Below are 228,969 nucleotides of genomic sequence, written 5' to 3' on the forward strand. Positions count from 1 at the left end.
CATTTCTGCTGACTGAGGCTGGCGGCTTTAATTATAAAAAGAATTCTGATGCGGAAGGCGTAGTCTGATGCCTGATTTGTTGCTCGAACTTTTCTCGGAAGAGATCCCTGCTCGTATGCAGCGCAAGGCTGCCGGTGATTTCAAGAAGATGATCACCGATGGTCTGGTGGAAGCCGGTCTCACCTATGAGGCAACGACTGCCTATTGGACACCGCGTCGTCTGACACTCGATATTCGCGGCCTGACCGTACGCTCGAAAGACGTGCATGAAGATGTGAAAGGACCGTCGGTCACGGCACCTGAACAGGCGATTGCAGGCTTCCTGCGTAAAGCTGGTCTCTCGGATGTGTCGCAGGCGCATGTTCATTCCGATCCGAAAAAGGGTGACTTCTATGTCGCTCATTTGACGAAGCCGGGCCGCGCTGCCGAAGAAATCATCGCGGAACTCGTGCCGCAGGTGATCCGCAATTTCCCATGGCCAAAGTCGATGCGCTGGGGTGCTGCGTCTTCCAAGCCGGGTGCGCTTCGCTGGGTGCGTCCGCTGCAATCGATCCTCTGCACATTTGGTCCTGAAACCGAAGAAACCGTTGTGGTTGACTTCGAGGTTGATGGCATCAAATCGGGCAATGTCACCTATGGGCATCGTTTCTTAAGCGATGGTCAGGCGATCAAGGTGCGCCGTTTTGATGATTACGTCGATAAGCTTGAAAAAGCTTTCGTTGTGCTCGATGCCGAGCGCCGCAAGGAAATCATCTCGCAGGACGCGCATAATCTCGCCTTCGCTTCCGGTCTGGAACTGGTCGAGGATGCTGGCCTTCTTGAAGAAGTCTCTGGTCTGGTCGAATGGCCAGTCGTGCTGATGGGCGAATTTGAGGAAGAATTCCTCGCAATTCCGCCAGAGGTTATTCAGCTCACCATCCGCGTGAACCAGAAGTGCTTCGTCACCCGCAAGCAGGGTGAGACGGAAGCACTGTCGAACAAGTTCATTCTGGTGTCGAACATCGCTGCACGCGACGGCGGCACGGAAATCGCTTATGGTAACGGTAAGGTTGTGCGCGCACGCCTGTCCGATGCGCTCTATTTCTGGAACACCGATCAGCATGACCTGCCGGACCTCGAAAAGCTTTCAGCATCGGGTGAGAAGTTCGGCCTTGATCTGAAAAAGCCGCTTGATCAGCGCATGGCGCGCCTCGACAGCCTCAATGTCACTTTCCATGCCAAGCTTGGCACGCAAGGCGCACGCGTCGAACGTATCCGCGAACTCGCAAGTCAGATTGCACCGCTGGTCGGTGCCGATCCAAAGCTTGCAGGGCGTGCCGCTGTTCTGGCAAAAGCTGATCTGACCACGGAAGTTGTGGGCGAATTCCCTGAACTTCAGGGTGCAATGGGTCGTAAATATGCGCTTCTTCAGGGCGAAGACGAAGCCGTGGCGAGCGCTCTTGAAGAGCACTACAAGCCGCAGGGGCCATCTGATTTCGTGCCAAAGAATCCGGTTTCGGTTGCCGTCGCTCTGGCTGATAAGCTAGACACGCTGGTCGGCTTCTGGGCGATTGACGAAAAGCCAACCGGCTCGAAAGACCCGTTTGCGCTGCGTCGTGCAGCCTTGGGTGTGATCCGTCTGATCCTGTCGCAGGATTGGAAATTCCCGCTCTTGCCCCTTCTGCGCTCGGCTTATGCGTCGCTCAAAGAAGGTCAGGTTCAGCGTAAGCTGCGCGAGTTTGAGGCGAAGCTTGCTTCTGAAAAGTCGGGCGATGTGGACGGCGAACAGGATGTCGATAACGCGCTGCGCAATCTTGAAACAAGGACCCGTGCGGAAATAGAAGCCAGTGCTGAGCCATTGCTCGCTGATCTTTTGTCCTTCCTGCATGACCGCTTCAAGGTTCATCTGAAAGATGAAGGCGCACGCTATGACGCGATTGATGCGGTTCTGACATCGGATGCCGACAATCTTTTGCTGGTTGCCCGTCGTCTTGAGGCGCTGATCGTCTTCATCAACGAAGAAGACGGCAAGAACCTTTTGGCTGGCACCAAGCGTGCGGCTAACATTCTGGCTGCGGAAGAAAAGAAGGGCACGAAGGTAGCAGGCAGCGTCGATGTGGCTCTGTTAAAGCTCGATGAGGAAAAGGCGCTTTATGCGGCTGTGAACCTCGCGTCTACCGAAGCCGAAGAAGCTATTGCCCGGGAAGATTTCGGCGGCGCAATGCTGGCGCTCGCCAAGTTGCGCGGTCCGGTCGATACATTCTTCGAGAAGGTGCTTGTCAATGACGAGGACGAAAACGTCCGAGCCAACCGCCTTGCACTGCTTGAACAAATCCGCACTGCCACAAGTACAGTGGCCGATTTCTCGAAAATCGCCGGATAAATGATAAAAGGGCGCTTTTAAGCGCCCTTTCTTTTTGTAACTCATTCCGATCTTGCATCAACTGCGCATAGGAGTCTCTTGCTCAAAAGCGACGCTTTGTGTAGCTAAAGCGCATCCTGAAAAGTGTGAAACGGTTTTCAGAACAGATGCGCGTTACTGAGACGGCAGGAGAATGACCTTGGCCGATATTCTGGAATTCGACGATAAAGCTGTTTCACGCGCGGTAGAAGTGCTCGCGCGCGGTGGCCTGGTCGCGATTCCGACCGAAACGGTCTATGGTCTTGCGGCTGACGCAGCGCATGGCGAAGGCGTGGCCGGTATTTTTGCCGCCAAAGGTCGCCCGCAGTTCAATCCGCTTATCGCCCATGTCGATAGCATTGCTATGGCCGAGCGTTATGTGACTTTCGATCCAATCTCCCGAAAGCTGGCTGAAAGCTTTTGGCCGGGGCCGTTAACACTTGTTCTGCCGCTGAAAGCGCAGCAAGATGCGCCGCGCCCGATCCATCCGCTGGTGACGGCAGGGCTTGCTACGCTGGCCATCCGTATGCCAACGGGGCGGGTGCGTGATGTTATAAAGAATCTGGACAGCCCTGTTGCAGCACCAAGCGCCAACACGTCAGGCCGTATCAGCCCAACCTCGGCCAAAGCCGTGGCCGATGACCTGGGTGGCAAGATCGATCTGATCCTTGATGCCGGTCCGTGTGGAGTGGGTGTCGAATCAACCATCGTCAAAGTCGAGAGCGATGAAGTGCATCTGCTGCGCCCGGGTGGTCTGGCCGCTGAAGACATTGAAGCCCTGCTGGGCGTTGAGTTGATACGCGCTGAACATAACGCAGTCATTCAAGCGCCCGGCATGATGGAATCGCATTATGCGCCGGATGCCGCGATGCGCCTTGACGTTAAGAGCGTAAAGCCCGGTGAGGCGCTGCTGGCTTTTGGCCCGACGCGCGTTGCAGGCAGCGATGACGCTATCCAAATTCTTAATCTCAGTGAAAGCGGCGACCTGCGCGAAGCAGCCAGCAATCTGTTTGACTTCATGCGCAAGCTCGATGCAACGGGCGCCGTGACAATCACTGTTGAACCCATTCCCTTTGATGGTCTCGGTGAGGCCATCAATGATCGTCTTAAACGCGCGGCGGCCCCGCGCTAGTTCCCCAAACATTCAAGAGAAGCACATGCTCGACACCGCTCTGATCGAACGTTTTGCAGCCATTGTTGGCGAAAAGAATGCGCTGACTGCGCCCGAAGACATTGCGCCATTCATGATTGAACAGCGCGATCTCTATCAGGGGCACTCGCCGCTGGTGCTGCGCCCCGCTTCAACGCAAGAAGTTTCGGCGATCATGAAGCTTGCCAATGAAACCAAAACGCCGGTGGTTCCGCAGGGTGGCAATACGGGTCTCGTCGGCGGTCAGACGCCAGACCAGAGCAACACAGCAATCGTTTTGTCGCTTGGCCGCATGAATAAGGTGCGCTCGGTTGATCCGGTTGGCAATCTGGTGACAGTGGAAGCCGGTGTCATCCTCAAAAACCTTCAGGACGAAGCGCAGAAAGTCGGTCGCCTGTTCCCGCTGTCGCTCGGTGCGGAAGGTTCCTGTCAGGTTGGCGGCAATCTTGGTTCCAATGCAGGCGGTACTGCCGTTCTCGCCTATGGCAATATGCGTGAGCTTTGTCTTGGCCTTGAAGTGGTTCTGCCGAATGGCGAGATCCTCAACGATCTGCGTTATGTGAAGAAAGATAACACCGGCTACGACCTGAAAGACCTGTTCATCGGTTCTGAAGGGACACTTGGAATCATCACCGCAGCCGTATTGAAGATTTATCCGCAGCCAAAGGGCAAGGGCGTGGCCTATGCTGGCCTGCGCAGCCCGGAAGATGTGCTGCGCCTGTTCCAGCTTTCAACCGAACATGCAGGCCCGTCGCTCACTGGCTTTGAATTGATGCCGCGCGTCGGTGTTGAATTTACCATTGCCCATGTCGATGGCGTTCGTGATCCGCTGGAAAGCCCGCATGACTGGTATGTGCTGGTGGATATTTCTTCAAGCCGTTCGGAAGACGATGCGCGTACGACGCTTGAAACCATTCTGACCGAAGCGTTTGAGAACGACATTATTCAGGATGCAGCCATTGCTGAAAGCGTGGCTCAGGCGCAGATGTTTTGGAAAATGCGTGAGGAAATGTCCTGGGCGCAGAAGCCGGAAGGCGGCTCGATCAAGCACGATATTTCCGTGCCTGTTGCGAAAATCCCCGAATTCATTGCAGAAGCGAATGCGGCAACGCTGGAAATGATACCCGGCTCGCGTATCGTTTGCTTCGGCCATATTGGCGACGGCAATCTGCACTATAATGTGTCACAGCCGATTGGTGCTGATAAGGAAGCATTCCTTGCGCGCTGGCACGAATTAAATCACCGCATTCATACAATTGTTGCTTCTTATACCGGATCGATATCGGCAGAGCATGGTATCGGTGTGTTGAAACGCGAAGAGCTCGCCTTCTTTAAACAGGACGTGGCGCTTGAATTGATGCGCCGTATTAAGAAATCATTCGACCCGAATGGCATTATGAATCCGGGTAAAGTGCTGTAATTCCAGCAAATAAGAAGAAATTAAGGCGGGCAGGTAACTGTCCGCCTTTTCATTTATGTAAACGAAAATTAGCAAGAATTACCAAGTTCTTACACATGGTTGTAAAGCAGTAACCAAATGAAAAAGCAGGGAAAAGTTAACCTAACGCGTTAAGCGCCTCGGTAATAATCATCGCCTATTCTCTAAATCAACAAGAGCGAACATGCTCGAAAGAGAAGCCGGAATAACTGGCTCTCAAAAAAAGTAATGCCAGCAAAAGTGTGAAGCGGTTTTGCGTCCGGCATTACGAATAAAAACAGGCAGAGATACTAAGAGGCGTCGAAAATGATGAGCAGCGGACTTAAGAAGCCGGAATGGGCAGGTCAGGAACTTCGGTTGGATCCGTTTCACTTGCCACAGGTTGTGACTTACCCCGCAGAAGATTGTGATGCGGATGTGACCTTTACGATCAGTGAGCGTGGGGCGGTTGTCCGCCAGATTTTACCTTCGAGCGGTTTGCCCATGTCGATTGCTCTGCCGATCAATGCATTTGTCGGTGTCGTTGCACGCGCTGTTGAAGACGAATACGGCGAAATCACTGTAACGCTCGAGCTGATGCATGAAGACCCGCAACTCTCGGTGCCGCTGCTGGTCGCGCACGATCTGACCGACGTTGCCGCTGACTGGCGCGCATGGGCTGCAACCTTCAACCTGCCAATGATGCTTGTTGAGGAAGATGGTGTGGCTCGTCCGCTTTACGAAAGCACTGGCCCGGTTCGCACGTCAGAGCCACAGGCGCGTCGTCAGGGGCAGGAACCACGCCGCCGCCGTCCCCGTTTCCTCGCACGCCGCAAGACGGGTTCGCTGGGCGTTCGTATGGTGATTGAAGGCCGTGAGATAATTGCTCGCAATTAAGAAAATATCACATTCGCGTGTGAACACGGTCTTGTCTAATTTCTATATTATCTAAGGAATAACGCGCCGCTTGGTGGTTGTCTGGAAAGATGAAGGACCTTTCTGGATGTTAAGAGCCACGATGCCGGAGCAACCAATTGGCTGACCTCCAGTAAGCCACCCGGATGGTAATCCCATCCGGGTATTTTTTTGCTTTTTATAAAGTGTGTTGATTTTTATTTTTAATATAATCTATAATAATTCACTATTATACAGTCATAATAACTAATTTAGAGGTTTTTTTAAGTAAAATGAAGAATTTATTTCATTTTGATAATTTAATGACGCCGTCTATCGTGAAGTTTATTTACTGGTTGGGTTTGCTGATTTTAATGTTGGCCGCCTTGATCGCACTTATGATGACGCACACACCTTATGGTGATGTACTGACAATTCTGGGTGTTATATTTGCATGGTTGCTAAGCTGCCTTTTATGGCGTGTGGTTTGCGAAATTATTATATTACAGTTTAATATTTTCAGCCGTTTGACTGAAATTCGTGATCGGCTTCCTGCGACGAGTAAGGAGGCAGGTTGATCTCTGCCGTTATTTTTTCCGGCTAAGAAAGGCCATCACAGCCTCTTTCGCTTCATCTGAAGTTAGTCGTTCGGCAAAATACTTTACTTCCCGCGTAATCCTGTTGGAAACGGGCTCGGCGGGGAGTCGCATCAGACTGCGGGCAATTTGCATGGCCTGTGGTGGCTTAGAGGCAATCTCCTCTGCGGCTTTCAGGGCTTCCGGTTCAAGATTATTGCTTTCAACGATCTTATAAACAATGCCGGCCTCAAGAGCAGCCTGCGCATCGAAACCATGGCCAAGAGCCAGCAGAGCGAAAGCCTTTTGGTGCCCCATGAGCGGCGGGGCAAGCAGACTGGAGGCTGCTTCCGGCACAAGACCGAGATCAACAAATGGCGTGCGGAACAGTGCATGACTGGTCGCAAAAGTCAGATCGCAATGCAGGTGGATTGTCGTGCCAATACCAATGGCGAGTCCATCGACGCCGGAGACAATGGGCTTCTTTGCACCTGAGAGCGCACCAAGAAAATCGAGAATGTCATTGCCGAGACTGCCACCGGATGCAGCAGCCATAAAATCCTGCATGTCATTGCCAGCGGAAAATGCGCCCGGCACGCCGAAAAACACATGCACCCGCACGGCATCATCGGCATCACCGTCGATCAGCGCTTTGGCCATGGTTGCATACATGGCGCGGGTGATGGCGTTTTTCTTGTCAGCACGGTTCAGTCGGATAATCTGCACCGCACCTTTGCGTTCGATCAGAATATGTTCGCTCATAGTCACGCCTCCAGTGCTGATTTTGCAGCTGCAAGGCTCGATGCGCCGGTGATAACTGTGTCTTTTAAAGCAGAGACCTCGGCCAGCATGTTTTCGGCGAAGAAGCGACAAAGGGCAGCGCGGCCAGCATCGTCGCTTGAGAGTGCTGAACGCGCGAGATAGGCGCCGCCAGCGGTCAGTGACAGCAGGCGTTGGTAAGGCGTGGCACCGGCAAGAGCTTCCTCTGTGCGGCCTTCGGCTGTTGCCCGTTGCAGCCAGTCGGTTGCTTCACGGGCTTCGCCAATGGCAGTGGAGAGGCGAGAGCCGGTTTGGCCCAGTTCGGGACGGTTCGAAACTGTGGCCTTGTCGGCTTCGTCCTGCAATTCGGTGAGGTAATTTTCGATATGCTTGCCATTGCTGAGCGGCAATTTGCGTAGCACAAGGTCGATCGCCTGAATTCCGTTGGTGCCTTCATAAATTGGGGTAATACGGGCATCGCGCAGCAATTGTGCAGCGCCTGTTTCCTCAATGAAGCCCATGCCGCCATGAATCTGCACACCAAGCGAAGCAACATCAACGCCAACATCTGTGGCAAAGCTTTTTGCGAGCGGCGTTAGTAGTCCGGCACGATCTGACCAGAATTGCGCGTCTGCACCGTCCGTTGCATGGCTCATATCGATCGCATGCGCGCAGGAATAGGTGATGGAGCGAGCCACCTGCGTCAGTGCCTTCATAGTAAGCAACATGCGCTGCACGTCTGGATGCTCTATGATCGGGCTCATGCCGGCTTTCGGATCGGCACCAAGCGCGCGGCCTTGCTTGCGTTCTTTTGCGTAGTTCAAAGCCTGCTGATAGGCGGCTTCCGCAACGCCTACGCCCTGAATGCCAACCAACAGTCGGGCATTATTCATCATAGTGAACATGCAAGCCAAACCGCGGTTTTCTTCGCCGATCAAATAACCGACTGCGCCGGTTTCCTCACCTTTCACAAAGCCATCGCCATAAATCATTGTGCAGGTGGGGGAGGCGTGAATGCCCATTTTGTGCTCAAGGCCAGAGCAAAACAGGTCGTTACGACGACCGAGCGAACCATCCGCATTGACGAGGAATTTTGGCACGAGGAAGAGTGATATGCCCTTTGTTCCGGCCGGGGCATCGGGAAGCCGTGCCAGCACCAGATGCACGATGTTGTCCGTCAGGTCATGCTCGCCATAGGTGATGAAAATCTTTTGACCAAAGATGCGATAGGAACCATCATCGCGGCGCTCGGCGCGCGTGCGCAAAGCACCGACATCTGAACCGGCCTGCGGTTCGGTCAGGTTCATGGTGCCCATCCATTCACCGGAGATGAGCTTTTCGAGATAGATGTCTTTGAGTTCTTTTGAAGCGTGTTTTTCCAGTGCTTCGACAGCGCCCATGGTGAGCGTGGGAGCGATGGCAAAAGCCAATGTGCCGGAATTCCACATTTCGCTGACCGCAACTGACATCATGGTCGGCAAGCCCTGGCCACCATATTCCGGTGTTCCAGTCAGCGAGTTCCAGCCGCCTGCAATCCAGTCGGCGTAAAGCTCTTTCCAGCCTGGCGTAGTCGTGACAACACCATCCTTGACACTCGCACCATGGCGGTCGCCCGAAATGCGAAGCGGCTCAACGCGTTCAGTGGCAAATCTTCCCGCTTCTTCGAGAATAGCTTCTGCCAGATCAGCGGAGAAATCAGGAAACTGATTGTCGGTGATTGCCTTTTCTAGGCCTGCGACTTTCATCAGCGTATGCGAAATTTCAGAAACCGGCGCGCGATACATCTTTCCTCCTAAACCTTCTCCTCAAAAGGCTTCGCATTGCCGCTTATTGGCAGCGATGCGTTCAGCCTTATGGCTGGCGTGTCTAAGTGCTAGCGGCTTATTACGTAAACGTCAATATTTCTTAAGCCAGGTAGCGTTGATTGTAGCTGGGTCGCAAGAGCGATAGTGAACGACTGAACGAGCAATCAGGTTGTGCAACAATGAGGAGCCGCTTTATTAGACGTTTTACGCCCCATAAAAGCAAAAAGGCCGGGCATGGACCCGACCTTCATAAGTCTCAACAATCAGTGCCAGTACATCCGTGGTCAAAGACTGGAGACAAATTTCTTTGCGCAATCACGCAAGCAAAGCTTCAAACTGCTTTGCTTAAGTAATGATTAGAGTGCGCGCAGGTTTTCTGCTGCATTCTTGCCCGAACGGCGGTCTGCAACAACTTCAAAGCTGACCTTCTGGCCTTCATTGAGGGTGCTGAGGCCCGAACGTTCAACAGCCGAGATGTGAACGAACACGTCTACGCCGCCGTCATCAGGCTGAATGAAGCCGAAGCCCTTGGTTGTGTTGAAGAATTTTACTGTTCCGTTTGCCATGTTGAATTCCTTTCAAATCGCACGGTTGATATATAATGGACATATGTCCATCGCCGAATTTTACGAATTTGAAAGAAGTACCGGGTGGCGAAAAGCGCGCCGCAACATTCGAAAACAAAATCGATGCGTTACATATATGTGACCTTCATGACTTTTACAAGGCGCTTTTCCGAATTCGAGAAAATTACTACGATAAGTAAAAAATATAGGGATCAAAATAATACTGATTAACGGAATGCGAAGATATTTTTTTAAACGTGCCTCATGTCTGAATGCTGCAAAGATGTTGTTTTTCCTGTAAAGAATAGCCTCGTTCTTAATGAAATTTTCTTCGCATGCTTTTAAACGTTGGGTATGTTGAAAGGTGCTGATATATGACGCTCGTTCCGTATTTTCTCACTGTTAATCTCACGGTGTCGTGCGTTTTCATTCTGACATTCGCTTTTGTGGCTATGCAGGAGCGCAATTATGCTGCCCCGCGCTGGTTTACATTAGCGGCGATTGCAGCGGCACTTGTTTCGCTATTCGGCTATTGGATTCCGGCAGCGATAAACACCCGTCTGCTCGTTGTCATTTCATTTGCGCTATCAATGATAGCGTTTCTGGCAGTCATTATCGGGCTGCAAAGTATTTACCGCCAGAAAATAGACTGGAAACTGATAGGTGCTTTTTTCGTCGCCGCTCTGCTGTGCAATTTGCTGATTTTAGAGCTGCCACGCACGTCTTTCCTGCATCGCTTTTTGTATCAGCTGCCGCTTTGTCTGGCCCAGCTTATTATTATATGGGTGATCTATCGCTCTGGAATGCCACGACTGGTTGATAAGCTAATTATGGCGCTGGCCGTGGTTAGCTGCATTCATTATCTTTCGAAAGCTTTTCTGATCTCCGGTCCGGGTGCGGATATCAGGCCGGATGATCCAGCCAATACGCTGCATGTGATTATATCGTTGTCGATTGGCGTTTTTTTGCATGCCGCGCGTGGCCTGCTGCTGCTTTTAACCACAGTTTCGCACATGGTGGGCGAGGCGAGTGAGCAGTCAGAGGTAGATGAGCTTTCCCAGATTTATAATCGCCGTGGATTTGACCGGCATGTCTCGCGTGTGTTGGCCCGTAAAGGTGCACGGATTCGCTATGCGGTGATTATGAGCGATCTCGATTTCTTCAAACGCGTGAACGATACCTATGGCCATGACGGCGGGGACCGGGTCATTGCGGCTTTTGGCAAGTTGCTTAGAACTCAGCTCCCCAAGTCAGCCGTGGCTGCACGGATGGGCGGCGAGGAGTTTGTTGTATTTATTCCAGACGCTGATATGGCGGCGGCAGAAAGTCTTGCACAAAGCCTGCGCGAATCTCTCAGCAAACTACGATTTGCTGAAAAAGCACCCGATTGGGGTCCGACGGCAAGCTTTGGCGTCGCGGAACAGGTTGATGAGGAAAGCCTCTACGAGACGATGCGCCGTGCGGACTCGGCGCTTTATGATGCGAAGAACGCCGGACGCAATCGCGTCCATATCGCATAAAAAGCCGCAACCGCGTCCACATTGCTTAGCGGCTAGAAACCGGGTTCATATAGCGTGAACTACGCGCCTGAGCGTTTACGCTCAACAGCACGCCAGCCGATGTCGGAGCGATAAAAGCCTTCTGGCCAGTCGACACGCTTCACGGCGTCATAGGCTTTGCTTTGCGCTTCCGCGACGGTTTTAGCCATCGCTGTCACGTTAAGAACGCGGCCGCCATTGGCAATGAGATTACCGTCTTTTTCCGCTGTGCCAGCGTGGAAGACTTTGAGGCCGTCAATTCCGTCGAGCTTTTCAAGGCCGCGAATAACACTGCCCTTCTTCACGTTGGCCGGATAGCCTTCCGCAGCCATAACCACGGTTAGAGCTGGCTGGTCTTTCCATTCGAGCTTAACTTCATCAAGTTTGCCATCAACGGCTGCATTGATGAGGTCGAGCAGATCAGTTTCGAGGCGCATCATCAGTACCTGGCACTCAGGATCACCAAAGCGGGTGTTATATTCAATGAGCTTCGGACCGTCTTTGCCGATCATCAGGCCGAGGAACAGCACGCCCGAGAAGGGCGCACCGATTTCCGCCATGCCGCGCATTGTGGGTTCGATCAGCTCGCGCATGGTGCGTTCGACAATTTCAGGCGTCATCACTGGAGCAGGTGCGTAAGCTCCCATGCCGCCGGTGTTCGGGCCTGTATCGCCATCGCCAACGCGCTTGTGGTCCTGCGCAGAGCCAAGTGGCAGCGCTGTTTTGCGATCGCAGATACAGAAAAAGCTTGCTTCCTCGCCTTCAAGAAACTCTTCAACCACAACTTCCGCACCGGCAGAGCCAAATGCACCTTCAAAACACATATCAACGGCATCAAACGCTTCATCGAGCGTCATGGCAACGACAACGCCTTTGCCAGCGGCAAGCCCATCGGCTTTGACGACGATGGGCGCACCCATTTCACGGATATAGGCTTTGGCTTTGGGCGCATTGTTGAAGCGGCCATAAGCGCCGGTCGGAATATTGAAGCGCGCGCAAAGGTCTTTGGTGAAGCCTTTTGAGCCTTCAAGCTGTGCGGCGAGCTTAGAAGGACCGAAGACGCGAATATCGGCAGCTTGAAGATCATCAGCAAGGCCAGCAACAAGAGGCGCTTCGGGGCCAACGACAACCAAATCAATCGCATTCTGTTTGGCAAAAGCAATGACGGCTGCGTGATCGGTAAGGTCCAGTGTTACCAGTTCTGCATATTCAGCAATGCCGGGATTGCCCGGCGCGCAATAGAGCTTTGTCAGCTTTTCGGATGCGGCGAGTTTCCATGCCAATGCGTGTTCGCGTCCGCCCGAACCGATCAACAGAACTTTCATGCCTTGCTCCCTGCGCGTGAGATCAGTAAACGTTGTTTATACGGGTCTCTATTGCCCAACGCACGCGCGGGCAAGGGCAGTGCTGCGATTTTTGGATAAAAAGCGGCCGCACCGGCACAGTTTCAGGAAAGCAAGCAGTCATGCAGCAGTCAAAGCCCGAAATGGGCACCGGTTCTGATGTTCAGTCACGCGAAAGCCGCGGACGCGTCAAGGATGCGCCATCTGGCCACTGGGTTTATCGGGTGCTGCCGCCATCGCTGTGGCCCTATGCCCAGCTTGCACGCTGGGATCGTCCGATTGGCTGGCAGCTGCTTTTATGGCCGTGTTTTTGGTCGGCTGCGCTTGTAGCGGGTGCAGGTGCGCAGCCGGGGGATGATGTTTGGTCGGTGGTGCCATCGATCTGGCATCTGGTTTTATTTTTCGTTGGCTCTGTCGCGATGCGTGGCGCTGGCTGCACATATAATGATCTTGCTGATCAGGATATTGACGACAAAGTGGACCGCACCCGTTCTCGACCTTTGCCGTCTGGTCAGGTGACGCGCAAACAGGCGAAAATATTCATCGTCTTGCAGGCTCTGCTTGGGCTGGCCGTTGTGCTGCAATTTAACTGGTTCACGATTGGCCTTGGCGTTGCATCGCTAGTGATCGTCGCGGCCTATCCTTTCATGAAGCGCATTACGAACCTGCCGCAGCTGGTGCTTGGCCTTGCCTTTTCGTGGGGCGCGCTGATGGGTTGGGCGGCAGTCCAGGGCTCGCTCGCGCTGTCGCCCGTGTTGCTTTATATCGGCGCGATCCTTTGGACGATTGGCTATGACACGATCTACGCCCATCAGGACAAGGAAGACGACGCGCTGGTCGGCGTCGGGTCGACCGCGCGCCTGTTTGGCAAACATACCAAGACGGCGCTGCTGGTTCTTTATGGCGGCGCGATTGGCTTTTTTGCCGCTGCCTTTGCGGTTGCACAGGTGCCGATGCCAGCGCTTGCGGGACTGCTCGCGGCGGGCGTTCATCTTTACCGCCAGATCATCGTGCTCGACATCGATAATCCCGATCAATGCCTGCGTCTGTTTAAGTCGAACAACACGGTGGGATGGCTGATTTTCTTAGGCCTCGTGCTGGGAAGCCTTTGGGTGGCGTTGAAGCCGATGGTATAGAAACAAAAAAGCCGCTGATTTCAGCGGCCTTTTTATTTTTATGGATAGAGACGATCTTTGGTCCAGTCGCCTTCCGGTGTGTCGCGGGTAAACAACACGCGGTCATGCAGGCGGAAGGGGCGGTCATGCCAGAACTCAATGGAAACCGGGCGGATGCGGAAGCCTGACCAGTGTTGAGGACGCGGAATGTCTCCAATCGCATAACGTGCTGTATATTCTGCAACAGCCTTTTCGAGCGCAAAGCGGCTTTCGAGTGGCCGCGACTGCTTGGATGCCCAGGCACCGATACGACTGCCACGTGGTCGCGATGCGTAATAGGCATCGGCTTCCTCGGCACTCACCTTTTCGACCGGGCCACGCACACGGACCTGACGACGCAGCGATTTCCAGTGAAAGCACATGGCCGCTTTTTCGGCAGACAGGATTTCCTGCCCCTTGGCGCTTTCGTAATTGGTGTAGAAGACAAAGCCGTGCTCGTCGAAATCTTTGAGCAGAACCATCCGCACATTGGGCAGACCGTCCGGGTCAACTGTGGCGAGCGCGACGGCATTTGGGTCGTTTATTTCGCTTTTGGTGGCGTCATTCAGCCATTGCGCAAAGAGCTTGAAAGGTTCGGAACTTTGGGTGAAATCGTCGCGGTCATCTGTCATTGGGTGCTATTTCAAAAGTCAGTCGGAATTGTTGTGAGCAAACTTGGTTCATATCGCACAGTTTGTCCATGACTTTGGTGAGAAGTGAGAATTTTCTGCGTTGTTCTTTGATAGTGATTTGTTTACCGTGTCTGCGAACGACTTGTTAACTCCATATCCCCCATATTCACTACATCTTTAGGATGTATTTAAGGGAAGACCGTTGGCTGCTCGACTTGCTCGCCGCGTAAGAAATGATGTCACCTTCAACTGTAACATGGCTTTGATCCGCCGTGTGGCATTTGCCGTCGCCATGGTTTCGCTCTCAGGTTGTGCGATGGGTGGAGTGAGCATCGACAAGGCAGTGCCTGATTCCTCGACGATCACCGGTTCCATCAAGTCAGTCGAAAAAGATGAGACCGACAACGGCAAGCGCTCCGATCAATCCACGATCAAAAGCATCGTATCCGCTCTCAACTTCACCCAATGGGGCAAAAAGCCCGTTCCCTGGGCCAATCCTGATACCGGCAGTCAGGGTGCGATTACAACAATCGCTGAAACAAAGTCCAACGACACGCTGTGTCGCCAGTTTGAAACATCGCGCGAAGCTTTTGATGGCGTCTCGATCTATCGCGGTGAAACCTGTATGCAGCGTGGCGGCGAGTGGACGTTAACCTCGTTCGCACCGCTTTGAGTGCGCGTTCCAAGCTTTTTTCTATTCTCACAGCTATAAGTCTGGAAGTTTTAAGGCTTAGTACTCATATTACGGCAAAGTGAGTCTAACGACTGATTATTCAGTCATTTTCCCGAATGAGGACTATATGCGCGATCCCTATAGCGTGTTGGGCGTCGCCAAAACGGCGAAGCCCGAAGAAATAAAGTCGGCTTTTCGCAAGCTGGCCAAGAAATATCATCCGGATCAGAACAAGGATGATCCGAAGGCGCAGGAGCGCTTTTCAGAAATCAATCAGGCCTATGAAATTGTCGGTGACAAGGACAAACGTGGCCAGTTTGATCGTGGCGAGATTGACGCCGAAGGCAAGCAGGCCTTTCAGGGCTTTGGCGGGCAGGGCGGTTTCGGCGGTCAATCTGGATTTGCTGGTGGCGATCCGTTCGCTGGCTTTCGTCAGCGTGGCGGTGGCCAGCAGGGTGGTTTTGGCGGCGGTGCCGAAGACATTCTCAATGATCTATTCGGCGGCGCTTTTGGCGGCGGTCGCGGCGGAGCACGTCAGCGCGGTCCTATGAAAGGCAGCGATCTGGCTGCTTCCATCAATATTACGCTTGAGCAGGCAGCAGGCGCGGACAAGGTTGAGGCTGTTTTTCCGAATGGGAAACACCTTAAAATCAAGCTGCCACAATATGTTGAAGATGGCCAGACCATCCGTCTCAAGGGCCAAGGCGAGCACATTGTCGGCGGCACGCCCGGCGATGCGCTGGTAACGATCCATTTTAAGCCGAGTGCGCGCTTCCGCCTGGAAGGGCGCGATGTCCATGTCGATCTGCCGGTCGAGCTTGCAGACGCAGCGCTTGGTGGCAAGGCGGAAGTTGAAACGTTGAGCGGTCGTATCGCGGTCAAAGTGCCCGCCTGGTCAAGCTCCGACAAGGTGCTGCGCCTGAAGGGTAAGGGCTTGCCGCTGAAGGCCGGTGGCCACGGCGATCTTTACGTCCATGTCCGCATCATGCTGCCGGAAGGTGGCGATGCGGAATTGGAAGAATTTTTAAAGAAACGCCGAGGCGAATAATTGATATTGCGCCTCGATAGACTGTAACCGGATCGCTGCACTGCGCGGCGATCCGTCGTTTAGATTTTATAATACCCGGCTTTTTATGCGCAATTGCTTGAAGCCAGTGCAATGCTGTGCGATAGGGCATCTAGTTGTTTATATTCTATGAGGACCCTTAATGACCGCAAAGTCAGGTTTGTTGCAGGGCAAGCGCGGATTGATTCTGGGCGTAGCCAACAACCGTTCTATCGCCTGGGGCATTGCCAAGGCTGCTCGTGAAGCGGGCGCGGAACTCGCATTCACCTATCAGGGTGATGCGCTCAAGAAGCGTGTCGAGCCGTTGGCCGAAGAACTGGATGCTTTTGTTGCTGGCCATTGCGATGTTGCTGACGGCGCAAGCATTGATGCTGTTTTTGAAGCGCTGGAGAACAAGTGGGGCAAGCTTGACTTCGTCGTTCACGCCATTGGTTTCTCCGATAAGGATGAGCTGACTGGCCGCTACGTTGACACGTCAGAGGCCAATTTCCAGAACACCATGCTGATTTCGGTTTATTCGCTGACTGCGATTTCGCGTCGTGCGGAAAAGCTGATGAATGACGGCGGTTCGATTCTCACGCTGACCTATTATGGCGCTGAAAAAGTTATGCCGAACTACAACGTCATGGGTGTTGCAAAGGCAGCTCTTGAAGCAAGTGTGAAATATCTGGCTGTTGATCTTGGACCGCAGAACATTCGCGTGAATGCGATTTCCGCAGGCCCGATCAAGACGCTGGCCGCATCTGGTATTGGCGACTTCCGCTATATTCTCAAGTGGAACGAATACAATGCACCGCTGCGCCGCACGGTCACCATTGATGAAGTGGGTGATGTTGGCCTTTACTTCCTGTCCGATCTGTCGCGTTCGGTCACAGGTGAAGTTCACCATGCTGACAGCGGCTATCATGTGATCGGCATGAAAGCGGTCGACGCCCCGGACATTTCAGTCGTCAAAGACTGATCTGAGCATTCCAAAATCCCGAAAAGTTGACCGACTTTTCGGGATTTTTCTTTGTCTCTTCATCGCCGAAGGGGCTATTTAAAATAGAATTACGTGCAGACAGAGGTGTGATTTTGGCCCGCGAGATCATCTATTTTTCGCGTCATGGTGAGACGGACTGGAATGTAGCGCAGCGCATTCAGGGACAGCTTGATATTGATATCAATGCGCATGGCCGCACACAGGCAGACCGAAACGGCGATATGCTGAAATCGCTGATTGGCGATGGTGCCGGTTATGATTTTGTTGCAAGCCCTCTGCGTCGTACCCGCGAAACCATGGAGCGCATTCGTCTTCGAATGGGCCTCGATCCTTATGATTTCCGCACTGACCCGCAATTGATGGAAGTGAATTTCGGCGATTGGCAGGGCTTTATGATGGAAGACATTGCCAAGGAACGCGAAGACCTTCTGGAAGCACGTGCCAAAGACAAATGGAACTTCATACCACCCGGTGAGACGGCTGAAAGCTATATGCGCCTCTCACAACGCATTGGCCGCTGGGTCGAAGCGGTTGAATGGCCGACTGTCTGCGTGACGCATGGCGGCTGCATTCGCACCCTATTTTATCTTTACGGCGATATGGATGGCCATGCTGCCGCCAATCTCTCGATTCCTCAGGACAAAATACTGAAGTTCGAGAACAATAAGCTTGAGTGGATCTGAGCAGGCTCAGATCCTTTTCCTCATGCCAAGCCGGTGCGTGATTCTGCTGACCTGTCTTTTGGCTTGATTCCTGCCTGCGCCAATGTGCGGTCGAGAAGCTGTTCATAAATCGGCTTGCCGCCAATCCATTGTGCAACAAGATTGGCCGTGAGGCAGGTGGCGATGAGTGGCATTGTCATGCCATAGGCACCTGTGAGTTCGAGCGTGAGAACAACGCCGACAATTGGTGCACGAACTGATGCGGTAAACAGCCCGCCCATCGCCGCAATTGCAAATGCCAATGGCATGATGCCAGCCTCTGGCGAAAACACGCTGATGATGCCTGCAAAGGCCAGACCGATACAGGTCGCGAGTGTAAGCATTGGCGCAAAAATCCCGCCTGGAACGCCGCTGGAATAGCTGCCGACCATTGTAAAATAGCGTGCAAACGCCAGCAGAAGCAGCAGTGCCAAGCCGGTTTTCTGATGCGCAATCTCCATGATGATATGCTCGCCACCCGTGACGGAATAAGGCAGCACAATGAAGAGGGCGCCCACGCATAGTCCGATAATCGCCGGATACAGATACGGTACGCGATTGTGCATAGTGGCTGCAAAATTGACCGCCCACATAATGCCGCCATTCAGCGCCACGCCAACAAAGCCAAGCAGACAGCCGAGCAAGACAAACGCTGGAACATGTTCAAGCGCTGCTTTTACCTCCGGCATCGACATATCAGGCGCTGTACCGCCGATAATTTGCGTCATGACGGTTGCGAGCAGCGCAGCCGCGATCACGCCCATATAGGTGCGGAACGTATAGGGAAACTGCTTGTGCGTTTCCTCAACGATAAACAGAACACCTGCCAATGGCGCATTAAACGCGCAGGCAAGGCCTGCCGCCGCACCCGCAGCAAGAATGCCACGCCGTTCAGTTTCGCTGACTTTGAAGAAATCTGTAATGGCTGCACCCAGTGACGCGCCGATATGGATGGTGGGGCCTTCGCGCCCCAGAACGAGGCCGGATGAGATCGATGTGATACCCATAAGAAACTTCACCGGCAAAACGCGGCGCCACCGGACTTCTCGCAAGCCTTCCATGGCGCCCTCAATTTCCTGCACGCCACTGCCGCCAGCTTCGGGCGCAAAACGACGAACAATGAAAGCCGCAAGTATTGTGCAGCACATTGTAAACAGTGCAGCCGCAATGATAAGCGATGTTCCGGTGATGTATTGACCAAGCTTTTGCGGCCATGTCATCAGCGCATCAATGATGAGATGAAAATAAGAACCGACTGTTCCGGTCAATATTCCCGTCAGTGCCGCAAAGAATACATAGCGCGCCTGCGCTGATCTGTTTCCCGGCCTGTCGAGTGATTTTATCGGATCATCCATCGATGCTTGCCCCAAATGCAATACTCGGCCTGACCGGATTACTGGCGGCCCCCATCTCTCGGACACAAGCAGACTCGCCCCCAAAAGTCTAGCAACGACATGGTTTGTGGTGCGCTGATTTGCCATTTGGCAAGAATATGTTATCTTTCTGCCATAAGGAGAAGCTGCGATGGAACTTCAGCCAATCAGTATAACGCCAGCAGGCACGCTGACGAACGCGATCACCGACGAAGAAGCGGGTGCATTGGCGCGCACGACGGTCAATCTGTTGAAGGTCTGGAAGCTCTCGGATGGAGAAGCCTGCACGCTGTTGGGTGATATGTCGCCGCGCACATGGGCGCGCTGGAAAGACGGCAGCATAGGCCGGATTGATCGCGACCTGCGGATGCGTATGGCGCATCTGATGGGTATTCACAAAGGATTGCGCTATCTGTTCCGTGATCCTGCGCGGGGCTATGCGTGGATCAGAAAGCCCAATGATACGTTCGGAGGACTTTCGGCTTTGGACCTGATGTTGCGCGGTGAAATCTCTGATCTTGCGGCTTTGCGCGAATGGCTCAATGCGGAGCGCGGCGCATGGTAAGCGGACTGGCTGAGAAACGGCAGGTCGACTGGCCGCAGACATTTCGCATCATCCGCTCCATTCATCCGCCGATTGATCTGTTTGAAGATATCGCAGACCCGCGTGACTGGGAGGCGCTGGCCTCGGTCGAGGAAAAAACCAATCCGCGCATACGGTTTGAAATTGGCGATCTTGGCAAAGTTCCGGCCGACAGGCGCGTGGCAGGGCAGGGGGCAACTTATGTCATGGCGCCTTTCGTGCATTGTTCGATAACCCGCCCCGGACGTTTCAGCGATGGCAGTTACGGCATTTATTATGCCGCTGATCGCGAAGAGGTGGCAGTGGCTGAAACCATTCACCATCATGAAAAATTCATGCGTGCAACCCGCGAAGAGCCGGGCTGGACTTCAGATTTTCGAGTGCTGATCGGAAGCATCGAAAGGGAACTGGACGATGTAAGTAAAGTACCGGGTGTGCTGGATCCCGTTGACTATACGGCGTCTCATATTGAGGGCAGGGAGTTGCGCGCGGCGGGGAGTCAAGGGCTTGTCTGGCCGAGTGTGCGGATGCACGGAGGTTTTTGCATCGGGATTTTCTGGCCGGACGTTATAACAATTCCTGTTCAGGGCCGACATTACAGCTATCATTGGGATGGAACCCGTGTCGATTATATTCGCCAATACGACACGGGCACAATTCTATCCGTGATCTGAATTTACGGCGCTTCTTGAATATCGGTGACAAAGCGCGTGTCGTCGGCTTCATCATAGAGAATGATAACCTTCATGCCTTTGTTAATAGCGGAATAATCAAACTCGCCCGGCAGCTTATAGGTCTTGCCGTCATCAAGCGTGATTGTTTCTTTATCTTGATTGATGCCGGTGATCTTACCTTCAACATCATCTGCCATTGCAACGGTCGAAAAGAGCGAAGCAATGATAAAGAGCAGTCCCACAATATACTGCATGGGTGTCATCCTCCTTTTGAGTGACCGACCGTCCACTGACTGATTCGACACGAATTGCATTTGGCGATTGCTCCCTGATTTCTTAGCAAACACTAAGATCTGAGATCGAGGGAAGCAACATCATTCTGAGGGCAATTTAGCTGGTGGAATGTGTCAAAAAGAATGCGGCATGTGGATGATCTGATGGAAATTTTGCGATCCTGATGCGCTATTCCCAGCAATAATTTGACCGTTGCTCAAAAGGCCAATAGAACCGCCCCATATCTTGCCGGAAAAGGCGCTCCGTAATCAGGCTTAGCTCATGTCTCATAACAGTTTCGGTCATCTGTTCCGCGTAACCACCTGGGGTGAAAGCCACGGAATTGCGCTTGGTTGTGTCGTGGATGGCTGCCCACCCGGCATCACATTTACCGAGGCCGAAATTCAGTCCTATCTCGATAAGCGTAAGCCGGGTCAGTCGAAATATACGACGCAGCGCCGCGAGCCGGATCAGGTTCGCGTGCTGTCCGGTGTGATTCTGAGCGACGACGGCGTGACCATGACCACGACTGGCACGCCAATTTCGATGATGATCGAAAACACCGATCAGCGTTCCAAGGATTATGGCGATATTGCCCGGCAGTACCGCCCGGGTCATGCCGATTATGCTTACGACGTCAAATACGGCATTCGCGATTATCGTGGCGGCGGGCGCTCTTCGGCGCGTGAAACCGCAGCACGCGTTGCAGCCGGTGCTATTGCGCGTAAGGTTGTTCCGGGCTTGCAGGTGCGCGGCGCGCTGGTCTCGATGGGCGTGCATGACATTGATCGCGCGCGGTGGGACTGGAACGAAGTCGATAACAACCCGTTTTTCACGCCGGATGCCGGTTCGGTTGAGGTTTTTGCCGAATATCTCGATGGTATTCGTAAAAATGGCTCTTCCATCGGTGCGATTATCGAAATCGTGGCGGAAGGCGTTCCTGCTGGTATTGGTGCGCCGATTTACGGCAAGCTCGATCAGGATATTGCAAGTTATCTGATGTCGATCAATGCCGTGAAGGGCGTTGAGATCGGCAATGGTTTTGAAGCCGCACGTCTGACGGGCGAAGAAAATGCTGACGAAATGCGCATCGGCAATGACGGTCAGCCGGTGTTCCTGTCCAATCAGGCAGGCGGCGTTCTGGGTGGCATTGCAACCGGTGCGCCGGTTATCTCGCGTTTCGCAGTAAAGCCAACATCGTCAATCCTGACACCGCGCAAGTCGATTGATGCGCTGGGCAAGGAAGTGGATGTGATGACCAAGGGTCGTCATGATCCTTGCGTGGGTATCCGCGCTGTGCCGATTGGCGAAGCGATGGTCGCTTGCGCCATTGCCGATCATTATCTGCGCCATCGGGGACAGACAGGACGGGTATAAAATATTCAGAGGTGGTTTCAGGGACCAAGGGCCGGTTCTGAGCATGTCGCGGAAAAGGGAAACCGGTTTCCGCAACATGCGTGAAAGCAAGAGACTGAAGCTGTGGTACAACCATTGAGGCTGAAATGAGCTATAATCAGAAACAGGTCGTTGATGCGCTGCGCGCTTTCGAGCGTGGCGAAATTGTTGTCGTGATGGATGATGACGGACGTGAGAACGAAGGCGATCTTATCGTTGCTGCCGTGCACTGTACGCCGGAAAAGATGGCCTTCATCGTGCGTTATACGTCGGGTATCGTCTGCACGCCGATGACGCGCGAAGAAGCCAAGCGCCTCAATCTGGCGCCGATGGTCGCGGAAAATGAGTCCGCACACACGACGGCTTTCACCGTCACTGTTGATTACCGCCACGGCACCACAACCGGCATTTCTGCTGAAGATCGCACGCTGACTGTGCGCAACCTCGCAAACCCGAATGCCGGTGCTTCCGATTTTGTGCGTCCGGGCCATATTTTCCCGCTGATCGCGCGAGAAGGTGGCGTGTTGATGCGCTCTGGCCATACAGAAGCGGCTGTTGATCTGTGCAAACTCGCAAATCTGCCGCCAATTGGGGTGATTTGTGAGCTGATCAATGATGATGGAACCGTCATGCGTGGCCCTGACGTAAAAGCATTTGCTGAAAAGCATGCGCTTCATCGGGTAACGGTGGCTGATCTCATCGCCTATCGTCAGCGCAAGGAAACACTGGTCAAGCGCATTAACGATGCGCCCGTCACGACTTGCGCTGGTCCGGCTCATGCCTATACCTACGAGTTGCCGTGGGAGCCGATGCAGCATGTCGCTATTGTGTTTGGTGATATTCGGGATGGCGAAGAAGTGCCTGTCCGTCTGCATCGTGAAGATGTGCTGAGCGATGTGTTCGGTAATGGCGGCAGCAATCTCGACGAGATCATGAAACGCATGGGCAAAGAAGGCCGCGGCGTTCTGGTTTATCTGCGTGAAGATTCGGTTGGCGTGCGTTCTGATCACCGCGATGCGCGGGCGCGAGAAGCGTTGCTTGGTGAACACGAGGCCCATGCAGAAGCCGTTGCCCGTGAAGAAGAATGGCGTCAGATTGGCCTTGGTGCGCAGATACTCAAAGATCTTGGCATCACGTCGATTGTGCTGCTGGCTTCACGTGAGCGTCACTATGTTGGTCTGGAAGGTTTCGGCATCAACATCACGCGCACGGAAATCATTTGAATTCAACACAGCGAAATCTTCAGGTTTTAAGAAATCCATCTGCTCATAATGACAGATGGATTTTTCTATTTATCGGATATGGTTAGTTATAATTTAATTAAGTTAGAGGTTTCAATGTCAGATAATTTTACAATCGAATTTGAGCAAAATTACCTCCAAATGAGCGCTTACGATTCTAAAAAAGTAACCGGCTATTTGAAAGAAAATGGAGTTGGTTTTTCGGGTAAAATAAACTTACTCACTCCAAACAGTGGAGGAGAGATTACTATTGACGATTCGGATAATATATTTTCATCTGATGATGGTACCTTTATATTTACTGTCAATTCTGCTTATGATGAAGTAAGCCATCATTTCGGAAGCGGAATAAAGATAGTAGAGAAGAAGGTGTTGGCTATATATGTTGCTGATGGCGGTGGGGAGCATGCGAGGACTTCATTTATCGTTGGGATAAAGCCACCACCGATTTAACGGCGCACAACACCGCGTGATTTTCAGTCTTTGAGCTAACCATCATAGCCAGATTGTATTGCCGATGCTAAAGGTCGGCAATGACAACACGGCTTTACTGGCATCCGACCTATCTAGAACATATCGTGCCGCCCGGACATCCCGAGCGGCCCGACCGTATTCGTGCTTTGATGAGCGAACTGGAAGGCCCGGATTTCTACCGTCTTGATCGGGTGCAAGCGCCAATGGCATCGCAAGACGCCATTCTGCTCGCGCATTCGGAAAGCTACATCGATGAGATCCGCAAGCAGATTCCCGATCCGGTTGATGACGAAGAAGCACCGCAACCAATCAACAAGCTTGGTGTCGACACTTATGTGAGTCCCAAAAGCTGGGAAGCAGCGCTTCTGGCAATTGGTGCGGCTACCACTGCGGTTGATGACGTGTTTTCGGGGCAGGCTGACAATGTCTTCGTCGCCTCGCGCCCGCCCGGGCATCATGCCGAACTGGCAACCGCCATGGGCTTTTGCCTGTTTAACAACGTCGCTATTGCCGCACGTCATGCGCAGCGCAATCATGGAGCGGAACGCATCGCGATTGTCGATTGGGACGTACATCACGGCAACGGTACACAGGATATTTTCCAAGACGATCCAAGCGTTTTGTTCTGCTCGACCCATCAGTTTCCGCTGTTTCCCGGCACAGGCCGGAAAGATGAGGTGGGTGTGGGCAACATCGTCAATGCACCACTCTCGCCCAATACTGGCAGCCGCGAATTTCGCGAGGCATTTAATAGTCGTGTATTGCCTGCTTTGGACAACTTCCAGCCAGATTTGATCCTTATTTCAGCTGGCTTCGACGCGCATTTCCGCGATCCTCTTTCCGAGATCAATCTCGATGAGGCGGATTTTGACTGGGCGACGGGCAAGCTCATGGAACGTGCAGAACGTTTCTGCAATCACCGTTTGGTGAGCGTGCTTGAAGGTGGATATGATCTTGAGGGCTTGTCGCAGTCCGCGTCTTCCCATATTACGCGGCTGTTGAAAGGATAAACCATGGTAACCGAACCGTCCAACACCGACATTGCAGTTATGAGCTTTGAGGACGCCTTGAAGCAGCTTGAGAAGATCGTCGATGCTCTGGAGCGGGGCGATGTGCCGCTTGAAGAATCGATCCGCATCTATGAGCGCGGCGAAGCGCTGAAGAAACATTGCGATACGCTGCTCAAATCTGCGGAAGACAAGGTCGAAAAGATTCGCGTTGGTCGCGATGGGCAGCCTGTGGGCACAGAACCGCTCGACGCGGAATAAGATCAGTTAAAAAATATCGAGATGTCAAAATAGCGGCTCTTTTGGAGCCGCTATCTCTTTGTGCCACTGCGATCTGACTGGAGGTCTCACGATTGCAGCAGCCTCAATTTGTTGCATGCCATTCGGCTTAGAACGAGCGCTGGAAGCGAACCATGCCCTGAACAGCGTCTTTGCCCTTGAGGACCGAACGATCATCGTTCCACTTGGTGTAGGACACTTCCGGCGTAATGGTGAAGCCCGGTACGATGGTGTAGGCAACGTTCATCGTGCCTGCAAAACGGCCAGCTTCTTCATAGGCGGCCTGAATGTTGAAGGCTGTCTTCTTGTTGAACTTGTACTTCGCGCCGCCCCAGACAGCCCAATCGCCGCCCCATGTGCCATAGAAGCTGTCGATCTGACGAACGCCAGCAATGTAGTGGTCGTCATTCGACTTGTAAGCGCCCTGTCCCCAGATCGAGAACTGTTCGGTTACGTTCACGTCGAGGCGAACCTTGCCCATCCACTTTTCATTGAGCGCGTCGTAAGCTGCAACACCAGCGATCGAACCCCAGCCCTGAGCATATTTCAGGCCACCGACAACATGCGGTGTGTAGTCGTCGATGGTGACGGAGCCGTTGGAATCGCCATTGCCACCCTGTTCAAGCGCGATGATCGCCGAGAAGCCATTGCCGCCCTTGAAAGTGTAGCTGATCGCGTTGGTGCGGGTGCCACCAGCGAGGATCACGTCGTCATTGATGACGTCGCCGAGGTAGCCGGTGAAGGTAACGAAAGCGGATTCATCAAGACCAACGCGCAGGCCGCCGAGCTGTATGTAGCCATAACGCAGAGTGCCGGTCGAGCCAGCATCGGCGCCATTCTGGTACTGGAAGCGGGCTTCAGTATAGGTCTTCAGTGTGCCGAGTTCGGTTTCCGAAGCGGTCGAGAAGCGGAGCGAGAAACGGGTCAGGTAGTCATAGGTGTCGCGATCACGAGCGCCAAGTGTCTTGGCATAGACATTGTCGCCACCCTTGATGTCTGCACGAACGTAGCCGTGGATGCGCAGGCAGGTTTCGGTGCCTGGAATGTAGAAATAGCCAGCGCCGTATGCATCGCAAACGCGAACATATTCTACTGCTTCTGGCTCTGGTGCAACAATCGCGTCAGCAGCCTGTGCAACTGATACGAATGAAAATACTGCAGCCGAAGCGCAGAGAAAATGCTTAACCCTCATAAGAAACTCCATAAGTGAGGTGTGACTGGAGCGCTTATAGAGGTGTTAAAAAAACAAACAATATCAATTACATGTCAGATTAGTGAAGTTTTAATGACTAGGCAACACTGTTCAATTTAAATATAGATCAATCAAATTTATCGCTTTTTGTTGCATTTGTGCATCACTATATTTGGAGCGACGCTTTGGCGAGTTTAATGGATCATGTTTTTGATGTGAATGACATAAGGCGCAAGCACACCACTCAGAAGATAGGGGCCGAGCCCCCAAACGAGCGTCCAGCCAAAAGCGCCGACAATATTTGCGGCCATAAAATGCAGCGGCGGCATTTTCATTGAACCGGCGATAATGCCGTTCAACTGTCGTAACAGTACAACGAAGCGCGCAGTGGCAACGACATAGATGCCTTTTGTTTCGAACATTTTCTCAAATTGTTCGAGCCGCTCCGGTGTGAGTTTCACGCGATGACCATATTTCAAGATCAATGCGCGGCCGCCATAACGCCCGATGATGTAGCCGGTCGTATCTCCTAGAACGGCTCCGATAAACACAGCAATCAGCACGTGCTCTATGTTCAATGTGCCATTCAGCGCAAGCAGAGAACATGCGATCAAAGCACTTTCACCGGGAAGCGGCGCACCAAAGGATTCAAAATACACGATAACCAATATAGCAAAGGCACCATAGGCTGCGATGTAGTGATCAATGAAACCCATCAACTGTCGGCGCTTTCGTTAATAATGTAATAAAAAGGCTCCGGCGCAAACCGGAGCCATAGCACTATAACGTGTTTTTCAGCCGATGGAACGCTTGCCTGTGATCTTGTGATAGGCCCACAGGACAAGGATCGATCCGATAATAGCAATGATCAGGCTGATGGGGTCGAATGCGCCAGTGACACCGCGACCAAACAGTGTTGAAGAAAGAACGCCGCCAACGATGGCCCCGACAATGCCCAATGCAATGTCGAAGAACAGTCCCTGACCGCTTTTATTGACGACTTTGCTGCCGATGAAGCCGGCGATCAAACCTAGAATAATCCAGCTTATTATAGACATCTAATATCTCCGATTGCGAAAATAAGGTTTTGCATCAGGCATTTAGAGAATTTTCACAATAGTTTCGATTTGGCAAGGTATAATGCTTGTGAAAGCTGAAAACTTATTTCACTTTAACTTATCGCGTGTGAAAAAAAACAGCGACCAACAGGGAGTATCGTGTGATGGGAAGTTATGACGACAATTCCAAGAACTCGCCGATTCCCGGCGGCAGCCTTGCCAAGCCGGTTCTGATAGCGCTCGGCGCGCTGCTCGTTGGCAAGATGCTGAAAGGGCATAGCGACGAGCCTGAAAAACCTGCCTCGATTCCAGATCAATCTGCGCCACAACAGGCGGATAGCGGCGGCGGCTTGCTGGGCGGAATTTTGGGTGGCCTTGGTGGCCTGCTTGGTGGCGCCCTTGCAAGTGGTAGTGCGTCATCCGCACCGGCAGTACCCGGTCCGCTAGGTGGCGGTCTGGGTGGCCTCCTCGATCAGCTCAAGCAGGCAGGTCTTGGCGATAAGGTCGATTCGTGGATCGGCCAGGGCGACAATCATCAGATTGAACCCGGCCAACTCGGCGATGCGCTTGGCAATAAAACATTGAGTGAAATTGCAGCTCATGCCGGTATTGACCAGCAGGAACTGCTCAATCAGCTCTCACAGGTGCTGCCTGGTCTGGTGGATAAGCTGACCAGTAATGGGCAGGTGCCTGACACCAACGAATTGTCGCGCCTGTTGCACAAAAGGTAACGTATAACCAGCTTCGACCAATAACGCACTTGTATTGTTATAAATGCGTTATTGGCGGGCTTATAATTATAGGATTTAGTTTATTAACCCGGCAGCATGTGTAATATATATCCGTATAAATATGGTTTGTTTTGGATATGGTTTTTAATAATTCATTAAAGTGAGTTTTAATATGATCAGGTATTGTTATTATGTCATAATATTCATTCGGTAAAATACCATCCGTGTATTTGTCTTTTGTTAATGAATAGTTTATTATTTTCTCATGCTCACCAATTGTTTCATAAATATTAAAATCTTCTGCTAAGATATTTTTTAATGTATTGCGAACGCTAAGGCCCCCTTCACGTGTGAAAAAATGAACTCTTATATTGGAAGGCAATTCGATTTTCCCGGACCCAGGAAAAATTCCATAGCGGCGGGGGGTGTAGCCTCCGTGGCCTGTTAATATGGCCTTTGTTGCCGATCCCCCTTTTTTTGACTTTATGATAATATCTTTGTAAATTTTTTTTTCATATTCATCATTATTTACATGATGGTTTTTATTGGAAAATGAATTATTGAAAGATGTGTGTTCTTTGAATTCGTTATTTTTTTTAAATTTTTTATTTAAATTAATTTCTGAAATAGGTTCGTCTATTATAAATCGTTCTTCTATATTAATGGAATGAAGCGTTGATTCTTCCATTTTATTTATATCCCGTATAATTTTTTATATAAAAGCTAATGTTTTAAACATATATATTCACATGTTGGTAGACAGAGAAACTGTTACAATTCCATTCTTGTGCTTTTAGTTCGAAGAGCGTTAGTGCTGCCGAAGCGTCGCGCCTGTTGCACAATCGCTGACACAGCTCTATTTTTGTAAAGATCACGCGCCGGCAAACGGCTTGCCGGTGCGCTTTTATTTGGTGGCTGTCCGATGAGCTTCTTTCCCTGTCCTGACCCGGTGCTTGGTGACAAGACATCGGTTGATGCAATCGAAACGCTTGTCATTCCGCGCACCAGCGATATTGGCGGGCTGGAAGTGCGTCGTGCTTTACCCACTGTGAAGCGACGGCTTGTTGGGCCCTTTATTTTCTTTGATCGCATGGGACCAGCAGTGCTGAAAGATGGCGATGCGCTTGACGTGCGTCCGCATCCGCATATCGGTCTTTCGACTGTGACTTATCTGTTCGATGGTCATATCCGCCATCGTGACAGCCTCGGCACGGAAATGGTGATCAAGCCGGGCGATGTGAACCTCATGACGGCAGGTCGTGGCATTGTCCATTCCGAGCGTTCGCCTGAAGAAGAACGCAATGGTCCGCTGTCGATTTCCGGCGTGCAGACATGGCTGGCGCTGTCCGAGCAATTTGAAGAAATCGACCCGCATTTTTATCACACCAATGCGCCAGATCTGCCATTGATGGAAGATCGTGAATTTAACGGACGTTTGATCATCGGCTCCATGCATGGTGTTTCATCACCGGTCATCCAGCATGCCGAAACACTTTATGCAGATATTGAAGTGCTGCCCGGCGGGCGCTTTCATATTCCGCCAACCACGGAAGAACGCGCGATTTATACGCTGCGTGGCAATGTCGGCATTGGTGGCGATGTGTTTCCGCCGGACCGTTTGCTGGCTTTCCGTCCGGGTGACGATATTGTCGTGCAGGCCGGGCCTGAGGGCGCGCATTTCATGCTGTTTGGCGGTGCGGCTCTTGGCTCGAAACGTTATGTCTGGTGGAATTTCGTGTCGTCTTCCAGAGAGCGCATTGAGCAGGCCAAGGAAGAATGGCGCACCGGACGTTTTGATATTGTTCCGGGTGATGAAGAAGAATTCATACCTTTGCCTGAATGATGGAGCATTTCCAGTAAAAGTGCGCAGCGGTTTTGCGTCGGATAATGCGACAAAACAAAAAGTGGTCGCATATGACACGATGTCTCGCCATGTGCATGTGCGCTTTGGCAAGCTTGATCTGCACTGGCAGCTGCTATACCGACAAATAAAATTCAAACCAGAAACAGGTTGTTTTCATGTCCCGACCCATCACCCCTTTGCTCGACAAGGCACCGACACCGGAAGCCCTGCGCGCATTGCCGGAGCAGGATTTGCCGAAGCTTGCGGAAGAACTGCGTGCCGAACTGGTGGATGCGGTCTCAACAACGGGCGGGCATCTTGGGGCTGGGTTGGGCGTGGTGGAACTGACCATTGCGCTGCATCATGTCTTTGATACACCGCATGATCGCATCATTTGGGATGTGGGTCATCAGGCCTATCCGCACAAAATTCTGACCGGGCGCCGTGATCGTATCCGCACGTTGCGTCAGGAAAACGGGCTGTCCGGTTTCACCAAGCGCGCTGAAAGCGAATATGATCCCTTTGGCGCGGCACATTCTTCGACGTCGATCTCTGCCGGTCTTGGCATGGCCGTCGCAGCCGACCTTTCGGGTGAAAAGCGCAATGTGATTGCAGTTATCGGTGATGGCTCCATGTCAGCCGGTATGGCCTATGAGGCGATGAACAATGCCGGTGCGCTTGATGCACGGCTGATCGTCATCCTCAACGACAACGACATGTCGATTGCGCCGCCAACGGGTGCGATGAGTGCTTACCTCGCGCGGCTCGTTTCTGGCAAAACCTATCGCAGCGTGCGTGAAGCCGCCAAGCAGGTTGCAAAGAAACTGCCGAAGTTCTTGCAGGACAAGGCGCGCAAATCGGAAGAATTTACCAGGGCCTTCTTTACGGGCGGTACGCTGTTTGAAGAGCTCGGCTTTTATTATGTCGGGCCGATCGACGGGCATAATCTTGATCATCTGTTGCCGGTTCTCAAAAATGTGCGCGATGCGCAGGAGGGCCCGGTGTTGATCCATGTGGTGACGCAAAAGGGCAAGGGCTATGCACCTGCGGAAGCTGCCGCCGATAAATATCACGGCGTCACCAAGTTTGATGTGATTACCGGCAAACAGTCCAAGCCACCGGCGAATGCACCGAGCTATACCAAGATTTTCGGCACCAGCCTTATTGAAGAAGCCCGTCACGATGACAAGATCGTGGCTGTGACAGCGGCGATGCCGACCGGCACCGGCCTAGATCTGTTTGGTGAAGTGTTTCCAAAGCGCACATTTGATGTCGGCATTGCCGAACAGCATGCCGTTACTTTTGCCGCTGGTCTTGCGTCCGAAGGCTATAAGCCGTTCTGTGCGATTTATTCGACCTTTCTTCAGCGCGGCTATGATCAGGTTGTGCATGATGTGTCGATCCAGAACCTGCCCGTACGTTTCCCGATTGATCGCGCTGGTCTGGTGGGGGCCGATGGCCCAACCCATGCCGGTTCGTTCGATACCGGCTTCCTTGCAGCGCTTCCCGGTTTTGTGGTGATGGCCGCATCTGACGAAGCTGAACTGCGCCATATGGTGCGCACGGCTGCGGAATATAACGAAGGTCCGATCTCCTTCCGCTATCCGCGTGGTGATGGTGTCGGCGTGGAACTGCCAGAACGTGGCTCGGTGCTGGAAATCGGCAAGGGCCGTATTGTGCGCGAAGGCACCAAGGTCGCACTCCTGTCCTTTGGGACACGCTTGCAGGAATGTCTGGGTGCTGCCGATGAATTGGCTGCAGCAGGTCTTTCGACAACGGTTGCCGATGCGCGTTTTGCCAAGCCGCTTGATCATGACCTGATCCGTCGTCTTGCGCGTGAGCATGAAGTGCTGGTAACCATTGAAGAAGGTGCGGCAGGTGGTTTCGCTGCTCATGTGCTGCAATTCCTTGCAACCGATGGACTGCTGGATCGCGGCCTGAAAGTGCGCGTGCTGACCCTGCCGGATAGCTATCAGGATCACGCCAAGCCGGAAGTCATGTATGCCAATGCAGGCCTCGATCGCGCTGGTATTGTGCGCATCGTCTTCGCGGCGCTTGGCCGTGAGGAAATCGCGGCACCGTTCCGCGCATAAGTGATGAGCGAGCAATCACCCGATAACCGCCCGCGTCTAGACCAGTTGCTGGTTGATCGCGGCCTGTTTGCCACGCGTTCGCGTGCGCGCGACGCAATCCAGCGCGGCACGGTGAAGGTTGATGGCAAGCCCATCACCAAGCCGGGGCAGAATGTTCTTCGCACAGCTGAACTGACTGTGGATGATCCCGCAAGTGCCTATGTCTCGCGCGGTGCTCTCAAACTGATTGCTGCGCTTGATCACTTCAATCTCAATGTGAACGGGCTGAATGCGCTTGATATTGGCGCATCGACTGGCGGCTTTACGCAGGTGCTGCTTGAGCGTGGAGCCAATCATGTCGTCGCTATCGATGTCGGACACGATCAGCTGCATCCGACATTGCGCAATGATCTGCGTGTGACCAACAAGGAAGGCGTGAATGCGCGTGCGCTCGAATTCAGCCATCTCGACGGGCGCGATATTGGTTGTGTTGTTTCGGATGTGAGTTTTATCTCGCTAAAACTCGCTCTGCCGCCGGCATTGGCGTTTGCGCAAAAAGATGCTATCTGCGCGCTTCTCGTAAAGCCGCAGTTTGAAGCCGGGCGCGAAGCCATCGGCAAAGGCGGCATTCTGCGTGACCCGCAAGACGGCGAACGCATTGCGGAAGAATTGAAAGCATGGCTTGAGACGCAGCCCGGTTGGCGTGCGCTCGGCCTTTGCCCGTCACCCATTGAGGGCGGCGACGGCAATCGTGAATATCTCTTGGCAGGAAAGAAAGATTTATGACGACGCAAGTGACAATCCGCTCGATAGGTGCGGGCGGCGATGGCGTCGCCAATCTTCCCGATGGCCAGCTGTTTGTGCCTTTCACATTGCCGGGCGAAGTGGCCAATGTCGCGCGCGAAAAGAACCGTGGCACAGTGATGGCGCTGCTCGAAATCTCTGATGAACGGCAAGATCCGTCATGCCAGCATTTTGAAGAGTGCGGAAGTTGCGCGCTTCAACATTGGCAGGACGAACCTTATCGCGCATGGAAGCGCGACCTTGTCGTCTCCGCTCTCAAGGGCCGTGGACTTGATGTCGATGTTGAGCCGCTGGTCGCTTGCCAGCCGCAGTCGCGCCGTCGCGCAACTTTTGCGGCACGCAAGACGGAAAAGGGCATGTTGCTCGGCTTTAATCGTCACCAGAGCCACGAGATTATCGATCTTGTCGAATGCGCCGTCACAGTGCCTGAAATCATCGCGCATCTTGATGACTTGCGTGAAGTTGGTGCATTGATTGCGCCCGGTTCCAAGCCGTTCAAATTAACTGCAACTGTTACGGCCTCAGGGCTTGATCTGGCAGCAAGCGGCTGCGGTAAACTCAGCGATGAGCAACGCCGTGCGCTGACCGCCCTTATTATGAAAAAGGGCTTTGCCCGCCTTTCGCATGAAGGCGAAATCATCGTTGAGCCGAAAAAGCCGATCATCCATTTTGGCAAAGTGCCGGTTCCGGTGCCTCCGGGTTGTTTTTTGCAGGCAACAATTGAGGCTGAAGAAGCAATGGTATCGCTGGTTCAGGCGCATCTCGGCAAGGCCAAGCGCGTTGCAGACCTCTTCTGTGGTGTCGGCACATTCGCGCTGCGCATTGCAGAAAAAAGCGCAGTCCACGCGATTGAAAACGATGCGCCAGCACTCGCGGCCCTTGATCGCGGCGTGCGCCATGTGCAGGGTTTAAAGCCTGTTTCGGTTGAACGACGCGATTTGTTCCGCCGCCCGCTGATGCCAAAGGAACTGCTGCCTTATGATGCGGTGGTGTTTGATCCGCCGCGTGCAGGCGCTGAAGAGCAGGCGCAGGAATTGGCCAAATCCAAAGTTGGGAAGGTGGTTGCCATCTCTTGCAACCCGGTAACGCTGGCTCGCGATCTCGCTATTTTGGTGAAGGGCGGCTACCGCATTACCCGCGTGACACCGATTGACCAGTTCCTCTGGTCGCCGCATGTTGAAGCCGTGGCGACGCTGGTGAAGAAGTAGAACACTTTATCGCAGTAACACTTGCATCTCACATTAAGAGTCTGGCTGTTCGCAATTGTTACTGGCTGACGGGTGTTTTCGGGATTCCCCTCGCTGCCGGATATTGCAGTAAAATTCGACTTTGCTAAAAAATGCAGACCTGATTGGGTGATTTTTACCCATTCAGGCTTTTCATTTCATGGCCTTGCATAGGATGTTTCTGTGCGTCGCATTGCCATGTTCATATCGCGTTTTGTGCAGATTTTGCCGACAGGCTGCAAGACGTATCACCGGCGCGGTTCTCCTCCCAATCGTGAATAGCGCCCTGCGATAGACGATTATAAAATGACTGAACATAGCTCTCTGCCGGACCTGAACGGCGTTTTTCCTGCTCGTGAAATCAAAATCAAAAAACATGGATTGGCGCATCTTCTGCTGTATCCGTTTCTCAGCATCATCTTTGCTTTTGCGAGTGTTGGTATTGCTGTTGCCTGGTTTCCGGGGCTTTACAAAGACCACCTGATTATGAACGATCCGCTCGTTCTCGAAGATGCTTCTGTTAATGACGGCCAGTGCCGCTCAAAGAAAATGACGGTCAATTGTAAGGCGGTCATAGTCTATGATTACGACGGCAAGCGCCGCGTCAAACCCATAGAATTCTCATTTGTGAGCTTATCAAGCGGGGATTATGAAACCGATGTTGTCATGCAGCGGTCTGATCCTGAAAATGTTACGTTGACGCTTGCTATCGACGAATTCTGGAACCGCTTGGCGTTTGATATCGGCCTGTTTGCAATCATGCTCGCAATGTCTGTGCTGTTTCTGGTTCGCTTCATCCGTGTCAGGGGCAGTGCATCGGCGATGAAATCAGCTGCTGCTTTGCGCTTCGCATGGGCGAAAATTACGGCCAGCAAGAAGCATTTGGGTGCAACCAATATTACTTATAATCCGCTTGATACGACGCATAAGAAAAAGAGCATCGTTTCGCGATTCTCGAAAAAAGAAGCACCATTTATGCGTTATGCCGAAGCGGAAGACGAGACTTATGGCATCGTGGCCATACATCCGACGGCATATTTTCCCGTCCTGCTTGATGAGAATTTTGAGCGTCTTGAACTCACCGGACCAGAGCGTGAATCGGCGTTGAAGGCACTGGCAGCGCAAATTGCAAGCTGATTAAAAAAGGGCGGTAATTCCGCCCTTTTGTTTACCGCAAAGCCCAATCAACCGCTGCTTCGGCATGAAGCCGTGTGGTATCGAATACCGGCACAGGGCTGTCTGTCTGACCGATTAGCAGCATGATCTCCGTGCAGCCGAGGATGATGGCCTCGGCACCGCGCTCAACAAGGCGGTTGATGACCGCGCGGTATTCTTCACGCGATGTATCGCGCACATCGCCCACTACCAGTTCCTGATAGATGATGTCGTGCACGGTTTTGCGGTCGGCATCGTCGGGCGTTAGAACCTCAAGCCCATATTTTGCGGCGAGGCGGCCTTTGTAAAAATCCTGTTCCATCGTGAACGCGGTGCCGAGCAGTCCGACTTTTGAGAAGCCTGCGGCCTTAATCTTTTCTGCTGTCGGATCGGCAATATGCACAAGCGGGATCGATGTGGCGCTTTCAATGTCAGCGGCCATTTTATGCATGGTGTTGGTGCAGATCAGGATGAAATCCGCGCCTCCTTTTTCAAGGTTTTGCGCGGCTTCAATCATCAGTGTCGTCAGCTCGTCCCATTTGCCCTGATGCTGGAGATGTTCGATTTCGGCGAAATCCATCGACCACATAAGGCTTTTGGCAGAATGCGTGCCACCAAGTCTTGTGCGGACTTCGCGGTTGATAATGCGGTAATATTCCTGCGAGCTTTCCCAGCTCATCCCGCCGATCAATCCAATCGTTTTCATTTCTGCCTCCCACATAGAATTAAGGGCGGATCGCTCCGCCCTTTTGGTGTTTATGCAATCGGTTCAGAACCACGATTACATCTTTTCGATGATTTTCGGATCGCCTTCATGTGCGCGGCCATTGGCAGCGAGGATTGCAGGCACGATGTCTTTTGCATCATCAATCACCAGTGGCTTAACCTGATGGGCGGTATGAATGAAGCCCTCAGTGGTCATGTGCTCAAGCAATGTGAGCATTGGCTGCCAGAAATTGTTGATATTGGCAAAAACCATCGGTTTGCGATGCTTGCCCAGCTGCGCCCATGTCATCATTTCCACGATTTCTTCAACCGTGCCAATGCCGCCGGGGAGGGTGACGAAAGCATCCGACTTCTGGAACATCAGATGCTTGCGTTCGTGCATATCGCCAACCACGATCAGCTCGGTCAACTCCTGCGCCTTTTCAAGGCTTGCTTCCTTGTCGAGCAGGAAGGTGGGAATAATGCCGGTGACTTCGCCGCCCGCTTCCATCACGCCTTGCGCAACCGCGCCCATAATGCCGCGCGTACCACCGCCATAAACAAGGCGAATGTCGTGTTCAGCAAGCGAGCGGCCAAGCGTGAGGCCCGCTTCGCGATAGATTGGATTTAAGCCCGTTGAAGAGCCGCAATAAACACAAATGGATCGAATCTGAGACATGATTTCTTGTGCGCTTTTGCGGTTTCAGCGTCAAGCGTCTCAAGCTATAACTGTCACGAAGCATCAATGAGGCAGGGAGTTTGATATGATGAAGAAGTTGGTTTTGGCTATGGGTTTTTCGCTTGTGGCATCGGGTGCGCTGGCTGGAGAAATTAACATTCCTCTGCCCGACGACGTGGAAGTAACGGCAAACTCGGTTCTTTATAAATGCGGTGAACAGAACGTTTCTGCCACCTATTATAATGCCGGTGAAAATTCGCTTGTGCAGCTCGAAATGGAAGACGCTTCGGTTATCGCAGCCAATGTGCTTGCGGGTTCTGGTGCAAAATATGCGGGCGGCATCTACATCTGGTGGACCAAAGGCGACAGCGCTGATCTCTATAATCTGATGGATGATCCCGATCAGGAAAAGCCAATCAGCTGTAAAGAAGAGTAGTTTTCTTATAATCAGTACCGATAATGTTTGTAATTCGGCTCAACTTCTTGTGAGGCGCATAAAAAAGCGATAAACCCATTGACTAATTTACTCATGTGGGTTTCGGGCCGAAATGCAAAACAAAAGATACGGAATTATCGGCATCGTGCTGCTCCTTATTCTCGGCGGCGGCGCATATTATTGGACTTCGCTAAAAGATCAGGGGGTTACCCCTGGTTCAGACATAGCCGCGAAGGACCCCGAAACCGGCAGCGCATCCAAACCCGTTGTACCTGAGGCACCCGCGGTATCGCAGGTGCCGGAGAAAACTGTCGAGGTGGAACCGCAAGAGGCTGCATCGCAGCCTGATGCTCAGCCGGTTCAAACAACGTCTGCGCCTGCTAAAACGCCGGTGTTTGATATTTTGCGCGTCGAAGCCGATGGTTCCGTTGTGATTGCAGGACAGGCAGCGCCCAATGCTGACGTTGAGATTATTTCTGGCTCCAGGGTATTGGGGACAGCCAAGGCGGGAGCGAACGGCGATTTTGCAATCGTTCTCGATCAGCCGCTTTCACCGGGCGATCATCAGCTTGTGCTGCGCGCAGGCGGTGATGGTGCCAATGTTGCGACTTCGGCGCAGACAGCAATCGTATCCGTACCAGATAACAGCAATGGTCAGGTTCTGGCGCTCGTTGAAGAGCCGGGTCAGGCCAGCCGCCTGATCACCAAGCCGGACGTGTCGGCACCGCAGGAGGCATCGTCGACGGAAACTGGAGAGCAGGCGCCAAAGGCTCAATCGCCCGTTGATGCACCGATTGCCATTGAGGCGGTGGAAATCGAAGGCAATAAAGTTTTCGTTGCAGGCAACGCAAAGGGTGGCAGCACGGTTGTCGTCAATGCAAACGATATTCTGCTTGGCTCAAGCCAAATTTCGCCGGAAGGTCGCTTTTTGGTACAGAGCCAAAAGTCGCTTGCGGTGGGGGATTATATCATCCGCGCCGATTTGCTTGATGGCAGTGGTCGGGTGATTGCAACCGCGCGCGTCCCGTTCCGTCGCGAGGCTGGGGAGAATGTCTCCGCCGTTGCAACGGGGGCGGGCGCGCAGACTGCAAGTGCACAGGATGCTGAAGGCGGGACACCTTTGCAGAAGGTGGATGGCTCGGTGATTATCCGCAAGGGTGATAATCTCTGGACGATCTCCAAGCGTACTTATGGTCATGGCATGCGCTACACCACGATCTATCTTGCCAATCGTGATCAGATCCGCAACCCGGACCTTATCCTGCCGGGTCAGGTGTTTGTCATGCCGCAACAACCGCTCGCCGATGATGAAGTGCAGCGCCGCCTGCACGATTCTTCAAACTGATATAAACGCGTTATCTCCATTTCGTGAACGCAGTGTCCTTTAGAAAGAACACTGCACAAACTTGCTAGTTATAGTATAATCGTATATCGTCGATTTACGATGAGTATCTCCCTAAAAATAACGACCCACCCTGTTTCGGGCATGGATGATGAGGATGCTGCGCGCATTTATGCAGCGCTTGGCCATCCAGTGCGTATCCACATTCTCCGTCAGCTGATTTTTGAGGATGCTTGCTGCTGCAAAGATATTGTCGGTCGTCTTGACCTTGCGCAGTCCACCGTGTCGCAGCATCTCAAGGTTCTCGTCCAGGCTGGCCTTATTGACTATCGGCCCGACCGCCAGACATCGCGCTATAGCGTAAACTGGCAGCAATTGACCAAAATTCGTTCGCATCTTGCAGCCTTCAGCAATGGCTGCTGCGAAAAACCTGTCTGATCTGAAAGAAACACCATGAGTGCCCCCAAAACTGTTTCTGCCGACTCCGGCGAGACGCTTAAAACCTTGCGAAATCTGTGGCCCTATATGTGGCCGTCTGAACGCCCCGATCTGCGTATGCGCGTGGTGTGGGCGACATTCTATCTGGTGATTTCCAAAATTGTGCTGATCCTTGTTCCCTATTTCTTCAAATGGGTCACGAATGCGCTGAACGGTCAGCTCGATGCAGCCGATTATATTCCGCTCTTTCTTACCGGTGCGGTGATGCTTGTGCTGGCCTATAATGCGGCCAAGATCATTCAGGCGGGACTCAATCAGCTGCGCGATGCACTGTTTGCCAGTGTCGGGCAATATGCCGTGCGCCAGCTTGCCTATAAAACCTTCGTGCATATGCACCAGCTCTCATTGCGCTTTCATCTGGAACGGCGCACGGGCGGGCTGTCGCGTGTGATCGAACGCGGCACCAAAGGTATCGAAACAATTGTCCGTTTCACGATCCTCAACACGCTGCCAACCATTCTGGAATTTGCGCTGACGGCGGTGATTTTCGCCTTCGCTTATGGCTTCTCCTATCTGTTGGTCGTGGCTGTTACGGTCGTTGCCTATACCTGGTTCACGATTAAAGCGAGTGACTGGCGCATCAATATCCGTCGCGAGATGAATGACTCCGATACCGATGCAAACACCAAAGCGATCGACTCGCTGCTTAATTTTGAGACGGTCAAATATTTTGGCAATGAGACCATGGAAGCCAAGCGCTTCGATGCGTCAATGGCGCGTTATGAAGATGCGGCGACCAAGACATGGACCTCGCTCGGCTGGCTTAACTTTGGGCAGGCTGTCATCTTCGGCGTGGGTATGGCGATTGTCATGGTGATGTCGGCGCGCGAAGTGCAGGCAGGTACGCAGTCGCTCGGTGACTTCGTTTTCATCAATGCGATGTTGATGCAGCTTTCCATTCCGCTCAATTTCATTGGCTTCATCTATCGCGAAATCCGTCAGGGCCTCACGGATATCGAGCAGATGTTCGACCTTCTGGATGTGCAGCAGGAAGTGCAGGACAAGCCAACAGCAGCGCCGCTGAGCGTGGATAAGGGTGCAATCCGTTTCAACGATGTGCATTTTGCCTATGATGCAAATCGCCCGATCCTCAAAGGCGTAAGCTTTGAAGTACCTGCGGGCAAGACCGTGGCGATTGTCGGCCCATCCGGTGCGGGCAAATCCACGATCTCGCGTCTTCTGTTCCGTTTCTATGATGTCCAGTCAGGTTCCGTCACGATTGACGGACAGGACCTGCGCGACGTGACACAGGAAAGCTTGCGTAAAGTCATCGGCATGGTGCCGCAGGACACGGTGCTGTTCAACGATACGATTGCCTATAATATTCGGTATGGCCGCACCGATGCAACCGACGATGAAGTAGAAAAGGCAGCCGAAATGGCGCAGATTTCCCAATTCATCAAACACCTGCCGGAAGGTTATCAGGCGATGGTGGGTGAGCGCGGACTGAAGCTTTCAGGCGGCGAGAAGCAGCGCGTGGCGATTGCACGCACGATCCTGAAAGCACCGCCAATTCTTATTCTCGATGAGGCTACATCGGCGCTGGATACTGCGACGGAGCAGGAAATCCAATCGGCGCTTGATATTGTCAGCCGTGGTCGCACAACGCTGGTTATCGCGCACCGTCTGTCGACTGTGATCAGCGCCGACGAAATTATCGTACTGAAAGATGGCCTGATTGCCGAGCGTGGTACGCATCGCGATCTGCTCTTGCAGGATGGACTTTACGCGTCGATGTGGAGCCGCCAGCGCGAAGCGGATGAAGCAGAAGAACGCCTGCGTCAGGTTCGCGAGAATGACGATATGGGCATCGTCAGCCGGGGCGTTCCGGCTGCGGAGTGAGGTGGCTTACGCCATCTCACAGCTTTGAACCCAATTATGGGATAACTTACAGTTAAAAATTCTTGTATTTGAATTAAAATAAAAAATCCAATATTTTAAGGATTTTTATCTTGTTCATAGGGCGCAGTAATTTTTTATCCTCTAGCTATTATTCAATGAGTAATATTTTAAGAAGTAAATCAAACGAATTTCGTTATTTTAACGAAACTAAATACATTCCATATGTAAAAAAATTGGATAACAATCCAACAATTGTTGAGAAAATACAAGATTTTTATTTCGAAAAAGACTTAAAGGAGAGTTATCAAATATATAATGGTAATTATGTTAAATCAAAATTTATTGCAGAAAAGAAGATTAAATTTACATATGGATTCAAATATATAGAAGGTGGTGATCAGTATAGCGATTTTATTTATTATGATCATTATAAGGGGTTCAAAAGGCTTAATATTCAGTTGCATGGAAATTTTATTGATAGTGAAGAAGGGGGGTACGGCGTTGTCGCTGTCGGTGGGCACAGTTACAGTCATGTAAAGGTTATAGATATTGCAAAAGATGCTGCTAAATATGAGGATTTCGATTGTATCCGTATGCTTACCTGTCACTCCGCAGACGGTGGTGTAAATTCAATAATAAGCAATGTTTCTCGCGCATTGCAGAAGCCAGTGAAAGGCTATGTGGGAGAGGTTGATAGATACAATCCTGTGCGCCTGTCTATGGTCAATGGAGGAAGTGGCGCCATAAATGGAAGGTTAGGACGATCGAATATTGTCCATCGTTACTTCGATACGCCTGGTCTCGATCTTTATGTTCGCAAAGGAAAGACGGTTATGGCCGGATTTGAATATTTTTAATTTATTGGAATAATTTCTATTTTTAGAATGATCGGGAGGTGAGTTGCATTATGTCTTAGAGCCTGTTCCAAAAAGGATTGAGCGATTTCAGTAGGTTATGATTCAATCGGATAGCTTACATTCGATGGAGATCATGATGGCCTGGACTGCAACCGCTCGGCCACAATATGGACGACGCAACGCGCGTTATGCAAGCGATTTAACGGATGCGGAATGGACTGTCATCGAACCGATGATGCCTGCACCGGGCCGTCTCGGACGCCCTCGCAAGACGGATTTGCGAGAGGTGGTAAATGCGCTGCTTTATATTGCTTCATCAGGTGGCGCATGGCGGCTTTTGCCCACGGACTTCCCACCATTTTCCACGGTGCAAAAGTATTTCTATCGATGGCGAGATGAAGGGATGCTGCGCACGATCAACAACGCGCTCGTGATGACAGCACGCGAGTTGACCGTAAAGCAGCCCAGCCCTACCGCTGGCGTGATCGATAGCCAGTCAATAAAAAGCACGGAAAGTGGCGGAATACGGGGCTTTGACGCGGGAAAAAAGATCAACGATCGCAAGCGTCATATTGTGGTTGATACCCTCGGCTTGATGGTTGGCCTGGTGATCCATTCTGCGGGTATTCAAGACAGAGATAGTGCACCTGATGTCTTGAAAACCATCCTCAAACGCTGGCCGTGGTTACGGCATATCTTTGCTGATGGTGGATACGCGGGACCCAAGCTCAAAGGCAGGCTGGAAAAGGTCGGAAAATTTACGCTGGAAATCGTCAAACGATCCGATCACGCTGAGGGCTTCAAACTCTTACCACGCCGATGGGTGGTCGAGCGGACGTTTGCATGGCTGGGACGTTGCCGTAGATTGGCCAAAGATTTCGAGAAAACCATCGTTTCGGCTGAAGCCTGGGTCTACATCGCAAACATCCGCCTGCTCACCCGGCGCATCGCAAGAGCCTGATATCGTTACATTCATTATGATTCAGGCTCTAAGGGAGGCATGAGGACTAACGTAGATTCTCGTGGTTTCGTAAGGAAAAACTCTTATGGTGAAGATGTTGGGAGGGTCGTTGTAGGTGGCCACGAGCTTTTCGGGGATGAGCTAGCAAATTTGTTGCAGGGTTTTAGAAATGAATTACCATTCGAAAGCGTCAGGCTTATTGCTTGTCATTAAGGTGAGGGAGGTAGAAATTCTTCAATTAGTGAATTGTCAGGCGCGTCGAAGGTGCCAGTTAAAGGGTTTGAAGGTAATATAGTCGGTCACGATGAACGTTACATCAGTAGTTTTGCAAACAAGTTCGGTACTGAAAACTCTAAGAGCATTTTAAAGAAAGAACAAATGTTTGGAAGGTGCTAAGGCGTCAAAGAAGTGCTTAAAGGTAGCGGTCGTTGTGCGCGGTAAGGAAGAATGGCGATGGTAGGGATTGAATTTTTCTGAATGTGCTCTTGTGCTGAGAGCTGTCACGAACCCTTACAGTCGTGAATAAATTGCGAAATACGTTTTGATTTTGAGCTGGATGAGGTAAAACCGGGCCGAACGTTGCATCGTGTCGATGATCAGGCGATATCCTGGGTAAAGCGACGCGCATAAAATTCACTAGAACGCATGGTGTGTCCGCGAGACTTGCCTCGTTCCAGAAGGAAAACCGATGAGCCTGTCTGATACAATCCGTAACACTTTCGTGCCGATCCATCGTGAAGGCTATCCGTTTATCGCGGCGTTTTTCGTGGTTTCGCTCATTCTGGGCTGGCTATGGGAACCGCTTTTCTGGATTGGTCTGGTGCTGACCATCTGGTGCATTTATTTTTACCGTGACCCAGAACGCGTGACGCCAATCGCGGATGATCTGGTGATCAGTCCGGCTGATGGCAAGGTATCTTTCGTTGGTCCGGCTGTGCCGCCCGCGGAACTGGAACTCGGTGCAGAGCCGCTAATGCGCGTTTCCGTGTTCATGAATGTGTTTTCGGTTCACATCAACCGCGCGCCAGTGCGTGGTAAGATCGAAAAGATTTTCCACCGTCCCGGAAAATTTCTCAATGCAGAACTCGATAAGGCCAGCACCGATAATGAACGCAATTCCGTTCTGATCGACAGTGCAAACGGTAAAGTCGGCGTTGTGCAGATCGCAGGTCTTGTGGCACGCCGCATCGTCTGCTGGTCGCGTGAAAGCGATAATCTGAGTGTGGGCGAACGCTTCGGCCTGATCCGTTTCGGTTCCCGCGTCGATGTTTATTTGCCTGCAGGTGCATCGGTTCGCGTGGCTGTTGGCCAGACGGCCGTGGCCGGAGAAACCGTGCTTGCCGAATTTGGCAGTGAACGCGCTGAACCAGTGGTTCGGATCGCCTGAGCCGATGGAAACACCATTCCCACCCTTTGAGCCGAATGGCCGCGTGAATTCATCGCGCGGCCCTAAATTGTCGCAGATTCCTCTGCGCATCGTTGTTCCGAATGTGATCACAGTTCTTGCGATTTGTGCGGGGCTGACGGGCATTCGCCTGGCGTTTGAACACCGTTTTGAACTTGCAGTGATGATGGTGCTGATTGCGGCATTTCTCGATGGCGTGGATGGTCGCGTTGCGCGTATGATGAAAGGCTCGTCCAAGTTTGGCGAGCAAATGGATTCACTCGCTGACATTGTCAATTTCGGTGTCGCTCCGGCGCTCGTGCTTTACGTCTATGTGCTTGATCAGGCGCGTTCGTTCGGCTGGATTGCTGCCCTCCTTTATGCGATTGCCTGCTGCCTTCGCCTGGCGCGCTTCAATGTCATGCTGGAAGACCCCAACCGTCCGCCGTGGCAGAGCAATTATTTTATCGGCGTTCCAGCCCCTGCGGGTGCGATGCTGGTGCTGCTGCCCGTTTATCTCGGTTTTCTGGGCCTCACACCAACCAAAGGACTGGCCTTTGCGGTTGCAGTTTTCACCGTAGCGATAGCGTTCCTGCTGGTGAGCCGTCTGCCGGTGTATAATGGCAAGTCTGCCGGTGGTCTCATTCGTCGCGATTTCGTGATGCCGCTGATCTTGCTCGTGGTGATCTATGTGGCGTTTCTCATGAGCTTCACATGGCATACGCTGACGCTGACAGCGCTGGCCTATCTGGCATTTCTACCGTTTAGCCTTGTGGCATGGAACAGGCGCGAAGCCGCTGACCGCAATGCTGCGCTTGCAAGCGAGCTGTCAGAAGAAGTTTGACGGAAAAGTTTTCCGGATGAAATTCACGCGCTCCTGAACCGTTGATTTCGGCAGGAGCGCGATTTCATATCCGAGCCCCCGATAAGTTTGTTCCATCGTATTGAATGTGCGAATGGCTTCATCAAAGCCCTGTTTGCGCTCTGCATCCTGAGCGAAAATGCTCTGCCATGGCGGAGCCAGAAACACCGTTCTGTTATATTGAATCATCGACGCTGCGCGGTGCATATGCTCAGGCACAGGCAGGCCGCAAAGCGTAAGATAGCCGATCACATCCGGCACGCCCCGGTCGAAAAACACCGGCCCTTTTTGCTCTAGCGCAAGGTCGTAAGAGCGCATCTCCCATGACAACATCAGTTCCGCAAACAAAGCGCGATCTGCCCATGGCAACGCATTTCCGCTAATCTTTGTCTGATGTTGTATAATGGCGCGACCTGCCTCGATGCTGCGTGAAAAGCCTTGTTTCTGCAACGCTTTGATGAGTGTGCTTTTGCCCGACCCGGGGCCGCCGCTGATGACGATAAATCGCTGGTAATCGTGAGACATCGTTCCTCCAATCATATTGGGACACAAGGTTTGTAATGATAGGCATGGGGGAGAGGTCCGCTTAAAAACAGGGCCGAAGCGTTCGGCGGGCGCGGCATAATACAAATAAGTTAAAACCGGCCTTGGGGTTATGCAAGGCCGGCAAAGTGAATCAGGAAGGCATATGATAGTCGAGGAATTTATCCTGACGTACGTCGTAAAGCTTTCCTGTGATGTCGAGCTTTGGATCGGCAAGCTGGACGATTTTTTCTGCAACCGACTGCGGCGTCGGCAATGTTTCAGGATCTTCACCTGGCATTGCTTTTGCGCGCATGGCGGTACGGGTTGCACCCGGATTGACCGAATTGACCTTAAGCTTCATCTGCTTGGTTTCTTCGGCCCAGCTGCGTCCCATCACTTCGACAGCAGCCTTGGACGCCGCATAGGGCGCCCAGAAAGCCCGGCAGGTATGTGCAACACCTGATGAGAGCAGAATAGCGCGTCCAGCATCAGATGCGCGCAGCAGGGTGTCTGTTGTGCGGATGAGACGCCACACGCTTGTGACGTTGACATTCATCACCTGCTCAAAAACTTTAGCTTCAACGTGGCCGATGGGGGAAATCGTGCCAAGAATGCCAGCATTTGCAACCAGAATGTCGAGCTTGCCCCAACGCTCATAAATAGAGCCGCCGAGACGGTCGATCGCTTCCATATCGGTAATATCGAGCGGAACAAGTGTGGCACTGCCACCGACCTTGCGAATATTGTCGTCGAGTTCTTCCAGACCGCCGACGGTGCGTGCCACTGCAATCACATGTGCGCCGCGCTTTGCCAGTTCAAGCGACAGAAAATAACCAATACCGCGCGATGCGCCCGTTACCAAGGCCACGCGGCCTGTAAGGTCGATATTCATTATACCCCCAGTGTAATTCTTAGAGATGAAACAGGCGGCCCGTTGAGCCGCCTGCGTGAAGACAATCGATCAGCCGTTTGAGGCGAGAAGCGACAACGTGTGGACGTTGCTTTCGCCTTCCTGATCGAGAAGACGGGTTGGATATTCACCCGTAAAATAGTGATCGGTGAAGGCAGGGGCCTTTGGATCACGCGCTTCACCGCCAACGGCCTTGTAAAGACCGTCAATGGTGAGGAATTCCAGCGAATCTGCACCGATATAACGGCACATCGCCTCAAGGCTGTCATATTGGTTCGCAAGCAGCTTATCGCCGTCCGGCGTATCGATTCCGTAGAAGTCCGGATGGAAGATCATCGGGCTTGCGACGCGGATATGCACTTCCTTGGCACCCGCATCCCGGATCATCTGCACGATCTTGACCGAGGTTGTGCCGCGTACGATGGAATCATCCACCAGAACGACACGCTTGCCTTCAATCATCGCACGATTGGCCGAATGCTTGAGCTTCACACCCAGCGCACGAATTTGCTGTGTTGGCTCAATAAAGGTACGGCCGACATAGTGGTTGCGGATGATGCCATATTCAAACGGAATACCGCTGGCCTGCGCAAAACCAAGCGCCGCTGGCGTGCCGCCATCTGGCACGGGAACAACAACATCGGCTTCGATTGGCGATTCCTTTGCCAGTTCCATGCCCATGTTCTTGCGCGCAACATAAACACTGCGGCCACCAACGACCGAGTCAGGCCGGGCGAAATAGACATACTCAAACAGGCAGAGACGTTCCGGTTGTGGATTTTCAGGCTTGATACAATCCGTCGTAATCGAGCCATCCTTCTGGATTTCGCAGATGATGATCTCGCCATTTTCCACATCGCGGACATATTTCGCGCCGATAATATCGAGAGCACAGGTTTCCGAACAGAAGATCGGCTTGCCGTCAAGCTCACCCATAACGAGTGGTCGGATACCGACAGGGTCACGCGCCGCAATCAGCTTCGTGCGGGTCAGGGCCAGCATGGCATAACCGCCCTCAACCTGACGGATCGCATCGACAAAGCGATCGCTCGACGATGCTTGACGCGAGCGGGCGATCATGTGCAGAACAACTTCAGTGTCCGATGTGGCCTGAAAGATTGCGCCCGATGCAATCAGCTGCTTGCGAAGCGTAATACCATTGGTGAAATTACCGTTATGCGCAATCGCGATGCCGCCAACTTCCAGCTCTGCAAAAAGCGGCTGCACATTGCGCAGGATGGTTTCGCCTGTCGTGGAATAGCGCACATGGCCGATAGCGCGGTCGCCGGGCAGACGATGAAGCGTCGACGCATCGGTGAAGTGATCGCCGACCAGCCCCATGTGTCGCTCTGAATGGAAACGGCGGTTGTGATAGGAAACGATACCAGCAGCTTCCTGTCCACGATGCTGAAGAGCATGCAGACCAAGCGCTGTCAGCGCTGCCGCATCTTCATGGCCGAGAATACCAAATACACCACACTCTTCATGCAACGTATCATCGTCCAGCATAAAGGAGTTTTCGTCATGCGATTGTTGGGACATCGTCCGCAAGGCCTTTCGATTGCGGTTACTAAAAGCAACATTTACAGCAAAAGCCCGCGTTTTAAAAGCGATCCCTTGCATGATGCGCGTTTCAGCCGCTGATATAGGATAAGACTTTGGCTAAAAACAGATGAAACCGGCAGCTTTATGCTGCCGGTTTCAAAAATGGTGATTCAAGATCAATTTGCAGCCGGTGTGTCGTCCGGTACGGGCTGTTCGGTCGTCGTGCCAGCAGGTGTCTGAGCATCCTGTCCCGGCTTGAACTGCTTTATGGCAGATTCAGGGTCCGCTGGCAGAAGCTCAATAAGCTGCTGACCGAAAGAGTCGAGCATTGGCTTGGACTTCGCATTGGTAACCCATGCAGGTTGTCCAGTTGGAACCAGCCAGTTGAAGAACAGCATCGCGACAACAACCAGCAGAACACCACGGGCAGCGCCGAACAGGAAGCCGAGCGTGCGATCAAGCGCACCGATACGGCTGTCGATGATGAAATCGGCAAATTTCATCGTAATCAGCGACACAACAATCAGCACGACGAGGAACACTGCACCTGCAGCTGCAATTTTCGCGATTGTCTCATTGTTGATGTATGGCTGGAGATAAGGCAGGACTGGCTGGTAAAACAGGTAAGCCGCTGCTGCTGCCGCAGCCCATGAAACCAGCGAAAGCACTTCGCGGGAGAAGCCGCGAACCATCGCAAGCACGGCCGAAACCAGCGTTATTCCGAGTAGAATTCCATCAAGTAGCGTAACCGGCATTCTGGGCTGTCCTTATTGATGCGCAGGATGTTTTTGCCTGCGGGGCAGTCATAGTTCTCATAGATTAACATCGGAAAGTTGACGAAACCTTCCGCAGCTAAATCTTGTTAAATTCAATGATCTGCAACCTGATGATTACAGATACTGGTCACTTTTTGGCCGGGCCCGATGCAGCAATGCGCACAACGAGGTCCGAGAGAGCAGTGGTTTCCACGAGGCTGAAATTGCGATCTTTCCAAAGGTCACTGGTTCCGCCGGGTGCTACCGCCTGTTGAAAGCCAAGCTTTTCAGCTTCTTTCAGCCTCTGTACCGCATGTGAAACCGCACGAACAGCTCCAGAAAGGCTGATTTCGCCGAAATAAACACTATCTGCGGGCAGGGCAATGCCTGCAATGGACGAAACGAGTGCTGCAGCAACCGCAATATCGGCCGCAGGCTCGCTGATGCGATAGCCGCCCGCCACATTGAGATAAACATCATGCTGGCCAAAGCGCACGCCGCAATGTGATTCGAGCACAGCCAGAATCATTGCCAAACGGCTTCCGTCCCAGCCTACAACAGCGCGGCGCGGTGTGCCAAGCGATGAAGGGGAGACGAGTGCCTGTATCTCGACCAGAACCGGGCGCGTGCCTTCCATGCCTGCAAAAACGGCTGCCCCCGGCGATTTCGCATTGCGCTCACCCAGGAACAGTTCGGACGGATTGGAGACTTCACGTAATCCGCCATCCGACATTTCAAACACACCGATCTCATCGGTCGGGCCGAAGCGGTTTTTGACGGTGCGAAGAATGCGGTATTGATGCCCGCCTTCGCCTTCAAAGTAGAGAACGCCATCGACCATATGTTCGACCACGCGCGGGCCGGCAATCTGGCCTTCCTTGGTGACGTGCCCAACAAGGACAACGGCTGCGCCCGTTTGCTTGGCATAACGGATCATCGCCTGCGCAGAGGAACGGACCTGTGTGACGGTTCCGGGTGCAGAATCTGCCATGTCGGTCCAGAGTGTCTGGATCGAATCGATAATGACGAGATCGGGACGCTTGCCATCGGACACGGTGGCGAGAATGTCTTCAACATTGGTTTCAGCGGCCAGCTCCACGGCAGACGATGCTACGCCCAGACGCTGCGCGCGCAGCCTTATCTGCGCGACGGCTTCTTCGCCCGATACATAGACAATGCGATGTCCATGATTGGCAAGCGCTGCCGCTGCCTGTGTCAGGAGTGTGGATTTACCAATACCCGGATCACCGCCGATCAGTATCGCTGACCCGCGAACGAAACCACCGCCAGTGACGCGATCCAACTCGCTAATGCCGGAAATGATGCGTGGCGCATCTTCGATTTCGCCCGATAGCGAGGTGAGGGCGACAGCGCGGCCTTTGCGCTTGGACAACATGGAACCGGGGCCAGACCCAATGCCGCTATTGGTGCCTTCTTCGACGAGTGTATTCCACTCGCCGCAAGAGTCGCATTTGCCTGCCCAGCGCGTATGCACCGCGCCGCAATTCTGACAGATGAACTGAACGCGTGCCTTAGCCATCAGGCACGCCCTTGAGGATCGGAAAAACTATTCATATTGCTCCGGGATACAAGCAATTCCAAGAAAAGTGCGTAGCGGTTTTCCGTTCGGAATTGCGACCAAAAGGAACATTCGGATTTATTCATACTGTTCCGGGATATAAGAACCCTCGGCCAAATCTGCAAATCGCGTAAATTCGGCCTGGAACGCAAGCTTCACAGTGCCAGTCGGTCCGTGACGCTGCTTGGCAACGATCACATCAGCCGTGCCCTTTACTTTTTCAAAGTGCTGCTTCCACTCTTCATATTTCGGATCAAACTCGTCACGCGGCTCCAGGTTCTTGACGTAATATTCCTCGCGGAACACGAAGAGTACCACGTCGGCATCCTGCTCGATCGAACCGGATTCACGAAGATCGGAGAGTTGTGGGCGCTTGTCATCACGGCTTTCCACCTGACGTGAGAGCTGTGACAGCGCGATGATCGGAACATTGAGCTCCTTGCCGAGCGCTTTCAGGCCGGTGGTGATTTCCGTGATTTCCTGTACGCGGTTCTGTGACGACGCCTTGGAAGAGCCAGTCATCAGCTGAACGTAGTCGATCACCAGAACATCGAGGCCACGCTGACGCTTGAGACGACGCGCGCGGGCTGCGAGCTGTGCAATCGAGATGCCACCGGTCTGATCGATATAAAGCGGAATTTTCTGCATATGCTGCGAGCAGGCGACCAGCTTTTCAAAATCCTGTTCCGTGATGTCACCGCGACGGATTTTTGAAGAAGAAACCTCTGTCTGCTCAGAAATAATACGGGTTGCGAGCTGTTCAGCCGACATTTCGAGCGAAAAGAAACCAACAACGCCGCCGTTGATTGCCTTCATCGTGCCATCGGCCTGCTGCTCAGCTTCATAGGCGTTGGCGATATTGAAAGCGATATTGGTGGCAAGCGAAGTTTTGCCCATACCCGGACGACCTGCAAGGATGATCAAATCGGATGGCTGCAAGCCACCCATCTTGCCATCAAGCGTATGAATGCCGGTGGAAACACCGGACAAATGACCATCACGCATGAATGCGGCATTGGCCATATCGACAGCCGTGGTGACAGCATCTTTAAACGCCTGAAAACCGCCATCGTAGCGACCCGTTTCCGCTAGTTCAAACAGGCGGCGCTCGGCGTCTTCGATCTGTTCCTGCGGGGCATTATCGACCGGCGCGTCATAGGCGATATTGACCATATCTTCGCCAATGCCGATCAAAGCGCGGCGGGTCGCAAGATCATAGATTGCGCGGCCATAATCTTCGGCATTGATGATGGTGACGGCTTCGGTTGCAAGACGTGCAACATACTGGAAAACCGTCAGATCGCCGATCTTGCCTTCATTCGGCAGGAAGGTTTTCATCGTAACCGGATTGGCCATTTTACCAACACGGATGAGATCGGTTGCGATCTCATAGATGCGGCGGTGCAAAGGCTCAAAGAAATGTGTTGGCTTCAGAAAGTCTGAAACGCGATAGAAGGCGTCATTGTTGATGAGAATAGCACCCAAAAGCGCTTGCTCTGCTTCAATATTGTGGGGTGCTTCACGATAAAGCGCATCTTTCTGATCGCGCGCATCGTCGAGTTTGCGTACCGCCGCTTCCGCCATGTCCGTCTTTTCCTGTCCCTGATCTTTTCCAGCTAGAACTGAAGTGAAGCCAAACACAACGCAGCCTCAAGGTGATTCCTGCCAGAAGCCGTAAACTATACCATGATTCACAGGCATCCACAGTTCACGGTTCAATCTTTTGCACTGGGACTTGACGCTATATTTTCAGGCTTTGACCCTCTTTTTCTGCGCTTGCTCCTCGCTGTTCGCTCCTTTTGGTGCACTATCAAGCCGCTTGAGCCGCTTTTCCTCAGCCTCAATATAGTTACGCGTTAGAGGTACTGCGTCCTGACGATGGGCAATTTGAATATGAAAGACCATCATATTTTGCCAGCGGAATGCGCTTTCAGATGCCGCCAGATAAAACTCCCACATCCGGCAAAAGCGTTCATCATAAAGCGCTTTGGCTTCTTCACGCCGGGCCATGAAGGCCAGGCGCCATTCTTTGAGCGTTTCTGCATAATGAAGGCGCAGGATTTCAATGTCAGTGACGTATAACCCTGCTTTCTCGATATGCGGGAGCACTTCAGAAAGGGCAGGGATATACCCGCCGGGGAAAATATATTTGCGAATAAATGGATTGGTCGCACCGGGTCCATCAGCGCGCCCAATGGCATGGAGCAGAAACACGCCGTCTTTTTTCAGCAGCCGCGCCGCGTGTTGGAAATATTCTGCAAAATGCCCAACGCCCACATGCTCGAACATGCCGACAGAAACCAGCCGGTCGAACTCATCATCGATGTTTCGATAGTCGGTGAGTTGAAATTTTGCGCGGTCGGATAGACCCTCATCCAATGCACGCCGATTAGCAATAGCATGTTGCTCTTCGGATAGCGTGACGCCGGTCACATCGGCTTTGAGAAATCGGGCGAGGTAAAGCCCCATACCACCCCAGCCACAACCAATGTCGAGAACCTTGTGATCCTCTTTGACAAGAAGCTTGGCGGCTATGTGACGCTTTTTTGCAAGCTGTGCTTGCTCAAGCGTCGCATCAGGCGTTTCGAAATAGGCACAGGAATATTGTTTGTCGGGGTCAAGAAACAGATCGTAAAGAGCGCCCGAAAGGTCATAATGGCTTTTGATGTTGCTGGATGAGCGGGCGATATCATTCATCTGCTGAAAGCGCCGAAATAGCACACGGACTTTGCCGGCCGCTTTCATCCATGGCTCCGTTGCCGCTGTTGGACCAGTATTTTCGAAGACGATCTTCAGAAGTGTATAAATATCGCCTTCCAGAAAATCGATCTCACCATCCATGAAACATTCAGCGAGTTTCAGTTCCGGGTCGAGTGCGACGGCGCGTTCCGCATGGAGCGTATTGAACCGTATATGGACCGGCTCTCCGGTCGCATCACCATAACGATTGGCATTCCCCTTTGAATCAGTAACCGTCAGGTCGCCAACTTTAATCATATGCGACAGTACAGTACGCAGCATTCTATGCATGAGCCCCATCCCCTTTTTTAGAGATTGAAGCAAGTGCAACATCCATGCGGTTGCATGGCAGGCGACCTGTTGCCTTAGCGGCCGCACTGTCATCAGATTTCAGGCAATTCCCATTCGGTCAATTGGCCTATGGCTTATCGCCTGAGCAAACGCGGACGTTTCCGTCGGCACTCTCTCCAATCCAATACTAATATGCAGAATAGGGAGTTTTTTTAATCTGAAAAGAGAAAATGTCCGGCGGAGACCGCCGGACATTATCATATAAAGTTTACCACCGTGGGAAAGCCTGCCTTTAAGGCCAGCATTCACGGGCTAAAAGAGGGCTAATTAAGCCTGATCTTCTGCTTCTTCGTCTTCGTCGAAGATTTCTTCAGCAAGTGGAGCTTCTTCGATGCCGTAGATCGCTTCGATCGAGGTCAGGTCTTCACCCTTTGCCTGACGTTCAGCTTCTTCGTTCGAACGAGCGATGTTTACGGAAACCGTAACTTCGACTTCAGGATGCAGGGAAATTACGATTTCATGAATGCCAATGGCCTTGATCGGCTGCTTCAGTTCAACCTGGTTGCGGTGCAGGTTGAAGCCATTAGCCGTAACGATTTCAGCGATATCACGGGTCGAAACCGAACCGTAAAGCTGACCGGTTTCACCAGCCGAGCGAACAACGATGAACGATTCGCCGTTGAGCTTAGCTGCAACTGCTTCAGCTTCGTTCTTGCGCTCAAGGTTCTGAGCTTCGAGCTGTGCGCGCTGGCCTTCGAACTTCTTGCGGTTTGCTTCGTTGGCACGAAGAGCTTTGCCCTGTGGCAGAAGGAAGTTACGGGCAAAACCGTCCTTGACCTTTACAGTGTCGCCCATCTGACCGAGGCGGGCGATGCGTTCCAGAAGAATAACGTCCATTTGAGTTTCCTTTCGAGATTTAAATACGGATTTACTGGTTGTCGGCTTCCGGCATTTTCGAGATTGGCGCGCCGCGCGATGTATCGAAAAGGCCAAAAACCATGAAGACGAAAAGCAGGAATGCGAACAAAATGATCGCAACGTAAACGAGCCACAGAGCAACCGGGCGCCATGGCTTCCCACGGCTGCGCTGGTGGAACGTTGCCAAGCCGGCAATCATAAAGCCGAAGCTTAATGCACCCACAACGACAGTTGCGACGAGACCAGCAGCGCCCGGCAAAAAGGCAACCGCGAGTGCCACAGCAAAAACCAGAAGTGCTGGGCGCGGCATGCGCATGGTTGCGGGCCAGTCATCGCGCGGGCGACGCAGACGCCCGGAAAGCGCTGTCAGACGCAGGGCGAGATAGAGATTGCCGATCAGAATGGCGAGACAGGTTGCTGGCTGGATCGCAGGCAGTGCCACCATCAGAAGTGCGCTAACGCTCTGACGCATTTCATCGCTTGCTGTGAATTGCGGGTCGGCAGCTGCGAGACTATCAATCAAGGTGTTTGAAAGCTCACGCGCCATATCCGGGCCAAAGCCAATGATGTAGCCAATGATGATAAAGCTTGCGGCAACCATCAGCGCCAGACGGAAAACAATATCCGAAAGCGGATACCAGACCATCACATCTTTTGGACCGCCGAGTTCGGAAGCAGGACGGGCGAGGCCTGAAAGATAAGCGCCAATTGCTGCTGGCGCATAGCTCGTCAGCGCCATCAGAACAGCGCCAATCGGTGTAGCAACAATGCCGACCGCAATGGTGGCGCAAGCAGCAGCAACAAGCCCTGCGCTCGAACCCCAGCCAAGAGCGGCAACAAAAATTGGTAATGGTGTCAGGAAATACAAAACCACCGCCATGCCCGACTGGGCGATGACGCCAGACGACATCAGTGCCGAGGCAAGCCCCGCCAATACGCCGACTCCAATGATGGTTCCGTTGAATTTCATAAATTCGCTGTCCTGCTCCGGCTGTTCCGGTTTTGCAGTTAGAGGCAGTTCAAAACATTTCCAGCAAAAGTGCGTAGCGGTTTTGCGTAGGATAATGCGATCAAACAAAAGCAAAGAGCGTTCATTTTGGTGAAATCAAAATTTGAAAAGCTCTATCGCTCTGCCCCAACTTGGGATTTTGAGTGCTCCGGTTGCGCCCATCGCATCCGGGAAGAAACGCAAGGCGACACGAACGTCGCCTTGCGAAACAGTCTTACTTCACAACGTATGGAAGCAGGCCGAGGAAACGTGCACGCTTGATCGCCTGAGCGAGTTCGCGCTGCTTCTTCTGGCTAACAGCTGTAATACGCGAAGGAACGATCTTGCCGCGTTCCGAAATGTAACGCTGCAGGAGCTTGATGTCCTTGTAGTCGATCTTTGGCGCGTTTGGACCTGTGAATGGGCAGGTCTTGCGACGACGGTGGAAAGGACGACGGGTTGGGATCTGATTGATATCAACCATAATTATGCTCCTTCGCCAGCTTCGTTGTCACGTGGGCGACGTGGGCCGCGATCACCACGGTCGAAACCGCCTTCGCGTGGACGACGTGGGCCACGGTCATCACCATCGCGTTCACGACGATCGTCGCGGCGCGAAAGCATAGCCGACTGGCCTTCTTCGTGTTCTTCAACGCGGATGGTCATGAAACGAAGAACGTCTTCATTGATGCGCATCTGGCGTTCCATTTCAGCAACAGCAGCTGCTGGTGCGTCAATGTTTACGAGCGTGTAATACGCCTTGCGATTCTTCTTGATGCGGTAGGTGAGGGGACGAAGACCCCAGTTTTCTACCTTACCAACCTTGCCGCCATTAGCTTCGAGGACACCCTTGTACTGTTCGACGAGCGCGTCGACCTGCTGCTGGGAAATGTCCTGGCGGGCAAGAAGCACATGTTCATAAAGAGCCATTGGCTTTGCCTTTCTTCTGTTACATCACGCTGACACTAACGGCTAAGCCTCTGCGACTTCTCTAAGACCGGAAAACCGGGAAGAAAGGACGCTTGAAGTTAAGACAATCGAGAGCGGAGACACGGGAGGCAGAAGCACTTTAGACTTCCACGACCAACTCAACAAAATGTTGAAGAAGTGGTCGCTCCTCCGTTCAGCCCCCAGCTAATGCCAGCAACGAACGGGCGCTCATTACGTCTTTTTCCCCGGATTTGCAAGCTGTAAAGCCAGCGGAAATCCACAAATGGTTGACTTTTCAACCTGTGTTGGGGCACATCGCATGAAATTGTTCTATAAAAAGAGGCATTCATGGCGGTAGCATTTACATTTCCGGGACAGGGCAGCCAGGCAGTTGGCATGGGTAAAGCCCTTGCTGAACAATTCGCTGAGGCACGCGCTGTTTTCGAGGAAGTGGACGCAGCGCTGGGCGAAAAGCTTTCCGCAACTATGTTTGATGGTCCGGAGGACGTTCTGACGCTGACAGCCAATGCGCAGCCTGCACTGATGGCTGTTTCCATTGCAACGCTGCGCGTGATGGAAGCTCAGGGCTTTTCGCTCAAAGACAAGGTTGCTTATGTTGCCGGCCATTCGCTCGGTGAATATTCGGCACTGTGCGCGGCTGGTACATTCTCGCTGGCCGATACTGCTCGCCTGTTGCGCATTCGCGGCAATGCGATGCAGAAAGCTGTTCCGGTTGGTGAAGGCGCAATGGCTGCCATCATCGGTCTGGAACAAAGCGATGTTGATGCTATCTGCGCAGAAGCCAAAGCTTCCGGCTCGGTTCAGATCGCCAATGATAATGGTGGCGGTCAGCTTGTGATCTCCGGCTCGAAGGCGGCGGTTGAACTCGCGGCTTCGCTTGCGTCGGAAAAGGGTGCCAAGCGCGCAATCATGCTGCCGGTTTCCGCACCGTTCCATTCGACATTGATGGCGCCTGCCGCCGATGCGATGCGTGAAGCGCTGGCTCAGGTTGAAAAGCACAATCCGGTTGTGCCGCTCATCGCCAATGTGCGTGCTGCGCCTGTAACGGACGCCAATGAAATTGCTGATCTTCTGGTTGAGCAGGTCACGGGTCAGGTGCGCTGGCGCGAAACTGTTGAGTGGTTTGCAGCCAATGGCGTGACAACGCTTTATGAAGTAGGGTCTGGCAAAGTTCTGACGGGTCTTGCACGTCGTATCTCAAAGGATGTGACCGGCGTAACTGTTGGTTCGGCCGAAGAAATAGCTGCGGCGCTTGCTGCATTGAATAGCTGAAGGATCTGGAATGTTTGATCTGACTGGCCGCAAGGCTCTCGTAACCGGCGCGACCGGTGGTCTGGGTGAGGCGATCGCTCGTGCACTTCATGCGCAGGGCGCAATCGTCGGCCTGCATGGCACCCGCGAAGAAAAGCTGAAAGAGCTGGCTGCTGAACTCGGCGACCGCACGTTCATCTTCCCGGCCAATCTTTCTGATCGTGAAGCCGTCAAGGCGCTCGGCCAGAAAGCTGAAGAAGAGATGGGTGGCATCGACATTCTCGTTAACAATGCTGGTATCACCCGCGATGGCCTGTTTGTTCGTATGAGCGATGAAGATTGGGATGCTGTTCTCAACGTCAACCTGACATCCGTGTTCAACCTGACGCGCGAATTGACCCATCCAATGATGCGTCGCCGCAAGGGCCGTATCATCAACATCACGTCGATTGTTGGTGTAACGGGTAATCCGGGTCAGGCGAATTATTGCGCTTCCAAGGCGGGACTGATCGGCTTCTCGAAGTCGCTGGCGCAGGAAATCGCAAGCCGTAACGTCACAGTCAACTGCATTGCGCCTGGCTTCATCGAATCGGCTATGACTGACAAGCTGAATGATAAGCAAAAAGACGCAATCATGGGCAGCATTCCGATGAAGCGTATGGGCGTTGGCAGCGAGATCGCTGCTGCTGTTGTCTATCTGGCAAGTGATGAAGCAGCCTATGTTACAGGTCAGACACTGCACATCAATGGCGGCATGGCTATGATTTAAAACCTCTTTCGGGGCGATTAAATCAGTATTTTACGGTATAAAAAGTCTTAAAGTCGGGTGGTAGAAACCAAAATGCGCTTTGCCTTGCTCAAGAAGCATGGTAATGCGCCCGACGAGAGTTTCGGCATTTCGTTCGCGGGATGCCGTTATCCTGTTCCGCAAGGAATATCCACAGGGTGACTGTCAGGCGAGCAAACTCGTAACTTGGCAGGTGCCTTATAACTTGATTACAATCATGCATACCGCTAACCAATGCGGAGCAAGTAAACAAACAGGTCGAGGGTTCCGACATGAGCGATACCGCAGAGCGCGTCAAGAAAATCGTTGTTGAGCATCTGGGTGTAGATGCCGACAAGGTCACCGAAGGTGCAAGCTTCATCGATGATCTTGGTGCAGACAGCCTCGACACCGTCGAGCTCGTCATGGCTTTCGAAGAAGAATTCGGCGTTGAAATTCCTGATGATGCAGCAGAAACGATCCTCACGGTCGGCGACGCTGTAAAGTTCATCGATAAGGCTTCTGCCTAATCTGAGCCTTTGGGGCTGGGATTCTTTCGAATCCCGGCCCTGCTTGTCTTCAGTTTGAAGATAGTGAACTGCCCCGGTTTGGCCGTATGGCCATTTGCATATCGCAATTCGATAGCGAGCCGGTAACGAGATTGAGCATCGACCGTATGAGGCGTTTATTGCCTGCGGGATGTCTCCAACGAATTTTTCAAATTTAAGGGGTGGATATGAGGCGTGTCGTCATCACCGGTCTTGGTTTGGTGTCGCCGCTGGCAAGCGGTGTCGAAGAAACCTGGAAGCGTCTGATTGCCGGTGAAAGCGGTGCTCGCCGCGTCACGGAATTTGAAGTTGACGATCTGGCTTGTCAGATCGCATGCCGTATCCCTCTTGGCGATGGTACCAATGGTACTTTCAATCCTGATCTCCATATGGAGCAGAAGGAACAGCGCAAGGTCGATCCGTTCATCGTTTATGCTGTCGGCGCTGCTGACCAGGCGCTGGATGATGCCAACTGGCATCCGACAAGCGATGAAGATCAGGTTCGCACCGGCGTTCTGATCGGTTCCGGCATTGGCGGCATCGAAGGCATTGTTGAAGCGGGCTACACGCTGCGCGACAAAGGCCCGCGCCGCATTTCGCCGTTCTTTATTCCAGGTCGTCTGATCAATCTGGCTTCCGGCCATGTTTCGATCAAGCACGGACTGCGCGGCCCGAACCATTCTGTTGTTACCGCTTGCGCAACCGGCACGCATGCCATTGGCGATGCTGCCCGCCTGATCGCTTTTGGCGATGCGGACGTGATGGTTGCCGGTGGTACGGAATCGCCAGTCAGCCGCATTTCGCTTGCAGGCTTTGCGGCCTGTAAGGCGCTGTCCACCAAGCGCAATGACGATCCAACTGCAGCTTCGCGCCCTTACGACAATGACCGCGACGGTTTTGTTATGGGTGAGGGTGCTGGTGTTGTCGTGCTTGAAGAGCTGGAACACGCTCTTGCACGCGGTGCCAAGATTTATGCTGAAGTTGTTGGCTACGGCCTGTCGGGCGATGCTTACCACATCACGGCTCCAACGGAGAGCGGTGAAGGTGCAGAGCGCTGCATGGTTGCAGCCTTGAAGCGCGCAGAGATTACACCTGACCAGATCGATTACATCAACGCACATGGAACGTCGACCATGGCAGATACGATTGAGCTGGGTGCTGTTGAGCGCGTTGTTGACGATGCTGCCTCGAAGATTTCCATGTCTTCGACAAAGTCGTCTATCGGTCATCTTCTGGGTGCTGCTGGTGCTGCGGAAGCGATTTTCTCTACGCTGGCAATTCGCGACAATATCGCGCCGCCAACGCTTAATCTCGACAATCCAGCCGTTGAAACCAAGATCGATCTGGTTCCGCACAAGGCGCGTGAGCGTAAAATCGACATAGCCTTGTCGAACTCGTTCGGCTTTGGCGGCACAAACGCGTCGCTGGTTCTGCGCCGTTATTCGTAAAATACGGTACGCTGAAAACTGAGCTTATTTAAAAACGCGGGGATTTCTCCGCGTTTTTGTCAAAATATGACCCTATGTCATGTTTAAAATTGCCATTTATGTTTAGTGTTGCTCTACAAAATGTAATTGATTTGGACGCCGTTTCGGGCGGATTAGAGCAAAAGAGCGCAGACCCGATTTAATGAGATCGGGATGCGCTCTAAAGACGAGGTAGTCGAGTGACGTCAGAGGAAAAGGCGGGAGGCAATTCCGTCCAACAGCCGCCGCAGGATAACACACCATCGTCTACGACGCCGGAACAGGCCGCGCCTGCTGCGCCCTTTGTGCCAAAATCTGCCTCGGAAGTCTTGCGTCCAGAGCCTGGCACTCCGCCGCCGCGCAAGCGTTCGCGTCATGCCCGCAGCCAGATTGTCGTCTTCATGAACTTCATGTTGTCGCTGCTGGTGCTGATTTTGATTGGTGGATCGGCGCTGTTTTATTTTGGCAAACTTCAGTTTGACTCGGCAGGTCCATTGACTGCGGAAACCACTTTTCTCGTAAAACGTGGTGCTGGCATTTCGGAAGTGTCCAACAGTCTCGAAAACCGCGAGATCGTCAGCGATGCCCGCATTTTTCGCTATGGCATGCGCGCCTATGGCCACGAGAATGATTTGAAGGCGGGCGAATATGCGATCCCTGCCGGCGCGACCATGCGCGACGTGATGAATATTCTCATCAGCGGCAAATCAATCATGTATCCGCTGACGATCCCCGAAGGCCTTACGGTTAAGCAGGTGTTCGACCGCATTTCTGCCGATCCGATCCTCGTTGGCGACATGCCAAAGGAAATGCCAGCGGAAGGTGAGCTGTTCACGGATACGCTCAATTTCACACGTGGCACGACACGCGAAGAAATCATCAATCGTATGATTGCCTCGCAGCAGAAGCTGATTGATGAGACATGGGCAAAGCGTCGTCCAGACCTTCCGGTCAAGGACAAGAATGAATTTGTAACGCTTGCGTCGATTGTCGAGAAAGAAACCGGCATCGCATCGGAGCGTCCGCATGTTGCTTCGGTTTTTGTCAACCGTTTGAACAAGGGTATGCGTATCCAGTCTGATCCCACCATCATATACGGACTGTTCGGTGGCGCGGGAAAACCCTCGGATCGCCCAATCTTCAAGTCGGATATTGAGAAGCCAACGCCATACAACACCTATGTGATCAACGGCCTTCCACCGACACCGATTGCCAATCCGGGGCGTGCAGCGCTTGAAGCCGTTGCCAATCCACTGGATACGGAAGACCTCTATTTCGTTGCAGATGGGACCGGTGGCCACGTTTTTGCCAAGACGTTGCAGGAACACAATGCCAATGTGCGCAAATGGCGCGCGGTAGAGCAGGAAAAAAACCAGCTGCAGCAGCAAAACACCGCCCAGTAATGGGCGGTTTTATTTCGCTTGAAGGATAAAGATATGGCGCTCCAGAGTATGACAGGGTTTGCGCGCCACGCGATACAGTATGGCGCCGACGGTAATGAAGCGCGGATCGTGTGGGAAGTACGCTCGGTCAACGGTAAGGGACTGGACCTGCGTTTGCGCTTGCCGCAGGGCTTGGAAGGCGCAGAGCATGCGATACGCTCGCTTCAGGCCCGCTATTTCTCGCGCGGAAACTTTCAGGCCAGCCTTAGTGTTGAACGCGCAGAGGTGCAGGCCGGTTTTGCAATCAATCAGGCTATGCTTGATGAGGTTTTGAAACTCGGCGCTGAGCTGCAAGCCCGCCATGGTCTGGCACCAGCAAGTGTTGACGGTATTCTTGCGCTGCGTGGTATCATTGATCAGACGCAGGTGAGTGAAGACGACAATGCACGTGCCGGGCTTGAGGCTGCAGTTGTTGCGGCCTTTGAAGGGGCGCTGAAAGCCATTGCCGAAGCACGCAAGCATGAAGGACAGTCGCTTTTTACGATTTTGTCCAGCCATGTGGATGCGATTGAACGCCTGACGCGTGAAGCGCGCAATGATCCATCGCGCAGCATCGACGCCATCCGCGCCAAGCTTGGCACTCAGGTTGCGCTGCTGATGGAAACCGGGCGCGATCTCGATGAAGCGCGGCTTTATCAGGAGGCGGCTTTTCTCGCCACCAAGGCAGACATTCAGGAAGAGCTGGACCGGCTTGAAACCCATGTGGCCTCCGCCCGAAAGCTTCTTGCTGATGGCGGACCAATCGGGCGCAAGCTCGACTTTCTTTCGCAGGAATTTAATCGCGAGGCCAATACGCTGTGTTCAAAATCGAATGCAGCGTCGATTACGGCAATCGGTCTTGAACTGAAAGCCGTTGTCGATCAGTTTCGCGAACAGGTACAGAATCTGGAGTAACGGAAAATGGCCATCTCTTCGGTCGAACATGGCATTGCGCGTCGCGGTTTGATGGTGGTGATTTCATCACCATCGGGTGCTGGCAAATCGACAATTGCGCGGCAATTGCTAAGCGATGCGGATATGAACCTTTCGCTGTCCGTTTCCGTGACCACGCGTGAACGTCGTCCAAGCGAAATTGAAGGCGTACATTACCACTTTATCACCAAGCGCGAATTTGAGCGCCGTCGCGACAATGACGAGCTGATCGAATGGGCGGAAGTGCACGGCAATTTCTACGGCACACTACGCCAGACGGCTGAAGAAGCGCTGGCCGATGGCAAGGATATGCTGTTCGATATCGATTGGCAGGGTGCCGAGCAATTGCAGGCCAAAATGCCTGCCGATGTGGTGTCGATCTTCATCTTGCCGCCAACGATGCGCGAATTGCAGAACCGTCTCAATCGCCGCGCGGAAGACACCGCAGATGTGATCGAGACCCGCTTGCAGAATGCGCGTTTTGAAATCCAGAAATGGGCGAAATACGATTATATCGTCATCAATGAGGACCTTCAGCGCTCTTATGCAGGCATTAAAGGTATCATCATTGCTGAACGTCTGCGCCGTGATCGCCGTCCCGGACTTTTTGAATTTGTCGAAGGTCTTCTCGAGGAAAATCCAGAAATCTGACATGGGTCAAAGCGCGGGGAGGGCGTGACGTGAGGCCAGTTGTTATCGTTACTGGCGGCGGCAGAGGTATTGGCGCCGCCACCGCACTTCTTTTTGCGCGTGAAGGTTATAACGTTTGCATCAGTTATGTCAGCGATGCAGATGCGGCACGCGGAGTTGTCTCAACCTGCGAAAATTTTGGTGCTAAGGCAATCGCCGTGCGCAGTGATGTCGCCAACCGACAAGATGTCGCCGACCTGTTCGCCGCCTGTGACCGTGCGCTTGGCGCGCCACGATGTCTCATCAACAATGCAGGCGTAATTGGCCAGACGACGCGCATCGCGGGGCTTTCCGAAGAGGCGCTCGAACAGACATTCAAAACAAATGTCTTTGGTTTGCTCTATTGCACGCAGGAAGCCGCACGCCGCATGTCTACAACAAATGGCGGCGTAGGTGGCACAATCATCAATATTTCGTCCGTTGCGGCAGTTCTCGGAAGTCCCGGCGAATACGTGCACTATGCTGCATCAAAAGGCGCCGTCGAGACCATTTCCATCGGCGCAGGCAAAGAGCTGGCTCCCGAAGGTATCCGCGTCAATGCCATCCGCGTTGGGACAACCAATACGTCTATTCACGCAACGAGTGGCAACCCTGATCGACCCGCAAAAATCGCTGCCATGACACCCATGGGACGCATCGCCGAGCCGGAAGACATTGCACAAACGGCGCTGTGGTTAGCATCGGTTAAATCAGGATTTGTGACCGGAACTGTCATAACAGTCGCGGGTGGCTTGAGCGCTTGATTGTTTTGCCAACCAGTCGGCAAAGTTTGGAACAGGATCAGTCGAGCCTGATCTTCACTCGATCCGTATCGGCTACCAATTGCCGAAATGCTTCCAAAAAGGGCTTGCCGCCAAGCGTTGTTAAATCGCGCAGGGCTTCCACATTTCTAAATACCAGTTCACAGTCTCCGGGCCATCCGGGAGCGCCCCATTGCACACCATCCCAGAATGAATCGAGCGTATAGCCGAAGGATTCCGGGTCAAGCACGGGCACTGTGTCGAGATAGCGTTGCCAGAGTTCGTTGGGGGATTTTATGCCGGTACAGTCGATTTCATAGACCGGCGGCATCAGTCGACCAGAATAAGGATTGCATCCACCACAGCCAGCGTGAAGAGTAGCGCAATCATGGTTGCAGCCGCTATCACCATCATACGCTTTTGTCGGGAATGCTTTTCAGGCTGTTTTCCGCTCCAGTCATATGGTGTTTCAGGCATAATCTCCTCCAGTCAGGTATTTGCAGCGAGTTTGCACTTTATAAGGACTGGATTGCAATACGATTGCCTTCACTATCTGTGATTTCTGCCACAAACCCGTTTTCCCCGATCTCAGTTTTGGGAAACAGGACTTCGCTGCCTTGTTCTGTCGCGGTTGCGATGACTTGGTCTATGTCTTCAACACTGAGATAGACGATAGCGCCATGGATGGTTGGGACATAGACTTCACCTTCCGCCAGCGCGCCGCTTGCACCGTCTTTGCCTTCCTCAAATGGAAAATAGGCCATGCGGTTGCCGTGGATTTCAACCACATCCCCAAAGCTGATGCCAAAGACCGCACTATAGAACGCGATGGCACGTTCAAGCTTCGTCACTGGAATTTCAACATGCGCGATGATGTTCACACGGGCGCTCCATAGCGGGCAGGTGATGCTTCGCTGGCTTTTCGGATGGAGTTGAGAATGCGGCCCCGGATGATGCCACTGACGGGCCGGATCAGATACCAGTAGGGCGTGAAACGCAGATGACTTCTGCGATCTGGACAGAAGACACGCGTTTCCGTGACAAGCCGCGTTTTGCCGCTCTGTTCAGACACGGTGAAGGCAAGCGCGAGCTTGGCGACCCCCGGCATTCTGAAGGCCAGATAGTCTTCGCTGTTTTCTATTTTATGAAGGCCGAAATCTGCCTTCCAGAATTGCCCTACCAGTCCATAAACCAGTGCTTCGCCGGGCTTGTGTTCCAGCAGAGTAAATTCATGCAGCCCAAACGGTGGGGCGACCGTGCTTTTCCGTCCGCGCAGCCGTGCAAGCGCACGCATTGGCACTTCGCGCAGTGCAATCATGCTACGGAAAAATGCATCCGTTTCGGGTCGGTAGTTCATTGCGGCCTGCAAGACAGTTTCCGGCGAAGCGCTGACATTGCAGCCATGCACTTCGCTGAAACCATAGTCAGGCAGATATTTATCGATCAGTTGCATGAGCGGGCTTTAAACTGCCGTACCGCCCACAGTCACCTGATCCATACGGAGATGCGGCTGACCGACACCGACCGGCACCCACTGTCCGCCCTTGCCGCAATTGCCCGAACCGGTGTCGAGCTTCATGTCATTGCCGATCATCGAAATGCGCTGCATGGCATCCGGGCCATTGCCGATCAGCATCGCGCCCTTGATCGGTGCACCAATCTTGCCATCTTCGATCATATAAGCTTCTGTGCAACCGAACACGAATTTGCCGGATGTGATGTCCACCTGACCACCACCGAAGGAAACGGCATAAATGCCCTTCTTCATGGAGGCGATGATCTCTTCCGGCGACTTGTCGCCTGAAAGCATATAAGTGTTGGTCATGCGCGGCATCGGTGCGTGTGCATAGGATTCACGCCGCCCGTTACCGGTCGCTTCCATACCCATCAGACGCGCATTCTGCCGGTCCTGCATGTAATTGACGAGCTTGCCATCCTCAATCAGCACCGTGCGATTGGTTGGCGTGCCTTCATCATCGATGGTCAAAGACCCGCGACGCTCCGAGATCGTACCGTCATCGACCACGGTTACGCCTTTCGAGGCGACTTGTTGGCCGAGCAGCCCTGCGAAGGCTGACGTCTTTTTGCGGTTGAAGTCACCTTCAAGGCCGTGGCCGACAGCCTCATGTAACATGACGCCCGGCCAGCCATTGCCCAGCACAACATCGTAAGTGCCTGCAGGGGCAGGGGTCGCCTCAAGATTAACCAGCGCCTGACGAAGCGCTTCATCAGCAACACTCTGCCAGCTTTCGGTGGTGATGAAATCGCCAAAGCCCTTGCGCCCGCCAAGCGTATGCGAGCCGGATTCCTGCCGGTCGCCATTGCCGGCAACCACCGAAACACTCAGCCGCACCATCGGGCGAATATCGCGCACGAAATGACCATCCGCGCGCAGAATTTCGACCTGCTGCCACGAGCCTGCCATTGAGACCGAAACCTGCCGCACCTTCGGGTCTTTGGCACGCAGATAGGCGTCGATCTTCTGCAGGAGCTGAACCTTTGCATCAAAGGTTGGCGAGCCGATTGGGTTCTCGTCAGTGTAAAGATGGCGATTGGTACCAGCAGGTGCTGCCGCATAGTTACCGCTATGGCCGCTAAGCGTTGCAGAAACTGCGTCTGATGCGCGCTTGAGGGCTGCAACGGACATGTCGCCTGCATGAGCGTAGCCGATGGCTTCGCCCGCTACAGCGCGTAGGCCAAAACCTTGTTCCTGATTAAACGAGCCGGTCTTGAGGCGGCCATTGTCAAAGACGAGTGCTTCCGCCTCGCGATACTCCATGAAGAGTTCGCCATCATCGCTGCCTTTCAGGCTCTGCGAGACAAGGCGTTCAATATCGTCACGGTTTACGTCGAAGCTATCAATCAGGCTTTTCATAAAAATAATCCTGCGGCATGTGTTTGCCACAGGATGTAAGCGCTAAATCGGTTAAGAACAACCATCAGATTAACAACTGTCGCGATTGTGGTGATGACGAGGCGAAAACCGTGTGTCGCGAGAACCGGAGCGCAGTGTACTTAACGGTACATGAGCACCGGAAGCGCAGCGGGATGCGGTTTGCAGCCCGTCAGCGCCAGAATCTTATCAAGGCAGGGCGTCGAAGCCTTCACCAAACGCTGTTAGATCAACCGGAATGCCGACGCCTTCTTCCGGTGTCTGGAAGACGATGAAGGTCGCCGACTTGCCGTTGCGGAATGTGTTGAGCAGTTCGTCTTCGAGAATGACTTCTGCGTAGCAACCATCTTCAAAGCAGCGCACGAAATAAGCGCGGCCAATATCTTTGCCGTCCACATTCAGACCGAGACCGTTTGGCAGCAATACGCCGAGCGGTGCGAGAACACGCAGGATACGTGCCTTGTTGTCGGCCGTCTTGAGAACGACGACTGAAAGGCCGAGTTCAGGGCGCTTGGCGGCAACCACATTCTGAATGAGGGCGCATTGTTCAGTCTTGGCACCCGCTGGCGTATCGCACAGGATCGCCCAAGGGCCATGCTGCGACTTCAATGTGCCACTCTGCTGTGGTGTCGAAGGTGACTGCCCGGATTCCTGTTGTGCACTTGGTGCAGGCAGCTGCGCAGGCGCTTGCTGTGCGGAAGATGGCAAAGTTGCAGCCAAAACAGCCAGAGCTGCACCTGTTGCAAGGATTGCAAGGCGCTGAAAGATCGGGCGGCGGTTGGATGGGCGGAAAATCATGAAATCTCCAGATCGAATCACCGGGACGTTATCCTCTCAAACACGTGGTGAAAAGCTATTGTCGCTCCCGCACCATGATCGAAAAGGCTTTGCCAGCATCGCATCTGCGATGCTTTCCACGGCAGTTGCATCCATTATCATGCGGCACGTTAAATGAAACCTTATTCTAAATCATGGCTTCATTATGTGACTTTCCGGGTTTTCCCAAGTTTTCGGAGGCTTGTGTTGGCTTTCTCGCAGACTGTTCCTGAATTTGGGGTACGAAGCTCTGATGCAGACTCACGCGCAAAAATGCCGCACAGGAACATATTCGCCTTCCTTGCGGTGTGGGTTAAGGTGTGATTTGAACGCTGACGGGGGATACGGCCGTCTGTACGTCCGGCGTCCAGCTCGAAAGGGCAAAAAGGGAGAGAGTTCTGGTGGATAAAATTGTTGCCACAACGAGGGGTGCCATCGTTGGTGCTTCCGCTTTGCTGTGGACCGGTGGTGCCGCTCTGGCGGATCAGCCACGTCCGTGGGAAATGACATTTCAAGCTGCGGCTACGGGAATAGCCGAACAGATTCATTGGTTTGAGCGCTACACGCTCTGGTTCATCGTGCCGATCACACTGTTGGTTCTGGCGCTGTTGATCTGGTGCGTGGTGAAATTCCGCGCCAGCGCAAATCCCGAGCCATCCAAAACCAGCCATAACACGGCGATTGAAGTCATCTGGACTGTTGGTCCGGTGATTATCCTGCTGTTTCTGGCGGTTCCGTCGTTCCAGCTTCTGACCGCTCAATATTCGCCTCAGGATCCGACGCTGACCGTTAAAGCAACGGGTTATCAGTGGTATTGGGGCTATGAGTATCAGACAGAAAACCCGGTCAGCTTTGATTCGCTCCTTCTCAAGGCCGCAGATCGTGCAGCCGAGGGCAAGGAAGATCTGGCTGTCTATCCTCGTTTGCTGGCGGTCGATAATGAAGTGGTGGTGCCAGTCGGGACGACTGTTCGGCTGCTTGTGACTGCCGCAGATGTCATTCATTCGTGGACGATTCCAGCTTTCGGTGTGAAGATGGATGCTATTCCGGGTCGCATTAATGAGGCCTGGTTCAAGGCAGACAAAGAAGGTCTTTATTACGGCCAGTGCTCTGAGCTTTGTGGTAAGGATCACGCCTATATGCCGATCGCCGTGCGTGTCGTCTCTGACGAGCAGTACAATACATGGCTGAGCGCAGCGGCGACAAACTTGCAAGATGCAAACAAGGCGCTCAGGTCTGAGCTTGAAAGCAATACAAATGACAAGGTAGCTGCGGCGAGCTTTTAAAAGCGCTGTACGCAACACTGTTGAAAGACGGGAGCGAATTCCATGGCTGGCACAGCAGCTCACGAGCATGGAGCCCATAATGCGCATGACGATCACAAGCCAAAAGGCTGGGTGCGCTGGGTTTATTCTACCAATCACAAAGATATCGGTACGCTGTATCTGATCTTTGCAATCACGGCAGGCATTATCGGCGGCGCATTGTCGATCGCGATGCGCGCTGAATTGCAGGAACCGGGCATCCAGATTTTCCATGGTCTGGCGGCGATGGTTTATGGCGTTGAAGGTGATGCGGCACTTGATGCCGGAAAGCATATGTTCAATGTGTTCACCTCGATGCACGCGCTGATCATGATCTTCTTCATGGTCATGCCAGCGCTTATCGGCGGCTATGCCAACTGGATGATTCCGCTGATGATCGGCGCACCGGATATGGCGTTCCCACGCATGAACAATATCTCGTTCTGGCTGCTGCCACCGGCATTGTTGCTGCTGTTGATTTCACTGTTCATGCCTGCTTCACCCGGTACGTGGGGTGTTGGCGGCGGCTGGACTTTATATCCGCCGCTCTCAACCAGTGGTCAGCCGGGGCCGGCGATCGACTTTGCAATTCTTGCGCTACATATCGCAGGTGTGTCGTCGATCCTTGGTGCGATTAACTTCATCACCACGATCCTCAACATGCGCGCTCCGGGCATGACGCTGCATAAGATGCCTTTGTTCGCCTGGTCGGTGCTGGTAACTGCATTCCTGTTGCTTCTCTCGCTTCCTGTTTTGGCCGGTGGCATTACGATGCTGCTCACAGACCGCAATTTCGGCACATCATTCTTTGCACCGGAAGGCGGCGGTGATCCAATCCTCTACCAGCATCTGTTCTGGTTCTTTGGTCACCCGGAAGTTTACATTCTGATCCTGCCCGGATTTGGTATCGTCAGCCACATCATCTCGACCTTCTCGCGCAAGCCGGTCTTTGGCTATCTCGGCATGGCCTATGCGATGGTCGCAATTGGCGTGGTCGGCTTTGTGGTCTGGGCTCACCATATGTACACGGTAGGGCTGTCGCTTGATACACAGCGCTATTTCGTATTCGCGACGATGGTTATCGCGGTGCCGACAGGCATCAAGATATTCTCCTGGATTGCGACCATGTGGGGTGGCTCTATCACCTTCCGTGCACCGATGCTCTGGGCGATTGGCTTCATCTTCCTGTTCACCGTTGGTGGTGTCACGGGTGTTCAGCTCGCCAATGCCGGTCTCGACCGCGCCCTGCACGACACATATTACGTGGTGGCGCACTTCCATTACGTGCTTTCACTGGGGGCTGTGTTCGCAATCTTCGCAGGCTGGTATTACTGGTTCCCGAAGATGAGCGGCTATATGTATGACGAGTTCACTGCGAAGCTCCATTTCTGGGTCACCTTCATCGGCGTCAATCTCGTCTTCTTCCCGCAGCACTTCCTCGGTCTTGCTGGTATGCCACGTCGTTATATCGACTACCCGGATGCCTATGCAGGCTGGAACATGGTGTCGTCTTACGGCTCCTACATTTCAGGCTTTGCTGTGCTGATCTTCCTTTACAATGTCTTCGAGGCATTTGCGAAGAAGCGCGAAGCAGGCGCAAACCCATGGGGTCCGGGTGCGACAACACTGGAATGGCAGCTTTCATCGCCGCCGCCTTATCACCAGTGGGAACAGCTTCCGCGTATAAAGTAAACGTGCTGAGGGCGAGAACCTGAAAGGGGTTCGCCCTCAGCCAAAACTGTGTTATGTGCAGGCGGCATTCATTTCCGTCTGTCATCGGCTGACGTTCAAGAACGACGCTTTCGATAGGAAGAATGCATCTCCGGGAGGTATAGTCGTTTTGGATTGCTGATCTGTGCTCAGGGCCGGGCGCAGCATTGGCCCGGTGAGTTTGAGGTTGTTGAAGTTAATGTCTCTGGTGGAAAAAAACGCAGTTTCCGAGGATGCATTCGCTCTTTCAGAGGCGACTGCACGGGATTATATCGTCCTGCTGAAACCGCGGGTCATGTCGCTTGTGGTGTTTACAGGCCTTGTCGGTCTGGTGCTTGCACCCGGTCATATGAATCCGGTTCTGGCTGCGATCAGCATCCTGTGTATTGCAGTTGGTGCTGGCGCATCAGGTGCGCTTAACATGTGGTATGACGCCGATATTGACGCGGTCATGAAGCGCACCAAAAAGCGCCCAATACCCGCAGGTGTGATTGCGCCCAATCAGGTTCTGGCATTTGGACTCACGCTCTCGGTGTTTTCGGTGCTGACACTCGGTCTGATGGTCAACTGGCTGTCCGCCGCTTTGCTGGCATTCACCATTTTCTTCTACGCCGTTGTCTATACGATGTGGCTCAAGCGCTCGACACCGCAAAACATTGTGATTGGTGGCGCTGCCGGAGCTTTCCCGCCCATGATCGGGTGGGCAGCAGCAACCGGTGAGATCACATGGGACAGTGTCGTCCTGTTCATGATTATTTTCCTTTGGACGCCACCACATTTCTGGGCGCTGTCGCTCTTCTCCAGCACGGACTACGAAGCTGCGCGAATTCCGATGATGCCAAATGTTAAGGGCGAATTGTCCACACGCCGCCAGGCAATGTTCTACGCGGTTATTATGGCGCCCGTTGGTGTACTGCCTTACCTGATGGGCTTTGCTGGCATCACCTATGGTGTGATTTCGTCACTGCTTGGTCTGGCTTTTGTTTATTACGCGTGGCGCATGTGGATGGCAGAAGGCCAGTCACAGATGCTTCTTGCGGCGCGCAAGCTGTTCCGCTTCTCGCTGATTTATCTCTCGGCGATTTTCGCTGTACTGCTGTTTGAAGCTCTGGCGATAAAGTTGCTGAATGGCTTTGGTATCCTCTGAGGAGATGGAATGGAGAGCGTCGTGGCAGAAAAGACTGGGCAGAACCTGCCTACAGAAAAACTGGAACTGATTGTTCCGACGCCTTCGCAGAAAAAAGCGCAGCGCAATCGCTCGATTGGTCTGGCGATTGCCCTGCTGTTGTTTGTGGTGCTTGTTTATATTGGTACCGTTGCCAAGCTTGGTGCCAATATATTCGCTCGGACGATTTAATCGGCTTGAACTGATCGACTGTTATTCGTTTTCGGGAGGAGAAAATGGTTCAACAGCATGAGAGTGACGAAAAGCAGAAGAAGCTGAACCGCTCGAACCGAACGGTCGCTATTGCCTGCGTTTCTTTTTTCGTCTGCATGATTGGTGCGGCCTACGCTTCCGTTCCCCTCTACCGCATTTTCTGTCAGGTTACTGGCTATGGCGGTACAACGCAGCGTGTCGAGCAATATTCGGATACGATCCTCGACCGGACGGTCAAAGTGCGTTTCGATGCCAATACGTCGAATGCTCTGCCTTGGGATTTCAAGCCAGCGCAACGTGAAGTGACCGTTCGCATCGGTGAAACCACAATGGTCAAATATGATGCGCGTAATCTGTTCGATGAACCGACATATGGACGCGCAAGTTTCAATGTCGCGCCGGGCAGGGCGGGAGCCTATTTCAACAAGGTTGAGTGTTTCTGCTTTACCGATACGACGCTGCAACCGGGTGAAAGCATGGAAATGCCGGTTGTGTTCTTCGTTGATCCTGAAATCGTCAACGATCCAGATTTGAAGGACGTGAAGACAATTACGCTGTCCTATACGTTCTTCCCGATTGATAAGCCGAAGCCTGTTGCGAATGCAAAACTGGCTCCGGTTGGCAATAGCGGAAGCTGACAAAACAGAATGCTTGCGGCACATAATGCCGCAAAGACAAACAAGCAGCACGGCTCTATGTTGTGTGAAGAAGGGAACGGTCTGATCCTGCCATTGGCGGACAGGCTGGAATGCATGAGAGAGGGCCCTCACGGGTCGCATGGGGAGAGACATGGCCAACGTTCACGAGAAGAATCACGATTATCACATTCTTGCACCCAGTCCCTGGCCGTTTCTGAGCTCGGTGGGCGCATTTGTGTTGGCCATTGGTGGCATTGCATGGATGCGATACATCAATGCGGGTGATTTGCCTTTCTTCGGCATTAATCTGGCGACACCGTGGCTCTTCTTCATTGGTCTGGCGATTGTGCTTTACTGCATGTATGCATGGTGGGCAGACGCAATACGCGAAGGCCGCGAAGGTCATCATACCCGCGTGGTCGCGCTGCATCTTCGCTACGGCATGATCATGTTCATTGCTTCCGAAGTCATGTTCTTTGCAGCATGGTTCTGGGCATTCTTTGATGTCAGCCTGTTTCCGAATGAAGTGCATCAGGTTCTTCGCGCTGAGTTCACCGGCGGTCAGTGGCCTCCGAAGGGCATGGAAGTGCTCGACCCGCTGCACCTGCCGCTTTACAATACGGTCATCCTGCTTTTGTCCGGCACAACGTTAACATGGGCGCATCATGCGCTGCTGCATAAAGACCGTACGGGCACGATCATTGGCCTGGTCCTGACGGTTGCGCTCGGTATCCTGTTCTCCTTCGTGCAGTTCTTTGAATATGCCCATGCGCCTTTCGAGTTCAAAGATTCGATTTATGGTTCAACCTTCTTCATGGCGACCGGTTTTCATGGTTTCCACGTCATCGTCGGCACGATCTTCCTACTGGTGATTTTGTTCAGAGCGATGAAAGGCGATTTCACGCCGGAACGTCATTTTGGTTTTGAAGCGGCTGCATGGTACTGGCACTTTGTGGACGTGGTGTGGCTGTTCCTTTTCTGCGCTATCTACGTCTGGGGCAGCTGGGGCGCACCATTGCACGGCGGCTGATCAGCAAATGGGACGAAATGAGGGGTGGCCTTGGAAACTTGGCCGCCCCTCATTCTTTTGTCAGGAGGATTTTATGTCAGACCATCATCTTTATCCGCCTGTGGACCCGGTTAAGAGCGGAGTGACAGGGCATTGCCCGCGCTGTGGCGAGGGGAAACTGTTTAAGGGATTTCTCACCGTTGCGCCGCGTTGCAGCGCCTGTGGGCTTGACTATACATTTGCCGATTCCGGGGATGGTCCCGCAGCATTCGTGATCCTGCTCATTGGCTTTATTGTTGTCGGCGCGGCTCTTTGGCTGGAGGTCAATTATGGGCCACCGCTTTGGGTGCATTTTCTGTTATGGGTGCCGCTGGCGATTATCTTGAGCCTTGTTGCCATGCGTAGCATGAAAGGTGTTCTGATCAATCTGCAATATCGCAACAAGGCGGCACAGGGCCGTCTGGATGATGGCCAATGAACAAGGCGCATAAGCCGCAACGGTTTCCATGGGGTGTGCTGATCGCGTCTCTGATCGCATTCGCAATCCTGATTTCGCTCGGAACATGGCAAGTTGAGCGGCTTCACTGGAAAGAGGCGTTGCTGGCGTCGACACAACAGCGTTTGCATGAAGCTCCGTTGCCTTTGGCTGAAATTGAGAAAATTTACCGCGAACAAGGAACGGTCGAGTATCGCCCTGTAACCGTTTCAGGCACATTCATGCACCAGGGGGAGCGGCATTTTCTGGCGACCCACGACGGGCAGTCGGGCTTCAACGTCTATACGCCGTTGATGCTTGAAGACGGGCGCTTCGTGCTGATCAATCGCGGCTTTGTGCCTTATGAGAAAAAAGACCCGCAAACGCGTCTTGATGGCCAGCTCGACGGGCCTGTCACAATCACCGGGCTGGCGCGCGATCCGCTCACAAACAAGCCGGGTTACTTCTTGCCGGATAATGATACGGTTAAAAATATTTTCTATTGGAAAGACTGGTCTGCAATGGCCGAAAGTGCTGATATTCCGTCGTTAGACGATGCGGTGCCTTTCTTTATCGACGCTGATAATACGCCAAATTTTGGCGGTTTGCCGATTGGCGGGATAACCATTATCGATTTTCCAAATAATCATCTTCAATATGCTGTGACGTGGTATGGTCTTGCTTTGGCCCTGTTAGGGGTTGTCGTGGCGTGGTTCTGGCGGTATCGAAAGGCTACAAAGACTTGACACAGGCCGCTTTGAAGCCCACTTCCGGCTTTATATAATTTGCGCCTCACGCCGAACCCAGCGAGCACGCTATATGATCGATAACCGCCCCCCTCTGGAAATCCGCCTTTGCGGCCCGCGTGGTTTTTGCGCTGGTGTTGACCGGGCTATTCAGATCGTCGTGCTGGCACTGAAGAAATACGGGGCGCCGGTCTATGTGCGCCATGAAATCGTGCATAATCGTTATGTCGTTGAGGGTTTGCAGTCACGCGGCGCGATTTTTGTAGAAGAACTTGATGAGATCCCGGCGGAACATCGTGACCAGCCGGTTGTATTTTCGGCACATGGTGTCCCGAAATCCGTGCCGGCGGATGCAGAGTCCAAGAATCTTTTTTATCTTGATGCAACATGTCCGCTGGTTTCAAAAGTGCATAAACAAGCCATGCGCCATCAGCGTCTTGGCCGTCACGTGATTTTAATCGGTCATTCCGGGCACCCTGAAGTGATCGGTACGATGGGGCAATTGCCTGAAGGGACGGTTACGCTGATTGAGACGGTCGAAGACGCGCGGACTATTGAGTTTTCTGACCCGGATAATCTCGGCTTTGTGACCCAGACCACGCTTTCAGTGGATGATACGGCGGGCATCATTGAAGAATTGCAGCAGCGTTTCCCAAGTCTGACAGCACCAGCCGCAGAATCGATTTGCTATGCCACCACAAACCGGCAGGAAGCCGTGCGCCACGCGGCACCCGGCTGCGACCTGTTTCTGATCGTTGGCGCCCCAAACTCCTCTAACTCCAAACGTCTTGTTGAAGTTGCGGAAAAGGCGGGGGCCGGAACGTCGATGCTGGTCCAGCGTGCGTCTGATATTGAATGGGACAAGGTGGGCGATATTTCGGTCGTCGGCCTTTCGGCTGGTGCTTCTGCACCTGAAATTATCGTTGATGAAATCATGGATGCCTTTAAAGCTCGTTTCGATGTGAGGATCGAACTGGCTGAGACGACCGTTGAAACAGAAAACTTTCTGGTGAATCGCGAAATTCGCGATGTTGAGCTGACGGTGCAGGATATGGCATTCGTTAACGGCGAAAACAGGGTTGTCGGAATACCTAAATTAGAGCGCATCCCGAAAAGTGTGTAACGGTTCTCGGATAAGGTGCGCGATAGAAACAAGCGCATCCCGAAAAGTGTGTAGCGGTTTTCGGATAAGATGCGCGATAGAAACAAGCGCATCCCAAAGAGTGTGTGGCTGCTTTGGGATGAGATGCGCGTGGTGAATATGGGGAAATAAGCGGCATGGCCGTCTATACAGACATTAACGAAATCGAGCTGGGTGCTTTTCTTGAGCAATATGACATCGGTGCTCTGACTTCTTATAAAGGTATTGCTGAAGGTGTCGAGAACACCAATTATCTCCTGCACACAACGACAGGGTCTTTTATTCTCACGCTTTATGAGAAGCGTGTGAACCGGGATGATCTGCCGTTTTTCCTTAATCTGATGCAGCATCTGGCTAAGCGCGGTCTGGAAGGCCCGCAGCCTGTTGTGCGCCGTGATGGCGCGATGATCGGCGAGCTTGCGGGGCGTCCGGCGGCAATCGTGACCTTCCTCGAAGGTATGTGGATGCGCAAGCCAACGGTAGCACATTGCGAAGAAGTTGGCCGTGGCCTCGCCGAAATGCACCTCGCAGGCGAAGATTTTGATATGCGCCGCCGCAATGGTCTGACGCTGCCCGATTGGCGTCCGCTGTGGAACCTATCAAAGGAACGTGCAGACAGCGTTGAGCCGGGTCTGGTTGCCGAAGCAGAAGCCGATCTCACTTATCTCGAAAAGAACTGGCCGTCAGGATTGCCAGAGGGCGTGATCCACGCCGATCTGTTTCAGGATAACGTGTTTTTCCTTGGCGACCGCCTGTCGGGTTTCATTGATTTCTACTTCGCTTGCACAGATATTCTTGCCTATGACGTGGCAGTGTGCCTCAATGCATGGTGCTTTGAGAAAGATTTCTCCTATAATCTCACCAAGGGGGCGGCCCTTCTGCGTGGCTACAATTCAGTGCGTCCGCTTTCGGTTGCGGAAATCGAAGCGCTGCCTGTTTTGGCGCGCGGGGCGGCGGTTCGCTTCATGCTGACCCGTCTTTATGACTGGATTAATGTGCCGGAAGGCAGCTTTGTCATGAAGAAAGACCCGATGGAATATGTGCGTCGTATGCGCTTTCATCGTCAGGTGACATCGGCAAGTGAATATGGTCTTGAATTGAGCGGAGCTGACGCGTGAAGCATATCGAGGCTTTCACCGATGGCGCGTGTTCTGGCAATCCCGGCCCCGGTGGTTGGGGTGCGATCGTGCGCTGGAATGGCCATGTGAAAGAATTGAAGGGCGGTGAAGCCGACACCACCAACAATCGCATGGAATTGATAGCGGCAATTTCGGCTTTATCCGTGCTGAAAGAGCCATGCGAAGTCGATCTTTATACCGACAGTGTTTATGTGCGTGATGGTATTTCTGGTTGGATTGAGGGTTGGAAGCGCAATGGCTGGAAGACAGCCGCGAAGAAGCCTGTGAAGAATGCCGAGCTGTGGCAGGCGCTTGATGAGGCCCGCAAGCCGCACAAAGTGACGTGGCACTGGGTCAAAGGCCATGCAGGGCACCCGGAAAATGAGCGAGCGGACGAGCTTGCCCGTGCCGGTATGGAGCCATTTAAGTATAACGGGCACAAGTCACTTCAGGTTAAGTAACGACCTTTAGATTTTTGTATCTGAAAAAGCCGCGCTGAAATTCAGCGCGGCTTTTTTGATGAGCTTATTTCTTCAAGACTATTTCTGAAGGATCTTTCAGTCTTCCGGCAAGCGAGAATGCCAGCACGGAAGAAACAAGCAAGACACCGCCAACGATGAACATCGGCATTTCGTAAAGGCCGGTAGCATCTTTTACGAGGCCGGTAATATAGGGGGCTGCAAAGCCCGCAATATTGCCGATCGTGTTGATGAGTGCGATGCCCGCTGCCGCTGCCGGGCCGCTTAGAAATCGCGACGGAATAGCCCAGAAGTTCGGCAGGGCCGAGAAAATGGCACAAGCTGTGATCGTGATCATGAGGATCGTCGTGGCAGGCGACGGCATGAAAAGTGCCGCAGGAATGGCGAACGCGCCAACGAGTGCCGGAATGCCAATATGCCATGGGCGCACGCCGCGCTTTGCAGCGTCGCGGCTCCAGAAATACAATGCAATAGCCGCAGGAAGATACGGAATGGCTGTGATCAGCCCCTTATCATACACATTAAACTTCGTGTTGAATTCCTGTTCGAACCCATTGATGATCGATGGCAAGAAGAAAGCGAGCGCATAAAGACCATAGACCAGCCCGAAATACACAATCGACAGAAGCCATACGCGCTTGTCGAAGAGAGCCAGACCGGTCATGCGTCCATGCGCACTTTCCTTGACTTTTTCTTCCTGTGCGAGTGCACCATTGAGCCAGTCGCGTTCTTCCTTGTTCAACCATTTTGCGTCATTTGGCGTATCTGGTAGATAGAAGAAGGTGATGATGCCAACCAGGATCGCCGGAACTGCGACACCGAAGAACATGATGCGCCAGCCTTCAAGGCCGAATGCGCCGTGCATGTCGATCAGCGTTGCGGCGATTGGTGCACCAATGACGATTGTCAAAGGCTGCGCCAGGTAAAACAGTGCCAGAATCTTGTTGCGATGGCGTGACGGCACCCACATCGACAGAAACAGGATCGCACCCGGGAAGAAGCCAGCTTCAGCAATACCCAGCAGGAAGCGCAGAATGTAAAGCTCAGTTGCGCTCGAAACCCATGTGAACAGCAGGGCAACGATACCCCATGTCACCATAATGCGGGCAAGCCATTTGCGTGCACCAAACTTATGCAACGCAAGATTGCTCGGCACTTCAAGAATGATGTAGCCGACAAAGAAAATACCGGCTGCAAAACCGAACTGCGCGGCGGTCAGCGCGAGGTCGGTTGTCATTCCGTTCGGACCCGCAAAGGAAATTGCGGTACGATCCAGGAAGTTGATGAAGAACATCAGCGCGATGAAAGGGACCAGCCGGATCGAAATTTTCGATATGGCCGACTTTTCAGCGGGCGTCATTTCGTGAGATTTTTGCTGCATTGCAGTTCCTCCCTGCTAGCATATTAATCGAAGCGAAGGAGCTTGAAGGCGTGAATATCAAAAGATATTGCTGATTCCGTTGGCAACTGCGCTTTTAAATAGGCAGATAGCTAAAGATTGCGACATGCCGCCGCAAGCGATTTAATGTCGACAAATTGTGATATAATCTCACAGGTATGCTCAGGTACTAACAGGGGGTTCTCATGCGGCCACTTCCATCTTTGAACGCGCTCAAGGCTTTTGAAGCCGTCGCGCGCCATCGTTCAATGACGAGAGCTGCCGAGGAACTATGTGTAACGCATGGAGCGGTTAGTCGTCAGATCAGGTCTTTGGAGGACTCACTTGGTGTCTTGCTGCTTACACGCAACGCGCGATTGAGCGATCCGACACCGGAAGGTGCACGGCTTGCGGAAGGTTTGGCCAGCGCATTTTCAATTATTGAGGGCAGCATTGAGCGCGTGAAACCGGGCCCGCTGACACTTTCCTGCTCCTCGTCCATCATGATGGAGTGGATCATTCCGCGCATTGGTCGCTTTCACGACAGTCATCCGAATATCGAGTTGCAATTTAACATGAATTACGACCGGATTGATTTTATGCGTGACAAGATCGGCATTGCGATCCGTTCGAGTGTGATCGAGCCACCCGCAGATGCCGTTATTCGTGATATGGGACGGGAGGAGATTGGTCTTGTTTGCGCGCCCTCATATCTTGCGCAATGGCCGCTTATTGAACCAGCTGATCTCGCACAGGCATCGGTGTTGGCGACGCATACAAGGCTGGAAGCTTTTGCGGACTGGCAAAAAGCAGCCCATGCAGACTTTCCGGCTCCGGAGCCGAAATCGACATTTCACCATTTCTATTTGCTGATTTAGGCAGTGCTTTGTGGATTGGGCGTCGCGGTCGTCCCGCATATGCTTGTTGCTGAGCACATTGCATCGGGTCGGCTTGTTGCGCCTTTCGGCTTCTGCCCGGGACCACGTCGCATGCTGTTGTGGATTGCTCCACACAGGGCAGGGCAGCCCGATTCGCTTGCGCTTGAAAAATGGTTGACCCGTGAAATGCGCGCCCCACCGAAAAAGCAGGGCGCGTTGTAATTCAGTTTAAAGCTGTTCAAGCAGTGTTGCAGCACCCGATGTCACAGCCTGTCCTGCTTGTTCTTCAATATTGAGGGTTTTAACAACGCCGTCTTCAACAATTGCAGAGTAGCGCTTCGAACGAATGCCGAGGCCGCCCGCAGTCGCATCCAACTCGAGACCGATTTCTTTGGTAAAGATGGCCGAGCCGTCGGCGAGGAACGTGATCTTGCCTTCGCCACCCGTGCTCTGCGCCCATGCCCCCATAACGAACGGATCGTTGACTGAAACAACCACGATCTCATCCACTCCCTTTGACAGAATGGTGTCGCGGTTGTCCAGATAACCTGGCAGATGGTTAAGGTTGCAGGTCGGTGTGAAAGCGCCGGGAACCGCGAAAAGAACAACCTTTTTTCCTGCGAAGACTTCGTCAGTCGTTACTTCTTTAACGCCATCCGCAGTCTTTACCTTGAAGGTTGCTGCAGGGAGCTTGTCACCAACTTTGATCGTCATTGTTTTCTCCTGAAGGTGAGCTCCGCCGTCATGGCTCACCTCTATATATGGCTGAACTTCATCGCCTTTGCTCTAAGCATGGCAGCGACACTTAAGCCGATAATAAGGGTTTTCACAAATTCAATTTACTGATCGTGGTCTAATCAAGCTGAATCTGTCCGGAAACAGCTTTGCCATTCTGCACAAGCGTATAATCAATCTCTGCACCTTTTTTGGCCTCACCGTGAAGCATCGCCGAGAACTGCGACTGCCCTTCAGGTTTAGGCACGGAAAGATTAAGCTGTTCGCTTCCAATAAAAAATTCAGCAGGAGTTGTCTGATCAGGGAGTGCAAGCTCGAAAACAGCTTTGTTGTCTATTCGCTTTACGCTTGTCACACCGAAATCTGGAGAGGCTGGTGCGGGAAGGCGATCAAAGGCTGTTTCAATAATGGTGCGCGTCGCAATGGCTTGCGGCGATTGATCTGTCGCTTCACTTAATGGAAAGTCGAACTGAGCCTGAACCGGGATGCAGATTTTATCGCAAACGCCAAGAAAAACATTGCCTTTCAGACGGTCGTCACCGGGCTTTGATGTGAATGTCAGCGGCAGGGATACAGATTGCTTGTATCCAATGCCGCCCTCATCGCTTGCGCCAAAATAGACGGGCGCGGGGTAATCAATATGCGCGGACGCATCGCCTTCAATGGTGATTTGAGGTGGTACGCCCGCATCGCCCGGGTTGCGCCAATAGGTTTTCCAGCCGGGATTGAGAGTGATCTGCAATGCGCCGCGCTGTTTCTCGCCAGATTTGGTGTCTTCAAGAATAACACGCACCTTACCGCCGGGCGTTTCGGTCCATTGGGACGTCGCAGCCTGTGCATTGATAACGGTGCTTAACAGAACCGGCAGGGCAAGAAATTTAACTGATCGCATTCAGCGAGATTGATCGAAAATCATGTTTCAATCAAGGCCGTGTTTTTGCTGGCATCTTATCGCTCAGGCTTTCAGCAACAGATTGAAAACAACAATAAAAAAAATCGCAGCACCCAAAGCAATATGCATCAGGAGGGCAATATTGGAAATGACGCGCAACCGCGCGTAATCCGGGAAATGATTGCTGATTTCTTCAGGCGGTGTTTGGTTGTGCCACAGATAAAGTGCAAAACGATAATTGCCGCGCGGCATGGTGAAAATATAATAGAGATCAGATACATCGCCGATCGTTTTTGTCATTGATGGACTTTGTCTGATGAAATCAATGAGCGGAGACAGCTTTGTCTGCACATAGATAGAGTAAATTAGGAAAATGGCGGCTGGAGCCAGTATTATATAAATCAGCATAAATACTATTCTTTTCAACTCATAATTGCATTTCTTGCGGACAATGTTTTTCACTGTTTGATCAAAAATCAAGTGATGTTTATCACGGCTAGAAACTTTGCGCGATTTTCATTGTCATTTGGCACAGTCTTGCTACCTTGGTCTTTATGACCATTCTCAGGAAGCCAAACCAGGAGCAGGGTTTCTTAAACGGGCAATTCCTGCTTGCCATGCCCGGAATGAGTGACGAGCGTTTCGCTCGCGCGGTTATTTATATTTGCGCTCATTCCGAAGACGGCGCCATGGGCTTCATTATCAATCAGCTTCAGCCGGTTGGGTTTCCAGACATACTTCGTCAGATCGGAATTGCTGACGACGAAGACCTCATTATGCTGCCGAAGCATGCGCAGAGTATGCTTGTGCGCAATGGTGGCCCTGTTGACCGCACACGTGGGTTCGTTCTGCATAGTGATGACTATATGGTCGACTCGACCATGCCTGTCACTGAAGACATATGCCTGACCGCAACGGTTGATATTTTGCGTGCGATTTATGGCGGCAGTGGACCATCGCGAGCTTTGCTGACGCTCGGCTATTCGGGTTGGGCACCGGGACAGCTTGATATGGAGTTTGCAGAAAACGGCTGGCTGGCGTGTTCAGCGCCGATTGATATGCTTTTTGATAGCGATATTACCGGAAAATACGATCGATTGATGGCGTGGATGGGCATCGACATGACCCGGCTCGTTTCCGAAGCCGGCCATGCCTGACTAAGCTGCCGCTGCATCCTGCTGCTCACGCACGATGCGCGTGGCATCTTCGCGGCTTGCCGGTTCACCGAACATAAAGCTCTGCACATATTCGCAACCCATCTGACGCAGTTGCAGCGCGTCGTTTTCGTTATCAACCCCTTCTGTGACAACAGCCAGACCAAGATCATGTGCCATGCTGACGATGGAGCGCAAAAGCGTTGTTTTCTGCGGCTGATCACCCTTAACGAAAGAGCGGTCGATTTTGATGATATCGAACGGGAAGCGTGTCAGATATGCCAATGACGAATAGCCGGTGCCAAAATCATCAAGCGATAGACCGACACCCATTGTTTTCAAGCGTGCGAGCACATGCGCCGATTGTTCCGGGTTTTCCATCAATACAGATTCTGTGAGCTCCAGCTTCAACGTGCCGGGTTTCAGATGAATCCGCGAGAGAACCGAACGCACATCATTGATAAGATCCTGCCTAATCAACTGCGTGCTTGAGAGGTTGACTGAAACAAATAGATTGAGCTTCGGGAATTGCTCCTGCCATGCGTAGAGATCTTCGGCCGCGCGCTGAATGGCGAACAGACCAAGCTGCACGATCAGGCCGGAGCTTTCTGCAATCGGAATGAATTCTGACGGAGAAATGCTGCCGCGGCGCGGATGCTCCCAACGCATCAGTGCTTCAAAGCCAGCAATTGTTCCTTCATCCAAACGCACAATCGGCTGATAGACGAGACTAATTTCATCGCGTTCGAGTGCACGACGCAGATCGGATTCAAGCTGTAATTTGTCGCTGCCGATCGCGCGGAAAGCAGGGCGGAAGGGCTCGATGCGGTCGCCGCCGAAGCGCTTCGCCTGATGCATGGCAAGCTCGGCGTCCTTCACAAAATCTTCCGCTGAAGCCGCTGTCTTTGTCCATGTTATCAGACCGATTGAAGCCGTCAGCACGATTTCACGCTTGGCATAGGCAATCGGCGCGCGAACGGCTTGTCGCAAGGCTTCAGCAAAGGCGGCAATGCGACCGGGGTCGTTTTCAGATGCCAACAGCAGACCGAACTGGTCGGAAGACAGGCGGGAAAGCGTATCCTGCGGCTTCATCAAACGCGACAGACGGCGCGAGATCGTAAGCAGGATCGTATCGCCTGCCGACATGCCCAAACTGTCATTGACCTGTTTGAAACGGTCAATGTCGATGATGAATACGGTCGGATGCAGTGTGCTTTCGCCGCGCGCCATGTTCATAATGTTGCTCAGGCGATCAAGGAACAGCTCACGATTGGGCAAGCCAGTAAGATTGTCATGAACTGCATCATGCAGAAGACGTTCTTCGGCTTTTTTCTGTTCGGTCACGTTTACCAGCGTGCCAACACAGCGCACGATTTCACCATTGGACCCCATGACAGGGCGCGCGCGCAGTGCATACCAGTGATAATGACCGTCATTGGCGCGCAGGCGGAAAATTTGCCCAATGCGACCACGGCGGTTTTCCAGAATGGCATCAAGTGTCGAGCGGAATCGATCACGATCATCGCCATGCATTGCTGGCAACCAGTTGCGAACCGGGCCTTGCAGGGAACTCGCTGTGTTGCCGAGATAGTTTGCAATATCGGGTGTGGTGACAACGCGGTCGCGCGGAACGTCCCAGTCCCATACAATGTCGCCCGCACCAATCACCGCAAGCGCCTGACGTTCCATGTCGGAAAGCAAGCCTTGCTGGAGCACACCGCCCGAAAAGGCATGTTGCATAACGGTAAAGCCAATGAGCAGAACAATCAGCACCAAGCCGCCGCCAAGTGCTGGCTGAATGATGTCGTTGTCAAGTTGGCCGGAAACCGTCATCCAGGCGCCCAGCAACCAGATCAGCGTGAGCAACCACGCCGGTATGAGCATCACCGCTCGATCATAGCCTTTGATCGCCAGATAACCGATGATGAAGATGCCCGATATGACTGTTAGCGCCAGCGATATGCGCGCAATGCCGGAAGCAACAGGTGGATCAAAGACAGCAACACCTGCGAGAGCCAGAAGGCCTAACACCCATGTGACTGCGCCATAGCTAAAATGGTCGTGCCAGCGATTGAGATTGAGATAGGTGAACAGGAAAATCACCAGTGATGCGGCAAGGGCGACTTCCGTGCCCGCTCGCCAGACCTGTTCGTTTCCCGGCGTTATTTCCATCAGCTTGTTCCAGAAGCCGAAATCAACGCAAATATAGGCGAGAACGGCCCATGCAAGTGCCGCGGTTGCCGGGAAAAGCGAGGTGCCTTTGACGACAAAAAGAATGGTCAGGAACAGTGCGAGAAGGCCCGAAATGCCGAGCAGAATACCGCGATAAAGCGTGTAGGAGTTGACCGCATCCTTGTAAGCTTCCGGTTCCCACAGATAGAGCTGTGGAAGATTGTGCGAGGAAAGCTGCGCGACGAAGGTGATAACTGTCTTCGGGTTAAGTGTGATACGGAAGACATCGGCATCTTCGCTTGGCTGCCTGTCGAGCGTAAAGCCCTCACTGGGGGTTATCGACGAGATACGCGCCGAGCCAAGATCAGGCCAGATTATGTTTGACCCCACAAGACGGAAGTGTGGCGCAACGAGCAGACGGTCAATCTGTTCATCAGTCGGATTTGCAATGGAAAATGCGGCCCAGTCACCAGACGCATTGGAATTGGGCGCTGCCTGCACCTCAATACGGCGTACAATGCCATCGGCTCCCGGTGCTGTGGAAACCTGCACGCTCTCGCCCTGATTGCGCAGCAGCTCTACAGCGCGCGAGAGATCAAGAGCGGTGTCGTCTCTGGAGATTTTTATTGGTTCGACGGCAAGAGAAGGAATTGCTGAACAGGTCAGGATAATGATCAGCGCTATGCAGCGCAGAAAAGCTGAAACGAACCTGTTTGTTATACCATTCACGAGCGTTCAACCTTGCCATTGATCATGCGTAGATCGCTTTCTATCAGGGCAAACAACAGGTGATCCTGCCAGAAGCCATTGATCTTGAGATAAGAGCGCAACAGTCCTTCTCTCTGAAATCCGGCTTTTTCGAGAAGCCGTATCGAACGAACATTATGGGGAATACAGGCAGCTTCGATCCGGTGCAACCTCAGTTCATTGAATGCAAAGGGGATAACCAATGATAAGGCTTCGCTCATATACCCTTTGCCAGCCGCTGATATGCTGCTCCAATAGCCAACCATACCGTTCTGGCCGACTCCACGCCTTATGTTGCCCAGCGTTATCCCCCCGAGAAGCCGATTGTCTTTGCTGTCAAAAATAAAGAAGGGATAGCCGGTGCCATCGGACATTTCTTCCCGAACGCGGCGTAAACGATGACGAAATGCGCTTTTGGTCAGATCGTCGTCAGCCCAGGTCGGCTCCCATGGCGTGAGAAAGCCACGGCTTTGTTCGCGTACACTGGCCCATGTTGCGAAATCACTGAGCAGCGGCTCGCGCAAATAAACACGCTGCCCGCGAAGAAGTGTCGGATTGCTGCGCCGGAATGGCAGGCCGATCATGCTGGTTCTCGTGTTGTTGATGAAGAGAATAAGCTGTTTTTAGAATGTGCACCACTGTTGCATAAACTCTCTATGAAATTACAGCCTATTCTCCGATCCGTTAAACAGCAATCTTCCTCGTATGCGCGCTGGTCGAAAGAGCATCCGTAAGCCCTTCAAAGCTCATCAGACGTCCAACGGGACCGACACCTGCGATTGTTGGCTTGCTATCAAGGAACATACGGCCAGCAAGATCGCTCAGGCGTTCAGGCGTAATGAGCGACAGGCGGTCCATCAGCTCATTGTTTGGCACCGGACGGCCATAGAGCAGAAACTGGCGTGCGATCTGTCCCGCGCGGCTTGCTGCACTTTCCTGCGACATCAACAGGCTCGCGCTATATTGCGCACGGGCACGATTAACTTCTTCGATGCCTATGGAATCTGCGGCTTTATGCAACTCATCAATGATGACGGGGAGAAGCTCTACGAGTTCATCCTTGCCTGTGGCTGCATGAATGCCGAAAAGGCCTGTGTCGGAAAAGCCCCAATGAAATGCATAGACCGAATAGCAGAGGCCACGCTTTTCGCGCACTTCCTGAAACAGGCGGGAGGACATGCCACCGCCGAGGATCATTGACAGAAGCTGCGAAGCGTAAAAATCGCGCACATGATAGGCGCGACCTTCAAAGCCGATCAAAACCTGCGCATCCATCAAATCGCGATCTTCGCGGAAATCGCCGCCAACATATGTCGCAAGGTCAAGGGTTGGTGCGGTGTTATGGGCACGGAAACCGCCCAAACGCTTTTCAACTTCCTTCACAAAATCATCGTGGTCAACGCCACCAGCAGCTGTCACAACCATACGGTCAGCGCTGTACTGTTCGTCCACATACTGACGAAGATCATCGGACGTAAACGACATCACGGTATCCGGTTCACCCAGAATGGCGCGCCCGATCGGCTGGTGACGATAGGCTGTTTCGGTGAAGCGGTCGAAAACGATATCATCAGGCGTATCGTGGGCTGCACCGATCTCCTGCATGATGACCTGCTTTTCGCGCTCAAGTTCGGCTTCGTCGAACTTGGAGGCGGTCAGGATGTCAGCAAGAATATCGATGGCCAGCGGCATGTCGTTGCGCAGCACGCGAGCATAATAGGAGGTGGTTTCGACGCTCGTTGCAGCATTGATTTCGCCGCCAACATTTTCGATGTCAGAGGCAATCTGCCAGGCGGAACGCTTCTCTGTGCCCTTGAAGGCCATATGTTCAAGCAGATGAGCGATCCCGTGACGGTCGGGCGCTTCGTTTCGCGCGCCTGCTTTTACCCAGATACCCAACGCAACGCTTTCCACATGCGGCATGTTATCCGTTACAATGGTCAGGCCATTGGAAAGACGCGTTACTTCAACACCCATATGCAAAATGCTCCCATAGTCCCATTCGGGTTCCCGTTTTTAAATTCCTGAACAAGATATAATCTTATGCCCGGGAATGACGGCGAATGTATTCTTCCACGATTTTCAGGTCGTTGTGAAGAACTGTGAAACTTTCTTTTCGGTCCATCAGGTCCGAAAGCCATGCCGGAAGCGCCGGCGTCACACCACTTGCAGCTTTTACCGCATCAGGGAATTTAGCCGGATGTGCGGTGGCGAGCACAACCATTGGTGTCTTGCCGGACACTTTTTCGCGAGCGACTTTAACTGCAATGGCTGAATGTGGGTCAAGCAAATAGCCATCCGCATCCAGAACCGACTTTATGGTTGCTGCTGTCTCATCAACGGTTGAGCGGCCCGCTGCAAATTCGCTGCGAATGGCAGACAGTGGCTTTTCGGAAATCGTAAAGCCACCGGATTGCTTCATGCTGTCCATCAGGCCACGGACAGCGCTCGCATCGCGATCATGCGCTTCAAACAATAAGCGCTCGAAGTTTGAAGAAATCTGGATGTCCATCGAAGGCGAAGTCGTCTGTTCGACGCCACGCATTTCATAGGCACCGCTTTCGAGCGTGCGCGCAAGAATGTCGTTATCATTGGTTGCGATAATCAGCTGATCAATCGGCAGGCCCATTTTCTTCGCAACATAGCCCGCGAAAATATCGCCGAAATTGCCAGTTGGGACCGTAAACGAGACAGCGCGATCCGGTGCACCGAGACTCAATGCGGCTGAAAAATAATAAACAACCTGAGACATGATGCGTCCCCAGTTGATCGAGTTTACGCCAGAAAGCGAAATCGCATCGCGGAATTCGAGGTCATTGAACATGCCTTTGACCAGATTCTGACAATCATCGAAGTTGCCTTCGATAGAAAGGGCATGAACATTTGAAAAGCCGGAGCTGGTCATCTGGCGCTGCTGCACCGGAGAGACGCGGCCATTCGGGAACAGGATGAAAATATCGGTGTTGTCGCGGCCGCCAAAGGCTTCAATCGCAGCGCCCCCTGTGTCGCCAGATGTGGCGCCAACAATCGTTGCGCGTTCGCCGCGTTGCGCGAGAACATAATCCATCATGCGTGCAAGAAGCTGCATGGCGACGTCTTTGAAAGCAAGCGTCGGGCCATGGAAAAGCTCAAGCACATATTCATTCGCGCCGGTCTGCACCAACGGGCAAACTGCATCATGACGGAACGAGCCATAGGCTTCACGCACCATGCGTTCAAAATCTGCCTGGGGAATTTCGCCATTGACGAACGGCGTCAGAACGGCCAGCGCGATATCCACATAGGATTTTCCACGCAGATCGCGGATCTGATCAGCGGTGAATTGTGGGTATTCCTGCGGGAGATAGAGGCCGCCATCACGGGCAAGTCCGGCGAGCAGAGCATCGCTGAATCCCAGAACTGGGGCTTCGCCGCGTGTGCTTATATATTTCATCTCAAAGGCCTTCGTTTTGGGTCAAGGCAGATTTTTAGCCGAGAATGCAATAAAGCTTCCCTAAAAAAGCCGCAAGAATTAATGCATGTTTTGCGTGATGGGGTTGCTCTTGGCGATAAAAAACAGGAAAACACCCTCACGCTATGCATCGTATAGCGGTGTAGAACAGGTCGATCAGTGCAGGGAAGCCCGGTTTATGCATAAAGCATCACAGAATCGTTCATCATTGTTTCCAGTCGTTGCAACGGTTTTGCTCGCAGCGCTAGCCGGTTGTACCACCAGTGGCACGCAGAATGCGGCGGATAGCGCTGCGCCGCGCGTTAAGGCATCCGACCTTATGGCGTTTTGCCCAAGTGTTTCACTGCGGGAAGGCACGGCCTATTTCAGCACCTATGAAAAAGGCGGCGACCAAGATGCAAGCCGTGTGATTTACCAAGCCTCGCTGACGGATACGACACGTGATTGCCAGCATAATGCAGGCACGATTACGCTTGACGTAGCAGCGGCTGGTAAAGTTGTGCCGGGTCCAAAATACAAGAGCGGCAATATTACAATGCCGATCCGCGTCGCCGTCGTTCAGAATGGCAATGTGATCTATTCCAAACTGCACAAGCAGACAGTCAATGTCAGCAATGGCGGTGGTGCCACGCAGTTTGTATTCAACGATAAGGGAATTTCGATTCCGACTGAAAGCGCACGCAGCGTGCAGATTTTCGTTGGTTTTGATGAAGGCCCATACAATACGAAGTAATCGGGCATAAAAAATCTGGATTTCTTATAAGCGGCCATTGAATTAATCATTGGCCGCTTTTTATTGTGTGTATTTTCGATAATTTAAATATATGAAGATGATATATTCATCGCTTGCTTTGCAGATATTTTGAAAATTGCTACTATCTATTTACATTTTCAATCATTTCGAATTAATGTAATCTATAGAAAAGTGTAGTTTCATTTGGATTTTTGTAGATTTTCATCGAGGCGATCTTTAATGGGGTTGAAACGCAGCGTATTTTTTTCGCCTGTACCCTATGTAATTTGCATCATCTTATTGCTTGGCGCCGTTGCAGGTAAGTGGGCTGGAGACCGGTTTCGCCTTTTCGATGAAGAAAAGGACATGGATGCGTATATGACTGTGCTCATGACGCAGGCTAACCGTATAGTGAACTCTGCGAGAGAAACACTGAGCAAGGTTAACCAGTCTCCCTATGCATTGTGTTCGTCAGACGACAAGCGCTATATGCGCGAGTTGCTTTTTGCCGCTTATCACATCAAGGACATTGGTCGTCTTGAGCATGATATGTTGCAATGTTCGACACTTTTAAACGATGTTGTGACAACAAAACCCAGAAGTAAAGAAGATGTTCTTCTTAAGGACGGCGTTTATGTTTATGAGGATCAGGAGCTTATAACTGCTGGGAGCCACGGCCCGATTTTTGGCCGGAACACTGGCAATCTCGTTTTAAGCGCATTGGCTTTTGATGCGTTGCATGTTCCGCAATATGATTTCGCAATCTTTATGACGAATAGCGATCGGACGCAGTACGCCAAGCTTTACAGTTACCCCGATACGTTTCCAGAGAATATCAGCAATAGCTATATCCCAACCAATAATACGCGGTCGTTTGGCGTAACAAATGGCGTTTTGCAACAAAAAGCGTGTGACGATGAAACAGGCGTTTGCGTTGCTATTGCAACGTCCGAAAGTTGGTCTGACCATACGGATGCATTGCTGCCGTTCGTGTTCACAAGCCTGGGCTTACTTGTTGGCGGTGGTGTTGCCATTGGCTGGACGTTTTACCGCAATCGTGACCGTTCACTTGTTTCGTTGCTTAAAAAGGCATTGAAGGCAAACGAGCTTGCGCTTGTCTATCAACCCGTAGTCAGTCTTGGTGATGAAAAGATTACAGGCTTTGAAGCGCTTATTCGGTGGGAGATCACAAAAGGCGATTTCGTGCCGCCTGATCTGTTTGTTGCACGAGCGGAAGCCGCTGGTTTAGGCCATCTCATAACAACTTATGTGCTGGATCACGTCATTGAAGAAATGGGCGCTTTGCTTCGACAGCAGCGGGCGCTTTATATCAACGTCAATATAACCTCCGGTGACCTGCAAAGCCCGGATTTCATACAGTCGCTTGAAGCTCGCCTGTCAGACGCTGGAATTCAGCCGCAACAGATTGGTCTTGAATTGACCGAGCGAACCGCAGTGGATTTCGCGAAAGCCAGTAGCGGTATCAAGGCTCTGCGCGAAAAGGGGTACAAGGTCTATATCGATGATTTTGGTACGGGCTATTCCAGTCTTGCTTATCTGGGCGAGTTGCAAGTTGATGCCATCAAGATCGATAAGGCCTTCACACGAACACTTGGCGGTGAGACGGAAACGGTTTCTATCGTTCCACAAATTATCGCTATGGCGCATCAATATGGGCTTGGGATTGTGGTCGAAGGTATCGAGACTGGAGAGCAGGTTCGCTGCTTGCGCGATATTTGCACCAATCTTTCGGGGCAAGGTTGGTTTTTCGGCAAGCCGGTGAATGCCAGTTTAGCGCAATCACTCGCTGGATTTTCAATCAAAAAGAGAAAACGGACCAGGGTTGAAGCCAGCTCGAAATAGCCATTTGGCTCTTTTATTTTAGCAATAGAAATTTAACTATAGAAGTAATCTTTGATGCTTTATTTAAAAAACCTTGTTTGTGTGAAGTGAATTGCAAGAAGTTTAATTTAGAAAAACTGTTCGTGGAGTGATTGCGCCTTAAATTGGCCGATCAAGCCTCGCATGTGGAATTGCAACGAAACAACAGGGGCAGAACGGCAGTCAGGCCTGTTCTGAGCTTAGGGCCATGAAGCCAAAATATGAACGCGTTCTTGAACCCACGGATACCTGGGCGATCTTCGATTTAACAACCGACGAGCCTGCATCTATCGGTGACCGGCTGATGATCGGCCTGAGCGAAAGTGAGTCAGAAGAGTTGCTGGCAACGCTTAATGCTGAGGCAAAAAGCAAAGGCAAGCGTAGCGCTGCCTGATAGGTCTTTGCGCGCCGTTAAGAGCGCATCCCGAAAAGTGTGAAGCGGTTTTCGGACAAGATGCGCTTAAAAAATGGTTAGAGCGCCGATCTGATTTTATCAGATTGAAATGCGCTCTAAGGCGCGCAAAAGGCATTGTTTGAGTTAGACTGGATGAGATTAAGCATCCGTCCAGATCGAAAGCGCTTCGATAACGTTTGGCAAGTCTTTATGGCGATGGATGACGGTTTCTGCACCGGCATCTGTTAGCTTGTCCGCATGACCCGGATAGGTGTGCGCGCCGCCAGTAAAGCCGATAACGCGCATTCCAGCAGCGCGGGCGCCTTGAATGCCATGCGCAGAATCTTCAATGACAATCACATCTGCCGGATCGACATCGAAATGCTTTGCCGCATGCAGGAAAACATCTGGCGCGGGCTTTGGCTTTTTCGTGCCGACTTCACGCGCCGAAAAGATATTTGGCTCAAACAGGTCGTAAAGACCAACGCGCTTGAGCATAAGATCAAGGCGAACGCTGGTTGAATTTGAGCAGATGCATTTTGGCAGGTTCAGTGCTTCAACAACTTCAACGATGTCTTCAATCGCCTGAACTTCGTTTATGAGACGTTCATCAAGCAGCTTTTCTGACTTGTCGAGAAGCGATGCAGAAATAGGAATGCCAGCTTCGCGCTCTACAGTCAGGAGAATGTCCTGCCATGTCAGGCCTGCAAAACGCTCACCCACTTCGACGGCTTCAATCGGATATCCGGCTTCTGTCAGAAGTGCTGCATCGACTTCTGCGGCGATGACTTCAGAGTCGACCAAAACGCCGTCGCAATCAAAAATAATCAGGGCTGGAGCTGCCATATCAAAAGCCTTTGCTTGGGAGGTGTCGGGCGAGGATCACCCGCAAAACATTGCGGATGGGCTACAACTTTATGGCCAACAGGTCAAACTGTGCTGGGGCTGCTTCCGCAAAACATGGGAACGATGTTTGCGTTAAGCCGTTCCTTCTCTCCATGAAGGAGAAGTCTATGCGTAAATCCGTTATGCTGTTTATTATCGCTATTGCCGTCGTTCTGGCGTTCATTTTTGCAACACCATATTATTACAGCGTGACACCGGAAAATCGGGGCACAGAACCCGTAACCGAAACCTCCCAGTAATCAAACCTCGCCGGAAACTTCACGCCTGCGCCGATCCAGTTCTTCGCTGTAACGGCGTAACGTGTGCGCTTCGCTTAACAGACCGAGCACTTTGCGCTCCTGTGCGTTATTGATGACAGCGAGCGCTTCCGCTTCTGCCCGATCAAAGCGCACAACAGCTTCTTTCGCGTTCATCTGCGGCAGCAGGAACTCATCCTGATAGCGCAACAGCTCGCGGATACTGCGCGCTTCTTCTGTTTTGTCGAAGCTCTCTGAATAAGCCGCCGGTACGGGGATCATGCCAACATAATGGCCTTCGCTGTCCACCGCTATAACACGCTGTGTCGAGCCCAAAGGGAAATCATGGCGGAAGGTTTCGATATCGGTATCTATCAACACCGTTTTAACGTCATGCCGCATCATGCGGTTAACAGTGAGGTTTCGGACCCAGCCGATATCATGAGCGGAGCGGATGGCTTCCCCACGCAAATGAAAACGCCAGGTTGCAAACGAGTAGCCGAAGGTTTTACGAACCATCATCGACGATGACACGACCGCCCCCAACACGAGCATTGCCAGCGGAAAATCGCCGGTAAGTTCAAGTGCGAGGAAGGTCATTGTCAGCGGACCGCCGATGATCGCCACTGCCATGGAACTCATGCCGATGACGGCATAGGCTTCCGGCTCAAGCGTTAGTGGCAGGACATAGCCTGTCAGTGCCGCAAAAAGCTTTCCTGTGAGTGCGCCGAGAAACAGTGATGCGAAGAATAAGCCACCGCGAAACCCGGAGCCGATTGAAACAGCTGACGCAAGCGATTTGCTGAAAATTAGCAGCAGAAGCATGGGAATGGTCAAATGCGCATTCAGATCGAGATGCAGCGCACCGTGGCCGGATGCCAGAACCTGCGGAGAAACAAAGGCGATCATGCCGACAACCGCTCCACCAATGGCAGGCGCAAGGACAGTTGGCACAACGCTTTTGCGAGCAACCCGCTCAACAGTGGTAACACCACGCATGATTAGAATAGCGATACCCGCCGCCAGAAAGCCAAGCACAAGTGCAGGCAAATAATCGCGTGCGGCAATCCCATCAAGTTGCCCGATATGAATGACAAGCGGTGCGCCACCGATAGCTTGTGTAACGAGCATTCCGACGATTGCGGCCACAACAACCGGAGCCAGCGTTGCAATCGAATAGACGCCAATAATCAGCTCAAACGCATAGAATGCGCCGGTCAGCGGCGCGTTGAATGCACTTGCAATCGCTGCTGCTGCCCCACAGCCCACAAGCGTGCGCAAATCGGCCCGGCGCAGTTTCAGCGCGCGCCCTATGCGGGAAGCAAAGCCACTCGAAAGCTGTGTATAGGCGGCTTCCAGACCTACTGATGCGCCAAATCCATTGGAAATAAGGTTTTGTCCGACAAGGATGAAACTGTCGGTCAGCGACAGGTGGCCGCCATGCAGCGCATTGGCTTCGATCGGGTCGACGATGGGTTTTTTGCGCCACCGTGCCAACACCCATATCACGATGCCCATGAGAATGCCGCCCGCGACGGGTGCAATATATGCGGTGGTGCTTAGTTGCGATGCGGAACTCAATCGCTCGCCATCAGCGAGACCAAACAGCGCCTGATGCATCCATTGCGAAATGCCTGCAATCGCTGCCACGGCAAGCGCGGATATAATGCCAATGACTGCACCTGCGATGACCAATCCGATTTCGCTGCCACGCACAAGCGCACGCATGCGGAAGGGCACAAACAACACCCGCAAATATCGGTTATGACGCAACTCGTTGATATTCATGGCCCGCACATCAAGAAAAGCAAATCAGTTTAGGTGCGATCATAGGCAAAAACGAATAACCAAGCCTTAGTAATTGCACCGGATTTGGTTGGTGAACTGCAATTTATTGACGGCATTAATATGGCTGGAAGAAAACTGTCAAAGCCTAAGCGTTACCAAAAGCGCCGGAAACCCGGGGTTTTTGCTGGAAATTAAGAAAAGGTTTACAATTTCAATCACTTGGCGTTAACCGCATATTTACCCTGTTCAGTAACCATAAGGACAAGTTTTTAGCGTTCACAAGTAATCGAGTATCCCATGTCCCTAGTACGTCTTGCACATGAGTTGCCTATTGAGGCCCCACGTACCGCTTGGCTTGACTCTATCATTAAGGGTGATTGCGTTTCCGCTTTGGAACGTCTTCCGGATCACTCGGTGGACGTCATTTTTGCCGATCCTCCCTATAATCTTCAGCTCGGTGGTGATCTGCATCGCCCGGATCAGACAATGGTCAATGCCGTTGACGATCATTGGGACCAGTTCGACAGCTTTCAGGCTTATGATGCGTTTACCCGTGCATGGCTGATGGCTTGCCGCCGCGTGTTAAAGCCAAATGGCACGATCTGGGTCATCGGTTCGTATCACAATATTTTCCGCGTCGGCTCACAGCTTCAGGATATTGGCTTCTGGCTGCTGAACGATGTTATTTGGCGCAAGACCAACCCTATGCCGAACTTCCGTGGCCGTCGTTTCCAGAACGCGCATGAAACGCTGATCTGGGCTTCACGGGATGAAAAGAGTAAGGGCTACACCTTCAATTATGACGCCATGAAAGCGGCAAATGACGATGTGCAGATGCGCTCTGATTGGTTATTCCCGATCTGCACAGGCTCGGAACGCCTGAAAGACGAGAACGGCGACAAGGTGCATCCGACCCAGAAGCCGGAAGCTTTGCTTGCACGCATTTTGATGTCGTCGAGCAAGCCGGGCGATGTCATCCTTGATCCGTTCTTCGGCTCGGGCACGACAGGCGCTGTTGCAAAGCGTCTTGGCCGTCATTTCGTCGGTATTGAGCGGGAGCAGTCCTATATTGATGCTGCAACCGCACGCATTGCTTCTGTTGAGCCGCTCGGCAAGGCTGAATTGACTGTTATGACCGGCAAGCGTGCGGAACCACGTGTCGCTTTCACCTCAATCATTGAATCAGGTCTCCTGCGTCCGGGGACGGTCTTGTCTGATGCGCGTCGTCGCCATGCAGCAATTGTCCGTGCGGATGGGACATTGGCTGCCAATGGCGAAGCGGGCTCCATTCATCGCATCGGTGCGAAAGTACAGGGCTTTGATGCCTGCAATGGCTGGACATTCTGGCATTATGAAGAAGCAGGCGTACTTAAGCCGATCGATGATCTGCGCAAAGTCATCCGCGATGAAATGGCTGCAGCAGGCGCATAAATTATTTACGGATTACTATCGGACGACCTCCAACAAAGTCTGATGAAAAGACCCTCGAAACAATCTGTTTCGAGGGTCTTTTTCTTGGGACTTGTTTGCCTAGAAAGACAGGCCGAGGCGTTTCAAATCGTCGGCAAGCTTTGCTGCGCTGGTGAAGTGCACGGCCTGCCAGCCCGCCGCTTTTGCACCCTCAACATTGGCTGGGCTGTCATCGATAAACAGCGTCGCAGCCGGATCGAGATCAAAGCTTGCAACATGATGCTCATAAATTTCGCGGTCTGGTTTCAGCATGCGAATATCGCCAGAAACCGTCACGCCACGGCTCTCGGTCAGAAACGGAAAGCGTGCCTGTGCTTCGCGCAGCGTGTCGGAAGCAAAATTGGTCAGCATCGTCACGTCATTGCCGTGAGCAATCAAGCCACGCAAGATCACAACGCTGTCTTCGTAAGCGTGTGGAACCATCAGATTCCAGTTTTGTCGGAATGTTTTTATGTGTTCACTGCGCTCAGGATGTTCATTGATCAGCAGCGCTTCGGCGTCCTGCCAGCTGCGTCCGCGATCTTGTTCTATATTCCATGCGCTGGTGCAGATGTTTTCCAGAAACCACTGACGTTCCTGTGCATCCGGGATTGTTTCCAGATAAGCGAGTTCTGGATCATAATGCAGAAGCACTCTGCCAATATCGAAAACGACGTGCCGGACTGGAGTGATCAAGGTTTCGTCCTTCTCTTTTTGAAAGCTTCTGGAATAGCAGCCGTGATTGCTTTTTTCATGACGGTTGGAAGTGCTTCGCCTTCCAGTTCTGACGGTGCAGACCACCAGCCATCAATATCATTGCGTTTGGCCGTATTGCTGAGTGAATAGACAGATAGGCGCAATTCAAAATGCGTGAAGATATGCGTGATGCTGCCTGCCGACTGCCAGCTGGCGGAGAAGGGCGCGGCGTTGATCGTTGCGTCGCCGTCACTGCGTGCGGTCCATGCGCTGCCGGGAACTTCGGTCATTCCAGCCAGCAGACCTTCGCCTTTGCGCTTGCGCAGCAGTACCGATCCATCTTCTGCAATGGCGATAAAAGCGGCGCCCGTTCGTACCGGCTTTGCCACTTTGGGTGCTTTGACCGGAAAAGTTTCGGGATCGTGATGCGCGAGCGCTTCACAATCATCGTTGACCGGACAGATAGCACAAGCAGGGCGGCGCGGCGTACAGATGGTTGCGCCTAGGTCCATCACAGCCTGCGCAAAATCTCCGGGCCGGTCATGCGGAGTCAACTCGCCCATGCGAATACGAATTTCTGCTTTTGCAGAAGGCAGAGGTGTGTCGATAGCATAGAGGCGCGAGATAACGCGCTCAACATTACCGTCGACAACTGCTGCGGGCTCTCCGAAGGCAATGGCTGCAATGGCAGCGGATGTGTAATCGCCGATACCCGGCAATTCTTTTAATCGAGCTGCGGTTGAGGGGAACTTGCCGTTATAATTTGCCGCGATTAAATCCGCACATTTCTTGAGATTGCGCGCACGTGAATAATAGCCCAAACCAGCCCAGGCACGAAGAATATCGTCTTCACTGGCCGCCGCCATGGATTCAACGTTCGGCCATAAAGCTACGAACTTGTTGAAATAGGATTTGACTGCCTCAACGGTTGTTTGTTGCAGCATTATTTCCGATAACCATACGCGGTAGGGATCGGATTTTATGCCACGCGCGTGTTCTGGTGGGGTGATTCGCCATGGTAAGATACGGTGATGGCGATCATACCATTTTAAAATAGCCGTCGTCTGATTGGATTCAACTGCACTCAGCATTGGGGTTATATAGTCCGACCTCTAGATTGATCCTGCAAACTTTGATTAACGCCCTGTTTTGGGAATTGATATAAAAACAAATCGCAGTGGATGCGGCACTTTATGACAGTTAGGCTTTGAACAATATGGGGCAAAAATATTCAGATGAAAGTTCGCGCGTGAGTAATTGCGTCCCGGTTTATGTGATCAATCTTGCGCGTTCCAGACAGCGCTGGGAAGACTTGAAGATGAGCGCTGACCAATTTGGCATTGAGCTTCGCCGAATTGAAGCGGTTGAGGGCAGGCTGCTAAAAGACAATGAACTGGGAAATCTTGATGAAGCCGCTTTTCGACGCCGTCATGGCAAAATAGTGCTTCCTGCGGAGATTGGCTGCTATTTCAGCCATATTAAAGCCCTCGAGGCAATTATTGCTTCTGCTGAGCCGCATGCTATCATCATTGAAGACGATGTGCGGTTCACACAGGATTTTTTGCCATTTATTGATGGTGCAATAAAATTACGTGGCTGGGACGTTATTAAGCTTATTAATCATCGGATGTCTGCGTTTCGACGTTCTGGAACGGTCATTGATGGGTTTTCAGTTGGACGCAGTCTGCATGGACCTTTAGGCAGCTCTGCCGCGTATCTTTTGACAAGAGAGGGGGCAAGAAAACTGCTTTCTGCGATAAAGCCAATGTCGCTGCCTTATGATGTTGCGATGGAGCGTGGCTGGGATGGGAATTATGAGCTGTTCATAACCGATCAGTCGCCAGTAGAACTGTCAGATGTTGCTATTTCAACAATCGCTGAAGGGCGCGAAACTTACGCCAAAACACGTTTGCCTCCCCATAAAAGGATTACCACACTCGTCTTTCGAACAACTGACTACATCAAGCGAATCGCTTACGCTTTAAGAATGAAGCGTTTGAAAGAGGCGGAGGAATGAGTTTTTTAAAGAAGTCGTTCCTAACACGTCGGAAGATCGATCATTGGGCGTTAGCCGTGGCGTCTGCGGCCATGCCCATTAGGCTTGGTTTAGGGCCGATCCTGCTGTTTGTGTTTTCTTGTCTTGGCATTTATCTCGCTGCTGCTCGACATAATACGACAAGACTCTTTGCCAAGAAGTTTTATATTTTCATCCTTCTTTATGCCGCTTGGTCTATCGGACTTATTCTTTATCGGGGAGAACCTTTTTCCGATAACCGGCAGATTGGATACACACTACTGATCGCTGTCTTTGCCTTCGCCGGGGCCGGCATGGTTCTTGTCAAAGACCCGTTGCGTTCTTATGTCCTTGGAGCGCGAGCAGGTGTTATTCTGACCATACTGGCCGTTATTTATCTGGTATTTACCGAAGGTGGTCGTATTGGCGTCGGCGGCAATCAAGCTGTGTTTGCTTTTGTTGCTGGCGTTGCGGCAATATCTGCGGCCATTCCCGTTTCCAAAGCACCACGCTATTTACCGAATGGGCCACATTGGCTGGTTCTTGGATTTGCGGCTGTGCTGACATCTGAAACGCGCGCTGTGATCGTTGTTTTGCCGATATTTGCGGCCATTGAAATCGTACTTTTTCTTCGAAAATATAATCTCAAGCAACAGAGCGCAGTATATCTGGCCCTCACGGCTGCACTTGCTGCGCTGATTGTCGTTGGCCCGTTAGGTGAGGTGATTTCCAAACGGTTTGGAGGCATCGTTGAATATTACGACAGCGGTGATAGCTCAAAATGGGAGGATAAACTTTCTGCTGATATTCGTGAGGTGATGTGGAAAAGCGCAGTCGTGATTATCAAAGCGCATCCGATTGCAGGCGTTGGATCCTATGGCAAAATGAATATGGTGCGACAGGAGGCGGGTGAACAGGCTCCGATGCTGAAAGGCTTCCGACATGTGCACAATACAGTGCTCGATGAACTGTTGAATGACGGGATTGTCGGCCTGTTTTTCATGTTTGCAGCCTTTATCGCGGTGTTCATTTATCTGTGGCGAAACGCTGATAGCTGGGCAATGCGGCGAGCGCTGATTTATTTCGCCTTTATTTGTGCCAGCTACGGCATGTTGCATAACCCATTGCTGCATGAAGTTACGATCGCATCTACTATGTTCTTCATCGCTGCGTTAAATGCTGCTGCTTCAAGACGCATTATGGCTCTGCGTCGCGTTGGCCTTACCAACTCCATGTGCAGGAAATAATATCTATGAAAGCAATCGTGACGGGTGCCGCTGGCTTCATCGGCTACCATACGGCAGCGCGCCTTCTGGATGAAGGCTGGCAGGTTGTTGGCGTTGATAATCTCAACGATTATTATCAGGTAGACCTCAAAGATACCCGCCTGTCTAAGTTGAATACGCGCGATGGTTTTCGCTTTGCACAGGCGGATATTTCGGATGCGGAAGCCTTTAGTGCTGCGATTGGTGCTGATCGCGATGCTGATGTGATTGTGCATCTCGCGGCGCAAGCAGGTGTACGCTATTCGATCGAAAATCCTGCCGCCTATGTTTCGGCCAATGTCATGGGGCAGGTGAGCGTGTTTGAAACGGCGCTGCAGCTCGAAAAGCGTCCGCCGGTTGTGTATGCCAGCTCATCGTCGGTCTATGGCGCAAACGAAAAAATCCCGTTTTCTGAAAGTGACGCTGTTGACCATCCGGTCTCGGTCTATGCCGCCACAAAGCGCTCAGGTGAGCTTCTCGCCGTATCTTACAAGCATGTTCACGGCCTGCACTCGACGGGTTTGCGTTTCTTTACGGTTTATGGGCCATTTGGACGTCCAGATATGGCGCCGTGGCTGTTTACATCGGCTATCCTCAAAGGCGAGCCGATCCGCGTTTTCAACAATGGTGAAATGCAGCGCGATTTCACATTTGTAGACGATATCGTCAGCGGCGTTTTGGGCGCAGTAAAACGGATTATTGAGCAACCGGAAGATACAGCACCAGTTTATAACCTCGGCAACAATCGCCCAGTTATGCTCAATGATTTCATTGCAGCGATTGAAAAAGCATGTGGCAAGCAAGCTATCCGCAAGCTTGTGCCGATGCCCGCTGCTGATGTTCCGCGCACCTATGCAGATATTAGGCTGGCAGCGCGCGATCTCGGCTTCAGCCCTAAAACCACTTTGGATGAAGGTATTCCTTTGTTTGTTGAGTGGTTTCGCGGCTATAATGGGACGCGATGAACGAACGCAAACCAAAACGAGGCTTCCGCCCGCTGGCCGATATGACGTCTGGTCTGATGGATCCGATGTTACAAAAACGTGCGGGCATCAGCCTCTCACTGCTGCAATCATGGGAAGATATTGTCGGCCCGGCAATAGGTAGCTCTTCGCGGCCGCTGCGTATTGTATGGCCAAGACGTTTGCATCAGGACGAACCTTTCAATCCGGCAACGCTCATTATCGCCTGCGAAGGCTTTGCAGCCCTTCAGATTCAGCATGAGACAGGCGAAATCATCAGCCGTGTGAATGGCTTTCTGGGTTTCTCTGCGATTGGTCGTATCAAGATAGAGCAGAAGCCGCCTGCGATTGATTTCAGACGCAAGCCAAAACGTCTTGCACCTCTGGCACCCTCCGAAGAGCGGCGCATTGATAAGGTGACGGATGGTATCGAGGATGATGCACTAAGAGCAGCTCTGGCTCGGCTTGGCAAAAATATACTCGCTGAAAAGCGCGCTACAAAGAAGTAGCATCATTTGCCATAAATTTGATTTAAGGTTGTTGTTGAACTTGATTTGATCAAGCAAGGGCTGGTGATTGCCCGCGCGCCACCTTAAATTGTCTTTAAAAGTCAACATTGAAACAGGACTGGATGATTCGATGCCTGCATCGCTTAACCGCAGACATGTTATTTCTCTTGCTGGCGCCGCCGCCGCAGGCCTCGCCTTTGCGGGCAATGCAAGTGCGCAGGCACGCAGTGCCGAAGCGTCCGTTGACGCTGCCAAGCTTGCTGAGCCAGGCAAGATGAAGGACATGGTTTATGGCAAGGCCGATGCGCCTGTGACCATAGTTGAGTACGCATCGCTGACCTGTTCGCATTGCGCTGATTTTGCGGTCAATACTTTCCCGACCATCAAGGAAAAATACATTGATACTGGCAAAGCGAAGCTTATCTTCCGCGAGTTCCCATTCGATCCACGCGCAACTGCTGCTTTCATGCTGGCTCGTTGTGCGCCGGAAGACCGTTATTTCCCGATGATCGAAGTTTTCTTTAAGCAGCAGCAACAGTGGGCGGGTGCAGCCGATGGCGAAGCTGCGCTGCTCCAGATCGCGAAACTTGCAGGTTTTACACAGGAGTCGTTCAAGGCTTGCTTGACGAACCAGCAGGTTCTCGATGATGTGAGAGCAACGATGGAACGCGGATCGAAGGAATTTGGTGTGAACGCCACGCCAACTTTCTTCATCAACGGACAGAAATATGCTGGAGCCCTTTCGGTTGACGAGATGTCGGCAATCATTGACAAGCTGCTCTAAGCCGCCTTTCGGCATGAAAAGCGGACGCTTCATTGCGTCCGCTTTTTGTATTTCTGAGGGAGACGCTTCCTGATGCGCTTCTCCAAGCTGCGCCTTGTTGGTTTTAAGTCCTTTGTCGAGCCGATGGAGTTCGTCATTGAGGGCGGGCTGACGGGGGTTGTCGGGCCGAATGGTTGCGGCAAGTCCAATCTCGTTGAAGCGCTGCGCTGGGTGATGGGTGAAAACTCATACAAGAACATGCGCGCCTCCGGCATGGACGATGTCATCTTCTCCGGCTCCGCCACGCGACCCGCACGCAATACGGCGGAAGTGACACTTTTCCTCGATAATTCCGATCGTACGGCACCTGCTGCCTATAATGATCAGGACGAGTTGCAGATTTCGCGCCGTATAGAGCGCGAAGCAGGCTCTGTTTATCGCATCAATGGCAAGGAAGCGCGTGCCAAGGATGTGCAGCTGCTGTTTGCGGATCAATCGACGGGGGCTCGCTCGCCATCGATGGTGGGGCAGGGACGCATTGGTGAACTCATTCAGGCCAAGCCACAGGCGCGGCGCGCATTGCTTGAAGAGGCGGCTGGTATTTCCGGCCTGCACACACGCCGCCACGAAGCGGAATTGCGGCTGCGTGCAGCCGAAGGTAATCTCGAGCGTCTTGAAGACGTAGTCGGAGAGCTTGGCAGCCAGATTGAAAGCCTGAAACGTCAGGCGCGTCAGGCAAATCGCTTCAAGGCTTTGTCGGCGGATATGCGGCGCGCAGAGGCATCGTTGTTGCATTTGCGCTGGTCGCAGGCGAAAGCGCAGGAAGGCGAAGCGCAAAGCGCATTGGCACAGGCAACCACAGTTGTCGGCGACATGGCGCAGGCGCAGATGAATGCGGCGCGTGAGCAGGGCGTTGGTGCACATAAATTGCCTGAACTGCGCGAGGCAGAGGCCAAAGCCGCCGCCGCTTTGCAGCGTCTTTCCATTGCCCGCACACAGCTCGACGAAGAGGATGGCCGCATTCGTGTGCGCCGTGCCGAGCTGATGAAACGCCTTGAGCAACTCACGTCAGATATTGCGCGTGAAGAACAGATGGTGCGTGAAAACGCGGATATTCTGGAGCGGCTCGACGAAGAACAGCAGGAACTGATTGCCTCTAACGAAGCATCTGGCGAGCGCGATGAAGAACTGCGCGCGATCTTTGAGGAATCGGAAATCCGTTTGCAGGACAGCGAAAATGCGCTTGCTCGCGTGACAGCGGAACGCGCAGAGGCTACCGCTGAGCGCACACAGATCGAGCGCGCTTTACAAGAAGCGCAAAGTCGCCGTAACCGTTTGGCAAACCAGATGGAGACAATCGAACGCGATATTGCGGCGGTTGCTGAACAGATCGGCGGATTGTTTGATCCTGCTGAAAAACGTGTGGCGGTTGAAGCAGCAACGGATGCGCTGGCAGCCTCTGAAGAGGCAGTAGTTGCATCTGAAGAACTTGTCAGTGCTGCGCGTGAACAGGAAGCGGCAAGCCGTCAGCCGCTCAATGAAGCGCGCACTGAACTTAATCGCATTGAGACCGAAGCGCAGACGCTTGCGCGCATTCTCAATGCGGGTGAAACGGGCCAGTTTCCACCGGTTGTTGAAGAGTTACAGGTCGAAAAGGGCTATGAAGTCGCCCTTGGTGCAGCGCTTGGTGAAGACCTCGATGCGGCAAGCGATACCAATGCGCCTGTTTTCTGGGCTTATAATCCGGCAGTACAAAGTGATCCGGCATTGCCAGAAGGCAGTGTGCCGCTCGATCGCTTGGTGGACGGCCCGCAGCAATTGCGCCGCAGACTTGCGCAAGTGGGAGTGGTCTCTGATCAGGATGGTCAGCGTTTACAGGCTATGCTCCGCCCCGGTCAGCGACTGGTCAGCAAGGCTGGTGCGTTGTGGCGCTGGGACGGTTACACAGCAAGCGCCGACGCGCCAACACCTGCTGCACAGCGGCTTGCCCAGAAGAATCGCTTGGCGGAACTTGAGCAAGAGGCGGTGAATGCCAGCGCACGAGTTCAGGCCGCCGAGCAAGCCGTGCAGCTCTTCGAAGTTGCTGTTCGTGACGCTGTTGAGCAGGAACGCGTGGCACGCGATGCATGGCGCGCTAACCAGCGCAGGCTTGATGAGGCGCGTGAAGCGCTGGCAGCCGTTGAACGCGCTGCTGGGCAATTGGCAACTAAACGTGCTGGTCTCGAAGAAGCCAAGTCCCGTCTTGAAGAAAATCTTGAAGAGGCACAGGTTCGTGTTGTTGAGGCGGAAGACCGGCTCAATGAAATGCAGGATCTGCAATCGATCTCGGAACGACATATGGCGCTGAGTGCAGAAGTGCAGTCGGACCGTGGGAGGCTTGCGGAAGCACGTGCGGCCTATGAAGGGCAGCGACGTGAAGCGGACAATCGCGCCCGTCGTCTGGCGATGATCGGGCTTGAGCGTCGCAACTGGGCGTCGCGTGCAGAAAATGCTGCGCAGCAGATTGCGGCCTTGAATGATCGTCGTGCGGAAACTGCCGACGAGGCCGAAGCGCTTGCGGAAGCACCCGAAGAGATCGAAAAACGCCGCCGCGCATTGCTCAATGAGCTTTCAGAGGCGGATGAGCGCCGCAAGGCGGCGGCGGATATTCTGGCGCAGGCGGAAGCTGCTCAGGCAGAACTCGATAAGGCTGCAACGCTTGCCATTCAGCATCTTGCGACTAGCCGCGAGCAGCGTGCACGTGCGGAAGAGCGTTTGACAGCTGCCGAAGAACGCCGCAAGGATACGGAAGCACGCATTGCTGATGCACTAAATTGTGCGCCACACGAAGCCATTCGTCACACGGGCTTAAAGCCTGATGACAGGATGCCTGATCCTGATCAGCTCGAACGCCAGCTTGAGCGCTTGCGTATTGAGCGCGAGCGTCTGGGTGCGGTTAACCTGCGTGCAGAAGAGGAAAGTCAGGAATTATCCTCACGCCTTGAAGCGATCATTTCTGAGCGCGAAGACGTCATTGAAGCGATCAAGAAACTGCGTCAGGCGATTCAGAGTCTCAATCGCGAAGGGCGTGAACGTTTGCTGGCCGCTTTTGATGTGGTAAATGCACAGTTCCAGCGCCTGTTTACGCATCTTTTTGGTGGCGGCACTGCGGAATTACAGCTCATTGAGAGTGATGATCCACTGGATGCTGGCCTTGAAATCTTGGCGCGTCCGCCCGGCAAAAAGCCTCAGACCATGACGCTTCTTTCAGGGGGCGAACAAGCGCTTACCGCTATGGCGCTGATTTTCGCTGTATTCCTGACCAATCCGGCGCCGATCTGCGTACTGGACGAAGTGGACGCACCGCTCGATGATCATAATGTCGAGCGCTATTGCAATCTGATGGATGAAATGGCGACTTCAACCGAAACGCGTTTTGTCATTATTACGCATAACCCAATCACCATGGCGCGCATGAACCGCCTGTTTGGCGTAACCATGGGCGAGCAGGGCGTGAGTCAGCTTGTCTCGGTTGATTTGCAAACCGCAGAGCAATTGCGCGAAGCGGTCTGATCCTAACTGCTAAGTTAGCTTATTATTCCTCATCGTCGCTCTCGTCTTCGTCATCATCGGCTTCAATGATTTGCCAGATGAACTCATGAAGACGTTCTTCAATGCTTGCTCTGGAAGCACCAGATGCTTCCATGTCGCGCTTGATTTTGAAGAACTGATCCTTGTCGGATTGTGACAGGTATTTAGCGGCGGCTTCAAGGGATGACAGAGATGTGGACATGGCTGTTGTTACTGTCTTGTTTGCTCAAATGCTAGAGTCTATCAGCGCGCTCTATACGTCACGGTCATTTTTGCGGCAGCGAGGGCGTGTTCTGCAATTTTGCTTGGCTCCATATCATTCAGGCCGATTGGCATTGGCTTGTCAAAATGCAAATCCAATGTAAAGAATCCTGCCGGATATGGCATATCCTGAATAAAATTCAGAAGTGCCTTTCGGGATTTCGTATCAATCTGGCTGTCAGGCATGGCCTCGACAGATTTACTGACAATATCACGCAAACGCGCAATATCAGTTTCCGGATCTTCTTCGCCGGTTTCAGATGGCAATGCAGCGTAATTGGCAAGAACGGGCAGAACAAGGCTCTCCCATAGTCCCTGATTGTCCAGACGTAACCGTAGACTTGAAAGTGTGGCGGTCGGATTAGCTGCAAGGCTCGCTATGGACGCATCAACCGGTAGGTTGATTTCTGCAGAAACTGAAGCCTTACCAAACTTGATGCTGTTGATTTCAGCATTCTGAATATGCAGATAACCGCTTTGTGGATTGAAACGGTAAAACGCCGCAAAATCCATAGGCCATTGTTGAATTGACGTGATGTAATCCGAGACTTTGTTGCCGCTTTGAAGTCTCATGCGCACGCCATCAATGGCAATGCGTCCCCATGTGGGGGCTGCTTTACCAAAATCCGGTAATTCGGACAGAAAGTCTTGCAGGTGATCCAGTTCGAAGATAACGCGTTCGACGGTCCAGCCCATTATGCTCCCGGTTTGATACATGCTGTTCGAGACAATACAGCCATCGGGAATATCTCTGACGGCATAATCATTGTCGGGCGTGAGCAGGCTCATTCCATCAAGAAATTTTTCACACTGGCTGAGTGGTGCGTTGTCCGGTGCTGGTGCTTCTGTTTGAGCAAATGCGAATGACGTCGCGAGGGAGAGCAGAATAATTGGAAGAATGAAGCGCATATCACCGGATTTTAGTTTGAACGAATAAGATGCGCCGCATCATTTCCATATGGTCGCTGCTGTCAACCAGCGACCATGATATTGTTAGTTCTCGCTCCAGACGGCAAGCTCATTGCCAGCAGGATCAGTGAAGTGAAAACGACGCCCACCGGGGAAGGCGAAGATTGGCTTCACAATCGTTCCACCCGCTTCTGTCACAGCCTGCAACGTTTCTTCGAGCTGTGCGGAATGAAGCACAGGCAAAGGTTTGCGCGTTGCTTCCGGGTCGGCATCAAAACCGCCATCCAGACCTTCTGCGAAAGCGGAATAGGTGGGGCCATAATCGACGAACGACCAACCAAAAGCGCGCGAATAGAAACTTTTTGCCGCATCCAGTGATCCATTGCCCGCGGGCATTTCAAGATAATCGAGCTTGCCGGTGATACGCATAATCTACTCCGTATGTTCTATTTTTGTTCTCATTTTTGAACCAATCCACGGTCAGAGTCAATCGACGGATCAGCTTTATTGTTTTCTAATCGATTCTATTACGAGCCTTTGTCTTTTTTGATTGGCAGACCGTGACTTGATCGCATAAGCACGAGGAGAGTTTCTGCAAGCCTGTGGAAAACCACAGATATTGCGGACCGTTACCTGCGCATGGGAGGCCAGAATGGCAAAGTGGGTGTACGCATTCGGTGATGGCAAGGCAGAGGGCGCTGCGCGTGATCGCAACCTTCTCGGCGGAAAAGGGGCGAATCTGGCTGAAATGAGCAGCCTTGGACTGCCCGTGCCGCCCGGTTTTACAATCACCACGGAACTTTGCACCTCCTATTACGACAATGAGCGCACCTATCCCGCTGAGCTGGATCAACAGGTGCAGATGGCGCTTGATCAGGTAGCGAAGCTAACCGGACGCGTTTTTGGGGGCGTGGAGAAGCCATTGCTCGTCTCCGTGCGTTCGGGTGCGCGGGCATCCATGCCGGGCATGATGGATACGGTTTTGAACCTTGGTCTCAATGATGAAACCGTGCAGGCAATTGCGCGTGAAGCTGGCGACGAGCGTTTCGCTTACGACAGCTATCGCCGCTTCATCCAGATGTATTCGGATGTCGTGCTGGGGGTTGATCACGGTTTCTTTGAAGAAATTCTTGAAGATAAAAAAGCTGACCTTGGTGTCGAGGTTGATACGGCACTCAGCGCTTCCGACTGGAAAGATGTGATCGCGCTCTACAAGGCGAAGGTCGAGGAAGAGCTTGGCGAGCCTTTCCCGCAAGATCCGCGTGATCAGCTTTGGGGTGCGATCAGTGCTGTTTTCTCAAGCTGGATGAATGCACGTGCCATCACTTATCGTCGACTGCATAACATCCCGGCCCAATGGGGTACGGCGGTCAATGTGCAGGCCATGGTGTTCGGCAATATGGGCGAAACGTCTGCGACCGGCGTTGCCTTCACCCGCAACCCATCGACTGGCGAAAAGAAGCTCTATGGCGAGTTTCTGGTCAATGCGCAGGGTGAAGATGTCGTGGCTGGCATCCGTACACCACAGAACATCACCGAAGAAGCGCGTATTGCTGCGGGCTCTGACAAGCCTTCACTTGAAAAGGTCATGCCGGAGGCGTTTGCCGAGTTTTTGAAGGTCGCGGACCGGCTTGAGCAGCATTATCGCGATATGCAGGACCTGGAATTTACCATCGAGCGCGGCAAGCTCTGGATGCTGCAAACGCGTTCCGGCAAGCGCACGGCAAAGGCAGCGCTCAAAATGGCCGTTGAAATGGCCGCCGAAGGTTTGATTACACAAGAAGAAGCCGTACTGCGCATCGATCCGGCGGCGCTCGACCAGCTTTTGCATCCGACCATCGATCCGCGTGCGGAGCGTATTGTCATCGGACAAGGCCTGCCTGCTTCTCCTGGAGCTGCAACAGGCGAAATCGTGTTCTCGTCTGAAGATGCCGAACAGGCCAAGGCTGAAGGCCGCAATGTCATTCTGGTGCGTGTTGAAACAAGCCCGGAAGACATTCACGGTATGCACGCGGCTGAAGGCATTCTGACCACGCGCGGTGGCATGACCAGCCATGCGGCAGTGGTTGCACGCGGTATGGGCAAGCCTTGTGTGTCTGGCGCAGGCTCGCTGCGCGTCGATTATCGCAACGGTATCATGCTTGCCGCTGGCCAGACTTTCAAAAAGGGTGATGTGATCACCGTTGACGGCGGAAACGGGCAAGTGCTGAAAGGCAAAGTTGCCATGTTGCAGCCCGAACTTTCAGGTGACTTTGGCCAATTGATGCAATGGGCAGACAAGACCCGCCGTATGAAAGTGCGCGCCAATGCCGAAACCCCAGCAGACGCGCGTACTGCGCGCTCTTTTGGGGCGGAAGGCATCGGTCTTTGCCGCACTGAACATATGTTTTTTGAAGGCGAACGCATTATCGCGATGCGCGAGATGATTCTTGCCGATAAGGAAGACGGTCGCCGTGCGGCCCTGGCCAAGCTGTTGCCGATGCAAAGCTCGGATTTTGTCGAACTGTTCGAGATTATGAAGGGCTTGCCAGTCACGATCCGTTTGCTCGATCCGCCTTTGCATGAATTTCTGCCGCGCACTGATGAAGAAGTTGCAGAAGTGGCGAGCGCCATGGGCGTCGACGCGGATAGACTGCGTGAGCGCGCCGATAGTCTGCATGAGTTCAATCCGATGCTCGGCCATCGTGGTTGTCGCTTAGCAATTTCCTATCCGGAAATTGCTGAAATGCAGGCGCGCGCAATCTTTGAAGCAGCTGTTGAAGCGGGCAAGAAGACCGGCGAGCATGTTGTGCCGGAAATCATGGTGCCTCTGGTCGGCCTCAAGGCCGAACTTGATTTCGTCAAAGCGCGCATCGATGCGGTGGCAAAGGAAGTGATCGGCGAGTCCGGTGTTCAGATCGACTATATGGTCGGCACGATGATTGAATTGCCGCGTGCAGCGTTGCGGGCTGCTGAAATTGCGGAAGCGGCGGAGTTTTTCTCGTTTGGCACCAATGATCTGACGCAGACGACCTTCGGCATTTCGCGTGATGATGCTACACCATTTCTTTCGACCTATCAGAGCCGTGGTGTGATTGAACAGGATCCGTTCGTTTCACTGGATTTTGATGGTGTGGGAGAGCTGATCCAGATCGCGGCTGAGCGTGGACGCAAAACGCGTGAAAAGCTCAAGCTGGGTATTTGTGGCGAGCATGGCGGCGATCCCGCATCGATCAGTTTCTGCGAGCAAACAGGCCTTGATTATGTGTCCTGTTCGCCATTCCGGGTGCCGATTGCACGATTAGCTGCAGCTCAGGCTGCAATTCGCAAGAAATAGTTTCCACAATCGGCTATGGTTCTGGCATTGAAGCGGTTTGCTTGAATGCCAGAACTTCATTTGCCGGGGTGGCTATGTTTCGTCAATTCTTCGCGGCAGCGGCCGCACTCATTTGTTTCAATCATGGGGCAAGCGCCTATGATGCGCTGCCACAACCTGAAAAACATGAAAAAATCAGCATTGTTGAGCCAAAGTTATATATTGCAAAAGGTGGCCCCGCGGCACCACAGGTAGCACTCACCCTTGATGCCTGCATGGGTAAGACGGATCATCGTATTCTTGATGTTCTCGTACAGAACCGTATTCCGGCTACAATTTTTGTCACTGCACGTTGGTTGAAGCAGAATGCCGAAGCCTTTGCGGTAATGAAGGCCAATCCCGATCTTTTTGATATTGAGAACCATGGCAATATGCATGTGCCGGCCATTACCAATGTGCGCACGATGTATAATATCAAAACCGCGGGTTCGTTGGATGCTGTTCGTTCCGAAATTGATGGTGGTGCTGATGCAATCGCGAAAGCGGGTGCATCAAAGCCAGAATGGTATCGCGATGCTACTGCCCGTTATTCTACAGATGCCGTGAAGCTCGCGGAAAATATGGGTTACAAAATTGGCGGCTATTCGCTCAATGGCGATCAGGGGGCATCTTTGTTAGCACCCGTTGTTGCAAAGCGCATTATGGCAGCACGTGATGGGGATGTCATCATCTCACATATTAATCAGCCGTCACGTTCGGCGGGTGAGGGTGTGGCCAAAGGCATTCTTGCGCTTCAGGCTAAGGGTATGAAATTTGTGAAGCTCCGTGATGTCAAAACGAGCATGGAGCTTAATCCTGTACCCGCACATAATTTGCACGCTGTAGCGCCTGCGGCAATTGCAGAACCACAGACAGCTGAGTGAATTACCTAATCGCCATTCGTGGTTGTGCCCTTCGGCGTCAGACTTTTCATCACGGCTGCATAATTGTGGCCGAGGCTGACGAACAGAGCGTTTTCGCCGGTGGGTGGAGCCACTGAAAGTGTGGTGCCGTCGTGGCCTAAAGTGACAAATACAACCTGGTCGTGCGGTTGCCCGGCAATGGCAATCGCGCCAATGCGCTGCGCCTGAGTGGTATCCAGTGCCGGCATGTTGAAAAGAACTTCGCCACCAACGCGCTCGGCTGCCTTGGCAAGGGCCGTGTCAAATCCTTCGATAAAAACGTCGATGGCCCCAAGAGCAAATTCAAGCTCGACAGCTTCCAGCGTCATGACATCCTGCTCTGGTTGCGCAGTGCCGGTTGTAGCTGGCATATGGCCATTATGAAGGGTGCGATCCATGTCGTCCTCTCCGACGATTCTTAAATAAGCCCCCATATATGTAAACATGCCTTTCGTTAGAAGTTGCTGCAATAGCTTTTATATTGATTTAACTCTATTTTTCCCGCTAAATTTTATAACTGGCTAAATTCGCAGGGTGGAATTGGCCTTTTTGTTTTATGCTTGAACAGTCTCTGTTATCCATCAACGTATTCCAAACGCAGTTGGGACCCTGCATGAGAAAACTTCGCTACCAGCGCCGAGAGTCGCTTTCTGCAATATGGGCATTAAGATTTGGCTTATTTGCAGCTGTGCTGTCCGCGCTCGGTTTTCTTCTGCACAGGCTTGGGAAGATTGAAACACCGGAATTTGTTCTCATTGCTGGGCTTGGCAGTGCTCTCGCGATTTTCTCATTATTCTTTTCCGCAATAGGCTTGCGTAATCTCTGGGTAAACGGTGACAAAGGTGGAACGCGATCGTTCTGGGGGAGCGTCTTTTCGCTTCTGGTTCTGATGCCGCTCTGCTTTCTTGGCAGTCAATGGTATAGCTCGCCACCGCTTTACGACTTGACGACCAATTTTGAGACGCCGCCACAGTTTCCACCGACGATGCCCGCCCGCCTGCCACATATGAATATATTAACTGACAATGTGCAGAGTGATATGTTGGCGCAGATGTCAGCCTATCCTGAATTAATCGGGCGCCGTTATGAGGCTGCACCGGATCGGGTGACCCAGGGCGTGGTAAACACAATCAAATCCTTTGGCTGGACGCGGATAAGCCATGACACGCGTTTAAAGGAGCAGAATGCAACACGTTTTACAGCCGTTGCGCATAGCCCAATTCTCGGGTTGAAAAGTGATGTAGTTATCCGCCTGCTTGATGAAGGCGAGACTACCTATGTCGATATGCGCTCGGTCTCGCAGTATGGCGAGCGGGATATGGGCTTGAATGCTGCCTTTATTACCAGCTTCTTGTCTGCTCTTGAGGGTGAAGTGAACAAGGCGCCTGCTGACGCGGAATAATCATTGTGGCTGATAAATGCTGTTGAGTGATGGATGGCCATCTGTGGTGATCTCCCCGCGACTGACCAGATCCTCCAGATGCGCTAGAACAGAAAGTGCGGCTGCTTCATGCAGGCGCCGGTCAGTATCGCGATAAATCGCTTTGACCATGTCGTGAATGGTGCGATCACCCTGAACAATACGCTCCAATATCGCCCGCTCACGCATTTTCCGATGTGCGCGCAAACCACGCACGAAGGCTGCTGGCTTGGTGACAGCGCCGCCATGACCGGGCAGATATATGCTGTCATCGCGCTCCAGTAGCTTTTCTAGCGAAGTCATATAATCGCTCATAGATCCATCGGGTGGTGCGATGATGGATGTTGCCCATGCCATCACATGATCGGCTGAAAAAAGAATGCCGGTGCCTTCAAGGCCAAAAGCCATGTGGTTAGCGGCATGCCCGGGCGTGTGTATGCCGCGAAGGCTCCAGCCATCGCCATCGATTTTCGCACCATCGGCGAGAGCAAGGTCGGGCGCAAAATCAATATCGGCGCTCGCTTCCAGCATATTGATCTCGCCGCTGTAATAGGGGCGGGCAGGGCGATGCGGACCTTCGGCGACAACGAGCGCGCCCGTCTGTTCCTTCAATCGCTTTGCGAGAGGCGAGTGGTCGCGATGCGTGTGACTCACGAAGATATGACTGACAGGGCGACCGGCAATTGCCGCAAGCAATGCCTGATAATGCGCTTCATCTTCTGGTCCAGGATCGATAACCGCCAGTGTATCGGTGCCTACAATGTAACTATTGGTGCCATGAAAGGTAAAGGCGCTGGGATTATTCGCGGTCAGCCGCAGCAGGCCTTTATTCACGGCAACCGGAGTCCCGTATTCAGGGGCAAAGCTGCCGTCAAAATCAAGCGCCATGGATTAACCCGTTCTTCTTTGGTTTTATTGATTATAGCATTTCCAGCAAAGTGGGAACCGGTTTTGCGTCGGATAATGCGTAAAAACAAATAGTTACAGCGGTTCCAACGATCCAGTCTTAACTGGAACCGCTGTAAGCGGCTTAGGACGAATATGGTCAGGCTTCAAATGATAATCTGGTGGAACGGTACGCACAGCGCCCATATTTGGGTTTAAAAAGGAGCGCGTTATTCAAGCGCCGATAGTCTCAAGCTATTGATGTGTTTTGAAGATCGGGCAGGTCACCCGGCCTTTTTCGTATCTTTGTTGAAACTGCTTCGCGATTGACAATGCGCGGCCTGTAAAGCTTTGTTATTTCAGATGCATCAAGGGTATCGGGAGGATTGCGTGAAGTTTGAAGTGCTTGAGGTTAAACCGCTTACGAAAGCCGGCTTTGCGCCTTTTGGAGATGTGATTGAGACGGAGGGCGCTGAGCTGCGTCTGATTAACAACGGCACTACAGAACGCTTTCACGATCTTGCTCATGTGGAAGCAGAAGGCACTGATGCACGCGTTCTTATCAATATTTTCCGGGGGCAGTCTTTTGCTGCACCGATTGATATTACTATGCTGGAACGCCATCCTTTTGGATCACAAGCTTTTGTCCCGTTGCATGGCAGATCGTTCCTGATCGTTGTGGCAGAGGATGATAATGGAAAGCCAGCAAAGCCGCAGGCGTTTCTTGCGCGCGGCGATCAGGGCGTGAATTACTGGCGCAATGTATGGCATCATCCGCTTGTTTCGCTGGAAGAGATATCAGATTTTCTGGTTGTGGACCGCGGAGGCAAGGAGGATAATCTTGAGGAGTATTTCTTTCCGGATTTAACATATCGGATTGAAACGATCCCGGTTCCTGCAACAGACATCTGAGGTGTGACATGGGTAAGCTATCCACACATGTTCTCGATACGGCCCATGGCAAGCCCGCGGCTGCGATGCGGCTTGAGCTTTATCGGTTGGGTTCTTTGGGAAAGACCGAGCTTATCAAGCGCACTGTAACCAATCTTGATGGCCGCACCGATGAGCTTTTACTGAGTGGAAGTGAAATGCGGGAAGGGACGTATGAGCTACACTTTCATGTCGCTGAGTATTTTGAGGCGAACGGTGCAGACGTAGCTCATCCGCCATTTCTTGATTTGATCCCTATCCGCTTTTCAATCGCAGATGACGACGGCAATTATCATGTGCCTTTACTGGTTAGTCCGTGGTCATACTCGACATATCGTGGGAGCTGACTTATCCCCGTCCGCATGAAAACAAGTAAGCTCTTCGCATCATCACTGCGAGGAGCTTTTTTATGGAAAAGACACCCAATCTAAAACTTCCCTACATCATGCCAAGCCAGGCGCAAAAGCATGTGACGCATAACGAGGCAATACGTCTTCTTGATGCAATTGTTCATCTGAGTGTGAAGTCGCGTGTGCAAACGGGTGCACCCGTCACGCCTATATCAGGCGATCGTTATATCGTTGCTGCTTCTGCCACCGGAGCCTGGGCTGGCAAAGACAATATGATTGCATTTTTTGTTGATGGTGGTTGGTCGTATATTACTGGGGGTAAAGGCTGGCTTGCTTACGTCGAAGATGAAAGCAGCTTGCTGGTTTTTAACGGTGCGAGCTGGGAAAATGCCACTGGCTCTGTTCCTGACAATCTGTCTCTATCAATGCTGGGCATTCATGCAACAGCTGATACTATTAATCGTTTCACCATTTCGTCTGAAGCCAGCCTCTTTAACAATGCGGGTGCTGGTCATCAGGTGAAAGTCAATAAAAATGCCTCCGCAAATACCGCGAGCCTCTTGTTTCAGTCTGGCTGGACAGGTCATGCAGAAATGGGTCTGAATGGTGATAATAATTTCAGCGTAAAAGTTGGCGACGACGCAGGAAACTGGCGTGAGGCGATGAAAATAGACAGATCGTCAGGAAATGTAGCCGTGGGTCAAATCTGGCCGGAAACAAGACTACATGTTGATGGGCCAATTCGCCCTGCATCATATCCTGTAGCAAGTCTTCCTTCGGCAAGCGCGAATGGGCAGGGCGCCCTTATATATGTGAACAATGCTTCGGGAGGTGCAAAACTTGCTTATTCAGACGGGGCCATATGGCGTGCTGTATCAACAGGCGCCGCGATTTCCTGAACAATAATACGTGCTGGCTTAGGGACAGACCTAAATTGAGGTCTGTCTCATTGCCGCTTATAGTTGTCTGTTGAAATAATGGTGCTTGACGAAAATCATTTGTATTACTTCAACGCGCATTTTTTTTGGACTGATATTTATTGTCTTGTATGCGTCGGTTGGGTTGTATTGTATGTGTTCTATGATTTTCTGACCGCATGGGTTGCGTTGAAAGCCGACCATGCAATGTTAGCGCTGCATTTTTAGTTGTCGCTGCATCTATTTTCAACGCTTCTAACTCTTTTGGATTGGTGCCAAACCGAGATTTAAATGCTTTTGCAAATTGCGTACCTGTGCGGAACCCGCATTTATAAGCGATCTCTTTCAGAGAAAACGGTTTGTCTTTGCGATCAATGAGAAATCTATAAGCGTGATCCAGTCTTTTATCACGAATTAGCTTTGCAATACCTCCATCTGATTCAAAGGTGCGATAGAGGTGCGAACGCGATACCCGGAATCGCTGTTGAATCATCCGCGGGCTCATGTCAGGATTTGTGATGTGATCATCTATATACCCCAGAATTCGACTGCGGATTGGGAAGCCAATAGGGTCACGTTTATGATTTTCGGTTAAAGCATTAATGCCAGATGCTAGGAGTAACAGCATTGCATTTTTCACAGCAAGCTGTTCGGTAGGTGAAAGCTTATCGGTTACATCTTTTAGTCTAGAGAGATAATCGAAAAGCAGTTTTGTCGTGGCATTTTTTGCTTCGAGAACAGTGCCGTGGAGATCACGCCAGCCGACTAATTTTTCAAGTTCATGCCGGGGGATGATGATTGTTATCCGGTTTCCTGCTTCAGTGAAACCAGATACGATTTGAGACAGATCAAAGATCAGAATATCGCCCGGTTTCGCAAAGACTTTATTGCCATTGAAGTTCCCCCTAAGCGTACCACCCAACATGACGTGAAGTACGTAATGATTGAAACCGCCCTGGGCGATGATATTTGTTGTTCGCTCACAATATTGCTCTTGGAACGATGACATCCCAACCAACAGGGTATCAATGACGTGTGACTTTGGGGTTGTTGGTTGCTCTGTTAAGGGAAGGTCTCTTGAGGATCTGTCTTTATAAAAAACTTGCAGTGCGTTCTGCCAGAGAGCTTCACGCGCTTCTGGGTCCATCAAATCCGTCGACAAAAACAGTTCTTCCTGTATTGCGCTATAATCGCAGTTTGATGAAGGCATTGTAGATATGGGCTCGGTTTGAAATGGAATCATGCTTTGCATGTATTCTTACGGTTAATGTGGCCGATTAAAATACAAATAATTATAATTCAAATAATATTATTAGAAATATTTAGTTTTAGTTATTTATTTTCAATAAATACATAATATAAATTAGTAAAGTTTAATTAAGGTAAGCCTATTTTAGCAAATTTTATTTGTTAAACATAAGTACACCCAAAGTTTGCATTATAATTTACAAAACTTTGGGTGTATATAGAATTTAAACTATAATTACTATTCTAGTATGGACTGTCTACCTTGCCCATTTCGACATAGACAGTTTTTATCTGGCTATAGTGGGTGAGGGCAGCGATGCCGTTTTCTCGACCAATGCCCGACTGCTTGTAGCCACCAAATGGCACTTCAACGGGTGTTAAATTGTAAGCATTGATCCAGCAGGTTCCTGCCTTGATCTGGTTGATGACACGATGGCCGCGCGCGATATCGGCGGTGAACACCCCGGCAGCCAGCCCGAACTCGGTATCGTTGGCGCGCGCAATCACTTCGTTCTCGTCCGAGAATTCCAGAATACTCATCACCGGCCCGAAGATTTCCTCGCGGGCAATTGTCATGTTATCGGTGACATTGGTGAAGATGGTAGGCTCGATAAAGCAGCCCTTATCAAAGCCCTGAAGCTTCGGAATGCCACCGCCGCAAGCAAGTGTTGCGCCTTCGGCCTTGCCTTTTTCAATATAAGACAGAACTTTGTCGCGCTGCGCTCCATTAATGAGTGGCCCCATCTGGGTGGCTTCATCCAGCGGATCACCAATGCGGATTTTACGTGTGCGCTCAATCAGGCGCTCAACAAATGTCTCGCGAACATTATTGTGAACAAAAACGCGCGTACCATTCGAGCAGACCTGACCGGTCGAATAGAAATTGCCGAGCATTGCACCGCCAATGGCGCTATCGAGATCAGCATCATCAAAGACGATGATGGGCGACTTGCCGCCAAGTTCCATTGTGACGTGCTTAAGGTGTTCACCCGCTTGCGACATGATCCGCTTGCCGGTGGGCACTGAACCTGTGAGCGAAACCTTCGCCGTCAGACGATGATTAACGAGCGCTGCACCCACCTCGCCAAAACCCTGAACGACGTTAAACAACCCATCGGGAAGTCCAGCCTCCTTATAGGCTTCTGCAAGTGCTAATGCTGAAAGCGGCGTGTTTTCAGACGGCTTGAAGATAAACGCATTCCCCATGGCGAGTGCCGGGGCGGATTTCCATGCCGCGATCTGGATCGGGTAATTCCATGCGCCGATGCCGACGCAGATGCCGAGCGCTTCGCGGCGCGTATAGGCGAACGAACCGCCAAGCTCTACGAATTCGCCATTGAAACCAGAGATTACGCCGCCGAAAAATTCGAGTGCATCGGCTGCGGATGCGGCATCTGCGACTAGTGTTTCCTGTAGCGCCTTGCCTGTATCAAGTGTTTCGAGCTTAGAAAGCTTCTTGTTCTTCTCACGCAAGATTTCGGCAGTACGGCGCAGTATTCGACCGCGTTCCACCGGCTTGAGCGCTGCCCATTCGCCTTGTGCCTTCAGTGCCGCAGCATAGGCGCTCTCGATCACGTCTGGTGTGGCCGAGTAAAGCTTGGCAATTTCTTCGCCTGTCGCCGGGTAGATCACTGGAAGCGGTTTGCCAGCTTTGTCTTCTACAAATGCGCCGCCGATGAAATGCGAGGCTTTGGGTTGGACTTTCATTTTATTTTCCTCGTAATTTATTAGCGGTCAGAAATTTCCCAGCGCGGGTTGATCCATGGTTCCTGATTGGATCGCGCAAGTGGAGTCCGGCCCAGAATATGATCAGAGGCCTTCTCACCAGTCATGATCGATGGGCCGTTGAGGTTGCCATTGGTTATACGCGGGAAGATTGACGAATCCGCGACCCGCAATCCCTCCACGCCAATAACACGACATTCCGGGTCAACAACCGCCATAGGATCGTCAACCGACCCCATTTTACAGGTTCCGCAAGGATGGAAAGCGCTTTCCACATGTTCACGAAGGAAATCATCGATTTCATCATCTGACTGCACATTCGCGCCGGGCTGGATTTCAGAACCGCGATAGGCAGCAAATGCTTCTTGTCCAAAAATTTCGCGGGTCAGCCGCACGCAATGACGGAAATCGGCCCAATCATCCTCATGCGACATGTAATTGAACTGTATGACAGGCTTTTCGCGTGGATTGGCCGAGCGTAAAGTAACGCTGCCCCGGGACTTTGACCGCATTGGCCCGACATGCGCCTGAAAACCGTGTGACTGTGCCGCTGCCTTGCCGTCGTACCGGATTGCTACCGGCAGGAAGTGATATTGAATGTCTGGATATTCGACGCCCGCTTTTGAACGCACGAAGGCGGCCGATTCAAAATGATTTGTTGCGCCGTCGCCGGTTTTAAAAAACAGCCATTCCGCGCCAATGCGGGCTTTCGAAAACATGTTGAGTTTGGAATAGAGCGTGATCGGCTGCGTGCATTCTTGCTGGATATAAACTTCCAGATGGTCCTGCAGATTTTGCCCGACACCGGGGCGGTCGGCCACGACCTCAATGCCGTGTTCTTTCAGCTGCGCAGCCGGGCCAATGCCTGAAAGCATCAGCAGCTTTGGTGAATTGATGGAGGATGCAGCGATGATGACTTCGCGACGTGCGCGGATGGTCGAGAAACTGCGACCCGCTTCGATTTCAACGCCGACTGCGCGCTTGCCTTCCATCACGATCTTGCGCGCTAAGCCTTTGACGAGCTTCACATTGGGTCGCTTGAGGGCTGGTTTCAGATAGGCATTGGCCGCAGACCATCGACGTCCATTATGGATCGTCTGCTCCATCGGGCCAAAACCTTCCTGCTTCTCGCCGTTATAATCGTCGGTGACCTCGAATCCCGCTTGATTTCCGGCATCGACGAAGGCTTTGAACAGCGGATTGTCGCGGCGACCGCGCTGCACATGCAGCGGACCATTGGTGCCGCGCCAGCCTTCCTGTCCGCCGTGCGAATTTTCCATCCGCTTGAAGTAGGGCAATACGTCCGCATAAGACCAGCCGCGTGCACCACTTTCCGACCAGTGATCATAATCGCGCGCATGACCGCGCACATAAACCATGCCGTTGATGGACGATGATCCGCCGACCACCTTACCGCGTGGTGTAACCAGACTGCGACCGCCGATATGCGGCTCAGGTTCCGTCGAAAAGCCCCAGTCATAGGTTTCCATATTCATGGGGAAGGAAAGGGCGGCAGGCATCTGGATGAGCGGGCCGATATCCGGGCCACCATATTCGATGACAATCACCGAGTGTCTGCCATCTTCTGACAGCCGATAGGCCATAGCCGAACCGGCCGAGCCGGAGCCGATAATAACGAAATCCGCTTCCATCTTTATCTCTCCGCCGAAAGCTGAACAGCGATGTAATCTTCAATAAGCGCAATCGCCGATGCGGCATCAGGCGCGTCTGCACCAAGCGCGTGACGGATGTAAAGCCCGTCAATCATCGCACCTGCACCCTCAGCAATACGGCTGGCGCGCTCGTGGGTGGTCAGCTGCTCCAGTGCATAGACGAAATTTGAATGGAGTCGGCGCGCATAAATGCGCAAAAGGCGCTTCGTATCTTCGGATTGCTGCGCATGAACATAGAAGGTCAGCCAGGCGGCAATCGTTTCCTGCGCAAACTGCGAGGCTGAAAAATTGACTGCGATAATAGCCGCAATGCGTTCGTGCGGCGTCTCTGTAAGCTTGATGGCCGCGTTTAAGTCGTGCCCCAGCTCACGCAGCAAATGGCGCATTGTGGCCAGGATCAGCTTGTCTTTGCCACCAAAATAATGATGCGCAAGCGCAGGCGAAACGCCTGCTTCATGGGCAATTTGCGCAACTGTGACATCAAGCGAACCACGTTGGCCGATTGTTTTGATCGTCGCATCGATAAGCTCGCGCCGCCGCTGAGGCTCCATCCCGATTTTGGGCATAATCATTATCCGCGTTGAGGTTTATTGAGTTCAATTTTATCTTTGATTGACTGATCAATCAATAAAAAATCTGAGGATGCTTCAATGACAGATTAAGCGTCTCTTGGAGCGTCTTCAAACTTGTGGGCTTGCGAGGAATGGCTGCTCTGCATACATTCAGATCATGAGCAGAGCTTTCACAAAAGAACAGGACGACGCCCCAACCGATCTTGGCGAACGCCCGATTAGCCCGCATCGCAATCTCGTCACGCCTAACGGTTTGAAGATGATTGACGACGAGCTTGCGCGTCTGCAACGTGAACTGGCTGAGGCCAATGTCGCGGGCGAACGTTCCGCCATCGCGCGTCTTTCGCGTGATCTTCGTTATTGGACATCGCGTCGTGAAACCGCAGAACTATCTGTGCCAGAGGCAGACACCGATGTTGTGCGCTTTGGTATGACGGTCGAGCTGGAAAATCTTGATGATGGCGGTATGCGGGTTTGGACTATTGTCGGCGAAGACGAGGCAGACCCCGCCAACGGCAAGATTTCCCACGTTTCGCCGGTCGCCATTATGCTTTTCGGCAAGCCGGTGGGCGATGTTTTGAAGATAAACGGCAAAGACTGGGAGATTGTGGCTGCATCGGTGTGATCTACAGCCACCCCTTCCTGCGGAAATAGAACAGCGGCAGCAAAGCCGAAGCGACCATAAGCCCAAGTGCCATCGGATAACCCCATGGGGAGTTCAGCTCTGGCATGAACGAGAAGTTCATGCCGTAGATGGATGCCACAAGTGTCGGAGGCATGAAGCCCACTGCCGCGACCGAGAATATCTTGATGATCGCGTTCTGCTCGACCGAAATGAGCCCGACGATCGTATCAAGCAGGAATGTGACCTTGTTGGACAGAAAATCCACATAGGCAACGAGTGACTGTGCATCGCGTTCGAGTGATTTGATCCAGGAACGCGTATCTTTCTTGGTAGCAACCGGGCTGTTGATTGCAGAGAGATACACTAACATTCGGCTGACACCTGCCAGGCTTTCCCGCATGCGCGATAGAAATGTTCCCTGTCCACCGATCTGTGTGAGAATGTTTCTGAAATCCTCAGTTGTCATCGGCCTTGCCTTGGGCTGGCGACGATAGATCGAGTGCGATGCCGCATCGATTTTGCCCGCAACGCCTTCCAGAATATCTGCCAGCCGATTGGTGGTCGCCTCAATGATGCCGAGCATGATGGATAGGCCGGAGCACTTGATGGGAATTAAGCCATTTCCGGGCTTCGTCGCGCGTGTGATATAGATGCTGACAGATTTGGGATTGGCATAACGCACAGTCACGAGGCGCTGCCCGTTGATGATAAACGTCACGGGAGCCAGTTCTCGATGATCAAGATCGACAGCATGAAGAATGGGCACAGTCAGATATTGCGCACCGTTCTCCATGTAAAAGCGGCTCGATTCTTCAATCTCCGTCATATCTTCGCGGGTGGGGATTGAAATGCCGGTCCATGCTTCAACGATGTGATCTTCATTGACGCCGGGTGCGAGCAAGTCAATCCAGATGACGTTATCGGGTAGTGGCGTTCCAGGTTCAACCTCGACGCGCTCGAGATGGTCTCCGTTAAGGCAATAAAGATTGATCATGCTACACCCGATTGCGAAGTCTGGAATTTCATCAGCCACCATGCGTTAAAAATGTTAACGGAATGCGGCAAACGGCGTTCTAACGCGATTTATCACAATGTTTAAACACTTGCGCCAGCCGTACGATGTAGTACACCGCCTGTCATGTCATAAGATTGAGATGAAAGGTGCAGGCGTTATGAGCCACACAACTCCTGCGGCAGAGATTCCACTCGTTGATGCTGAAATTGATAGCGTGCCGCAGCCGCCAGAACCGGAAAGGCAGAGCAGAGCCCTGCGTGTTCTTCTTGGTCTGAGCCTCGTTCTGATTGCAGCAAATCTCCGACCCGTTTTCTCAAGTGTGTCCGTTCTGCTTCCCGAAATTATTGAAGCGACGGGTATGTCTGGTGTTGGGGCTGGTGTTCTCACAACCCTGCCAGTGGTTTGTCTTGGCCTCTTTGCTCCTTTTGCACCACGTCTCGCGCAGCGGTTTGGTGCGGAACGTGTTTTGTTGTTCGTGCTCATTGTCCTCACCATCGGCACGGCTCTGCGTGGAATTGGCAGTTCAGCTGCACTTTATCTGGGGGCGGCACTGGCAGGCGCGGCGATTGCAACAGGCAATGTGCTGTTGCCAGGCCTGGTCAAGCGCGACTTTCCAAAGACGGCCGCCATTATGACCGGCCTCTACACAATGGCGCTGTGTGGTGGTGCGGCGGCAGCGGCTGGTTTTACAATCCCCATCGAACACATGCTGGGCGATTCATGGAGCTTAGCGCTCGCCTTCTGGGCAATTCCGGCGGCGCTGGTGTTTGCGCTCTGGCTGCCGCAGGCCTTGCGGGTAAATCATAATGTGGCGCATTCCGGGTTTAAGGTAAAAGGTCTCTGGAAAGACAGGCTTGCATGGCAGGTAACGCTGTTCATGGGGCTGCAATCATCCACCGCTTATATCGTTTTTGGATGGCTTGCACCGATCTTACGGGAACGGGGTCTGTCTGCGACGGCTGCCGGTGGCCTGGTTTCCTTCTCGATTATGGCGCAGGTTATAACCTGTCTGGCCGTTCCGTCGATTGCTACGCGTCAGAAGAACCAGAGCCTTTTGAATGTTATCCTTTGTATGAGTGCTGCCTTGCCACTCATCGGTTTCCTTTACCTGCCGCAATGGAGTTTCTGGGCTCTCGCGACGATCCAGGGCATCGGACAGGGTGGGCTGATTGCCGCTGCCATGATGGTCATCGTGCTGCGGGCGCCCGATTCGCATACGGCGGCACATTTATCAGGAATGGCGCAATGTGTCGGTTATACGCTTGCCGCCATAGGGCCGTTGATTGTCGGTGTAATCCACAGCGCGACAGGCAGCTTCGCAGCCTGCGGCATTTTCTTTGCTCTTCTGGGGGCGGGGGCCGCCTTTAATGGCTGGGGCGCTGGACGCGCACAGCATGTGGGTGTGACACTGATCAAAGAAAAATAGAAAAAGCCCCGGAAACCGGGGCTTTTTACTGAGCTATTAAAGTCTAGATGAACTGACCAAGGCCGGGAATTGAGCCGATTACGGCATCGACTGGTTCATTGCCAGCTTTTTCCTTGGCGAAACGGATGGTTTCTTTGGCAACGCCGGATATCTCACCCATGCCGAGACCTGCGCTCATCAATTGTGAGCCAAGGCCCATCACGCCGCCCATCAGACCTGACAGAAAACCTCCGCCCTTAACCTGCGAAATCGCTTCTTCCGCACCCGGAAAAGCTGCCAGCAGTTGCTGAACCTTATCGGCTGGGCCTTCTTTTTGCAGAAATGCCAAAATCATACCGACGGCCTTTTCTGCCGTTGCTGCATCAATGCCAACATTGGAGGTGATGCGCGCGATCAGTTCTTCCATGAGACTCTCCCGAAATATCTTACGTTTACGTAATATGCATTGTCGTGGGCGCTTTGCAAGTATTCCTGAGCTAAAATCTGCGGAATCTGTCTTTAACAAAAGCTGGAAATTAAGCCTGGATACGGAATTAAGCGTTATCGTTGTTGCGCGACGGTGCTGCTGGTATATCGTATTGTAAGCAAACCTTTTACGGAGCGACATGGCTGATGACCGCCGATGATGCAATTTTTCTTGGTGCAAGCCGCAAACCAGATGATTCCTATCAGCAGCCAGAATATCTGGCTTTGAAATATGGGAACAGGCATGGGCTTGTAACCGGCGCAACCGGCACGGGTAAGACAGTTACTTTGCAGGTGTTGGCTGAGAGCTTTTCTGCCGCTGGTGTTCCGGTTTTCTGTGCTGATATTAAGAGCGATCTTTCCGGCATTGCCGCGCCCGGCGAGGCGAACGAAAATCTCACCAAACGCGCTGAAGAAGTTGAACTCAATCCTTATGAGCTGCGTGCTTCGCCTGTTATTTTTTGGGATATTTTCGGCGAAAAGGGACATCCGGTTCGCGCTACCATTTCCGAGATGGGGCCTTTGCTGCTCTCGCGCCTGATGAACCTGACGGATGCTCAGGAAGGCGTGCTCAATGTTGCCTTCCGTCTTGCCGATGAAGAAGGTTTGCTGCTGCTGGACCTGAAAGATTTGCAGGCAATCCTCGCAGAAATGGCAGAGCGTTCGGTGGAGCTTTCGGCAAAATATGGTAACGTCAACAAAGCTTCTGTTGGTGCTATCCAGCGCTCATTGCTGGTTCTTGATCAGCAGGGGGGGACCAAGTTCTTTGGTGAGCCAGCATTGCGTATTTCTGATCTGATGCGCACAACAACGGATGGCCGTGGTGTGATCAGTGTGCTTGCCGCTGACAAGCTGATGATGAGTCCGCGCCTTTATTCGACATTCCTGCTGTGGCTTATGTCCGAGCTGTTCGAGGAACTGCCTGAAGTGGGCGACCCCGACAAGCCGCGTCTCGTCTTCTTCTTTGACGAAGCGCATTTGTTGTTTGACGAGGCACCGAAAGCACTTGTTGATCGAGTTGAGCAGGTTGTTCGCCTGATCCGATCCAAGGGGGTCGGCGTTTATTTTGTGACGCAGAATCCGCTTGATGTGCCTGAAACCGTGTTGGCACAGCTTGGCAATCGCGTTCAGCACGCGCTTCGCGCTTACACGCCACGCGAAACAAACGCAGTGAAGACGGCCGCCGATACGTTCCGCCCAAATCCTGATTTCAAAACCTATGAGGCGATCACCAATCTTTCGACGGGTGAAGCGCTGGTCTCGACTTTACAGGCCAAGGGTGTGCCTTCGATGGTGCAGCGGACCTTGATCCGCCCTCCATCATCGCAGATTGGGCCTCTGTCAGCGGAAGCGCGTGCGAGAATTATCGCTGCAAGCCCGGTTGCCGGTCAATACGATCAGGCTGTGGACCGGGATTCTGCCTTTGAAATGCTGGCGCGCAAAGCGCAGGCCTCGGCAGATGCAAAGCAAACCGCCAAAGAAGAGGAATCTGGCCAGGGCGGCGGAATTCTTGGTGAAATTATGGGGACTGCATTCGGAACGGGACGCCGTTCGGGTCGCCAGACAGTAGCCGAAACGGCGATGAAGTCTGTCGTGCGTTCGGTGAGCACATCATTGGGCCGCGCGCTGGTGCGTGGAATCTTAGGAAGTTTCAAACGCTGATAGATAGCGTAATGAGAATAGAAAAAGCCCCGGATTTCCGGGGCTTTTTTAATAATTATCGCAAAATGCAGATTACATAACCAGAATAGGCGATTTTGGCGGAACGCGATTATAAAGGTCGATAATGTCCTGGTTCAACAGGCGCACGCAGCCAGACGAAACTGCCTTGCCGATTGACCACCATTCAGGATTGCCATGCAGGCGGTAGATGGTGTCTTTGCCATCTTTGAAGATATAAAGCGCGCGGGCGCCGAGCGGGTTCTTGAGACCCGGAGCCATACCGCCATTGCGCGAGCTGTATGGTTCGAGTTCTGGCTGGCGAGCAACCATCTCATCCGGTGGTGTCCAGCGTGGCCATTCGCGCTTATACTGAATGACTGCGCGGCCTGACCAAGCAAAGCCATCGCGTCCAATGCCGACGCCGTAGCGCATTGCCTGACCATTGCCGAGTACCAGATAAAGGAAACGGTTGGTTGTATCGACAACGATGGTGCCCGGCATTTCGCCTGTCGGATCCTGAACGACCTGACGCAGATAGCGCTTGTCCATTTTCTGGATCGGAATAGCAGGGAGCTGATAGCCGTTGTCTTCAACAGCTGCATACATGGATGCCCAGCTTCCATAGGAAGAATCGACACTGGCTTGTGGTGTCCGATTAATCGGATTGCCATTGGCATCAACATCGACGATTGGAACATTCTGCCCCAACTGAGCACAACCGGCGAGGCCGGCCGCCGCTGTTGCTGTCATGGCCGTTAGAAAAGAACGGCGGGTAAGGGTCGTTTGCATATGAAAACCAGATTGGTGACGGGAGGGGTGTTAGATACAACGGTTAGGGTTAATGAAGTGCGACTATTCCTTGTAATAGTCGCGAATTCCGCGGTGATAACGAGTTCGACTACATTTAGTTGCGGGCAAAACGCCCGATAAATGTGGCCTCTCGCCGTTTATAATAAGGCCTAAACATGGCTAAAGCGCCGTAAGGTATGCCGTGTTGCCGTTGCGACACAATTTTAGCCGCAACAGACGGTTGTTCAGCCTGCGGGTTATTCAAGTTTTAGTGATATTCAATCCAGTAGCTGTAGACTCGGCAAAATAAGCGCAGGCGGATACTGCTTATATTCGTCCGGTTGGTTGGATCGGTTAATCCATACGGCGCGCATGCCGAATCGTGCAGCTCCTGCAACATCCCAGCGATTGGATGATTGGAATGAGATTGCTGATGGGTAAAGCCGCCATTGCATCGTCATAAGTTCATAGACCGAAGGCGATGTTTTGTAGCGCTTTACGCTATCAGCGGAGATGACATCATCAAGCAGCACATCCAGCGCGGAGGATTTGACAGCAGCCTCGAGCATTTTGGGTGAACCGTTGGAGAGAATAGCTAATCGGGCGCCCCGGCTTTTGAGGCTTTTCAACGCGGCTGGCACTTCCGGGTAGCAATCAAGCTTCCAATAGGCTTCCAGCAAATCACTACGCAGCGCTTTATCGACTGACGGATAACGCGCAAAGGCGAAATCCAGCGCGTCTTCTGTAAGTTTCCAGAAATCCCGATATTCGCCCATCAGGCTCAGTGTCCATGAATATTCGAGCTGTTTTGTCCGCCAAAGCAGAGAAAACGCAGCGCCGTCTTGCCCCGCTTTATCCTCATATCTGCGCACAGCGGAATGCACATCAAACAATGTGCCATACGCGTCGAAAACATAAGAACTGTAGGACAACATTTTTCTCCGTTCGTGCATCAATCTCAAAAAAAGTAAAGTGAACCCTATCCTCATGCATTTTCAATAAAAATTCATTGATTTGGTGGGTGAATTTAGAAAATGCGCCATTGCCGCATGCGACGTTGCGGCCTATGTAGGTTGCGCACGCAAGTTTTAGGGCATGTGTTCGCACTGCCCATGGTCAGCTGCTCAAGGTAAGCTGAAAGACACAAGAGGAGAGTTCCGATGGCCTTTGAACTGCCCGCCCTTCCGTACGATTATGACGCACTTGCTCCGTTCATGTCGCGCGAAACGCTCGAATTCCACCACGACAAACACCATCAGGCTTATGTTACCAATGGTAACAAGCTGCTCGAAGGTTCCGGCCTTGAAGGCAAAAGCCTTGAAGAGGTCGTGAAGGAAAGCTTCGGTAAGAATCAGGCGCTCTTCAACAATGCCGGTCAGCACTACAACCATCTCCATTTCTGGAACTGGATGAAAAAAGACGGCGGCGGCAAGAAGCTGCCAGGTAAGCTTGAAAAGGCTGTTGAGTCCGATCTCGGCGGATACGACAAGTTCCGCGAAGATTTCATTGCGGCTGGCGCTGGTCAGTTTGGTTCGGGCTGGGCATGGCTGTCTGTTAAGAACGGCAAGCTCGAAATCTCGAAGACCGCAAACGGCGAAAGCCCGCTGGTACATGGCGCAACGCCAATCCTCGGCGTCGACGTATGGGAGCATTCCTACTACATCGATTACCGCAATGCGCGCCCTAAGTACCTTGAAGCTTTCGTTGATAGCCTCGTGAACTGGGATTACGTGCTCGAGCTTTACGAAAAGGCATAATTGCCGTTTCTTCGTGATCTGAGAGAACCCCGCGTAAGCGGGGTTTTTCTTTGCGGTTAATACAGAGCTTGTCCCGCAACGTGGTAAACACTTATGCATTCGATCCGGCCAGTTCAATTTCAATAAAACATGAATATAAATATCAAGATAAGAATTATTCGATTTTAAGAATGGAACTCAGAAGAAATAAACAATAGTATTTAATTCATGTTTTTCACAATTTCGTGTAATATTTGTAATACTCCCTTTAAATGCGGAATATTACTTTTGATCATTGGGATTGTCTGTCGATTTGGTTGCTAAAGCGCGAATTGTATCGGATATTTCACCCAATATGAGTGTTGCTTGATTTTAGATGTGGAGGATGACATGCGTTCCTTTTTTCTCACTGTGAGTTCGGTTGCTTTGTTGGTTGCCGGTGTGGCGCATGCCGACGTGATTGCTGATCGTCAGGCCATCATGAAGGACATGGGGCGCTCAGTCGGGCAACTTGCACCAATGGTGAAGGGTGAGAAGCCTTTCGATGCGGCAGCAGCTCTTGCCGCGCTCGAAAAGATTGATGCCGACGCGAAGAAGTTTGATGTCGACACGTTGTTCCCTGCAGAATCCGATCAGGGCGATACAGAAGCTTCGGCAAAGATCTGGGCCAATAAGGAAGACTTCGTCAAGCACGTCGAAAAATTCCGCGCTGATGCCGCAGCAGCTGTCGCTGCAAAGCCTGCGAATCTCGATGCGCTGAAGCCGATTTTCCAGCAGGTCGCTGCCAATTGCGGCTCGTGCCATCAGGTCTATCGTGAAAAGAAGAACTGATTAGCAACATTATGGTCCGAAAACTCGCATATGTTGCTGGTGCCGTCGTTATCCTGGGTGCTGCTGCTTTCTGGGTGCTGACAACGCCTCAGACAGTTGATCAGTCTGTGATTGCATCTCTACAACCGGGTGACGCAACGAATGGCGAGCAGATTTTCTGGGCAGGTGGCTGTGCTTCATGCCATGCCGCCCCGGGCGCGACGGGCGATGCGCGTAAAGTTCTTGCTGGCGGACATGAACTGGCATCAGATTTTGGCACATTCATTGCGCCAAATATCTCGCCATCAGAACAGGGTATTGGTAACTGGACCTTACACGACTTTGCCAATGCAATGCTGGAAGGGACGGGGCGGGCTGGAGAGCATCTTTATCCGTCATTTCCATACACATCTTACGCTAAGATGAAGCCGCAAGATGTCGCCGATTTGTTTGTCTACATGAAAACGTTGCCAGAATCGGACAATGTCGCGGCGTCGCATAAACTTGCCTTTCCATTCAATATTCGACGTGGTCTCGGGCTTTGGAAACAGCTTTATCTTTCTGATAAGCCCGTCGTCGAACTGGCCAATGCATCTGATCAGGTCAAGCGCGGTCAATATCTCACCGAAGCGCTGGGGCATTGCGCGGAGTGTCATACACCCCGTAATGCCATTGGTGGGCTGGACACAAAGCAATGGATGGCAGGGGCGCTTTCACCGGAAACCGGCAGCGATGGTCGCAAAGGCATTGTGCCCAATATCACCTCGGGTGAGGGCGGTATTGGTGACTGGAGCGCGAACGACATTGCATATGCGCTTCAAAGCGGTTTTACGCCAGATTTTGATTCACTCGGCGGTTCAATGACTGATGTTATTACCAACATGGCACAGATAAGCGAGGCGGATCGGGAGGCAATTGCAGCCTATCTTAAGGCGATCCCGGCGCATTCAAACGGCTATCCGTCCAATCGCTGATTAGCGTTTGGTGCAGCGAACGACAGTCGGCAGTCCGGCATTGGTGTATTTGCTTTGCATCGTATAGAGCCAGCCTTTGCATTCAGACATGGTCTGGAAACAGCGGAAGCGATCAACAGGTACCAATCCATCACTGCTGACGAACGGAGAATCGTCCACACCACTGAATTGGCCAACAATAACACCACTGCCGCGCGGGGGCGTGTTGCAGCGTTGCCCGGCAAATTCGCTGACGTTTTTGCGAACCTGTGCCTGAGCAAGTGTTACGGGCGCCAACAAAGGAAAAGCGATAAGAGCGGTTAAAACTGCACGATGCATGATCTGATCTCCGCGTCTGTTGATTTAAATAATATAAGCCCAATGAAAATTCCCGGCAATTGAATTGCCGGGAGCGTTCGTAAGCCGACCTTGCTATGCTTTTCCGACTGCTTTGAGCGCAAAAGCATAGGTGTATGCCACTTCTTCGAGCCGGGAAAACCGGCCCGATGCACCAGCATGGCCCGCATCCATATTGATGCGGAAAAGCACCGGATGATCATCGGTTTTTAGTTCACGCAGCTTGGCAACCCACTTGGCAGGCTCCCAATATGTAACGCGAGGATCTGTCAGACCTGCAACCGCCAGAATGCGCGGATAGGCTTGAGCCGTTACATTGTCGTAAGGCGAGTAAGCCGCGATCGTGCGATAATCAGCTTCCGAGGCTATAGGATTGCCCCATTCCGGCCATTCTGGTGGCGTGAGAGGCAAAGTATCATCGAGCATCGTGTTGAGAACATCGACAAATGGTACTTCAGCGATGATGCCGCCAAAGGCTTCCGGTGCAAGATTGGCAATCGCGCCCATCAGCATCCCGCCTGCCGAACCGCCATGTGCAACGATACGATCGTGGCTGGTGAAGCCCTCGGTAACGAGGTGTTTTGCAGCAGCGATAAAATCCGTAAACGTGTTCGTCTTTTTTTCCCGCTTGCCGTTTTCGTACCATGCGAAGCCTTTATCCTTGCCGCCGCGAATATGCGCGATGGCATACACGAAGCCTCGGTCAACCAGAGATAGTCGTGATGTGCTGAAGCTTGCAGGCATGCTCATGCCATAGGAACCGTAACCATAAAGCAGGCACGGTGCCGATCCATCGAGCTTCGTGTCTTTGTGATAGATCAGCGATACGGGCACCAGTTCACCATCTTTGGCAGGTGCCAGAACACGACGCGTGACATAATCTGAAATGGTATGGCCTGAAGGAACTTCCTGCGTTTTGAGCAGCACACGCTCGCGCGTGTTCATATTGTAGTCGAAAAGCTGCTCAGGCGTGGTCATCGAAGAATAAGAGAAGCGGATTACATCCGTGTCATATTCTGCGCTGCCGTGCAGACCGAGCGAATAGGCTTCTTCATCGAATGCAATGGCGTGCTGTTCGCCGGACTTGCGGTCGCGGATCACGATACGCGGCAGGCCGTTATCGCGCTCCATCCAGACGAGATGATTTTTATAAGCACCATGTGACAGGATCAGGCGTCCAGGAACATGGGCGACGAGCTCTTCCCAGTTTTCCGGCTGCGGTGCGGATGCAGGTGCGCGCATGATCTTGAAGTCTTTGGCACCGTCGATGTTCGTCAGAATAAAGAATTCATCACCACCGGGTGCAATATCGTATTCGACGCCTGTTTTACGAGCCATGATCAGCAGCGGTTTTGCAGATGGATCGTTGGCCGGCAACAACCAGGATTCAGATGTCTCATGGTCGTGAATGTCGATGAAGATGAAATCATCGAGTGAAGAACCGCTGATTCCAACAAAGAAACCAGGGTCTTTCTCTTCAAAGATCAGCTTGTCCTGCGACTGATCGGTACCGATCAGATGATAGAAGACTTTGGACGGGCGGTGGTTTTCATCAAGCAAAGTATAGAAAAAGCCTTTGCTGTTTGCATCCCAGCTGCCGCCGCCATTGGTATCCGTAAGGACATCTTCGAGATCCGACATTTTTTCGAGATCGCGAACTCTGAGTTTGTAAAATTCAGATCCCTTGTCGTCATAGCCCCAGATCAAACGATTGTGATCGGGGGAGTGATCAGCGGATGCGAGACGGAAATAGGCTTTGTCCTCCGCCTCCTTGTCGCCATCGAGCAGAATGGTCTCAGGACCGCCATCGCGTGGGGTGCGAATGAAATAAGGCTGCTCGCCGCCGGTCCGGAAGGATGCGCCGTAGGCATAAGGACCATCTTTTGAAGGAATGGATGAATCGTCCTCCTTGATGCGACCACGCATCTCGGAAAAAAGCTGCTTCTGAAGTGCGTCTGTGTCTTGCATCAAAGCGGTCTGATATGCGTTTTCCGCCTCCAGATGCTCGCGGATTTCGGGCGCCAGAACAGATGGGTCTTTGAACACTTCCTGCCAGTTGTCCGCTCGGAGCCAGGCATAGTCATCAATGCGTGTGATGCCGTGGCGTGTGTCGCTCGCAGGTTGCTTTGGTGCTTTTGGTGGCTGAGGAAAATGAGTATCCTGTGGCATGTAAAATCCAGTAAAAAGCGAATGAAATCAGTCCGAACCGTTGTGCCGGTCCGGACCGTGAAACACAAGAATTAATCCTGATCAAACACCAGTGCGTTGCCATTCATGCAGTAACGCAGACCTGTGGGCGGCGGGCCATCGGGAAACACATGTCCGAGATGTGCGTCGCAATCTGAACAGCGGATCTCTGTGCGATTCATGCCATAGGAATGATCTTCAACTGCGAAAACTGCATCTGGTTCGATAGGTTGGTAAAAGCTAGGCCAACCTGTTCCAGACTCGTATTTCGTTTCCGACTTATAAAGCGGCTTATCGCAGCACACGCAGCGATACGTTCCATGAAGTGAGCTATCAAAATTCGGGCTGGAGAAGGCGCGCTCGGTCCCGTGCTGGCGGGTGATCTGGTATTGAATGGGTGTGAGTTGTTCACGCCATTCTGCATCGGTTTTAATAACTTTCAGATGCCGGGTCTGATCAGTTGAATTAGACATTGTTTCCTCCTGTATTTGGAGCATTGCATTTTAGAAGTTCAAATTGTTCATTACTGGCTTAGCGAAAGATCTCTTGATTGCCCTTGGACATGGAAAGCCTAAGAGTTTCCCTTTGATAAAACGACGTCAAAAATTCGTCTTCTGGCGTATATAGTCTGATTTTGATGTACGTCGCTCAATAAACTGGTAAATCTTTTGTGTGCATGATCAGCTTTCAAAGCTATGTCTCATATATAGTTGTGGGAAGAATCGGATACGAGTTTATTTGTATAAAATATATTTGAGATTTGCCTTTTTGCTGCCTCAGTCATTATTCATGAATTTGCTCAACAAAAGATGGTTGTTTTAGCTGGCGTTAAAAGACTTGTCTCAAAAAAACGGTTGCTTAAGTTTGTCGTGTAAACTAAGGGAATTCTACAGACAATCTATCGTTTACCCCACATTTTGCGAATAGATTGCGGTGCGTCTGAGAGAGCTGTGTAAGATGTGGCAGTCATTTTGACATTTCAGTTGCTCGTTTGAGTGCATTGTATTTGTTAAAACAAGAAGAAAATAGTTCTTTTAATGTAAAGTGTTTTGACAGCTCTATTGCAAATCCCACTATTCATTGTTATCTGCGATGCGGGCTAATGTTGGGCAGTGATTAAGAATTTGCGCAGATCGCATACAGTTTTTCGAACGCTGCGACCTGCCTGATATAAAGATCGACGATAAAGGAAAAGAAATGGAAAACCCTGAAATTTACGACGAGAGCGCAGAATTGCTGCTCAGCCTGACTGCTGAAGTTGTTGCCGCTTATGTTGGAAATAATTCTATTCGCGCAAGTGAACTGCCTCTGCTGATTTCCGAAGTACATTCTGCTTTTAAGAGCAATGTTGTTCGTGAAGAGGCACCTGTTGTCGTTGAAAAGCCAAAGCCGGCTGTAAACCCGAAGAAGTCGGTTCATGACGATTACATTATCTGCCTTGAAGACGGTAAGAAATTCAAGTCGCTCAAGCGCCACCTGATGACTCATTATAGCATGTCTCCTGAACAGTACCGCGAAAAGTGGGACCTCGATCCTAACTATCCAATGGTTGCTCCGAACTATGCTGCTGCACGTTCGCGCCTTGCAAAGAAGATGGGGCTTGGTCGTAAGCCTAAGGACGCATAATTGATCCGATAGTTTTATCGGACGCTTGTCTTGTTATGAAGACAAGTCGATCATAGCCCGGCACGGTGTGTCGGGCTATTTTATTTTAGAGCGCATCCCGAAAAGGGTGAAACGGTTTTTGGAGCAAGATACGCGTAAAGAACAAAGCGATAGAGCATTTCTAATGATCCAGCGAAATCTGGAAATGCTCCAGTTCAGCTATGTCGTTTGAATTACCGAAAATAAGCAACATGCTTTGGTTTGTTTCTTGATCGCGTAGTCATCGTTCTGCCCTGTAGCCTGTCGAGAGCCTGCTTTAAAGCAATATGCCTATTAAGGTCATAGCTCCAATGGCCTTTGATGCCTTTTAGGCGTTCCCGTTCAATAAGGCGGATAAGTTTGGTTTCAGCTTGATTTTTCTTATCTTTTGAAGCGTTGAGCAGCGTATCCATATCGATACCCGCTATGATCTGGAGCGCTGCACGCTGCATCGCTCCTAATTTTTCTTCATTGCGCGTAGCAATAAATTCATTGCAAGTTTTTCGAAGGGCGATTTCCATTTTGCATCTTTCGTCCGTTGCGTGTTTCTGACGACACAATGACGGAAGCTCCACAGGTGTGGATAAAATTCCTAGATTTTAATAAAATCAGTGGATATCCGATCCAAACGATGATTCAATAAACTTATCCCCGCTTGCATAATCCTCATTATAAGAAGATATTCCTATAACAGTGAGGAAAGATGAATGTCTCTGAAAACTCCGGATATCATCCATACCCGCGCAGAAGCTGTTGAGGCTTTAAAGGTCATTGCAGCGCGACACGGACGAACACTGAAACTGGATAATTCTGGTCCGGTTCTGGGGCGCAGGCGTCACGAAAAGAACGTCGAAATCTGCGAAGCACTGATAGATATGTTGTCCGCTTACTTTGGTGTTAGCGGTACTGAGTTGCGTTCACCTATGCGGTGCAGACGGGAAGTTGCACAGGTTCGACAATTGGGGATGTACTTAGCTCACACCTCTTTCGGTATGGTGATGGGTGAGGTGGCAGTTGGCTTTTCTCGGGAGCGCACGACGGTCATGTATGCATGCCATCTCGTTGAGGATCGGCGAGATGACCCGGATTACGATGCGGTGGTTTCCGCATTGGAAAAACTCGTAAACGTTGGATTCTCGGATTGGAGGATGGCAGCTTGAGTGAAATGTATTCGACGTCCGAAGCAAGAATCATCCGTTTTTTGAAACAAGGTGGATGCGAAGTCCAGGATTCTGTACGCGAAACCCATGTTTTGCTTGTAGCTGATCACGGTACAATTGCGGCAACGCGTAACGAGCTGGATGCGATGCGAAAGCGTGGCGTTTTGATTTGCAACAATGGTCGGCTTGAACTTGCGTCTCAAGCACGAAAAAATTCGGAGAAAAAGTCAGCTACCGCGCGTAAAACTGAAACTATAGAGCTTGAATATGGTGAGAGGGTTGAAATTAACCCGTCTGAATCGCCGTTGGCGAAGCTTTTCAGGCTTCGCAATGGTGCAGGTATAAGCTTTATTTCTGAGGATGAGTTTCGGGCAGGTGAACGGTTGCGATCAGATTTCACCCGGGGTTCTATGATGCCTTCGATTTCAGCGCGATGGGATGTAGGCGTTGGTAATTCCGCCCGTTCGGGACCGGGAGGTATGGCTGAATTTACAGATATCGCGCTGGCAAGCCGGATGCGTGTTGAGCGCGCTTTAGAAGCCGTTGGACCTGAACTAAGCGGCGTGCTTATCGATGTTTGTTGCTTCTTAAAGGGGTTGGAACTCGTGGAGCGCGAGCGCCAATGGCCAGTTCGTTCCGGCAAAATGTTGCTCAAAATGGGGCTTTCGATGTTGCATCGGCATTATAATCCGCATTTAGGCAAGGAACCCCGCTCCACGGGTATTGTTCACTGGGGTGCAGAGGATTATCGCCCGGCAGCACGTCCACGGCAAAATTGATTGCTGCGATGCGTTTTCACCGCATTGACCCCGTCAACAGTTTGAATAACAAAGTCATTCTGACGGGGGAAATATGTTCAGGACTCGCGATAAGCTTGAAGAGATTTTATCAAAGTTGGAGACACGCATCAGCAGCGAGCGCGTTTTCAGCCGCATTTATGCTAGCGCAGCCACTACAGAAGCTAGCGCGTCTGACGAGCGTCGTAATCTTGGGCGACTTGTTGGTCCGCTGGATGGTCGGATCATTTCGATCAAAGACTTGTTCGATAACAAAGGCGAGCCGACACTCGCTGGCTCTATTGTACGCAGAACTGCTGCGGTCGCGAGCGAAGACGCCGTAATCGTCGAGCGTTTAAGGGCAGCGGGTGCAGTCATTATTGGCAAAACGCATATGACTGAATTTGCGTTTACCGCCGTGGGCTTAAACCCGCATTATGGCGTGCCTGCAAATGCAATTGATCCGCACTATGTGCCGGGTGGTTCATCCTCAGGGGCAGCTGTCTCGGTCGCAGAAGGCACAAGTGAGATCGCTATCGGGTCCGACACGGGCGGATCAGTGCGGATTCCCGCCGCCCTGAACGGGCTGGTTGGCTTCAAACCCACTGCAAATCGAATTCCGCTGCGTGGTGTTTTTCCATTGGCACCTTCGCTTGATTCGATTGGCCCAATCGCCCAAACGGTCGCGGATTGTATTCTTGCAGATTCGGTAATGGCGGGAGATGAGTCAGTTTTACCAGTACCAAGGGCTTTGGACACATTAACGGTTGGCTTGCCGGAGGGTATGCTGCTTGCCGATATGGACTCGGACGTTTGTGATGCTTTCAAGCGCAGCCTTAAGATGCTTCAGGAGGCGGGGGCTCGGATCGTTTCATTTGAGTTGAATGATCTCATTCTTGAATTACGGAAGGCTGCTTCCATTGGCTCGATTGCGGCCCTTGAAGCGAGCCATATCCATGCGGATACATGGTTGAAAGATCCTGACGCCAACGTCGACGAACGTGTGAAACATACACTCGCAAAACGTCTGAAAGTGTCCGAAAAAGACTATCACAGCCTTATGCAGACACGGCAAAGATTGATTGCTGAAATGAATCGGCGGCTTGCAGGTATAGATTTCTTGGTGACGCCGACAACGCCAATCGTTGCACCGACCATTGCGTCAGTTATTGACGATCCTGTCGCGTATGAGCGCGTTGAAGACCTACTCTTGCGTAACACGCAGATCGCTAACCAGTTCGATCTTTGCAGTATAACGCTGCCAATGCCGGTAACTGGAATGCCAGTTGGGCTTATGCTAACGGCGCGCAACAGCGCGGATAAGGAATTGCTCGCCGCCGCACTTTCTGTCGAAAAACTATTAAGCTGATGCTTTGAGTGCCTCTGCATCGCGACGGATACGCGCCACCATCGAGCGCAAACCATTGGAGCGCTGCGGTGTCAGATGTTCATCCAAACCCAGCTTCTTGAGAACCTCTTCCGGGTCAGATGCCACGATTTCGGATGCTTTGCGCCCCGAATAAAAGGCGAGCACGATGGCTACCAGACCACGCACGATATGCGCGTCGGAATCACCAAGGAAATCAATAATCGGGTCAGAACCTTCATGCGGAATGGTTTTGAGCCAGACCTGACTAACACAACCCTGAACTTTGTGCGCAGCATCGCGAGCATCGTCGGGATAGGCGGGGAGTTCTTTCCCGAGATCAATCACATAGCGATAGCGATCTTCCCAATCGTCGAGAAATTCGAAGTCGGAAATGATGCTGTCGATTGTCGTGGTCATGCTATCTGCTCAAGTTGGGTCACTGTTCGCTTGTCTATATAAGGACAAAGCGCGCGAACGTCACCCCAAACCATCAATTGTGCGAGGGAATTGCGCCCGTTGTTGAGCGATCAAGTGCCCGAAGCACTTCAGCGCGGGGAGTAGGGACCGGGATTTTCGAAATCGCATGCTGCGCTGGCTGAACCGCAGGTTCTGGCAAGGTTGATGTTGCGGTTGCGGGCTTTGTGCCAAAACGGTCACTTAGATATTCAAGCACACCGCCAGTGCGTTCCATTGCGCCGCTTGCGGCATTGGACAGAAAAGATGCGCCGTTTTCGCACAGTGAAGGGTTGTTTACGCAGAGCTTGCCGAGTTCCAGCGCGGTTTTTCCATTTGAAAGCAGCTGGTCGATTTGGTCCGGTTCAGTCTTGGATGCTGCACTAACTGGTTTCTGAGCTGGTGTGTTTTCGTCATTCGCAGGGAAAAAGTGCGGCATTATCATAAATGCCAGCGACAGCCAGATTGCGGATTTGATGAGAAAACGGATCATTGCTCTCGAATGTGTTGGCCGGGATTGGCAAAAACATTCTTCACTAAAATTGAAAAGATTCCGTAACCGAGAGAATCAAAGGTTTCGAGTGTCACTTCACGGCTAAGCGGTTCGGCATAGCATCTGTTTCATCCACCTTCTGTTTACCATAGTGGGAAAACTCTGGCTCGAGACTGTCAGATTTCGCATCAATCCGCTCATCGCGGCTTTGTTTTATCGTTTCTTTAAAGCCTCGGCTGCATTCTGCTATCAACAGGCCAATCCCTGATGGATGTGCCGAACGAGTATTGAGTGAGTAAGGCAAGTTGAGCGCCATTCTTTTGAACGCAGCGGAGAAAGCAGGCACGAAAGTTCAGGCGCTTGCGCGTTTTTATGAACGTTTTTGCCAGCGCTGGACAGATCGTTCAGATGCTTCTGCGATTCGCATCGTTGGTTCGTTCATGCTTTTGCCGGTGCTGCTGTTTATAACAGTTTGTGCATCGGGTATTGCAAATGACTTTGCGACATTCGCCGTACTCGCAGCAAGTTTCGCCGGCGTTGCGATGATATTCTGCGCTTTGAGCCTGATGGGCGTCAATGCTGCTGTTCTTGGAACGCTGAATTTTGCCGCATACGGCGCTGGTCTTGGCACAATCGCAGCACTTACCAATGGCAGTAGCATCGTGCTCTGGGTGATGGCGGCAGCCTTTCCATTCGAAGCATGGCTGGTTAGCCGTAAACCACTTGCGGCACTCGCAGCTGTTGGTGCGACGGCTCTCATTTTCGGTGCTGCTGGTCTTTCTGTCGCGAGCATGTCGTCCGCTGCACTCATCATTTCTCTCGTCTACATAACAAGCCTTATTGCTCGGAGTTCAACGGTTCGAACAGTGGTGGTTTCGGTACCAGAAGTTTCGCCAAAGCCTGTTGTAGCGGCTGGTGACATTGTGATGACACTCGACGCTGAAGGTATTGTTTTCGAAATCGAAAGTGCGTCCGCGGCATCTCTTGGTGTTCAGCCTGCAATGTTGGAAGGCGTTGCATTGCTTGACCGCGTTCACGTCGCTGATCGCGTCCAATATGTTTCTTTGCTTGCTGAACTACGCTCTGGTCGTAACGCGCGTCCTGCCGATGTGCGCCTTCGCACAGTTGAAGACGGCAATACTGTTTTCTTGTCATTCCGCATGGAAGGTTTTGCAAAGAATGGCATGATCACGCTGGTTGGGCGTTCGCTGGAAGGTGAGCATCGGCTGCTTGAAGAAATTACAGCATTGAAAGCTGAGCTTGAAGCAGAACGTATTGGCAAGGGTCGTCTGCTGGCAACCGTCAGCCATGAGCTGCGTACCCCGCTTAATTCGATCATCGGTTTCTCGGATATGCTTACGCATGAAATGGGCTGCCAGTTGCAGGATGAAAAGCAGCGCGAATATGCGGGGCTTATCCATAAGTCTGGTCACTATTTGTTGGAGCTGGTCAACTCCGTTCTCGATAATTCCAAGCTTGAAACCGGCACTTATCGGATTGAACCGCAGAGCTTTGCTTTCCGCGAAGCCGCTGATTTGTGCGCGTCGGTTATGCTGCCACAGGCCGAAAAGAAGGGCATCGCTTTCTGCCATCGTGTGAATACGACGACCGGTGATGTGGTCGCAGATCGCCGTGCGGTTCAGCAGGTTTTACTCAATCTGGCAGCCAATGCTGTGAAGTTCACGCCGTCGGGTGGTTGCGTCACCATTGATGCATCGCGCGTTGTGATTGATGGGCGACCGCAGCTCGAAATCGTTGTTGCAGATACAGGAATTGGCATTGAGCCGGAAGATATGCAGCGCATCGGATCGCCATTCGTGCGAGCAGATAATCAATATACGCGCGCGCAAGAGGGAACAGGCCTTGGCCTTTCGGTGGTCCGGGGATTGGTAGAGCTGCATCAGGGCTCAATGAATATTAAAAGCTGTGTGGGCGAAGGAACAGTTGTGACTGTTCATCTGCCGGTTGCAGGCCCGCAGAAACTATTTGATCAGGATTCTTTGGGAGAAGAAGACCAACAGCAACTTGGCACGGTCATCGATATGCACCGTCACCAGGGAGAACGGAACAATGAGTGGCACAAAGACGAAAACCGTGAACAGAGCAAGACGCGGATCGACGCGCAAGCCCGCAAAACGGCCTAGTCTCGGACGTCGTCTGCTTCAAGTCTTTTTCAGTTCGGCTTCGGCGCTAGCGATGTTCGCTGGCAACTTTATCGTGCGCAACCCTGTGCTGACTGGAGGCGCAACGGCTTTTGCAGTCGTTATGGGCTTTGTTTCGGCGAATGCGCTTTGGTATCAGCCTGAAGCACATAATGCTGTCTTCTTCAAAACCCGTAAGGACTTTGTCTTCAAGGCGACGCCACGCGCCTATCTGCCCGGAACCGCTCCTGACCATAAGCAGGAAGCGTCAGCGAACGTTCAGCCTGTTGAAACGCTAACACAAAGTCAGAGAGAAACAGCCGAGATTTCGCCGGATCGCTTGCAGCTAACCGGCTCAATCGATGAAATGTTGCCCGCACTCGCACCCAATGCAGATGTTGAAATTGCTCGTCTGCAGCAACGATTGCTGACGCTCGGTATCTATCAAGGCGCTGTTGACGGCTTTACAGGTCCGCAGACGCGTGAAGCTATTGAGCGCTGGCAGGCATTACAGAAAAAAGTCGGAGCGCCGGCGCAAAGCGGTGCAGTTACAGCTCCGAAAGAAGATGATGTCGCGAAGCTGATAGATACAGCTGTGCCAACACCACGGCCTCAGCCTGGAATTCAAAAGGTCGAAACATCTGCAAAGCGTGCGCCTGATCTGGCATCTCTGGAAAGAAAACCCGCGCAGCCCAAGAAGCAGCCAGTTGAATTGGCGGCATTCCAACCGCAGGCAAAAATTTCTTCGCAGGATATCGTCCGCGTTCAGGCTGGCCTTAAGGCGTTTGGCAATGAAATGGTCAGCGTTGACGGTGTTCCTGGCAAATCGACACAGGATGCTATTCGCGAGTTTCAGAAACTGTTCAAACTGCCTGTAACTGGCGAAGTTGATGCTGCGTTGATTTCTAAAATGCGCGAAATTGGCCTGATCAGCTGATACGGGATAAGCTATGCGCCTGACATCGGATTTCTGGGTTTCTGCACTGCTCCGCAAAGTGCAGGGGAACGGCGGCTTTGCTTATTTGGCGCGGCGCGGCTCTAAGGAAGCGGGGGCGATTTTCATCAAGGTCAGCTCACGCTTGGGCACCTGCGACCTTTATTCACCCGCGCCGCAGACTTCCTATGAAGAAGATAGCGATGGTGAACGCATGTTTTTGCGTATTCTTCATAATGTCGATGATCTTAAAGTCAGTGAGCGGATGGAGCGGGAAACCCGTTTTGATCCTGATCTCTGGTTGATCGAGTTGGAAGATGTAGCCGATCCGACCAATCTTTTCTCAGTCGCTTTGGACGACTTATAGGCTGCTTCGAATAGAGGCAGAATCGACATCCGCAGCCGTAACCATCTCGCGCAATTTGCTGCGCAATGCTTTTGACATGTCGTCAGCTTTCCAGCGACGGACGAGCATGACAGCTTTTTCCTGATCAATTGAACGATAGATATGAATAAATTCGCGCAAGCCATCACGATCAGCGGCAACTGGTCCGAGGACTGCCGACATAATCATGAAACATTCGGATGCCGACATGCCGAGCGCGCGCAAGGCTATCGGCAGATGTGAGTCCGGCCATTTTCCGATGATACGATCGGCACGATCAAAAGACACATCCAGCGAATCAGCGAGAGCAGTGCGGAAAATCTGATCATCAATCAGAAGCGCTGTATCAATCAGGTGTTCCGGTGTCGCAAGCGCGCCGGGATTGAAAAAAGAGACTTGTGGTGCTTCTTCGCCCGCGCGTTCATCCTCATTGACATCCGAAAAGCTGACCGACTTCCCTGTTTCAATGCCAGCAAGGTTCTCTTGTAAAGCAAGCAGACGGTCGATCACGGCATCATTGAAGCTGCGCAACACACCTTTGAGCAGAGGGTCGCCCGACTGCCTGCGTGCGATGGCACGGGCATGCGCAAGTCCATTTTTGCTGATAATATCGAGAAGGTCTTGAGGCCTTAAAGCTGCCGAGCGTAGTAAAACCGGCGCAGATATTTCAACAGGCTCATTAGCCAGAGCGAGGACCAGACGACGCGGCGCATCTTCGATTTGTGCAATCGCATTGGCTGCTTGTCGTTTGCCACGCAAAGTGGCGCGATCAAGAAGCGGGAATGCGAGATCTTCAAGCTGATGGGCGTCTTGTCTGCCGGGGCGCGTCAAAGAGGCAAACGCAGCTATTGCAGCGACCAGAAGGTCGTCCGCTTTGCTGCCATCAGCTCTCGAATTTGACTGGTTCCGATTGCCTGAAATCTCTTCCAGAACGCGGAACTGATCGTTTGTCACGCAGGGTACTCCGGTAGGCAAAAACTATGAACGCGGCCTGCCGCATGTCGGCGTAATGGATAATAATTATGAAGCCTTAGCAACTCATTAACCGTGCGCGAGAAAGCATCTGTTTTGAGACAGTTAACTTGCCTCATAAGTTGAACAACGCGCTTGATTGAAGAAACTTTGCAGCTGCTGGGTCCAACTTTCATCAGGAACGAAGCTGCGTAGAACAACTGCACCTTCGCTAATATCCTGTTCGATAATGATCGACCGACCATCATTCTGAATGCCTTCTGAGCGCAGCGCAGCAATACCGATTGGATCAGCAATAATCAGATCGAGCTGTCGGTCACCGGCGACACTATCATTCAAACTGTAAAGATTGTCGCCATTTGGTGCATAAATGGAGAGCGACCAGAAGGGCAGGTTACCTTTCGTCGTGATATGCACAGGGCCATCCGTCAAATCGAACCGGCACGCAGCCTGCTCCATTAAAGGGTCCTGGTCACTTACAAGGCCGGATGTATCGGAGAGCACATGGAAGCGATAGGCGTCACCGAGCGTTTCGAGATGTGACCATGCGTTTTTGCTCGAATAAAAGGGCACCAGCAGCAAGACGGCGATATGCACAATCGCCGCACCAACCACACCAAGAAGAAGCAGGCGCAGGACTTTAGTCACGGCACGCCTCCGTGTTCGCTAGGGGCGTGATGCGCGGCATAACAAGATCAACCAGACCGGAAGAACTGGCGGCGGGCGTATCATAGAGTGTCATGACCAACACAAAATTGCCTGCGTCTTCCACGGGTAACCAGTTATCAGGGCTGGCGTCGGGGCTGATGGTAATTTTCACGCTGCCGTCGTGTTCATACAGCACCTCGCGCGAGTGCAAGGCTGGTTGCAAACCCGCGCGTGGTTTTATCGGTTCAAGATCGGTATTGGCGGGATAAAGTGTCCAGAACCGTGCAGAAGGAGTGAAACCGCTCAAGCTATAGCTGCATCCCCGTCGTAATTCGCGTCCGTTGCTATCCCGGCGCGCATAAAAGGGGAGGCCTTCGGCGGTGCCAAGTGCGAGATAGGCTTTGCGCGCTGCGCGGGCTTTCGAATAAGGGTCTGCCTCTGTGGTTCCAGCAGCTGGATAAGCATTCCATGCGCCGAGCTGCAACTCACCGAAGCCATCGAAATGATCCAACGCATAATCGGTTGCCCATATGCCGCCGCCAAGCGCAATAACGAGTACCGTAATGACTTTGAGGATTGTTTTCAGCATTCTGATCTCAGAGTACCGATACTTTATTGCGTACTGCAAGAGCTGGAACCGGCGGTGCATTGCGCAAAGCGTCGCTCAGCTCTTTAAGCGTTTTGGTAGCAACGGGCGACAGCACGCGTGGAGCTGCCGACATGGCTTCTTCTGGCTTGTCTGTTGCCGCCACTTTCGGTTCGGTTGATTTGGCAGGCGCCGGGAAGGCGGGCGTGATACCGGGAATTGGCTTTAATTCGATGTTCTGATGAGCATAATTCATCATCCGCTGCCACGCCATTGCAGGGAGCACGCCGCCGGTTAGTTCCTTCATCGGTGTGAAATTATCGTTACCAAACCAGACAGCTGCTGTGAAATTCCCGGTAAAGCCAACAAACCATGCGTCACGATAGTTCTGTGTTGTGCCGGTTTTGCCGCCAACGCGTGTCATCGGCAATGCCGCGCGACGCGCTGTGCCGCGTTCCGGCACTTGCACCAGCATCGAATTCATCTCGAAGGCTGCTTTTTCAGACAATGCCCGGTGCGGCTTTGGTGCATCGCGTGAATAGTCCCACAAGACTTTGCCTTCGGACGAAACAATCTGGGTGAAAGCATGGCGATTGCCAGCCATCCCGCCATTGGGAAACACGTTAAAGCCGGTCGCCTGATCCATCACCGTCATTTCAGAGGTGCCGAGTACCATGGTTTTATGTGAGGAAATGTTTGATTCCACACCCATAGCTTTCGCGAGCGCAACAATGGGTGCGGTTGTCAGATGATCCTTGGCAAGACGAACTGGAACTGAGTTGAGTGATCTTACAAGTGCTGTCGTCAGATCGACGCGACCGGCAAAGCTGCGACCATAATTGCGAGGTGCCCAGTTCCCCCAGCTGACGGGTGCATCGGAAACAATGGTATTGGGCGTCAGTCCCTTTTCCATAGCAGCTGCATAGACATAGGGCTTGAAAGATGACCCAGCCTGACGCAGAGCTTTGGTTGCGCGGTTGAACTGGCTTTGACCATAATCGCGGCCACCCACAAGGGCGCGTACTGAACCATCATTGGCGATCACCACTGTGGCAGCTTCAGAGACATTGTATTCTTTTCCGTTCTGACGAAGGTAGAACTCCAGCGAATCTTCGGCGGCCTTTTGCAGATTGCGATCCAGGGTCGTGCGAACTGTAAGTGTATGATAGGGGAGGTGACCCGCAACTTTCTTAACTTCATCAAAAGCGAAGTCGAGGAAATAGTCAGGGCTTTCATTTTTGGCGCGGTCAATGATGCTGGCTGGATTGCGTCGCGCAACCGCAACCTGTCCATCGCTCATGAAGCCGCTTTCAACCATGTTTGAAAGCACAACATTGGCACGGGCGCGTGCTGCTGGCAGATTGACATGCGGGGCAAATTTGGCAGGCGCTTTGAACAGACCCGCAAGCATAGCGGCCTCTGCCAGCGAGACGTCCTTAACGTTTTTGCCGAAATAAAATTCCGATGCTGCAGCAATCCCGAATGTGCCGCCGCCCATATAGGCGCGATCAAGATAGAGCTGGAGTATTTCTTTCTTGCTCAAATTGTTTTCAAGCCAGATTGCCAGAAATGCTTCCTTGATCTTTCGCTCAATGGTGCGTTCATTGGAAAGAAACAGGTTCTTCGCAAGCTGCTGGGTCAACGTTGAGCCGCCCTGAACCACGCCATTGGCGCGAAGGTTTTGGCTCAATGCTCGGCTAAGTCCCCAAAAATCGATACCATAATGATCAAAGAAGCGGCGATCTTCGGTGCCAAGAACGGCTTTAATAACATGATCCGGCAATTCATCGATTGGGACTGCCTGCCGGTGCAGGATGCCGCGCTGTCCCAGTTCATTGCCATAGCGATCGAGAAAGGTGACCGCATAATCGTCTTGCGCACGCCAGTCTTTTTTGGTTTCTTCAAAGGCTGGTAATGCCAGAGCAAGCATCAGAACCGAGCCAATAACGCCCAGCGTAAAGCCTTCATCCAGAATTTCGACAACAAAACGCCGGAAGCCACGAACGCGGAATTTCCGTGAGAGAATTGTGATGTTTTCCCACCATTCGCGTGTATGAAAGCTAAGATTGTAAAGGCCGGAATCGATCCATGCGTCAAGGCCGATAAGGCGCGAAACCCTGAAGGGCTTGCGCCCTGTATTTTCAGAATCTTCATCAGTCTTGTTACGCATGAACTCTACTTTTTAATCGTAAAAGTTGCGAGACGAGCAGAACCTGCCATCGAACCATATCAGATAATAAAGCCATAACTCATGTTAATTCGTAAACGAATTGCAGAAAGTCGAACAAGAAAAAAATCATAAATAGGAAAATAGTCCTTGACGGCGTAACGGTGCTTTGCTAGTAATTAGATACAGTCAGAAAAGTGTGACTGATGCTGATAAAGGCTTCGATACCCCCGGCTTTTATCAAATTTCAAAACCCCGGAAGCCGAGCGCTTTCGGGGTTTTGCATGAAAGAGGGTGAATTGAGCGGATATGCGCTTGAAAACGCGAAAAATAGACGAGCGCCGTCAGGCGCAAATCAGGCTGGCTTTTCGCCTGCAAATGAAACACGACATCACCAAGGCGGAAATCGTGCAGCTGATGGGCTGCTCGGAAAAACAGTATCTTCATTGGTTAAAGGGAGTTGGTCTTGATGAGAATGCCCTTATCAAGCCTTCAGTAACCGAGAATGCCCTGCAAAGATTGCAAGCTGAACTGAACAAGTTGATTGATGCCGAAGAATTGCCTGACAAGGGCAAGGCGGAAGCTTTGATGGCACTGGCTAAGGCCGTGAAAACCGTTGGCGAGCTAGCAACTGAAGCGGAAACATCCGAGGTCAACCCCGAGGCATCCTTTGTCTGCCTCGATGATGTCAAAGAAACTCTGATACGCATAGACCGGAGAATCGACGAACTTGCAGAAATTCGCGCGTGGGAAATCTTGGAGCGCGGACCTGACGCCAAATCAGATAATAGCAGTGGACAGAGAATGGCTGCTCAGGGCGCGTGATGCGCAACTGCCACCGTCTGGCGACTGGCGCACATGGCTTATTCTGGGTGGTCGCGGATCGGGGAAGACGCGGGCGGGGGCCGAATGGGTATCGGGAATGGCACTTGGGCTTGCACCTTTTTCTTCGCAACATTGCGGGCATATTGCACTGGTGGGCGAAACGTTTGCCGATGCCCGTGAGGTCATGGTGGATGGGCCTTCTGGCATATTGTCGGTCTCGCGGTTGTCGCGTCCACGTTATGAGGCGACACGGCGCAGGCTTCTTTGGGAGAATGGCGCAGTGGCGTCACTTTACACGTCGGAAGACCCAGACGGTTTGCGTGGTCCGCAGTTTGATGCCGCATGGTGTGACGAACTGGCGAAGTGGAAAAATCCGCAAGCCACATGGGATATGTTGCAGTTTGGCCTGCGATTGGGGAGATTTCCGCGTCAGGTGGTGACGACAACGCCGCGCGCGGTTCCATTGCTGAAATCATTGATGACCGACAATTCGGTTGCGATGACGCATATGCGAACATCAGAGAATGCCGAGCATCTTGCGAGTGGTTTTATTGAAACGATCAATCAGCGTTATGCGGGTACGCGGCTCGGACGACAGGAACTCGACGGCGAATTAATTGAAGAACGCGCCGGAGCCTTGTGGTCACGTGAGCGGATTGAGCAATGTTTTGAACAGTCTGCTCCTGAGTTGATCCGTATATTGGTTGCGATTGATCCACCTGCTTCATCGGGAAAATCGTCCGATGCCTGTGGGATTAGTGTTGCTGGTATCGACGAAAATGGCATTTCGCATGTGCTGGCTGATGAAAGCATGAGCATGGCTAAGCCGCATCAATGGGCGCGGCGTGCAATTGCGCTTTATCATGAATATGAGGCTGACGCGGTGCTGGCCGAAGTCAATCAAGGTGGCGAGATGGTTGCTGCTGTGCTTGCGGCAGAGGATGCAACTGTTCCGGTTCTGATGCGGCGTGCATCGCGGGGCAAATGGCTTCGCGCCGAGCCGGTGGCTGCCCTTTATGAGCAGGGGCGTGTTCGTCATGCTGGCCGCTTTACAGCACTCGAAGACGAGATGTGCGACTTCGCACCTGAAGGCCTTTCGAGTGGAAGGTCGCCAGATCGTCTTGATGCCATGGTCTGGGCGCTGACAGAACTGATGCTTGGTGCTGATCGAAAGCCGCGTATCCGGCGTTTCGGGTAATTTTACAATCATTGGAGAGCCGATATATGGCGTGGAACTGGCCGTGGCGTAAAGCCGTCGCGAACGCACCCTCATATTCTGATGCGGGGCGCGAGAAAAAGAGCGCCCAAGGTTTTGTGGCCCTGCATATGGAGCGTGGACCATCTTGGATTGCGCGCGATTATACCTCGCTTGCCCGCGAAGGTTTTATGCGCAATCCGGTGGCGCATCGCTGTGTGCGGCTGATCGCCGAAGCAGCCAGCAATGTGCCATGGCTGCTTTATGAAGGCACGACAGAACATGAAACGCATCCGCTGCTCGATCTTATTGCACAGCCGCAAGGTGGTTTGGACAGCAGCAGCTTCTTTGAACGGCTTTACGGACACTTGCTGATTTCAGGCAATGCCTATGTCGAGCGCGTTGATCTGCCAAGCGGGCGCAGCGAATTGCATCTTCTACGGCCTGAACGGGTGACACTTGAAACATCCAGTGACGGCTGGCCGCAATCGATGGTCTATCGCTCAGCCAATACAAGTCGCGTTGTGTCGCTTGCGGGTGCGGCATCCGCTGGTTTGCATCTGAAATTATTTCATCCGCTGGATGACCATTATGGTTTTCCTCCGCTTGAAGCAGCTTTGATGGCACTCGATCTGCACAACGCGGCAGGTGCCTGGAACAAGGCTTTGCTTGATAATTCTGCGCGGCCTTCCGGTGCGCTGGTCTATGCGCCGAAAGACGGCGGTAACCTGACCGAAGAGCAGTTTGATCGGCTGAAAACCGAGCTTGAGGAAGGCTACACGGGGGCTTCCGGTGCTGGACGTCCGCTGTTGCTTGAAGGTGGGCTGGACTGGAAAGCGATGGGTTACAGCCCGCAGGATATGGATTTCATAGAGGCGAAGAATGGTGCTGCTCGCGACATCGCTTTGGCCTTCGGTGTGCCGCCGATGCTGCTCGGCATTCCGGGCGATAATACCTATTCCAATTATGCCGAGGCCAACCGTGCCTTCTACCGCCTGACAGTGTTGCCGTTGATTAACCGCACCGCCAAGGCTTTTAGTTGTTGGCTGGGACCGATTTTCGGAGGCGATCTGCGGCTTGAGCATGACACGGATCGCATTGAAGGCCTGTCGCAGGAACGTGAATCTCTGTGGCGACGCGTCTCGGAAGCCTCGTTCCTGAGTGATGACGAAAAACGCGATGCGGTTGGTTATCAGCCGCGTGCAGAAAGGAGGGTGCCATGAGTAATCTGAGTGAAACGGTGATGACATCTGATGCGACGCTGGTTTGGTTTGCAAAGATTGCAGGGGCCGTCGCGGGTTCTGCCGTGTCGCTTGCTTACATGCTGCCAAATGGTAAGCGCGAGGCAGGCATTCGCTTTGCAGTCGGCATTATCTGCGGAATGGTTTTTGGCGGTGCGGCAGGTGTGAAAATTACCGAAGCATTGTCTTTGGAACAGTTGCTGGGGCGCGCCGAAGTAATGCTGATGGGCGCAACCGCCGCAAGTCTTGCCGCCTGGTCGGTGCTTGGCATTCTCAAGCGTTTTGCTGAACGCATAAAACACGCACCGCTCCCCGGTCTTCCATCTTCGCAAAGGAGCCGGAATGACAAAACTTGAAACCAAGCGCGCGCCACTGGCACTCGAAGATGTTGAAATCGATGGTAGCTTTTCAGGTTATGCGAGCATTTTTGGTCTCCCTGATCTCGGTAATGACGTTATCGAGAAAGGCGCTTTTGCGAAATCGCTGATGTCGCGAAAGTCGTCTGGAGTGCGCATGCTCTGGCAGCACGACGCGGCTGAACCGATTGGTGTCTGGACCGATATTCGCGAGGATACACGCGGGCTTTATGTCGAGGGCAGACTTGCCAAAGGTGTGGCACGCGCCCGCGAAGCGCTGGAACTGATGCGCGCTGGCGGACTGGATGGCTTGTCGATCGGCTTTCGCACCGTCAAAGCACGCAAGGATGCGCGCACAGGCTTGCGACACATAACCGAAGCCGATCTTTGGGAAATTTCGGTGGTGACTTTTCCGATGCTGCCACAGGCACGCATCGATAGTCTCAAGGCGGATTTGCCGACAGTCAGAGAGTTTGAACGCTGGCTCACGCGGGATGCGGGGCTAAGCCGTTCTGCTGCACGTCTGGTCATAGCCAAAGGCTATTCAGCACTTGCAGCCTTACAGGGCCAGGACGGGCGGGACGCTTTCCGGGCAATTGAAGCAGGACTAGCGCAGCGTATGCGCGCGGCCTGCAAGATGATGTCTCTTAATTAGTCAGGACCAAAAATGGAAAAAAATCATGCAATCCCGCTCGAAACCAAGAGCGTGGAAACGAAGGCGCTTGGTAACAACGGTGATGTGTCGGAAGCTTTTGATGAATTTATGACTGCCTTCTCCGCGTTCCGTGATGCCAACGACGAGCGTTTGAAAAAGATCGAAAAAAGCGCTGATGTCGATGTGCTGCTCCGCGACAAGGTTGATCGCATCAACCGTGCGCTCGACGAACAGAAGCAGGCGCTAGATCAGTATGTCCTGAAGAGTGCGCGTCCGCAGCTTGGCAAAGGCAACCCTGTCATTGACGTTGAACACAAGCAGGCTTTTGATGGCTATGTGCGTCGTGGTGATGAGCAGGCGATGCGGAGCATCGAGCAGAAGGCCCATTCCTATGCATCCGGTCCAGATGGTGGCTATCTCGTGCCCGCAGAACTTGAAACCGAAATCGGTCGTCGCCTGGCCACCCTGTCACCGATCCGTGGCATTTCCAGTGTGCGTCAGGTTTCCGGTGCAGTGTTGAAAAAGCCATTTTCTGTTAGCGGACCGGCAACGGGTTGGGTTGGTGAAACTGATGCGCGTCCGCAGACCGCTTCGGCCAAGCTTGCGGAGTTGCAGTTCCCGACAATGGAAATCTATGCAATGCCTGCGGCCACGTCTTCATTGCTTGACGACGCAGCTGTTAACGTTGAACAGTGGATTGCCGAAGAAGTCGAAGCAGCCTTTGCCGAACAGGAGGGGGCTGCCTTCATCACCGGCAATGGCCTGAACAAGCCGATGGGTTTCCTGAGCTACAGCACCGTTGAAGATGCAAGCTGGGAGTGGGGCAAGATCGGCTACATAGCCACTGGTGTCGACGGCGCATTGCCTGCTTCCGATCCATCCGACAAGCTGATTGAACTCATCTATGCGCTGAAAGCTGGCTATCGCCAGAACGCAAATTTCGTGATGAACCGCAAGACGCAGAGTGTGTTGCGCAAGCTCAAAGATGCCGATGGCAATTATCTTTGGCAGCCACCTGCGGCTGTTGGTGAAAAGGCATCGCTGATGGGTTTTGGTCTTGTCGAGGCCGAACACATGTCGGATATTGAAGCTGACGGAACGCCGATTGCCTTTGGTGACTTTGAACGCGGCTATCTGGTCGTGGATCGCATCGGCGTGCGCGTGTTGCGCGACCCGTATTCTGCAAAGCCATATGTGCTTTTCTACACCACCAAACGCGTGGGCGGTGGTGTGCAGGACTTTGATGCCATTAAGCTTCTGAAATTCTCAGCCTGATGTTTTCAACGATCTACCTGCCGGTTTTGGCAGCTAGATTCCATTTGCGAACGCGTTGAATCTCTTTCTGGGGTGCCATGCGTAACTATCTGATTTGAGAGTTATTTAAGGGGAAAGTACATGACAATGTTTCTTGTCACGCCGCCGGCGCTGGAGCCGGTGACGATTGCAGACGCACGCGCGTTTTTACGAGTTTCAACCGAAAGCGAAGACGAGATTCTGCGCCGTATCATCAAAACGGCGCGCGAGATGGTCGAGGCAGATACAGGGCTTGCGCTTATTGATCAGACATGGCGTCTGCGTGTGGATCGTTGGCCGCGTTCAGGTCGTCTGGCGCTGTTCAAGTACCCGGTCAAAGCGGTCGCATCCGTGGTCGCATATCGTCCCGATGGCACTGCAATCAGCATGGAGCCGGAAGAGTATATGCTTCAGCATGGGCGTCGTCCGCAGCGTGTTTACATGGCGCAATATCCTGATGCGCAGACCTTCTGTGGTCTTGAGGTCGACTTTATCGCAGGCTTTGGTGAAACTGGTGTTGAAGTGCCAGATGCACTCAAGCAAGCCATACTTACTTTGACAGCACATCTCTATGAGAACCGGGCAGCGCTCGATGACGCTAATGCAGGATTGCCCGCATTGGTCGGCCAGATGGTTGACAGCTGGAGGAATATCTCTCTGTGAATAAAATTCTATTGATTGATCCCAGTCAGTTCAAAACAGAACTGGCTTTGGAAACTATGCAGCCTGTTGCTGATGGTATGGGTGGATATAAAGAAACTTGGTCTGAGGTTGCAATTGTCTGGGGCAAATTAGAACCCATATCGAGTACGCCAAGAGGGCAAGTTCGCCCATTTCCTGAGTTAACGCACCGAATTTATGTGCGTTACCGAGGCGACATCACTTCTGATAAGCGATTTCGGAAGGGAGAGCGCATCTTCACTTTGCGCACGGTTTACGACCCTGATGAAAGCAAACGGTACCTGACTTGCTTAGCAGTCGAGGTTGGACGTTGAATATCACCATGAAATTGACCTTCGAGGGTCTCATCCGCGCGTTGCGTTTTAAGCAGCTTACGCAGCAGGAAAATATTGCAATCGGTCGCACTGGCGCCCGGAGTGAGATCAATGATTCAAGCGGGGATCAAAATGAAAAATGGCGCGGCAGCATTGCAGAAAGCACTTTATGACGCCTTGAAGAATGATGAAGAACTCATTGAAACGCTTGGTGGCGAGCATGTTTATGATCATGTGCCATTTAAAACTCCCTATCCTTACGTCACCCTCGGTGAGACTTTGACGAAGGACTGGAACACGGCCAGCGAACGCGGAGGCGAGCATTTCCTGAATATCCAGATATGGGCTCGCGAAGCCGGGCGCAAACGTGTGCTCGACATTGCCGGACGCATCGCCACCCGTCTCGACGAAGAACCGCTCGATCTCGATGGCCATCGCGTCGTCAATCTTATGCTGACCGAGGTTTTAGCCCGCAACACAGACGGGTTTGGCAGCTATCTGGGCACGATGCGCTATCGCGCCGTGACCGAACCGGCAAACTAGAGCACATCCCGAAAAGTGGGAACCGGTTTTCCGATAAGATGTGCGTAAAACAAAAAGATAGAGCCAGGAGCAAAACATGACAGCTCAACGCGGCAAGGATATCTTGCTGAAAATCGCGCATGGCACAGACCAGTTTGAAACCTGTGCAGGCCTGCGCACCAAACGCATTGCTTTCAATGCCGAAACCGTCGATGTGACTGACGCGGATGCCGCCGGTCGCTGGCGGCAATTGCTGGCAGGAAGTGGCGTTCAACGCGCTTCGGTTAGCGGATCTGGTATATTTAAGGATGCAGTGTCGGATGCTCTTATCCGTAGCGTCTTTTTCAACGGCGAAATTCGGGAATGGCAGTTCATTTTGCCGGATTTTGGAACGATCACCGGAGCGTTTCAGATCGTTGCTCTGGAATATGGCGGCAACCACGACGCGGAAGTCACATTTGAAATCGCACTTGAATCCGCGGGGCTGATTGCTTTCGGAGAAGCGCTATGATGGTCAATCGCCATCGCGGCGAGGTTGCGGCAAAACTTGATGGTCGCGACTGGACTCTCTGCCTGACGCTGGGTGCGCTGGCACAGCTTGAGTCTGCTTTTGAGGCAGATAACCTTTCCGACCTGATAGCTCGCTTTTCCAGCGGTAAGCTCTCGGCCTTTGATATGCAACGCATTATCTGTGCTGGCCTGCACGGTGGCGGACACGATGTGCCGCTTGAAGACGTGGCTGAAATGCGGACCGATGGTGGCGCAAGCGGCTATGCGCGCATCGTTTCAGCCCTTTTGACAGCAACCTTTGGAACCGCAGAAAGCGATTCTTCTTCAAACCCTTAAGTGCCGCAGTTGAATCATATCCTTCACGTCAGCCTTTTCCGTGGGAAGAGGTGATGCGCGCGGGTTTTGGTTTGCTGCGGCTTTCTTCAAAAGACTTCTGGGCCATGACCCCACGCGAACTCGGCGCCGTTCTTGGGCCTGTTTCGCAGAGCATGAGCATGAATGCTCCTTCGCGCGTGACACTCGACGCGCTGATGCACGCCTTTCCCGACAGGTGATTAAACATGACTGATGAAACTGTAACCGTTTCCGTCGAGGCGGACACGAGTGCTTTTGATCGCGCGCTGACCGATCTTGAAAAGCGGTCGTCAAGCTTTGGCGCAAGCCTGACAACAGCACTGAAAAGTGCAATTGTTTCCGGCAAAGGGCTTGACGATGTGCTGCGCGGACTTGCGAGCAGTCTGGCAGGTTCAGCGCTTTCTGCAGGACTTCAACCACTGCAAAATCTTGGTTCCTCGCTAATGTCGAGCGTAATGGGCGGCATCCGGGGCATCATGCCTTTTGCCAAGGGCGGAGTGGTTTCAAGCCCGACTTATTTTGGCATGGGTAATGGTTCGCTGGGCCTGACAGGTGAAGCTGGTGCAGAGGCAATTTTGCCGCTGGCGCGGGGTGCCGATGGCAGGCTGGGTGTAGCGACGGGCGGCAGCGGGGCAAAGCCTGTTCAGGTCGTTTTCAACATGACATCGCCTGACGCATCCTCCTTCCGAAAGTCAGAAGCTCAGCTTTCCACCATGCTCGCCGGTGCTGTGCGCCGTGGCGCACGGAGGATGTGAGATGGAAGCCTTTCACGATGTCCGTTTTCCGCTTGGCGTATCATTCGGTTCCACCACCGGAACCGAATGGCGCAATGAAATTGTAACGCTCACATCAGGCATGGAAAAACGTAATGCACGCTGGGCGCATTCACGCAGGCATTTCGATGCGGGCACGGGCTTGCGCTCGCTGGATGATCTGAAAACTGTGCTTGCCTTCTTTGAGGCACGACGGGGATCATTGCATGCCTTCCGCTTTCGCGATCCGTTTGATTTTTCCTCAGCAAACGGAACTGCCGCACCCTCACATAATGATCAGCGCATCGGAAGCGGTGACGGTGTTACAGCGGGCTACCAGCTTGCCAAACAATATGACACTTACAGTCGTCCGGTCACACGTCCTGTCATCGGGTCGGTGGTGGTCGGCGTTAATGGCGCAAAACTCAACGAGGGGGAAGCTTATACGCTCGATCATGCCACGGGAGCTGTCTCTTTTACCTCGGATTATGTGCCAGTGGAGGGCGCTCAGGTGACGGCTGGCTTTCTGTTCGATGTGCCGGTCCGCTTCGACACAGATCGGCTGACAGCAAGCATTGCCTCCTTTCAGGCGGGTGAAATTCCCTCCATTCCTATCATCGAGGTCAAGGCATGATCCCTGTTCCCGCGCAACTTGAATCACATCTCAAGGGTGAAGTGACAAGCCATTGCTTTGCATGGCTTATCAGACGTTCCGATCAGGTGGTGATGGGCTTTACGGACCATGACCGGAGGTTTGATCTCGATGGGGTTTCCTGCGAACCGCTGACGGGTCTTAACAGTAGCGAAGCCACAACAACACTTGGTCTTTCCATCGCGGGCGGCGATGTCGAAGGTGTGTTGTCTTCGGCACGCATCAGTGAAGCGGATATTGAGCAGGGGCGCTATGATGGTGCTGTGGTTGAAAGCTATCTCGTAAACTGGAATAGGCCGGACCAGCATATGCTTTTACGTCGCTGGACGGTTGGGGCGATCACGCGCTCAGGCGGCCGTTTTGTCATGCAACTAAAGGGTGCAGCGGCAGCCTTTGATGCTGTTTGCGGAAGGCGTGTTCTGCGACAGTGCGATGCCGTGTTGGGTGATCAGCGCTGCGGCGTTAATATCAGCGATCCGCACTTCTTTGTGAATGGTTCTGTGACCAGTGCAGAGGGTGCTGCGCTGAGCGTCGCGGGTCTTGAAGGTTTTGCCAGCGGCTGGTTTACGCAGGGGCGACTGACATGGACAAGTGGTGCCAATCGGGGTGCATCGGTGCGTGTTGTCGCACAGAGCGGCAACGCTCTGAGTCTTACAGAGACACCAGTGCTGGCTGCAAAACCGGGCGACGGTTTTCGACTGGTTGCAGGTTGTGACAAGAGCTTTGCCACCTGTAAGGCGAAGTTTGCCAATGGCACGAATTTTCGCGGCTTCCCACACCTTCCCGGAAATGATGCCGCCTTCGCTTATGTCAGTAGTGGCAATGAATATGATGGGAGCGCACTGGTCCCATGAATATTGCTGACAAAGTTCTCACCGAGACTGAGCGCTGGATTGGCACGCCCTATCGACACGGTGCTTCCACACGCGGCGTAAGCTGTGATTGTCTTGGTCTGGTTCGCGGTATTTGGCGTGCGCTTTATGGTGTGGAGCCGGAAATACCCGTTGCCTATGCGCCGGATTGGGCTGAGGCAGCGATGGGTGAACCGCTGTTAGAGGCCGCATCCCGGCACATGCAGCCACGCAGCGGGGGTGATCCGCAGCCGGGCGATCTGCTTATCTTTCGTTGGCGTTCCGATGTTGCGGCCAAGCATCTTGGCATCATGACGCGTGAAAACCGCTTTATCCATGCCTATGAGGGGCATCGCGTCATGTCTTCGGCACTGGTGCCGCAATGGCGCAAGCGTATCGCCGGAATTTTTATTTTCCCTGAACCAGAAAGTTAAGCAATGGCGACTGTTGTTCTGCAAGCCGTAGGCGCTGCTGTTGGTGGTATTTTTGGCCCCGTGGGTGCTGCCATTGGCGCGGGGCTTGGTGCTATGGGTGGCTATGCCATTGATACGGCCATCATCAATTCGACCCGTCATATGGAAGGCGCACGCCTCAATAGCGGCCGCGTTGCGACAGCCGAAGAAGGGGCGGCTTTGCCATTCGTCTATGGCACGGCACGGCTTTCCGGCACATTAATCTGGGCGACATGTTTTGAGGAAAAGAAAACCACAGAGCGGCAGGGCGGAAAGGGTGGGCCGAAAGTTACCTCCTATAGCTATTTCGGCAATATGGCTTATGCGATCGCGGAAGGCGAAATTGCTGGCATTCGCCGTGTCTGGGCGGACGGGCAGGAGCTTGATCTCACCGAGATCGAAATGCGTGTTTATCATGGCACTGATACGCAGCAGCCCGATCCATTGATCGAAGCGAAACAGGGTACAGGAAATGCTCCGGCCTATCGCGGAACGGCGTATGTGGTTTTCGAGCGTATACCGCTTGATGTCTATGGCAATCGACTACCGCAATTTCAGTTTGAGGTTCTGCGGCCGATTGGAAAAGTCGCGCGCGATGTGCGTGCTATAGCACTCATTCCCGGCTCGACAGAGTTTGGCCTGTCACCATCGCCTGTTACCGATCAGATGGTATTGGGTGAGCGTCGGACACTGAACCGCAATGCAAAACGTGGACGCGGCGATTGGACTGTAGCCATGGATGAGCTGCAGGCGCTTTGCCCTCAGTTGCAGCACGTGGCGATCGTCTTGCCGTGGTTCGGCGACGACTTGCGCGCAGGATTATGTCAGATCAGGCCAGGCGTGACACATCAGAGTTCGTCATCATCAAGTCAGACTTGGAAAGTTGAGAAAGTAACGCGTAGCGGTGCGCATTTGATTTCCACGAGTGGCGAGGGCGCTGCCTATGGTGGCACACCATCTGATCAGAGTGTGATTGATGCGATACGTGATGCGAAAGCGCGTGGCTTGAAGGTAACGCTATATCCTTTCATCATGATGGATATTCCTGCGGATAACCAATTGCCAAACCCTGATGGTGGAAACGGGCAATCCGTCTATCCATGGCGCGGACGTATCACCTGCCACCCTGCCATTGGCGTTGCAGGCTCTCCCGATAGGACCGCAGAGGCCGCCAATCAGGTCGAAGCTTTCGTCAATGGAACATGGGGTTACAGGCGTTTTCTGAATCACTGTGCGAGTCTCGCGGTGCAGGCAGGTGGTGTGGATGCATTTCTGCTAGGCTCTGAATTGCGTGGCCTGACCAGTATTCGCGAAAGTCGCGATGCTTTCCCCTTCGTCACCCATCTTTGCACACTGGCTGCTGAAATGCGCGCCAAACTTGGGGCTAGCTGCCGCATCAGTTACGGTGCGGACTGGAGCGAATATTTTGGTTATCAGGCGCAGGACGGCACAGGCGATCTCTATTTCAACCTTGATCAATTATGGGCACATCCGGCAATCGATGCGATTGGTATCGATAATTATATGCCGCTGGCCGATTGGCGTGATGATGATCTTGAGGGCGGCAACCCGGACGGTTTTGAAGGCGCGTACGACCTCAACGGCCTGAGCAATAGCGTCGAAGCGGGTGAAGGCTTTGACTGGTACTATGGAAGTCACGAAGATCGGGAACAGCGAAAGCGCACGCCCATTACCGATGGTCTTGCAGGCAAGCCATGGGTCTATCGCTACAAGGATATTCGTTCGTGGTGGAGCAATCCGCATTATAACCGCGTGGATGGCGCCGAGACTCTGACGCCAACGGCATGGGTGCCGCAATCCAAGCCCGTTTGGTTTACCGAACTCGGTTGTCCGGCTGTCGATAAAGGACCAAACCAGCCCAATGTTTTCCCTGATCCAAAATCCTCGGAAAATGCGACACCCTATTTCTCGAATGGTTCACGCTCCGACATCGCCATGGATCGCTTTTTGCGGGCGCATTATCAGTATTGGCCGGAGCATAATCCGGTCTCCCCCGTCTACGGTGGGCCGATGCTCGACATGGATCGCATCTATCTTTGGTCCTGGGACACGCGGCCATTTCCCGAATTTCCGCTCAAAGGTGATGTGTGGGGCGACACGCCAAATTGGCGGCTAGGCCATTGGCTCAATGGCCGCTTGAGCGGGATTGCGCTTGATGAACTTATCGCTGCCGTTCTTGCGGATTTCGGTTTGCCGGATGCCGACTGCTCGGGTGTTGATGGTCACCTAACCGGTTTTGTTATTGGGGAGCCAAGTACAGCGCGCGGTGTGCTGGAACCGTTGATGAATGTGTTTGGTATTCATGGTTTTGAGCAGGCAGGCCAATTTGTGTTCCGTAGCATTGGTCGCGCGGCGCCTTTGCTTGACGTTACGGCGATGCTTGTTGAACCGGCCGATGGCGAAGTGCTGACTGCGGTTCTTGAAGATCCGGGTGATTTACCTTCGGTGGCAGAGCTCTACTGCAACGACCCATTGCGTGATTTTCAGGTGGTTGGCGCATCGGTGCGACGCGATACGGGACAAGGCACCGAAAGCCTCAGCTTGTCCGGCTCCATGGAGCAAGGGCAAGCGAGCGCTCTCGCAGAGGCTTGGATGGCGCGCCGCTATGCTGAGCGCCGGACTGCAAGTTTCTCACTGCCTTGGTCTGAGGCGGCGCTTCATGTTGGCGACCGGGTGCGACTTGATATGCTGGGCGGCGGCCGCAACTACATCGTTTCGTCGCTGGAAGACGGCGAGGTGCGTGCGGTAAAAGCTGTGGCCCTGGCACCGAATATTGTTTTTGCAGATAGGGGAGAGACGCCGCAGCTTCCTCCAGGTGAGCCGGTTTCGGATATGAAACCGATTTTCCATCTCATTGATCTGCCATTGTGGCCGGGTGCAGACGACCCAGCTGGTCAGTTCCGCATTGCCGCGCATGCCAAGCCATGGCGAGGGGTGGTGGCCTATGCCTCTCCAACCGGCGATGGCTTTGCAGAACGCGGCCTCATCACGGAGCGGGCGGTGATGGGTGAACTGACCGCGCCATTAGAAGGCGGCCCGAGCGGACGAAAGATTGATGCGCAGACTATTGAGCTGGCACTTTATTCGGGTGAGTTGCAATCACAGCCATTTGCTCAAATCCTCAATGGGGCGAATATGGCGATGATCAAATCCCCCGATGAAAAATGGGAGGTGGTTCAGTTTTTGGAGGCTGAAGAAGTTGGACAAAATCGCTGGCGATTAAGCAATCTCCTACGTGGGCAGCTTGGCACTGAAACGGCAGCATGGCTCGAAAAACCAGCTGGTACGCCGTTTATCTTATTTGACGGCGGCGTGCAGAGCATAGGCCTGACACCATCGGAAATCGGGCTGGAACTCAATTGGCGCGTAGGCGCGGCAGGTAAGCCATTTTCTGATGAATATTTCGATACGGTCACAGCCATTGGTGGTTTGCAGGCATTGAGGCCACTGAGTCCTGTGCATCTGAAGGTTGATCAGCTCAACAATGGTGATCTGTCATTCAACTGGATCAGACGTGGGCGAGTTGATGCCGATAGTTGGATGGGGGCAGACATTCCACTTGGCGAGGATAGCGAGAGCTACAGTGTGGAAGTCTGGCAGTCAGAAGTGCGCGTGAGGACCATAGAAGTATCCACTGCATCGTGGGCATATCCCAGTGCTGCAAGACTTGCAGAAGTTGGAAGCAGCCCTTTTGAAATTCGGATTGCGATGCTGAGCACAAGGGTCGGTGCTGGCGATTTTGCCTCAATCGAAATTCTGAGCAATTCCTAATAGAAAAGGATAATTCATGACTGATGATAAAGCCTGGTATCTTTCGCGCACTGTCTGGGCTGGACTTGTTGCGTTGTTTCTGTCGCTTGCAGGTGTGTTTGGTCTTGTCAGCGAAACCGTGGATCAAGGTGCACTGACTGATGTATTGCTGCAACTTGCCACCGCAATCGCTGGCCTTGTCGCCATTTTTGGTCGGATAGGGGCAACTTCGCGCATTTCATAATTTTATAAACCGTGATAGCAGGGTTATTAAATATGCTTGATCCCGGAATGTTGACGGATGCTCCGGATGATCTTATGTGTAAAAACAATGGTTTAAATAGTGGCTGTTTCAATACGAGGCATTTGCTATTTTATGGGCTTAATTTCCTTTGTGTCCTTCAATGAACTGCATTGTTCATGCATCGTTCAGCTGACAGGCGCTATATAAGGGACATGATGAAACAGAACCCTGCTCTCAAAATTTTCGCGCTTCTGGCCGTTAGCATTGGTCTGTTGCCGGTCAGTGCCGGTGCCCTGCCAATTGCGACGCCTCAGAAATCAAACGTCTTTGTCGCTGCCGCAGCTGATTGCGCCGCAGTTGGCGAACAAGTGGCTGCCTCGCAGGGCGGTCAACTGGCTAAATCAACGCCGACAACGCAGAATGGCCGAGCCATGTGTGTGGTCGTGGTGCTTATACCAGGGCGCGATGGTGAACGTCCGCGTCGCGTTGAAGTGGCTGTACCCGCACAATAAGCGGCTTTGCTACGGCAATAAGCAAGGAAATATGGCTTGCGTATTCTGATCGTTGAAGACGATAAAGATCTCAACAGGCAGCTTTCGGATGCTATGGCGAGCGCAGGCTATGTCGTAGACAGCGCTTTCGATGGTGAAGAAGGCCATCATCTCGGCGATACCGAACCCTATGATGCGGTGATCCTCGATATAGGTCTGCCACAGATGGACGGGATCAGTGTTGTCGAGCGCTGGCGGCGCGATGGCCGTGCAATGCCAGTTCTCATGCTGACAGCCCGTGATCGCTGGAGCGATAAGGTTGCCGGTATCGACGCCGGTGCCGATGACTATGTGGCAAAGCCTTTTCATATTGAAGAAGTCATGGCGCGATTGCGCGCACTGATCCGGCGCGCGGCAGGCCATGCATCTTCTGAGCTCGTCTGCGGCGCACTTCATCTTGATACCAAGACGTCTAAGGCAAGCGTAGACGGCGTGGCGCTTAAACTCACGTCACATGAATATCGGCTGCTTTCTTATCTCATGCATCATATGGATGAGGTGATTTCTCGGACTGAGTTAGTTGAGCATTTGTACGATCAGGACTTCGATCGCGATTCCAATACGATTGAAGTTTTTGTCGGTCGCCTTCGTAAGAAAATGGGCGTTGATCTGATCGAAACTGTGCGCGGCATGGGCTATCGCATCCGGTCTGATGGGCAGGGAGATGTGAAAGGGAGCGGGAACTGAAGCTTCTTCGCGTTTTTCCCCCTTTGCGTTCGCTGGCTATCCGCGTTGTCACGCTTTCGACGCTGTGGGTCATTATCGCACTTGTCGTCGTCGCAACACTTATCAGCACACTTTATGGCGATGCAGCGCGTAACAATTTTGAGCGCTTGCTGACGGCTCATCTGTTCAGTCTTGTGGGCGCGGTCAGTATAACGCCAGATGGCACTCTTCAAGGGCGTCCGGAACTTGGAGAGTTGCGCTATTCCAGTCCACTTTCTGGCTGGTATTGGTCAGTTGATCCCATTTCGAAAAATGTAAGCGGCAAACTGCAATCTCTATCGTCAATTGGGCGCCTCGTTCCAGAAATCCCTGTATCGCAGGTGCCTTTCGACAGCTCTTTCATGCGCAGCTACACTCTGCCGGGGTTGAATGGCGAAGAATTATATATTGTCGAAACCGAAGTCGTTCTGGATAATGATAATCGTGTTGCGCGCTTTCGCGTGATGGGCAATCTGAGTGAAGTCATCAGTGAAATCTCAGACTTCCGGAAAAAGCTCGCTTTCTATCTTGCGATTTTTGGCCTTGGCAGTGTCTTCATCAATGCTGGCATTATTCTGTTCGGACTCCGTCCACTTGATAAGGTGCGTCAGGCACTTGCAGACATTCGCGAAGGGCGCTCAGCAAAATTAGATACATCGCTGCCGATTGAAATTGCGCCTCTTGCCAAAGAAATGAATGCGCTGATCGAAAACAATCGTCGCATTGTCGAGCGTTCCCGAACGCAGGTTGGCAATCTTGCGCATTCACTGAAAACACCGCTTTCGGTTCTTGCCAACGAAGCGCGAAGCATTGGCGGCCAACAGGGGCGCGTTATTCTTGAACAAAGCGAAGCGATGCAGGTGCAGATACAGCATTATCTGCAACGCGCGCGCATTGCAGCGCAGCGCGATAGCGTTGTATTTAGAACGCCAGTTACGCCAGTTCTGGAGCGCATGAAGCGGGTGACGGTTAAACTCAATCCGTCTTTCACTATCAGTTTTAAGAATACGTTGCCGGGTGCAGTCTTTGCCGGTGAGAAGGAAGACCTCGAAGAGATCGTTGGCAATCTTGTTGAAAATTCAGGCAAGTGGGGGCGTAAGCGTATAAAAATTACGCTCCGAGCAGCTGTGGATGTTAAACGTCAGTTTGAGGTTCTGATTGAGGACGATGGTCCCGGACTTGCGCCAGATAATATAGAGGCGGCATTAAAGCGGGGTAATCGCGTTGATGAAACCAAGCCCGGCACCGGGCTCGGTTTGGCAATCGTTCAGGATACTGTGCGCGAATATGGCGGAAGTTTGCATCTAGCAAAAAGCACTATGGGCGGGCTTGCAGTACGCGTTGTGTTGCCGCTGACTGAAGATTGAGAGTTGTTTTTGCCGCAAGGCTCACTACAAGGTTAGGGTGAAAGCTGCATTTTGCGATCATATGCATGCTTATCTTTATGAAGGCCGGTTTATTATGATGATGGTTTCCAAGTTCTCTGCTTCGCTTTTGATTGTTTCTATTGCGCTTACGCTTTCTGCCTGTGGAACATCCGGCGGTGGCAAGGGCGGTGGGCTGACATCACTCGGCGGTCTTTCTTCAAAGACAGAAACGCGTCCGGACCTTCTTGCATCGTTGGGTAACGGTTTGCTTGGCAGTTCCGTTGGGCAATTAACTGCGGCTGATCGTAAAAAAGCGCTTGAAGCAGAATATCGTGCACTTGAATATTCACCGGCGGGCAAAGTTGTCTCTTGGAGCGGTAGCGCTTCGACATCTGGTGACGTCACTGCCGCACAGCCTTATCAGGTCGGATCGCAGAATTGCCGCCAATATACGCACAGTTTCACAATAGCTGGGGCGCCGCAAAGTGCGCGTGGTACAGCCTGCCGTAACGCCGATGGAAGCTGGACACCTCTGACATAATTTTTTGGAAATATGTGAGTCGTTTCACTTAGATATGCGCGCCGCGCATCGCTATTATTTCCTCTATGCGCGGGCATGCTTGAAAAGCTGCATTTTACGATGATTGCTTTGCGGCGAATTGCCCTAGTCGCCCGGATTCGGCACTGTTCGAGTTGGTTTTTATGCCGACCGGGATTAAGTCTCAGCCATGGAATTCTGGTTGACTGCCGCCGTGCTGACTTTTGCAGCTACAATGATTGTTTTGTTACCGCTTACTCGGAACAAGCAGGAATTTTTGCCCCCTGAAAAAAATGATCTGGAAGTTTATCGTGATCAGCTGCGTGAGGTCGAGGCCGATGCTGCACGCGGCATGATCGACGCGCCAAGTGCGGAGCAGGCGCGGATTGAAATATCCCGTCGAATTCTCAATGCTGAGAAAAGCAATTCAGACGCGATTTCGAGTTTCAAGCAGGCGCGTTCAGGGCGTATTCTTGGCTTTGTATCGGTGCTGTCAGTCCCTTTGATTGCGTGGGGTGTTTATCCAATTTTCGGTGCTCCCGATGTGCCATCAATGCCATTGGCTGCACGCTTGGAAAACAGTCCGCAAAACAGCTCTGTTGACGAGTTGATCGCTCGCGCCGAAGCGCATCTGGCACAAAATCCAAATGATGCGCGTGGTTGGGATGTATTGGCACCAATTTATCTGCGCATTGGTCGGGGCAATGACGCAGTGAATGCTTATCGCGCGGCGATGCGGCTTGAAGGCGAGAATTTCCCGCGAGTACTCGGCCTCGGTGAAGCGCTTATCGCTGTATCTGGTGGTCCGGTAACGGCAGAAGCGGAAGGGCTTTTCAACAAAGCATCAGCATTGAACCCGGACGATATTCGGCCGCAATATTATCTCGCGCAGGGCGATTTACAGGACGGTAATTCAGAAGGGGCTGTGAAGCGCTTGCAAAGCCTTCTCGATAAAGGTCCAGCTGATGCGCCTTGGCGCTCACAGATTGAAAAAGCGATTGCTTTTATCCATAATTCGACCAATTCGCCATCAGTACCTGCAAAGGGGCCAAGCACTGAGGATGTCGATGCCGCTGCTTCTATGAATGCGGAAGATCGTCAGGCGATGGTTGAAGGCATGGTTCAGCGTCTCGATCAAAGCTTGCGTGAAAACGGCGCGGATCTTGAAGGCTGGAAGCGTTTGGTGCGCTCTTACATGATCCTTGATCGTCGTGATGCAGCTGTCGACGCGCTGAATCGTGGTGTTGCGGTGCTGGATAGCAAGCAGCAAGTTGAGCTAAAAAGTTTTGCCGCAGGGCTTGGTTTGGAAGCAGGGAGCGCAACGCAATGAGTGCGACCGCAGAAGGCAATGAACGCAATATAAAGCAAGCCGGAAATCTGGCCCGCAGCGTCAGCCGTAGAAAGCGTAAGCGACTGATGCTGATTGGCGGCGCTCTGGTCGTGCTGGCGGTTGCTGTCGGTCTTATGCTCATGGCTTTCAGTCAGGATATTCGTTTCTTCCGAACGCCTGCCGATCTGACGGAACAGGAAATTACTTCCGGCGCGCGATTCCGATTGGGTGGTCTTGTCGAAGAAGGTTCAGTTGTGCGGGAGGGTAGTGAGCTTCGTTTTACAGTCACCGATACAATCAAGACCGTCAAAGTCGTTTTTGAAGGCATTGTCCCTGATCTATTCAGAGAAGGACAGGGCGTTGTTGCAGAAGGTCGCTTTGAACCAGATGGTATTTTTCGCGCGGACAGTGTCCTTGCAAAGCACGATGAAAATTATGTCCCGAAAGACCTCGCCGATAGCCTGAAAAAGAAGGGCGTTTGGGAAGGTAAATGATGGGAACTGGAAAAAGCCTATGAATGTCGAGATTGGTCATTTCGCGCTGGTTCTGGCACTGGCATTGTCAGTGGTTCAGTCAATCGTGCCTGTGGTTGGTGCACAGCGCCGCGACATGCAGCTCATGGGCGTTGCAGTTCCAACAACACTTGCAGTTTTCGCGCTGATTGCTTTTTCTTTTGCAGTCCTGACTCTTGCTTATGTTGTTTCCGATTTTTCAGTGCTGAATGTCGTCGAGAACTCGCACTCGCAAAAGCCGATGCTTTATAAGATCACCGGCGTCTGGGGAAATCATGAAGGCTCAATGCTGCTTTGGGTGCTGATTCTGAGCTTCTTTAGTGCGCTTGTGGCTGCCTTTTCCGGCAATTTGCCAGAAACTCTACGCGCGAATGTGCTGGGTGTGCAGGGCTGGATCGGAACGGCATTTCTAGCGTTTATCATTTTTACCTCCAATCCCTTCACGCGCATTGTTCCCGCGCCGATCGAAGGTGGCGATCTCAATCCGATTTTGCAGGATATTGGTCTCGCGATCCATCCGCCGCTGCTCTATCTTGGCTATGTCGGTTTTTCGGTTTGCTTTTCGTTCGCTGTTGCAGCGCTCATCGAAGGACGTCTGGATGCGGCATGGGCGCGCTGGGTTCGCCCTTGGGCGCTGGTCGCATGGATGTTCCTCACAGGCGGTATCGCAATGGGTTCGTACTGGGCCTATTACGAGCTCGGCTGGGGCGGCTGGTGGTTCTGGGATCCGGTCGAAAACGCCTCTTTCATGCCGTGGTTGGTCGGCACGGCGCTGCTGCACTCAGCCATTGTCATGGAAAAGCGCTCAGCGCTTAAAATCTGGACAGTGCTGCTCGCGATCCTGACATTCTCGCTCTCCCTGCTTGGTACATTCCTTGTCCGTTCGGGTGTGCTGACGTCTGTTCATAGTTTTGCGACCGATCCGGGACGTGGACTATTCATTCTTGCCATTCTCGCGATTTTCATCGGTGGATCGCTGTCACTTTTTGCGCTGCGCGTACAAAGCCTGTCATCGGGTGGGTTGTTTCAACCGATTTCGCGTGAAGGTGCGTTGGTCTTCAACAACCTGTTCCTCACTACAGCTGCCGCGACCGTGCTCATTGGCACGCTCTATCCGCTATTGCTCGAAGTGCTGACTGGCGAAAAGATTTCTGTCGGCGCGCCTTTTTTCAATATGACCTTCGGGCCGTTGATGGTTCCGCTGCTGATGGCTGTGCCTTTTGGTCCGTTGCTGGCGTGGAAACGTGGCGATCTTTACGGCGTTGCACAACGACTAATGACGGCTTTTGCGCTGGCGCTTATTACCGTTGGTATTGTTCTTTGGCAGAGCAACTCCCATTCGGTGCTGGCTGCGATGGGTGTAGGTCTTGCCGTATGGCTGATTGTCGGAAGCCTCACTGACCTTTGGCTCAAGGCAGGCATAGGCAAGGTTTCTGCTTTTAAAGCGTTGTCGCGGTTTAAAGGTCTTCTGCGTTCAGTCTTCGGCACAGCTCTTGCGCATATCGGTCTTGGTATCACACTACTTGGGATCGTAAGTGTAACCACTTATGGCACTGAAAATGTTCTGGTTATGCGTCCGGGTGACACAACGAAGGCAGCTGATTATTCGCTGCGTTTTGAAGGTATGCGCCCGCTAACGGGATCAAACTTCACCGAAAATCGCGGCGATTTCACGCTTTTTGATTCCTCAAATCGTGATCTCGGAATTGTCCACTCGTCAAAGCGGTTCTTCCCGGCTCGCCAGATGCCCACGACTGAATCGGGTATCAAGACGCTTTGGTTCAGTCAGGTCTATGTGGCTCTTGGCGATGAACCGGGTGATGGCTCTATCGTCGTGCGTGTATGGTGGAAGCCGCATGTGACGCTGATATGGTACGGTGCGCTGGTGATGATGATAGGTGCAATTTTCTCGCTTGCTGATCGCCGCCTGCGTGTTGGCGCGCCGTCGAAGCAGCGTAAGGCATCATCGAAAGAAGCGGGGGCGACGATATGAAGATCGGCAGAAAGTTCGTCACGGCTTTACTGACATTTTTTCTGGCGCTTCACATGTCCGTCGCTTTTGCGGTTAATCCCGACGAAGTCCTATCTGACCCATTGCTTGAAAAACGTGCTCGCCAAATCTCGGCGGAGCTGCGCTGCATGGTCTGCCAGAACGAATCAATCGACGATTCCAATGCCGAACTCGCGCGTGATTTGCGAATTTTAGTGCGCGAACGTCTGACATCGGGCGATTCCGATAAGCAGGTCGTTGATTTTGTTGTCGACCGCTATGGCGAGTTTGTTCTTTTAAAGCCACGCTTCAACGCACAAACAGCGATTCTCTGGGGCTTTCCCGTGATCGTACTTCTGTTTGGCGGTATTGCTTTAATGATTGCTTTTCGTCGGCGAAATGCGGTTCCTGACGTGCAAAAGCCGTTGTCAGATCGCGAAAAATCTGAGCTTTCCCGTCTTCTCGACGATAAATAGCAATCTTGCTGGGTTCCAACCTTACAAAACTTTCATTTTCCGGAAATTGAGCGGTAAGGTAGCGCTGACTATCTTAACATCATAACGGATTAACAGGGTCGGTGCCGCCCAAGAGGACCAACCCCGGATTGCTTCTTGTAAGGAGAGCCATATGTCGAAGATCATTACTTCCAAATATCGCAAGGGCGTTGCAGCAATTGCGCTGTCCGCAGCGCTTGCTGGTGCGTTTGTCGCAACCGGCCCGATGGGTGTTATGGAAAATGCGCGGGCCGATGCGGTGAGTGTGAATGCACCGCAGCAGGCTGGCTTTGCGGACTTGGTTGAAAAAGTGCGCCCAGCAGTTGTCAGTGTTCGCGTCAAGAAAGACGTGCAGGAAGCCGATAGCCGTGGCCAGCAGATGCAGGCCCCTCCCGGTTTCGATCAGTTGCCAGATGGCCATCCGCTGAAGCGTTTCTTCCGCGATTTCGGCATGGAACCGCGTGGTGATGCACGCCCTGAAGGCCGTCGTCCGGGCAAAGGTCCGAAGGCGCGCCCCGGTCATGAACGTCCTTTCGCACAGGGTTCCGGCTTCTTCATTTCTGAAGACGGCTACGTTGTGACCAACAATCACGTCGTTTCAGACGGCGATGCCTACACTGTTGTTCTCGATGATGGCACAGAAATTGACGCCAAGTTGATAGGTACTGATCCGCGTACTGACCTTGCTGTGCTTAAAGTCGATGAGCCAAAGCAGAAGTTCACTTATGTGAAGCTCGGCGATGACAACAAGATCCGTATCGGTGACTGGGTTGTTGCTGTTGGTAATCCGTTTGGCCTTGGTGGCACTGTAACATCTGGTATCGTCTCGGCTCGTGGTCGCGATATTGGCGCTGGCGCTTATGATGACTTCATCCAGATCGATGCGGCCGTTAACAAGGGCAATTCTGGTGGCCCGACTTTCGACCAGACAGGTGAAGTGATCGGCATCAACACCGCAATCTTCTCGCCTTCCGGTGGTAGTGTCGGTATCGCTTTTGCAATCCCAGCATCGACGGCAAAGCAGGTTGTGGATCAGCTTATTAAGACTGGTTCTGTAGAGCGCGGCTGGATTGGTGTTCAGATTCAGCCTGTAACGAAAGACATTGCTGCGTCGCTCGGTTTGGCCGAAGAAAAGGGTGCAATTGTATCCTCGCCGCAGGCTGATGGACCTGCCGCAAAAGCTGGTGTTAAAGCTGGTGACGTGATCACTGCTGTCAACGGCGATCCTGTTAAGGATCCACGTGATCTTGCCCGCAAGGTTGCAAACGTTGCACCGGGCGAAAAGGCGGTTCTGACTGTCTGGCGCAATGGGAAGGCTGAAGAGATCGATATTAAGATCGCAGCAATGCCTAAGGATCAGGCGAAGGCCGGTGCTCAGCAGAATGATGGCGGCAGCGATCAGGGCGATACACTCGACTCCTACGGTCTCACGGTCACGCCTTCTGAAGAAGGTGACGGTGTTGTCGTAACCAATGTCGATCCTGACAGCGATGCAGCAGATAGGGATATCCGTTCCGGAGACATTATCGTTTCAGTCAACAACCAGACTGTTAAAAGTGCGAAGGATATCGACAAGGCTGTGGCAGAAGCTGAAAAGTCCGGTCGTAAGGCTGTCCTCTTGCAGGTGCAGCGCGACGATCAGAGCCGCTTCGTTGCTCTGCCAATCAATCAGGAATAAGCCTGAGGCTTTTGATTGGTTAGCATACCGATACAAAATGGCAGGCGGATACCCGCCTGCCATTGCTTCATTTTCCCTGACAACCTATTGTTTTTACAATCGCTGTCGCTTGCTTTGGGGTAGAGCCATGAAAATTCTCGTAATTGAAGATGACCGCGAAGCGGCCCGCTATCTTGAGAAGGCCTTTAGCGAGGCTGGCCATTCTGCAGACATTGCAGGTGATGGTGAAACTGGCTACGCGCTCGCGGAACATGGCAATTATGACGTTCTGGTGGTTGACCGGATGCTGCCAAAGCGCGACGGACTTTCGGTGGTTGCAGGCCTGCGTGCAAAAGGCATGGAAACCCCCGTCCTTATTCTTTCTGCCCTTGGCGAGGTGGATGACCGCGTGACGGGTCTGCGTGCTGGTGGCGATGATTATCTGACCAAGCCTTATGCTTTCTCCGAGCTTCTGGCCCGTGTTGAAGTTTTGCAGCGTCGCTCAAGTCCGCGCGAGGCCGATACGATTTACCGTGTGGGAGATCTGGAGCTCGACCGACTTGCACACACCGCACGCAGGCAAAATGTTGATATCACACTCCAGCCACGCGAGTTTCGCTTGCTGGAATATCTGATGCGTCATGCAGGACAGGTTGTTACCCGTACGATGCTGCTTGAAAACGTCTGGGATTACCATTTCGACCCGCAGACCAATGTGATTGACGTACATATTTCTCGCTTGCGATCAAAAATTGAGAAGGGCTTTGACGGTCCACTGCTGCACACCGTGCGCGGTGCTGGCTATATGCTCAAAGCCGCAAAATCCAAAACTGCTGCAAGCGCTAAGGTCGACTGATGGGCCGCTTCTCTGCGCTGATGCGGACAACTGCCGCTCGTCTGTCGACGCTCTATCTGCTGCTGTTTGCTGTGGGGGCGGTTGCTTTGGTCTTCTACATGACCAATTTGTCCGCATCGATCATCAATAGCCAGACGCAGGAAGCGCTGGGCGAGGAAGTTGCCAGTATCGGCAAAGCCTATTCGCGTGGCGGCATACCTCAGCTTGTGCGGACCATTGACTATCGTTCGCGTCAGCCGGGCGCTTATCTTTATCTGGTTGCGGATCAGTCAGGGCGTATCCTTTCCGGCAATGTTGAAGGTGTAGAACCGGGCGTCCTGGACACCGACGGCATCGTTGAACGGGCGTTTAAATATCGTCGCTATGGCGAGCAGGGCACCGAAACGGAACACCGCGCGATTGCCGTGGTGATCGCGTTGCCAAATGGCATGCGCTTGCTGGTGGGCCGTGACCTTGGTGAGCCGGAACGCTTCCGTGATCTTGTCAGAAGCTCGCTGATGCTGGCACTCGGCATTATGGGTGTTGGTGCGCTGCTGATCTGGTTCTTTGTTGGCCGTCGCGCGCTGAAGCGTATTGATGATATGTCGCGAGCGTCACAGCGCATTATGGATGGTGATCTGACGGGCCGGTTGCCAGTCAATGGTTCCGGCGATGAGTTTGACCGTTTGTCTGGTAATCTTAACGTTATGCTTGGGCGTATCCTTGAACTCAATGAAGGCCTGAAGCAGGTTTCCGACAATATCGCGCATGACCTCAAAACGCCGTTGACGCGCTTGCGCAACCGTGCGGAGGAAGCTCTTTCCGGCAAGAAGGCCGGACCAGAATATCGGGCTGCACTGGAAGATATTATTGGAGAGTCTGACCAGCTGATCCGTACTTTCAACGCGATATTGATGATTTCTCGGCTAGAGGCTGGTTATTCATCAGAAAATCTCGATGACATGTCGGTCGCTCCAATCGTCAGCGATGTGGCCGAAATGTATGAGCCGGTCGCAGAAGATGCAGGTGCTCAGCTGATACTGGGTGCGCTTGATGATGTGCCGCTGCCCATCAATCGTGAGCTCGTGGGTCAGACGGTTTCCAATCTCGTAGACAATGCCATTAAATATGCGCTGAGCAGTGAAAATTCTGCCACCGTAACGCTCTCGATGGAACGCGATCCGCAATGGCTGCGCATTGTTGTCGCCGATAATGGTCCGGGTATCCCGGAGGAGAAACGTGAACAGGCGACTGAGCGTTTTGTGCGTCTTGAAGAAAGCCGTACACAGCCGGGATCAGGACTTGGTTTAAGTCTTGCCAAGGCAGTGATGAAATTGCACGGTGGCGCTCTGCGTCTTGAAGATAATGGGCCGGGCCTGCGCGCCGTATTAGAGTTCCCTTTGCCGAAAGACGCCTAAATTTACATTGAATGCTGAGGGTATCATGGCAGCTGGCGACACAAAGGCACTCTTTTTTGACCGTAACCTTTGTGCGCTGTCGCCGCTTGACCCCGAAAAAGCACGTGGCTATCTGGTTGATCTGTCAGAGCGGGCGCAGAGTGACCAACTGAGCCAGGTTGTCGAGCTTTTGCGCAATGGCAAAGCGCAGAGCTTTCTCGGAGCAGTGCTCGATCTTTCACCCTTTATTCGCGAGTCATTGATCCGCCACCCAGGCATCCTTGCTAGGATAGCATCCAACCCGCCTGAAGCCGCGCTTAAAGACATTCTTGTTGAGATTTCCAATTCCGGCACAGAAGAAGGTGTTACCGAAGCTGCTCTGATGACCAACCTGCGGCAGCGCAAGCGCGAGGCGCACGTGCTCATTGCCCTTTGCGATCTGGCGCAGATATTCAACACGGAAGCAACAACCGGCTGGCTAACGAACCTTGCAGAAGCTTGTACCGGAGCTGCAATCCGCTATCTGCTTCGTGAAGCAGATAGCGCTGACAAGATCAAACTTGTGGACCGCAACGATCCTGAAAAGGGTAGCGGCTGGATTGTGCTAGGCATGGGCAAGTTTGGTGCCCGCGAGCTGAATTATTCATCTGACATTGATCTGATTGTTTTCATCGATTCCGAGCGTCCAGCGATCATTGATCCCTATGAATGTGTTGATACGTTCTCTCGCATGACGCGGCGCCTCGTGCGCATTTTGCAAGATCGTACAGCGGATGGCTATGTCTTCCGCGTTGATCTGCGGTTGCGCCCTGATCCGGGATCGACGCCGCTTGCAATTCCAGTGGGCGCGGCCCTTCATTATTATGAAGGGCGCGGCCAGAACTGGGAACGGGCTGCGATGATCAAGGCGCGCCCCGTGGCGGGTGATCGTGAATCTGGCCTGCAATTTTTGGCAGAACTCGCCCCCTATGTCTGGCGTAAATATCTTGATTATGCGGCGATTGCGGATGTGCATTCGATCAAGCGGCAGATACATGCGCACAAGGGCCACGGCGATATTGCCGTACGCGGACATAATGTGAAGCTCGGGCGTGGCGGTATTCGCGAGATCGAGTTTTTCGTGCAGACGCAGCAGTTGATCGCGGGTGGTCGCTTTCCTGAATTGCGCGGCAATCAGACTGTCCCTATGCTCGGAAGGCTTGCTGAATGTGGCTGGATTACCGAAAAAGCACGAGATGCACTTGGCAAGGAATATTATTTCCTGCGCGATGTAGAACACCGCATCCAGATGATTGCCGATGAGCAAACGCATATTCTGCCGGAAGATGATGAAGGCTTTGCCCGTGTCGCGCATATGATGGGTTATAGCGATCCGGCAGAGTTTTCCGATGTATTCCTGTCAGCGCTCAAGATCGTTGAAAAGCACTATGCTGCACTTTTTGAGCAGGCGCCCGAACTCGGGTCATCGAGCGGCAATCTTGTTTTCACCGGCGATGTTGATGATCCGGGCACGTTGGAAACGCTCGCCTCCATGGGGTATGATAGGCCCAGTGATATTTGCCGTGTTATCCGCACCTGGCATTTTGGCCGCTATCGTGCCACGCAATCCGCCGAAGCACGTGAGCGTCTCACCGAGCTGACGCCTGCCCTGTTGCAAGCTTTTGCTGCAACCAAACGCGCAGACGAGTCGCTCCTGCGTTTTGATGGATTCTTGCAAGGCCTGCCTTCCGGCATTCAGCTTTTCAGCCTGCTTCAATCCAATCCACGTCTTCTCAATCTGATCGTGGTGATTATGAGTGCGGCCCCGCGACTAGCCGAGATCATCACCCGCAATCCGCATGTTTTTGACGGCCTGCTTGATCCCGCAATTTTCTCGGAAATGCCAACACGCAATTATCTCGAAGAGCGGCTACGCGCATTTTTGGGATCGGCAAGCGATTACGAGGAAGTTCTCGACCGCCTGCGCATTTTCGCTGCCGAACATCGTTTTCTGATCGGTATTCGCTTGCTAACCAGTGCCATCGATGGCGTGCGGGCAGGGAGGGCTTTTTCTGATCTCGCCGAGCTGATGATCAGTAAGGCTTTTGAAGCCGTTGAAAGCGAATTGCAGCGCCGTCACGGAAAGGTCAAGGGCGCGAAGGTTGCTTTGCTTGCCATGGGCAAACTTGGTAGCAGTGAGCTGACTGCCGGATCAGACGTTGACCTCATCCTGCTGTATGATCATGATCAGGATGCGGATTATTCTGATGGTGAAAAGCCGCTCGCTCCTTCACAATATTATATTCGTCTTACGCAGCGCCTGATTGCAGCCTTGTCGGCACCAACTGCGGAAGGTGTGCTTTATGAAGTTGATATGCGCTTACGTCCATCCGGCAATAAAGGCCCGGTTGCGACCCATATCGAATCCTTTGGAAAATATCAGCGCAGCGAAGCCTGGACGTGGGAGCATATGGCGCTGACGCGTGCGCGTCCTATCCATGGCGATGCGGACTTCAGTGACTTCATCCGGGAGGAGATTGATGAGGTCTTAGCGGGTAGGGGCGACACCCAAAAGATTGCCAAAGACGTGCGCGAAATGCGTGATCTGATCTACGAGGAAAAGCCGCCGCGTGACGACTGGGATTTCAAGCTGAAGCCTGGTGGAATTGTCGATTTGGAGTTCATCGCGCAGTTCGCGGTGCTGATCGGAAAGGTGTCAAAACACCCACGTCCTTTGGCAACGGAGGACGTCCTGGCCGGTCTTGATTCTTCATTTGCTGATCCGAAGACAATCGATGATCTTGTACAAGCGCATCGCTTCTACACCAATCTCAGTCAGACCATTCGACTTTGTCTGGGAAGCGACGCGACGCGCGAAGAATTCATTCCGGGCATGGTTGATCTTCTCTGCCGCGCCGCTGAATTGCCGGACATTAAGCGCGTCGAACACCATATCGGCGAGCTTGCCGCCAATGTTCGGGCGAGCTTCGACAAGCTTATTGGCTAAAGCATGTCGCGGAAAAGTGGGAGCCGGTTTTCCGATAACGACATGCTCTAATCAGGCAGCGTGAATCGCTGTGCCGGGAATGGTTGCTGCCCATTGCTTGCGGTCTGGAATGCAGACTGCAACGACTGTGCCAACCCCCTCGGTTGAGCGAATACGCAGCCAGCCGCCATGCAGTTCTGCGAGCGAACGAGTAATCGCAAGGCCAAGACCCGAGCCACTATGTGTCTTGGTGAACTGGTTTTCCACCTGCTCGAATGGCTGGCCGATTTTCTTTAGCGCTGACTTTGGAATGCCAACGCCGGTATCCTGAATGGTCATAAACAGAGCCGAACCAGTCTTGCGGGCGCGCACAGTGATATGCCCGTTATGCGAAGTGAACTTCACCGCATTGGACAGAAGATTGATCAGCACCTGCTTAACCGCACGGCGGTCGGCATTGAGCTGCATGGCATCTTCAATCCGCGTTTCGACAGTTATATTCTTCTCATCAGCCTGTAGCGAGATCATCCGCACGGTTTCATTGATGAGCGGGCAGAGATCAATTTCTTCGCGATCAAGTGAAAAGTGACCGGCTTCGATCTTCGACATATCGAGAATGTCATTGATAACGTTGAGCAGGAAGTTACCGCTGGTGTGGATGTCGTTGATGTATTCCTCATAGCGATCTGAACCGAGTGGGCCGAATGTGCCAGCCTGAATCATTTCCGAGAAGCCGATGATCGCATTGAGCGGTGTGCGCAGCTCATGAGACATGTTGGCGAGGAATTCAGACTTCGAACGGTTTGCAGCCTCGGCGCGCTCTTTCTCCTGACCATATTTGCGCGCGAGTTCTGATAGCTCACGCACACGGTCACGCTCGCCTTTACGCGCAATCGACAGATCGTGAATGGTAGCCATCAGGCGTCGTTCGCTATCCACCAGACGCTCCTGATGCTGCTTGATCTGCGTAATGTCTGTCGCAATCGAAACGAGGCCACCGTCTTGCGTGCGGCGTTCGTTAACCTGCAGCCAGCGACCATCGCTCAGCTGACGCTCAAAGGTCTGACCGCCTGCGCGGTTATGCTCATTCGCCATCCGGCGCTCAAAGCTAAACGGGCGGGTATGCGCGTCCACTTCATTGCGGGGCACGCCGGGCTTCAGCGTCCAGACTGGCAGACCAGCATATTCGCTGAATTTGGAGTTCGCCATGACCAAACGATTATTGGCATCCCAGAGCACGAAAGCTTCAGAGATGTTTTCGATGGCTTCGCGGATACGCATATCGGCTTCTGCCGTCTGCTGTGCGAAGCGATGTTGTTCGCTGACGTCAAACGCAATGCCGACAAGATGGAGTTCGTTCTCTGCAGCAATCTCAGCACGAACCCGCATCCAGACCCATGAGCCGTCGGCGTGGCGCATTCGGAAAACGCGATCTACGTGGGAGATGTCACCAGCCGCTGCTTGTTCAGCAATCGAGTAAAGATCGCCGTCTTCGGGGTTGATGATTGCCGACACGTCGCCAAAAGCGAGAACTGCATCCTGCGCTTCATAGCCGAGCATTTCATACATGGAGCGCGACCAATAAATGCGTCCGCGTGCCATATCCCAGTCCCACAGACCGCCACGACCACGCGCGAGTGCCATATCGATTCGGCGCTGAATTTGGCCGGAAAGATCATCTGCTTCACGCGCCCGCGCAGCCTGACTGAAATAGGCGTAGAGAATGGCAAACATCACGCCGGTGGTGCCGGCAAACAGTGTCACGTTGAGAGAAACCGCACGCTTCCATTCGGCAAATATCGTGCTTTCAGGTTCTGCTGCAATAATCGCATAGGGAACTGTAATCGGCTTTGAAACCGTACCGAAAGCAACTTCGCCATTCATTACGATTGTGAGCACGCCTGCACGCTCTGCAAACATGAAGAGCGGTTGAATGTCGCTGAAGACATCATCGGCGCGCTTACCAACAATATCTGTTGCAGGACCGGATGCGGTGACAATGACGGAATCGTCATTGACCAGAGCGACTGTCATTCCGCTGGATGAAAGCCCGCGCGAACGAAACTCTGCAATCGTATTATCAAGATCTTTGGGCGACATTTGCGCGCCAGCCTGTGTGCCATTGGCCGCGCGCTCAATCATTTGCGCGAGATTAGCCGTCGCAGCAGACAGAGCAGCTTTGTGCTGTAATTCAATGTCCTCGCGCCATGATAGCATTGAGAAAACACGCGCCACACCGAGTATGACGAGAAAAACGATAATAAGGGCAGGAACAAGACGGCGCAGTGCGGGCTCCACGGCAATAAATTTTCCATAAGCAGGGCCTGCGAGAAGCTTGGCATGACCTGACAACCTGCCTTTCTTTCGCTTACCGCCGGAGGCGCGCTTGCTCTCCGCCGTCGCGCTATACGCGTCGGTGCTCGCCATTTTATGGCCCCTCTGGTGTATCAAAACAGTTCTAGAAATGCGCAAGACGCGCCGTCCGCCCGGAACTGTACAAAAACAAAATCTCTGCTCGAAATGTTTCGGAACCCACTATTCCCGAACGCTTCTAATGAATCAAAAGTGATTCGCGCTGTCCAGTGAATTCGTTAACGAGGCGTAAAAAAGCGCATTACGGTGCATAGATTTCCTTTTTATCTCAGAGCGTTAAGTAGAATCATCTTTATAATTGACGTCGCTAACACTCTGAAAAGACTCATGAAAGCTGTCAATGTTTTCAGGATTTATGCGGTTATGCTTCAATACTACGAAGGACGCTAAACCTAACCACTTGCGTAGCTAAGTTTAGCGAATCATCAATCAGCTATCTGATTCGAAAATTAAGCCAGCGTTCGATCTACGATGTCGCGCAGATCTGTTGAGAGCTTTTGCGTGCCGGAAATGCGAGCAAGAGCGGCGCGTGCATGTTCACGACGTGTGCCCTCCAGCGAACGCCATGACCGCAAGGCCGTCAGAAGACGGGCCGCAAGCTGCGGGTTCTCAGGATCAATTGCCAGAACAATATCGGCAAAGAAATCATAAGCAGCGCCATCTTTGCGATTAAATCCGGTTGGGTTGCTGGCTGAAAAAGCACCGATCAATGCACGCACGCGGTTTGGATTGTCGAACGAAAGCAGTTTGTCTTTTGTCAGTGTACGAACGGCTTCAAGCGCTTTCTCACCCGGACGCGTTGCCTGCACGATAAACCACTTGTCCATGACCAGACCATCATTGCCGAAACGCTTCTCAAATGAGGCAAGCGCGTCGAGCGCTTCATGGCTGTCACCGAAGCGATGCACCAGCACGCTGAGTGCCGCGGCCCGGTCAGTCATGTTGTCACTATGCGCAAATTGCTGTGCTGCGCGTGCTGGGCTGTTTTCATGACGGCTGAGATAATCGAGCAGCACATTGCGCAGAGCTCGTTTGCCTGCCGATTGAGCATCAGGGGAGAAAGCACCGTCTTGTTGCAGGCCGGTATAAAGTGCCGCAAATTCCTTCGCGTAAGCCGTTCCGATTGCCGCAATCAAATAGTCGCGGCTTGCAAAGATAGCGTCTGGATCAACATTTTCGCCCATTTCGCGCGCAATATCGCTTTCGGTGGGCAAGGTCAGGCATAGGGCGCGAAAGGCGGCATCAAGCGTTTCGTCCGAGGCGATGTTACCGGCAAGCGCAATAATCGTCTCGTCCGTTTCAGGTGCATGTCCGCCACGAATGCGTTTTGCACCTTCAAGCAGCGCCTGTGTGAAAATGACGGTGAGCGCCTGCCAGCGCGCAACCGGGTCACTGTCATTGAGCGCGAGAAAGGCCCGATCTTCTGCCGTAAGCGGGGAGACCAGATTAATTGGCGCAGAGAAACCACGCAGCAGCGACGGGACAGGGCGTTCCTTAATGCCTTTGAAGATTATAGTTTCGGTTGCGCTATGCAGATGGATAACGCCGTCATGTACCTCGCCCCCTTCCACAGACGAAGCTTCTATATCCTTGCCGTCAGAACCCAAAAGACCAAAGGCCACAGGGATATGCATTGGCTTCTTCACTGGCTGACCGGGAGTAGGGGCAAGTGATTGTGCGAAATTGATGGTGTAAGTTTCGTTTGCAGCATCAAAATCGAAACTTGTCTCAACCTTCGGCGTCCCTGACTGATCATACCAGAGCGCGAACTGTGAAAAGTCCTGTCCTGAAACATCGGCAAAGACTTTGATAAAGTCTTCGATTGTCGCCGCATCGCCGTCGTGACGCTCGAAATAAAGATCCATGCCTTTGCGGAAAAGATCTGGCCCAATGATGGTGCGGATCATCCGCACCACTTCAGAGCCTTTTTCATAAACAGTTGCCGTGTAGAAGTTGTTGATCTCGCTATATTCGCGCGGGCGCACAGGATGCGAGAGCGGACCGCTGTCTTCCGGAAACTGTTGCGCTTTGAGAATTTTTACCTCGGCAATGCGCTTCACAGGACGAGAACGCTCATCCGCCGAAAACTCATGGTCACGATAAACGGTCAGGCCTTCCTTAAGACAAAGCTGGAACCAGTCGCGGCAGGTGATGCGATTGCCGGTCCAGTTGTGGAAGTATTCATGCGCAATGACCGCTTCGATCCCTGCATAATCGACGTCCGTCGCGGTTTCGGGATCGGCCAGCACATATTTGTCGTTAAAGACATTCAGGCCCTTGTTTTCCATGGCACCCATATTGAAATCGGAAACCGCAACGATATTGAAAACATCCAGATCGTATTCGCGACCGAACTTCTCCTCATCCCAGCGCATCGAACGTTTCAGTGCATCCATGGCATAGAGGGCGCGTTCTTTTTTTCCATGCTCAACATAGATAGCGAGATCGACCACGCGGCCGGACTGTGTCGTGAAATTGTCAGTCACCACATCAAGCGAGCCTGCAACGAGCGCGAACAGATAGGACGGCTTTGGATGCGGGTCATGCCAAATTGCAAAATGCCTATCAGGATTGTCTGAAACCACGCCTTGCTCAACAGGATTGCCGTTTGCCAGCAATATTGGTGCTGCTGCTTTTTCGGCGTTGAGCCTGACCGTATAGACGGAGAGCACATCTGGGCGGTCGTAATAATAGGTAATACGCCGAAAGCCTTCAGCTTCGCATTGTGTGCAATAGACATTGCTTGAGCGATAAAGGCCTGAAAGCTGACGATTGGTGGTCGGATTAACCTCTGTAACGATTTCCAGTGTAAAGCGTTCAGCCTCTGGCAGGTCCGTGATTTCCAGTTTGTCTGGTGTCACTGAGTAGCTGTTATTGCTGAGAGCCTCGCCATCAAGGCGAATGCTGACCAGCTTCAGTTCATCACCATCAAGGATAAGCGGCGTGCCTGCAATTGTTCCTTCGCGGCGCTCGACAACGAGTTGCGCACGGACAATGGTCTTTTTGGGCTCAAGCGTGAAGTCGAGTTTCGTTTCTGGAATAGCGTAAGGGGTTGGGCGATAATCTTCGAGGCGGAATGTCTGGCCGGTTTCAGTACGCATTGCGAAACTCTTCTTTGTGATCACTCTGATGCACGAGTCGTATCCGGCTTTTTAGCAAACGACAAGAAATCCAAATTTGCTGAGCATTTTTTATGAGCAACATACTTTGCACGCTGGCACTTTATAGCGAACAAGCCTAAGGGTTAAATGTTGAAGTTCATATCCCGCCTAGTCTCCCATCCCCCGTTTAAGGAATTGCGTTGTGAAGTCCCTTCCGGACGCGGCCTCCGCAAATGCTCAGTCCAGTGAAACGACTGAGCCTGATCTGCTTCAGAACAATCCAATGCTGGGCATCAGCCTCAAAGTTGCTTCGGTTGCAGTGTTTGTCGGCATGTCGACGCTGCTTAAAGCCGCAGACGGAATTCCCCTTGGGCAACTGATCTTTTTCCGCTCATTTTTCGCGGTGTTAGCAATCCTCGTTTATTTTTCGATACGTGGGCAGTTATCGGGCATTTTCCAAACGCGGCACGGTTTCAGCCATTTCTGGCGCGGAATGGTGGGTGTTGGAGCTATGACATTGAGCTTTTATGCTTTGACCAAGCTGCCTTTGCCTGAAGCAATCGCTATCAATTATGCGTCACCGTTGATTGCAGTGGTGTTGGGCGCCGTCATTTTGCATGAAGTTGTTAGAATGTATCGCTGGAGTGCTGTGGTGATCGGCCTTTTTGGTGTTCTAATCATCATATGGCCTCGTATGACCCTGTTTGCAGAAGGGCAGGTTGGTCGCAATGAGGCGCTGGGCGCTCTTGCAGCACTCGGCGGGGCAATTATGGCCGCCTTTGCAATGATGCTTGTGCGTCGCCTTGTTCAGACCGAAAAAACATCGACCGTTGTTATTTATTTTTCGATTTCGGCAACCGTCATTTCGCTGGCCAGTATTCCGCTTGGCTGGGTTATGCCAAACGGGCCGCAATTCGCAATGCTTATTGCAGCAGGTGTTGCCGGAGGCGTGGCGCAAATTCTTTTGACCGAGTGTTATCGTCATGCGCCAATGAGCACCATTGCGCCGTTTGAATATACCTCAATGCTGCTTGGCCTTGGGATTGGTTTTTTCTTTTTTGGCGATGTTCCAACACTGGAGATGTTGCTAGGCAGTGTCATTGTTATGAGCGCTGGTGGCTACATCATCTATCGTGAGCATCAGTTGGCGATTGCTCCCCACAAGACCAATACACCACAGCAAACCCAGTGATTTTTAAGCCTGACCGGGCGTTGTTTCTGATCGCGGGTCAAGCTGCATGGTTTCCGGTGTGGGCTGCCCGTCAGGGGTATAGATTTTGAACTCTGTTTTTTGATCACTAACCGCTGGTCGTTCATATCGACGGATACGCCAAAGCGCATGCAGTCCATAGACCGCGTACGCGACCGCCATAGTCACAAAAAACCCGGATGCTCCCAGGAGATCCATAAGCGGACCAGACAGTGCAGGGCCGATAACGCTGCCCGCACCGTAGATGATAAGCAGCCCGCTCGAGACCTTCACAAATTCACTGGCATCGGCATAGTCATTCGCATGAGCGACATTGAGGCTATAGATCGGATAGATGACCGAGCCAAATAGGAACATCATTGCATAAAGCGCGTAAGCAGACGTCGGGTGAACAAGGATCATAATCATCGATATGATGAAGCCGATCGCACCCGCTATCACCATCACATAACGACGGTCCACGACATCTGAAGCACGCCCCAGCGGATATTGGAAAATGACACCGCCGATCATTGCGCAGGCGAGCATGGTCGCGATGCCGAATGTCGAAAGTCCGTTCATTCCCCCATAAATCGCAGCAAGGAAGCTCCAGGTGCCAGCTACAATACCGGCAATGAGTGATCCAACAGCCGCCGCAGGTGAGCGACGATAAAGGCCTTTAAGGTCCAGCCTAACCTGCGTGAGCGGATTGGGTGACTGTGCACTTGACAGTGCCGTCGGCAATAAGGCGCTGGCGTAAATAATTGCACAGATGATGAAGAGTGCCTGCGTTGTGGCGTCGCCGAATGGCAGAATATATTGCCCGCACATCAGGCCAAGCATCGTAATGATCATATAGATCGAGAAAACGCGACCGCGCGTTTCATTCGTGACGCGCTCATTCAACCAACTCTCGATGATCATATAAGAGCCAGCCAACGAAAACCCGGCAATGCCGCGAAATATCATCCATGCATAAGGGCTAACGATGAGCGAATGCAGTAATAATGCAATTGAAAGCAATGTCAGCAGAGCCGAAAAAACGCGTACATGTCCTACGCGTTTGACCAAATGCGGAATGACAATACAGCCAATGGTAAAAGCCAGTGCGTAGCTTGTGCCCATCCAGCCGATTGTGGTTGTTGACCAGCCTTCAAGACCGCCACGAATAGGCAGTAGAATACCGGCAAGTCCACCCGCAAGCAGCATCAAAAATGTGCTTGCTAGCAGTGCTGCAATAGGCAAAAGCTGACCGGCCATAGTTAACTCCACTAAAAATCCAATGGCCAACTATCGTATGTTTACGGCATGTTGGTGACAGTGTTGCTGCCGATGCCATTGAAATCAAAGAAGATCAATCGTGAAGTTCGGTTAGTTTCATTTTAACGGCAAGAAAATCGCGCCATGCAAATCGCTTCTGAGCAGGCATGCGTAAGAGATATTCGGGATGCAGCGTTGGCATAACAGCAATTTCTGCGCCCAAAGCGGTCCGGTGGATGTTCCAGTTACCACGCAGACGCAAAATAGTTTCTGACGATCCCGTCAGCGTTTTACTCGCAGGGCCGCCAAGCGTAACAAGCACTTTCGGCGAAGCAAGTTCAATTTGTCGCTCGATGAAGGGACGGCAAAGTTCTGTTTCAAGCGGTGTCGGCGCTCTATTGCCCGGCGGCCTCCAGGCGATTGTATTGGCGATGTAAACGTTTTCGCGTTTAAAGCCGATAGCTTCAATCATGCGGTTGAGAAGCTGTCCGGGCTTGCCCATAAAAGGTAGCCCTTCCATGTCATCATCTCGCCCTGGTGCTTCACCAATAAACATGATGTCTGACGATGGATCGCCATCTGCAAAGCACAGGTTCTTAGCGGTTGATTTAAGATTGCAACCGTCAAAAGCGGCGAGTGCCTCGCGCAGTTCTTCCAATGAATTGGCTCGCGCTGCGGCGGCACGTGCAAGCTCTATCTGGGTATTGTCCGGAACATCTGACGCAGCCTGAACAGGTCGGCTGGATGGGGAGGGTGTTATTACGGCGCGTGGCTGTTGCGCGCGCTCTGATCGTGAACTCTGCGCCGCAGGTGCAGGCGCATTTTGTTCACGCGCCATCGTGGGTGCCGGTGCAGCAAAACGATCAATTGGTGTTTCTGAAAGTGGCATGTCGATACCCGCTTCCGCATAAAAGCGCAGCAAGCCTTCCATATCCAGCAATTCATGATCGTTATTCATTCGCATACCTCATGAAATGAGGTGACGAATTTTGACGCTGAATGCAAGAGCGTGTCGCAGCTTTCCGCTTTAAAGTGATTGTCTCCACGTAAAAAGCCTGTTGCGGCAGAATAGCTCAATTCCAAATTTCAGAGAGAAAATATTTGACGTTTACGTTAAGGTAAATATTATATTACTGAATTCGCAGAATTTTTGGACAATTGGACGCATATGCGACAGTCCCTAACTCTGCGAGAGGGTAGGTCCAATATGGGAACGGACTAGTCATTGTCGGTGGTTATCGACAATTGCGATAGGTTCATGAGCAAAAACAACTGGATGCATTGCCCGCGCTGAAATAGTGAGGGGAAAATGTAAATTTGACGGAGGCACGAATGTCTGAAGTGGTTGAGCTTCCCGAACGCGAGAGCATGGAATTTGATGTTGTGATTGTTGGCGCAGGCCCTGCTGGCCTTGCTGCGGCTATTCGCTTCAAACAAATCAATCCGGAGCTTTCGGTTGTTGTTCTTGAAAAGGGCGGGGAAGTCGGCGCGCATATTCTGTCGGGTGCTGTTGTTGATCCAAGTGGTATTGACCAGCTTCTGCCGGGGTGGCGCGAAGAAGAGGGACATCCCTTCAAAACGCCCGTGACGGCGGATCACTTTCTGCTGCTCGGCCCTGCCGGTTCTGTGCGTTTGCCGAACTTCGCAATGCCACCGCTGATGAACAATCATGGCAATTATATTGTCTCGCTTGGGAATGTCTGCCGCTGGCTTGGCACAAAGGCCGAAGAGCTTGGCGTAGAAATCTATCCGGGCTTTGCTGCGACAGAAGTGCTTTATAATGATGAAGGTGCTGTCATCGGTGTTGCGACTGGCGATATGGGCGTCGAGCGCGATGGCACGCATGGTCCGAACTATACGCGGGGCATGGCACTGCTTGGCAAATATGTTCTGATTGGCGAAGGCGCGCGTGGCTCACTTGCTAAGGAACTGATTGCCAAGTTCAAGCTTGATGAAGGTCGAGAGCCGGCCAAGTTTGGTATTGGTCTCAAGGAACTCTGGCAGGTTCATCCATCCAAGCATAAGCCGGGTCTGGTGCAGCATTCTTTCGGCTGGCCGCTGGATATGAAAACCGGCGGCGGTACATTTCTGTATCATCTTGAAGACAATATGGTTGCGGTCGGCTTTGTGCTGCACCTCAACTATAAGAATCCATACCTGTCACCATTTGAGGAATTCCAGCGCTTTAAGACGCATCCGGCTATCCGCGATACGTTTGAAGGTGGCAAGCGCTTGTCTTATGGCGCACGTGCAATTACCGAAGGCGGATTCCAGTCCGTGCCGAAGCTGTCCTTTCCGGGTGGGGCGCTGATCGGCTGTTCGGCTGGCTTCGTCAATGTTCCGCGTATTAAAGGCAGCCATAATGCGGTTCTGTCGGGCATTCTTGCTGCCGACAAGATTGCAGACGCATTGGCCGCTGGTCGCGCCAATGATGAGCCGATTGAGATTGAGAACAGCTGGCGCGATAGTGCCATTGGTAAAGACCTCAAGATGGTCCGCAACGTTAAACCGCTCTGGTCGAAGCTCGGGACGGTTGTTGGTGTCGCGCTTGGCGGTCTTGATATGTGGACCAACCAGCTGTTTGGCTTCTCATTTTTTGGTACGCTGAAGCATGGTAAGACCGATGCACAGAGCCTTGAGCCTGCTGCAAAGCACAAGAAGATTAGCTATCCAAAGCCAGATGGCGTTCTGACTTTTGATCGCCTGTCGTCGGTGTTCTTGTCGAATACCAATCACGACGAAAACGAGCCAGTGCATTTGCAGGTCGCCGATATGAAGCTGCAACAGACATCAGAGCATGATGTTTTTGCGGGTCCGTCGACACGCTATTGCCCTGCAGGGGTTTATGAATGGGTGGATGCAGACGGCAATTCTGCTGCTGATCCGCAAGCTAAGGATGTACGTTTTGTGATCAATGCGCAGAACTGCGTGCATTGCAAAACTTGCGATATCAAAGACCCGAACCAGAATATCAACTGGGTTCCGCCACAAGGCGGAGAGGGGCCAGTGTATGTAAACATGTAAATAAAAAAGGCGGTTTAGACCGCCTTTTTTAGTGAAGCATCACAGACTGAATTTCAGGCTCTTCTGTGTTGGGCCTCACAGGCATAGGGACCGAAAACTCAAGCCTGACAGGCAGGTGATCAGAACCCGTTTCGCCGCGTGTCGCTGCGACTGGTGCTGCAATATCAGGACTGACGAGAATTTGGTCGATTGCTAGCCCTACAAATGGCGCGAGTGTCACGGGCAGGCTTTGCGGCACCCATGTTCCGCCAATGCCGGTCATTGCTTTTGTACCGGAAGCCTTTTCTATGCGGTGAACTGCATTGCTCCATGGTGTTGCGTTGAAATCGCCAGCAATAATGGAAGGGCCGTCGAATTTCTGCAATTCCGGCACCATCTTATCGATGATTGCTGCCTGAGCATACGGCCATGGAAGCACAGCATGATAGGATGCAACATTGACTGGCGTGCCGCTGAAATCAATGGAAGTCATGGCAAGGCGACTGTCGCCAAGGCATGCCTGCGCACTGCCTTCACTGAACGGACGCCGGGATAAAATACCCACGCTCATGGTGTTGCCGCTGATGCGGCATTCAAAGTGATAAGTGTAGGTTCCCTTGAGAATATTGATCCACATCGCCCAGTTTGAACCCGCTTCCTGATAAGCGATGACGTCGGGCTTTTCCTGCGCTATCATTTGCAAGACGCGTTTGGGTTCAGGATTGTTATAGCGCAGATTGATTTGCACAAGACTATAACGTGCCCCGCCAGTTGGCACATTTGCCTGCGCTGCTGATGAGCCATCCAGCAGATTGCGTGCGGCACCAAGTGTTGTGCTGAAAGCAAGGATCGCAAACAGCAGGATCATCGCACCTTCACGTCGCATTGCTGTGAACAAAAGCGGCAGCGCCAGCACTCCCATCAGGATAGCGAGATGGGACCGGAAATGGGCAAACGAATCGAACGCCGGATGTGCAGATCCGAGAAATCCGAGCACAAGCGGCACGGATACCAGAAGGGCAATGATCAGCAGAGTAAAGGCAAAAGTTTCGCGGCGTTTTGACATGATTGGCGAGTAGCGGCTGATTGCGGCGCGATGATGATGCCGAAAGCATTGCCTTCGGCATCTTGTGACTTACTGGAACGCAGTTTCGTAGAAGCTTCTAAGCTTGCGTGAATGCAGTCGTTCATCTGGCATGGCAGCGATTTTTTCCATCGCACGAATACCAATTTGTAGATGCTGCGCGACTTGCCGCTTATAGAACTCGGTCGCCATGCCGGGTAGTTTTAGCTCGCCGTGCAACGGCTTGTCGGAAACACAGAGCAGAGTGCCGTAGGGAACGCGAAAGCGGAAGCCATTGGCCGCAATTGTCGCTGACTCCATATCAAGTGCTACTGCCCGTGCCTGAGAAAGGCGCTGAACAGGGCCGCGCTGGTCGCGCAGTTCCCAGTTGCGATTATCAATCGTCGCAACTGTGCCGGTTCGCATGATCCGCTTAAGATCATAGCCTTCAAGGCCGGTGACTTCTTCAACCGCTTCTTCTAGGGCAACTTGAATTTCTGCCAATGCGGGCAAGGGCACCCAGACCGGAAGATCATCATCGAGAACGTGGTCTTCACGCATGTAAGCGTGAGCAAGAACGTAATCGCCAAGCTCCTGACTGTTGCGCAGACCAGCACAATGTCCCAGCATCAGCCATGCATGCGGGCGAAGCACGGCAACATGATCGGTAATCGTCTTTGCATTGGACGGGCCAACGCCAATGTTAATCATGGTGATGCCAGAATGATCTTTGCGTTGCAGATGATAGGCCGGCATTTGCGGCATGCGTTGCAATGCGATGCCCGTGCTTGGAGCGGTTTCACCTGCAAGCGTGATCGCATTGCCCGGCTCGACAAAGCTGTCATACCCGCCGCCGCCATCTGCCATCAGCTTGCGTGCATAGGCGCAGAATTCATCCATATAGAACTGATAGTTCGTAAACAGCACGAAGTTTTGGAAATGCTTCGGACTTGTCGCTGTGTAATGCGCAAGCCTGTGTAGCGAATAGTCAACGCGTTGCGCCGTGAAAGGTGCAAGCGGCATCGGCTCGCCGGGAATTGGATCAAAATCGGCGTTGACGATCTTGTCGTCTGTTGCGGCCAGATCCGGCACGTCGAAGAGATCGCGCATCGGATGCGTGAAGGCATTGGCAACCGATGCTTCAACATAAGTGCCCTCCATGAAGGCGAAATGGATCGGAATTGGCGTTGCTGATTCCCGAACGGTGACTGTCACCCCATGATTGCGCATCAGCAGGCGAATTTGTTCGTTAAGATAATGTTCAAACAAATCAGGTCGCGTGATGGTTGCCGAATAATCGCCCGGCATGGTCACATGGCCAAACGCCAGACGTGTATCGACATGAGCAAAGCTCGATGTCGACAGACAAATTTCGGGGTAAAAAGCGCGATATCGCTGAGGTCGGACTTCTCCCTTCGCCAACTGTTCAAAGGCTGTGCGGAGAAACGCGGTATTGCGATCATAAAGCTTGCGAAGCGCGACAACTGCCGCGCCTGCATCGGCAAAAACTTGCGGCTCCATAAAAGGAGGCGTTTTAATCTCGGTGAGAAATGGCTGTTCGATTCGTTGTGTCATGACCCAGTATAACAAAATCAATGACACGCGCATGTCTCTGTTTAAATGAGATTACTTGTGTCGCAGGTTTCACCCATTCTTCAGATGTGTGCTTTCGCGTGACTGTTTCCGAGATGCATTACGGTGACATCTCCGATGATTGGCTGATCTCGATAAACATGTTGTTTCCGATCAACAAATAGCCCCGCGACAATCGCAAAGCCAGCGATCATCATGAATACGATGGTCGTGCGTCTTAGCAGCATTCTTCCCCCAAATACTCGATCTTCCATTATAGGGCATGACTGTAAGGTTTGTTGGCTGAACCACTCCTGAGTGCTGCATTCATGTGGCGTTCAAAAATATTGATGTCGCATGAACTTGATCGGTTCGCTCTTGTGCCGCAATTCACGGCGCTTATGTTAGCTTGCATCGGAGTTACCGACAAAGCCAAGAAAGAGGGAGTTAACGACCCATGGCCGAGCAGACAAAACCGATTGAACTTTACTATTGGCCGACACCGAATGGCTTCAAGGTGAGCATTATGCTCGAGGAACTGGGTGTTCCTTATGAAGTCAAATATGTAAATATCGGCAAAGGCGATCAGTTCCAGCCGGATTTCCTCAAAATCGCACCGAACAATCGCATGCCTGCTATTGTTGATCCGGAAGGTCCGGGCGGCGCGCCGATTTCGGTCTTTGAATCGGGTGCAATTCTTCAATATCTCGGACGCAAATTTGGCAAGTTCTATCCATCAGATGAACGCAAGCGCGTTGCAGTTGATGAATGGCTGATGTGGCAGATGGGTGGACTTGGGCCAATGTCGGGTCAGGCAGGACATTTCCACATTTATGCACCAGAAAAAGTGCAGTACGGGATTGATCGCTATACCAATGAGGTCAACCGTCTTTATGGCGTTCTCAATCGCCAGCTTGAAGGCAAAGACTATATCGCGGGCGAATATTCCATCGCTGATATGGCGAGCATTGGTTGGATCAACGCTTACAAGAATTTTGATCAGAAGCTGGAAGATTTCCCAAACCTCAAGCGCTGGCATGAGACCATGAACGCACGACCCGCCGTGCAGCGTGGTCTTGTGGTTGGCAAAGAAGAGCGCGAACGCGCAATGGCTTCGGCTAATAAGGAAGAAGAGCAGAAAGTGCTATTTGGCCAGAAAGCCAGGTAATCAAAAAAGGCGGCTGAGAAGCCGCCTTTTTAGTTTTAGACTTACTGCCTCGTGAGGCTTTCGCTTTTGCAGATTAATCCGCCCATTACACAGCCAGAGAGCGAAAGCGTGTTGCCTTTGACGCTGGCTTTGCCCGTATAGGTCTTGCCTTCGTCGAGCTTGTTGACCTCGCCTTTATAGCTGCCGTCCTTGCCTGACATAGAGCCTATCGATTTGCCCTTATATTCGCCGGTTTGAACCGTGCCGCAATATTTGCCACCACCACAGGCCGCATAACTGATGATCGTGCCGTTCGGCCGCTTCCACGTGCCGACAATGGCTTCATCAGCAAAGGCTGGTACAGCGAGGGTTGCCGTCAGAGCAACGGCAGCAGTTAGTCCCATCATAAAATTACGGATCATGCATTCCTCCCAAAATGCGGCAAGGCACGTTGCCTTGCGGAAAACTTACGCAAACGTAAACGTAATTGAATTTGGAGCAGAGCGAAAGAGGTATAATTGAAGCTGTTATATTCGTTGCTAGCCACGTCCTAAACGAAGCCAATCTGCACCATGGTTATCATCTGGTTTCTAAGCGCTGTGGATGAAAAATCTGCCATTTTGGAAAAATGCTGCAATTCATTGAGCTTGGATGTTTAACAAATTCCCAAGTTTACTCCTTGTTGGGATTTTGTTGTCGCGTTGTTAAGCATCTGGTTTAACGCGCATTTTAACTCTGTTGGGTAATCTCAGCATCATGAACGGAACGACAGATCCGACAGTTCGGGGACGGTAAAAGCCAGTCTCAGAAACAAAGAGCGGACGGTTCTCGGGATTTAACAGGGACAAAGAAAATGACACAGTTTCAGAGCGTCACACAGCAGAGCAAAACAGGTTCTCAAGATCGTATTCTACTGGAAATGGGATTGAAATATGCCGTTGGCCGGGACTGTGAGATTGATGTGGTCGAAGCACATAAATGGCTTAATATTGCTGCAATCCGTGGCAATCAGAAGGCTGAACGTATGCGTAATCAGGTTGCTGCAACCATGAGCAAGACAGAACTTGCCGCAGCCCTGCGCAGTGCACGCGAATGGATGACTGCGCACTGAGATCGTTGAAAGTTTAAACAAAAGCCGCCTTTTGAGGCGGCTTTTGTTTAACTTATGCCAAGATAGCGGCCCGGCTTATGATTGATGGCAATAATGGCATTCATAGCCACCGCGCCCGCCAGCGATAACAGCATATTCTCCCAGGGAATAAAGAACAGGGAACCGAGCATAATAATAACGTCAAGCGCTAGCTGGAACCAGCCAGCACGAATGCCATAGGCATCCTGCAAATAAAGCGCCAGAATGTTTACACCGCCGACACCAGATCGGTGGCGAAAAAGGGCAAGAACGCCCATCCCCATGAGCGTGCCCCCCATGAGTGCAGCAAACAGCGGATTGATTGAACTGAAATCAACGCACATAGGTATCACTTTGGCGAAGAGCGACATCAGAGCAACTGCGATAAATGTTCTGACGGTAAACGCCCAGCCCATCCGTTTCGCTGCAAAATAATAAAACGGCAGGTTGATCACAAAATAGAGCGCGCCAAAGCTAATGCCTGTTGCATATTGAATAAGCAACGCAATACCAGCCGTGCTGCCAGTCATCAGTGTGGCTTGGCTGTAAAGGGTTATGCCCAATGCGATGAATGAGGTACCAATGAGCATTGCAATCGCATCTTCATAAAGACGATGACGATCCGGCGTCATTAGGCTGGTAGCATCGACAAGTGGGGAGACACTATTTGACACGATCAACTCCAAAGCTGCGGAAAATTGGACGAATTGATGAAATGACCAGATCGAAGTCCGGCATTTATCTGCATATATTTTCGCTGATTTGATCGTCAGAATGCCAATGACCAGCGTCACGTCTTGGGAGACACACTCAATATAGCATCTGTCGAATGTTGCTGCACTGCTAGCAATATTGTTATTTTACGTGCCTTTTTTCGATTTTATCGCGCTTATGTCTTCGAATTATTTTGGATTATTTCGTATTCGGTTTTAGCAAGAAATTGTTTCACCTCTGCCGGACTGCGCAACTGGTACTTCGAAAGATGCGACGGCGCCTTTTCCATAAAAGTGAGTGCACGAATGCGGCCATTGTTGCGATAGTTTGCTGCGAATTTGAGAAACTCCCAGTCAAAGCGTTCTTTGCATCCTTCGGCCATGTCGGGGCGTGACTTTCCGAAATAGCGAAATGTTCGGGTGAGAATTCGCCAGAGGCGTCTCGGTGTCGAAATATCCAAAAAGATGAGCATATCAGCACGTTCCGCGCGATAAGCCATAGTTTCACTATGGTTTCCTTCAAAGATCCATTCATCTCGATTTGCAATTTCCGTGGTCAAACGCCCTATTTCTTCGCGTGGGCGCATTGTCCAATTAGGTAGCCAGTAAATTGTGTCGATGTGAACGACCGGGAGGTCAGTTATTTTTCCAAGAGAACGGGCCAGAGTGGACTTTCCTGAACCAGCGCCGCCAAATATCATTACTCTCTTAAACATGGTGACGAATTCCTGATTTTAACTCTGTTGCAATAATATTGAGACAACCAATAATAATTACTGTATGTTTACTTATGTTCAATAAGCCGTTGTAACGCGCGAAGAATGACGTTTAGAATTTTTGTATTGTAGACAATGGTAATATTAATTGAGTGATTGACAGTCAACTTGCCGAGTATCAACATTGATGTCGAATGTGAATTTCGGAAGGGTTTGAAGACGGGTGAAAAGGACCCGAGGTTTTGAATGGTCGCGTCGAGCGATAGTCAACTAACAAGTATCGTAAACAATAGTCCGTATCCGACAGGGAGCGACAAGATGTCTATTCGTACCATTGCAGCTTTGGCTGGGACCACATTCATTCTGGGCGCATCTGCCTTTGCTTTTTCAACGCAGGCCAGTGCGCTGACCATGAAAGAATGTAGCGCAAAGTATCAGTCGGCCAAGGATGCCGGGACGCTTGGCAATGTTAAGTGGAACGACTTCCGTAAGACACAATGCGGAGATGATGCTGCGGCAGCGCCTGCCGCTCCAGCAAAGAAGGCTGCTGCGCCTGCCAAAAATGCTGCAGCTCCAGCTGCTGCTGATACTGCCAAAGGACTGACAATGAAGCAGTGCAGCACGAAATATCAGGCTGCCAAAGATGCGGGCATCGATGGTGGCGCAAAATGGAATGATTTTCGTAAGGCTGAATGTGGTCCGGGTGCGGATGCTGTAGCACTAAGTACAGATGGTAATTCGGAGCCAGCCGCTCCCACTGTTGCGGCACCGAAGGGCATCAAGTTCCCCACTGCTGTGTCTGCCAAGTTCTCCAGCGAGTCACCGGGTAAGGCTCGTATGCATACTTGCCTTGAACAGTATCATGCTGCGAAAGACGCAAATGCGCTTGGTGGCCTTAAATGGGTACAGAAGGGCGGCGGTTATTACAGCCTTTGCAATGCACGCCTGAAAGGCAATTCATAAACCAGATCTGGGACGGCTTATAAGTCGGTTTGAACTTACACCGTTTTAGAGAAGAGGCCTTGCAAATCTGCAAGGCCTTTTTTGTTAAGGCGCTTTTAGGGCAATCAACGCCGCTTGAACCAGCTACTAACGCCAACAATAAGCCAGCCGAGAATCATTAGGCTGCCGCCTGTCGGTGCAGCCATTGGAAACAACCTGCTTCCGGCCATGTCGCGCATGAAGAGATCTCCGCAAAACAGTGCCAGTCCCGCGATGAGTATGGCGCCACCCATACTTGCCACGCGGCTATTGGGAACAATCAATGACAGGACCAGGAGGGCAGGGGCATGGCCAAGCAAGAGTGGTGCAATAGCACTCAAGTGGTTTTCACCACCATGCGCGGCTCCTGCATACGCAGCAATAGCCAGTGCGCCACACAGTCCAGCAAGTGTACCAAACACCGGATTACGAACCTGAGCGTTGAGTTGGTTTGACATAATGATCTCCGCAATTGGGCAGAACGCGAGCTAGAATATTTTTAAATTGGCTACAGGCTTTTTTGCGCATCGAGGATTGCGTCTGGAAGAGCTGCTTCAAACATATCCAATTGCTCACTCACGCCAACACTCACCCGAATGCAGCGGTCAAGAACTGGCGCTCCGGGCTTGCGAATGAAAACGTCCCGTTCAATCAAGCCATTCAGGATAGCGGTTGCAAAAGCGCCATCGTGACCGCAATCAACTGTCACGAAATTGGTGGCCGATGGTATTGGTTTCAGCCCGTGTTTGACTGCGATTTTTGCAATGCGTTCACGACCCGCGTGGATTTTCTCCACAACGTCGTTCAGATAAACTTGATCTTTTAGTGCCGCGATGGCGGCCGCTTGTGCAATTCGGTTAACAGCAAAATGATCGCGGATTTTGTTGAAGGCGCTAATTGCGGTTTCGTTACCGACGACGTAACCAACGCGAATGCCCGCAAGCCCGTAAGCCTTTGAGAAAGTGCGCATCCGAAGAACGTTTGGCCGATCCAGTTCAAATGGCGGAAATGCAGAAGCAGGGCCGGTCTCACAATAAGCCTCATCAAGTATAAGCATTGTGGTTTCAGGTATTTGCTCAATGAATGACTGAATATCCGAACCTTCATGCCACGTACCCATCGGATTGTCGGGGTTTGCGATATAAAGCAGTGCTGGATTTTCCTGCTTCGCTTTCTCGATCAGTGCATCGAGATCAGGCCTGTCCTGATTGTAAGGCACAGTTAGCAAAGTGCCGCCAAAACCTGAAACGTGATAGTTAAATGTCGGATAGCCGCCAAGTGAATTGATTACTTTGTCGCCTTCCTGGACATATTGACGGACAACCAGACCCAGCAGTGCATCGACGCCTGCGCCGGGCATAATGTTTTCCGGCTTCACACCATGATGCGCGGCGATCGCGTGGCGAAGAGCATAATTCTCCGGGTCGCCATATTTCCAAACTTCAGACGCCTCCTGCTTCATCGCGTCGATGACGGAAGGGGCAGGGCCAAAGCTGCTTTCGTTCGCACCGATTCGCGCGATGAAAGGTTTTCCCCGCTGCAACTCGAGAGTTTCCGGGCCGACAAAAGGAACGGTGGAGGGAAGGCGTTCAACAAGTGGTGTGAGACGAGGCGATGTCATTATGCTTCCGGTCAATGTGTCTGATGGGACCGAAGTGGCAAACTTGCTTGGCTTAAGCGGTTAATGAAACAGGTTTGCACATCTGCGCCCGATGTAAGATAACTCAGATGCATAGCAAGTTGCGCCAGCTTTCACCATATCGCTAGCTTAAGAAACATCACCGCGAAGTTATTTGACGGAGAGCTAGGCTCGGGCTGTCCTAAGATTGCAGAATTCTTGTGATCGCTGCCGATTAATTTGTAATTGTGCCCCTTAATAAAAGATCCTGTTTTTCGCGTTCATGCGTGTTGATGACGCAGGCAAGTACGCATTGAAAAAATTTAACAGCAAATTTCGCGTATATTCGCGAAGCCCATTACAATTCAATTGTCTTGTATCAACGAATCTCGAGAACTTTAACGCAGGAATCAAGATCGTGTGTAGCAAGATGAGCATAGCGCATCGTCATCTGCAAAGTTTGATGACCGAGCCACATCTGCACACGACGAATATCAATTCCGCCGCGGACCAAACGCGATGCACAGGTATGACGCAGAATATGCGGAACGACTTGATCATCTGTGCCAAGGCCAACTTCGATTTTGGCTTCGTTCCAAATCTGGCGGAAGCGAACCTGATTGAGCATTGAGAAGGGGCCTTTTAGGCGTCCATGCGCAATGGCGGTTGCTTTTTTTGCTCGTTTCGTGAGCGGAACCGTGCGGCTCCTGTTAGATTTGGTTAGCCAAAAAGTGGTACGATGTTCCTGAATGTCATTCCACGTCAAACCAATAGCTTCGCCAAGGCGACAGCCAGTATCGACCAGGAAAATTGAAAGACGGTAACTATCTTCGCAACGCGACTTAATCGCTGCAAAAAGCCGCTTTTCCTCTTCATATTCGAGGAAGCGAATGCGTCCTGCTCGCTCTTTCTGCCGAACAAATTCCGGCAGGCTGTAGATATCCCCCATTTTGTGCGCCTTCCGCAGCAGCTTGCTTAATGCAGCCATCTTACGATTGATGGTTGCATTGCTGTTACCGCGCTCACGAAGCGAACCAATGACAGAGTCGAGCATCGCTTGATCAAATCCAGAAAAACGCATGCCTTTCAAGATTTCATCAATCTCACCGAGAAAAGACTTCACATTATACTTGTGTGACCCATCATCCCAGAGAATGTTGATATACTTACCAGACAGCTCTGCCAGAGTGAATTGTTCGACAATTCTGTGCTTCTGGCTTCTGATGGATGTATATTCGAGATTATAATCGACGATTGGCGAATAAACATCACCACTATCGACCTTCGTGCCCCCAACGACGATCATAGCATGCCCCCATATTTTTTATGGGAAGCATACATAATTAAACAATTAAAAAAACACAAGATAAGCGAGCTAATTTTAAGCAGAGACATATTATGATCCTCTAAAAGATCTGTTAGCCCCCACTTTCATTCTGGTATTGACACAATCACGCCCACGCAAAATCCCCGTTTCGCGTAAGCACATCGATTACGTTCGTGAACAGTTAGAATAAAACCTGACGCCGTAGGTTCTTTATCGGCGTCAGGCGATTTTATCGCATTCGAATTAGAACGAGCGCTGGAAGCGAACCATACCCTGCCAAGCGTCCTGGCCCTTAAGAACCGACTTCTTGTCGTCCCACTTGGTGTAGGAAACTTCTGGAGTAATGGTGAAGCCTGGAACCAGCTGGTAAGCTACGTTTGCTGTCGCTGCAAAGGTCTTTGCATCTTCGTAAGCGAGCTGTACGTTGATCGCAGCCTTTTCGGAAGCCTGGAACTTCGCGCCACCCCAAACAGCCCAGTCGCCACCCCAGGTGCCGTAGAAGCTGTTGGTCAGACGAACGCCACGAAGGGTTTCGCTGCCGCCGTCAACCACAATGCTTGTACCGCTCGCATCGTAGTGAGCATAGATGTCTTTGTTCGACTTGTAGCCGCCCTGTACCCATACGGAGAACTGGTCAGTTACGTTAACGTCGAGGCGAACCTTACCAGCCCATTCTTCGTTGCGTGCGTCGTAAGCAGCAGCACCGGCGATCGAACCCCAACCCTGAGCGTATTTCAGGCCACCAACAACATTTGGTGTGTAATCATCAATGATACCATAGTCGAGGAAGGCATCATCCTTGTTACCCTGTTCAAGAGCGATGATAGCCGAGAAACCATTGCCGCCCGTGAAGGTGTAGCTGATTGCATTGGTGCGATAACCACCAGCCGCGATTACGTCGTCGTTGATGACATCACCGAGGTAACCTGTGAAAGTCAGGAATGCAGATTCATCGAGACCAACACGGAAGCCGCCGAGCTGAATGTAGGCGAAGTTGAGCGAAGTGCCGGAATCACCGCCATTTTGATAGTTAAAGCGGGTTTCCGTGTAGGTCTTCAGCGTGCCGAGTTCGGTTTCCGAAGCGGTTGATGTACGCAGTGTGAAGCGCGACAAGAAGTTGTAGGTGTCGCGATCCTTGCCCTTGTCTGTAAACTTAAAGCCACCGCCTTCAACTGCAGATACACCAGCGCCGCGATAATAGACGTCATCGCCGCCCTTGATGTCTGCACGAACGTAGCCGTGGATGCGCAGGCAGGTTTCGGTGCCTGGAATATAGAAGTAGCCAGCGCCGTATGCATCGCAAACGCGGACATATTCAACTGCTTCTGGCTCTGGAGCGACGATTGCGTCTGCTGCCTGAGCGCCGGTAGCTGCAACGAGAGCTGCAGCGGAGCCGAGGAGAAGGCTCTTGATGTTCATTTCTGACCTCCAGTCAAGAACTGACCAAAAGTCGTAAAATTAAATAATTTCAATTACTTGACGGTTTAGAAGATTTTAAAGCCGTAAAAGTCAGAAAATTTAAGTCAACCACAAAGGGATTTCAAAGGCTTAATTCAGCTTTTAAAGGGCGTTCATTTACTGATTTCTGTGGTGGGTTAATGGAGGAGAGGATGGGATTCGAACCCACGAGACCCTTGCGGGTCTACTCCCTTAGCAGGGGAGCGCCTTCGACCTCTCGGCCACCTCTCCGGTAGAGGCCAGATAACTGGTAGTTCTAATCATTTCAAGCGAATTGCGCAGCTTATGGCAAATTTCACAGCATTTTTTTGTACTTTATATAAGGGTCTCCATGAATCTCTATGAATTACCTCCGATTAATGACTGTGCCAGCGGCGTTGCGTTGCCATTTCCGCATAAGATTCGCTTACGAATTTCCTGAGATATAGAGCTTCTTGGAAATACTACATAAATGACTGCCGTAAGGCGCTCGCGAGAAAGGGATTCGTTGCTGCTACCGCCAATGTGACGGAAAAGCATGCCATTTCAATCGTTAAGACAGGTTAACAAGTGTTTACAAACTTAAATGAATTACTAATTTCTTCGATGAAGCTGGGTGATTTCGTGTCATTTCTGCAACAGGACCTACTGATACATACGCAATAAGGGGTGAGTGGCTACATTCGTAGTTGAACTCAAAAAGTTGGCGAGTATCTTCACATCCAGAAGAAGGAGCGCTTCGGGGCGACTTTTTCATCAGGGGATGGGGACAGGTTGTCCTTCAGCCAAAACAGAATGCCCAGACCCATTTTTAACTTTGACTGGAGGTCAGAAATGAACATCAAGAGCCTTCTCCTCGGCTCCGCTGCAGCTCTCGTTGCAGCTTCCGGCGCTCAGGCAGCAGACGCAATCGTCGCTCCAGAGCCAGAAGCAGTTGAATATGTCCGCGTTTGCGATGCATACGGCGCTGGCTACTTCTATATTCCAGGCACCGAAACCTGCCTGCGCATCCACGGCTACATTCGTGCAGACATCAAGGGTGGCGATAACGTTTACGCTCGTGGCGGCGTTGCTTTTGATGATGGTGGTTTCGCATATGGCGTTAAGAATCAGAAGCGTGACACTTATGACTACATGACACGCTTCTCGCTTCGTTTCTCGACTGCTTCGGAAACAGAGCTCGGCACACTTAAGACCTATGCTGAAACCCGTTTCCAGTATGCAAATGGCGAAGATTCAGGCTCAACCGGCACTCTTCGTTATGGCTACATTCAGCTCGGCGGTCTCCGCGTTGGTCTTGATGAATCCGCATTCGTGACCTTCCCTGGTTACCTCGGCGACGTCATCAACGACGACGTGATCCTCGCTGGTGGTTACCGCACCAACGCAATCAGCTACACCTTCACTGGCGGCAATGGCTTCTCGGCTATCATCGCTCTTGAACAGGGTGGCAATGGCGACTCAGACGTTGACGTAGTTATCGATGACTACACACCACATGTTGTTGGTGGCCTGAAATACGCTCAGGGCTGGGGCTCGATTGCAGCTGTTGCAGCTTACGACGCACGTAACGAAGAGTGGGCTGGTAAGGTTCGCCTCGACGTAAACGTAACTGATCAGTTCTCCGTATGGGTACAGGGCGGCTACAAGTCGAACGACGACACCTATGTTGGCGGTCTGCGTGCAGACGGCAGCTTCGTTGGTGTTCGCGTCATCGACAGCTTCTACGGCACATGGGGCGGCGATTGGGCTGTTTGGGGCGGCGCGAAGTTCAAGGCAACCGACAAGGCTACCTTCAACGTTCAGCTCGCTTACGAAGATGCAAAGACCTTTGCAGCAACTGCAAACGTCGCTTACGAACTGGTTCCAGGCTTCACCATCACTCCAGAAGTTTCCTACACCAAGTGGGACAACAAGTATTCGCCGCTTAAGGGTGACGATGCTTGGCAGGGTATGGTTCGCTTCCAGCGTTCGTTCTAATCCTTACGGATTGGTTTGAGAAAAACCCGGCAGCCTCGCTGTCGGGTTTTTTGTTGTCTACGGTTTGAAAATCCGGCGTCGCTCTTGTATTGATCAGCGGGTTAGTTTGTTAGGGCTCATTCTATAGGTCACACGACATCGGAGTTCTGATTTTATGCTGAAATGGTTTTGGCCAGCTTTGACATGGACCGCAGCGCTGACATCTCTAGCGCTCTGGTTTGGTGCGGATAGGGTCGAGGCCGATATCAGCGCGCGGGCAGCGCAAGCGCTTTCACCTTACGTATGGACTGGCTTCGATGTTGATGGTCGTGATGTCGTTCTGAAGGGCATGGCGCCTGATCCAGAATCTCAGCGCGCAGCAGTTCAGGCTGTGCAAAAGCTTCGCGGTATTGGTGATTTTTCGGATCTTACGACTGTTCTTCAATCCGCCAGCCCGTATGTTTTCAAATTCACCCAAGGCGGTGAAGGAATTGTCCTCTCAGGTTATATTCCTGATAATTCCATGCGCGATAAAATTATGAATGCAGCGGAATCTATCGGCTCGGGCATGTTAGTCGATGATCAAATGGCGCTCGCGCGCGGTGCGCAGCCCGAATTTGAACAGCGTGTTCTTTTCGCCATTGATCTCGCGAAAAAACTGACCGATGCAGAGATAGAAATATCCGAAGCTAAATTGTCAGTTAAAGGAAAAGTCAGCGATGATAGCGCTCTCAATGCCCTTAGCGCGGAATTGAATGGGCCGTTGCCTCATGGCTTGAGCTTAGCGGGCTCTAATATTACGAAGTTCTGATTGCATTGCATAATTTAACGCACTCATCCCCCGTTTGTTCGTATTGTCTGATTGACAGCGGAGGCTTCGGTGCCTTTCCTATACATAAGGAAAGTGCTTCGGTTCGGTTGGCAGGCGAGTTTTAAATGCTTTATCTTGCAGAGATGTTTTGGCCCGTACTTTTGTTGTCGGGTCTGATTGGATTGGCAGTTGGGTGGCTGACGGCTTCTAAGTGAGTTGCCGTTGGGTGAATTGCGCAGCGTTTTATTGATTGCCGTGGTTGAAGCCGCGTGCAGATGCGTAGAGTAAGAGGAAACCTTAATGCCGATGTTGATTGTTCAATTGGCGATACTCATTGCCGTTGCTTTTGTAATTGGCTGCATTTTGGGTCGCCTGCTTAAAGGTAGAAAACCTGCTGATAAAATTAGAGAAGATATCGTCGTCGCGGCTGCGCTCTCGACGCCTGCATTAGACGAAAAGCCAGAGCCATTAGCACCAGCGAAAGAAGCCGTAGCTGAAGAGACTGAGGCAAAGCAGGTCGAGGTAGCGGTCGATCCGCTTCAAGATGAGCCGAAAGCTGAGCTTCCTTCGGCTCCCGAGGAGCCAGAGGAAGCGCAAATCAAGGAAACGGTTGTCGTTGTTGTCGAAGCTGATAGGCCGGAATTGTTGGATGCTCCGTTGCGCGGTAAGCCGGATGCTCTGACTGTAATTAATGGTATCGGGAATGCAATCGAAGCCAAGCTAAATAAGCTCGGCATTTTCCATTACGCGCAAATAGCACAATGGAACATGGACCAGGCTGGCTGGATTGAGCGCAACATTGGCTTTGCAGGTCGCGTGACGCGTGAAGACTGGATAGGGCAGGCGGCCAAACTGGCTGAAGCTGAATCTGCGAGCGCCAAAAAGCGCAGTGCGAAGCCGAAGAGAACAGCAGCAAAAACAAAGGCTACGACGCGTTCAAAGAAAAAGGAGGTTTAAAACGTCTTTCGTATAAAAACTTGGACGTTTTAAACTCTGTCTTTATCGTCTGCCAGAAATCAGGTCAGTTTTGATATCAGCGCTGCCTGTCAGGCGTGCTTTATAAACTTCATAGTTTTCCATAACACGCTGAACATAATTGCGCGTTTCAGAGAAGGGGATGCGTTCGATCCAGTCGACCACTTCTTCAATCGACTTGCCACGTGGATCGCCATATCGTTCAACCCATTCACTCGCCCTGCGTGGACCGGCATTGTAGCCTGCAAAGGTTAGTACATAGGAGCCGTTGAAGCGGTCGAGTTGTTCGCCAAGGAAATGAGCTCCGAGCGTGGCATTGTAAGCTGCATCACTTGTAAGTCTCTGATCTGAATAGGTCATTCCATTGCGCGTAGCGACGCTTTTTGCGGTTGCTGGCATCAATTGAAGCAAGCCACGTGCTCCAGCTTTAGACACCGCTCCGATGTTAAATTCACTTTCTTGACGCGCAATTGCATAAGCAAGCGCTTTGCCTGAGCCACTGATGTTGGCATTGGCCGGAATTGCTCCAACAGGATGCGACAGTGCTCCGACATCCAGTCCACGGAAGGCAGCATTCTTGCCGACGCGCAATGCGAGATAATGGTTTTCATTTTTCTCTGCCATCACCGCAAGGAGTGCCAGCTCTCCAACGCTGTTCAATTCTTGTGAGAGTTGCGTGTAAAGTGCTGTCGCACGATTGCCATAGCCGATCTGCTCGAGACGCCTGATGGCATGGACCGCAGGGCGGCCTGAAAAGCGTATACGCTCAGCATCTGAAGGCTTTGGATAAGCCAGTTCTGGCGCTTTTTCGTTTAAGCGGGCTGCAGAAAGCTGTCCGTAGAACGTCGTGCCGAAATGTGCAGAACGACGGTAGTATGCAGTTGCGTCGCCACCTGCACCAGCTTCCGCCGCGCGACCAAGCCAATAATAGGCGCGGGACGCGGAAATTGGTCGCGAGGAAATTTCCGCAATCTTTGCGAAGTGTGGCGCAGCAAGTTTCGGCTGTTTGAGTGAGCGAAGGGCATACCAACCGGCATGAAACTCTGCTTCCGCAGCCATTGTCGGTGATTCTGCGGCATGCGCTGCCACAAGCCTGTAAGCGAGCTGAGGCTTGTTTATATCCAGAAGTTCACGCGAGAGAATGCGGCGCTCAACCCACCAGGCATCAGGATCCACCAAAGATGAAGCATCCTTGGGAGCCTTTAGCATCAGAGCTGTGGCATCATCAAAACGATCTGCACGACGCAGATAGCGTATCTGCAAGAACGCATAGACGGGGTTTGAGTGCCATGATTTATCAACATCAGCGATAGCCTTGGCAGTATTCTTCGATTTTTGCGAGAGGGCTGCAAAAGCGTTGTAAAGCGACTGCGCCTGAGCTGGACCCGATAGAAGTTTCGCCGACTGCAAACGATCATTATACAGCGAACGCAGAAGACGGCGCTGGTGATCTTCGCGTGTCAGAACGGTCGAGAACTCTTTAAGTACTCTTGCCTCATCTTCAGCAGACAGGCGTTCTTTCGCCCACCAAGGCGCTAGAAGCTGATGGGCTTTTGTTTTGTTGCCATTAGCCACGTAAGCGCGGGCAAGTGCAATCATGCCTTCGGTGGTCTGCGGCTGCGTATTGCCGAAGGTCGCGATAACCGTTGACGCAGGCGCATCTTCTTTGAAAAGTGCGCGCTCTGAATTGCGACGCAAAGCACTCATCCCGGGCCAGCCAGGAAGTTCGGCTGCTGCGGCTGCAATTTCAGCGCTTGGCACACCGCTTATGCCAGAAGTTGCTATCGACCACGTCAAAATCTGGCGGTCGAGCGAGCCTTTTGTCATGCCGTTACGATAGGCGATCGCGCCAACGACATCGCGAGAGTAGAGCGCGTCGAGGCCGGTTTTCAGAGTTCCACTGATCGCAGCAGGGTTCTCAACGCGATTGAATGACGAAGTAATAACCGGGTCCGGCGTGGCAGGCCTCGCTTTTGGTGTGACCAGATTAATAGGGGATTCATGTGTAGCCGCAGGGGCGAATGGGCGCGCAAGCGGAGTTGGAATCTCGGTCGGCAAAGATGATTGCGCATAGGCCGCGCCTAGCTGTCCCGCGAAAAGCGAGGTAGCAATAACCAATCTGCCCGAGCTGAGCATTCTTTGCTTTAGTGACATATCCAAATTTTTCTTACGCATGATCTAACGCGAATAAAATACGTTTGTGTGAGCAGACTATTTTTTGAATCTGGCTTTTATAAGCCTGATTGCGGACTAGGTTTGCCTGGCAAAGACTATGATCCCGATGCATGAAGTATTGGTTAATAAAGAGTTATATTACACTTTGATAGCAAATTGCCTGTCATGCTGTGCCCGAATGCGTCGGGGCTAGCCGTCTAAGCGAAGGCCGCTAAGTTTTTTCTTAAAACTGTCATTTGAAAGCAGATTTGCGCCGTCCCCCCGCTTGCCGGATTTCAAGTCCGAGATTATGGTGCATCGCCTTACAGTCATTCTGGTTTATTTCATGTCAGGATTATAACGTAAGGATCGTCTTTATTTCTCAGGAGTTCACTGATGCTGAAAGGCTCGATTACCGCACTTGTCACGCCATTCGATAGTGAAGGAGCGTTCGACGAGAAAGCCTTTCGTGACTTCGTGAACTGGCAGATTGAAGAAGGCACAAAAGGCCTCGTTCCTGTTGGTACCACTGGCGAAACCCCAACGCTTTCTCATGATGAGCATAAGCGCGTTATTGAGGTTTGCATCGAAGTTGCAGCTGGTCGTGTGCCGGTTATTGCAGGTGCAGGATCGAATAATACGGTTGAAGCGATCGAGCTTGCCCAGCATGCCGAAAAAGCGGGTGCGGATGCTGTTCTCGTCGTAACGCCTTATTATAATAAACCAAACCAGCGCGGTCTCTATGAGCACTTCTCGCGTGTTGCGCGTTCAATTTCTATCCCGCTCGTGATCTATAATATCCCGGGCCGCTCCATCATTGATATGACACCAGAGACAATGGGTGCGCTCGTGCGCGATCATAAGAACATCATCGGTGTGAAGGATGCGACAGGCAAGATCGAACGCGTCTCAGAACAGCGTTTGACCTGCGGCAAGGACTTTATCCAGCTGTCGGGTGAAGATGCGACAGCGCTTGGTTTCAACGCGCATGGTGGTGTCGGCTGTATCTCCGTGACATCAAATATTGCTCCACGTCTGTGTGCAGAGTTTCAGGATGCTTGCCAGGCTGGCGATTATGCAAAGGCACTGGAACTGCAAGACCATCTTATGCCGCTTCATAAGGCACTGTTCATCGAGCCTAATCCATCTGGTCCGAAATATGCTCTGTCGCGCCTTGGCCGTATCGAAAACGTTCTGCGATCGCCGATGGTAACAATTGAAGCAGCTACGGCTCAAAAGATCGACGAAGCTATGAAACACGCTGGTCTCGTTAATTGAGGCTGATATTTTTGCCCGGTTGATTGATTTTTACGCTCTCGCATGTGCGAGAGCGTTTTCATTTCCGGCAATGCGCATTATATGGTGCCATTATGAACAAGCCGAAAAACTCTCCTGCACGCAAGATGGTCGCTGAAAACCGTAAAGCGCGCTATAATTTCGAGATAACCGATACGCTTGAGGCCGGTCTGGTTTTGACAGGCACTGAGGTAAAATCGCTGCGTGCCAATCAGGCCAATATCGCTGAAAGCTATGCAAGCTTTGAGAATGGCGAGTTTTGGCTCATTAATTCATATATTCCGGAATATACGCAAGGAAATCGGTTTAATCACGAGCCGCGACGCTTGCGAAAGCTTCTGATCAGCCGGCGTGAAATGTCGAGGATTTTCCAGTCCGTGTCCCGCGAAGGCATGACCGTTGTTCCATTGAAGTTATACTTCAATGATCGTGGTCGGGCAAAGCTAGAAATCGGTGTGGCGCGCGGTAAGAAGAATCACGACAAACGTGAGACTGAGAAACAGCGCGACTGGAATCGAGAAAAGTCGCGTTTGTTACGCGATCGGGGCTAAGTCTTATAAAATAAAAAAGAGCGCTTTAAGCGCTCTTTTTTTAAACGTATTCGACGTCAATCAATAGTCATCATCAAGATCGTCATCTTGGCGACGTTGCTGCTGTTGAGGGCGCTCTGATGGATCGCGACCTATTTCAGCTTTGAGCGAAACCAGATCAATGAAATGATCGGCCTGACGGCGTAGCTCATCAGAAATCATCGCAGGTTGGGTGGTCAATGTGGAAACCACGGAGACCTTACGGCCCCTGCGTTGCAGAGCTTCTGCAAGCGAACGGAAATCGCCATCGCCTGAAAAGATAACAAAATGGTCTACGGTATCGGTGAGCTGCATAGCATCGACAGTGAGCTCGATGTCCATGTTGCCTTTTACCTTACGGCGCCCTGCTGAATCTGTGAATTCTTTCGCCGCTTTGGTAACGACCTTATAGCCGTTGTAATCAAGCCAGTCGATGAGTGGACGAATCGACGAATATTCCTGATCCTCAACCAAGGCTGTATAATAATATGCGCGAAGCAAATAGCCGCGTTTCTGAAAGGCCTTCAAAAGTTTGCGGTAGTCAATATCGAAACCGAGTGTTTTTGAAGCTGCATATAAATTTGCACCGTCAATAAATAGCGCAATCTTTTCACGAGAATCGAACATCGTGCAATATATCCACTCTGCGGTCGTAAGGGAGTGGGCCAGCGACCGCGTATTCAGATTTGTTTCTCAAACGGCGGGGGTATTCATTTTTACAAATGACGTTTATTGCGTTCTACGGAGATATTGTAGAAAAACAAGCAACCAATGGTTGTTATTTGCTAACAATTAATTACTTATGCGAGATATTGGCGTCTTGCAATCCTGAATATATAAAAATCTATTGTTTCAATTTGAGCCATATCGTGTATTTGTCAGACAGATTAATGAAAAACGAATTGTTTTTCTCGGCGCTGGAGCCTTAATGATCGCAGATTGCGCTTTTGCTTGAAATTTCGGCCGACAAGCGATATGTCGAAGAAAAATTCCTTTAGAGTTTAAGAAATGAAAGGGACCGCCTATGGCCCGCGTCACCGTTGAGGACTGCGTAGATAAGGTCGAGAACCGCTTTGAACTGGTTCTTCTGGCCGGTCACCGCGCACGCCAGATTTCCCAGGGAGCGCAGATCACTATCGATCGCGACAATGACAAAAACCCTGTTGTTGCTCTGCGTGAAATCGCTGACGAAACACTGTCGCCAGATGATCTGAAAGAAGATCTGATTCACTCGCTTCAGAAGCATGTTGAAGTTGATGAACCTGAAGCTGCTGCACCTGCTCTTCTGGCTGATGCTTCAAATGCTCTGGCTGAAGGCATTGCAGAAGCAGGTGAAGATGACGTTGTCACTTTCGACCGTATGTCGGAAGAAGAGCTTCTTGCTGGTATTGAAGGTCTGGTTGCGCCTGAGAAGAACGACGACTTCTAATCGTCTGTCTGACGCCAATGTTTTGTGCGCTGTAGCCTGATAAGGTTGCGGCGCATATTTTTATCGGTCTGCATAGCGATTTTGGGGCTTTTAAGTCACAGCTATGCGCTTTTGACGATGAATTCGCCTGAAAATTAAGCCTGTTTTCAGAAAGCAGGTTCTGAAACTTGTAAAATATTCTATTTTTAGCAAGTTCTGGTCAGAATGACCGCTGTTTATGCGTGTGAAGTGAGGAGTTTCTGTAAATGATGCGCCAATATGAGCTTGTGGAGCGTGTGCAGCGATACAAGCCTGATGTGAATGAGGCGCTTCTTAACAAGGCATATGTTTATGCCATGCAGAAACACGGCAGTCAGAAGCGTGCATCCGGCGACCCATATTTTTCTCATCCGCTTGAAGTCGCAGCGATCCTCACAGATATGCATCTGGATGAAGCAACTATTGCGATTGCTTTGCTGCACGACACAATTGAAGACACCACTGCCACACGGCAGGAAATCGATCAGCTTTTCGGCCCGGAAATTGGCAAGCTTGTTGATGGTCTTACCAAGCTTAAAAAGTTAGATCTGGTTTCTAAAAAGGCCGTACAAGCCGAAAATTTGCGTAAGCTCCTTCTTGCGATCTCTGAAGACGTGCGCGTGCTTCTGGTCAAGCTTGCAGATCGTTTGCATAACATGCGTACGCTTGGCGTTATGCGTGAAGATAAGCGTTTGCGCATTGCCGAAGAAACGATGGATATTTATGCGCCACTGGCTGGGCGCATGGGTATGCAGGACACGCGCGAAGAACTCGAAGAGCTAGCATTCCGCTATATCAACCCGGATGCGTGGCGCGCGGTCACTGATAGACTTGCAGAACTTCTTGAAAAAAACCGTGGGCTTCTGCAGAAAATCGAAGAAGATCTGTCTGAGATTTTCCAGAAGAACGGCATCAAAGCGAGCGTTAAAAGCCGTCAGAAGAAGCCGTGGTCGGTTTTCCGTAAGATGGAAACTAAGGGTCTGTCGTTTGAGCAGCTTTCCGATATTTTCGGTTTCCGTGTCATGGTTGAATCGACACAGGATTGCTATCGCGCACTCGGATTGATCCACACCACCTGGTCGATGGTTCCAGGCCGGTTCAAGGATTACATTTCCACACCGAAGCAGAACGATTATCGTTCGCTGCATACAACTATCATCGGTCCATCACGCCAGCGTATTGAATTGCAAATTCGCACGCGTGTTATGGATGAAATTGCAGAATTCGGTGTTGCAGCTCACTCGATCTATAAGGATCGTGGGAGCGCGAGCAATCCGCATCAGATTTCGACAGAAACCAATGCTTACGCATGGCTACGTCAAACAATCGAGCAGTTATCCGAAGGTGACAATCCGGAGGAGTTTCTGGAACATACCAAACTGGAACTCTTTCAGGATCAGGTCTTTTGCTTCACGCCGAAGGGCAGGCTTATCGCTTTGCCACGCGGTGCGACACCAATCGATTTTGCATATGCTGTTCACACCGACATTGGTGACAGTTGCGTGGGCGCCAAGGTCAATGGTCGTATTATGCCATTGATGACTGAGCTCAAAAACGGCGATGAAGTCGACATCATTCGCTCGAAGGCTCAGGTGCCACCTGCTGCATGGGAATCGCTTGTGGCCACCGGTAAGGCACGTGCGGCTATCCGCCGTGCAACGCGTTCCGCGGTACGTAAGCAGTATTCCGGCCTCGGAATGCGCATTCTGGAGCGCGCTTTCGAGCGTGCCGGAAAATCGTTCAGCAAAGATATTCTCAAACCCAGTCTTCCACGATTGGCACGCAAAGAAGTTGAAGATGTTCTGGCCGCAGTCGGCCGTGGTGAGCTGCCTTCCACAGACGTTGTGAAAGCGGTCTATCCTGATTATCAGGATACGCGTGTTACAACGCAGAATAGCCCAGCAAAGACCGGCGAAAAAGGCTGGTTTAACATTCAAAATGCAGCCGGCATGATTTTCAAGGTGCCGGAAGGCTCTGAAGCTGCGCATGACACGACTGCGGACGAAGGTGAGAAGCCGAAACGCAAGGCTGTGCCAATTCGCGGTACCAATTCCGATTTGCCGGTGCGCTTTGCCCCGGAAGGTGCCGTTCCCGGTGACCGCATTGTCGGCATCATGCAGCCCGGTGCAGGTATTACGATTTACCCAATTCAGTCGCCTGCATTAACGGCATATGACGACCAGCCTGAGCGCTGGATCGACGTGCGCTGGGATATTGATGAGGGGATGCACGAGCGCTTCCCAGCACGTATCAGTGTCTCGGCAATCAACTCGCCGGGCTCACTTGCTGAAATTGCGCAGATTGCAGCGGCAAATGATGCGAATATTCATAATCTCTCGATGGTGCGGACTGCGCCAGACTTTACGGAAATGATTATTGACGTTGAAGTGTGGGATCTTAAACATCTCAACCGCATCATTTCTCAATTGAAGGAAAGCACGAGCGTCAGCGGCGCAACACGTGTGAATGGATAGGCAAAATGAAAACTGAAGACGTTCTTGGTGTTTTCCGCGAAGCGGGAGCAATTCTCGAAGGCCATTTTATTCTGACTTCGGGCCTTCGGAGTCCTGTGTTTTTGCAGAAAGCACGCGTTTTCATGCATGCCGATAAGACTGAGACGCTTTGCAAGGCCTTAGCGGAAAAAATCAAAGCAGCTGATCTTGGACAGATCGACTATGTGGTTGGTCCGGCGATCGGCGGCCTTATTCCGTCATATGAAACCTCGCGTCATCTCGGTGTACCATCTGTTTGGGTTGAGCGTGAGAACGGCACCTTCCGTTTGCGCCGCTTCGACGTGCCAAAAGGTTCTCGTGTTGTCATCGTAGAAGACATCGTCACAACCGGCCTGTCGATTCGTGAAACTATCGATTGCATGAAAGATATTGGCATCGAAGTGGTCGCTGCCGCCTGTATCGTTGATCGTTCGGCAGGCAAGGCCGACGTCGGAACGAAGCTTATCGCGCTCGCAGAATATGAAGTGCCAGCCTATTCGCCTGACAATTTACCGCCGGAACTCCTTGCAATTCCTGCAATTAAGCCGGGTAGCCGCAATATTTAAGCGCTTTCTACCGTCGCTTTGCGTTAGCGTGGTGTAAAATGCGCCCTGCGTCGAAATTGCGCTTTGCGGTATTTGTTTGTCACCCTTAATTTAGGGGGACGAGCGCAGATATGCTCATCCCCCTATCTAGGAACGTGTTGTGGCTGTTGCCCCGCTTATTTTCGATCATAAATCCCCTTACAGGGCTCCGTGTGGCGTTTGCGTTGATTGCGATGTACGCCGCATGGCCGTCTGCTCTGCGCTTGATGATGGCGATCTGGGTGCGCTCGAAGCCATCATGACATCCAAGAAACTCGACGCCAACGAGATGCTGGTTGAAGAGGGGGATCCAAAACGCCGTGTTTTCAGCTTAACATCGGGGATGCTGCGGATTTATACATCGCTGCCAGATGGTCGTCGCCAGATTGCCGGATTTTTAGTACCTGGAGATTATCTTGGCCTGGCGGATGACGATGTTTACTCTCAGTCGGCTGAAGCGGTTACTCCATCTGTCCTTTGTGCATTTTCAACAAAGGAAATGGATGGCTTGATGGATCGCTTCCCCAAGCTGAAAGAGCGTCTCTATCAGATGACGCGAGAAGCGTTGCGCACTGCACGCGACAATCAACTGGTTCTTGGCCGTCTTGCGCCTGTGGAAAAGCTTGCCAGCTTCCTTCTCGTTCTCGCCGCACGTACCGAAAAGCGCGGCGGCAAGACGAACCTCGTGCATTTGTCGATGAACCGTACCGACATTGCCGATTACCTCGGCCTGACAATTGAAACAGTGAGCCGCAGCTTCACCAAGCTGAAAACACAGGGCCTCATTCAGTTGATCGATTCCAATACCGTCGAGATACTCTCCAGACGTTCGCTCGCTTCGGTAGCAGGCATCGATCCGGAAAATATTTGATCGCAACTTCTTAGTTTTAGTTTCGTTGATTTAAATCAATGAACGTTGCCGGAATGCCCTCTACATCTGATCGTGCAAGTTGAGGCAGCTTATTGAACTGCTGCCTGATGATAACGAGGTGAACAGGTGTCGTTGTGGCTGGCAATTACAATACCCGCTGTCATGTGTGTGGGCTTCCTTGCCGCATCATGTCTGTTTGCCCAGCAGAATGCCCGTCTTCGTCCAGTGCGCCTAAAGGTGAGAAGCTCTCGCCAGATCGTCAGGAGCGGGGAGCGCGATTATCATGCATGAAGACACGATAAGACGTTATGCGGCGCTGGCCGTTCCCCGTTACACTTCGTTTCCAACGGCTGTGGATTTCACGCCGACGACTGCTGACAACACAAAACGCTGGTTACGCCAGATCGGCCCGGAGGAAAGCGTTTCGCTTTATATCCATGTGCCGTACTGCAAAGAGATTTGCCACTATTGTGGCTGCCATTCAAAAATGGCCGTCCGTGAGGATGTCATTGAGAATTTCGTGACTGCTCTTTTGAGCGAGATCGAAACTGTAAGCGCAAGTCTGGCGGCTCGGCCGAAGGTCGTGCATTTACATTGGGGTGGGGGCACTCCTTCTATTCTGCATGCGACGCAGTTCAAACGCATCATGGCAGCGCTTGCGCTGGCGTTTGATTTCCATCCCGATATGGAACATGCGATTGAGCTTGATCCGCGTACGGTGAATCCAATTCTGGCAAAGACCTTGTCGTTGATGGGCGTTAACCGTGCAAGTCTTGGCGTGCAGGATGTTAATGCTGATGTGCAGAAAGCTATCGGCCGTGTGCAGCCAATTGAAACTGTTGCAAGAGCCGCAGCGCTGCTTCGTGCAGTGGGCATCAACAGGCTTAATTTTGATCTGATCTATGGTCTGCCGCTTCAGACTGTAACAAGTCTGCGTGAGACCTGTGAACGTGTAATAGAGATGAAGCCGGATCGCATTGCCTGCTTTGGCTACGCACATCTGCCGCAGCGTCGTGCCAATCAGCGATTGATTGATGAAAGCATTCTGCCGGATGCAGACGAACGTTTTGCGCAGGCAAGTGCTGTCGCTGAAAGCTTTATCAACCACGGCTACAAAGCTGTTGGTATCGATCACTTTGCTTTACCAGATGATACTCTGGCGATTGCGGCTGAGAATGGCACGCTGCATCGTAATTTTCAGGGCTACACGACTGATCGCTGTAATACGTTGATTGGTTTTGGTCCATCGTCCATTTCGCAATATCCGGGGGGATATACGCAGAACATTTCGGATGTCGGGCAATATAGCAAACGTGTTGGGGCGGGGGACTTTGCCACAGTGCGTGGTTATACCATGCGGGATGTTGATCGTCAGCGCGCCGGAATTATCACAGCACTGATGTGTAACTTCCGCGTTGATCTCAATACAGCGGCACCGGGCGTTGAATTTTCTGACGAATTAGCCCTGCTGCGTCCGTTGGTGGCTGATGGGTTGGTGGAAGTGCAGAACGGTGTCATCACTGCGACCGAAGACGGAAAGCCGCTGATCCGGCTGGTTGCTGCAACATTTGATGAGTTTCGCAGAGAAACGATGCACGGCTTCAGTTCCGCTGTGTAAATAAGAATACGCGCATGTTGCAGATTAATATCGCAACATGCGCCAGAACAAAGAAATAGAGTTGATAACCTTCTATTTCAGAGCTGCCGCTGCACCGGGCCGTCAAAAGGTCAGTGGCTCAGGAGCACCGTTCGTTGGGGGATGAGCGGTGCTCCACTTTTTTCTATTTCGCTTTCTGCATTTTCGGCAGGAAGATTGTTAACAGACCGAGCAGCGGCAGATACGAGCAGATCTTATAGACGAACTCGATGCTGGTGCGGTCGGCAACAATCCCAAGCAGCGCTGCTGCAATGCCAGCGACACCGAATGCCAGTCCGAAGAACAAGCCTGAGACCATGCCAACGCGCCCTGGCAACAACTCTTGTGCGAACACAATGATTGCCGGAAAAGCCGAAGCCAACACAAAGCCGATAATGATCGTCAGAACTGCTGTTACCTCCAGATTTGCGTAAGGCAAAGCCAGTGTGAAAGGCACAATGCCGAGGATCGATACCCAGATCACAGTGCGTGTGCCGATCTTATCGCCGATAGGACCACCAACAATCGTTCCGGCAGCAACGGCACCAAGGAACAGAAACAACAGCAACTGCGAGCCCTGAACGGTCACCCCAAAATGGCTGATCGTATAGAAGGTGTAATAGCTGGTAAGGCTCGCCATATAGACGTATTTGGTGAAGATCAGCATAGCGAGCACAGAGATTGCCATGATCACCGTCTTGCGCGGCAACGGCAGAGTTGTGTCGGCCTTTGGCTTGCTTCTATTGGCTATATTGTGCTGGTTGTACCAGTTTCCGACATACCAAAGCAGCGCCATGCCGATCAGTGCGGCGATTGAAAACCACGATACGCTGGACTGACCGAAGGGCAGCACGATGAAGGCGGCAAGCAATGGTCCAATTGACGAGCCGAAATTGCCGCCAACCTGAAACATTGACTGTGCGAAACCATGGCGACCGCCTGATGCAAGACGTGCCACACGTGCGGCTTCAGGATGAAATACCGACGAACCAAAGCCGATGAATGCAGCGCCAAGAAGCAGGAACGTATAGTGATGCGCCGTTGCGAGCAGGATCAGACCAACCAGTGTGCAGCCCATGCCAAAAGGCAATGAGTAAGGCATCGGACGACGATCTGTATAAATGCCAACGATAGGCTGTAGGATCGAAGCGGTCACCTGAAAGGTAAATGTGAGCAAGCCAATCTGCCAGAATGATAGGCTGTAATTGTCCTTCAACATTGGATAAATCGCTGGAAGCAGCGACTGCATCATGTCGTTGAGGAAATGGCCCATGCTTGTGGCCAGAATAATGGCGAGAACCGTATTGTTCGCCGCACTGTTTGATGGCTGCTCGGCAGCACTCGTGCTCATAGTCCTACTCCGAAGATAATTTGGAACGGGATTTTCCCGTAGAGTGGTGAGGTCAGCTCTGAAAACAAATTCGCATGTTTTCGAATATTTCTAACCTGACCATCTAATAATCATATTGTTTCGCGCCTGCTTTCGTGATTTGGTCCATTACTTTCGAGAGTGGGCCAAAGCAGATGAAGCCGAAATCGCCGCCAGGGCTTTTATTGCCGAACAGTGAGGACCTGCAAAAGTTCCACGAGCAGCGCATTGATATGCTGGAAAGCCTTGACGGTCCGGTCATTGCCTTGCCGACGAAATATCCTGATGGCTATTTCGTACCGCAGCATAGCCATAGCCGGGCGCAGCTTTTATGCGCTTCGCAGGGTGTCGTTCTTGTCACCACCGAGGCTGGCCGCTGGATGATCCCCGGCGATCATGCGATGTGGATTCCCGCGGGCGTAAAGCATTCGGTCGAGATTGTCGGCGATGTCTTTATGCGTTCGATCTATATTGCGGTTGATGTCATCTCAGGTGTGCCAGATCATCTTCATGTCGTTGGTCTGACGGATTTGATGCGCTGTCTTATCATTGACGCAACTTCGGTTGACAGTATCCCGGAACCGGGAACCAGAGACGCGCTTGTGATTGAACTCATCCTCAGAGATTTACATAGGCTACCTCAAAGATCGCTTGGGTTGCCCTTTCCGGCAGATATTCGGTTGCAGAAGCTGTGTCGCGAGTTTGTAAAAGCTCCTCTGGCGCGTGCGACGATTGATGACTGGGCGGACAAAATGGCGATGAGCAGACGGTCTTTCACCCGTCATTTTCAGCGTGAGACAGGCGTTAGCCTTTCGGTATGGCGCCAGCAGGCTTGTCTGTTTGCAGCTGTTCCCCGTTTGACGGAAGGCGAGGCGGTAACAAGCGTAGCGCTTGATCTTGGATATGACAGTGTGTCTGCTTTTACGACAATGTTTCGCCGTATGCTGGGTGTATCGCCGAAGTTCTATTTGCCACGTATGCATGCGGCGTCTGCTGAAGACCGTGATAAACTGTCTTCCGCAATGGTTGAATAATAACAATTGTCTCGGTGCATCGAGCGCAGTATGAGAAGCCATGTTGTTTCAACGCCGAAATCCTCCGACCCGCCGCGAGCGTCTTAGAACGCTGGTGTGGCCGCGTCGCTCGTTTGCTCGCTCGTTTAAGTATGGCGGCAAGCGTGTGCTGCGCATTACTGCGTCACCCCATGCGGTTGCTGCTGGGTTGGCTGTTGGTGTGTTTTCGGCTTTCACCCCGTTTTTTGGCTTTCATCTCATCATAGCGATTGTTCTGGCTTATTTTCTTGCTGGAAACATTGCTGCCGCAGCACTGGGCACCACGCTAGCCAACCCAATCACGCTTCCATTCATCTGGGGCAGCACTTACGAACTTGGCCGCTTTGTAATCAGCGGAGATATTGAAAGCGCACCGCCGTTGCATCTCGGCCATGCGTTGCAAACGATGAAGTTCGGCGAAGTCTGGACGCCTTTGCTCAAGCCTATGCTGTTCGGATCGACAATCCTTGGAGCCATTTTTGCTGTGATTGCCTATTTTGTCACACGGTTTGCGGTCACTGCATTTCGTCGGCGCAAACTAGAGCGACTTGCCGCAAAACATAATATGGCCAGCAAGCGGGAGCTGCAGAAAACATGATTATCGGCATTGGCAGCGATTTGATTGATATTCGCCGCGTTGAAAGGACCCTTGAAAAGCATGGTGATCGTTTCATTCAGCGTGTTTTTACAGAGGTTGAACAGGCGAAGTCAGAGGCTCGCAAACAACGTGCTGCATCTTACGCCAAGCGTTTTGCTGCCAAGGAAGCCTGTTCCAAAGCACTTGGTACCGGACTTTCCAACGGCGTTTTCTGGCGCGATATGGGTGTGGTCAATACACCTTCAGGCAAGCCGACTATGAAACTGACTGGTGGTGCGGCGGAGCAATTGCAACGTTTGTTGCCTCATGGCAAGCGCGCTGCCATACATCTGACAATTACCGATGATTTTCCTCTCGCGCAGGCCTTCGTGATTATCGAAGCCCTTTCAGAAAATGAATAGTGCATGTTGCGCGATAGCAGCATACGCCAAAACAATTGCGATTGTGTCAGGTAAACTCCTGCTCATAATCGTGCGAGGTAATCGTGAGCGGATTGCTTCAAGCAATTATACTCGTTATTAGATCGCACATCGGCAAGCGGAGATACAATGAGCGTGTCCAGCAAAAGTGAAACTAAAAAATCGGGTGGCATTGGCGAAACCATCAGCGTTATCGTCCAGGCGCTGCTGCTGGCGCTGGTTATCCGCAGCCTGCTTTTCCAGCCATTCAGTATTCCGTCCGGCTCAATGCGCCCGACGCTTCTCGAAGGCGACTATTTGTTTGTGTCGAAATATGCCTATGGCTATTCGCGCTATTCACTGCCTTTTGGTCTTGACCTCTTCAATGGTCGTATCTGGGGTGCAGAACCGAAGCGCGGCGACGTTGTAGTTTTCAAGCTGCCAAGCGACACCAATATTGATTATATCAAACGCGTGATTGGCCTTCCGGGTGACCGCGTGCAGATGCGCGGCGGCGTGCTTTATATCAATGATGTTGCTGTTAAGCGTGAGCGCGTTGGCACCATTGATAATCCCGATGTTACGGAAGTTAATCGTCCGGTTGAAGTTTATCGCGAAACACTGCCAAATGGCGTGACTTACGATACGCTTGATCTTGCACCAAATTCCATTGGTGACGATACCCGCGTATTCGAAGTTCCTGCCGGTCATTATTTCATGATGGGCGACAATCGCGATAACTCGCTCGATAGCCGATTTGGTGTTGGCTACGTGCCTTATGAAAATCTCGTTGGTCGCGCTAATATCATCTTCTTCTCGATTGCTGATAAGGCAAGCCCGCTCGAAATCTGGAAGTGGCCATCTGACGTTCGGTTCAGCCGTCTTTTTACTTGGGTAAGTGGTGAGCCGCACACTGCTGTCACCGGAAACTGAGATGGTTTCGACAGATTTAGCAGCGTCGATTCTTCAAGAGCGCACAGGACACCGTTTTCTCAATCTGAAACGGCTTGAACGTGCGCTCACGCACTCGAGTGTGCAGGCACCATCGCGTGCCAATTATGAGCGACTTGAATTTCTTGGTGATCGCGTACTTGGTCTGGTGGTTGCCGAAATGCTTTTTGAGGAATTCCCGGATGCGCCGGAAGGCGAATTGTCGGTGCGTCTGAATGCACTGGTCAATGCTGAAACTTGTGCGGCAATTGCCGATGAAATTAAACTAGCAGACCTTATTCATACGGGTTCAGACATTAAGTCGCTGAATGATAAGCGCTTGCTCAATGTACGCGCTGATGTCATCGAGGCTTTGATTGCAACAATTTATATGGATGGTGGCCTTGAGGCTGCGCGCAGCTTTATAAAGCGCTATTGGCAGAAACGCTCCCTTGAGACAGGTGCTGCAAGGCGTGATGCGAAGACTGAATTGCAGGAATGGGCACATCAGCAAGGCAATGCTCACCCGGCTTATGTTATCCTGAGCCGCAGCGGCCCGGACCATGACCCTTCATTCATCGTTGAAGTGACAGTCAAGGGCTTTGCTCCGGAAAAGGGTGAAGGCCGCTCGAAACGCATTGCTGAACAGAATGCTGCGGAGACGATGCTTTACAGGGAATCCGTCTGGAAGCGTGACAGTTAGGGCTAAGGCGGAATTCAGCATCCATTTAAAAGAAATTCAGTTATAATCAAATTAACAGCGGCAATGGTGGGTTTGTCGCAAGGGTAGAATGGTTCGGGAGAGACCGTTTCTGCTGTCTACACGAAATAAAGCAATTCCAGCGAAAGTGGGGACCGGTTTACGTCGGGAATTGCGCAAACAGCAAATTGAGTGCTTCCGCGTTTCTGACAAACCGGAAGGCTCGCAAAAGGACGAGCAATGAACAATCCGACGATGCCGACAGGCGACGAAACTGAAACCGGGCAGACCCGTTCGGGCTTTGTGGCGCTGATTGGTGCGCCAAATGCCGGAAAATCCACGCTGGTTAATCAGCTGGTGGGCACCAAGGTTTCCATCGTCACGCACAAGGTGCAGACAACACGGGCGCTGGTGCGCGGCATCTTCATCCATGATCAGGCCCAGATAGTACTTGTCGATACGCCCGGTATTTTTCGTCCGAAGCGCCGTCTCGATCGCGCAATGGTTACGACTGCATGGGGCGGCGCAAAAGATGCCGATATTATTCTCGTTCTTTTGGACGCGCAGGGTGGTCTGAACGAGAATGCTGAGGCTCTTCTGGAAAGCATGAAAGACGTGCGCCAGAAGAAGGTTCTTGTGCTAAATAAAGTTGATCGTGTTGATCCGCCTAAGTTGCTGGAACTCGCAAAAGCTGCGAATGAACTCGTTGCGTTTGATCAGACATTTATGATCTCCGCGTTGACGGGTTCTGGTTGCAAGCATCTTGCTAAGTATTTGGCAGAAACCGTTCCAAATGGTCCGTGGTATTACCCGGAAGATCAGATTTCCGACATGCCGATGCGCCAGCTCGCAGCAGAAATCACCCGTGAAAAGCTTTATCTGCGCCTGCATGAAGAGCTGCCATATTCCTCGACTGTCGAAACCGAACGCTGGGAAGAGCGTAAGGACGGCTCGGTTCGTATTGAGCAGGTGATTTATGTTGAGCGCGAAAGCCAGAAGAAAATCGTGCTTGGTTATAAGGGCGAAACAATCAAGGCAATCGGACAGTCAGCTCGCAAAGAGATCAGCGAAATTCTCGAACAGAATGCACATCTCTTCCTGTTCGTGAAAGTGCGTGAAAACTGGGGCAACGATCCTGAGCGCTATCGTGAAATGGGCCTCATTTTCCCGACTTAACTGGTTGAGCAAGAGCCGTGGAATGGCGTGATAGCCGCGCATAATTCGGAAAGTCATCTGACTTTCATTGACAATGATGCGCAGAATGGAAGTCTGGTTAAGATTTACCCATGGAATGGCGTGATGAAGGCATAATTCTCGGCACACGGCGACATGGCGAAACAAGCGCTATTGTCGAAGTGATGACGCGTGAACACGGCCGTCATATGGGTATGGTGCGCGGCGGGCGATCTCGCCGCATGCAGCCCTTGCTGCAACCAGGCAATCACGTTGATCTATCATGGTGGGCGCGGCTGGATGAGCATATGGGCTCATTCACAATCGAACCATTAGGCTTTGCTGCGGCGCGTCTGATTGAAACGCCGGTTGCACTCTATGGTATCCAGCTTGCCGCTTCTCATCTGCGCTTATTGCCAGAGCGGGACGCACATGGCGGCTTATACGAAACACTTCGCCTTATCATCGAGCACTTTGACGATCCACTTGCTTCAGGTGAATTGCTGCTGCGTTTTGAAGTGATGATGCTTGAAGAACTTGGCTTTGGCCTGGATCTTAAAGAATGCGCTGCGACAGGTGTTCGCGAAAACCTGATTTATGTATCGCCAAAATCGGGTCGCGCAGTCTGTGGTGACGCTGGTGCGCCATGGGCGGATAAGATGCTGCCGTTGCCAGCTTTCGTCAACAATACGGCTTTGCGCGCATCGTGTTATGACGATCTCAACGATGCTTTCAGAATGACCGGCTTTTTCTTCCTGCGTCATGTGTGGGAGCCGCGCGCACAGACACCACCCGATTCACGCAGCGGCTTTCTCAACGCAATTTTGCGTGCTTTCAGTTTGCAACAGGCAGGTTGAACACTTCGCCTTCAAAGGCTTCTTGCCCGCGTCCGATTGCCTTAATCGCGGCAACCATACGGCCATCCCTTCTGAGCATGTTATCCGCAAGCGCAATAAGTCGTATATTGGGCGTAGCTGATGGTGAAAGTTCCCGCAGCTTTTCTGCAAGTGCTGTTTCATCCAACGATAGGTCCAGCGCTGAGGCGATAATGTAAGCGCTGGCGGTCGAACGCGAAACACCAGCATAGCAATGAATCAGCAGTGGCTTTGCGCGATCCCATTCCATTGCAAAATCAAGCAGCGCTCTGACGTGGCTTTCATCGGGCATTGTCAGACCATCACGTGGTTCTGTAATGTCGTTGAATAACAGACTGAGCCGCTCTGCCTCACCGGGCAGTGCAGGCAGAGCGTGGCTGCTGAGCGTTACGATATGGCTTGGCTCATGCAGTGCAATCTGCGCTTCAAGCTTCGATAGCGGACTGACGACGATGTAAGCCAACGCCTATCCTCTTCGCGCCTGTTCCAGCACAGCAAAACGCGCAAGAAAATCATTCTGCACATCCTGGGTCGGACGCGGCGTCAGTTCCAGCCCTGCTGGATCAAAGCCGCGTGGACGACCAAAATACTTGGTGGCTTCCGCTTCGGTAAATCCTGCAAGCCTTGTTGCCTCGAAATAGGCCGCGACCCTGTCAGCGCGCTTGATCAGCTTTTTAAGCGATGCAGAGATCGAAGCAGGCAATGAAAAGCGCACATGAATAGCGCGTTCAAGCCGGTCTTCTATAAGTTTGTAATTGCCGCCCATCACCGCCTTGAACGGTGAAATCATGTCACCAATCACATACTCAGGTGCGTCATGCAGAAGGGTTAGCATCTGCCATTCAATGCTTGGATCTGGAACAAGCCGGTTGAAAATCTGCTCAACCAGCATGGAGTGCTGGGCGACGGAATAGGCGTGTTCACCCACGGTTTGCCCGTTCCAGCGTGCTACACGCGCAAGACCATGGGCTATGTCTGTAATCTCAACATCGAGTGGTGAGGGGTCAAGCAGGTCGAGCCTGCGTCCCGATAACATTCGCTGCCATGCACGCTCCTGTCCCGATGAACGATCCACTGCTGCCATCAGGCTTTGTCCGTATCAGCAGTTGGGAATGTGAAGCGGACATGCGGTGGCAGCTCTAACCTGATTTCGCTTTCAGCGGCCAGAATTTGTGTACCGGAATCAAGCGCATCTTTCACCCGGTCAATACGGACAAGTGCCAAACCAATCTTGTCGGAAGAGCTACCCAGCGTTCCGATGTCACGCCCACCGACTGTAACTGGTGTGCCCATTGTAGGCAGTGGCTCGTCGGATTTTGCGACAAGCACACGTCGCCGCGGGGTACCGCGATGCTGCATGCGCGAGACAACTTCCTGGCCAATAAAGCAGCCTTTTGGAAACGTCACGCCGCCGGTCTGGTCGAAATTCACGTCATGAGGAAATACATCATTATAGGCGAAATCGGCTTCACCTTCGGCAATGCCATATTCGGCACGAATTGCTATCCACGCACTCTCGTCACTGACTTCGCCTGCCTGTCCATAAATGCGGGTAACATGCAGTTCTTCCGGAAACCGTGAATCGCGCTTAATTGAATCGCTTTCTGAAGAATCTGAATCTTTCCCCCAGCAAACGCTCACAAGTGATTCTGGCGATTGAGTAATTTCCGCTTTGGCTCGCAGGCGATAAAGCGTCATGCGCTTCATAAAATCGGTAGCAATGCTTGCGGGCATATCGAAACGTAGCCCGTTTTCAATGCGCGACACAACGAAGTCGAACAGGATCTTGCCCTGTGGTGCCAGCAATGCGCCGGGTTTCAGTTCATCGGCGCCGAGCTTGTCGAGATTGGTGGTAATCACAGCCTGTACGAATTTTTCCGCATCTTCGCCTGTGATGTGAACCAGTGCTCTGTTGGAAAGATTGATCGTTTCCGCTACCGTCGCCATCGCTTCTTCCTTGCCTTTATAATCATCGTTACGTAAGCCGCATTGAAGACGCTCGCAAGCCCCATCAAGCCAGCAGGAGACAACAATGGCCCATACGTTCGATACGATCCTGAAAGGTGCAACCATCGTCAATCATGACGGCACCGGTCAACGCGATATTGGCATTCGTAATGGGCGCATAGAGGCGATTGGTTCTCTTTCAGCAAATTCTGCCGGCGAAGTGATTGATTGTACCGGCCTACATATTCTGCCGGGTGTGGTTGATAGTCAGGTACATTTCCGCGAACCGGGACTGGAGCACAAGGAAGATCTGGAAACTGGTTCGCTGGCTGCTGTTCTCGGTGGTGTGACATCAGTTTTTGAAATGCCGAATACCAAGCCGCTGACAACCACTGCTGAAACGCTGGAAGACAAGATCCGTCGTGGTCGCCATCGTATGCATTGCGATTTTGCCTTTTGGGTCGGTGGCACGCGTGACAATGCAAAAGACGTAGCTGAACTTGAACGTCTGCCGGGGGCGGCTGGCATCAAGATATTTATGGGGTCGTCGACTGGCGATCTGCTGGTTGAAGACGACGATGGTGTTCGCTCGATCCTCAAAAATACCCGCCGTCGTGCGGCTTTCCATTCCGAAGATGAGTTTCGTCTGAAAGAACGCGAAGGTCTGCGTGTGGCGGGCGATCCGTCGAGCCATCCTGTTTGGCGTGATGAAGTTGCGGCACTGCAATGCACCGAACGTCTGGTGCGCATCGCGCGGGAAACAGGCGCGCGCATTCATGTGCTGCATATCTCGACCGCCGAAGAAATTGACTTCCTTCAGGGGCACAAAGACGTGGCAACCTGTGAAGCCACCCCGCATCATCTCACATTGTCAGCAGATGATTATGCAACGCTTGGCAATCTTATCCAGATGAACCCACCTGTGCGCGACAAGCGCCATCGTGACGGTATCTGGAAGGGCATTGATCAAGGGATCGTCGATGTTCTTGGCTCTGACCATGCGCCGCATACGCTTGAAGAAAAGCAGAAGCCTTATCCGGCATCCCCATCCGGCATGACCGGTGTTCAGACGCTGGTGCCGATCATGCTTGATCACGTCAATGCAGGCAAGCTTTCGCTGGAGCGATTTGTCGATCTGTCGAGTCATGGCCCGAACCGCATTTTCGGTATGGCACGCAAGGGACGCATCGCTGTTGGTTATGATGCCGATCTGACCATCGTTGATATGAAGCGTCGCGAAACCATCACCCACGAGCAGGCGGGTTCAAAAGCTGGCTGGACGCCTTATCATGGCAAGACTGTCACCGGCTGGCCGGTTGGCACTTTTGTGCGTGGTATCAAGGTTATGTGGGAAGCGGAAATCGTCAGCCCGAACAAGGGTGAGCCGGTCGAGTTTCTGGAAGCACTTCCGCAACGCGGATAATGCATGGCGTGAAATGTCCTATCTTTGTCCGGCATAGGGCTTTCACCTTATATTGCAGGCGCTATCGTCTCCTTGTATAGTTTTACAAGGAGCGAGAAATGTCCGCTAATGATACTGCACTGCTGGTTGTCGATGTTCAGGAATCTTTCCGTCATCGTCCATATTACCGCGATGAAGAGGTTGCCGCTTATATCGAGCGGCAACAGGCGCTGATTGACGGTGCCAAGCGCAAGGGCATCCCTGTTGTGCAGATTTTCCACGTCGAGGATAGCGGTCCGTTTTCGGAAGCGTCGGGCTATGTCAAAACGCTGGCACCCATTGCCTATGAACCCGATGCGACCTTCCGTAAACGCCGTCACAGTGCACTGGTTGGCACCGGTCTTGACGTCTGGCTCATCTCCAAAGGCATCAGGCGGGTGATTGTTTCGGGTATTAGAACGGAACAATGCTGTGAAACCACCACGCGTCAGGCATCAGACCTTGGTTTCGATGTTTATTTTGTAGGCGAAGCAACGCTGACATTTCCAATGACAGATGTGAATGGACGCGAATGGAGTGCGGCGGAAATTCGTGCACGCACGGAGCTTGTTCTGGCAGGCCGCTTCGCCCGCATTACAACTGTAGAGCAGGCTCTTGAAGGCAACTCCGAACGGAAAGTTGCATGAACCAGTCTGCCGACGGTCTGAAAACTGTTCCCGTGTTTGTCATTATCCCGCCGCGCACGCTTTTGCTTGATGTGGCGGGACCGATAGAGGTTTTGCGTAAGGCTAATCTCGAGCAAGGCGCTGTACAGTTTGATGTGCATTATATCGGTCCATCCGAAACTGTGACGAGTTCGATAGGGCTGTCGGTGGCCAATATCACCCCTTTGCCGGAAGCCTTGCCAGATGATGCGCTTGTCGTTATTTCGGGTTCTGCTGATGTGCCGATGGGTGGTGCTATCAACAGCCGCGGCGACGACGACGCAATTTTGGAGGCGCAGATTGTCAACTGGTTGCGCCGTATAATTCGCCCCGGTGTAAAGCTGGTTTCCATCTGTTCCGGCGCACTGCTTGCAGCGCGTGCAGGGCTGCTCGAAGGTTATGCGTGCACGACGCATCATATGGCGATTGAGGAATTGCACCGGCTGGCACCAACATCGCGCGTGTTGCAAAACCGGTTGTTTGTGGAAGATCGCGACAGGCTGACAAGTGCCGGAATTACCGCAGGCATTGATCTCATGCTGCATATAGTGGCTGAGATGGCAGGGCATGCACTTGCATTGTCGGTGGCGCGTTATCTGGTGGTTTATCTGCGCCGCAGTGGCAATGATCCGCAGCTTTCACCATGGCTTGAAGGCCGCAATCACATGCATCCAGTCGTGCATCGTGCACAGGATGCGATCGCGGGAAATCCGGCAGAAAACTGGTCGGTTGAAAAACTCGCAGAGGCCAGCGGAGCAAGTCCGCGCAATCTCTCGCGCCTGTTCAATGAATATGCAGGTATGAGCGTCACAGATTATGCCAATAGACTGAAAATAAGTCTGGCTCGCGAAATGCTACAAAATTCTGCTCTGGATATGGAAAGCGTTGCGGAACGCTCGGGCTTTGCCTCGACAAGACAGTTCCGCAGGGTATGGGAGCGGGTTTATGATTTCCCGCCCAGAGCATGTCGCGGAAAAGTGGGAACCGGTTTTCAGGTAACGACATGCGTAAAAGGAATGAGATAGAGTAACTGGTTGCTCTATCGACGTGAGAGTTACTGCAATACTCGCTGCGGCAGGAATGTACCGGCGATAATTTGCTCGCGCATCTTTTCGATTAGCTCGAGTGCGGCATCTTCACCGGCTTCGCGGATCAGTTCTGTGAGCGCTGTCGTAAATGCTGCTTCTGCTAGAATCTCAGGCTCAATCCCTTCGGAAATGCCATCCGCCCAAGCCTCGTTCTGGTATTCAATCGCCACAAGCTTTTTTTCGCGGGCGATCATCTCGTCCAGATCGGCTGGCATATAATCCATTGGTTTCATCCCGGCTTACGCCCTTCTGGCTCCTTAAATGCCCTCTCACCGAAATCGGGAGCGCGAACACTTGTGCGGCCTTCCTATCATTTAAGACAGTGTTAACAGATTACTGCGGATTTAAATGAGGCATTTGCAGTCCATCCGCATAAGACTGAAGAATTGGTTAATTTCCATAGCGCGAGATAAGCTCGTTAGACAAGCTTTCGCCCTCCTTCATATAGCGATCAATCGCCGCAAGTGCGGAGGGCGTACAGCGCAGATAAGTGTTGCTGAAGGCGCGATAGCCGTGGTTGAAGCTTGAAATCAGGCGAACCCGCTCCATATCATCGGGCTTCTCAGCGGCGATGATCGCATCCATGCGTTCGCGCCACTCATTGCTGGTTTCTCCGCAAAGATTGCGCAGATAGTGCAGTGAACCAAGCACTTCTGAGAGTCTCTGCATTTTGCCTTCATAAGGCGCGTTCTGCGCAGTAAGGGCCGGGGAAGCCATACCCAGCCAAAAACTGATCACGATCAGCGAAAGCGTGTTGCTTCTCAATCTCAAGCCCTTTCTTCTGATCGCCTTTTTGCTGGCAAACACGGCCACTTCATGACGCCTGAGCGTATCAATAGCCGGATTGATCTTCTGCTTCTGCCACCGAGCGCGCCACATCCACGGTGCTGTCGGTTACGTTCGCTTCTGCCATTTCATCAATTTTCAGCCAGTGTATGGCTGCAGCATCATCACCGGCCTGTTCAACCCCTGAAATATCGAAAGCGCGATAGACCGAAAGGAAATAGCTCTTTGTGTAAGCTTTGCCCTCAAGTGCCAGGTCAACTGTAATCACATGGCTTAGCGAGGCAGCACTGAGTGCGGTTTCCTCTTTGAGTTCCCGGTGTGCCGCTTGTTCGGGTGTTTCGCCTGCTTCGATGCTGCCACCGGGGAAGGCCAGCCAGCCTTTCCATGGTTCTTTTCCGCGCTCAACCAGCAGAAAGCGGCCATCACGCCGACAGATGAGCGAAACACCATGAATTTGAAGCGGAGCGGGAATGACGGGAACTGTGACCATGTGCAAGATATGATCTGACCAGTTTGTTTTGGCAACCGCAAAGCGCACTTGACCAATCAGGCAAAAGTCTGAACATGGTCGCCATGTGTGGACGTTTTTCTCTGACTGCAAGCCGCGAGGAAGTCGAAGCATTGCTTGGCGCAATGGTCGATGAAGACTTTCCGCCGCGCTACAATATTGCGCCGACCCAGCCGATCCTGTCTATTCTTGCAGGCGAAACACCGCCGCAGGGAAGCAACAGGCCCGACCGGATTGGCATGCTGGTGCGTTGGGGTTTCGTGCCTTCTTGGGTGAAAGACCCCAATGACTGGAATCTTGTTTTCAACATTCGCTCTGAAACGGCGGCTGAGAAAAATTCTTTCCGTGCGGCGCTCAATCATCGGCGCGCACTGATTCCCGCTTCCGGCTTTTACGAATGGCGGCGCGAGGGAAAGAACAAAGCGCAGGCCTATTGGATCAGGCCGCGCAATGGCGGCATCGTGGCTTTTGGCGCGCTGGTCGAGACCTGGAGCAGTGCAGACGGTTCGCAAATCGATACCGCAGGCATTCTCACCACAAGCGCCAATGCTTTTCTGCGTCCAATCCACGAGCGTATGCCTGTGGTAGTGAAGCCTGAAGATTTTGCTCGATGGCTTAACTGCAAGACTTTGCTGCCGCGCGATGTTGCCGACATTATGCGGCCAGTTCAGGATGACTTTTTTGAAGCCATTCCGGTGTCTGATAAGGTCAACAAAGTCGCCAATACGTCACCTGATGTCCAAACCCGCGTCGAAGAAGTATTGGACATTGCACGCGTACCTAAAACAGGTAAGAAGAAGACTGATCCGGATGAAAAATCCGACGGTCAATTGTCAATGTTCTGATTCTATCTCCAGGAAAACAACGTGTTATCAGCAGCTTTTTCGGGCTTTTTCCTTGGTGCGTCTCTCATCATCGCGATAGGAGCACAAAACGCATTCATTCTCCGGCAGGGATTGTTGCGGCAGCACGTATTTATTCTTTGCCTTATTTGCGCGCTGTCGGATGCAATTTTGATTGCCGCTGGTGTTGCGGGTCTCGGAACACTGATCGCTCAGTCACCAAAGCTGATTTCATTTGTGACCATTGCCGGTGCGGCTTTTCTGTTTTGGTATGCATCTGTCGCTTTTCGCCGCGCATTTCATCCCGAAGCAATGCAGGTAAAATCCAGCGGCAGTGTCAACCTCAAAGCGGCTGTTGCGACCTGTTTAGCGCTGACATTTCTCAATCCGCATGTTTATCTGGATACGGTTGTGTTGCTTGGTAGCCTTTCGGCTCGTTATCACGATCAAGCCCGTGCTGCCTACGGTGCTGGCGCAGTCATAGCTTCGTTTACGTGGTTTTTTGCACTCGGTTACGGAGCGCGCCTTTTGCAGCCAATTTTCGCAAAACCGGCTGCCTGGCGCGTGTTGGACTGTATCATCGGCGTCGTTATGACATTGATTGGCCTAAGCCTATTAGTCCGCTTTTTTAACAGCTAAGATTGAGTTGCTGTTGCTTGGCTGGCGCGTTTCGTTTGTCCGCGCATTTTTGTTCATCAATGCTGCAACCAGAACGGCTGGTCCGATCTCACGATACTGGTCAATGAGCGCGTCTTGTCGTGGTTGCAGTTCATTTTTAGGCATTGGTCCATCCTCTTCCAAATTACTCTCACTATTTTGTGATTGATTGGGACGGAATGAAGGCTGTTTGGGGCCGGTTTTGGGGAATTCCGGTTAACATACATTAGCATCTTGAGAAGTTGCAGAAATGTCACAGGGAATTTGGACTAAACCCCTTGACGGCCTCGCATCCGATAAGGATAAGTAACGGTATGAAAACGCCGACCACGATCATTTGTACTGGTTCAATTATTATTGGCTAGCAGCTTGTTGGCCCGGCCGTTTTCGTCTCCCCTAAAATAAGACAGGATGATAACGCCCCGGCCAGACGGCTGCGGTCTTTCGTGCCCGTATTTTCAGGTCTTTTGGGGAAATAACATGGCTGATACGCCGCAACTACGTCTGTACAATACTGCAACCCGCACGAAGGAGGATTTCACCCCCATCGATGCGAATAATGTGCGCATGTATGTCTGCGGACCGACAGTTTATGACTTTGCCCATATTGGCAATGCCCGTCCGGTTATCGTCTTTGACGTGCTGTTCCGCCTACTGCGTCATGTCTATGGCGCGGAGAGCGTCACCTATGCGCGCAACATCACGGACGTTGATGACAAGATCAATGCACGTGCCGCGAGTGAATATCCTGA

The 228,969-nt window shown here is 52.2% G+C and carries 231 protein-coding genes, 1 tRNA gene and 2 pseudogenes (2 of these 234 running past the window's edge); 143 read left to right on the plus strand and 91 right to left on the minus strand.

Translation table 11 applies throughout. The annotated features are described in order from the left end of the window. The 6 genes from RI570_RS08720 to RI570_RS08745 form a co-directional block, all read left to right on the plus strand. A protein-coding gene (locus RI570_RS08720) for a glycine--tRNA ligase subunit alpha (RefSeq protein ID WP_313828599.1) crosses the window boundary here: on the plus strand, positions 1-68 show its 3' end. Its footprint begins 898 nt before the window's first position; only the last 68 of its 966 coding nucleotides appear in the window; the start codon falls outside the window, past its left edge; it ends in the stop codon at positions 66-68. After that, entirely contained in the window at positions 68-2,362 is a 2,295-nt protein-coding gene (glyS, locus tag RI570_RS08725; RefSeq protein ID WP_313828021.1) for a glycine--tRNA ligase subunit beta, read from the plus strand. Before RI570_RS08720 ends, glyS begins: the two co-directional genes overlap by 1 nt. Positions 2,363-2,534: 172 nt before the next feature. Then, positions 2,535-3,512, plus strand: coding sequence for an L-threonylcarbamoyladenylate synthase (locus tag RI570_RS08730; protein WP_409558630.1), 978 nt, complete (start codon positions 2,535-2,537; stop codon positions 3,510-3,512). A gap of 25 nt (positions 3,513-3,537) precedes the next feature. Next, complete coding sequence (locus RI570_RS08735) at positions 3,538-4,950, plus strand: FAD-binding oxidoreductase (protein WP_313828023.1); 1,413 nt, start codon at positions 3,538-3,540, stop codon at positions 4,948-4,950. Between the two features lie 324 nt (positions 4,951-5,274). Beyond that, positions 5,275-5,844 (plus strand): DUF6101 family protein, encoded by a 570-nt coding sequence (locus RI570_RS08740; protein WP_313828024.1) that lies wholly within the window; start codon positions 5,275-5,277, stop codon positions 5,842-5,844. Positions 5,845-6,134: 290 nt separating this feature from the next. Next, complete coding sequence (locus RI570_RS08745; RefSeq protein ID WP_313828025.1) at positions 6,135-6,419, plus strand: DUF4282 domain-containing protein; 285 nt, start codon at positions 6,135-6,137, stop codon at positions 6,417-6,419. Between the two features lie 9 nt (positions 6,420-6,428). Here the strand turns inward: RI570_RS08745 and RI570_RS08750 are convergent, their stop codons facing one another. The 3 genes from RI570_RS08750 to RI570_RS08760 form a co-directional block, all read right to left on the minus strand. After that, a complete protein-coding gene (locus tag RI570_RS08750; protein WP_313828026.1) occupies positions 6,429-7,178 on the minus strand; it encodes a crotonase/enoyl-CoA hydratase family protein in 750 nt (249 codons plus the stop codon). Positions 7,179-7,180: 2 nt separating this feature from the next. Further along, entirely contained in the window at positions 7,181-8,959 is a 1,779-nt protein-coding gene (locus RI570_RS08755; protein ID WP_313828027.1) for an acyl-CoA dehydrogenase, read from the minus strand. Positions 8,960-9,336: 377 nt separating this feature from the next. After that, positions 9,337-9,546 (minus strand): cold-shock protein, encoded by a 210-nt coding sequence (locus tag RI570_RS08760; RefSeq protein WP_250040201.1) that lies wholly within the window; start codon positions 9,544-9,546, stop codon positions 9,337-9,339. A 374-nt stretch (positions 9,547-9,920) separates the two neighbouring features. Between RI570_RS08760 and RI570_RS08765 the strand changes: the two genes are divergently transcribed. Further along, on the plus strand, positions 9,921-11,066 hold the full coding sequence (locus RI570_RS08765) for a GGDEF domain-containing protein (protein WP_313828028.1): 1,146 nt from the start codon (positions 9,921-9,923) through the stop codon (positions 11,064-11,066). Positions 11,067-11,125: 59 nt separating this feature from the next. On the opposite strand, the gene purD is transcribed toward RI570_RS08765, so the two are convergent. Continuing rightward, positions 11,126-12,409, minus strand: coding sequence for a phosphoribosylamine--glycine ligase (gene purD / locus RI570_RS08770; RefSeq protein WP_313828029.1), 1,284 nt, complete (start codon positions 12,407-12,409; stop codon positions 11,126-11,128). Between the two features lie 161 nt (positions 12,410-12,570). On the opposite strand from purD, the gene ubiA reads away from it, so the two are divergent. After that, entirely contained in the window at positions 12,571-13,563 is a 993-nt protein-coding gene (gene ubiA / locus RI570_RS08775; protein WP_409558654.1) for a 4-hydroxybenzoate octaprenyltransferase, read from the plus strand. Positions 13,564-13,601: 38 nt separating this feature from the next. Here ubiA and pdxH read toward each other — a convergent pair whose 3' ends face one another. Continuing rightward, positions 13,602-14,213, minus strand: a complete 612-nt coding sequence (pdxH, locus tag RI570_RS08780; protein WP_313828031.1) for a pyridoxamine 5'-phosphate oxidase — start codon at positions 14,211-14,213, stop codon at positions 13,602-13,604. Between the two features lie 202 nt (positions 14,214-14,415). Between pdxH and RI570_RS08785 the strand changes: the two genes are divergently transcribed. The 4 genes from RI570_RS08785 (at position 14,416) to RI570_RS08800 (ending at position 17,617) form a co-directional block, all read left to right on the plus strand. After that, positions 14,416-14,886: an RT0821/Lpp0805 family surface protein gene (locus tag RI570_RS08785; RefSeq protein WP_313828032.1), complete on the plus strand. Its 471-nt coding sequence runs from the start codon at positions 14,416-14,418 to the stop codon at positions 14,884-14,886. Between the two features lie 127 nt (positions 14,887-15,013). Beyond that, positions 15,014-15,934, plus strand: coding sequence for a DnaJ C-terminal domain-containing protein (locus RI570_RS08790; RefSeq protein WP_313828033.1), 921 nt, complete (start codon positions 15,014-15,016; stop codon positions 15,932-15,934). 160 nt (positions 15,935-16,094) lie between these two features. Then, the gene (gene fabI, locus RI570_RS08795; RefSeq protein WP_313828034.1) at positions 16,095-16,913 is read left to right on the plus strand and encodes an enoyl-ACP reductase FabI; all 819 of its coding nucleotides are present in this window, start codon (positions 16,095-16,097) and stop codon (positions 16,911-16,913) included. Positions 16,914-17,026: 113 nt separating this feature from the next. After that, on the plus strand, positions 17,027-17,617 hold the full coding sequence (locus RI570_RS08800) for a histidine phosphatase family protein (RefSeq protein ID WP_313828035.1): 591 nt from the start codon (positions 17,027-17,029) through the stop codon (positions 17,615-17,617). 20 nt (positions 17,618-17,637) lie between these two features. On the opposite strand, the gene clcA is transcribed toward RI570_RS08800, so the two are convergent. After that, complete coding sequence (gene clcA, locus RI570_RS08805) at positions 17,638-18,990, minus strand: H(+)/Cl(-) exchange transporter ClcA (RefSeq protein WP_313828036.1); 1,353 nt, start codon at positions 18,988-18,990, stop codon at positions 17,638-17,640. Positions 18,991-19,159: 169 nt separating this feature from the next. On the opposite strand from clcA, the gene RI570_RS08810 reads away from it, so the two are divergent. Both RI570_RS08810 and RI570_RS08815 read left to right on the plus strand, forming a co-directional pair. Then, positions 19,160-19,573: an MbcA/ParS/Xre antitoxin family protein gene (locus RI570_RS08810; RefSeq protein WP_313828037.1), complete on the plus strand. Its 414-nt coding sequence runs from the start codon at positions 19,160-19,162 to the stop codon at positions 19,571-19,573. After that, positions 19,567-20,265 carry an RES family NAD+ phosphorylase gene (locus RI570_RS08815; protein WP_313828038.1) on the plus strand — a complete coding sequence of 233 codons (699 nt, stop codon included), beginning with the start codon at positions 19,567-19,569 and terminating at the stop codon, positions 20,263-20,265. The genes RI570_RS08810 and RI570_RS08815 overlap by 7 nt, the downstream gene beginning before the upstream one ends. A 2-nt stretch (positions 20,266-20,267) precedes the next feature. Here RI570_RS08815 and RI570_RS08820 read toward each other — a convergent pair whose 3' ends face one another. Continuing rightward, the gene (locus RI570_RS08820; RefSeq protein WP_313828039.1) at positions 20,268-20,519 is read right to left on the minus strand and encodes a DUF1344 domain-containing protein; all 252 of its coding nucleotides are present in this window, start codon (positions 20,517-20,519) and stop codon (positions 20,268-20,270) included. A 301-nt stretch (positions 20,520-20,820) separates the two neighbouring features. Here RI570_RS08820 and aroC point away from each other — a divergent pair, with 301 nt between their 5' ends. The 5 genes from aroC (at position 20,821) to RI570_RS08845 (ending at position 24,916) form a co-directional block, all read left to right on the plus strand. Then, the gene (gene aroC / locus RI570_RS08825) at positions 20,821-21,915 is read left to right on the plus strand and encodes a chorismate synthase (RefSeq protein WP_313828040.1); all 1,095 of its coding nucleotides are present in this window, start codon (positions 20,821-20,823) and stop codon (positions 21,913-21,915) included. A gap of 125 nt (positions 21,916-22,040) precedes the next feature. Next, on the plus strand, positions 22,041-23,156 hold the full coding sequence (ribB, locus tag RI570_RS08830; protein ID WP_313828041.1) for a 3,4-dihydroxy-2-butanone-4-phosphate synthase: 1,116 nt from the start codon (positions 22,041-22,043) through the stop codon (positions 23,154-23,156). A gap of 48 nt (positions 23,157-23,204) precedes the next feature. Continuing rightward, on the plus strand, positions 23,205-23,627 hold the full coding sequence (locus RI570_RS08835; protein ID WP_313828042.1) for a hypothetical protein: 423 nt from the start codon (positions 23,205-23,207) through the stop codon (positions 23,625-23,627). Positions 23,628-23,707: 80 nt separating this feature from the next. Next, complete coding sequence (locus RI570_RS08840) at positions 23,708-24,658, plus strand: histone deacetylase family protein (RefSeq protein WP_313828043.1); 951 nt, start codon at positions 23,708-23,710, stop codon at positions 24,656-24,658. A gap of 3 nt (positions 24,659-24,661) precedes the next feature. Then, on the plus strand, positions 24,662-24,916 hold the full coding sequence (locus tag RI570_RS08845) for an exodeoxyribonuclease VII small subunit (protein ID WP_250040228.1): 255 nt from the start codon (positions 24,662-24,664) through the stop codon (positions 24,914-24,916). A 127-nt stretch (positions 24,917-25,043) separates the two neighbouring features. Here RI570_RS08845 and RI570_RS08850 read toward each other — a convergent pair whose 3' ends face one another. From RI570_RS08850 to RI570_RS08860, 3 genes are all read right to left on the minus strand, one after another. Beyond that, positions 25,044-26,126 carry a porin gene (locus RI570_RS08850; protein WP_313828044.1) on the minus strand — a complete coding sequence of 361 codons (1,083 nt, stop codon included), beginning with the start codon at positions 26,124-26,126 and terminating at the stop codon, positions 25,044-25,046. Between the two features lie 194 nt (positions 26,127-26,320). Continuing rightward, a complete protein-coding gene (locus tag RI570_RS08855; protein ID WP_313828045.1) occupies positions 26,321-26,842 on the minus strand; it encodes a DedA family protein in 522 nt (173 codons plus the stop codon). 78 nt (positions 26,843-26,920) lie between these two features. Beyond that, positions 26,921-27,184, minus strand: coding sequence for a GlsB/YeaQ/YmgE family stress response membrane protein (locus RI570_RS08860; RefSeq protein ID WP_313828047.1), 264 nt, complete (start codon positions 27,182-27,184; stop codon positions 26,921-26,923). A gap of 164 nt (positions 27,185-27,348) precedes the next feature. Here RI570_RS08860 and RI570_RS08865 point away from each other — a divergent pair, with 164 nt between their 5' ends. After that, on the plus strand, positions 27,349-27,915 hold the full coding sequence (locus tag RI570_RS08865; RefSeq protein ID WP_313828600.1) for a YidB family protein: 567 nt from the start codon (positions 27,349-27,351) through the stop codon (positions 27,913-27,915). A gap of 37 nt (positions 27,916-27,952) precedes the next feature. On the opposite strand, the gene RI570_RS08870 is transcribed toward RI570_RS08865, so the two are convergent. Further along, positions 27,953-28,603: a putative adhesin gene (locus tag RI570_RS08870; protein WP_313828048.1), complete on the minus strand. Its 651-nt coding sequence runs from the start codon at positions 28,601-28,603 to the stop codon at positions 27,953-27,955. Between the two features lie 234 nt (positions 28,604-28,837). Here RI570_RS08870 and RI570_RS08875 point away from each other — a divergent pair, with 234 nt between their 5' ends. The 5 genes from RI570_RS08875 (at position 28,838) to RI570_RS08895 (ending at position 34,997) form a co-directional block, all read left to right on the plus strand. Further along, positions 28,838-29,758 (plus strand): pirin family protein, encoded by a 921-nt coding sequence (locus tag RI570_RS08875; RefSeq protein WP_313828049.1) that lies wholly within the window; start codon positions 28,838-28,840, stop codon positions 29,756-29,758. A gap of 176 nt (positions 29,759-29,934) precedes the next feature. Next, a complete protein-coding gene (gene dxs / locus RI570_RS08880; RefSeq protein ID WP_313828050.1) occupies positions 29,935-31,851 on the plus strand; it encodes a 1-deoxy-D-xylulose-5-phosphate synthase in 1,917 nt (638 codons plus the stop codon). Between the two features lie 3 nt (positions 31,852-31,854). Next, positions 31,855-32,616: a TlyA family RNA methyltransferase gene (locus RI570_RS08885; RefSeq protein WP_313828052.1), complete on the plus strand. Its 762-nt coding sequence runs from the start codon at positions 31,855-31,857 to the stop codon at positions 32,614-32,616. Next, on the plus strand, positions 32,613-33,842 hold the full coding sequence (locus RI570_RS08890; RefSeq protein ID WP_313828053.1) for a class I SAM-dependent RNA methyltransferase: 1,230 nt from the start codon (positions 32,613-32,615) through the stop codon (positions 33,840-33,842). Before RI570_RS08885 ends, RI570_RS08890 begins: the two co-directional genes overlap by 4 nt. Before the next feature lie 324 nt (positions 33,843-34,166). Continuing rightward, positions 34,167-34,997 (plus strand): hypothetical protein, encoded by an 831-nt coding sequence (locus RI570_RS08895; RefSeq protein ID WP_313828054.1) that lies wholly within the window; start codon positions 34,167-34,169, stop codon positions 34,995-34,997. 31 nt (positions 34,998-35,028) lie between these two features. Here RI570_RS08895 and RI570_RS08900 read toward each other — a convergent pair whose 3' ends face one another. Both RI570_RS08900 and RI570_RS08905 read right to left on the minus strand, forming a co-directional pair. Next, on the minus strand, positions 35,029-35,721 hold the full coding sequence (locus RI570_RS08900) for an aspartate/glutamate racemase family protein (protein ID WP_313828056.1): 693 nt from the start codon (positions 35,719-35,721) through the stop codon (positions 35,029-35,031). Between the two features lie 75 nt (positions 35,722-35,796). Beyond that, a complete protein-coding gene (locus tag RI570_RS08905; protein WP_313828057.1) occupies positions 35,797-36,399 on the minus strand; it encodes a TIGR00730 family Rossman fold protein in 603 nt (200 codons plus the stop codon). A gap of 88 nt (positions 36,400-36,487) precedes the next feature. On the opposite strand from RI570_RS08905, the gene RI570_RS08910 reads away from it, so the two are divergent. The 8 genes from RI570_RS08910 to pssA all read left to right on the plus strand — a co-directional run bounded on the left by RI570_RS08910 (position 36,488) and on the right by pssA (position 44,563). After that, a complete protein-coding gene (locus tag RI570_RS08910; protein WP_313828601.1) occupies positions 36,488-36,835 on the plus strand; it encodes an MliC family protein in 348 nt (115 codons plus the stop codon). 112 nt (positions 36,836-36,947) lie between these two features. Continuing rightward, complete coding sequence (locus RI570_RS08915) at positions 36,948-38,180, plus strand: LysM peptidoglycan-binding domain-containing protein (RefSeq protein ID WP_313828059.1); 1,233 nt, start codon at positions 36,948-36,950, stop codon at positions 38,178-38,180. A 99-nt stretch (positions 38,181-38,279) separates the two neighbouring features. Next, positions 38,280-38,615, plus strand: a complete 336-nt coding sequence (locus RI570_RS08920; protein ID WP_313828060.1) for a metalloregulator ArsR/SmtB family transcription factor — start codon at positions 38,280-38,282, stop codon at positions 38,613-38,615. A gap of 15 nt (positions 38,616-38,630) precedes the next feature. Beyond that, a complete protein-coding gene (locus tag RI570_RS08925) occupies positions 38,631-40,517 on the plus strand; it encodes an ABC transporter ATP-binding protein/permease (RefSeq protein ID WP_313828062.1) in 1,887 nt (628 codons plus the stop codon). 155 nt (positions 40,518-40,672) lie between these two features. Next, entirely contained in the window at positions 40,673-41,374 is a 702-nt protein-coding gene (locus RI570_RS08930) for a hypothetical protein (protein ID WP_313828063.1), read from the plus strand. A 136-nt stretch (positions 41,375-41,510) separates the two neighbouring features. Then, on the plus strand, positions 41,511-42,335 hold the full coding sequence (locus RI570_RS08935) for an IS5 family transposase (protein WP_313828064.1): 825 nt from the start codon (positions 41,511-41,513) through the stop codon (positions 42,333-42,335). A gap of 688 nt (positions 42,336-43,023) precedes the next feature. After that, on the plus strand, positions 43,024-43,722 hold the full coding sequence (locus tag RI570_RS08940; protein WP_313828065.1) for a phosphatidylserine decarboxylase: 699 nt from the start codon (positions 43,024-43,026) through the stop codon (positions 43,720-43,722). A 4-nt stretch (positions 43,723-43,726) separates the two neighbouring features. Next, positions 43,727-44,563: a CDP-diacylglycerol--serine O-phosphatidyltransferase gene (gene pssA / locus RI570_RS08945; protein WP_313828602.1), complete on the plus strand. Its 837-nt coding sequence runs from the start codon at positions 43,727-43,729 to the stop codon at positions 44,561-44,563. Here the strand turns inward: pssA and RI570_RS08950 are convergent. From RI570_RS08950 to rpsF, 11 genes are all read right to left on the minus strand, one after another. After that, entirely contained in the window at positions 44,549-45,106 is a 558-nt protein-coding gene (locus RI570_RS08950; protein ID WP_313828067.1) for an AAA family ATPase, read from the minus strand. The two genes, pssA and RI570_RS08950, sit on opposite strands and share 15 nt — an antisense overlap. Positions 45,107-45,257: 151 nt before the next feature. After that, on the minus strand, positions 45,258-45,998 hold the full coding sequence (locus RI570_RS08955) for an SDR family NAD(P)-dependent oxidoreductase (RefSeq protein ID WP_313828068.1): 741 nt from the start codon (positions 45,996-45,998) through the stop codon (positions 45,258-45,260). 69 nt (positions 45,999-46,067) lie between these two features. Continuing rightward, positions 46,068-47,558, minus strand: coding sequence for an amidophosphoribosyltransferase (gene purF / locus RI570_RS08960; protein WP_313828069.1), 1,491 nt, complete (start codon positions 47,556-47,558; stop codon positions 46,068-46,070). Between the two features lie 179 nt (positions 47,559-47,737). Beyond that, entirely contained in the window at positions 47,738-48,316 is a 579-nt protein-coding gene (locus tag RI570_RS08965) for a CvpA family protein (protein WP_313828070.1), read from the minus strand. A 148-nt stretch (positions 48,317-48,464) separates the two neighbouring features. Continuing rightward, positions 48,465-49,856 (minus strand): DNA repair protein RadA, encoded by a 1,392-nt coding sequence (radA, locus tag RI570_RS08970; protein WP_313828071.1) that lies wholly within the window; start codon positions 49,854-49,856, stop codon positions 48,465-48,467. Between the two features lie 117 nt (positions 49,857-49,973). After that, positions 49,974-51,479, minus strand: coding sequence for a replicative DNA helicase (locus tag RI570_RS08975; RefSeq protein WP_313828073.1), 1,506 nt, complete (start codon positions 51,477-51,479; stop codon positions 49,974-49,976). A gap of 165 nt (positions 51,480-51,644) precedes the next feature. Beyond that, positions 51,645-52,925, minus strand: a complete 1,281-nt coding sequence (locus RI570_RS08980; protein WP_313828075.1) for a cyclopropane-fatty-acyl-phospholipid synthase family protein — start codon at positions 52,923-52,925, stop codon at positions 51,645-51,647. 327 nt (positions 52,926-53,252) lie between these two features. After that, positions 53,253-53,822, minus strand: a complete 570-nt coding sequence (gene rplI / locus RI570_RS08985; protein WP_313828076.1) for a 50S ribosomal protein L9 — start codon at positions 53,820-53,822, stop codon at positions 53,253-53,255. A gap of 31 nt (positions 53,823-53,853) precedes the next feature. Then, positions 53,854-54,813, minus strand: a complete 960-nt coding sequence (locus RI570_RS08990) for a DUF2232 domain-containing protein (protein WP_313828077.1) — start codon at positions 54,811-54,813, stop codon at positions 53,854-53,856. Between the two features lie 253 nt (positions 54,814-55,066). Next, positions 55,067-55,315: a 30S ribosomal protein S18 gene (gene rpsR / locus RI570_RS08995; protein WP_187546012.1), complete on the minus strand. Its 249-nt coding sequence runs from the start codon at positions 55,313-55,315 to the stop codon at positions 55,067-55,069. Positions 55,316-55,317: 2 nt separating this feature from the next. Beyond that, entirely contained in the window at positions 55,318-55,761 is a 444-nt protein-coding gene (gene rpsF / locus RI570_RS09000) for a 30S ribosomal protein S6 (RefSeq protein WP_313828078.1), read from the minus strand. Between the two features lie 348 nt (positions 55,762-56,109). On the opposite strand from rpsF, the gene fabD reads away from it, so the two are divergent. The 8 genes from fabD to RI570_RS09040 all read left to right on the plus strand — a co-directional run bounded on the left by fabD (position 56,110) and on the right by RI570_RS09040 (position 63,600). After that, entirely contained in the window at positions 56,110-57,054 is a 945-nt protein-coding gene (gene fabD, locus RI570_RS09005) for an ACP S-malonyltransferase (RefSeq protein ID WP_313828079.1), read from the plus strand. Positions 57,055-57,064: 10 nt separating this feature from the next. Next, positions 57,065-57,802 (plus strand): 3-oxoacyl-[acyl-carrier-protein] reductase, encoded by a 738-nt coding sequence (fabG, locus tag RI570_RS09010; protein ID WP_250040282.1) that lies wholly within the window; start codon positions 57,065-57,067, stop codon positions 57,800-57,802. A 290-nt stretch (positions 57,803-58,092) separates the two neighbouring features. Further along, a complete protein-coding gene (locus RI570_RS09015) occupies positions 58,093-58,329 on the plus strand; it encodes an acyl carrier protein (protein WP_002963616.1) in 237 nt (78 codons plus the stop codon). A 206-nt stretch (positions 58,330-58,535) separates the two neighbouring features. Further along, positions 58,536-59,795 carry a beta-ketoacyl-ACP synthase II gene (gene fabF / locus RI570_RS09020; RefSeq protein WP_313828081.1) on the plus strand — a complete coding sequence of 420 codons (1,260 nt, stop codon included), beginning with the start codon at positions 58,536-58,538 and terminating at the stop codon, positions 59,793-59,795. A 218-nt stretch (positions 59,796-60,013) separates the two neighbouring features. Next, a complete protein-coding gene (mltG, locus tag RI570_RS09025; RefSeq protein WP_409558631.1) occupies positions 60,014-61,216 on the plus strand; it encodes an endolytic transglycosylase MltG in 1,203 nt (400 codons plus the stop codon). A gap of 33 nt (positions 61,217-61,249) precedes the next feature. After that, entirely contained in the window at positions 61,250-62,149 is a 900-nt protein-coding gene (locus RI570_RS09030; protein ID WP_313828082.1) for a YicC/YloC family endoribonuclease, read from the plus strand. Between the two features lie 6 nt (positions 62,150-62,155). Continuing rightward, positions 62,156-62,818, plus strand: coding sequence for a guanylate kinase (gene gmk / locus RI570_RS09035; protein ID WP_250040289.1), 663 nt, complete (start codon positions 62,156-62,158; stop codon positions 62,816-62,818). A 29-nt stretch (positions 62,819-62,847) separates the two neighbouring features. Then, on the plus strand, positions 62,848-63,600 hold the full coding sequence (locus RI570_RS09040) for an SDR family oxidoreductase (RefSeq protein WP_313828083.1): 753 nt from the start codon (positions 62,848-62,850) through the stop codon (positions 63,598-63,600). A gap of 37 nt (positions 63,601-63,637) precedes the next feature. On the opposite strand, the gene RI570_RS09045 is transcribed toward RI570_RS09040, so the two are convergent. The 6 genes from RI570_RS09045 to RI570_RS09070 all read right to left on the minus strand — a co-directional run bounded on the left by RI570_RS09045 (position 63,638) and on the right by RI570_RS09070 (position 67,288). Continuing rightward, complete coding sequence (locus RI570_RS09045; RefSeq protein WP_313828085.1) at positions 63,638-63,928, minus strand: hypothetical protein; 291 nt, start codon at positions 63,926-63,928, stop codon at positions 63,638-63,640. Next, positions 63,928-64,074: a hypothetical protein gene (locus tag RI570_RS09050; RefSeq protein WP_313828086.1), complete on the minus strand. Its 147-nt coding sequence runs from the start codon at positions 64,072-64,074 to the stop codon at positions 63,928-63,930. The genes RI570_RS09045 and RI570_RS09050 overlap by 1 nt, the downstream gene beginning before the upstream one ends. 38 nt (positions 64,075-64,112) lie before the next feature. Beyond that, on the minus strand, positions 64,113-64,478 hold the full coding sequence (locus RI570_RS09055) for a VOC family protein (protein WP_313828087.1): 366 nt from the start codon (positions 64,476-64,478) through the stop codon (positions 64,113-64,115). Next, positions 64,475-65,050, minus strand: coding sequence for a hypothetical protein (locus RI570_RS09060; RefSeq protein ID WP_313828088.1), 576 nt, complete (start codon positions 65,048-65,050; stop codon positions 64,475-64,477). Before RI570_RS09060 ends, RI570_RS09055 begins: the two co-directional genes overlap by 4 nt. A gap of 9 nt (positions 65,051-65,059) precedes the next feature. Beyond that, positions 65,060-66,472 (minus strand): metalloprotease TldD, encoded by a 1,413-nt coding sequence (gene tldD / locus RI570_RS09065; RefSeq protein WP_313828089.1) that lies wholly within the window; start codon positions 66,470-66,472, stop codon positions 65,060-65,062. A gap of 207 nt (positions 66,473-66,679) precedes the next feature. Beyond that, entirely contained in the window at positions 66,680-67,288 is a 609-nt protein-coding gene (locus RI570_RS09070; protein ID WP_313828090.1) for an invasion associated locus B family protein, read from the minus strand. 452 nt (positions 67,289-67,740) lie between these two features. Here RI570_RS09070 and coxB point away from each other — a divergent pair, with 452 nt between their 5' ends. The 11 genes from coxB to rnhA all read left to right on the plus strand — a co-directional run bounded on the left by coxB (position 67,741) and on the right by rnhA (position 77,286). Continuing rightward, a complete protein-coding gene (coxB, locus tag RI570_RS09075) occupies positions 67,741-68,592 on the plus strand; it encodes a cytochrome c oxidase subunit II (RefSeq protein WP_313828604.1) in 852 nt (283 codons plus the stop codon). 42 nt (positions 68,593-68,634) lie between these two features. Next, complete coding sequence (gene ctaD, locus RI570_RS09080; RefSeq protein WP_313828091.1) at positions 68,635-70,302, plus strand: cytochrome c oxidase subunit I; 1,668 nt, start codon at positions 68,635-68,637, stop codon at positions 70,300-70,302. A 217-nt stretch (positions 70,303-70,519) separates the two neighbouring features. Continuing rightward, entirely contained in the window at positions 70,520-71,467 is a 948-nt protein-coding gene (cyoE, locus tag RI570_RS09085; protein WP_313828092.1) for a heme o synthase, read from the plus strand. Positions 71,468-71,476: 9 nt separating this feature from the next. Further along, the gene (locus RI570_RS09090) at positions 71,477-71,677 is read left to right on the plus strand and encodes a hypothetical protein (RefSeq protein ID WP_313828093.1); all 201 of its coding nucleotides are present in this window, start codon (positions 71,477-71,479) and stop codon (positions 71,675-71,677) included. A gap of 44 nt (positions 71,678-71,721) precedes the next feature. Then, positions 71,722-72,336 (plus strand): cytochrome c oxidase assembly protein, encoded by a 615-nt coding sequence (locus RI570_RS09095; protein WP_313828094.1) that lies wholly within the window; start codon positions 71,722-71,724, stop codon positions 72,334-72,336. 151 nt (positions 72,337-72,487) lie between these two features. Beyond that, positions 72,488-73,366 (plus strand): cytochrome c oxidase subunit 3, encoded by an 879-nt coding sequence (locus tag RI570_RS09100; protein ID WP_313828096.1) that lies wholly within the window; start codon positions 72,488-72,490, stop codon positions 73,364-73,366. A gap of 73 nt (positions 73,367-73,439) precedes the next feature. Further along, a complete protein-coding gene (locus RI570_RS09105) occupies positions 73,440-73,823 on the plus strand; it encodes a DUF983 domain-containing protein (protein ID WP_313828097.1) in 384 nt (127 codons plus the stop codon). Then, a complete protein-coding gene (locus RI570_RS09110; RefSeq protein ID WP_313828098.1) occupies positions 73,820-74,566 on the plus strand; it encodes an SURF1 family protein in 747 nt (248 codons plus the stop codon). The genes RI570_RS09105 and RI570_RS09110 overlap by 4 nt, the downstream gene beginning before the upstream one ends. Before the next feature lie 73 nt (positions 74,567-74,639). Next, positions 74,640-75,689 carry a 4-hydroxy-3-methylbut-2-enyl diphosphate reductase gene (gene ispH / locus RI570_RS09115; RefSeq protein WP_313828099.1) on the plus strand — a complete coding sequence of 350 codons (1,050 nt, stop codon included), beginning with the start codon at positions 74,640-74,642 and terminating at the stop codon, positions 75,687-75,689. A 155-nt stretch (positions 75,690-75,844) separates the two neighbouring features. Further along, complete coding sequence (locus RI570_RS09120) at positions 75,845-76,825, plus strand: homoserine kinase (RefSeq protein ID WP_313828101.1); 981 nt, start codon at positions 75,845-75,847, stop codon at positions 76,823-76,825. Further along, the gene (gene rnhA / locus RI570_RS09125; protein ID WP_313828103.1) at positions 76,822-77,286 is read left to right on the plus strand and encodes a ribonuclease HI; all 465 of its coding nucleotides are present in this window, start codon (positions 76,822-76,824) and stop codon (positions 77,284-77,286) included. The genes RI570_RS09120 and rnhA overlap by 4 nt, the downstream gene beginning before the upstream one ends. A 64-nt stretch (positions 77,287-77,350) precedes the next feature. On the opposite strand, the gene RI570_RS09130 is transcribed toward rnhA, so the two are convergent. Then, positions 77,351-78,685: an MFS transporter gene (locus RI570_RS09130; protein ID WP_313828104.1), complete on the minus strand. Its 1,335-nt coding sequence runs from the start codon at positions 78,683-78,685 to the stop codon at positions 77,351-77,353. Between the two features lie 203 nt (positions 78,686-78,888). On the opposite strand from RI570_RS09130, the pseudogene RI570_RS09135 reads away from it, so the two are divergent. Continuing rightward, a pseudogene (locus RI570_RS09135) lies at positions 78,889-79,782 on the plus strand (LysR substrate-binding domain-containing protein). Between the two features lie 6 nt (positions 79,783-79,788). Here RI570_RS09135 and RI570_RS09140 read toward each other — a convergent pair. From RI570_RS09140 to RI570_RS09150, 3 genes are all read right to left on the minus strand, one after another. Continuing rightward, positions 79,789-80,274, minus strand: a complete 486-nt coding sequence (locus RI570_RS09140) for a peroxiredoxin (RefSeq protein WP_313828106.1) — start codon at positions 80,272-80,274, stop codon at positions 79,789-79,791. Between the two features lie 139 nt (positions 80,275-80,413). Continuing rightward, entirely contained in the window at positions 80,414-81,187 is a 774-nt protein-coding gene (locus RI570_RS09145; protein ID WP_313828107.1) for a protein-disulfide reductase DsbD domain-containing protein, read from the minus strand. 63 nt (positions 81,188-81,250) lie between these two features. Continuing rightward, positions 81,251-81,667 (minus strand): hypothetical protein, encoded by a 417-nt coding sequence (locus RI570_RS09150; RefSeq protein WP_313828109.1) that lies wholly within the window; start codon positions 81,665-81,667, stop codon positions 81,251-81,253. A gap of 74 nt (positions 81,668-81,741) precedes the next feature. Between RI570_RS09150 and RI570_RS09155 the strand changes: the two genes are divergently transcribed. Next, positions 81,742-82,344: a YqgE/AlgH family protein gene (locus RI570_RS09155; protein ID WP_313828111.1), complete on the plus strand. Its 603-nt coding sequence runs from the start codon at positions 81,742-81,744 to the stop codon at positions 82,342-82,344. Here the strand turns inward: RI570_RS09155 and RI570_RS09160 are convergent, their stop codons facing one another. The 4 genes from RI570_RS09160 to thrC form a co-directional block, all read right to left on the minus strand. Further along, positions 82,345-85,233, minus strand: coding sequence for an EAL domain-containing protein (locus RI570_RS09160; protein ID WP_409558655.1), 2,889 nt, complete (start codon positions 85,231-85,233; stop codon positions 82,345-82,347). 5 nt (positions 85,234-85,238) lie between these two features. Then, positions 85,239-85,844, minus strand: coding sequence for a GNAT family protein (locus RI570_RS09165; protein WP_313828113.1), 606 nt, complete (start codon positions 85,842-85,844; stop codon positions 85,239-85,241). Between the two features lie 100 nt (positions 85,845-85,944). Continuing rightward, the gene (locus RI570_RS09170) at positions 85,945-87,237 is read right to left on the minus strand and encodes a pitrilysin family protein (protein ID WP_313828114.1); all 1,293 of its coding nucleotides are present in this window, start codon (positions 87,235-87,237) and stop codon (positions 85,945-85,947) included. A gap of 64 nt (positions 87,238-87,301) precedes the next feature. Further along, positions 87,302-88,693, minus strand: a complete 1,392-nt coding sequence (gene thrC / locus RI570_RS09175) for a threonine synthase (RefSeq protein ID WP_313828115.1) — start codon at positions 88,691-88,693, stop codon at positions 87,302-87,304. A 196-nt stretch (positions 88,694-88,889) separates the two neighbouring features. Here thrC and RI570_RS09180 point away from each other — a divergent pair, with 196 nt between their 5' ends. The 3 genes from RI570_RS09180 (at position 88,890) to RI570_RS09190 (ending at position 91,719) form a co-directional block, all read left to right on the plus strand. Further along, positions 88,890-89,444 (plus strand): hypothetical protein, encoded by a 555-nt coding sequence (locus tag RI570_RS09180; protein ID WP_313828116.1) that lies wholly within the window; start codon positions 88,890-88,892, stop codon positions 89,442-89,444. A gap of 240 nt (positions 89,445-89,684) precedes the next feature. Further along, positions 89,685-91,307, plus strand: a complete 1,623-nt coding sequence (locus RI570_RS09185; RefSeq protein ID WP_313828117.1) for an EAL domain-containing protein — start codon at positions 89,685-89,687, stop codon at positions 91,305-91,307. Between the two features lie 226 nt (positions 91,308-91,533). Then, positions 91,534-91,719, plus strand: coding sequence for a hypothetical protein (locus RI570_RS09190; RefSeq protein WP_313828118.1), 186 nt, complete (start codon positions 91,534-91,536; stop codon positions 91,717-91,719). 159 nt (positions 91,720-91,878) lie between these two features. Here RI570_RS09190 and RI570_RS09195 read toward each other — a convergent pair whose 3' ends face one another. After that, complete coding sequence (locus tag RI570_RS09195; protein ID WP_313828119.1) at positions 91,879-92,565, minus strand: HAD family phosphatase; 687 nt, start codon at positions 92,563-92,565, stop codon at positions 91,879-91,881. Positions 92,566-92,732: 167 nt separating this feature from the next. Here RI570_RS09195 and RI570_RS09200 point away from each other — a divergent pair, with 167 nt between their 5' ends. Then, positions 92,733-92,864, plus strand: coding sequence for a hypothetical protein (locus RI570_RS09200; RefSeq protein ID WP_313828120.1), 132 nt, complete (start codon positions 92,733-92,735; stop codon positions 92,862-92,864). On the opposite strand, the gene RI570_RS09205 is transcribed toward RI570_RS09200, so the two are convergent. Then, the gene (locus tag RI570_RS09205; RefSeq protein WP_313828121.1) at positions 92,865-94,649 is read right to left on the minus strand and encodes a chloride channel protein; all 1,785 of its coding nucleotides are present in this window, start codon (positions 94,647-94,649) and stop codon (positions 92,865-92,867) included. A 297-nt stretch (positions 94,650-94,946) separates the two neighbouring features. On the opposite strand from RI570_RS09205, the gene RI570_RS09210 reads away from it, so the two are divergent. Continuing rightward, positions 94,947-96,080 (plus strand): site-specific DNA-methyltransferase, encoded by a 1,134-nt coding sequence (locus RI570_RS09210; RefSeq protein ID WP_313828122.1) that lies wholly within the window; start codon positions 94,947-94,949, stop codon positions 96,078-96,080. Positions 96,081-96,179: 99 nt separating this feature from the next. On the opposite strand, the gene RI570_RS09215 is transcribed toward RI570_RS09210, so the two are convergent. After that, a complete protein-coding gene (locus tag RI570_RS09215; RefSeq protein WP_313828123.1) occupies positions 96,180-96,794 on the minus strand; it encodes an HAD family phosphatase in 615 nt (204 codons plus the stop codon). Then, positions 96,791-97,885: an A/G-specific adenine glycosylase gene (gene mutY, locus RI570_RS09220; RefSeq protein WP_313828124.1), complete on the minus strand. Its 1,095-nt coding sequence runs from the start codon at positions 97,883-97,885 to the stop codon at positions 96,791-96,793. Before mutY ends, RI570_RS09215 begins: the two co-directional genes overlap by 4 nt. A 125-nt stretch (positions 97,886-98,010) precedes the next feature. On the opposite strand from mutY, the gene RI570_RS09225 reads away from it, so the two are divergent. The 6 genes from RI570_RS09225 (at position 98,011) to RI570_RS09250 (ending at position 105,859) form a co-directional block, all read left to right on the plus strand. After that, a complete protein-coding gene (locus RI570_RS09225; protein ID WP_313828605.1) occupies positions 98,011-98,811 on the plus strand; it encodes a glycosyltransferase family 25 protein in 801 nt (266 codons plus the stop codon). Then, positions 98,808-100,055: an O-antigen ligase family protein gene (locus RI570_RS09230; protein ID WP_313828125.1), complete on the plus strand. Its 1,248-nt coding sequence runs from the start codon at positions 98,808-98,810 to the stop codon at positions 100,053-100,055. The genes RI570_RS09225 and RI570_RS09230 overlap by 4 nt, the downstream gene beginning before the upstream one ends. Positions 100,056-100,060: 5 nt before the next feature. Next, positions 100,061-101,038 (plus strand): SDR family NAD(P)-dependent oxidoreductase, encoded by a 978-nt coding sequence (locus tag RI570_RS09235; protein WP_313828126.1) that lies wholly within the window; start codon positions 100,061-100,063, stop codon positions 101,036-101,038. Beyond that, positions 101,035-101,544, plus strand: a complete 510-nt coding sequence (locus tag RI570_RS09240; protein ID WP_313828127.1) for a DUF721 domain-containing protein — start codon at positions 101,035-101,037, stop codon at positions 101,542-101,544. The genes RI570_RS09235 and RI570_RS09240 overlap by 4 nt, the downstream gene beginning before the upstream one ends. A gap of 130 nt (positions 101,545-101,674) precedes the next feature. Then, positions 101,675-102,328: a DsbA family protein gene (locus RI570_RS09245; protein ID WP_313828129.1), complete on the plus strand. Its 654-nt coding sequence runs from the start codon at positions 101,675-101,677 to the stop codon at positions 102,326-102,328. Between the two features lie 72 nt (positions 102,329-102,400). After that, complete coding sequence (locus tag RI570_RS09250; protein ID WP_313828130.1) at positions 102,401-105,859, plus strand: chromosome segregation SMC family protein; 3,459 nt, start codon at positions 102,401-102,403, stop codon at positions 105,857-105,859. 22 nt (positions 105,860-105,881) lie between these two features. On the opposite strand, the gene RI570_RS09255 is transcribed toward RI570_RS09250, so the two are convergent. The 3 genes from RI570_RS09255 to RI570_RS09265 form a co-directional block, all read right to left on the minus strand. Then, positions 105,882-106,079 (minus strand): hypothetical protein, encoded by a 198-nt coding sequence (locus RI570_RS09255; RefSeq protein ID WP_313828132.1) that lies wholly within the window; start codon positions 106,077-106,079, stop codon positions 105,882-105,884. A 41-nt stretch (positions 106,080-106,120) separates the two neighbouring features. Continuing rightward, positions 106,121-107,047 (minus strand): hypothetical protein, encoded by a 927-nt coding sequence (locus tag RI570_RS09260; RefSeq protein WP_313828133.1) that lies wholly within the window; start codon positions 107,045-107,047, stop codon positions 106,121-106,123. 84 nt (positions 107,048-107,131) lie between these two features. After that, positions 107,132-107,476, minus strand: a complete 345-nt coding sequence (locus RI570_RS09265; RefSeq protein WP_313828134.1) for a VOC family protein — start codon at positions 107,474-107,476, stop codon at positions 107,132-107,134. Between the two features lie 223 nt (positions 107,477-107,699). Here RI570_RS09265 and ppdK point away from each other — a divergent pair, with 223 nt between their 5' ends. Both ppdK and RI570_RS09275 read left to right on the plus strand, forming a co-directional pair. Next, positions 107,700-110,363 (plus strand): pyruvate, phosphate dikinase, encoded by a 2,664-nt coding sequence (gene ppdK / locus RI570_RS09270; protein ID WP_313828135.1) that lies wholly within the window; start codon positions 107,700-107,702, stop codon positions 110,361-110,363. A 74-nt stretch (positions 110,364-110,437) separates the two neighbouring features. Continuing rightward, positions 110,438-111,265, plus strand: a complete 828-nt coding sequence (locus tag RI570_RS09275) for a polysaccharide deacetylase family protein (protein ID WP_313828136.1) — start codon at positions 110,438-110,440, stop codon at positions 111,263-111,265. 5 nt (positions 111,266-111,270) lie between these two features. Here the strand turns inward: RI570_RS09275 and RI570_RS09280 are convergent, their stop codons facing one another. After that, the gene (locus RI570_RS09280) at positions 111,271-111,681 is read right to left on the minus strand and encodes a hypothetical protein (RefSeq protein ID WP_313828137.1); all 411 of its coding nucleotides are present in this window, start codon (positions 111,679-111,681) and stop codon (positions 111,271-111,273) included. A gap of 215 nt (positions 111,682-111,896) precedes the next feature. On the opposite strand from RI570_RS09280, the gene RI570_RS09285 reads away from it, so the two are divergent. Then, on the plus strand, positions 111,897-112,685 hold the full coding sequence (locus RI570_RS09285; RefSeq protein ID WP_313828138.1) for a DUF1499 domain-containing protein: 789 nt from the start codon (positions 111,897-111,899) through the stop codon (positions 112,683-112,685). Here RI570_RS09285 and RI570_RS09290 read toward each other — a convergent pair whose 3' ends face one another. Further along, positions 112,686-113,591: an MBL fold metallo-hydrolase gene (locus tag RI570_RS09290; RefSeq protein WP_313828140.1), complete on the minus strand. Its 906-nt coding sequence runs from the start codon at positions 113,589-113,591 to the stop codon at positions 112,686-112,688. It abuts the gene before it with no gap. Between the two features lie 360 nt (positions 113,592-113,951). Here RI570_RS09290 and RI570_RS09295 point away from each other — a divergent pair, with 360 nt between their 5' ends. The 3 genes from RI570_RS09295 to RI570_RS09305 all read left to right on the plus strand — a co-directional run bounded on the left by RI570_RS09295 (position 113,952) and on the right by RI570_RS09305 (position 115,767). Beyond that, positions 113,952-114,500 carry an ureidoglycolate lyase gene (locus tag RI570_RS09295; protein WP_409558632.1) on the plus strand — a complete coding sequence of 183 codons (549 nt, stop codon included), beginning with the start codon at positions 113,952-113,954 and terminating at the stop codon, positions 114,498-114,500. 8 nt (positions 114,501-114,508) lie between these two features. Beyond that, positions 114,509-114,865: a hydroxyisourate hydrolase gene (gene uraH, locus RI570_RS09300; protein ID WP_313828142.1), complete on the plus strand. Its 357-nt coding sequence runs from the start codon at positions 114,509-114,511 to the stop codon at positions 114,863-114,865. A gap of 62 nt (positions 114,866-114,927) precedes the next feature. Beyond that, complete coding sequence (locus RI570_RS09305; RefSeq protein WP_313828143.1) at positions 114,928-115,767, plus strand: DUF2793 domain-containing protein; 840 nt, start codon at positions 114,928-114,930, stop codon at positions 115,765-115,767. 109 nt (positions 115,768-115,876) lie between these two features. Here RI570_RS09305 and RI570_RS09310 read toward each other — a convergent pair whose 3' ends face one another. From RI570_RS09310 to betI, 4 genes are all read right to left on the minus strand, one after another. Further along, positions 115,877-116,947 carry a helix-turn-helix domain-containing protein gene (locus tag RI570_RS09310; protein ID WP_313828144.1) on the minus strand — a complete coding sequence of 357 codons (1,071 nt, stop codon included), beginning with the start codon at positions 116,945-116,947 and terminating at the stop codon, positions 115,877-115,879. 329 nt (positions 116,948-117,276) lie between these two features. Then, the gene (gene betB / locus RI570_RS09315) at positions 117,277-118,740 is read right to left on the minus strand and encodes a betaine-aldehyde dehydrogenase (protein WP_313828145.1); all 1,464 of its coding nucleotides are present in this window, start codon (positions 118,738-118,740) and stop codon (positions 117,277-117,279) included. A gap of 20 nt (positions 118,741-118,760) precedes the next feature. Next, the gene (betA, locus tag RI570_RS09320) at positions 118,761-120,410 is read right to left on the minus strand and encodes a choline dehydrogenase (RefSeq protein WP_313828146.1); all 1,650 of its coding nucleotides are present in this window, start codon (positions 120,408-120,410) and stop codon (positions 118,761-118,763) included. Between the two features lie 2 nt (positions 120,411-120,412). Beyond that, positions 120,413-120,997, minus strand: coding sequence for a transcriptional regulator BetI (gene betI, locus RI570_RS09325; protein WP_313828147.1), 585 nt, complete (start codon positions 120,995-120,997; stop codon positions 120,413-120,415). A 163-nt stretch (positions 120,998-121,160) separates the two neighbouring features. Here betI and RI570_RS09330 point away from each other — a divergent pair, with 163 nt between their 5' ends. Continuing rightward, positions 121,161-121,628: a GreA/GreB family elongation factor gene (locus RI570_RS09330; RefSeq protein WP_313828148.1), complete on the plus strand. Its 468-nt coding sequence runs from the start codon at positions 121,161-121,163 to the stop codon at positions 121,626-121,628. A gap of 1 nt (position 121,629) precedes the next feature. Here the strand turns inward: RI570_RS09330 and RI570_RS09335 are convergent, their stop codons facing one another. Next, complete coding sequence (locus RI570_RS09335) at positions 121,630-122,622, minus strand: magnesium transporter CorA family protein (RefSeq protein ID WP_313828149.1); 993 nt, start codon at positions 122,620-122,622, stop codon at positions 121,630-121,632. A 178-nt stretch (positions 122,623-122,800) separates the two neighbouring features. On the opposite strand from RI570_RS09335, the gene RI570_RS09340 reads away from it, so the two are divergent. Continuing rightward, entirely contained in the window at positions 122,801-124,069 is a 1,269-nt protein-coding gene (locus tag RI570_RS09340) for a CynX/NimT family MFS transporter (protein ID WP_313828150.1), read from the plus strand. A gap of 43 nt (positions 124,070-124,112) precedes the next feature. Here RI570_RS09340 and RI570_RS09345 read toward each other — a convergent pair whose 3' ends face one another. Continuing rightward, positions 124,113-124,475, minus strand: a complete 363-nt coding sequence (locus RI570_RS09345) for a DUF2267 domain-containing protein (RefSeq protein WP_313828151.1) — start codon at positions 124,473-124,475, stop codon at positions 124,113-124,115. A gap of 206 nt (positions 124,476-124,681) precedes the next feature. On the opposite strand from RI570_RS09345, the gene RI570_RS09350 reads away from it, so the two are divergent. After that, positions 124,682-126,196 (plus strand): DUF853 domain-containing protein, encoded by a 1,515-nt coding sequence (locus RI570_RS09350; protein ID WP_313828152.1) that lies wholly within the window; start codon positions 124,682-124,684, stop codon positions 126,194-126,196. 72 nt (positions 126,197-126,268) lie between these two features. Here the strand turns inward: RI570_RS09350 and RI570_RS09355 are convergent, their stop codons facing one another. Beyond that, positions 126,269-126,985, minus strand: coding sequence for a L,D-transpeptidase (locus RI570_RS09355; protein ID WP_187545843.1), 717 nt, complete (start codon positions 126,983-126,985; stop codon positions 126,269-126,271). A 278-nt stretch (positions 126,986-127,263) separates the two neighbouring features. After that, the gene (locus RI570_RS09360; RefSeq protein WP_313828606.1) at positions 127,264-127,917 is read right to left on the minus strand and encodes a haloacid dehalogenase type II; all 654 of its coding nucleotides are present in this window, start codon (positions 127,915-127,917) and stop codon (positions 127,264-127,266) included. A gap of 228 nt (positions 127,918-128,145) precedes the next feature. Between RI570_RS09360 and RI570_RS09365 the strand changes: the two genes are divergently transcribed. The 3 genes from RI570_RS09365 (at position 128,146) to RI570_RS09375 (ending at position 130,505) form a co-directional block, all read left to right on the plus strand. Then, a complete protein-coding gene (locus tag RI570_RS09365) occupies positions 128,146-128,742 on the plus strand; it encodes a superoxide dismutase (protein ID WP_313828154.1) in 597 nt (198 codons plus the stop codon). A gap of 369 nt (positions 128,743-129,111) precedes the next feature. Continuing rightward, positions 129,112-129,552, plus strand: a complete 441-nt coding sequence (locus RI570_RS09370) for a c-type cytochrome (RefSeq protein ID WP_313828155.1) — start codon at positions 129,112-129,114, stop codon at positions 129,550-129,552. Positions 129,553-129,563: 11 nt separating this feature from the next. Continuing rightward, on the plus strand, positions 129,564-130,505 hold the full coding sequence (locus RI570_RS09375) for a cytochrome c (RefSeq protein WP_313828156.1): 942 nt from the start codon (positions 129,564-129,566) through the stop codon (positions 130,503-130,505). On the opposite strand, the gene RI570_RS09380 is transcribed toward RI570_RS09375, so the two are convergent. The 3 genes from RI570_RS09380 to msrB form a co-directional block, all read right to left on the minus strand. Next, positions 130,506-130,823 (minus strand): hypothetical protein, encoded by a 318-nt coding sequence (locus RI570_RS09380; RefSeq protein WP_313828158.1) that lies wholly within the window; start codon positions 130,821-130,823, stop codon positions 130,506-130,508. It lies immediately after the preceding gene. A 93-nt stretch (positions 130,824-130,916) separates the two neighbouring features. Next, positions 130,917-133,010 (minus strand): S9 family peptidase, encoded by a 2,094-nt coding sequence (locus tag RI570_RS09385; RefSeq protein ID WP_313828159.1) that lies wholly within the window; start codon positions 133,008-133,010, stop codon positions 130,917-130,919. 71 nt (positions 133,011-133,081) lie between these two features. After that, positions 133,082-133,501, minus strand: coding sequence for a peptide-methionine (R)-S-oxide reductase MsrB (msrB, locus tag RI570_RS09390; RefSeq protein WP_313828160.1), 420 nt, complete (start codon positions 133,499-133,501; stop codon positions 133,082-133,084). Positions 133,502-134,225: 724 nt separating this feature from the next. Here msrB and RI570_RS09395 point away from each other — a divergent pair. Next, positions 134,226-134,654 (plus strand): MucR family transcriptional regulator, encoded by a 429-nt coding sequence (locus tag RI570_RS09395; RefSeq protein ID WP_310010701.1) that lies wholly within the window; start codon positions 134,226-134,228, stop codon positions 134,652-134,654. A 212-nt stretch (positions 134,655-134,866) separates the two neighbouring features. Here RI570_RS09395 and RI570_RS09400 read toward each other — a convergent pair whose 3' ends face one another. Continuing rightward, on the minus strand, positions 134,867-135,193 hold the full coding sequence (locus tag RI570_RS09400; protein ID WP_313828164.1) for a cytoplasmic protein: 327 nt from the start codon (positions 135,191-135,193) through the stop codon (positions 134,867-134,869). 186 nt (positions 135,194-135,379) lie between these two features. On the opposite strand from RI570_RS09400, the gene RI570_RS09405 reads away from it, so the two are divergent. From RI570_RS09405 to RI570_RS09415, 3 genes are all read left to right on the plus strand, one after another. Then, positions 135,380-135,832 (plus strand): helix-turn-helix domain-containing protein, encoded by a 453-nt coding sequence (locus tag RI570_RS09405; protein WP_409558633.1) that lies wholly within the window; start codon positions 135,380-135,382, stop codon positions 135,830-135,832. Then, positions 135,829-136,611 (plus strand): DUF6456 domain-containing protein, encoded by a 783-nt coding sequence (locus tag RI570_RS09410; protein ID WP_313828165.1) that lies wholly within the window; start codon positions 135,829-135,831, stop codon positions 136,609-136,611. Before RI570_RS09405 ends, RI570_RS09410 begins: the two co-directional genes overlap by 4 nt. A 73-nt stretch (positions 136,612-136,684) precedes the next feature. Next, the gene (locus tag RI570_RS09415) at positions 136,685-137,977 is read left to right on the plus strand and encodes an amidase (protein ID WP_313828167.1); all 1,293 of its coding nucleotides are present in this window, start codon (positions 136,685-136,687) and stop codon (positions 137,975-137,977) included. On the opposite strand, the gene RI570_RS09420 is transcribed toward RI570_RS09415, so the two are convergent. From RI570_RS09420 to RI570_RS09430, 3 genes are all read right to left on the minus strand, one after another. After that, positions 137,969-138,394, minus strand: coding sequence for a SufE family protein (locus RI570_RS09420; protein ID WP_250042735.1), 426 nt, complete (start codon positions 138,392-138,394; stop codon positions 137,969-137,971). The two genes, RI570_RS09415 and RI570_RS09420, sit on opposite strands and share 9 nt — an antisense overlap. Positions 138,395-138,467: 73 nt before the next feature. Continuing rightward, positions 138,468-138,923: a hypothetical protein gene (locus RI570_RS09425; protein WP_313828168.1), complete on the minus strand. Its 456-nt coding sequence runs from the start codon at positions 138,921-138,923 to the stop codon at positions 138,468-138,470. A 91-nt stretch (positions 138,924-139,014) separates the two neighbouring features. Then, positions 139,015-139,239: a hypothetical protein gene (locus RI570_RS09430; RefSeq protein WP_313828169.1), complete on the minus strand. Its 225-nt coding sequence runs from the start codon at positions 139,237-139,239 to the stop codon at positions 139,015-139,017. Between RI570_RS09430 and RI570_RS09435 the strand changes: the two genes are divergently transcribed. Genes RI570_RS09435 through RI570_RS09445 form a run of 3 tightly spaced genes read left to right on the plus strand, consistent with a single transcriptional unit; the run spans position 139,229 to position 142,365 of the window. Then, the gene (locus RI570_RS09435) at positions 139,229-141,067 is read left to right on the plus strand and encodes a HAMP domain-containing sensor histidine kinase (RefSeq protein ID WP_313828170.1); all 1,839 of its coding nucleotides are present in this window, start codon (positions 139,229-139,231) and stop codon (positions 141,065-141,067) included. The two genes, RI570_RS09430 and RI570_RS09435, sit on opposite strands and share 11 nt — an antisense overlap. Further along, positions 140,994-142,001, plus strand: coding sequence for a peptidoglycan-binding domain-containing protein (locus tag RI570_RS09440; protein WP_313828171.1), 1,008 nt, complete (start codon positions 140,994-140,996; stop codon positions 141,999-142,001). Before RI570_RS09435 ends, RI570_RS09440 begins: the two co-directional genes overlap by 74 nt. A 13-nt stretch (positions 142,002-142,014) precedes the next feature. Continuing rightward, positions 142,015-142,365 carry a DUF1491 family protein gene (locus tag RI570_RS09445; RefSeq protein WP_313828172.1) on the plus strand — a complete coding sequence of 117 codons (351 nt, stop codon included), beginning with the start codon at positions 142,015-142,017 and terminating at the stop codon, positions 142,363-142,365. On the opposite strand, the gene RI570_RS09450 is transcribed toward RI570_RS09445, so the two are convergent. From RI570_RS09450 to RI570_RS09465, 4 genes are all read right to left on the minus strand, one after another. Further along, positions 142,360-143,337: a DUF2336 domain-containing protein gene (locus RI570_RS09450; protein WP_313828173.1), complete on the minus strand. Its 978-nt coding sequence runs from the start codon at positions 143,335-143,337 to the stop codon at positions 142,360-142,362. The genes RI570_RS09445 and RI570_RS09450 overlap by 6 nt on opposite strands. A 123-nt stretch (positions 143,338-143,460) precedes the next feature. Next, a complete protein-coding gene (locus tag RI570_RS09455; protein ID WP_313828174.1) occupies positions 143,461-144,003 on the minus strand; it encodes a hypothetical protein in 543 nt (180 codons plus the stop codon). Then, positions 143,996-144,592 (minus strand): DUF1214 domain-containing protein, encoded by a 597-nt coding sequence (locus RI570_RS09460; RefSeq protein ID WP_313828175.1) that lies wholly within the window; start codon positions 144,590-144,592, stop codon positions 143,996-143,998. Before RI570_RS09460 ends, RI570_RS09455 begins: the two co-directional genes overlap by 8 nt. A gap of 7 nt (positions 144,593-144,599) precedes the next feature. After that, positions 144,600-146,759 carry a penicillin-binding protein 1A gene (locus tag RI570_RS09465; RefSeq protein ID WP_313828176.1) on the minus strand — a complete coding sequence of 720 codons (2,160 nt, stop codon included), beginning with the start codon at positions 146,757-146,759 and terminating at the stop codon, positions 144,600-144,602. Between the two features lie 375 nt (positions 146,760-147,134). Here RI570_RS09465 and RI570_RS09470 point away from each other — a divergent pair, with 375 nt between their 5' ends. The 31 genes and pseudogenes from RI570_RS09470 to RI570_RS09620 all read left to right on the plus strand — a co-directional run bounded on the left by RI570_RS09470 (position 147,135) and on the right by RI570_RS09620 (position 175,786). Then, positions 147,135-147,581 (plus strand): hypothetical protein, encoded by a 447-nt coding sequence (locus RI570_RS09470; protein WP_313828177.1) that lies wholly within the window; start codon positions 147,135-147,137, stop codon positions 147,579-147,581. Next, on the plus strand, positions 147,544-148,779 hold the full coding sequence (locus tag RI570_RS09475; RefSeq protein ID WP_313828608.1) for a terminase large subunit domain-containing protein: 1,236 nt from the start codon (positions 147,544-147,546) through the stop codon (positions 148,777-148,779). The genes RI570_RS09470 and RI570_RS09475 overlap by 38 nt, the downstream gene beginning before the upstream one ends. Before the next feature lie 26 nt (positions 148,780-148,805). Beyond that, positions 148,806-149,999, plus strand: a complete 1,194-nt coding sequence (locus RI570_RS09480; RefSeq protein ID WP_313828178.1) for a phage portal protein — start codon at positions 148,806-148,808, stop codon at positions 149,997-149,999. Then, positions 149,996-150,373 carry a DUF6107 family protein gene (locus RI570_RS09485; protein ID WP_313828179.1) on the plus strand — a complete coding sequence of 126 codons (378 nt, stop codon included), beginning with the start codon at positions 149,996-149,998 and terminating at the stop codon, positions 150,371-150,373. Before RI570_RS09480 ends, RI570_RS09485 begins: the two co-directional genes overlap by 4 nt. Continuing rightward, positions 150,360-151,028, plus strand: coding sequence for an HK97 family phage prohead protease (locus tag RI570_RS09490; protein WP_313828180.1), 669 nt, complete (start codon positions 150,360-150,362; stop codon positions 151,026-151,028). Before RI570_RS09485 ends, RI570_RS09490 begins: the two co-directional genes overlap by 14 nt. A gap of 12 nt (positions 151,029-151,040) precedes the next feature. Next, the gene (locus tag RI570_RS09495; RefSeq protein ID WP_313828181.1) at positions 151,041-152,303 is read left to right on the plus strand and encodes a phage major capsid protein; all 1,263 of its coding nucleotides are present in this window, start codon (positions 151,041-151,043) and stop codon (positions 152,301-152,303) included. Between the two features lie 120 nt (positions 152,304-152,423). Further along, positions 152,424-152,984 carry a head-tail connector protein gene (locus tag RI570_RS09500; RefSeq protein ID WP_313828182.1) on the plus strand — a complete coding sequence of 187 codons (561 nt, stop codon included), beginning with the start codon at positions 152,424-152,426 and terminating at the stop codon, positions 152,982-152,984. Beyond that, positions 152,981-153,316, plus strand: coding sequence for a phage head closure protein (locus RI570_RS09505; RefSeq protein ID WP_313828183.1), 336 nt, complete (start codon positions 152,981-152,983; stop codon positions 153,314-153,316). Before RI570_RS09500 ends, RI570_RS09505 begins: the two co-directional genes overlap by 4 nt. Positions 153,317-153,324: 8 nt before the next feature. Beyond that, entirely contained in the window at positions 153,325-153,489 is a 165-nt protein-coding gene (locus RI570_RS09510; RefSeq protein WP_313828185.1) for a hypothetical protein, read from the plus strand. Further along, positions 153,449-153,859 (plus strand): DUF3168 domain-containing protein, encoded by a 411-nt coding sequence (locus RI570_RS09515; RefSeq protein WP_313828186.1) that lies wholly within the window; start codon positions 153,449-153,451, stop codon positions 153,857-153,859. Before RI570_RS09510 ends, RI570_RS09515 begins: the two co-directional genes overlap by 41 nt. A gap of 76 nt (positions 153,860-153,935) precedes the next feature. Then, positions 153,936-154,349 (plus strand): phage major tail protein, TP901-1 family, encoded by a 414-nt coding sequence (locus RI570_RS09520; protein ID WP_313828187.1) that lies wholly within the window; start codon positions 153,936-153,938, stop codon positions 154,347-154,349. Next, entirely contained in the window at positions 154,346-154,684 is a 339-nt protein-coding gene (locus tag RI570_RS09525; RefSeq protein WP_313828188.1) for a gene transfer agent family protein, read from the plus strand. The genes RI570_RS09520 and RI570_RS09525 overlap by 4 nt, the downstream gene beginning before the upstream one ends. 44 nt (positions 154,685-154,728) lie before the next feature. Beyond that, a pseudogene (locus tag RI570_RS09530) lies at positions 154,729-154,902 on the plus strand (rcc01693 family protein); the annotation flags it as partial. Positions 154,903-154,908: 6 nt separating this feature from the next. Further along, complete coding sequence (locus RI570_RS09535) at positions 154,909-155,457, plus strand: phage tail tape measure protein (protein WP_313828190.1); 549 nt, start codon at positions 154,909-154,911, stop codon at positions 155,455-155,457. Position 155,458: 1 nt separating this feature from the next. Beyond that, positions 155,459-156,088: a TIGR02217 family protein gene (locus RI570_RS09540; protein ID WP_313828191.1), complete on the plus strand. Its 630-nt coding sequence runs from the start codon at positions 155,459-155,461 to the stop codon at positions 156,086-156,088. Next, a complete protein-coding gene (locus tag RI570_RS09545) occupies positions 156,085-156,960 on the plus strand; it encodes a DUF2163 domain-containing protein (RefSeq protein WP_313828192.1) in 876 nt (291 codons plus the stop codon). Before RI570_RS09540 ends, RI570_RS09545 begins: the two co-directional genes overlap by 4 nt. After that, complete coding sequence (locus RI570_RS09550; RefSeq protein WP_313828193.1) at positions 156,957-157,391, plus strand: NlpC/P60 family protein; 435 nt, start codon at positions 156,957-156,959, stop codon at positions 157,389-157,391. Before RI570_RS09545 ends, RI570_RS09550 begins: the two co-directional genes overlap by 4 nt. Before the next feature lie 3 nt (positions 157,392-157,394). After that, complete coding sequence (locus tag RI570_RS09555) at positions 157,395-161,201, plus strand: glycoside hydrolase/phage tail family protein (RefSeq protein WP_313828195.1); 3,807 nt, start codon at positions 157,395-157,397, stop codon at positions 161,199-161,201. Positions 161,202-161,217: 16 nt separating this feature from the next. Further along, complete coding sequence (locus RI570_RS09560) at positions 161,218-161,424, plus strand: hypothetical protein (protein WP_313828196.1); 207 nt, start codon at positions 161,218-161,220, stop codon at positions 161,422-161,424. A gap of 215 nt (positions 161,425-161,639) precedes the next feature. Beyond that, positions 161,640-161,936, plus strand: a complete 297-nt coding sequence (locus RI570_RS09565; RefSeq protein ID WP_313828609.1) for a hypothetical protein — start codon at positions 161,640-161,642, stop codon at positions 161,934-161,936. Between the two features lie 36 nt (positions 161,937-161,972). Further along, positions 161,973-162,662 (plus strand): response regulator transcription factor, encoded by a 690-nt coding sequence (locus RI570_RS09570; protein ID WP_313828197.1) that lies wholly within the window; start codon positions 161,973-161,975, stop codon positions 162,660-162,662. A 74-nt stretch (positions 162,663-162,736) separates the two neighbouring features. Then, the gene (locus RI570_RS09575; RefSeq protein WP_313828611.1) at positions 162,737-164,047 is read left to right on the plus strand and encodes an ATP-binding protein; all 1,311 of its coding nucleotides are present in this window, start codon (positions 162,737-162,739) and stop codon (positions 164,045-164,047) included. A 94-nt stretch (positions 164,048-164,141) separates the two neighbouring features. Further along, positions 164,142-164,588, plus strand: a complete 447-nt coding sequence (locus RI570_RS09580; RefSeq protein WP_313828612.1) for a hypothetical protein — start codon at positions 164,142-164,144, stop codon at positions 164,586-164,588. 187 nt (positions 164,589-164,775) lie between these two features. After that, positions 164,776-165,915 (plus strand): c-type cytochrome biogenesis protein CcmI, encoded by a 1,140-nt coding sequence (gene ccmI / locus RI570_RS09585; RefSeq protein WP_313828198.1) that lies wholly within the window; start codon positions 164,776-164,778, stop codon positions 165,913-165,915. Continuing rightward, the gene (gene ccmE / locus RI570_RS09590; RefSeq protein WP_313828199.1) at positions 165,912-166,409 is read left to right on the plus strand and encodes a cytochrome c maturation protein CcmE; all 498 of its coding nucleotides are present in this window, start codon (positions 165,912-165,914) and stop codon (positions 166,407-166,409) included. Before ccmI ends, ccmE begins: the two co-directional genes overlap by 4 nt. Before the next feature lie 19 nt (positions 166,410-166,428). Beyond that, positions 166,429-168,420 (plus strand): heme lyase CcmF/NrfE family subunit, encoded by a 1,992-nt coding sequence (locus tag RI570_RS09595; protein ID WP_313828200.1) that lies wholly within the window; start codon positions 166,429-166,431, stop codon positions 168,418-168,420. Continuing rightward, the gene (locus RI570_RS09600) at positions 168,417-168,893 is read left to right on the plus strand and encodes a cytochrome c-type biogenesis protein (RefSeq protein ID WP_313828201.1); all 477 of its coding nucleotides are present in this window, start codon (positions 168,417-168,419) and stop codon (positions 168,891-168,893) included. Before RI570_RS09595 ends, RI570_RS09600 begins: the two co-directional genes overlap by 4 nt. Positions 168,894-169,044: 151 nt before the next feature. Then, positions 169,045-170,589 carry a Do family serine endopeptidase gene (locus RI570_RS09605; RefSeq protein ID WP_313828202.1) on the plus strand — a complete coding sequence of 515 codons (1,545 nt, stop codon included), beginning with the start codon at positions 169,045-169,047 and terminating at the stop codon, positions 170,587-170,589. A gap of 127 nt (positions 170,590-170,716) precedes the next feature. Then, a complete protein-coding gene (locus tag RI570_RS09610) occupies positions 170,717-171,424 on the plus strand; it encodes a response regulator transcription factor (protein WP_313828203.1) in 708 nt (235 codons plus the stop codon). Beyond that, positions 171,421-172,821 carry a HAMP domain-containing sensor histidine kinase gene (locus tag RI570_RS09615; RefSeq protein WP_313828613.1) on the plus strand — a complete coding sequence of 467 codons (1,401 nt, stop codon included), beginning with the start codon at positions 171,421-171,423 and terminating at the stop codon, positions 172,819-172,821. Before RI570_RS09610 ends, RI570_RS09615 begins: the two co-directional genes overlap by 4 nt. Before the next feature lie 25 nt (positions 172,822-172,846). After that, the gene (locus RI570_RS09620; protein WP_313828204.1) at positions 172,847-175,786 is read left to right on the plus strand and encodes a bifunctional [glutamine synthetase] adenylyltransferase/[glutamine synthetase]-adenylyl-L-tyrosine phosphorylase; all 2,940 of its coding nucleotides are present in this window, start codon (positions 172,847-172,849) and stop codon (positions 175,784-175,786) included. A gap of 51 nt (positions 175,787-175,837) precedes the next feature. Here RI570_RS09620 and RI570_RS09625 read toward each other — a convergent pair whose 3' ends face one another. Both RI570_RS09625 and pepN read right to left on the minus strand, forming a co-directional pair. Then, complete coding sequence (locus RI570_RS09625; RefSeq protein WP_313828205.1) at positions 175,838-178,192, minus strand: PAS domain-containing sensor histidine kinase; 2,355 nt, start codon at positions 178,190-178,192, stop codon at positions 175,838-175,840. A 395-nt stretch (positions 178,193-178,587) separates the two neighbouring features. Continuing rightward, entirely contained in the window at positions 178,588-181,239 is a 2,652-nt protein-coding gene (gene pepN, locus RI570_RS09630; protein WP_313828207.1) for an aminopeptidase N, read from the minus strand. Positions 181,240-181,522: 283 nt separating this feature from the next. Here pepN and RI570_RS09635 point away from each other — a divergent pair, with 283 nt between their 5' ends. Then, complete coding sequence (locus tag RI570_RS09635; protein WP_313828614.1) at positions 181,523-182,431, plus strand: DMT family transporter; 909 nt, start codon at positions 181,523-181,525, stop codon at positions 182,429-182,431. 3 nt (positions 182,432-182,434) lie between these two features. Here the strand turns inward: RI570_RS09635 and RI570_RS09640 are convergent, their stop codons facing one another. Beyond that, on the minus strand, positions 182,435-183,688 hold the full coding sequence (locus tag RI570_RS09640; protein ID WP_313828208.1) for an MFS transporter: 1,254 nt from the start codon (positions 183,686-183,688) through the stop codon (positions 182,435-182,437). Between the two features lie 94 nt (positions 183,689-183,782). Beyond that, positions 183,783-184,646: a uracil-DNA glycosylase gene (locus RI570_RS09645; RefSeq protein ID WP_313828209.1), complete on the minus strand. Its 864-nt coding sequence runs from the start codon at positions 184,644-184,646 to the stop codon at positions 183,783-183,785. Between the two features lie 374 nt (positions 184,647-185,020). On the opposite strand from RI570_RS09645, the gene RI570_RS09650 reads away from it, so the two are divergent. Further along, entirely contained in the window at positions 185,021-186,712 is a 1,692-nt protein-coding gene (locus RI570_RS09650; RefSeq protein ID WP_313828210.1) for an electron transfer flavoprotein-ubiquinone oxidoreductase, read from the plus strand. A gap of 28 nt (positions 186,713-186,740) precedes the next feature. Here RI570_RS09650 and RI570_RS09655 read toward each other — a convergent pair whose 3' ends face one another. The 3 genes from RI570_RS09655 to RI570_RS09665 all read right to left on the minus strand — a co-directional run bounded on the left by RI570_RS09655 (position 186,741) and on the right by RI570_RS09665 (position 189,574). Beyond that, a complete protein-coding gene (locus RI570_RS09655) occupies positions 186,741-187,757 on the minus strand; it encodes an endonuclease/exonuclease/phosphatase family protein (RefSeq protein WP_313828211.1) in 1,017 nt (338 codons plus the stop codon). Positions 187,758-187,826: 69 nt separating this feature from the next. Next, positions 187,827-189,329: an AMP nucleosidase gene (locus RI570_RS09660; protein WP_313828212.1), complete on the minus strand. Its 1,503-nt coding sequence runs from the start codon at positions 189,327-189,329 to the stop codon at positions 187,827-187,829. An 80-nt stretch (positions 189,330-189,409) separates the two neighbouring features. Further along, the gene (locus tag RI570_RS09665; RefSeq protein WP_313828213.1) at positions 189,410-189,574 is read right to left on the minus strand and encodes a hypothetical protein; all 165 of its coding nucleotides are present in this window, start codon (positions 189,572-189,574) and stop codon (positions 189,410-189,412) included. A 209-nt stretch (positions 189,575-189,783) separates the two neighbouring features. On the opposite strand from RI570_RS09665, the gene RI570_RS09670 reads away from it, so the two are divergent. Continuing rightward, positions 189,784-190,494, plus strand: a complete 711-nt coding sequence (locus RI570_RS09670) for a glutathione binding-like protein (RefSeq protein WP_313828214.1) — start codon at positions 189,784-189,786, stop codon at positions 190,492-190,494. Positions 190,495-190,535: 41 nt separating this feature from the next. Here RI570_RS09670 and RI570_RS09675 read toward each other — a convergent pair whose 3' ends face one another. Further along, positions 190,536-190,880 carry a DUF2147 domain-containing protein gene (locus RI570_RS09675; protein WP_404989607.1) on the minus strand — a complete coding sequence of 115 codons (345 nt, stop codon included), beginning with the start codon at positions 190,878-190,880 and terminating at the stop codon, positions 190,536-190,538. A 446-nt stretch (positions 190,881-191,326) separates the two neighbouring features. Here RI570_RS09675 and RI570_RS09680 point away from each other — a divergent pair, with 446 nt between their 5' ends. Further along, positions 191,327-191,584, plus strand: a complete 258-nt coding sequence (locus RI570_RS09680) for a sel1 repeat family protein (protein WP_310010641.1) — start codon at positions 191,327-191,329, stop codon at positions 191,582-191,584. Positions 191,585-191,631: 47 nt separating this feature from the next. Here RI570_RS09680 and RI570_RS09685 read toward each other — a convergent pair whose 3' ends face one another. After that, the gene (locus RI570_RS09685) at positions 191,632-192,234 is read right to left on the minus strand and encodes a YitT family protein (RefSeq protein WP_313828615.1); all 603 of its coding nucleotides are present in this window, start codon (positions 192,232-192,234) and stop codon (positions 191,632-191,634) included. A gap of 257 nt (positions 192,235-192,491) precedes the next feature. Continuing rightward, complete coding sequence (locus RI570_RS09690) at positions 192,492-193,031, minus strand: DNA topology modulation protein FlaR (RefSeq protein WP_313828215.1); 540 nt, start codon at positions 193,029-193,031, stop codon at positions 192,492-192,494. A gap of 318 nt (positions 193,032-193,349) precedes the next feature. Here RI570_RS09690 and RI570_RS09695 point away from each other — a divergent pair, with 318 nt between their 5' ends. Continuing rightward, positions 193,350-193,994 carry an antifreeze protein gene (locus tag RI570_RS09695; RefSeq protein WP_313828216.1) on the plus strand — a complete coding sequence of 215 codons (645 nt, stop codon included), beginning with the start codon at positions 193,350-193,352 and terminating at the stop codon, positions 193,992-193,994. Between the two features lie 104 nt (positions 193,995-194,098). On the opposite strand, the gene RI570_RS09700 is transcribed toward RI570_RS09695, so the two are convergent. The 5 genes from RI570_RS09700 to RI570_RS09720 form a co-directional block, all read right to left on the minus strand. Beyond that, positions 194,099-194,470, minus strand: a complete 372-nt coding sequence (locus RI570_RS09700) for a DUF423 domain-containing protein (RefSeq protein WP_313828217.1) — start codon at positions 194,468-194,470, stop codon at positions 194,099-194,101. 50 nt (positions 194,471-194,520) lie between these two features. Further along, positions 194,521-195,633 carry a pyridoxal phosphate-dependent aminotransferase gene (locus RI570_RS09705; RefSeq protein WP_313828218.1) on the minus strand — a complete coding sequence of 371 codons (1,113 nt, stop codon included), beginning with the start codon at positions 195,631-195,633 and terminating at the stop codon, positions 194,521-194,523. 376 nt (positions 195,634-196,009) lie between these two features. Beyond that, entirely contained in the window at positions 196,010-196,936 is a 927-nt protein-coding gene (locus RI570_RS09710; RefSeq protein WP_313828219.1) for a site-specific integrase, read from the minus strand. 264 nt (positions 196,937-197,200) lie between these two features. Beyond that, positions 197,201-198,376 carry a porin gene (locus tag RI570_RS09715; RefSeq protein ID WP_313828220.1) on the minus strand — a complete coding sequence of 392 codons (1,176 nt, stop codon included), beginning with the start codon at positions 198,374-198,376 and terminating at the stop codon, positions 197,201-197,203. Positions 198,377-198,556: 180 nt separating this feature from the next. Further along, positions 198,557-198,646, minus strand: a tRNA-Ser gene (locus RI570_RS09720). Positions 198,647-199,228: 582 nt separating this feature from the next. On the opposite strand from RI570_RS09720, the gene RI570_RS09725 reads away from it, so the two are divergent. From RI570_RS09725 to RI570_RS09735, 3 genes are all read left to right on the plus strand, one after another. Then, positions 199,229-200,374, plus strand: a complete 1,146-nt coding sequence (locus RI570_RS09725) for a porin (RefSeq protein ID WP_313828221.1) — start codon at positions 199,229-199,231, stop codon at positions 200,372-200,374. A gap of 154 nt (positions 200,375-200,528) precedes the next feature. Beyond that, complete coding sequence (locus RI570_RS09730) at positions 200,529-201,164, plus strand: BON domain-containing protein (RefSeq protein ID WP_313828222.1); 636 nt, start codon at positions 200,529-200,531, stop codon at positions 201,162-201,164. 300 nt (positions 201,165-201,464) lie between these two features. After that, the gene (locus RI570_RS09735; protein ID WP_313828223.1) at positions 201,465-202,121 is read left to right on the plus strand and encodes an endonuclease; all 657 of its coding nucleotides are present in this window, start codon (positions 201,465-201,467) and stop codon (positions 202,119-202,121) included. A gap of 42 nt (positions 202,122-202,163) precedes the next feature. Here RI570_RS09735 and RI570_RS09740 read toward each other — a convergent pair whose 3' ends face one another. After that, positions 202,164-204,293 carry a lytic transglycosylase domain-containing protein gene (locus tag RI570_RS09740; RefSeq protein WP_409558634.1) on the minus strand — a complete coding sequence of 710 codons (2,130 nt, stop codon included), beginning with the start codon at positions 204,291-204,293 and terminating at the stop codon, positions 202,164-202,166. Between the two features lie 396 nt (positions 204,294-204,689). Here RI570_RS09740 and dapA point away from each other — a divergent pair, with 396 nt between their 5' ends. Both dapA and smpB read left to right on the plus strand, forming a co-directional pair. Next, complete coding sequence (dapA, locus tag RI570_RS09745) at positions 204,690-205,571, plus strand: 4-hydroxy-tetrahydrodipicolinate synthase (RefSeq protein WP_313828224.1); 882 nt, start codon at positions 204,690-204,692, stop codon at positions 205,569-205,571. Positions 205,572-205,663: 92 nt separating this feature from the next. Then, positions 205,664-206,140 carry an SsrA-binding protein SmpB gene (smpB, locus tag RI570_RS09750; protein WP_310010628.1) on the plus strand — a complete coding sequence of 159 codons (477 nt, stop codon included), beginning with the start codon at positions 205,664-205,666 and terminating at the stop codon, positions 206,138-206,140. Between the two features lie 60 nt (positions 206,141-206,200). Here smpB and RI570_RS09755 read toward each other — a convergent pair whose 3' ends face one another. Beyond that, positions 206,201-206,785 carry an NYN domain-containing protein gene (locus RI570_RS09755; RefSeq protein ID WP_313828226.1) on the minus strand — a complete coding sequence of 195 codons (585 nt, stop codon included), beginning with the start codon at positions 206,783-206,785 and terminating at the stop codon, positions 206,201-206,203. Positions 206,786-207,182: 397 nt separating this feature from the next. Between RI570_RS09755 and rpoZ the strand changes: the two genes are divergently transcribed. The 5 genes from rpoZ to hemN all read left to right on the plus strand — a co-directional run bounded on the left by rpoZ (position 207,183) and on the right by hemN (position 213,170). Beyond that, positions 207,183-207,587, plus strand: a complete 405-nt coding sequence (gene rpoZ / locus RI570_RS09760; protein WP_313828227.1) for a DNA-directed RNA polymerase subunit omega — start codon at positions 207,183-207,185, stop codon at positions 207,585-207,587. 245 nt (positions 207,588-207,832) lie between these two features. Next, positions 207,833-210,079, plus strand: a complete 2,247-nt coding sequence (locus RI570_RS09765; RefSeq protein ID WP_313828228.1) for a bifunctional (p)ppGpp synthetase/guanosine-3',5'-bis(diphosphate) 3'-pyrophosphohydrolase — start codon at positions 207,833-207,835, stop codon at positions 210,077-210,079. 5 nt (positions 210,080-210,084) lie between these two features. Continuing rightward, positions 210,085-210,663: an orotate phosphoribosyltransferase gene (gene pyrE / locus RI570_RS09770; protein ID WP_313828229.1), complete on the plus strand. Its 579-nt coding sequence runs from the start codon at positions 210,085-210,087 to the stop codon at positions 210,661-210,663. A gap of 223 nt (positions 210,664-210,886) precedes the next feature. Then, on the plus strand, positions 210,887-211,552 hold the full coding sequence (locus RI570_RS09775) for a helix-turn-helix domain-containing protein (RefSeq protein ID WP_313828617.1): 666 nt from the start codon (positions 210,887-210,889) through the stop codon (positions 211,550-211,552). A gap of 283 nt (positions 211,553-211,835) precedes the next feature. Continuing rightward, entirely contained in the window at positions 211,836-213,170 is a 1,335-nt protein-coding gene (gene hemN / locus RI570_RS09780) for an oxygen-independent coproporphyrinogen III oxidase (protein ID WP_313828230.1), read from the plus strand. A 163-nt stretch (positions 213,171-213,333) separates the two neighbouring features. Here the strand turns inward: hemN and RI570_RS09785 are convergent, their stop codons facing one another. Beyond that, positions 213,334-214,539: an MFS transporter gene (locus RI570_RS09785; protein ID WP_313828231.1), complete on the minus strand. Its 1,206-nt coding sequence runs from the start codon at positions 214,537-214,539 to the stop codon at positions 213,334-213,336. A 203-nt stretch (positions 214,540-214,742) separates the two neighbouring features. Between RI570_RS09785 and RI570_RS09790 the strand changes: the two genes are divergently transcribed. The 7 genes from RI570_RS09790 (at position 214,743) to recO (ending at position 220,265) form a co-directional block, all read left to right on the plus strand. Beyond that, a complete protein-coding gene (locus tag RI570_RS09790; protein ID WP_313828618.1) occupies positions 214,743-215,591 on the plus strand; it encodes a helix-turn-helix transcriptional regulator in 849 nt (282 codons plus the stop codon). Between the two features lie 40 nt (positions 215,592-215,631). After that, on the plus strand, positions 215,632-216,207 hold the full coding sequence (gene bspA / locus RI570_RS09795; protein WP_313828232.1) for a type IV secretion system effector BspA: 576 nt from the start codon (positions 215,632-215,634) through the stop codon (positions 216,205-216,207). Then, positions 216,204-216,608: a holo-ACP synthase gene (gene acpS / locus RI570_RS09800; RefSeq protein WP_313828233.1), complete on the plus strand. Its 405-nt coding sequence runs from the start codon at positions 216,204-216,206 to the stop codon at positions 216,606-216,608. Before bspA ends, acpS begins: the two co-directional genes overlap by 4 nt. 147 nt (positions 216,609-216,755) lie before the next feature. Beyond that, the gene (lepB, locus tag RI570_RS09805) at positions 216,756-217,538 is read left to right on the plus strand and encodes a signal peptidase I (RefSeq protein ID WP_250039496.1); all 783 of its coding nucleotides are present in this window, start codon (positions 216,756-216,758) and stop codon (positions 217,536-217,538) included. Between the two features lies 1 nt (position 217,539). Further along, complete coding sequence (rnc, locus tag RI570_RS09810; RefSeq protein WP_313828235.1) at positions 217,540-218,238, plus strand: ribonuclease III; 699 nt, start codon at positions 217,540-217,542, stop codon at positions 218,236-218,238. Positions 218,239-218,475: 237 nt separating this feature from the next. After that, positions 218,476-219,411 carry a GTPase Era gene (gene era / locus RI570_RS09815; RefSeq protein ID WP_313828236.1) on the plus strand — a complete coding sequence of 312 codons (936 nt, stop codon included), beginning with the start codon at positions 218,476-218,478 and terminating at the stop codon, positions 219,409-219,411. 110 nt (positions 219,412-219,521) lie between these two features. Continuing rightward, complete coding sequence (gene recO, locus RI570_RS09820; RefSeq protein ID WP_313828237.1) at positions 219,522-220,265, plus strand: DNA repair protein RecO; 744 nt, start codon at positions 219,522-219,524, stop codon at positions 220,263-220,265. Here the strand turns inward: recO and RI570_RS09825 are convergent. The 3 genes from RI570_RS09825 to RI570_RS09835 are packed head-to-tail and all read right to left on the minus strand — an operon-like array spanning position 220,243 to position 222,230. Further along, positions 220,243-220,746, minus strand: a complete 504-nt coding sequence (locus RI570_RS09825) for a tyrosine phosphatase family protein (RefSeq protein WP_313828238.1) — start codon at positions 220,744-220,746, stop codon at positions 220,243-220,245. The genes recO and RI570_RS09825 overlap by 23 nt on opposite strands. A gap of 3 nt (positions 220,747-220,749) precedes the next feature. Then, on the minus strand, positions 220,750-221,367 hold the full coding sequence (locus tag RI570_RS09830; RefSeq protein ID WP_313828239.1) for an HD family hydrolase: 618 nt from the start codon (positions 221,365-221,367) through the stop codon (positions 220,750-220,752). Then, positions 221,367-222,230, minus strand: coding sequence for a folate-binding protein YgfZ (locus tag RI570_RS09835; RefSeq protein ID WP_313828240.1), 864 nt, complete (start codon positions 222,228-222,230; stop codon positions 221,367-221,369). Before RI570_RS09835 ends, RI570_RS09830 begins: the two co-directional genes overlap by 1 nt. An 85-nt stretch (positions 222,231-222,315) precedes the next feature. Between RI570_RS09835 and RI570_RS09840 the strand changes: the two genes are divergently transcribed. The 3 genes from RI570_RS09840 (at position 222,316) to RI570_RS09850 (ending at position 225,361) form a co-directional block, all read left to right on the plus strand. After that, positions 222,316-223,653, plus strand: coding sequence for a dihydroorotase (locus tag RI570_RS09840; RefSeq protein WP_313828241.1), 1,338 nt, complete (start codon positions 222,316-222,318; stop codon positions 223,651-223,653). A gap of 98 nt (positions 223,654-223,751) precedes the next feature. Continuing rightward, on the plus strand, positions 223,752-224,318 hold the full coding sequence (locus RI570_RS09845) for an isochorismatase family protein (protein WP_313828242.1): 567 nt from the start codon (positions 223,752-223,754) through the stop codon (positions 224,316-224,318). Next, positions 224,315-225,361 carry a helix-turn-helix domain-containing protein gene (locus RI570_RS09850; protein WP_313828243.1) on the plus strand — a complete coding sequence of 349 codons (1,047 nt, stop codon included), beginning with the start codon at positions 224,315-224,317 and terminating at the stop codon, positions 225,359-225,361. Before RI570_RS09845 ends, RI570_RS09850 begins: the two co-directional genes overlap by 4 nt. A 29-nt stretch (positions 225,362-225,390) precedes the next feature. Here RI570_RS09850 and RI570_RS09855 read toward each other — a convergent pair whose 3' ends face one another. The 3 genes from RI570_RS09855 to RI570_RS09865 all read right to left on the minus strand — a co-directional run bounded on the left by RI570_RS09855 (position 225,391) and on the right by RI570_RS09865 (position 226,700). After that, positions 225,391-225,648 carry a hypothetical protein gene (locus RI570_RS09855; RefSeq protein WP_313828244.1) on the minus strand — a complete coding sequence of 86 codons (258 nt, stop codon included), beginning with the start codon at positions 225,646-225,648 and terminating at the stop codon, positions 225,391-225,393. A 166-nt stretch (positions 225,649-225,814) separates the two neighbouring features. Then, positions 225,815-226,141: a TIGR02301 family protein gene (locus RI570_RS09860; RefSeq protein WP_313828619.1), complete on the minus strand. Its 327-nt coding sequence runs from the start codon at positions 226,139-226,141 to the stop codon at positions 225,815-225,817. A gap of 115 nt (positions 226,142-226,256) precedes the next feature. Then, the gene (locus RI570_RS09865) at positions 226,257-226,700 is read right to left on the minus strand and encodes an NUDIX domain-containing protein (protein WP_313828245.1); all 444 of its coding nucleotides are present in this window, start codon (positions 226,698-226,700) and stop codon (positions 226,257-226,259) included. An 83-nt stretch (positions 226,701-226,783) separates the two neighbouring features. Here RI570_RS09865 and RI570_RS09870 point away from each other — a divergent pair, with 83 nt between their 5' ends. Both RI570_RS09870 and RI570_RS09875 read left to right on the plus strand, forming a co-directional pair. Further along, positions 226,784-227,563 (plus strand): SOS response-associated peptidase, encoded by a 780-nt coding sequence (locus RI570_RS09870; RefSeq protein ID WP_313828620.1) that lies wholly within the window; start codon positions 226,784-226,786, stop codon positions 227,561-227,563. Positions 227,564-227,584: 21 nt separating this feature from the next. Then, positions 227,585-228,199 carry a LysE/ArgO family amino acid transporter gene (locus RI570_RS09875; protein ID WP_313828247.1) on the plus strand — a complete coding sequence of 205 codons (615 nt, stop codon included), beginning with the start codon at positions 227,585-227,587 and terminating at the stop codon, positions 228,197-228,199. On the opposite strand, the gene RI570_RS09880 is transcribed toward RI570_RS09875, so the two are convergent. After that, positions 228,176-228,343, minus strand: coding sequence for a hydrolase (locus RI570_RS09880; protein WP_313828248.1), 168 nt, complete (start codon positions 228,341-228,343; stop codon positions 228,176-228,178). The two genes, RI570_RS09875 and RI570_RS09880, sit on opposite strands and share 24 nt — an antisense overlap. A 354-nt stretch (positions 228,344-228,697) precedes the next feature. On the opposite strand from RI570_RS09880, the gene cysS reads away from it, so the two are divergent. After that, on the plus strand, positions 228,698-228,969 hold the start of the coding sequence (cysS, locus tag RI570_RS09885) for a cysteine--tRNA ligase (protein ID WP_313828249.1). 1,246 nt of this gene lie beyond the right edge of the window; the window shows 272 of its 1,518 coding nt (coding positions 1-272); its start codon is at positions 228,698-228,700; its stop codon lies beyond the right edge, outside the window.

This window comes from Brucella pseudogrignonensis (genome assembly GCF_032190615.1).
Taxonomy (GTDB): Bacteria; Pseudomonadota; Alphaproteobacteria; order Rhizobiales; family Rhizobiaceae; genus Brucella; species Brucella pseudogrignonensis_B.

Coding starts and splice junctions, on each gene's coding strand:
- glyS (WP_313828021.1), top strand. CDS start 68: ATGCCTGATTTGTTGCTCGAACTTTTCTCGGAAGAGATCCCTGCTCGT.
- RI570_RS08730 (WP_409558630.1), top strand. CDS start 2,535: ATGACCTTGGCCGATATTCTGGAATTCGACGATAAAGCTGTTTCACGC.
- RI570_RS08735 (WP_313828023.1), top strand. CDS start 3,538: ATGCTCGACACCGCTCTGATCGAACGTTTTGCAGCCATTGTTGGCGAA.
- RI570_RS08740 (WP_313828024.1), top strand. CDS start 5,275: ATGATGAGCAGCGGACTTAAGAAGCCGGAATGGGCAGGTCAGGAACTT.
- RI570_RS08745 (WP_313828025.1), top strand. CDS start 6,135: ATGAAGAATTTATTTCATTTTGATAATTTAATGACGCCGTCTATCGTG.
- RI570_RS08750 (WP_313828026.1), bottom strand. CDS start 7,178: ATGAGCGAACATATTCTGATCGAACGCAAAGGTGCGGTGCAGATTATC.
- RI570_RS08755 (WP_313828027.1), bottom strand. CDS start 8,959: ATGTATCGCGCGCCGGTTTCTGAAATTTCGCATACGCTGATGAAAGTC.
- RI570_RS08760 (WP_250040201.1), bottom strand. CDS start 9,546: ATGGCAAACGGAACAGTAAAATTCTTCAACACAACCAAGGGCTTCGGC.
- RI570_RS08765 (WP_313828028.1), top strand. CDS start 9,921: ATGACGCTCGTTCCGTATTTTCTCACTGTTAATCTCACGGTGTCGTGC.
- purD (WP_313828029.1), bottom strand. CDS start 12,409: ATGAAAGTTCTGTTGATCGGTTCGGGCGGACGCGAACACGCATTGGCA.
- ubiA (WP_409558654.1), top strand. CDS start 12,571: ATGGGCACCGGTTCTGATGTTCAGTCACGCGAAAGCCGCGGACGCGTC.
- pdxH (WP_313828031.1), bottom strand. CDS start 14,213: ATGACAGATGACCGCGACGATTTCACCCAAAGTTCCGAACCTTTCAAG.
- RI570_RS08790 (WP_313828033.1), top strand. CDS start 15,014: ATGCGCGATCCCTATAGCGTGTTGGGCGTCGCCAAAACGGCGAAGCCC.
- fabI (WP_313828034.1), top strand. CDS start 16,095: ATGACCGCAAAGTCAGGTTTGTTGCAGGGCAAGCGCGGATTGATTCTG.
- clcA (WP_313828036.1), bottom strand. CDS start 18,990: ATGGATGATCCGATAAAATCACTCGACAGGCCGGGAAACAGATCAGCG.
- RI570_RS08810 (WP_313828037.1), top strand. CDS start 19,160: ATGGAACTTCAGCCAATCAGTATAACGCCAGCAGGCACGCTGACGAAC.
- RI570_RS08815 (WP_313828038.1), top strand. CDS start 19,567: ATGGTAAGCGGACTGGCTGAGAAACGGCAGGTCGACTGGCCGCAGACA.
- RI570_RS08820 (WP_313828039.1), bottom strand. CDS start 20,519: ATGCAGTATATTGTGGGACTGCTCTTTATCATTGCTTCGCTCTTTTCG.
- aroC (WP_313828040.1), top strand. CDS start 20,821: ATGTCTCATAACAGTTTCGGTCATCTGTTCCGCGTAACCACCTGGGGT.
- ribB (WP_313828041.1), top strand. CDS start 22,041: ATGAGCTATAATCAGAAACAGGTCGTTGATGCGCTGCGCGCTTTCGAG.
- RI570_RS08835 (WP_313828042.1), top strand. CDS start 23,205: ATGACAGATGGATTTTTCTATTTATCGGATATGGTTAGTTATAATTTA.
- RI570_RS08840 (WP_313828043.1), top strand. CDS start 23,708: ATGACAACACGGCTTTACTGGCATCCGACCTATCTAGAACATATCGTG.
- RI570_RS08845 (WP_250040228.1), top strand. CDS start 24,662: ATGGTAACCGAACCGTCCAACACCGACATTGCAGTTATGAGCTTTGAG.
- RI570_RS08850 (WP_313828044.1), bottom strand. CDS start 26,126: ATGAGGGTTAAGCATTTTCTCTGCGCTTCGGCTGCAGTATTTTCATTC.
- RI570_RS08855 (WP_313828045.1), bottom strand. CDS start 26,842: ATGGGTTTCATTGATCACTACATCGCAGCCTATGGTGCCTTTGCTATA.
- RI570_RS08860 (WP_313828047.1), bottom strand. CDS start 27,184: ATGTCTATAATAAGCTGGATTATTCTAGGTTTGATCGCCGGCTTCATC.
- RI570_RS08865 (WP_313828600.1), top strand. CDS start 27,349: ATGGGAAGTTATGACGACAATTCCAAGAACTCGCCGATTCCCGGCGGC.
- RI570_RS08870 (WP_313828048.1), bottom strand. CDS start 28,603: ATGGAAGAATCAACGCTTCATTCCATTAATATAGAAGAACGATTTATA.
- RI570_RS08875 (WP_313828049.1), top strand. CDS start 28,838: ATGAGCTTCTTTCCCTGTCCTGACCCGGTGCTTGGTGACAAGACATCG.
- dxs (WP_313828050.1), top strand. CDS start 29,935: ATGTCCCGACCCATCACCCCTTTGCTCGACAAGGCACCGACACCGGAA.
- RI570_RS08885 (WP_313828052.1), top strand. CDS start 31,855: ATGAGCGAGCAATCACCCGATAACCGCCCGCGTCTAGACCAGTTGCTG.
- RI570_RS08890 (WP_313828053.1), top strand. CDS start 32,613: ATGACGACGCAAGTGACAATCCGCTCGATAGGTGCGGGCGGCGATGGC.
- RI570_RS08895 (WP_313828054.1), top strand. CDS start 34,167: ATGACTGAACATAGCTCTCTGCCGGACCTGAACGGCGTTTTTCCTGCT.
- RI570_RS08900 (WP_313828056.1), bottom strand. CDS start 35,721: ATGAAAACGATTGGATTGATCGGCGGGATGAGCTGGGAAAGCTCGCAG.
- RI570_RS08905 (WP_313828057.1), bottom strand. CDS start 36,399: ATGTCTCAGATTCGATCCATTTGTGTTTATTGCGGCTCTTCAACGGGC.
- RI570_RS08910 (WP_313828601.1), top strand. CDS start 36,488: ATGAAGAAGTTGGTTTTGGCTATGGGTTTTTCGCTTGTGGCATCGGGT.
- RI570_RS08915 (WP_313828059.1), top strand. CDS start 36,948: ATGCAAAACAAAAGATACGGAATTATCGGCATCGTGCTGCTCCTTATT.
- RI570_RS08920 (WP_313828060.1), top strand. CDS start 38,280: ATGAGTATCTCCCTAAAAATAACGACCCACCCTGTTTCGGGCATGGAT.
- RI570_RS08925 (WP_313828062.1), top strand. CDS start 38,631: ATGAGTGCCCCCAAAACTGTTTCTGCCGACTCCGGCGAGACGCTTAAA.
- RI570_RS08930 (WP_313828063.1), top strand. CDS start 40,673: ATGAGTAATATTTTAAGAAGTAAATCAAACGAATTTCGTTATTTTAAC.
- RI570_RS08935 (WP_313828064.1), top strand. CDS start 41,511: ATGGCCTGGACTGCAACCGCTCGGCCACAATATGGACGACGCAACGCG.
- RI570_RS08940 (WP_313828065.1), top strand. CDS start 43,024: ATGAGCCTGTCTGATACAATCCGTAACACTTTCGTGCCGATCCATCGT.
- pssA (WP_313828602.1), top strand. CDS start 43,727: ATGGAAACACCATTCCCACCCTTTGAGCCGAATGGCCGCGTGAATTCA.
- RI570_RS08950 (WP_313828067.1), bottom strand. CDS start 45,106: ATGTCTCACGATTACCAGCGATTTATCGTCATCAGCGGCGGCCCCGGG.
- RI570_RS08955 (WP_313828068.1), bottom strand. CDS start 45,998: ATGAATATCGACCTTACAGGCCGCGTGGCCTTGGTAACGGGCGCATCG.
- purF (WP_313828069.1), bottom strand. CDS start 47,558: ATGTCCCAACAATCGCATGACGAAAACTCCTTTATGCTGGACGATGAT.
- RI570_RS08965 (WP_313828070.1), bottom strand. CDS start 48,316: ATGCCGGTTACGCTACTTGATGGAATTCTACTCGGAATAACGCTGGTT.
- radA (WP_313828071.1), bottom strand. CDS start 49,856: ATGGCTAAGGCACGCGTTCAGTTCATCTGTCAGAATTGCGGCGCGGTG.
- RI570_RS08975 (WP_313828073.1), bottom strand. CDS start 51,479: ATGGCGGAAGCGGCGGTACGCAAACTCGACGATGCGCGCGATCAGAAA.
- RI570_RS08980 (WP_313828075.1), bottom strand. CDS start 52,925: ATGCATAGAATGCTGCGTACTGTACTGTCGCATATGATTAAAGTTGGC.
- rplI (WP_313828076.1), bottom strand. CDS start 53,822: ATGGACGTTATTCTTCTGGAACGCATCGCCCGCCTCGGTCAGATGGGC.
- RI570_RS08990 (WP_313828077.1), bottom strand. CDS start 54,813: ATGAAATTCAACGGAACCATCATTGGAGTCGGCGTATTGGCGGGGCTT.
- rpsR (WP_187546012.1), bottom strand. CDS start 55,315: ATGGTTGATATCAATCAGATCCCAACCCGTCGTCCTTTCCACCGTCGT.
- rpsF (WP_313828078.1), bottom strand. CDS start 55,761: ATGGCTCTTTATGAACATGTGCTTCTTGCCCGCCAGGACATTTCCCAG.
- fabD (WP_313828079.1), top strand. CDS start 56,110: ATGGCGGTAGCATTTACATTTCCGGGACAGGGCAGCCAGGCAGTTGGC.
- fabG (WP_250040282.1), top strand. CDS start 57,065: ATGTTTGATCTGACTGGCCGCAAGGCTCTCGTAACCGGCGCGACCGGT.
- RI570_RS09015 (WP_002963616.1), top strand. CDS start 58,093: ATGAGCGATACCGCAGAGCGCGTCAAGAAAATCGTTGTTGAGCATCTG.
- fabF (WP_313828081.1), top strand. CDS start 58,536: ATGAGGCGTGTCGTCATCACCGGTCTTGGTTTGGTGTCGCCGCTGGCA.
- RI570_RS09030 (WP_313828082.1), top strand. CDS start 61,250: ATGGCGCTCCAGAGTATGACAGGGTTTGCGCGCCACGCGATACAGTAT.
- gmk (WP_250040289.1), top strand. CDS start 62,156: ATGGCCATCTCTTCGGTCGAACATGGCATTGCGCGTCGCGGTTTGATG.
- RI570_RS09045 (WP_313828085.1), bottom strand. CDS start 63,928: ATGCCGCCGGTCTATGAAATCGACTGTACCGGCATAAAATCCCCCAAC.
- RI570_RS09050 (WP_313828086.1), bottom strand. CDS start 64,074: ATGCCTGAAACACCATATGACTGGAGCGGAAAACAGCCTGAAAAGCAT.
- RI570_RS09060 (WP_313828088.1), bottom strand. CDS start 65,050: ATGCAACTGATCGATAAATATCTGCCTGACTATGGTTTCAGCGAAGTG.
- tldD (WP_313828089.1), bottom strand. CDS start 66,472: ATGAAAAGCCTGATTGATAGCTTCGACGTAAACCGTGACGATATTGAA.
- RI570_RS09070 (WP_313828090.1), bottom strand. CDS start 67,288: ATGATTTTCCGCCCATCCAACCGCCGCCCGATCTTTCAGCGCCTTGCA.
- ctaD (WP_313828091.1), top strand. CDS start 68,635: ATGGCTGGCACAGCAGCTCACGAGCATGGAGCCCATAATGCGCATGAC.
- cyoE (WP_313828092.1), top strand. CDS start 70,520: ATGTCTCTGGTGGAAAAAAACGCAGTTTCCGAGGATGCATTCGCTCTT.
- RI570_RS09090 (WP_313828093.1), top strand. CDS start 71,477: ATGGAGAGCGTCGTGGCAGAAAAGACTGGGCAGAACCTGCCTACAGAA.
- RI570_RS09095 (WP_313828094.1), top strand. CDS start 71,722: ATGGTTCAACAGCATGAGAGTGACGAAAAGCAGAAGAAGCTGAACCGC.
- RI570_RS09100 (WP_313828096.1), top strand. CDS start 72,488: ATGGCCAACGTTCACGAGAAGAATCACGATTATCACATTCTTGCACCC.
- RI570_RS09105 (WP_313828097.1), top strand. CDS start 73,440: ATGTCAGACCATCATCTTTATCCGCCTGTGGACCCGGTTAAGAGCGGA.
- RI570_RS09110 (WP_313828098.1), top strand. CDS start 73,820: ATGAACAAGGCGCATAAGCCGCAACGGTTTCCATGGGGTGTGCTGATC.
- ispH (WP_313828099.1), top strand. CDS start 74,640: ATGATCGATAACCGCCCCCCTCTGGAAATCCGCCTTTGCGGCCCGCGT.
- RI570_RS09120 (WP_313828101.1), top strand. CDS start 75,845: ATGGCCGTCTATACAGACATTAACGAAATCGAGCTGGGTGCTTTTCTT.
- RI570_RS09130 (WP_313828104.1), bottom strand. CDS start 78,685: ATGCAGCAAAAATCTCACGAAATGACGCCCGCTGAAAAGTCGGCCATA.
- RI570_RS09140 (WP_313828106.1), bottom strand. CDS start 80,274: ATGACGATCAAAGTTGGTGACAAGCTCCCTGCAGCAACCTTCAAGGTA.
- RI570_RS09145 (WP_313828107.1), bottom strand. CDS start 81,187: ATGCGATCAGTTAAATTTCTTGCCCTGCCGGTTCTGTTAAGCACCGTT.
- RI570_RS09155 (WP_313828111.1), top strand. CDS start 81,742: ATGACCATTCTCAGGAAGCCAAACCAGGAGCAGGGTTTCTTAAACGGG.
- RI570_RS09165 (WP_313828113.1), bottom strand. CDS start 85,844: ATGATCGGCCTGCCATTCCGGCGCAGCAATCCGACACTTCTTCGCGGG.
- RI570_RS09170 (WP_313828114.1), bottom strand. CDS start 87,237: ATGGGTGTTGAAGTAACGCGTCTTTCCAATGGCCTGACCATTGTAACG.
- thrC (WP_313828115.1), bottom strand. CDS start 88,693: ATGAAATATATAAGCACACGCGGCGAAGCCCCAGTTCTGGGATTCAGC.
- RI570_RS09180 (WP_313828116.1), top strand. CDS start 88,890: ATGCATAAAGCATCACAGAATCGTTCATCATTGTTTCCAGTCGTTGCA.
- RI570_RS09185 (WP_313828117.1), top strand. CDS start 89,685: ATGGGGTTGAAACGCAGCGTATTTTTTTCGCCTGTACCCTATGTAATT.
- RI570_RS09190 (WP_313828118.1), top strand. CDS start 91,534: ATGAAGCCAAAATATGAACGCGTTCTTGAACCCACGGATACCTGGGCG.
- RI570_RS09195 (WP_313828119.1), bottom strand. CDS start 92,565: ATGGCAGCTCCAGCCCTGATTATTTTTGATTGCGACGGCGTTTTGGTC.
- RI570_RS09200 (WP_313828120.1), top strand. CDS start 92,733: ATGCGTAAATCCGTTATGCTGTTTATTATCGCTATTGCCGTCGTTCTG.
- RI570_RS09205 (WP_313828121.1), bottom strand. CDS start 94,649: ATGAATATCAACGAGTTGCGTCATAACCGATATTTGCGGGTGTTGTTT.
- RI570_RS09210 (WP_313828122.1), top strand. CDS start 94,947: ATGTCCCTAGTACGTCTTGCACATGAGTTGCCTATTGAGGCCCCACGT.
- mutY (WP_313828124.1), bottom strand. CDS start 97,885: ATGCTGAGTGCAGTTGAATCCAATCAGACGACGGCTATTTTAAAATGG.
- RI570_RS09225 (WP_313828605.1), top strand. CDS start 98,011: ATGGGGCAAAAATATTCAGATGAAAGTTCGCGCGTGAGTAATTGCGTC.
- RI570_RS09230 (WP_313828125.1), top strand. CDS start 98,808: ATGAGTTTTTTAAAGAAGTCGTTCCTAACACGTCGGAAGATCGATCAT.
- RI570_RS09235 (WP_313828126.1), top strand. CDS start 100,061: ATGAAAGCAATCGTGACGGGTGCCGCTGGCTTCATCGGCTACCATACG.
- RI570_RS09240 (WP_313828127.1), top strand. CDS start 101,035: ATGAACGAACGCAAACCAAAACGAGGCTTCCGCCCGCTGGCCGATATG.
- RI570_RS09245 (WP_313828129.1), top strand. CDS start 101,675: ATGCCTGCATCGCTTAACCGCAGACATGTTATTTCTCTTGCTGGCGCC.
- RI570_RS09250 (WP_313828130.1), top strand. CDS start 102,401: ATGCGCTTCTCCAAGCTGCGCCTTGTTGGTTTTAAGTCCTTTGTCGAG.
- RI570_RS09255 (WP_313828132.1), bottom strand. CDS start 106,079: ATGTCCACATCTCTGTCATCCCTTGAAGCCGCCGCTAAATACCTGTCA.
- RI570_RS09260 (WP_313828133.1), bottom strand. CDS start 107,047: ATGCGCTTCATTCTTCCAATTATTCTGCTCTCCCTCGCGACGTCATTC.
- RI570_RS09265 (WP_313828134.1), bottom strand. CDS start 107,476: ATGCGTATCACCGGCAAGCTCGATTATCTTGAAATGCCCGCGGGCAAT.
- ppdK (WP_313828135.1), top strand. CDS start 107,700: ATGGCAAAGTGGGTGTACGCATTCGGTGATGGCAAGGCAGAGGGCGCT.
- RI570_RS09275 (WP_313828136.1), top strand. CDS start 110,438: ATGTTTCGTCAATTCTTCGCGGCAGCGGCCGCACTCATTTGTTTCAAT.
- RI570_RS09280 (WP_313828137.1), bottom strand. CDS start 111,681: ATGGATCGCACCCTTCATAATGGCCATATGCCAGCTACAACCGGCACT.
- RI570_RS09285 (WP_313828138.1), top strand. CDS start 111,897: ATGAGAAAACTTCGCTACCAGCGCCGAGAGTCGCTTTCTGCAATATGG.
- RI570_RS09290 (WP_313828140.1), bottom strand. CDS start 113,591: ATGGCGCTTGATTTTGACGGCAGCTTTGCCCCTGAATACGGGACTCCG.
- RI570_RS09295 (WP_409558632.1), top strand. CDS start 113,952: ATGCATCAAGGGTATCGGGAGGATTGCGTGAAGTTTGAAGTGCTTGAG.
- uraH (WP_313828142.1), top strand. CDS start 114,509: ATGGGTAAGCTATCCACACATGTTCTCGATACGGCCCATGGCAAGCCC.
- RI570_RS09305 (WP_313828143.1), top strand. CDS start 114,928: ATGGAAAAGACACCCAATCTAAAACTTCCCTACATCATGCCAAGCCAG.
- betB (WP_313828145.1), bottom strand. CDS start 118,740: ATGAAAGTCCAACCCAAAGCCTCGCATTTCATCGGCGGCGCATTTGTA.
- betA (WP_313828146.1), bottom strand. CDS start 120,410: ATGGAAGCGGATTTCGTTATTATCGGCTCCGGCTCGGCCGGTTCGGCT.
- betI (WP_313828147.1), bottom strand. CDS start 120,997: ATGCCCAAAATCGGGATGGAGCCTCAGCGGCGGCGCGAGCTTATCGAT.
- RI570_RS09330 (WP_313828148.1), top strand. CDS start 121,161: ATGAGCAGAGCTTTCACAAAAGAACAGGACGACGCCCCAACCGATCTT.
- RI570_RS09335 (WP_313828149.1), bottom strand. CDS start 122,622: ATGATCAATCTTTATTGCCTTAACGGAGACCATCTCGAGCGCGTCGAG.
- RI570_RS09340 (WP_313828150.1), top strand. CDS start 122,801: ATGAGCCACACAACTCCTGCGGCAGAGATTCCACTCGTTGATGCTGAA.
- RI570_RS09345 (WP_313828151.1), bottom strand. CDS start 124,475: ATGGAAGAACTGATCGCGCGCATCACCTCCAATGTTGGCATTGATGCA.
- RI570_RS09350 (WP_313828152.1), top strand. CDS start 124,682: ATGACCGCCGATGATGCAATTTTTCTTGGTGCAAGCCGCAAACCAGAT.
- RI570_RS09355 (WP_187545843.1), bottom strand. CDS start 126,985: ATGCAAACGACCCTTACCCGCCGTTCTTTTCTAACGGCCATGACAGCA.
- RI570_RS09365 (WP_313828154.1), top strand. CDS start 128,146: ATGGCCTTTGAACTGCCCGCCCTTCCGTACGATTATGACGCACTTGCT.
- RI570_RS09370 (WP_313828155.1), top strand. CDS start 129,112: ATGCGTTCCTTTTTTCTCACTGTGAGTTCGGTTGCTTTGTTGGTTGCC.
- RI570_RS09375 (WP_313828156.1), top strand. CDS start 129,564: ATGGTCCGAAAACTCGCATATGTTGCTGGTGCCGTCGTTATCCTGGGT.
- RI570_RS09380 (WP_313828158.1), bottom strand. CDS start 130,823: ATGCATCGTGCAGTTTTAACCGCTCTTATCGCTTTTCCTTTGTTGGCG.
- RI570_RS09385 (WP_313828159.1), bottom strand. CDS start 133,010: ATGCCACAGGATACTCATTTTCCTCAGCCACCAAAAGCACCAAAGCAA.
- msrB (WP_313828160.1), bottom strand. CDS start 133,501: ATGTCTAATTCAACTGATCAGACCCGGCATCTGAAAGTTATTAAAACC.
- RI570_RS09395 (WP_310010701.1), top strand. CDS start 134,226: ATGGAAAACCCTGAAATTTACGACGAGAGCGCAGAATTGCTGCTCAGC.
- RI570_RS09400 (WP_313828164.1), bottom strand. CDS start 135,193: ATGGAAATCGCCCTTCGAAAAACTTGCAATGAATTTATTGCTACGCGC.
- RI570_RS09405 (WP_409558633.1), top strand. CDS start 135,380: ATGTCTCTGAAAACTCCGGATATCATCCATACCCGCGCAGAAGCTGTT.
- RI570_RS09415 (WP_313828167.1), top strand. CDS start 136,685: ATGTTCAGGACTCGCGATAAGCTTGAAGAGATTTTATCAAAGTTGGAG.
- RI570_RS09420 (WP_250042735.1), bottom strand. CDS start 138,394: ATGACCACGACAATCGACAGCATCATTTCCGACTTCGAATTTCTCGAC.
- RI570_RS09425 (WP_313828168.1), bottom strand. CDS start 138,923: ATGATCCGTTTTCTCATCAAATCCGCAATCTGGCTGTCGCTGGCATTT.
- RI570_RS09430 (WP_313828169.1), bottom strand. CDS start 139,239: ATGGCGCTCAACTTGCCTTACTCACTCAATACTCGTTCGGCACATCCA.
- RI570_RS09440 (WP_313828171.1), top strand. CDS start 140,994: ATGAGTGGCACAAAGACGAAAACCGTGAACAGAGCAAGACGCGGATCG.
- RI570_RS09445 (WP_313828172.1), top strand. CDS start 142,015: ATGCGCCTGACATCGGATTTCTGGGTTTCTGCACTGCTCCGCAAAGTG.
- RI570_RS09460 (WP_313828175.1), bottom strand. CDS start 144,592: ATGCTGAAAACAATCCTCAAAGTCATTACGGTACTCGTTATTGCGCTT.
- RI570_RS09465 (WP_313828176.1), bottom strand. CDS start 146,759: ATGCGTAACAAGACTGATGAAGATTCTGAAAATACAGGGCGCAAGCCC.
- RI570_RS09470 (WP_313828177.1), top strand. CDS start 147,135: ATGAAACACGACATCACCAAGGCGGAAATCGTGCAGCTGATGGGCTGC.
- RI570_RS09480 (WP_313828178.1), top strand. CDS start 148,806: ATGGCGTGGAACTGGCCGTGGCGTAAAGCCGTCGCGAACGCACCCTCA.
- RI570_RS09485 (WP_313828179.1), top strand. CDS start 149,996: ATGAGTAATCTGAGTGAAACGGTGATGACATCTGATGCGACGCTGGTT.
- RI570_RS09490 (WP_313828180.1), top strand. CDS start 150,360: ATGACAAAACTTGAAACCAAGCGCGCGCCACTGGCACTCGAAGATGTT.
- RI570_RS09495 (WP_313828181.1), top strand. CDS start 151,041: ATGGAAAAAAATCATGCAATCCCGCTCGAAACCAAGAGCGTGGAAACG.
- RI570_RS09500 (WP_313828182.1), top strand. CDS start 152,424: ATGACAATGTTTCTTGTCACGCCGCCGGCGCTGGAGCCGGTGACGATT.
- RI570_RS09510 (WP_313828185.1), top strand. CDS start 153,325: ATGAAATTGACCTTCGAGGGTCTCATCCGCGCGTTGCGTTTTAAGCAG.
- RI570_RS09515 (WP_313828186.1), top strand. CDS start 153,449: ATGAAAAATGGCGCGGCAGCATTGCAGAAAGCACTTTATGACGCCTTG.
- RI570_RS09520 (WP_313828187.1), top strand. CDS start 153,936: ATGACAGCTCAACGCGGCAAGGATATCTTGCTGAAAATCGCGCATGGC.
- RI570_RS09525 (WP_313828188.1), top strand. CDS start 154,346: ATGATGGTCAATCGCCATCGCGGCGAGGTTGCGGCAAAACTTGATGGT.
- RI570_RS09535 (WP_313828190.1), top strand. CDS start 154,909: ATGACTGATGAAACTGTAACCGTTTCCGTCGAGGCGGACACGAGTGCT.
- RI570_RS09540 (WP_313828191.1), top strand. CDS start 155,459: ATGGAAGCCTTTCACGATGTCCGTTTTCCGCTTGGCGTATCATTCGGT.
- RI570_RS09545 (WP_313828192.1), top strand. CDS start 156,085: ATGATCCCTGTTCCCGCGCAACTTGAATCACATCTCAAGGGTGAAGTG.
- RI570_RS09550 (WP_313828193.1), top strand. CDS start 156,957: ATGAATATTGCTGACAAAGTTCTCACCGAGACTGAGCGCTGGATTGGC.
- RI570_RS09555 (WP_313828195.1), top strand. CDS start 157,395: ATGGCGACTGTTGTTCTGCAAGCCGTAGGCGCTGCTGTTGGTGGTATT.
- RI570_RS09560 (WP_313828196.1), top strand. CDS start 161,218: ATGACTGATGATAAAGCCTGGTATCTTTCGCGCACTGTCTGGGCTGGA.
- RI570_RS09565 (WP_313828609.1), top strand. CDS start 161,640: ATGAAACAGAACCCTGCTCTCAAAATTTTCGCGCTTCTGGCCGTTAGC.
- RI570_RS09580 (WP_313828612.1), top strand. CDS start 164,142: ATGATGATGGTTTCCAAGTTCTCTGCTTCGCTTTTGATTGTTTCTATT.
- ccmI (WP_313828198.1), top strand. CDS start 164,776: ATGGAATTCTGGTTGACTGCCGCCGTGCTGACTTTTGCAGCTACAATG.
- ccmE (WP_313828199.1), top strand. CDS start 165,912: ATGAGTGCGACCGCAGAAGGCAATGAACGCAATATAAAGCAAGCCGGA.
- RI570_RS09595 (WP_313828200.1), top strand. CDS start 166,429: ATGAATGTCGAGATTGGTCATTTCGCGCTGGTTCTGGCACTGGCATTG.
- RI570_RS09600 (WP_313828201.1), top strand. CDS start 168,417: ATGAAGATCGGCAGAAAGTTCGTCACGGCTTTACTGACATTTTTTCTG.
- RI570_RS09605 (WP_313828202.1), top strand. CDS start 169,045: ATGTCGAAGATCATTACTTCCAAATATCGCAAGGGCGTTGCAGCAATT.
- RI570_RS09610 (WP_313828203.1), top strand. CDS start 170,717: ATGAAAATTCTCGTAATTGAAGATGACCGCGAAGCGGCCCGCTATCTT.
- RI570_RS09620 (WP_313828204.1), top strand. CDS start 172,847: ATGGCAGCTGGCGACACAAAGGCACTCTTTTTTGACCGTAACCTTTGT.
- RI570_RS09625 (WP_313828205.1), bottom strand. CDS start 178,192: ATGGCGAGCACCGACGCGTATAGCGCGACGGCGGAGAGCAAGCGCGCC.
- pepN (WP_313828207.1), bottom strand. CDS start 181,239: ATGCGTACTGAAACCGGCCAGACATTCCGCCTCGAAGATTATCGCCCA.
- RI570_RS09635 (WP_313828614.1), top strand. CDS start 181,523: ATGCTGGGCATCAGCCTCAAAGTTGCTTCGGTTGCAGTGTTTGTCGGC.
- RI570_RS09640 (WP_313828208.1), bottom strand. CDS start 183,688: ATGGCCGGTCAGCTTTTGCCTATTGCAGCACTGCTAGCAAGCACATTT.
- RI570_RS09645 (WP_313828209.1), bottom strand. CDS start 184,646: ATGAATAACGATCATGAATTGCTGGATATGGAAGGCTTGCTGCGCTTT.
- RI570_RS09650 (WP_313828210.1), top strand. CDS start 185,021: ATGTCTGAAGTGGTTGAGCTTCCCGAACGCGAGAGCATGGAATTTGAT.
- RI570_RS09655 (WP_313828211.1), bottom strand. CDS start 187,757: ATGTCAAAACGCCGCGAAACTTTTGCCTTTACTCTGCTGATCATTGCC.
- RI570_RS09660 (WP_313828212.1), bottom strand. CDS start 189,329: ATGACACAACGAATCGAACAGCCATTTCTCACCGAGATTAAAACGCCT.
- RI570_RS09665 (WP_313828213.1), bottom strand. CDS start 189,574: ATGCTGCTAAGACGCACGACCATCGTATTCATGATGATCGCTGGCTTT.
- RI570_RS09670 (WP_313828214.1), top strand. CDS start 189,784: ATGGCCGAGCAGACAAAACCGATTGAACTTTACTATTGGCCGACACCG.
- RI570_RS09675 (WP_404989607.1), bottom strand. CDS start 190,880: ATGATGGGACTAACTGCTGCCGTTGCTCTGACGGCAACCCTCGCTGTA.
- RI570_RS09680 (WP_310010641.1), top strand. CDS start 191,327: ATGACACAGTTTCAGAGCGTCACACAGCAGAGCAAAACAGGTTCTCAA.
- RI570_RS09685 (WP_313828615.1), bottom strand. CDS start 192,234: ATGACGCCGGATCGTCATCGTCTTTATGAAGATGCGATTGCAATGCTC.
- RI570_RS09690 (WP_313828215.1), bottom strand. CDS start 193,031: ATGTTTAAGAGAGTAATGATATTTGGCGGCGCTGGTTCAGGAAAGTCC.
- RI570_RS09695 (WP_313828216.1), top strand. CDS start 193,350: ATGTCTATTCGTACCATTGCAGCTTTGGCTGGGACCACATTCATTCTG.
- RI570_RS09700 (WP_313828217.1), bottom strand. CDS start 194,470: ATGTCAAACCAACTCAACGCTCAGGTTCGTAATCCGGTGTTTGGTACA.
- RI570_RS09705 (WP_313828218.1), bottom strand. CDS start 195,633: ATGACATCGCCTCGTCTCACACCACTTGTTGAACGCCTTCCCTCCACC.
- RI570_RS09710 (WP_313828219.1), bottom strand. CDS start 196,936: ATGATCGTCGTTGGGGGCACGAAGGTCGATAGTGGTGATGTTTATTCG.
- RI570_RS09715 (WP_313828220.1), bottom strand. CDS start 198,376: ATGAACATCAAGAGCCTTCTCCTCGGCTCCGCTGCAGCTCTCGTTGCA.
- RI570_RS09725 (WP_313828221.1), top strand. CDS start 199,229: ATGAACATCAAGAGCCTTCTCCTCGGCTCCGCTGCAGCTCTCGTTGCA.
- RI570_RS09730 (WP_313828222.1), top strand. CDS start 200,529: ATGCTGAAATGGTTTTGGCCAGCTTTGACATGGACCGCAGCGCTGACA.
- RI570_RS09735 (WP_313828223.1), top strand. CDS start 201,465: ATGCCGATGTTGATTGTTCAATTGGCGATACTCATTGCCGTTGCTTTT.
- RI570_RS09740 (WP_409558634.1), bottom strand. CDS start 204,293: ATGTCACTAAAGCAAAGAATGCTCAGCTCGGGCAGATTGGTTATTGCT.
- dapA (WP_313828224.1), top strand. CDS start 204,690: ATGCTGAAAGGCTCGATTACCGCACTTGTCACGCCATTCGATAGTGAA.
- smpB (WP_310010628.1), top strand. CDS start 205,664: ATGAACAAGCCGAAAAACTCTCCTGCACGCAAGATGGTCGCTGAAAAC.
- RI570_RS09755 (WP_313828226.1), bottom strand. CDS start 206,785: ATGTTCGATTCTCGTGAAAAGATTGCGCTATTTATTGACGGTGCAAAT.
- rpoZ (WP_313828227.1), top strand. CDS start 207,183: ATGGCCCGCGTCACCGTTGAGGACTGCGTAGATAAGGTCGAGAACCGC.
- RI570_RS09765 (WP_313828228.1), top strand. CDS start 207,833: ATGATGCGCCAATATGAGCTTGTGGAGCGTGTGCAGCGATACAAGCCT.
- pyrE (WP_313828229.1), top strand. CDS start 210,085: ATGAAAACTGAAGACGTTCTTGGTGTTTTCCGCGAAGCGGGAGCAATT.
- RI570_RS09775 (WP_313828617.1), top strand. CDS start 210,887: ATGGCCGTCTGCTCTGCGCTTGATGATGGCGATCTGGGTGCGCTCGAA.
- hemN (WP_313828230.1), top strand. CDS start 211,836: ATGCATGAAGACACGATAAGACGTTATGCGGCGCTGGCCGTTCCCCGT.
- RI570_RS09785 (WP_313828231.1), bottom strand. CDS start 214,539: ATGAGCACGAGTGCTGCCGAGCAGCCATCAAACAGTGCGGCGAACAAT.
- bspA (WP_313828232.1), top strand. CDS start 215,632: ATGTTGTTTCAACGCCGAAATCCTCCGACCCGCCGCGAGCGTCTTAGA.
- acpS (WP_313828233.1), top strand. CDS start 216,204: ATGATTATCGGCATTGGCAGCGATTTGATTGATATTCGCCGCGTTGAA.
- lepB (WP_250039496.1), top strand. CDS start 216,756: ATGAGCGTGTCCAGCAAAAGTGAAACTAAAAAATCGGGTGGCATTGGC.
- rnc (WP_313828235.1), top strand. CDS start 217,540: ATGGTTTCGACAGATTTAGCAGCGTCGATTCTTCAAGAGCGCACAGGA.
- era (WP_313828236.1), top strand. CDS start 218,476: ATGAACAATCCGACGATGCCGACAGGCGACGAAACTGAAACCGGGCAG.
- recO (WP_313828237.1), top strand. CDS start 219,522: ATGGAATGGCGTGATGAAGGCATAATTCTCGGCACACGGCGACATGGC.
- RI570_RS09830 (WP_313828239.1), bottom strand. CDS start 221,367: ATGGCAGCAGTGGATCGTTCATCGGGACAGGAGCGTGCATGGCAGCGA.
- RI570_RS09835 (WP_313828240.1), bottom strand. CDS start 222,230: ATGGCGACGGTAGCGGAAACGATCAATCTTTCCAACAGAGCACTGGTT.
- RI570_RS09840 (WP_313828241.1), top strand. CDS start 222,316: ATGGCCCATACGTTCGATACGATCCTGAAAGGTGCAACCATCGTCAAT.
- RI570_RS09845 (WP_313828242.1), top strand. CDS start 223,752: ATGTCCGCTAATGATACTGCACTGCTGGTTGTCGATGTTCAGGAATCT.
- RI570_RS09850 (WP_313828243.1), top strand. CDS start 224,315: ATGAACCAGTCTGCCGACGGTCTGAAAACTGTTCCCGTGTTTGTCATT.
- RI570_RS09855 (WP_313828244.1), bottom strand. CDS start 225,648: ATGGATTATATGCCAGCCGATCTGGACGAGATGATCGCCCGCGAAAAA.
- RI570_RS09860 (WP_313828619.1), bottom strand. CDS start 226,141: ATGGCTTCCCCGGCCCTTACTGCGCAGAACGCGCCTTATGAAGGCAAA.
- RI570_RS09865 (WP_313828245.1), bottom strand. CDS start 226,700: ATGGTCACAGTTCCCGTCATTCCCGCTCCGCTTCAAATTCATGGTGTT.
- RI570_RS09870 (WP_313828620.1), top strand. CDS start 226,784: ATGTGTGGACGTTTTTCTCTGACTGCAAGCCGCGAGGAAGTCGAAGCA.
- RI570_RS09880 (WP_313828248.1), bottom strand. CDS start 228,343: ATGCCTAAAAATGAACTGCAACCACGACAAGACGCGCTCATTGACCAG.